This window comes from Robertmurraya sp. FSL W8-0741, assembly GCF_038004005.1.
Lineage (GTDB): Bacteria > Bacillota > Bacilli > Bacillales > Cytobacillaceae > Robertmurraya > Robertmurraya siralis.
In genome coordinates, this window is the sequence record NZ_JBBOQG010000001.1 from 1,343,086 (window position 1) to 1,573,771 (window position 230,686).

Consider the following 230,686-nt stretch of genomic DNA (forward strand, 5'->3'; position numbering starts at 1 on the left):
ATTGGCATTTGTTGATCAACAATTATTGCTTTTTGAAGAAAAGAGAGAATGGAAGACTGCCGTTGAAAAAGCAGCCCTTGAACGATTGTGCCATACAATTATTGAAGGGATATTGGACGTTGGAAATGCAATGATTGATGGTTTTATTATGCGGGATCCAGGGAGTTATGACGATATTATTGATATATTAGAGGATGAAAAAGTCATCTCAGTTGAAATGAGCAAAGGGTTAAAAGCGATTATTTCATATCGTAAAATGCTCGTACAAAATTATACAGAGATTGTCCATGAAGACCTTCAAAGGGAATTTCAGCACGAGCTAGAGATTTTGAAAAAATTCAGTTTACATGTACAGCAGTATTTGCTCAATGAACTTGGGCCAGTTTCGGCATTTCGAAATTAAGGCGGATGATAGAGGCGCTCTAGCAGGAGCGTTTTTGCGTTTTTTAGAATCGGATGGGACAATGAAAAGAATACTTCTTAGAGGTGAAATAAGTTGAGAAAATATAACGGCTATTTAATCGATTTAGACGGAACGATGTATAAAGGAACGGAGCTAATTCATGAAGCTGCTGAGTTTGTGAAGCAGCTCAGAAATTTAAATATCCCATACTTGTTTGTCACGAATAATTCTTCTCGAACGCCTGCCCAAGTCGCTGAAAAGCTGAGGGCGTTTTCCATTCCGACGGAGGATGAGCAAGTTTTTACAACCAGTCAAGCTACGGCTAATTATATTTATGATCTTAATAAGGATGCATCCATATATGTGATTGGTGAAGAAGGGATTCGGACTGCGATTGCTGAAAAAGGGTTTCGTTTAGCTGAAGAAAATGCTGATGTTGTCGTAGTGGGAATTGATCGTGAGATTAGCTATGAAAAGTTGGCTGTCGCTTGCTTGGCCGTTCGAAATGGTGCTACATTCATATCGACAAACGGTGATATTGCAATCCCGACAGAAAGAGGTCTGCTTCCTGGCAATGGCTCGCTTACCTCAGTTATCGCTGTATCGACACAAACACGACCAATTTTCATTGGGAAGCCTGAATCGATCATAATGGAGCAGGCACTTGCTGTCCTTGGTACTACTAAAGAGGAGACGATTATGGTAGGAGACAACTACGATACCGACATATTAGCTGGAATAAATGCTGAAATGGATACATTATTAGTTCATACAGGGGTAACGAAAAAGGAACATCTTCCTTCTATTAAAGTAAAGCCTACTTATATTGTTGATTCTCTCGCAGAATGGGATTTTAAATAAGAAGAGTGTTATCCAATCTTGAAGTTCATTTTGAAATAACGGGATAACTAAAATATCCCGGCGAAAAATCGAAATATATCAGCTGAAATTGAAATATATCGGCGGAAAATCCAATATATCGGCGAAAATCGAAATATATCGGCGAAAATCGAAATATATCAGCGGAAAATCCAATATATCGGCGAAAATCGAAATATATCAGCGAAAACCAAAAAGGCGGGCAGTCCCCGCCTTTTTCTATGCGCTTATTCTGTATTGGCAGCACGATGGGCCAAACGACTTGAGGCAGCGGCTGCAATAGCTCCAACGATATCATCGAGGAAAGTATGGCATTTTCCTGTAGATTTATCATTGAGTTTACCTAGTATGCCAGGTTTCATTTTGTCAATGAAGCCGTAATTAGTAAAACCAATTGAACCGTACACATTCACAATCGAAAAAGCCAAAATTTCATCGACACCATAAAGGCTTTCATCTGTTGCAAGTATGGACTGAAGAGGTTCTTCTAATAAACCTTTATCTGCTAACATATCTAGCTGGATTCCAGTTATGATTGCATTTTGGACCTCTCTTTTTGAGAGTACCCTTTCTACATTTTCAATGCAATCCTCCATTTGCAAATTAGGGTGATATTTTTCTTGGAGGTAAAAAACGAGATCCGCGATGTCCTGAATTTTTACTCCTCTTTCTAGTAACCACCTTCTTGCCGTTTTTTCAACAATATCAACATTTTTCTCTTCAGACATTTGATTCACCCTTTTTAAAAATATTATGCGGTTTAGTACTCGAATGTTCGATGTGCAAGGCGCGTGCAGTTGCTTTTCAAGTTATTTACGTGATCCTTATTAAATTAGGATATGCACTATTTTAGGATTTATCATCGGGCCTTCTGTAATGAAGGACGAAATACAGCGACATATACTAATGATAGCATTTCATCATCTGTTTTGCATAAATCAAGTTAAAGCAAACAAAAAAACAATATTCCCAGAGTGTAGTCATATACATTTTATAAGGACATAAGAGGCGGTAGGTGAAAAAGATGCTTCAACGGATTATTCAACAGTATTATGGAATTAGTATACAAGAACAATTCAAACTGGGTCCATATGATGCCTGTAGGGATCAACAAAATCTGTATTTCCTTGTACCAGTTACAAATATGGAAGAAGCAAGCTTGGTGGAACTTGAACAATTAGCCCTACATCTTGTGAATTATGGTGATTCCTCAGTATGTCAATTTCTTAAAACGAATGACGGCCAATCATTTGTTGATTTAGAAAATCAGCGCTATTGTATATTACGAGCAGGTGCAACGGTTAAAAGAATGAGACGTGCCGGAAGAAAATTAGCTAAATTTCATTATCGCGGCAGGGCAGTCCCATTTGAAGTAAAGGGCATTAGCAGGATCGGAATGTGGAAATCCTTTTGGGAACAGAGATTGGATCAGATGGAACGAGTCTGGAATGAGCAGTTGTTTCAATCTCCTGAAAATGAATTTGTGAGAATGTTTATTGAATCTTTCCCCTATTATATGGGACTTGCGGAAAATGCGATTCAATATTTAAGTGATACTGAGCAAGATGATGAGCCGCTTGCAGTTGATAGCGGCACTGTTTGTCATCTTCATTTTTCTCCAAGAACATGGGGAGAAAATGGGGCGCTGAGAAATCCTTTTGATTGGGTATTTGATCATTGTGCTAGAGATTTAGCCGAATGGACGAGGGAACGGTATTTCCAAAATATTAAAACATATGAACCCGATGTACGTCAGTTCTATCAAGATTATGCCAGCGTATCAACCCTTTCTTCATTTTCCTGGAGACTGCTTTTTTCCAGACTTTTATTCCCCCTTCATTATATGGATTGTGTCGAGGAATATTATATTACTCCATCCGAGCAAGTAAAGCTTGTACAAGAGGAAAGATTAAGGAAAATTTTAGCACAATCACAAGATTATGAAGAGTTCCTACGGGATTTTTATCCACTTGCAGGAGCGCCCATTCGACGTTACCAGATCCCAATAGTGGAGTGGTTAGCGAAATAATTCGTTCTCTTTTCGTAAATTCTTATCAGAACTTTTTTATAGGAATACTTGGAGTAGTTCTGGTTAAAAAAGTATAATAAGGCTAGAGATTTTTTTCTAGAGGGTGAAAAAAACTTTTAGAAGATAAACAAGAGGGAAAAGGAGCAGCAGATGAAACCATATGTTTTTATAACAAGAAAATTACCAGATGAAGCAGTAGAAAAATTACGGGCAAAATATGATGTGAAAATGTGGGAGAAAGAGGATGTGGGAGTTCCGCGCTCCATCTTATTAGAAGAAGCTGGGAGAGCAGATGCTTTATTAACAATGTTGTCAGATCAAATTGATGAAGAGTTGCTGAGCGCAGGAACCCGCTTAAAGGTAGTCACAAACTTGGCAGTAGGCTATGATAATGTGGATGTCGAGGCGGCAACTAAGCATGGTATCGCAATTTGTAATACTCCTGATGTTTTAACGGCTGCAACTGCTGATTTAACGTTTGCATTATTGATGGCAACTGCACGGAGAATCGTTGAAGGGGCAGAGTTTATTAAAGCCGGTCAATGGAAAAGCTGGAGTCCGCTTCTTCTTGCTGGACATGATATTCATCATAAAACGATAGGAATTGTAGGAATGGGGGGCATTGGCTCAGCTGTGGCGAAAAGAGCAACTGGTTTTGAAATGGAGATTTTATACCATAATCGCTCAAGAAAAAATGATGTTGAAATGGAGTTAGGTGCTACATATTGTTCGTTTGAACAACTGATCGAACGTTCGGATTTTGTCGTCTGCTTAACGCCACTGACAGAAGAAACGAAAAATTTGTTTACCCGTGACGTTTTTCGCCGCATGAAAAAAACGGCTATTTTTATTAATGCATCGCGCGGACCTGTGGTAAATGAAGAGGATCTCTATGCTGCGCTAGTGGACGGAGACATTGCAGCAGCAGGATTGGATGTATTTGCAAAAGAACCAATTGATCAAACGCATCCACTATTAGGTTTGTCAAATGTAGTCGCAATTCCTCATATTGGCAGTGCAACGGTAGAGACAAGATTGAATATGATTCAACTTTGCCTTGATAATATTGATGCAATTCTTTCAGGTAAAGAGCCTAAAACACTTGTTAATAAAGAGTGGAACAAATAAATAACTGTAGTACGTTAATGGATTGAGTTCAGACTGCATGCACCCGATGAAATCGAGTTTGCATACAGTCTTTTTTTTTGGATAGATCTTTGTTAGTATACTACAAAATTAATTTGCACTGGAGCCGAAGCGTTGCTTGATGATTGATAGGTGGTTGAAACAGGAGCCTGTGAGTTAAATTTTTCTTAAAAAAATTGAGAAAATTATGTAAATCAAGAAAATTTGGAGTATACTAGGTTTTAAGATTTTATCACCGTTATTTTTCTTGTTTAGTTATTGAATAAAAATTATATTGTAAAATAGCTCAACTCCCTCTATAATGTCTACTATATAAATACAATTGTTTTCTTGGAATGAACACAGCGGGAAGGGGATCGAAATGGAACCAATAGCGATTGGATTATTAGGTCTTGGAACAGTCGGCTCTGGTGTGGTGCAAATTATTGAAAATCATCAGGAAAAGCTAATGCATCAAATTGGTCGGCCGATTCAAATTAAAAAAGTCCTTGTAAAGGATTTGAAAAAGGAAAGGGCAGTAACCATTGAGCCTACACTTTTGACAACAAATATTGAGGATATTATTAACAGCCCCGAAATTGATGTCGTAATTGAAGTGATGGGAGGCATCGAAGAAACAAAAAACTCTCTTATTCAAGCTCTTAAAAACAAGAAACATGTTGTGACTGCAAATAAAGATTTAATGGCTCTTCACGGTTCGGAACTGCTATCGATTGCTATGGAGAACGGTTGTGATCTTTTCTATGAAGCAAGCGTAGCGGGTGGAATTCCTATTTTGCGAAGTTTGGTAGATGGATTATCCTCTGACCATATTACGAAGATGATGGGAATTGTCAACGGAACAACAAACTTTATTTTGACGAAAATGAGCAAGCAGGGCAGTGCATATGAAGATGTATTAAAAGAGGCTCAGCAATTAGGCTATGCTGAAGCAGATCCGACCTCGGATGTGGAAGGATTAGATGCCGCTAGAAAAATGGCCATTTTGGCAACGCTTGGCTTTTCTATGAAAATTGATTTAGATGATGTTAAAGTTCAAGGGATTACGACGATTACTGAAAGAGATCTTCAATATGCCAAACAGCTTGGTTACACAATGAAATTGATCGGGATTGCTCAAATAGAAGATGATAAGGTTGAGGTTAGTGTGCAACCGACTTTGCTGGCAGAGGCCCATCCTTTATCATCTGTGAATGATGAGTATAATGCCGTTTATGTTTATGGTGAAGCGGTCGGTGAAACGATGTTTTATGGACCTGGTGCCGGAAGTCTTCCAACGGCGACATCGATTGTTTCCGATTTAGTTGTCGTCTTGAAGAACATGGTGCTGGGTGTGAATGGGAAAAGTATTATCTCACCGCAATATGAAAAGAAATTAAAAGCTCCGCATGAAATTCTATCAAAGTATTTTTTACGATTCCATGTTACTGATAAAGTCGGGGTGCTTGCGAATATTACGGCAATCTTTTCAGAACGCGGCGTAAGCTTTGAGAAAATTTTGCAACTGCCGGTGAAGGAAAAAGGCTTGTCAGAAATCGTCATCGTGACGCATTCAACCTCCCTTGAGGATTTTGAAGGCATCTTGGCTCAATTAGAAATGTTACCATCAGTTCACGAAATCAAGAGTTCATATCGAGTAGAAGGGAATGGCCATTCATGAGGTGGAGAGGTTTAATAGAAGAATATCAAGAGTTTTTACCAGTTAACGAACAAACACCAAAATTGACCTTGAACGAAGGAAATACACCTCTTATCAAGCTTGATAGACTTTCAGCCGAGTGGGGAGTCGAATTATATGTAAAAACGGAGGGAACGAATCCAACCGGTTCTTTTAAGGATCGAGGAATGGTGATGGCAGTTGCAAAAGCAAAAGAAGAGGGAAGTGACACGGTGATTTGTGCCTCCACGGGGAATACATCAGCAGCTGCGGCTGCTTATGCTGCAAGAGCAGGGATGAGATGCATCGTTGTCATTCCAGAGGGAAAGATTGCGATGGGGAAACTTGCGCAAGCAGTCATGTATGGGGCAGAAATAATTTCTATTGAGGGCAACTTTGATGAAGCATTGAAAATGGTGCGCAATATTAGCGAAAAGGAACCAGTCACCCTTGTTAATTCAGTCAATCCATACCGTTTAGAAGGACAAAAAACAGGTGCGTTTGAAATATGTGATCAGCTTGGTGGCACAGCCCCTGATATTCTAGCAATCCCAGTAGGTAATGCAGGCAATATTAGCGCGTACTGGAAGGGTTTTAAAGAATATCATGCAGTTAAAAAGACAGGATTGCCAAAAATGCATGGTTTTGAAGCAGCAGGGGCTGCGGCGATCGTTCACAATCGAATCTTTGAAAACCCTGAAACGATTGCAACCGCCATTCGCATTGGAAATCCAGCAAGCTGGCACCTTGCCACTGCTGCGGCGGAAGAATCAGCTGGAGTGATCGATGAGGTTAGTGACGAGGAAATTATTGCAGCATATAAGAAAATTGCCAGTACGGAAGGTGTTTTTGTTGAACCTGGCTCATGTGCATCATTAGCAGGAGTGTATAAGCATATTGAAAACGGCAAAATTGCTAAAGGAAGCAAGATCGTGGCCATTTTGACAGGGAATGGATTAAAGGACCCAAATACAGCGATTGAATACAGCACGATTAAGCCTGTTCTACTTCCAAATGATGAGGAGGCTGTGGCACGCCACATTCGGGGAGTGGTCCATTCATGAATGAATATGACATGGTCCAGATCCGAGTGCCTGGAAGCACGGCTAATCTTGGGCCAGGCTTTGATTCGCTAGGAGTGGCATTAAATTTATATTTGTCATTAGAGGTTGAACGATCAGAGAGTTGGGAAATCATAATGGAATCAGAGGATTTAAACATTTTTCCAACTGATGAAAGCAATTATATTATTCAAATCGCCCTACAGACAGCCGAGCTTTTTCAAAAAAGTTTACCCAGCTGTAAGGTGAGAATGGCTAGTGAAATTCCATTAGCGCGGGGGTTAGGCTCAAGTGCTGCAGCCATTATTGCAGGGATTGAGCTGGCTAATGCCATGGGTAAGTTAGGTTTGACCGAGGATGAAAAATTTAGACTGGCAACTGAAATTGAGGGTCACCCTGATAATGTTGGAGCTTCTCTTTTCGGAGGCCTCGTGATTGGAAGTCAAATGGATGATGAAGTTGTCGCCATCGTTGAACACGCGATTGAACTAGAGATGATTGCTGTCATTCCCAAAATAGAGCTTCTAACGAAAGATTCACGTAACGTTCTTCCAGCACAACTGTCCTATTCTGAGGCAGTACGGGCTGGAGCGATTGGTAACGTTCTGGTAGCGGCACTTCTAAAAAAAGACTTCGCGTTAGCAGGAAAGATGATGCAAAGGGATCTGTATCACCAGCCTTATCGGAGAAAGCTTGTTCCTCATTTGAGTGAGATTGAGGAAATCGCGCTTGCTTCCGGTGCATTTGGGGTAGCTTTGAGTGGAGCTGGTCCGACTGTTATTTGTTTTTCTGAAAAAGGCAAAAGTGAGAAACTTCTTGATGTTTTTCAGAAGTGGGATTCAAATATGAACTACCGCAGGCTGAAAATCGATCAGGAAGGCAGCAGAGTAAAGGTTCAAAAATGCGTGTAATGTAAAAAAGCGATCTCGGACTAGAGATCGCTTTTTTTGCATGTGATTTTAGAATACTTGTTCAACTTCTAATACACCAGGCACTTCCTCTAAAAGTGCACGTTCAATACCAGCTTTTAAAGTGATTGTAGAACTTGGGCAAGAACCACACGCACCTAATAAACGTAATTTCACAATGCCATCTTCTACATCTACTAATTCACAGTCCCCACCGTCACGAAGAAGGAATGGACGTAATTTATCTAATACATCTTGAACTTGTTCAAACATTTGCTCTGCCATCTTAATCGCTCCTTTCTTAATACTTATTATAATCTCTCTTTCATAAAAAATCTATTGAAAAAGGATGAAATCCAATATTCAGCATTTCTAAAAAAAGCTCATTCTCATTGTATTCTCTGTTAGAGCGGCAACATTCTCAATAGTAGCCAGTCTTCTTTGAACATGACGGATCAGCCGTTGAGTAGTGGAAATTTACTAACAGAACTCCTTATTGTAGAATATTCTTAAGTAACAAGGGGGGAACTGACATGGTTAAAAAAAATGTTGACATCGTCGTATACGGAGCGGAACAGCTTTGCCCAAGCTGTGTGAATCTGCCATCATCAAGGGAAACGTTTGAATGGTTGGAAGCGGCCGTAAGCAGAAAATTTCCTAATCAGGAATTTCAAATCTCATATGTTGATATTTATAATCCACCAGAGGATGAAGTGAGAAAGGAATTCGCACAAAGGGTAGTAAACGAGGACATGTTTTACCCAGTTGTTTTGATTGAAGATGAGGTTGTGGGTGAAGGGAATCCACGTTTAAAAACGATATTTGCAACAATGGAGAAATATGGATATCGGGAAGAAGCAAGTTCTTAAGCATAGATAAAAGGCACTGTTCTTTTCGAGAACAGTGCCTTTAAAGACTTATCCTTTATGGTATTTATACATCCATAGAATTCCTGATTTTAATAGTCGTGCTACTCTCCCTGTAATAGGGCGATCAGCAACCAAACCAAATCCGTGTTTTTTACCGAGAGAACCAAGGACACCTTTTAGCTTGATAGTTGGCAGTTCGTCAGGGAGTTCTTGGTTATTCCAACGTTTTAATAAAATGTCGACGATTTGTTCTGCTTGACCTTCTGCAAGCTGTGCGCTTGGTGCGTGTGGGAGGCTGGCGCAATCACCAACGACATAGACATGCTCATTTCCAGGAATATTATGATGAGGAGTTAGGATAATGCGACCTTGACGATCTTTTTCGACGTTTATATTCTGGACAATTTTGTTTGGCTGAATGCCCGCAGTCCACACGATAATGTCACTTTGAATCGGCTCGTGATGATTATACAGAATCCCTTCTTCAACTCTTGTGATGTTGGAATTATTGACGATTTCAACATTATGGTTATCAAACCAATTTTCAACGTATGTGCTTAAACGAACAGGAAATGCGGAAAGAATATGATTTCCTCGATCAAAAAGTTTAATCTTTAAATCTGGCCGACTTTCATTGAGTTCACTAGCTAATTCAACTCCGCTTAAACCTGCACCGACAATGCTAACGACTGAACCTGGTGCTAGATTGTTAAGAGCCTGATATGTTTGGCGAGATTTTTCAATTGTTTGAATGCTGTAGGTGTACTCTTGTGCTCCAGGTACATTGTGATATTTATCCTCACAGCCTAACCCAATAACTAAATCATCATAAGAAATCGCTTCGCCGTCTTTTAGAAGAACCTTATTTTCCTGAAGATTGATTTCAGTAACCTCTCCATATTGAATGTTTAATCTTGGGTGTTCAGGGAAAGGAACGCGAATGTGTTGATCTGAGATGGTCCCTGCTGCAAGAGCATAATACTCTGTTTTAAGGCAGTGATACGGTGTGCGATCGATTAAGGTGATGGATATGTTTTCTGGCAGTTCATTTGGCAAGAGACGAGAAAGGATTCTCATACCCCCGTAACCTCCACCTAAAATCATTAGATTTTTCATTTTGAATATCCCCTTTATGCAACTCTATTGTTGAATTCTTGTTGAAGCCAAAATAAGTGCTAATTGAATGATCCATTTGATGTCAAACCTATTTGTCTATTAAAATCGAAGTTTCGATGTTAATAATAAGGAAACACTCAGGCTGTTGACAAACGCTCGCTTTCTTCGTTGCTCGCCTTGTCCGGTGCTCATTACCTCCATGGTAACTCCGCTCCTCTCAAGGCTTCGCTCCTCGAAAAACAAACGTTTTCAATCAGCCTGGAGGTGACTGATTTTATTTATTGACTTTGTCTATACTCTGGTAAACACTATAAAGTTCATTCAAAGTATAACGAAATTGTGACAAAATCACAACATATTCATGGCAAAATTTCGAATATTTTACTAAAATAATGATAGAAATAGTAATAAGGTTATCTAATAGATCGAATTAGTATGACACAAAAAAGTCAAAATGAGAGGAATTCCATGTGTTGGCAGGAATTTTGAGGTGAAATGATTGATTAGACCAATGATTGAATTTTGTATTAGCAATCTCGCGAGTGGTTCTCAAAAAGCAAGAGAGCTCCTGGAAAAGGACTCTAATTTAGATATTATCGAATATGGTTGTCTAAATTATTGTGGAAAATGTGCAGCTTTCCACTATGCGTTAGTTGAGGGTACAGTCGTCACAGGGGAAACACCGGAACAACTGGTGGAGAATATTTATCAATATTTAGAAGAACAGATGCTGATCTAAATAATCATATATAAGGGAGCAAGGCCCTTGTTAATTGAAGAGAAGAACTGGGATATCGCGAAATTAATGATGTTTACAGCGTTTAATGAGGACTACACTCTATGTTCTCCAAAAGATGAATGAAGGGGAGCTTTAGCGGGGATGGTATGGTCCTCATTGAACACTTGTTGAAAAACTAACCCAGAGAATGCCTGAGGCTCTATTTTTATCGTAAATTTTTAAACATTGGCTGCTTTTTGCATTTCGCGTATTTCGTGCCAGCGTTCTTTCGCCATTTCGACAGTGGTTGCTTCAGTTGTATTTTTCTGGTTCTCAATCACTTTTGAAAAATACTTGGTGGCTTGGTCAATATTATTAGTCCGTCTTGATAATTCTCCTATTAAATAGAACATGCGCACTTCTGTTACCTGTGTTCCTTTATAATCATCTGTTGTGTAGGATTCCACATATTCGTTTAAAGCCAAGTTCGTAAAGCGCAATTCTTGTTCATTATTTTCTAATTCACGATAGAGCCACGCAAGTCTCATATATAACCCAGCAAGATTAATATGCTTTTCTTTTTTTAACGTGCCACAGTATGATGCAAGCTTAAGTGTGTGGATCGCTTGTTGTACATTACGTTCACCGCCAAAATCCTGCGAAACCCATTCATTGCACACTTTTTCCGTTATTACTTCTTTGCTTCCAGGTGCAAAAAACGGAAGAAAGTCATCGGAGAATGAAAATCCGCAATGTGGGCAAACCTTCACGTAGTAATACAACGGATTGACGCCATCAGTTGAATAGATCGGCCGAAAGTCAGTGTCGTATTTTACCATCCTAACAAAACGGGAGCGAGCTTTCTTTGAGGTAAAACTATTGTTACACATAAGGCATTCGTAATTTTTATCATATAATGGAAGTAATTCTGCTGTCAAAGCCCTTCACCCTTTCTACATGTGAAAATTCTAACATGTCTACATTATATCGTATTTTTTATTGATGAATGCACTGAAATCTATACTACTTTCTACTCAATTTCGCCATCAGCTTCCATAAAAAAACAGTGATTAAGCAAGCAGGCTAGTTGAGGAACGGTGAAATGCTGTATATACTAAGTAGTAAGAAGGGCAAGAATGAAAGTATTACTTGCTAACTTTTTTATCCAAAAGAATAGGAGGGAAATTGATGGATGTAGTAACTATTACAGAAGCTGCTGCTTTGCAAATAAAGGATATGATGAAAGAAAATGAGGAAGAAGGAGCTTATCTCCGCGTTGCTATCCAAGGTGGCGGTTGCAGTGGTTTGTCGTATGGCATGGGTTTTGCCCATGAAGTTGAAGAGGGGGACACTCAATTTGAACAGCATGGAATTCAGATTTTAGTTGACAAAGAGAGTGCTCCAGCTTTAAAAGGGACGAAAATTGATTATAAGCAATCGTTAATGGGTGGAGGCTTCACGATTGACAATCCAAACGCGATTGCTTCTTGTGGATGTGGCTCATCGTTCAGAACAGCTACGAATACAGGTACTCCGGAGAATTGTTAAGCTTTATTGAATAAAGACTGTCCACAATTGACCTTCTCAATCAAGATTTCGTTAATGAGAAGGTTTTTTTATTTTAAGGCTTTGTTAAATGTCCGTTTTGATTTTTGGCTCATTTTCTCATTATATTACCTTGGTTTCACATGAAATGAACTAAAAATTGTTGGATTCACAATATTTTTTACGATTAGCTGCAAAGCTGAGTAAAAGTGAGTGGCTTGTATTAAAACTTGCATGGAATGGTTGTTTTATTAAACAATGGGAAAACTCAATAAAAAAGCAAAGCCTCTCAAAGGAAGACCTTGCTCTTTTTAAATTATTTAAACATAGATGAACTATGAAGTGGTTGTGTTTTTGCTTTAGGGTCGATATAGGTTTTTGCATTGTTAATGGCAGTAGGTGCTTCGCCAAAGCCGCTTGCAATTAACTTAACTTTTCCGTCATATGTGCAGATGTCCCCTGCGGCATATATTCCAGGTATGTTTGTTTCCATTTTTGAATTGACAACAATTGAGTTCTTTTCGATTTCAAGCCCCCATTCTTTAATTGGGCCTAAGGAAGAAACAAAGCCGTAATTACAGATGACTGCATCGACATCTAAAGTTACTTTTTCGTCTCCATTTGCTTCTTGAAGAACTACTTGTTTAATGCCGCTTACATCCCCGATTAATTCGGCAGGTACATAAGGAGTTTTAATATCAACCTTCGAATTATGTAGATTTTCAACGCTATGCTCATGGGCTCGAAATTTATCACGTCTGTGTACAATTGATACTTTTTCTGCTATTGGTTCTAACATTAAAGCCCAGTCGACTGCAGAATCGCCGCCTCCGAAAACAACGACTTTTTTTCCTGCAAATTGGTTGAGATCATCAATAAAATAATGAAGATTTTTCCCTTCATACTCGGTAGCGTTTTCAAGCTCGAGTCGACGAGGTTGGAAAGCACCATTACCAGCTGTGATAATAACCGTTTTCGTATAATGAATTTCTTTGTTTGTTGTAAGCTTAAAAACATCGTCATCTTGTTTTTCGATTTTTTCAACAGACTGCTCTAGGATGATGGTTTGATCAAATTTAGACATTTGTTCTTTTAAGTTATCAACTAACTCTTGTGCGCGAACTTTTGGAAAACCAGCAACATCATATATGTATTTTTCAGGATATAAAGCAGAAAGCTGTCCACCAAGTTGAGGTAGGCTTTCGATTATTTTAACAGTTGCTTGTCTCATACCCCCGTAGAAAGCTGTGAATAATCCAATGGGTCCACCACCGATGATCGTTATATCATAAATTTTTTGATCCTCTTTCATTCCAAATCCCCCCAGGTTGAATAGTACGATTACCAACTTATATATTACCATAAATAAATTGAAACTTACATCTGTCTCTGTCATTCTCGCAGTTTCATGGGAAAATTAACGTGGTGTATACGAAAAAAGTCTCGGATGAGAAGGTTTTTTTTATGATTTTTCCGAAGATTTATAACATAAGGACTATAAATATATCTTCTTTTTAAGCATATTTAACTTGAAAAACAAAATAAAAAAGAATATCATGTAATTTAGATAATATGTTAACATTCTGTGACAATTTTTTAACATTTTTTTGTCTACATTCGTGAAGAATATCACAATCTTTTTTCTTGATATATACTATTATAATTAGCGAATGTGGTGAAGATATATAAGAGTATGCAGAGAAGAGAGAAAAAAATTCTAACAAAAAGGTGGAAGTGATCACTTTGAAAAAGCAAAAAATCGTTATTTTAGGCGCCGGATATGGCGGATTAATGACCGCAACGAAATTACAAAAGGCGGTTGGAGTGAATGAAGTCGATATTCAACTTGTGAACAAGCATGATTATCATTATGAAACGACTTGGTTGCATGAAGCATCTGCTGGAACATTGCACCATGACCGAGTTCGTTATGATATTAAAGATGTCATTGATCGCAATAAAGTAGAATTTATTAAAGGTACAGTTGAACAAATAAATACTGCTGAGAAAAAGGTTATTTTACAAGAAGGAGAGCTGCCGTACGATTATTTGGTCATCGCGGTTGGTTCTGAGGCAGAAACTTTTGGAATTAAAGGTTTGAAGGAACATGCATTTTCGATCGTCAATGTGAACGCAGCACGTCAAATTCGAGAGCATATTGAATACCAATTTGCGACATATAATAATGAAAAAGAGAAAAAAGACGAGCGTTTAACGATTGTAGTTGGCGGAGCTGGATTCACAGGCATTGAGTTTCTTGGAGAACTAGCTAATCGTGTGCCGGAATTATGCCGTGAATACGATATCGATCCTCATAAAGTAAAAATTATTTGTGTAGAGGCTGCTCCAACTGTTTTACCAGGCTTTGACCCAGAGCTTGTAAATTATGCAGTTGCACAGTTGGAGAAAAAAGGTGTTACCTTCATGATCGGTACTGCTGTTAAGGAAGCTACTGAGAATGGAATTATTGTTGGGAAAGGCGAAGATGAGGTCGAAGAAATTAAAGCTGGAACGGTTGTATGGGCTGCTGGAGTTAGAGGAAACTCACTTATTGAAAAATCCGGCTTCGAAGCGATGCGTGGCCGTGTAAAGGTGCAGCCAGATTTACGGGCACCAGGTCATGATGATGTCTTTATCATTGGCGATTCATCTTTAGTTATTAATGAAGAAATCAATCGCCCATATCCTCCGACAGCGCAAATTGCGATGCAGCAAGGTGTGACATGTGCGAAGAACCTTGTCGCACTCATTCGTGGCAAGGAAGAACTTGAGACATTTACACCAGACATTAAAGGAACGGTTTGTTCATTAGGGGAAGATGATGCAATTGGTGTAGCCTTTGGTAAGAAAATGACTGGCGGCACTGCTTCATTTATGAAAAAAGTGATCGATAATCGTTCTCTCTACATGATTGGCGGACCTTCTTTAGTGTTGAAAAAAGGAAAATTTAATATTCTTTAATAAATGAATCAATTTCATAATTGTGCTTCTCAACTTAAAAAACGAATGAATTTAACTCTAAACAATAAAAATATTAGAATTTTAGAGTGGAGTCGAATGAATAATGCTAGAATTGTTCGTTTTTTAATTTACCTTTGTACATTGTGAAACCGACTCAAATGAAAAAATCATAAAAAAGCAATGAGACAGCTGCAGACAAGCTCTATGAAAAGAGTTCATGTCTACAGCTGTTTTTGTTTGAGCACTTTTTAATTGTTGGAGCGTGGTTGTATCGTTTTGGAACTTCAGCTAAAGCACTTTTTGCTCATAATCATCTTTTTCATTGACGGGCAAAAGGACATTCAGTACACTTATGTTGATATTAAGGAGGCTTGTATTCAATGCAAATTACGATTGTTACTTTGCCGATTTCCATGCTGTTATTTTTTGTTTTATTTTTTGGAATCGGTTTTATTTTGAATATGCTTTTACGAATGACTTGGATTATGGCTGTAGTTTATCCCGTCATTACGATATTTATCGTTGATGATGTGCGATTTATCGAATATTTTACTAATAGTAAAACAGCTTTCAGTGAATTAATGACTGGATTTGCTAACCTTGCTTTATCTGATTTATTAATTTTGGGTAGTGGACTAGCAGGTGCCATTGTAGCTGGTATCGTCATCCGGATTTTACGTAAAAAAGGCTATCAGATGTTTTAAAGTCTTTCGAGTGTCAAGTGAAATGCCAATAAGTTCGAAATAGCATTTAAGTAGTAACATGCTCCCCTTAAAGTAGACAGGTTTAAAAATCTGTCCTCTTATGGGGAGCATCTTTCGTAAATGACGTTAGAGAGAAGAACAGTTAGTGTAGCTTAAAACAAAAAAATGATTCTCTCCACATGCAACTGCAATTAAAAACCGTGATTTTGAAAAGTGATTGATCAAAATGACGGTTTTTTGTTTGATTGAATATATATTTTTTTATCTACTGCTCAATAAATATTTCTCTAGTAAACGGTCCAAGATATTCTCAATTATAGGTTCTGACTTTATGAAACAAGCAATTGCATTATGAGAGGCTTTCTATTCCTTTTTTGCCCACTCCGGCCGCTGTAGGCTGCAAAGAACCTCCAGCTCTTTTTCTCGTAAATTACAATACGAACTAACCGTATGTAAGTCGTTATCGACATACCCTGGATGACACATGACTTCAATTGAATCACTCTTACTTTCTTTGAGTCGTTCAAAAATATCTTTAGAGACTCCAGGACCATAAAAATCTAAGTACAGTTCATTTGTTAAAAGGATATCCTTATGGACAGATAAAGTGTCAACTTTTCTAACTGGTACCTGGAACTCATTTGCCAGTTTAACGACAACATCCTTAAGTGGCTCCCAGCTGTGGATATGATGGTGACTATCGATGTGATGAAGCTCAAGTCCTGTGTTTAAAAATGCTTCAATCTGCGTTTTCCATTCAAGCTCAACTTGATCTACATTCGGTGCCTCAGATTGTGCATACGTATTACGATATTTGAAAAAACCATCCTTGTTTATTAAGTCAGGAACCTCTGTACTTAATGGCTTTCCCCAAGTGAGTACAAGGTGGATTCCTACCTTCAAAGAAGGAGTTTTTTTCGCAGCAAGAACGGCATGCTCTACTGCCAATCCATTCATCATTAAAGTCGTAGAATCGACAACACCATCTATATGGCTTTTGATGATTCCGTCATTGATTCCTTTTGTTAAACCAAAATCGTCTGCATTAAATAATACTTTCATTTGGATCCCCCCATTTTTGTGGAACAGAATTTGAACAAACGATTTTTGGCTCATTTCGTATCTGGCTTTGGTTTCACACGCCCTTTACGTATAACTGAAAGGTCAGCGAGGAAATGAACCAAAAATTAATACCAACATAGAACAAGGCTCAAAATATAATCATTTAATCTTGAGGGTAGAAACGCTCAATCACAAAGTTTGTTTTATCTCCTCGAAAATAGGATCGTGAATATTCAACTTTTTCGCCTTTTTCATTCTCTGCAATGGTTTCAATGTAAAAACACGGAGAATCAGGCTGGCATTTTAAATGAGCACAAGTACGTTCATCGGCAAGTGTGATTTCCATTTGTTCTGTCGTTTTTGCAATATGAACGCCGAATACATCTTTAAAAGCTCCATATAATGAAGTTTCAGCATGCTCTTTCGTGATGCCCGGTGCTACCGTCCATGGAATATAGGCAATTTCAAATTGTGTTGGTTCTCCATCGACCTTCCTCACTCTTTCAATTCGTTGAATCGGATCATTTAGTTCTACCTCCAGCTTGTTCAAAAGTAACTCATTTGCCGGTATTACATTGATAGTAACGAGTGTGATTTCAGCTTTCTTTCCTTGTACAGCGACTTGATCTTTGTATTTTTTAAAGGTATGTGACAATGTTTGACTAACTTTTTGATCAGCAACATAGGTACCTTTTCCTTGATGTCGTTCTAGATAGCCTTCTAATGTCAGTTGATTAAGGGCAGTTCGTACAGTGGTTCTACTGACATTAAATTCTTCGCATAATTCAAGTTCCGTAGGGATTTGTTCTCCCTTCTTGTATTTTTCCGACTTGATTCGATCAAGCAGTTCATCTTTTATGTAGGCGTGTAATGACTGATTTTTATCCATATGGTAAACCCCTTCAAGTATTCTATGGTTTGAGTTTACAAGATAATACAATCATTCGCAATTGTTAATACAAATTTTGAACTTGTATTAATTGTATGATGGTGAGCTTCGCTTATTAATACATGATAGCGCAGCATTCTCAATTTTATATGTACCGACAATATATGATAAGATATAACAAATTTTTATTTAAATAAAAAGGTTATATACAAATTTTAAATTGTATGATATATTTTTGTAAAAGATCCTATTTTTAAAAATTCACTCAACATTAAATAAAAGTCAAATACAGATAAGGAGCTCGTCGTTATGTCTCTAAAGTTAGTTGTTGTTGGTGGAGGTTCGAGCTATACACCGGAAATAATAGAAGGGATTATCCGCCGTCATGAAACATTCCCTGTTAGCGAAATTGTTCTAGTTGATATAGAAATGGGAAAGAAAAAGCTTGAGGTTGTCGGGAATTTGGCATTGAGAATGATTGAGAAGTCTGCTAAACCTATTCAATTGTCATGGACATTAAATCAAAAAGAGGCGCTTGAAAATGCTGATTTTGTCTCAACTCAAATCCGTGTAGGCGGATTGGAAGCGAGAGCGAAGGATGAACGGATTCCTTTAAGTCATGGCTTTATCGGACAAGAAACAAATGGAGCAGGAGGCATATTTAAAGCATTTCGTACAATTCCGGTCTTAATGGAGCTTGCGCAAAATGTCCATACCATCTGTCCAGAAGCGTGGATCATTAATTTTACAAACCCAGCCGGCATTGTAACAGAAGCTTTATTAAAGCATTCCCCTCATAAGAAAATTATTGGAGTTTGTAATATTCCGTATAATATGCGGCATTCAACAGCGGAAATTTTGAACTCCTCACCACAAGAAGTTCAAATCGAATTTGTTGGCATGAATCATTTTGTGTTTGGAAAAAAAGTTCTTGTAGAGGGAATTGATCGGACAGAAGAGATACTGAAGATAATTTGTCATGATGATTTTGGTTATTCTCCAGCGAATATTGTCAATCTTGGTTGGACTAAAACATTTATCGAATCATTAAAGATGCTTCCAAATCCCTATCATCAATATTATTTTCAAACAAAAGAGGTTTTAGAAAAGGATATCAACGCATTTAAAGAACATGGAACAAGAGCAGAAACAGTTCAAAGGCTAGAAGAATCGCTGTTGAATTTATATAGTGATCCCAATTTACGTGACAAGCCGAAGGAGCTTGAAAAAAGAGGCGGTGCTTTTTACAGTGATGTGGCATGTAGCTTAATGGAATCCATTTACAACAATCGAGGTGACATTCAGACTGTGAATACGTTCAATCAGGGTGCCATACCAGATCTACCCCCTGATGCAGTAATTGAAGTAAATAGTGTCATTACTAGAGAAGGACCGAAACCTCTTGCGATCGGAGTTTTACCTCCTGCGATTAAAGGGATCATTCATTATATGAAAGCTTTTGAAGAACAGGTGATTCGAGCTGCTTTGTCAGGCGATTATCATGAAGCGTATATTGCATTAGTGATGAATCCGTTAGTTTCAGACGAAAAAATGGCAAAAGTGCTCCTTGATGAACTATTGGATGCCCACAAAGCTTTTTTACCACAATTTCAATAGAAAATAAAATTATGTAAATCTAAGTTTTATAGATTTCTAATTAAATCCTTCCTAAATGAAGGATCTCCTTTATGAAACTTTTGTAAGCGGTTTAATTATTGAGTTTCGTACGTTTGAACTGATTAAGGGCCTTTTGGCAGCTTGAAGGGGGAGATGCGATGAATCATAAAATAAGCAAGACGTAAATGAACATCTCTGCTTTTACACCGTATATGGAGTGAACCCGATTTTTAAAAATTCCTTATAGGGAGGTATTTTAATGCAATTTTTGATAGCATGGTTAGAAAAATATTTTCTACCACTTGCCGGCAAAATAGGGGGTCAGAAGCATCTTATTGCTTTGAGGGATGCCTTTATTGGAACACTTCCGGCAACGATGGCTGGTTCTGTCGCAGTTATGCTTAACGCTCTTTTAAGAGATTTGCCTCCACAATTCTTTGACGGTTATGATGGAAATAATATACCAGTCATTAGAGAAATAATTGCGGTTAACGGTTATGTCTGGAATGGAACGCTTGCGATTGCCGGTTTGATCTTTGTATTCTCATGGGGTTACAACATTGCCAAAGCATACGGAGTCAATGAGTTATCCGGAGGAATCGTTTCCACAGCCGCTTCCATTGCTGGGATTACCTTTTCCTTCTCCGGTGGAATTACCGGTTTGAATTTAGATGCGGCCACTGTGGAGGCAATAAATGCAGCAGGCTGGTCTGCGACTACTGAAGGGATTACAGCGGCAGGCTGGGGCTGGCTCCCATTGAATAATTTGGATGCCAATTTCTTCTTTACGGCGATGATCATTGGCTTTATCGCCACAATGATCTATGTGAAATTGATGTTAAGGGATATTACCATTAAGTTGCCAGACTCTGTTCCACCAGCCATTTCGAAAGCCTTTGCCTCGATCATTCCGGCAACTGTAGCTTTATATGTTGTTGCTATTTTCTATTTTGTATTCTCCAAGATCGTACCGGATATGACGTTTTTACAATGGCTGCAAAAAACAGTTGCACAACCGCTTCTTGGTCTGTCTCAAGGATTCGGAGCCGTCGTCCTCGTTGCTCTTTTCGTGCAATTGTTCTGGTTCTTCGGAATCCATGGACCGAACGTGCTTGCGCCAATCTTAGAGGGTGTTTTCGGTGTAGCTCAATTGGAGAATGTCAACTTATTCCAACAAGGTGGAGTTGATTTAGTCCTTTCTGAAGGATATATGTGGGTTCGCGGCTCCTTTGACGCCTATGCATGGTATGGCGGTTCAGGCGGAACAATTGTTTTGATTATCGCACTTCTTCTTTTCTCGAAACGGAAGGATTATCGGACCGTTGCCAATTTATCTGTCGGACCAGGAATTTTCAACATTAATGAACCAATCATGTTTGGATTGCCAATTGTATTGAACCCGATTATGTTCATTCCATTCTTACTTACGCCAGTTGTATCGGTTTCGATTGGATATTGGGCGACGATGTGGGGATTGGTTGCTCCAGTTTCTCAGCAAGTGGTATGGGTTACTCCGCCATTCTTACTGTCCTTCTTGGCCACAGGGGCGGACTGGCGCGCTCCAATTGTTACATTGGTTGCGATGCTCGTATCATTTCTCATTTGGATCCCGTTTGTCATTGCAGCAAATAAGATGGCTCCTGATGCAGGACAGGATGATAAAATTATTGCAGATTTAGAGCATGATAACAAATCTGTATAAAAGTGAAAAAATTATGAGGGGCTGCTTCCATAGTGAAGTGGCTCATCCCTCTTTTCATCATAAGGAAAGGAATAAAAAAATGATTGAGATTAGTGCAGGTGTACATCAAGATAAAATTATCGAACTACTAAACAATTATAATGAGGATGGAATTGAATTTACCTTTAATGAAAAAAAAGGGATCAACTTATATTTTTCCACAAACATAGAAGATTTGGAAAAGGCAGCAAGTGTAGCGAAGTCGGTTATTAAAAAGCAACCGTGGGGCTCAGTGCTTTATTTCCGTTCTTCTCCTCTTTCATAAAAAAATGTTCATTTTATATTATAATGGAACAAAGCAATGTCAGTATTCACAAATGAAAAAATGTAAGGTTGCAGAGGAAAATGCCGGAGGAGTTTTGCTATGAAAACTACGGTTTTATAAAAAGGATGATTGACGTGGTGAAAAGAGGGCTATTTCTTCTCAGTATTGGTTGCCTCCTATTTTTATTTAGCGCAAATGCTAAAACGGGGGAGTACGAAATTTTTAATTTGACTACTGCACTCGTTTTAGTAATAGTCGGTGCAATTATGGCTTTACAGGGAAAGAAGAGAAATAATACTCAAAAAGATTAGGTGAATCTGATGGAATTAGTAAAAAAAATGAATGTACCAGTTGAGTTTCTTTACGAGACGATTTTAAAATCGGTTTTATCAGATATCCATTCTCAAACGGGAAAAAAATTATCGGAAAAACAATTACAAGGATTCGAATACGAAAAGACATTTTCAAAACATGCAAAGGCTACCATTCGGATCGAAGAAATCATGAAAAATGAATTTTATCAGTATCGTACAACCAGTAATAAACAAGATTTTTTAGTAACCTATAAGCTTCGACCTTTAGAAAATGGTAGTTGTGAATTACACTATATCGAAAAAATGGAGTCTTTTGGCTATCTTCAGAAATTAAATGATGTCCTTATCGGCCTCATCTGGTCTCCGTTAAAAAAAAGACGATTTAAAGAAATGCTAAACCAAATAGAAGCTACCCATGTAAAAGAGAGCACCGGGGCGTGAAGAGGTTATTTTTATAGCTTTTTTAGTGAGACTGTCTCATTTCTGCATAACTAATCGATGTCTGAAACAAAGTCTTCACACGAGAAAGCTAAAAAACGTTTGGCAACAATTTTGATATCAATGCTTCTAGTTAAAGGGAGAATGGCGGGAATTCAAGCTAAGACCGATAGGAGGAGAGAAACGATGAAAACGATTATGTTGGTTTGTTCAGCGGGGATGAGTACAAGTCTGTTAGTAACAAAAATGCAAAAGGCGGCAGAGTCTCAAAATATTGAAGCAGATATCTTTGCTGTTTCAGCTTCCGAAGTTGATGAGAATTTAGCTAAGAAAAACGTGGATGTTTTATTATTAGGACCACAAGTCCGTTATATGAAAGCTCAATTTGAAAAAAAGCTTCAGGATAAAAATATCCCGGTTGATTCAATTAATATGCAATATTATGGGATGATGAACGGTGAAAAGGTTCTAGAGGAAGCACTGAATTTAATAAAAAATAAATGAGACGATTTTTTATGGAGAAATTTATCCGTTTTCAAAAAAATAAGGAACTATTGATATTCGTTTACAAGCTAAAATTTTGAAAATCCGTCGAGTGAACATGACCCTATGGTTTGTACCTGACTTTAAGATATTAGATTAATCTATCGCTTTTACATTGCAACTTGAAGGGTGTGTCAAGAAAATGGTCGATGAAACGTTAGAAATGATTGCTTTCCAGATTATTAGTAATGTCGGTTCAGCAAAAAGTATTGCCATGGAAGCTCTTTATGCAGCGAAGGAAGGGGATTTTGTTCTAGCTGAAGAAAAATTAGTGGAATCAAAAAAATATTTAGTTGAAGGACATAAAATTCACACTTCCTTAATTCAAAGAGAAGCTGCAGGAAACAAGGTTGAGTTTTCTATGCTTTTTATGCATGCTGAAGACCAATTAATGAGTACTGAAACCATTTCTGAATTAGTTAAAGAAATGATTGAAATGTATAAAAGGTTCGGTAAATAATGCTGACAGCTCTTATGGAAGATAATAACTTGATGCTTTACTGAAAAGTCGAGAAAAGGACCTTCTCTTTTTAAAGGGAGGTCTTTTTTTGTTTGTTTTTTTAAGGACCTATCTCGCTTAGCCCGTTCAGACCGAATACACCTCTCATTCACTCGGGAATAAAGGAAGAAATGAAATGTAACAGCAATTTAGCCTAAGATTACGTTGTTGCTGAGTTACTGGAAAATAAGTGGATATTTAAATTGAATATTCTAATATTTTAACAAGAATCACTCTTTCTCATGAATAATTCATTCCAACTTGGGAAATGAATAGATTTGGGAGGAGTGAAAAAATAGAATGTTTCATTTTAAAAAATGGACAAGAAGAAGTTTGATGACAATATTATTTTGTGCAGCAATAATGACAACATATCAGGGAATTTCTGGAGTTGAAGCTAGAGCTTTACCAACATATTTCAATGGTGAAGACGAGCATTATGAAGAAACAAGCTCTCATAGAGAACATAAATTAAAGCCAATGGAGGTTGCTTTTAAATTTCTTAAAAGAGTAACCAATCTAGATTTAAAGATTTCATCGAGTGAAAAGGTATCAGGGACAGTGCCCACGTTAGAGGAAGCAATCGATTGGACTCAATATCCAAGTAAAGAAGTAGTAGCTACTGGATACACTGCCGGATATGAATCGACAGGAAAAGGACCCGATCATCCCCAGTTTGGAATTACGTATTCTGGTGTAAAAGTAACTCGTGATTTATATTCAACAGTCGCTGCTGATTTAAATGTGTTTCCAATTGGTACAATTCTTTTTATTCCCGGATACGGCTATGGGGTCGTGGCAGATAAAGGTGGTGCCATAAAGGGAAACAAGGTTGATTTGTACTACGAAACGGTAGAAGATGTTTACCGCGAGTGGGGGAAAAAGAAAGTTGAAGTTTACGTGATCGAAAAAGGAAATGGAAAGCTGACAGAGGAAGAATTAAGAGCACTAAATGAAAATGAGTCGATGCAAGTATTCCGTCAACAATTTAACCAATCAAAAAGTCAATAAATGAGGGCAGCGCACGAAGCCGAAAAAGAATCGAAATGTATTGAACCCCCAGGAATCACCACTTTAAATGGTGGTGATTCCTGGGGGTTCTTTTTTGAGTTATTTCGTCATCAAAGATGGATTAAGTAGTGTAAAATTAATGTAAGGATGATCCCTGTCAATCCTCCAAAAAAGACTTCAATTGGTTTATGCCCAAGTAATTCTTTCAGTTCTTTACGTTTCTCTTGATCGGGCTTATGGGGCCAATCTTTCGCTTCCTCAATAAATCTGTTGAAATCAGCAACAAGCTGGTTTAACACGATTGCTTGTTCTCCAGCTTGTCTGCGTACACCTGTTGCATCGAACATTGTGATAATGGCAAAAATGGCTGAAACAGCAAAAACGGAAGATTGCATTCCCGCTTCAAGTGCCACTCCAGTAGATAATGCAGTAACGGCTGCGGAGTGGGAGCTAGGCATACCACCAGTGCTTGTCAGCAAAGACCAGTCTAATTTTTTTGTGACAGCAAAATGAATTGGCACTTTGACAAATTGTGCGAATAGGATTGCTGCTAATGCAGCCCAAAATGAGAAATTGACAAATAGCTCCATGCTGTAACCACCTTTGTTGATCATAATAAGGTCTATTGTTTACTATTATAAGTCTGCTCCATACAATTTTTTTGTAAGCTATAAAATGAGAGGAGTATGTATATTGAAAGAGTATCCACTTGAGTATTATCAGTTTTTTGTACACTTTAACGAAGGTGATTACTATACCTGTCATGATTTACTCGAAGATATGTGGATGACAGAGAAATCAAATTTATTCTTAAAAGGGTTATTACAAATGAGTGTCGCCATTTATCATTATGAGTATGGAAACGTCAAAGGTGCTCGTTTAATGATGATGGCTGCTCATGAATATTTACAGCGTTACCGTCCAAAATATTGGGGCCTTGACCTTGAAAAAGTATATCAGTTTATAGAGGAGTGTCTTATTATTATACCACAACATATCGATCGAGTTTCATTTTCTAATGTGGATTCCTTACCTGTGTTGCCTAAGCTTCTGTTGTACCTGGAGGAAGATGAATAGCAATAAGTCGAAAGAAAAAGTGATATCGATTATAATGAATACATATTCTTGGAGGTGACCACATGTTTGAGGTAAAAAATGAAATACAATTTCAAGATTCGTTTGAGTGTATAATAATTGGAGTTTTAGATAAACCTGAAAAATTTTCAGGCTCGTTGTCTAAGTTAGATGAGTTATTCGCAGGACAATTAACAGAGCTAGTGAAGAGTGGCGACATATCAGCGAAAAAGAAAAGCATTTCAAAGATACATACATTTGGTAAAATTGGTGCAAAAAGATTAATCTTCGTCGGGTTAGGTAAAGAGAAAGAATTAACATTGGAATTGCTACGAGAATCGTTCGGAAAAGCATTTAAGGAAATCCAAGCTTCGAAATTGACTGAGGCGGCGATTTATCTCGATACATTTGTTACAGAAGCGATCGAATCTGTAGATGCTGTCCATGTTTTAAGTGAGGCATTGCCGTTAGCAACCTATGAATTCGAAGGATATAAACAAAAGTCGAATGAACCAAAGAAAGAAATAGAGAAAGTCATCTTCTTGAGTGAGGACGATGCTGATGAAATTCAGGCGGCTGCAACCGTTGGCTATGTGTACGGGAAGAGCACCAATTCAGCTCGCACATTGGTAAATACTCCGGGTAATTTATTGACGGCAACTGATATGGCCAATTACGCTAAAGAGCTTGGTGAAAAATATCATTTCGAAGTAGAGATATTAGAAAAAGAGGATATGCTAAAGCTTGGAATGGGAGCCCTTTTAGCAGTTAATCAAGGCTCTGATGAACCGCCTAAAATGATTGTTTTAAAGTATCAAGGCAAGGATGAGTGGTCGGATGTGATCGGCCTTGTAGGAAAAGGGATAACATTTGATACTGGCGGCTACTCCATTAAACCGAAGGATGGCATTGTCGGAATGAAATCAGATATGGGTGGAGCGGCCGCTGTTTTAGGTGCGATGGAAATTATCGGAGAATTGCGTCCAGAACAAAACGTCGTTGCTGTCATTCCATCCACTGACAATATGATCAGCGGCAAAGCTTTTAAGCCGGATGATGTGATTACCTCAATGAGCGGGAAAACGATTGAGGTATTAAACACAGATGCTGAAGGCCGACTTGTTCTTGCTGACGCTGTCACTTATGCAAAGCATCATGGAGCCGAATATTTAGTCGATGTGGCCACATTAACAGGTGGCGTTATTGTCGCTCTGGGAGTGAACACAACAGGTGCATTGACAAATGATGAAGCTTGGTTTGAACAAGTGCTTGAAGCGTCATACGAAGCAGGTGAACCGATCTGGCGCTTACCGTTATTTGCAAAAGATATTGAGAGAGTTCGCGATAGTAAAATTGCCGATTTGAATAATTCACCCGGACGTGAAGGGCATGCAATCATGGGCGGTGCTTTTGTTGGTGAATTTGCAGAAGGAACACCTTGGGTCCATCTAGATATTGCTGGAACGGCGACAACAAGAAATCCGTCTGATGTAGGACCAGCAGGAGCTACAGGTGTGATGGTACGTACGCTAGCACTTCTTGTTGAAAGATTCGAAAAAAATTAAATAAATTACGGCAGGAAATTTTCTCTCGTATTCAGGCTGTAGACAAACTCGAAAAAGTCGTGTGATTGTCTACGGTCTTTTTGTCGTTTAGGAAGTTTTCACTAATGCCTAGCTTTAAGCGGTCAAAATTCCCATTTCTCCGCTAAGTCAAAGATGGTACGTCGATGAACATATATAGATTTCACCTACGCAGGAGCAATTCGAACTGAAGTGTGCGAAAAGGCTTGGCACTTTTTAGCAAAAAAGTATTGTAAAAAAATTTGACACCTATAATCTACTATGCTATTTTATTACATGTATTTTAATTCTCTACCAATTTATCAGACTAAAGCATCGAGGGGAGAACATGTAATGAATGCGGTAGTGTTGGCAGTTTCCATTATGTTAATTTTAAGTTTAGTAAGGGTCAACGTCGTTTTAGCGCTCACTATTGGCGCACTCGTTGGAGGGCTAACGGGAGGGCTGACTTTAAATGAAACGATAGAAGTGTTCTCCGGTGGGCTTGGGGGAAGTGCAGAGGTAGCACTTAGCTATGCGTTATTAGGCGGTTTTGCGGTGGCCTTATCGAGCACTGGACTTCCAAACTTATTGGTGGATCGGGTGCTAGGAATCATCAAAAAAGGCGGAGACTCTGGAAAAAAATATTCTAAAGTGTTGATTGTTATTTTGATTTTAGTGCTGGCATGTTTATCACAAAACCTAGTTCCAATTCATATCGCTTTTATTCCAATCCTTATACCGTCTCTCTTAAAAATAATGAATGAATTAAAAATAGATAGAAGATTAATTGCTTCGGTTTTAACTTTTGGTTTAACTGCTCCATATATTTTACTTCCAATTGGTTTCGGAAAAATATTTCAGGATATCATTGCCGTGAATATGGCCGATAGTGGTATGGCGGTCAATTTAAGTGATATTCCTGTTGCTATGCTAATACCGACAACAGGGCTTGTTGCTGGCTTGCTTTTCGCTATATTTGTTTCATATCGTAAGGCAAGAGTTTATGAAACAAAGGAGGTGGAAGTAACTGCAGAAGGTTCTTATTCAAAAAGCGGTATTGTGTTTGCGCTCATTTCCATCGTGGGAGCATTAGTCGTGCAGTTATTCCTCGATTCAATGATCTTTGGTGCATTAGCAGGGATTCTCATTTTATATATAAGTGGTGCCATGAAGTGGAAAGAAGCAGATCACCTTTTAACAGAGGGAATGAAAATGATGGCATTTATCGGCTTTGTGATGCTTTCAGCATTTGGGTTTGCCGACGTGCTGAAGGCAACGGGTCATGTTGCTGCTTTAGTGCATCAAGCCGCCGAATTAATTGGTGGGAGCCAGGCACTAGCGGCTCTTTTAATGCTAGTCGTTGGATTACTTGTAACGATGGGGATCGGTTCATCCTTTTCAACGATCCCGATCATTGCTACTATTTTTGTTCCGCTTGCGATGGAATTAGGGTTTAGTCCAATGGCCACGATTGCTCTAGTTGGGACAGCCGCTGCATTGGGTGATGCCGGTTCCCCAGCTTCGGATAGCACATTAGGACCAACAGCAGGACTAAATGTAGATGGTGGGCATAATCATATTTGGGATACTTGTGTCCCTACCTTCGTGCATTATAATATCCCTTTAATCATTTTTGGCTGGGTTGCTGTAATGATATTATAAAAATGAAAATCTTTTTAAATTCAAGCAAGTGAAAAGCTCACTTGCTTTTCTAATTTTTAATTGAAATTAGAAAGTTAAAAAGCTGAATTTTGCACGAGCATTATTTTTCTCATCCACTTAATCATTATTCCCGAGTTTTTTTTCGAGTTCATCCTATTCATATTTAACTTTCATAGGCAAGCGTTATGGTTAAGTATGCCTAAAGCCCACTCTTAATAGGGGATATTTGCATATGAAGTAGTGTAGGGAAGTTGCAATTTGAAGGAGGGAGTCGAATGTATCATTACTATAGAAATCCAGTCGCAAACGATCAGCGGTTTTTCTTTTTCGGTGCTCCATTTGTTGGAGGGTTGTTAGGCGGATTGGCTGGAGGATTGATTGGTGGAGCCTTCTATCCTCGTCCAAGACCATATCCTGTCCCATATGCCCCTGTGCCATATGGCTATGGCGGATTTGGAGGCTATGGAGGCTTTGGTGGATATTATGGTGGGCCACCGATTTATTAAGATTGAATAGGATCTGAAAGCTCTCTTTTGAAAAAGAGGGCCTTTTTCTTATGTTTCCGGAATTGTAGGGTGAAATTCCGGAATTAATGCAATTTTCCCGGAATTATATCTGCTTTTTCCGGAATTAAGCAGAAAAATTCCGGAATTAATCCCGATTTTTCCGGAATGCACCTTCGTGTAAGTACACACGATTTTTTGCTTGTTCTTATTACAGTTGATCAAAAGCTCCTATGTTGGAGAAGCTTTTAGGACAAAATTAGTAGTGATTAAGAAAGTGCTCTTTCCTGTTCGCGAATAGATGCGGGTACATCCGTGAATTTTTCAACTTTTTTCTTAATTGATAGCTTTGTTTAACAATATTGTTGATGAACCGACTCTTGGCTCATTTCGTTTGAAAGCAAGGTTTCATAAGCTTTTTTTATAGCTGAAAGCTCATCTGATAAAACAATAGAAAAAAGGAGCCAAAAATTGATAAAAATAAATTACATCCACTTTAAAGAAAGGTTAAGGTGGCAGCAATTAACATGATCAACGTCCGTTTTGAAGTCAAGCTTTAATCCGTCTGGAGTATAGGATACAGAAGGCGATGATTGAATCCCAGTCTCTTTTAACATTTCATTTACTTTTGTTTTATTAGAGCTTTGAGCGGCAGTCATCAAATCAAATGCGAATTGATGAGAATTTGCCATTTTAGCTAATATAAGGCTTGCGTCTTTCATTAGGGTCTGCATATGCTGAGCAGAACTCATGAACATATCAGGATTTACTGTAGGAAATTGTCTGCTTTTTATATAAGGTATAAATTGAATTGGTACTGAATATTGTCCGTAATAATGGGGGAGAGGAGGGTAAGTATGTGCATGGAAGGCGGAATGATAATATGGATACATCGAACTCATCCCCTTTCCTTTTTAGTTATATATATGTAAGGAGAGGTTAGTGAATGCATATTATATTGCTTGTTCTCCATTCATGCTCGCCTGATTTGAATATTGGGCAAAATTACAGACGTTTATATGTATAATTGGTATAATTTGATGAAGAGCACATGTTTAAAATAAAAGCCTGAAGATATTAGGAAGAGATGAATGTTCTATTTGGCATTGAGAAAGAGGCGTACAAGATATGGAACTTGATTTTATTTTGGACCTCATTGAAAGTAGCGGATATTTAGGGCTTTTTTTATGGCTTTGGTTGGGTGTATTTGGTGCGCCATTGCCAAACGAACTGATCGTGATGACAATTGGAATTGCCGCTTCGCAGGCAGTATTAAATCCAATTGCTGCTTTTTTAGTGACATTTGGAGGAATTGTAGCGGCTTTAACGACTGCTTATTTACTAGGCCGGTTTGTTGGCAGCCCATTGTTGCCTTTTTTAAAGAAAAGAAAGCGCTTTTCTAAAGTGATAGAAAGATCTCTTAATGTGATGAATAAATACCATTCATATTCTTTAACAATGAGTTATTTTATTCCTGGTTTAAGAAACTTTGTTCCCTTTTTATATGGCGTTAGTAAACTATCGTTTAAAACCTTTATGCTCTTTGCTTATTCAGGTGCGTTTGTATGGCTGATCATTATGTTTAGTTTAGGTTACTGGTTTGGGGACCACAAGGAAAGAATTTTTCAGATGGAGACAGAGCTTCTTCTTATAGTCGCGGTTCTTACCACCAGCTATTTTATTTTGAAACTGATCAAAAGGAAAAGAAAACAAAAAATTAAGTCGATGACATAATAAAATCATTTTTCTGGAAATTTAATCGAATTGATATGGAGGAAAAAGTATGGATCTAAAAAAAACGCTTATTCATGCTCTTGGAATTGAAGTGATTAAAGTTGAAAGGGGGTTGGTGGTTGCAACAATGCCTGTAGACGAGAGAACACACCAGCCGTGGGGGTTGCTGCATGGTGGCGCCTCAGTAGCATTAGCAGAAACAGTTGCCTCTGTTGGAGCTTTTGAGCTGGTTGACAAGTCGAGTGAAGTGGTAGTAGGGCTAGAAATTAATGCGAATCATGTTAGAGGGAAAAAAGATGGTATTGTTACAGCGACAGGGACTGTCTTGCATCAAGGGAAAACAACGATGGTTTGGGATATTAAAATTACAGACGAGGAAGAGCGGTTAATTTGTGTTTCTAGGTGCACCATGGCTGTTATAAAAAGAAGGTAAAAACAAATTCGCTTTTACCCTCTATTTTCCTCTAATGAAAAGACGTTTCGTAATTTATGTTCATGAATGGCAGCGGGTGTGATGCTTAGCATTTTATTACGGATAGAGCAAAGAAAAGGAATGTCAATTTGAGCTACTTTTCCAAAGATGCGGGAGTCCTGAGTAATTTTCCGCGTTCTTTCGATTCGAAGCTCTTCAAACTTTTTAAAAGCTAAATGTAACTCATTCTCGCTTTCTAGACTTTTACTTAGAAAATAGGCATCTTCAATAGCTTGACAGGCTCCTTGACCTAAATTTGGTGTAATTGCATGGGCAGCATCACCTGTAAGGATGATGCGATCGTATGTAAATTGATGTAAAGGGTCAAGGTCGTAAATATCATGCTGGACGACATGACAGTCTAGAGTTTTATCAATTAATTGAGGAATCGGATCATGATAGTACAAAAAATTATACAATAGTTCCTTAGTCGTCCAAGACGAGAGTTCTGGATCATGTGGTGGACAGTTTTTTAAGGCATACCAATAGAGCCGATTTCCTGATAAAGGCATGATTCCAAAGCGACCTTTTGGCCCCCAAGTTTCGGAAAACCTTCTTTTAATATAGTCGGGACAATTGTGGAAAATACCTCTCCAGCATGTATAGCCAGCATAGCGTAGTTTTTTCATCGGCTGAATCTGCTTACGAATGTTGGAATTGATACCGTCACTGGCAATAAGGTATTCGGTAGCAACCTGTTTGCCATTTTCGAAATACAGATCGATTCCATCAGGAGTGTACATAAAGTCACTTAGCTTTTCATTAAAGTAAATCATATCATGCTGAATTTTTTGTGACAGAATTTGAATTAAATCTTGTCGATGTATAAAAGTATAGGTGGGGTAGTCTTTGGAAAGCTGATAAATTTCGGTGAGTTCTTTTCCTGTGTCTGATAAAATCGTCCAAGAATCGGTTGAGAAGCCGTGCTTTTTTATGTCTGCCATGATGCCTAATTCGTTCAATGCATGAAGAGCATTGGCACCTAATAGAACTCCTGTTTCTGGCGAGCTAAAATCTGCGTTTTTTTCATAAATTTTCACATGAAACCCTTTATTTTTTAAAGCGATCGCTGTGCTTAAACCACTGATTCCGCCTCCGATAATAGAAATTAAATTTTTCAAAAGAAACACCTCCCCACAAAATCATTCTATTATTACTATAAACTACCAATTGAAGATAGAGGTATGGATAAATATTGAACATTTCCCAGTTGAAGGCATCCGTTGGATTCTTGTCACAAAAAGGACGGCAACTGATGGAAGATGAGCAATAACATCCAGAAACTATTTTCTTTCTTAAAAAATAGAGTATAAAGCTTTGTGGAGCGTGAACATATTGACAAAATCAAGTTAAACGCACCATTGGTTAAAAGATCAGTGCCGGCTGTGCTGGAGGCAGATTCTTAAGTGTAGATGTATCCAATAAGGAAACTCATTAGGAGCGCTGCAAAGGCAATGAAAATTTCATTAGTCAAACAACTGAGAAAGTACAACAACATTTTCGAAAAGTTAAAAAGCAAGTGGAGTTACAAGCCTCTGCAGTCTCCACTTGCTATATTTGATTTATTCCGTTTCTTTAGGTTCAGCGATTTGTTTCGCCTTTTTTAGATCGTCATGGACGCTGCGATCCGACATTTTAACGCCAGAATAATAAGCGGATCGGCTAATAAGATGGCCGGCTACTGGAGAGGTCATGAATACGAAGGCAATTCCCAGAATAAGACGTGAATTAAAATGCCCTTCTAAAAAGTAGAAATAGAGAAAGGTACCAAATAAAATAGACATGACACCTAGTGTAGCCGATTTAGAAGCGGCATGATTGCGCATATATACGTCAGGAAGCCTAAGGACACCAAAGGTTGCAACTAGACTGAGAAATGCTCCAACTAAAATAAAGAAGGCGATAAAATAACTAGCGATCTCGTTCACGTTCGAAAATAACCCCCTTCTCTAAATACTTTGAAAAAGCAACTGTTCCAATAAAAGCAAGGATTCCGATTAGAAGGATTACCTCTAAAAAGGCATTTGTCTTAAGGACCATTGAGGTAAGTGCGACAATGGCAATTAAATTAATCCCAATAGCATCAAGAGCAATGACCCGATCCGGAATCGAAGGTCCTTTAATGACTCGATAGATGAGACCGATCATGGAGAGAGCTAAACAAAATAACGCGATATGAAAAACCATATCTAACATTATTGACTCACCTCCAAAATGGCTTTTTCAAATGTATGTTTAATACTCTTAACTGCTTCGTCTACATCAGCAATATCTATTGCGTGAATGTACAATGTTTGATTATCATCGGATACATCAATGACTAATGTACCAGGTGTAAGTGTAATAAGGTTAGAGAGCAATGTAATCTGCCAATCCTTTGTCAACATTGTTCGATAGGCAAAGATACCAGGCTGCATGTCTAACTTTGGCTTTAAAACCATTTTTAGGACGGCAATATTTGAAAGGATTAGCTCCTTTAAAAAGAGGAGAAGCAGCTTGAGCGCAGCAATTATTTTTGCCAAATAAAAACGGGAACCGAAGAATCGTCTAAACACAAAAATAATGATGAGTCCAAAGAAATAACCTTTTATGAAACTGGAAACATCAAATGAAACTTTTATAAACATCCACATGAAGGCTAGAAATACATTAAGTAGAATTTGAAAGGCCATTCCCATCACTCCTTTAAGACAGCATCAATATATAGACTTGGATCTGCTAAAGTCTCTGCTGCCTGAGAAATATACGGTAAAATGGCTTCAGTACCAATACCGTACACTGCTGAAAGTATTACCAGTATGACTGGAGAAATTAATAACCATTTAACAGGTGCTTTATCTTCATTCGCATAGTTTTGGTTATCGCCCCAAAAACCATTTATAAAAATTTTCATTACTGAAAACAAGACGAGCAAGCTTGAGATTAAGACAACGGCTGCACCTAAATAACTTTCTCCTGCAAATCCACCTTGTACAATCAGTACTTTTCCAATAAATCCGCTTAAAGGTGGAATTCCGGCAAGAGCAAGTGCCGCTATAAAGTAAGTCCAGCCTAGACCGGGATATCGTTTCATTAAACCACTCATATTTCGGAGATTACTTGTCCCAGTAATGGCAATGGCAATTCCTACAAGGAGGAATAAAGCTGCTTTAATAATCATGTCGTGAATTAAATAATAAATTGAACCAGTAAAGGCATCGATGTTCATAACGGAAATACCAAATAAAATGACACCAACTGCGACAATGATGTTATAGATGATAATTTTTTTTACATCCCAATAGGCTATGGCTCCGATAACCCCAATAATGATGGTTAGAATGGCTAATACTTGTAAAAGTACATGGGTAAAGCCTGCATCGTGATAGAAAAATAAGGTATACGTTCTTGTAATGGAGTAAACCCCGACTTTTGTTAGTAATGCACCGAATAAAGCTAATACAGGTATAGGAGGGGCATTATAAGAACCTGGCATCCAGAAATATAGCGGAAAAATAGCCCCTTTTAATCCAAATACGATTAAGAATAAGACCGCAATAACGGATAAAATGGCAGGTTGTCCGATTTCCGATACTCTTGCGGAAATATGTGCCATATTTAACGTTCCTACAATCGAATATAAATAGGCGACCGTAATAACAAAAAGAGCCGATGAGATAACATTAACAAGCAAATATTTAATTGATTCTCTTAATTGAATTTTTGTTCCACCAAGAACTAATAGCACGTAGGAGGACATAAGCATCACTTCAAAAAATACAAATAGGTTGAAAATATCACCTGTTGAAAAGGCACCGTTCACACCAACGATTAAGAAATTGAAAACCGGATAGTAATAATGATTTTCACGTTCTTTTCCAATCGATTTGAATGAATAAATGAGACAGGTAAAGGAAACAATGCTTGTTGTTAATATGAGTAAAGCTGAGAACATATCGGAAACAAGAGTAATTCCGAAAGGAGCTTCCCAACTCGAAATATTAAGAGACTGAATCCCATTTGTGTGTACTTTTTGTACTAAAAATAAAGCAACGACGATGGTGGCAACAGATCCTAGGGCAGAAATCCATCTTTGCGCCATGATTTTTTTTGGTAAAAAAATCAAGATCGCTGCAGCAAGAAACGGGATTAATATGGGCAATATGATTAAATTATTCATTGCTTTCTGTTCCTCTCATTTGTTCAATGTTATCTGTTCCTAGCTCTTTATATGCCCTATATGCTAAAACTAAGAAAAAGGCTGTAACCCCGAAGCTAATAACAATCGCCGTTAAGATTAGTGCCTGAGGCAAAGGGTCAGTGTAGCTATCAGCATTTTCTCCTAATAAAGGAGCAGCACCTCTTTTTAAACCACCCATTGTTAAAATAAGTAAATGAGCACCGTGGCTGAGAAGACCAGTTCCCACGATAATTCGTAATAAACTTTTTGAAAGCATCAAGTATGTCGCTGTCATAAATAATACGCCAACGACTATGGACATTAATATTTCCACTATTCATCCTCTCCTATCGTTTGAATAATGGTCATTGAAACCCCAACAACTACTAAATAGACTCCTAGGTCAAAGATCGTTGCAGTGTGAAGGGAAATTTCCCCAAGTATTGGTAAATCAATGTGGCCAAATGCATGAGTTAAAAATGGGACATTAAAAAATATCGCTCCGGCACTCGTTCCAATGGCAAATAACAAGCCAATTCCTGTCATGATTCGGTAGTTAAACGGTAAAATCATTGAAACAGTTTTGATGTCGTAGGCGATTAGCAGGAGAACGAGTGCTCCGGCAGTCATTAAACCACCGATAAATCCCCCACCAGGATAATAATGTCCTGCAAAGAATATATAGACAGAGAAGAGGACAATGATAAAGAGAATCACTTTAATCGCTGTTTCCAGAATGATATTATTTGATCTCAATCCTCTTCCCTCCTAGCAAGTCGTAATTTAATCATACCGTATATTCCTAGTGATGCAATTGCGAGAACGGTTATTTCAAAAAGGGTATCGAATCCACGGAAGTCTACTAGTATGACGTTGACCATATTTTTACCCGCAGCTTTTTCGTACGTATTTTCGATATAATACTGTGAAATCGAAGAGAAAAATTTATTGCTGTGCGCTGATAGAGCAATTAATGTCACAATTGCCCCCACTCCGACAGATATAATAGCATTTGTGAGCTTAAATCGGATGCGCGTTTCTTCCCGACGTAACTTCGGTAAATGATAGAAACAAACTAAAAATAAAGCTACTGAAACACTTTCGATCACTAGTTGTGTCAGGGCCAAGTCAGGTGCTCTAAATAGAACGTAAAAGAGTGAAACCGTATAACCTACGGAACCAAGTAAAATAATTTGTGACAATCTTGTTTTCGCAAACAAGATGCTAACTGCGCCAATCATGATGAGAAGGGCAAGCAACACTTCGTAAACGCCAATGGAGGCAAGGTTGGTCGTGTCCACTTTAAAGGCATTTTTATAAAAAAGTGCTGTTGCTAAAATCACGATAAAGAATGTGAAAATATAGACTAAGTAAGAACGGATGGAACCATTCATAAATGATTTTGTGAATTTAAAAGAACCTGTTTGGGCTCTGTTGACTGCCCCATCATAAAAACGATTTAGCGTAAGATTTTCAGGGAATAGATCATATACTCTTCTCCACTTTGGAAGTGTTAAATAAAGAAGTACTCCAACAGCAATAACTCCCAATGTCATAAATAGTTCAGGGTTAAATCCATGCCATTGATAAATATGAACCATAAATCCTTCCTCGTCTGTTACTAGGCTAGGGAGGATGGAAGAAAGCGCCGGCGAAATAAGATTGTCGGATAACAAAGAATTTGGAAAGAAGAAAATAATAATCACTAAAGAAGCAAGGATGATTGGTGAAATCAGCATACCTAAAGGTGCTTCATGCGGTTTCTTCTCCAACTTTTCTGGTTGATATTTACCTGTAAAGGTTTTGAAAACAAGAATCATACTATAGATAAATGTAAATACACTTGCTACCCAAGCGAGAATTGGGAACAGAATCGCAAAGGAATCAAAACTAAAGAAATCCATTTCAAGGACACGAAGCATGCCTGTAAAGAACATTTCTTTACTTAGGAATCCGTTAAACGGTGGTAGTCCAGCCATGGAAAATGCCCCGATCATCGCCAAGGTAAAAGTGATCGGCATAAAATGAAGCAATCCACCAAGTTTGCGTATATCTCTTGTGCCTGTTTCATGGTCAACAATTCCAACAACCATGAACAAGCTTCCTTTGAAGGTTGCATGGTTAATCAAATGAAAGATGGCAGCCGTTGTAGCAACAACATAAAGATTATCATCCAATCCAACATAATGAAGGGATGCTGCTCCAACACCAAGCAGAGACATAATTAAACCTAGCTGACTTACGGTAGAAAAGGCAAGTATACTTTTCAGGTCCGTTTGCTTTACTGCTGAGAAAGAACCCCAGAATAATGTGAAGATCCCAAAGCTCGCAACTAACCATAACCATAAACCGTCAACGGCAAATACAGGAGTTAATCTTGCTACTAAATAGATCCCTGCTTTCACCATCGTTGCCGAGTGCAAATAAGCACTGACAGGAGTTGGTGCTTCCATTGCGTCTGGTAGCCAAATATGGAAAGGGAATTGAGCGGATTTTGTAAATGCTCCAAGCAATATACAAATTAGAGCAGGTATAAATAATGGGCTTGTTACAATGACATCCGCTTGTGTAATGATTTCTGAAATGCTAAAGCTTCCCGTCATGAGGTATAGCAGGATGATACCACCAAGCATGGACAGGCCGCCAAAAACGGTAATAAGCATTGATTTTTGTGCGCCATAACGGGACTTTTCGCGATGATACCAATATCCAATTAATAAGAAGGAGGAAAAGCTTGTTAATTCCCAAAAAGCATACATAACAATCAAATTATCCGATAAAACTACCCCGAGCATAGCACCCATAAAGAGTAGTAAATAGACATAGAAATTGTGCAGCTTTTCTTTTCCCTTTGACAAATAATAAATAGAATAGAGCACTACAAGAGCGCCAATGCCTGTAATTAATAAGGCAAATAACAGCCCGAGACCATCTACCTTAGCTGTGAAATTGATTCCGAGTGTTGGGATCCAATCCAAGGTTTTCATAACTACTTCTTTACTCTTAGTAGTGGAAATAAAGGAAAAGAAGTAAATAAATAAGAGAATAGGTAATGGCAAGACAAACCATCCGGTATGTATTCGACGGAAGCTTTTATAGAAAAATGGAACCAAAATGGCGAAGATTAGTGGTGCAACAATGGCTAAATGCAATAATGACAAAACGAACCCCCCTTAAAAATCATATCCACTTCAAGAAGTGGCAAATAAATCGGTTTTAAAATTGTAAATGAGGTAATCTCCATTAAAAAAATGAACGCTTTAACTGTTCATTTTAAATTAAAGACGCAATAAAATTAGTCTAATGTTTCCCCATTGATATATGCAGAATTCTATTCTCTTTGTATTTCATGATAAAACGTATTTAAGAAAGGCTTCTCAAGTAGCGGTGACTTCTCTCATAAAATCGAATGAATCTCGTTGCTTTTCATCACATAAATTAAATTATACATGAAAAAGTATACAGTTGCATGCCTTTAAAGCATGTGGCTAAAGGGACGCTTTAAATATTATAAATAGGTAGAAATGCGTAAATTATAGAGAAAAATTTTTTGTTTTGGACAAATTTTGTTCTTGTTTTTAAGCGAGCATGTTCATGTGTATGTATAAAATTTTGTTTTTTTCTGCACACTACTCATTGATGGGGGTGTGTCATGAAAAGGAAAATTATCGCATCCATTTCAATATTTTTCTTTATGTTTTCCTTAGCTTGGTTATGGGATCATCAAAATGCCCGGGAATTTTTCAACCCAGGATTGGCTGATGGTGACGATGAAGTGGTTGAAATTATGCCCATTTCCAACCCAGCTAGTATGCCAAGAAAATACGAGGTATTTAAAGCAAGAGAATACGTTCGTATCGAAAAGCTGTGAAAATGACATGTGCGGATAAATAACTAACATCAGCAAGCTCAGAGTTACGGCTCTTGAGCTTTAGTTGCGTTGCCACTTTATATTGATTTCGTTTGGTTCCAATCTATTCATGGAATTAGATCATTTTAACCTTAAAGTTCATTCTCTAGTTGATGAGAGGAGACGGATCGAACTATACTATAGAGGCAGTTATAAAAAGCAATTTTTGGAGAAATATAATGAAAAATACATATTTTACTAGTTATTTTCCGTTACTTGCCATTCTTTTATTTAGTCTATCGCTATCTATTCGTGTTGAGATGACAGTCATTGAACTGTTAAAAAATGCTGGAATATATGAAGGAATGAAGGAATTCTTTTCAGATGGCGGAATTCAATTGGCTTTAATTGTACTATTGCTTGTTCTGTTTTTTATGGTGTTTGCAGCACTTAAATTAATTGCCAATACGATTAATGAACTGTCTTTGCTTTTTTTCTCTAAAGAATCAGAGGGTGACAGCTTAAAACAGATTCGAAGTGGCTCAAGCATCTACTTTATAGGGGGGGCGTTATCGTTATTAAGCTTGTATAGCTTCATCGGAATTGCCGCGATTTTTCTAGGGGCAACGATTACTTACTTCGTGTACTTTGTCTTCAAAATCAGTTCATCCATGTCTTTTATTGGTACAGTAGGAGTTATCTTATTTCAAGTAATCGTCTGGTCTTCCATGGTGATTGGTGTTTGCTACATCGCCTTGAAGGTTTATAACAGTATTATGGCTAGCTTGCCAATTTGAGCGGATGCCCGTAAATAAGGGCATCTTTTTAATGACCAGGATTTGTAATATGCTTGTGTTGATTTTTGGCTCATTTCGTGTGAAACCTTAGTTTCACGCGAAATGAGCCAAAAATCGTTTAATCAACAATATTGTTTAACAAAGCTTATGACAAAAAAGTTACGGTTTGGTGTATTTCACGTTATGCGATTTCCTAGGTGTGACAAAAGTAACTGCTTGGTCCTATTTATAATCTTTATAATTAAATACAAAGTATAAAATACATTAGGAATCAGGTGAATAGCATGCATGGAACAGGACACCCACACGGGAAAGGGCATCCCCATGGTATGGGGAAAATGATAGATTATAATGAGAATCCATTTATTGCAATCTGGGAGGTTACAAGAGCCTGTCAGCTAAAATGTGTACATTGCCGCGCAGATGCACAAACGAAACCGCATCCAAATGAACTTACCCATGAAGAAGGGATTAAGCTCATTGATCAAATTTATGAAATGAACAATCCGATGCTTGTATTTACTGGTGGAGACTGTATGATGAGAGAGGATCTTTTTGAATTAGCAGACTATGCCGTAAAAAAAGGAATGCGAGTTTCCATGACTCCGAGTGCCACAGCAAATGTAACGAAGGAAAAGATGGAAAGAGCGAAAAACGTCGGACTTTCAAGATGGGGATTCAGTTTAGATGGTCCTACTCCAGAAATCCACGACCATTTTAGAGGAACCCCAGGCTCTTTTGACTTAACTTTGGAAAAAATCAAGTACTTGAATGAGCTGAATATGCCGCTGCAAATTAATACAGTTATTTCCCGTTATAATTATGAACACTTAGAACAAATGGTCGAGTTAGTAAAGGAACTTAAAGCGATTATGTGGTATATTTTTCTGCTAGTTCCTACTGGAAGAGGTCAAGAGGATGCATGTATCACTCCTGCCGAGCATGAGAAAGTGTTTAAATGGTTATATGAGCTAAGTAAAACGGCACCGTTTGATATAAAAACAACTGCAGCCCAGCATTATCGAAGAGTGGTACTGCAGCAAAAGGCAAGAGAGCATAAAATAGATGGGGCGGATATTCGTTATGAAGATACGATTACAACTGACCATGCTTCTGTAATTGATGGCTTAAAGCGGGCACCAAAAGGTGTAAATGATGGCAATGGATTTATCTTTATCTCTCATGTAGGAGATGTCCTTCCAAGTGGGCTTCTTCCCATAAAAGTTGGGAATGTGAGAGAGAAACCATTAAAGGAAATTTATCGAGAATCTCCGGTACTACAGGAGCTTCGCAATCCTGATTTATATAAAGGAAAGTGTGGAGTTTGTGAGTATCGCTTTGTTTGCGGGGGATCGCGTTCTAGAACCTATGCAGTTACGGGTGATTATCTCGAGAGTGAGCCATATTGTGTGTATGTCCCAATGACGATGAGAGATAAAAAGAAAAGAATGGAAGCATAATAAGTGGATTATAGTAAAAAGGAAGAGGTCTTGCCAAAACATATTGGTGTGACCTCTTCCTTTTACTTTATTCTAGAAACGATGTCCTTCCAAATGCGTTGATGAGGTGCCGTCGCTTCTACATATTTGATATCGGAGGGAGTATCCTTCCCAATCCAGACACCAGCCGTTGTTGTATCGGTTAATCCAATGAACCAAAAGTCATAATAATCATTGGTTGTACCTGTCTTTCCTCCAATATATGAACTTTGGAAATTTGCTTTTTTTCCCGTACCTGATGTGACAACCTTATTTAAGGCTGTGCGCATTTTCGCTATTGTTGTAAGATTCCAGACTTGAACGGGTGTGTCTTCCCAGTGATAGAGGACGTTCCCATTTAAATCTGTAACCTGTCGGATTGCTCTCGCTGGTTGAAAAAAACCTTCCGTCGCAAAGACAGTATAGGCATTTGTTAATTCTAAGGGAGTCATTCCATAAGTAAATCCGCCAATCGCTGACGGCAAGCGATAATCTTCATCTGTAATCCGTTTAAATTGAAATTTATTCAAGTCATTAAAGGCATTTTCAATACCGGTTTTATTCAAAATCCGTACTGCTGGTGTATTGTAAGAGCGCATAAGTGCCTGTTCTAATGAAACCTTTCCATATGTTCCACCGCCATAATTTTTCGGGCAATAACCCTTTACGCAAAAATCGTCGGCACTGATTTTTTCATCAAGTGAAGCGTTCGTTTGATTGATATAAGGTGCGTATACTAGAAGCGGCTTAATTGCTGAGCCTGGTTGCCGATAAGCTTGGAATGCCCGGTTAAAATCGTATTTTTGATAATTTTTTCCGCCAACAAGGGCAATGACTTCATGTGCTTGGTGATCAATAACGGTGGCAGAGCCTTCAATATCCTTATAAGGGAGATTGTTTTTAACAGCTTGGACAGCTCTTTTCTGGACAGCCGGATCCAATGCAGTCTCAATTATCACTCCTGAGGAAAGCACTTCCTCCATTCTTAACTTTAAATCACGCTTTAGATTCTCTTGTTGGCTGGGGTTAGCTCGTTCGATTTTACTTTGAAAGCCTTCTGTAGTTGAGATCAGTTCTTTTAATTCAGCTTCTACATAAGTTATATAATCGGGGTATTCATCTGTTCTGTTTCGCAAATGTATCTCGATCGTTTCTGCTTTCATCGCAACCGCTTCTTCGTTGTTGATTACTCCTTCTCGTTCCATCAAATCTATTAATCGTTCTTGTCGAGCTTTTGTACGATCGAAATATTTAATAGGATTGTAGAATGATGGATTGTTTGGGATGGAAGCTAAAAAGGCTTGCTCTGCAGCAGTTAACTCTTCCGTCTTTTTTTGAAAATATGTATTGGCAGCAGCTTCAATGCCATAAGCACCATTTTGAAAATAGACAGTATTTAAATAAAGCTCTAAAATGGCTTCTTTCGTATAAGTGCGTTCAAGTTGATAGGCATATAAAACCTCACTCAGCTTGCGATTATAAGATTGCTCATAATTTAAGTATAAATTCCGTGCAAGTTGCTGTGTAATCGTACTTGCACCTTCTTCAATCTCATTGGCTGATATATTGACAGCCAACGCTCTTCCCATTGCCGTTAAATCAAAGCCAGGATGTTCGTAAAAATGTTGATCTTCCGACAGAATAAATAAATTTTTGGTGAATTCGGGTATGCGTTCAGAGCTTATGTAAATACGGTTCATCGGCTTATAGATTTCTGAAACGATGTCATTATTGCGATCTTTAATATAGCTAGTTTGCGTTAATTTGGTCTCGGCAATATTGATTCGTTCATCTAATATGCGATGGAAGCTTTGAACTTGCCCTGCCTCAGTGGTAACAAGCATGATAAGGAAAATAAAAAAAGGCAAGAGCAATATTATGAAAAAATAGCCGGTGAACATTCGCACCATGTTAATCCATTCCTTTTCAAAAACTTCGGATTCTTTAAATTCAAGTTCCAAATTCTAGGACTTACATCATTATATGTCATCTTTATCGAATGTACAATCTAAGAACAAGCTTCTGTAGAAAAGATGTAAAGAGATGTTTTAAAACTTTAGCCTAATTCGTTATCGCACAGAATAAGATCATTATATGAAGATAGGGATAATAAAAATGTTATCGAAAAGAGTCTCCTTTTTACAGAAAAGTTAAAAAACTAGATTCGAAAAATGCTATAATAAAAAGATAATCATATGCGAAAGGGAGGGGAAATATGTGGTCGATCATCAATATTTGTTTATTGATTTTGAATTTACAATGCCTGAGCGCAGTGTAAAATATAAGGGATTTTATCCGGAAATTATCGAGGTGGGAATTGTAGCTGTTCGAGGCAACCAAGTATATGAAGAGTATTCTTCCTATGTTTTACCAGAGCGATTTCCAATTTTATCTGAACGGTGCAAGTCCTTTTTAGGTATTTCGCAAGAACAAGTCGACGCAGGAATTCCGTTTGCAGAATTAGTGAAGAAATTTGAAGACATTACCGCTGATATTAAAAAAAATACGATTGTTACCTGGGGAAATATGGACATGAAAGTTTTTCGCAATAGTTGTCAAAAAGGGAGCTATTCATTTCCATTGAAGGGACAAGAAATTGATTTATCGATGGAATATAAACGCTTCTTCGGCGATCAAAATCAAACAGGATTGTGGAAGGCAGTTGAGGAATACGGAAAAGAAGGGGTTGGAAAGCATCATAGAGCTTTGGATGACGCTCTTACAACCTATCATATTTTTAAATTAGTTGAAAAGGACAAGAGGTACTTAAAGAAGCATGAACCAACAACAATTGGTGACAGAGTTGATTTCTCAAAACTTTTTAATAATCTCGCATAATAAGCCAAATCACTTATAAAAGATTTGGCTTATAAACATTTGCTCCCTATAAGATGAGAAGTTTATTTGAAATAGTCCTTTTCAAGAGCTTCAAGATTTTTAATACTCTTTTGAGCCCATAAAGAATCTTCAGCTTTTAATTCCTCCTTCATCTTCATGACCGCTTCTTTTAAAGACGTAACATATTCTGGTATTTCTCCAGCATAAGGTTTGACCATTTTTATAGGTATATTGGCTTGCTCCCTATAGGCAAGCGCACGCCGTTCATGGAATAACGGCACGTCTATCTCCTTGCCTGAATGGATATCTCCCTGCATTGGGTGCTTAGCTACTGCTAATACCCTCACTAAATATTTATCCCCACGAATATCGGTGATTTCTCCAATATACTTCCCTGTTTTATAAAAGGCTGTCACGGAATCGCCAATTTTGAGTTCAGTCATATACTTGCTCCTTTCCAAATGGTTTAACAATGATTTATCATAATTATGACGGAATGAAGTCAATATCACAATATTTGTGCTAAAAGCATCAATAGATAGATATTTTGTATGGAGGGAATTCAATGAAGAAAGGGCATTATCTAGTTATTGTTCTAGTAGCCGTTCTCTTGTTTGGAACTTATTTTTATTTATTAAAAAGCGGGCAAGATGAAGGTGTTGAGAAAGAAAATGAAACTTTTCCACAGTTGACAACAGAGGTTCTTCCTGGAGAGCGTCTTGTGGAGCTGGAAACATCTATGGGGATAATTAAAATCAAGTTGTTCCCGGAACAGGCGCCAAAAACAGTAGAGAACTTTATCACTCATAGCGAAAATGGCTATTACGATGGCCTTACTTTTCATCGCATTTTGAATGATTTTATGATTCAAGGTGGAGATCCGCTTGGTACAGGCGCAGGTGGTGAAAGTATTTATGGTGAGTTTTTTGAAGATGAAATATCACCGCAGCTTTATAACTTGCGCGGTGCGTTATCGATGGCCAATATGGGGGTGAAAAATACGAATTCAAGTCAGTTTTTCATTGTTCAACGCAAACATGTTGATGAGAATCAAGTAAAAGATTTGGAAAAAGCAAACTATCCACAGAAAATAATAGAAGCGTATAAGGCAAATGGGGGCACACCTTGGTTAGATCAGGCACATACTGTGTTTGGACAGGTAATTGAAGGAATGGATGTGGTTGATAAAATAGCATCTGTACCTGTTGACTCTCAAGGGAAACCTAATGAGGACGTCTTAATTAAGAAAATAACCGTTTTACAATAGTGGAACAGCACTTAAAGGCAACTTATTGTGAATTAAGCTGAAATAATGGTGTGGCCGGAACCGAACTGCTATAATATTTGAATGGAAGAGGATGGTTGAAAAACTGGATCAGAGAGGAAGAATGTCATGTTTGACTGGACGATTTTATCGCTCTTTTTATATTTTCCTGAGGATAAAACAGAGTATATCCCGGCGGCGATCACATCTGTCATTTTTCTTATTGCTGCTATACTGACAATGCGGTTTATCATGAAAAAGTCGAAACAAGAAGAGGAAAAAACGAAAGCTCTTGAGGAGAAGATGCTTCAGTATTCGCAAGAAGAAAAGAAAGAATGAGGGATAAAAGGAAGCCAACCTCAGCATTGAGGAGCAGCTTCCTTTTATGGTGCTTTATATTGAGAGCTTTTATCTCAATTTAAGTGAAGGCAGTTTTCAAACGTTTCAGTCCTTCAACTAGGGTGTCGTGTGTACAAGCTATGTTCATTCGCACGAAGCCTTCTCCGCCATGTCCATATTTTGGTCCAGGCTCAAGTCCGAGTTTTCCTTTTTTGATGAGGCGTTCTTTCAGTTCTTCGTCTGACAGACTAAGCTTGCGACAATCGATCCAAAGTAGGTAAGTTCCATCAGGCTGCATCACAGTAAGATTTGGTAATTCGTTCTCAATGAAGCTCGTTGCTGTTGCTACGTTTTTCTGCAAATATACTAGAAGCTCCTCTAACCAAACATCACCATATTTATAAGCAGCCTCCATTGCGATAATCCCAAAAGTATTTAAACTGAAAAATCCAAGCTTATTTTGCACATCTTTAAAGAGGCTGCGGATTTCTTTGTTTGGAATAATTGCAGCCGAAGCTTGCAAACCGGCTAAATTAAACGTTTTGCTTGGTGCAATACAAGTAATAATCTGCTCTTTGTACCTCTCATCTAATGAGGCAATTGGTAGATGTCTATTCGGTTTGAACATAAGATCAGAATGGATTTCATCGGATAAAATATAACAGTTATATTGAATGCAAAGCTCTGCTATTCTTGTTAATTCATCCCTATTCCATGCGCGTCCACTCGGATTATGGGGATTACAAAGCAGAAACAGCTTTACACCTTCCTTGAGCTTTTCCTCAAAATCGGCAAAATCAATTTCATAGCGATTGTTTTTCCATTTCAAAGGAGAATTGACGACAATTCGTTCATTTTTTTCAATCATATTGAAAAAAGGTGTATAGACCGGAGATTGAAGCATAACTTTATCGCCATGGTTCGTAAGTGCTTGAATAGCCATTCCGATCGATGGAACAACGCCTGGGCTATAAAGAATCGCTGAATGGTCAATTTCCCAATCATGACGTTTTTTTACCCATGCTTGAATAGTTTGTGAGACGCTGTCAGGAACATAGGTATAGCCATAAATTCCATGGTCTATTCTATTTTTTAAGGCCTCGGTGACCTCAAGCGGTGGTTCAAAGTCCATATCAGCTACCCACATTGGTAGAACTTCTTCTGTTCCGAAAACAACTCGATTCATTCCCCATTTAACAGAGGCTGTGTTAAGGCGATCAATTTTCTTATGAAAGTCATAAATTCCCATTGCGGCACCCCGTTTCAATAAATATTAAGTTCATTATCCTTATGATAGAATATTAACCGTAAAATAGAAACTAATTGAGATTGTCTCTTTAAAACAAATACAAATTATTTTAGGTGATTGAATTGGAAATGATAGAAACAAACATAAAGCTCGTTAAAATTTTGAAGGATTGGGATCCATTTGGTTATGGTGAAGAGTCATATGATCCGGAAATTGCCGATTCGATTGCCGCGGTTCATGCTCTTAATGATGAAGAGATGCTTGCTGAAAAAATCCAAGCAATTTATGAGTTTTCCTTTGAGGAGCTAATTCCGCTCGAACAATGTCAAAAAATCGCTCGAGCCTTGCTTACTATTAAGAATGAGGGAGCTTGTTCCATTTAGAGGTGTCTCAATCGACACCTCTAAACCAGCCCTTGTTTGTGGGAATTTCCCCCTGAGCAAAAAGTTCAACAAAGGTCAGTGAAGTTCATTTGCTTTAATCGTTGCATCTTCATCATTCACAATAAAATTCCTGATATGTAGAAAAACTTCTTCTGGCCGTTCTTCAGGAACTAAGTGACCAGTTTCCTCGAATACAATTAAATTAGAATGCTTTAAATCGTGATGAAGTCGTTTACCGATCTGAAGCGGGACGACTTTGTCCTGCTCACCCCAAATTAATAAGCATGGAGTATTAATTTGATGGAGTTTTTCCTTGGGGAGATCACCTTCCCGATGACGAATTAACCGCGTCAGCCCTTTAAAAATATCATCCTCTAAAAATGGCCGCATATACCCATGGAACATTTCTTCATCAATTAAAGATTGATTGTAGACGACATTTTGGAGATTCTTCAATACGCCAGAGCGGGCTAAATGTCTTTTGACAATTAAATGAAAGAATGGCAAATAACTTGCTAAAATTAAGGATTGCTTTGAACGTTCTAAATATCCTGAACTGCAGAGCAGTACCGCTCTTTTGACGAGATCAGGCTGCAAATAGGCAATGTTTAAAGAAATTTGGCCACCCATGGAATGACCGATAACGACAAATTCTTTTACTCCCAATTTTTGTGTAAGTTCAATGATCGATTTAGCCATATTCTCATATGAATAAATAAATTGTGTTGATTTTCCACTATTTCCAAAGGGAGGAAGATCGACAGAAACGACATTATACTCTTCTTTTAGCAATGGAATTAATCGGCGGAAGCTAAAAGAGGAAGATAAGAATCCATGTATTAAAACAAGCGTAATCGTTGAGGCTTCGTTTTTATAGTATTCATAGTAGAGGTCATTTCCATTAATTTGCTGATGACCTTTATAATGAGGGCTCTCCAATGAAACTTCCTCCTTCCAATTTAAAGGTCGTGCTTCCATTCTGCTGCAATAGTGCTTAAATATCAAAATAACGCTGATGATTTTTGCTCATTTTATGGGAAAACTAGGTCAGTTTGTTCAAGGTTCCTTATAGATCGAACGTGCAACAACGTTATATGGCAGACCTTTTTCCCCATTGCTCAATCTGAAATTGATCAACTTATGGATATTTTGCTATAATTTAGTTATTTTATGACGTTTGTATTTAATTTTTATTAATTTGAGTACGAATGTAAATTGCTAGCTATTTTGATATTAAAGGTGGGTCATGGATGAAGCTAACTGAAAAAGAATTAGAGATCGTAGAAATTCTTGAACAAGATGCTCGAACAAAAGTTGTTGATATCGCTAAAATGGTAAACATCAGTGTAAATGAAGCAGAGGCATTAATCAAGAAATTAGAGGAGAACAATGTGATCGTCCAGTATTCTTCTATTGTTGATTGGTCAAAAATATCTGGACATGAAGGTGTTACAGCGATGATCGATGTCAAGGTTACTCCGAAACGTGGGGTAGGCTTCGATGAAATAGCAGAAAGGATTTATCGTTTTAAAGAAGTAAAAGCTTTGTATTTGATGTCTGGAGCGTATGATTTATCAGTTATTGTTGAAGGAAAATCGATGAATGAAGTAGCAAACTTTGTTTCTCAAAAATTGTCCACATTAGATTCAGTGCTTTCTACCACCACTCATTTTATTTTAAAAAAATATAAGCATGACGGCACCATTTTTGAACAGGGCGAAAAAGATAAACGAATTGTGGTGTCACCTTAATGAAACAAACAAAAACATATTTATCAAAAACTGTGGAAGAACTAAAACCTTCTGGAATCCGCCGTTTTTTCGATCTTGCAGCGGGAATGGAAGGCGTTATTTCTCTTGGTGTTGGAGAACCTGACTTTGTAACATCATGGTCTGTCAGAGAAGCGGCCATTCTTTCTCTCGAACAAGGCTATACATCGTATACAGCAAATGCAGGCTTGCTTGAATTAAGAGAAGAAATCGCTGCCTATATGGAGAACCGCTTTGGCCTCCAGTACTCGGCAAGCAATGAAATGATTGTGACGGTGGGTGCCAGTCAGGCGCTAGATATAGCATTGAGAGCAGTGGTAGATCCGGGAGATGAGGTCATCGTCATTGAACCAAGCTTTGTTTCCTATATCCCACTTGTCAATTTGGCCGGTGGCAAAGGTGTTGCTGTACAGACGAAAAAGGAAAATGATTTTAAGGTTACACCAGCAGAGTTAGAGGAAGTAATCACGCATCGGACGAAGGCCATCATTCTTTGTTCTCCTAATAATCCTACTGGCACTATGCTTAATGAGCAGGATCTTGAGGCAATTGCTACCGTGGCGAAGAATCATGATTTAGTGATCATTTCTGACGAGATTTACGCTGAGCTTTCATATGATGAAAAATTTGTCAGCTTTGCCGCAATTGAAGAGATGAGAGAGAGAACGATCTTGATTTCTGGTTTCTCGAAAGGATTTGCAATGACGGGGTGGCGTTTAGGCTTCGTTTGTGCACCAAAGGAATTGACCGAGGCAATGCTAAAAATTCATCAATATGCGATGATGTGTGCACCGACAATGGCTCAATTTGCCGCAATTGAAGCGTTAAAGCATGGCAATGAAGATGTAAACGAGATGAGAAAAAGCTACCGAAGAAGAAGAAATTATTTTGTGCAGTCATTAAATGAGATTGGTCTTGAATGCCATACGCCCGGAGGAGCATTTTATGCATTTCCATCTATCGAACGCACAGGGCTAACGTCAGAACAGTTTGCTGAAAGATTATTAGTGGAGGAAAAAGTAGCTGTTGTTCCCGGAAATGTATTTGGTCAAAGCGGTGAGGGGCATATACGTTGTTCCTATGCGTCTTCAATGGAACAACTGCAGGAGTCCATTAAAAGAATGAAGCGTTTTTTAGAGAGACAATTTTAAATTTTTTAGAGATGCTGTCATGTCAGCGTCTCTTTTTTTGTCGGTTTTTGGCGTTTCGCCGATATATTTGAAACAACGCCGATATAATCCGATTTTCGCCGATATATTTAAATAATCGCCGATATATCCAAAAGCATTGAATTTAGCGCCTCAGGTTTAAAACTAAATGGGGGAATAAAAAGGCGAAGCTCTCCCAAGTGTGTATCAAAATACTTTTGGGACAGCTTCGTTAAATGGTTTGTTACGCTGATGGAGCCTTTTCTTTTGTAGGCCAAATAAAATTTGAAATTGCAATGAGAAGATCTACAACTAAAACGATCGACCAGATTTGGATAATCCCATTGAACGCTTCTGTTTTTGAAGGAGTATCTATCCAAAAGATCAATCCTACTAATAAGCCGGCCCCAATGAGATAGGCGATTAAATGTTTGACCCAGCCTCTTATATAATGCTTAGCATAATCGATTCCGTATCGTTTCTTCGGTTTTTCCCCCTGTTTTGTTACGTAATATTGAAAGCGTTGATCTGCCCATTCAATCATACTTTTACCAAATGCAATGGAGACCCCAATATAAACAGCAGCAATACCATGTGCCGTGGACGCGACTGCACCCCGATATAAATCAATGCCTGCTGTAATCAACAATATTAAATCAATTAGTGGGGTAAGAGCCAAAAAAAACATCCCTAATCGTTTTAGCTTAAAAATATAACGTGCTACTAATCCAAGAATAATGACAATCCAAAATGCGATCTCACAAAAAACGATCATCCAACCAACAGTACTCAAATAGGTCACTCCTTTATAATACATTTGTATTATTTAAAACAAAGTATAGCATCATCATTAAAATAATACAATCGTATTATAAAAGTGATTTTTTTTTGATACAATAGAGTTATGCCAAAAATAGTTGATCACGAATTAAGAAAAAAGCAAATTGCAGAAGCCTCATGGAGAGTCATTCAAGAACAGGGAATGGAAGGGGCGACAGTTAGGAATATAGCAAAAGAGGCTGGTCTCTCATTAGGTGCTTTACGTCATTATTTTTCTACTCAAGATGAGTTGCTAGAATTTGCTATGAATCTTGTCATTGAAAGAGTTACAAAACGAATTAAAAAAATTGCCCTGAAAGAATTACCTCCAAAAGAAAAAGTCTTACAAATCCTGCTTGAGATTGTCCCAACAGATACTGAATCGATGGCGGAAATGGAAGTATGGTTTTCTTTTATTGCTTATGCAAGACATAAAAAAGAAGGTTTTGAGTCACAGCAGGATGGAATTTATGATGGGATTCGCAACTTAATCCTCTATCTGGACCAAGAGAAGATATTGCGGAAAAATCTTAATAAAGAAATTGAAATGGAAAGATTATATTCGTTATTAGACGGTACTGCTATGCATGCGTTGCTGGAACCAAAGAGGTTGGGAAAAGACAAGATCTATGAGTTATTTGTTTATCATTTAGATTCGCTCTGTGTTGATGAAGTCTAAAAAACGAGAGAACAGACCAAATTTTCGGCCTGTTCTTTGTTTGATTTTTTTGTTGAAATCAATTATCAGCTCATCCCCTAAGTTTGCAAAAAAAGGATGAGCCAATAATCACATTATGAAGCATGCTTATTTCAAGCTGCTAATAGAAGGTGAGAGAGCTTCGCCAAAAAAAGAAATGGTATTATACTTGCTCGAATATTGTACCATTCATTTCATCATTATTTTGTAGTAGTTCTGCTGCTGGTACGTCCAGCACAGTTGAGATTTTCAAAAGTGTCGCTTTTGTAGGAATGTGCTGCCCAGTTTCATATTTTTCAATTCTGGATGTCCCAACACGAATTTTAACTGCGAGCTCCTCTTGGGACATATTGGCCCTTTCCCGGTATAGCTTAATGTTATCACCGATGGAACCCATATTTTCACCATCCTTTCCATGACACTTCTATCTATTTATAGTGTACCATGCCAAAGGTTGGTCGACTGTTTTCTTTCGTGAATAATTCTTTACATATTAGTTATGTTATATGATTCTGTTGATTTTTGGCTTATGGCTATCAATTTAGTTGGCAGCCATCTATTCTTTAAAAGATTCCGATTGAATTCAAGAAGACAAAAATGATGCCGACAGGGACAATGTAACGAATGGTGAAGTACCAAATATCGAAGAGGGTACCTAATCCGTTTGTGCCGAGATTGAGCTCTTCTTTGACCATTTGTCTCGGCATGCGATAACCGATGAATAAAGAGATAAAGAAGGCACCAAGCGGTAAGCTAATGTTACTGACGAGAAAATCGGCGAAATCAAAAATATTTTTATTAAAAATGCTTATATCAGCTAGGCTGCCAAAAGAAAGTGCACTCGGTACGCCAACAATAAAGATAAGAATACCAGCAAGCCATGTTGCTTTTTTTCTTTTGCCAATTTCATTTTTAACACTTGCTGCCACGACAATCTCAAGGATTGAAAAAGCAGATGTTAAGGTCGCGAACAGCAATAAAATTAAGAAAATCGTTAAGATTAATCCGCCATATGCGATCTTGTTAAAGACAGCTGGAAGAACGACGAAAACAAGCCCTGGTCCTTCACCAGGCTCAAATCCAAGAGCAAATACCGCTGGGAAGATAACCAGTCCGGCTAATAATGAAATCAAAATATTTAATCCGACAACGGAAAATGCTGACTTCATCATATTTTCCGTTTTTGCTAAGTAGGAAGCATATGTGACCATAACAGATATCCCTACGCTTAAAGCAAAAAAGGATTGACCTAAAGCAAGGAGAAATGTCTCCCCAGTAACACTGCTAAAGTCCGGCTTTAATAAGAAAGAGACTCCCTCCAATGCTCCTTCCAAGGTGATGGAGCGGATCGCAAGAATGATAAAAAGGATGAACAATGCTGGCATCAAATATTTATTAGCTTTTTCAATTCCTTTTTGAATGCCACCTTGAACGACCCAAATTGTAATGAGAAGAAAGATAAATTGGGCAATGATGACTTCGGTTGTATTTCCAATTGTATGGTTAAAAAGGTCGACATATCCGGTTGGCGATAATCCAGAAAATGCTCCCGTTATACTTCTCCATAAGTAAGATAAAATCCATCCTCCAACAACACTATAAAAGGATAATAAAATAATGGAAGCGACTACTCCTAAGTATCCGAGTAATTGCCAGGCCGAACCGGGAGCAAGTTGACGATAGGAGCTGACCGCATCTTTTTGTGTACTTCTGCCGATGACAAATTCCGCAATTAAAATGGGCGTTCCAATCAATACGGTAAAAACAATAAAAATTAGGAAAAACACGGCGCCTCCATTAGTTCCGGCTACATATGGGAATTTCCAAATTGCTCCTAGTCCAATTGCAGACCCAGCGGCAGCTAAAATAAATCCTAGCTTTGATGTCCATTGTTCCTGTTTCATGTTAGACAAATCTCCTTCAATCAATTCATATTTTTCCATGTTACTATGAATTGTCGAAAAAGGGTAGTTTAAAAAAATACATTTCGTGTATATTATGTGATTTTTGCTATTTTGCCGAATTTTTACCTTCTCCTCCCTCTGGGAAGTTAAAGTTTTATTAAAGAATGGGAGAAAATCACAAAAAACACTTGTATCGTTCCTTATAAAGGTGTTATAGTTCTTTATATAGAATTTATTCGTTATAAAGAATCGGCCAATGCTGATTTTATTAGGTATTTTTAGGGGAATAACTAATTTTTCCGTGTGCGATTTTTTTACTTGTATCGTTCTTTATAAAGAACTATTTCGGATTCGGCGATGTCTTCTTGCCAATATCAATGAAGGCACTCGATCATGCTGTGGGTTGGATCAACCTTAGACGCAAGTCGTCGATAGTGTGATGTGAGGGTGGGTTAGATGCCCAATCTGTTTTGATTTAGGAATTTATAAATTTTATTTGTTCATTTTAATGAGTATATCTAGTTTTTTGCAAGCAGCCAAAGACTAACAAAAATCGGTATTTGCATTTTTACAACCTTCGATAAGGAAAGAACAGACCCTTGATCGTTTGAACAGCAAGAAGGAAACAACTTTGAATAATCATCGCAGGAATAAACTTTAATTGTTCCGAAGGCGCCCCGCGCTTTTGTTCTTTGGTTGTGAATGATCGAAGTGGCTGATGTGACCGATTGCAAACTTCTTTCCGTATGCAAGCGGTTAAATTTGTTTAACATGGCCATTTTTGAGAAAGGGGTATAGGAGTGGAATATCGAAAAAGATTGTCGGTTTTTTTCTTTACTGACTCTATTATTGTCATCACAGCGTTTTTAATAGGAAGTCATTTAGTTGATTCGAATCTTAATGATAGATCGGCAACATTTTTGCTAAGTATAGGTATTTTACTTATTTGCCATCATTTCTTTAGCTATTTATACAAACTTTATAAAAAAGCGTGGATGTATGCGAGCATTGGTGAATTAATGATCGTCTTTAAAACGATCACAAATACATTTCTATTTGTTTCCTGTTTACAGTTTATTATGTTCCAAACGATCGATTATCGATTGCTGGTTGTTACCTGGATGCTCCATATGCTGTTGATTGGTGGTTCACGATTTTGTTGGAGGATCATCAGTAATTCTCATAAACAGGAGGTGGATGATAAAAAACGCACTCTTATTGTTGGAGCTGGCTCTGCAGGAACAATGGTGGCCAGACAATTGCTAAATAATCATTATTGTGAGTTGAAGCCAGTCGCATTTATAGATGACGATGAAAAAAAACACCAGCTTGATATACTAGGAATTCCAGTATTGGGTGGTAGGGAAATAATTGAGAAAGCAGTGAAAAATTTGGCGATAGAAACGATTGTGATTGCGATCCCTTCACTCGGAAAAAAGGAACTTAATAAAATTGTTCAGGCATGTGTGAATACGGGAAAAAAGACGCAAACGATTCCGAAATTAGAAGACATCATGACTGGGAAAGTATCAGTCAATCATTTTAGAGATGTTCAAGTAGAAGATTTATTAGGAAGAGAGCCTGTACAATTAGATACGGAAAAAATATCTGAATTTATTGAGGGGAAAATTGTCTTAATCACCGGTGCTGGAGGCTCAATTGGTTCCGAGATTTGCCGCCAAATTTGCAAATTCACTCCCAAAAAGCTGATTTTACTTGGACATGGTGAAAATAGCATTTACACAATTTTGCTGGAATTGAAGGAAATGTATAGGTATAAAGAGATAGAGTTCGTGGCGGAAATTGCAGATATTCAAGACGGGGATAAAATGCTGACGATTATGAGTAAGCATCACCCGAATGTAGTCTATCATGCAGCTGCACATAAACATGTTCCATTAATGGAAAGTAATCCCGAAGAAGCTGTGAAGAACAATATCATTGGAACATTGAATGTAGCGAATGCAGCAAAATGGAGCCATGTTGATGAATTTGTCATGATCTCAACAGACAAGGCTGTTAATCCAACAAGCGTAATGGGGGCAAGTAAGCGTCTCGCAGAAATTCTTATTCAAAACCTTAATTTGGAAAGTGAGACAAAATTTGTCGCTGTTCGATTTGGAAATGTCTTAGGAAGTAGAGGAAGTGTCATTCCCCTATTTAAAAGGCAAATCCAGCAAGGGGGACCTGTGACCGTAACGCATCCAGAGATGGTCCGCTATTTTATGACGATTCCAGAAGCGTCTAGGTTGGTTATTCAGGCTGGTGCATTGGCAAATGGTGGCGAAATCTTTGTGTTAGATATGGGAGAACCAGTGAAAATTGTCGAATTGGCGATGAACTTAATTAGGCTATCGGGAAACTCGGTGGAAGAAATAGGGATTGAATTCACAGGAATGAGGCCTGGGGAGAAATTATATGAAGAATTACTAAATCCAAACGAATATAACGAGATTCAAGTATTTCCAAAGATCTATACGGGGAAAACAACTAATTACAATGTTGAGGAGATTATACAACTCATTAATGAATATCCGCTATTAGATGAACCTACATTAAAGGAACGATTGCTGGAGCTGAGTAATAAGCAAGAAAATAGCAGTCAAAGATTAGCAGTATTATAGATAGGTGGCCGAGGATGAGATTTAGAAAAATGATTATTCCAGCTGCAGGCTTGGTCCGAAATTTTTGCGAGCGTCAAAATTCCAGCCGAATGGGAAGCTTCCAATTGTCGATAAACCAACGCCAATATATCGCTGAGGAAAAGGATATGATTATTGTCACAGGACGTGGAAAACGAGCTACCTGAGGATCATTTTGCTAAATCGCATGAACTGGAAGAAACACTGCTAAAAAAAATATAAATATGACATGCTTTTCTAATATGGCGAATCTCCACTATATTAGACAAAAGGGAGCGAACGGATTAGGAGATGCCCATTACTGCGCTTGCCGATTTAATGGTGTAAAAACAAAAAGTACTGAACCTGAGTTGATTCTTAACTGGAATTAGACTGGGCAAAGTACTTTTTGTTTTTAAGGGATGGAAATTTCCGTTTGTGTGCAGCGAGTTTCAGCTATCTTAAATCGAACTTTAATTGTTCCGAACGCGTCGCTAGCGCTTTAATTCTTATTCATTAATTTGGAGGTGAAAAGCAATTGGCCATTCTTGTAACAGGTGGAGCCGGCTATATAGGAAGCCATACATGTGTTGAGCTTTTGAATGAAGGGTACGATGTCATTGTCATCGATAACTTTGCCAATAGTCATTTTGCAGCCCTTGAAAGGATTCATATGATTACGGGCAAGAACATTAAACTATATACGGCGGATTTAACAGTTCAACATCAAGTAGAAGCTGTGTTTATGGAGAATGAAATCGATGCTGTTATCCATTTTGCCGGTTTAAAAGCAGTGGGAGATTCTGTTAAGGTTCCTCTGCGCTATTATGAGAACAATGTGACGGGGACGATCATCCTTTGTAATTTGATGAAAAAATATCATGTGAAAAAGATGGTATTCAGTTCATCAGCTACAGTATACGGTGCTCCAGATACAGTTCCCATTAAGGAAAACTCCAAACTGAAGCCAACTAACCCGTACGGGCGGACGAAAATGGTGATTGAGGGAATTTTACAGGATTTATGTAGTTCAGACGAAGAATGGAGCATTTCTATTTTACGCTATTTTAATCCGATAGGAGCTCATGAAAGTGGCTTAATTGGTGAAGATCCGAATGGTATTCCCAATAATATCATGCCGGCCATCTCACAAGTGGCAGTAGGAAAATTACCTTATTTACAGGTTTTTGGGAATCAATATCCTACGGTGGATGGGACTGGTGTACGTGATTACATACATGTCGTCGATTTGGCTAAAGGGCATCTTAAGGCGTTGGCGCAAACGATTAAAGATAATGGGATTGAAGCATACAATTTAGGAACGGGTAAGGGATTCAGTGTGCTCGAGTTGGTATTCGCTTTTCAATCGGTTTCAGGAGTGGAAATTCCTTATCAAGTCGTTGAACCTAGACCAGGGGACATAGCGATCTGTTATGCAGATCCGAATAAGGCTAAACAAAATTTGCATTGGTCTGCTGAGAGGGGAATAAGAGAAATGTGTGAAGATGCCTGGAGATGGCAGTCGAATAACCCAGGGGGGTATTCAATCTTCAATGAATTGGAGCCATTGACCTTCTTACCATATGTTTATGAAAAATAGCCAAGAAAGGCATGATAGTTTGCGAATATCACTTTTGCTAAAGCTAGAAAGAAATGTAGAAGAAATAATGGAAGTGAAATGATGAAAAGAATAGTAGATTTATCGATAGCTTTACCGCTAGTGATCGTTGCTGCTCCACTGATGCTAGTGATCTCGCTTATTATTAGATGGAAGCTAGGGACGCCAATTCTTTTTAAGCAGCAAAGACCCGGTTTAAATGGAAAACCGTTTCAACTCTATAAATTTCGTTCAATGACTAATGAAAATGACCAGAATGGCCAGTTACTGCCTGATCAACAAAGGATTACGCCGTTTGGCATGTTTCTCAGAAAGTATAGCCTTGATGAACTGCCACAGCTATTCAATGTGATAAAAGGTGAGGTAAGTCTTGTTGGCCCGAGACCATTGCTAATGGAGTATCTCCCTTTGTACTCTGAGAGACAGGCAAAAAGACATTTGGTCAAACCGGGGATAACAGGGTGGGCCCAAGTTAATGGCAGAAATGCGATCACTTGGGAAGAAAAATTTGAACTTGATGTCTGGTATGTGGAAAACCGTAGCTTTTTCCTGGATATGCGCATTTTATTACTGACATTGTTAAAAGTTATTTCCACAGAAAATGTAAGCCTTGATGAAATAGACTTCGAAGGGAGCGCTGATAAGAAAATATCAACGAAGTCAATGTAAGAAAAGAAATTATAAGTAAAGGGAGGATTCACTTTGCCAAAAGCAAAGGTAGGAAAAAGAATTCATTTATCTCCACCCCATATGAGCGGAGAAGAATGGAAATATATCAGTGAAGCGTTCCAAAGCAATTGGGTTGCGCCATTAGGAAAAAATGTAGATGAATTTGAAAACGAAATAGCGGCGTACATTGGAGTAAAGGGAGCAGTTGCAGTAAGTTCAGGGACTGCTGCGCTTCATCTGGCTCTTTCCTTATTACATGTAAAAGCCGGGGATACGGTGTTCTGTTCGAGCTTAACCTTTGTTGCATCAGCAAATCCGATTTTATATCAAGGAGCGACGCCTATTTTTATCGATTCTGAGCCAGAAACGTGGAATATGTCGCCTCAGGCTTTAGAACAAGCTTTACTTGAAGCCTCTCGCGAAGGAAAGCTGCCAAAGGCTGTGATCATTGTCCATATTTATGGGCAATCAGCAAGGATGGAGGAGTTGACAGCGATTTGCTCCAAATACGGAGTTCCGATTATCGAAGATGCTGCAGAATCATTAGGTGCATCTTATAAAGGAAAAATGAGTGGCAGCTTTGGTGAATTTGCGATTTTTTCCTTTAATGGCAACAAAATTATCACGACCTCAGGAGGAGGCATGCTTGTATCCAACAATGTTGAGGCATTAGAAAAGGCGCGATTTTTGGCAACTCAAGCAAGAGAGCCTGCCAGCCACTATCAGCATAAGGAAATGGGCTACAATTATCGATTGAGTAATGTATTAGCAGGAATCGGCAGGGGACAAATGGAGGTATTGGAGAAGCGTATACAAAAGAAGCGAGAAATTTTTGCAAAGTACAAACAGGAGCTTAGCCAACTTCCAGAAATCCGATTTATGCCAGAGTTAGAAAACACATGTTCAAATCGCTGGCTAACAGTTTGCTTAATTGAGCAAAATGCAATTGAAAAAAACAGGGATCACCTCCTTAGAGTGTTAACGAATGAAAATATAGAAGCAAGGCCGGTGTGGAAACCGCTCCATATGCAACCCCTTTTTAGTAGAAACAGATTTTATCCTCATGTTCAAGATCATGTCATTTCAGAGCAATTATTTTTAAACGGACTTTGCTTGCCTTCGGGAACAAGTATGACTTTAGAGGAGCAAATGAGAGTCATTAATTGTATAAAGAATGAATGCTCCGGCATTTAGTTTGAAGAATTGCTGATCTACTTTTTAAATTAAATTTATCTTAAAGAGGTAAAAATATGATCGGAAAAAATATCGCAAAAATAAGGAAAAAAAGAGGTTATAACCTGTCTGAGTTAGCTGAATTGTCGAATATCTCGAAGTCATACTTGAGCAATATTGAACGCAATATTAATAATAACCCCTCTGTAGAAGTACTGCAGAGAATCGCCAAAGTCTTAAATGTGGATTTTATGATGTTAATAGAACCTGATTTAAATATAGAGTCGCATTTATATAGAGAACAAGAGTGGAGCGCTCTCCTTAAGGAGCTAAAGGAACTGGGGATTGAAAAGAATGATATTCGTGAATATCAAACCCTAGTCGAATTTATTAAATGGCAAAATAGCAGATGACGTTCCTCTAAATTAATCAAGGAGGTAAGACTAGACTGTTTGTCTACTAAATTGGAGGTTACAATGGAGAATTCAATTAGTATGAAGGAGCTTCTTGGAATATGGATAAAACGCTGGAAATTGATTGTCATTCTGACTTTTTTAATGGGAGTAGTGAGCGGAACTGTAACTTATTTTTTGCTCACTCCGAAATATGAAGCATCAACACAAATTCTGGTCAATCAGAAGGATACAATGGCCCAATTTGATCCGTCGCAAATGCGAGGGAATGTGGAATTAATTAATACGTACAGCGTAATTATTAAAAGCCCCGTTATTTTGGAGAAAGTGATTGAAAAGCTAAAACTTAGTCAAAATGTAGAAGAGTTAAATCGAAATATTGTTGTAAACAGCGAAGCGGAGTCACAAGTATTTTCCATCACTGTTTCTGATAGTAAACCAGAACGAGCTGTGAAAATAGTGAATACGATTTCAGACACATTTCAACAAGATATAAAAAGCATTATGAATGTGGATAATGTAAATATTTTGGCGAAGGCAGAATTAAAGGAAGACCCGATTCCAGTTAGTCCTAAGCCACTTATTAATATTGCGATCGGAATCATTTTTGGCATGATGGTGGGAGTAGGTTTAGCTCTCCTCATTGAATATTTGGACAATTCTTTGGAAAGTGTTGATGAAATTGAGGCCTATTTGGGGCTGCCTGTGCTTGGCTCGATTCAGAAAATACCGAAGAAAAAGGGGCGGCCAAGAGCTAAATCTAAAAGAACGGGAGTTGATATTATTGAGCCGCAAGTCAAGGGTTAGGGAAAAAAAGAGCGGGATTCCGTTAGTTGCCTATAATTACCCTAGAGAAGTTATTTCTGAGCAATATCGATTAATCAGAACGAACATTTTGTTTGCATCAGTAGATGAAGAAGTAAAATCGATTATGATTACCTCTTCTGAACCAGGGGATGGGAAATCAACTACTGCGGCGAATTTAGCCATTGTCCTCGCGCAGCAAGGAAAAAAAGTATTGCTTGTAGATGCAGATTTAAGGAAGCCTAGCATCCACTATTCTTTCCAATTGAGCAATATATTCGGCTTGACAAGCATATTAACGAAGGATATTGACATTGATGGTGCAGTTTCAAATTCCTATATCGGAAATCTTCAAATATTAAATAGCGGCCCGATCCCACCCAATCCGTCAGAACTATTAAATTCTAAAGCAATGGAAAATTTAATGAAGGAATTAAATACTTTTTATGATTATGTAATCTATGATACGCCCCCATTGCTGGTAGTCGCAGATCCGCAAATTATTGCCAACAGGTGTGACGGAACCGTTTTGGTGATTGCAAGTGGCAAAACGCAAAAAGACCGGGCCTTGAAAGCGAAGGAGCTATTAGTGAAAGCAAAATCAAAAATTTTAGGAGTTGTCGTTAATGGCGTGGAATCGATGAAGGATGAGTATTATGGCCGATAGCCAAAGAAACGGGGAGGCATTCATCAGTGATAGATTTACATTGTCATATTATTCCGGATGTTGATGATGGTCCATCACATATCTCACAGTTTTTAGAAATGGCTCGCATTGCTGTGGAGCAGGGAGTGACTCATCTATTTGCTACTCCCCATCATTTAAATGGAAGCTATGAAAATCCTAAAAATAAAATCTTGCAAATGACACGTCAATATTCCAATTATCTGATCGAAGAGAAGATTCCATTGGTGTTGCATCCAGGGCAAGAATTGAGAGTTCATCGTGAGATTTTTCAAACTATTGAAGCAGATGAAATGTTAACACTTGATAATCAGGGAAAATATGTATTACTGGAGCTACCTAGCACGAATGTACCCAATTATCTTCATGAAGTGGTATATGAATTAAGGTTACGGGGGATAACGCCTATTATTCCACACCCCGAACGAAATGTAAAAATTGTGGAAGAGCCGGAATTACTGTACGATTTGCTTTCAGATGGGGCATTAACGCAATTAACTGCTGGAAGTATTATTGGACAGTTCGGGAAAAAAATAAAGCTCTTCTCGGAAAAATTAATCGAGCATCAATGGACTCATTTTATCGCATCGGATGCCCATAATACGCACTCACGAGGCTTTTTTCTCCAGCAAGCGTTTGAAGCGATAACAAAAAAATTCGGCGTGGATGCGATTTTTTATTACAAGGAAAATGCAGAACTGCTTTTACGTGGACAAAATATTGTAGCCGAAGAAGCGAAACCGATGCGAAGAAAACTTTTTGGCTTTATTTAGCGGAATTTTGGTGGAAAATCTACGTTAATCAATCAAGGAGAAATAAATGAAATGAGGAAAATTTTATTCACGGCCACGATAGATGAGCATATATGGTCTTTTCATCTCCCTTATCTTAAATGGTTTAAAGAAAATGGGTTTGAAGTTCATATTGCTAGCAGCGGCAAAACAACCATTCCCTTTTGCGACCAAAAGTTTCATATTCCTTTTCAGCGCTCTCCTTTTAATTGGTCAAATTGGCAAGCGTATAAACAATTAAAAAAGCTTATACACTCTCAGCATTATTCGCTTATCCATTGCCATACCCCGATGGGGGGTGCGTTAACAAGATGGGCGGCAAAGGAAAAAAGAAAGGAAGGGACAGCAGTTGTCTATACAGCGCACGGGTTCCATTTTTACAAAGGAGCACCGTGGATGAACTGGGCGATCTATTATCCTGTTGAAAAATGGCTTTCCCGATATACAGATTGTTTGGTTACGATTAATAGCGAGGACTATGTACAAGGGCAAAGATTTTTTGCGAATCAGGTGAGATTGGTAAATGGTGTAGGCCTTGACTTAAAAAAATTTACTCCGCCGACAAAGACGCAAAAAAGTCAGTTGAGAGCGCAATATCATTACTCGGAAAACGACTTTATCTTAATATTTGTGGCGGAGCTTAATGAAAATAAACAGCAAGATCTTTTAATACGGATGATCGATAAATTAAAAGATAAAATTCCCACAATCAAGCTTCTGCTTGTAGGAGACGGGTTACTGCGAGAAAAATATCGAATGCTTGTTGAAAAACATGGGCTTAGGCAGCATGTTTTTTTTCTTGGCTATCGAAGTGATATCGCCGAGCTTCTCTCGCTTTCAGATGTTGCCCTTTCATCTTCAAAAAGAGAAGGACTGCCTGTGAATATCATGGAAGCCATGGCAGTAGGGCTCCCGGTTGTAGCAACGGATTGCCGTGGTAACCGGGATTTAGTGAAGGATGGAGAGACCGGTTTTTTAATGGCTGTCGATGATGTTGAGCAATGTTCTTCCTATGTTGAAGAGCTCTATCACGCTCCTCTTCTTCGAAAAGAAATGGGCGACAAAGGAATGCAGTACATGAAGAAGTATTCTTTGCAAGCAGTTGAGAAAGAAATGGCTTCACTCTATGTCGCTTTGCTGCAAATGGATAGGGAACAGACTCCAGCAATCTTCGGAGAGGTGATTAATAAATAATGCGAGTACTGCATTTACTTTCAAGTAATAGTTTTTCTGGCGCAGAAAATGTGGTGTGCCAGATTATGAGATTGTTTAAGGGAGAGATTGATATGGTCTATTGTTCTCCCGATGGTCCGATTAGGGCGACACTTCAACAGAAGAAGATGAAATACATCCCACTCGAGCGTCTAACTATTGGGAGATTAAAAAAGGTCATTGACGAATACAAGCCAGATATGATTCACGCTCATGATGTTAGAGCGAGTGTCATTGCTTCTCAGTTTTCAAGAAGGGTGATGGTTATATCCCATCTCCACTGTAGATTTGCCGAAATGTCCAAAATTACAGTGAAGTCGCTCTTGTATCAGCTTTGTTTACCGAAATTTAATCATGTTTTTACCGTTTCCAATAGTATTCGAACAGAGTATGTCTTTTCAAAAGCTTTAGGGCATAAATCATCTGTTTTATACAATGCGGTTGATGAAAAAGGCATTAAAGAAATGGCTGAGCATGATAAAATTGCTGGTTATGATGGTGTTTTTTTAGGAAGGTTTTCTTGGCAGAAGAATCCGCAAAGGCTGATTAAAATAATTGGAGAAATTGTAAAAAAGCTCCCTGATGCTCGATTTGTCCTAATTGGAAAAGGGAATCTATTAGGGGAAGCGAAGGCATTGGCTGAGGAATTGCATATTCAGGATAATATTACTTTTACCGGATATTTGTCAAATCCCTTTCCGTATTTACGAGCATCACGGTTTATGCTGATGACCTCCCGTTTAGAAGGAACACCGATGTGTATTTTAGAGGCGATGACATTGGGGCTCCCGGTTGTTTCTACCGGAGTGGACGGCATAAAGGAATTGATACAAAACGGTGTTGATGGCTTTTATTCAGATGAGGACGCTGAACTGGTCGAGTATGCTTGTCAACTTATTGTAAACGATCGTTTGCGCCATCGTCTTTCGCAAAATGCACTGGAAAAATCCCACGCTATTAATGATTTGGTTGATTATAAGAAAAAACTTCGGACAGTGTATCAGTCTCAAGCCTTTTTAGCTGAAAAAGAAAGAGAAAGTATGGTGAGACCGCTTGACTAAAATCAATCTCTCCATTGTGATTCCATCCTTGCAAACTGGCGGGGCAGAAAACATGGCTTTTCAGGTGGCAAAAGCGATTAATAAAGACCGCTTCAATTTACAATTTATCTGTCTCTATTCAAGCACCGGAACGACGTTTGAACAGGAGCTTCAGCGGATTAGAGTGAAGATTGTTTTTCTTGAAAAAGGACTTGGGCTCAATTTACTCACTTTTAGAAAAATGTGGAGGGCATTAGAAGAGCATCAAACTGAAATTGTTCATAGCCATCTTGGTGCTTGCTTATACGCTGCTCCCTGGACATTGATTCGCGGCAAGAAATTGCTCCATACTGTTCACAACCTTCCCGTTAAGGAGCTGCCAGCCCTTCATAGAGTGGTCTTAAGAGGGATGTTTAAATTGAAAAAAGCCATTCCTGTTTCTATTTCAGATACGATTAGACAAGAAATAAGTCGTTTTTACAGCCTTCATGAGACAGCGATTCCGCTTGTTTATAATCCTGTTGATCTTCGCCATTTTAAGAAAAAAGAGAAGAGGCAAGAAGACGATATCATTAAGTTTGTATGTGTAGCAAGGTTGGAGCCGCAAAAAAATCATAAAATGCTGTTAAAAGCTTTTGCAATTGTTCAAAGTGAAATGGAAAATACAAGATTAGTATTGGCTGGTGAAGGAACGCTAATGAATCAGCTAAAGCTGCTTTCTGAACAATTAAAAATTAGTGAACGAGTCGATTTTTTAGGCAATGTTGAAAATATCCCAGAGCTTATGAAAGCATCGGATATTTTTGTATTGGCTTCATCGTATGAAGGACTGCCGCTGACAATTCTAGAAGCAATGGGGGCGCGCCTTCCTGTTATCGCAACGCGTGTTGGTGGTGTTCCAGACATTGTGAGAGACAATGGTGTATTAATTGATCCAGATCAGCCTCATAAATTTGCTGAAGCTATGCTGAAGCTAGCAAAGCATAAAAAATTAAGAGAAATGATGGGAGAACAAGGGTTTTTGATGTCTTCCCAATATGATATCGAATCGATCTCCCTTGAATATGAGCAATTATATATTGCGTATCGTTCATCATCTTGAAAGATTGCTCCTTTTTCAAGTATCTGCATGTGAGTGAGAAACGATTTTGCGAAGCGAAAAAAGAGTTTAATATGAAGAGATAGTGTCAAAAGTTCTACGAAAACGACTTAGATGTTTAGGTTCCTTATTAGGTGGAAAGGCCACGCAATCGCTCTTGACAAACACGCCAATGGTTTGTGTGTGGGGGAACAAGGGTGAAGGGGACAAAAAGAAGACATACCAAATCGCCCTTGGCTATTTCCATTTTAAACCATTGGCAAGCTCGGTTTGTCAAGAGTTCGCTGACGACGATTGCTGAACAGCTCAAAAATTTAAGGGCTCTGCTAGTGAGGCAGCCTCTGTTAGGTAATCCATTGTTGAGCGAACCCAATGAGTTTAGTCGATCGGGCTGGCATCGTTGGCAAGGCTGATAACTCTGGATGAACAACAGGTACTTTTCCTTTTAGGGATGCATGAGGACGTAGGAAGCAAAAGCAATGCAAAGCGTGTCCTCATAGAGGGTTCATGAGGACAAAGAACGCTGAAAAAAAACAAAGTGTGTCCCCATAGAGGGTTCATGAGGACAAAGAAGGCCAAAAAAAGCAAAGTTTGTCCTCATAGGGGGTTCATGAGGACAAAGAAAGTCAAAAAAGAGCAAAGCGTGTCCTCATAGAGGGCTCATGAGGACACAGAATGTTAAAAAAAAGCAAAATGTGTCCTCATAGAGGGCTCATGAGGACACAGAATGTTAAAAAAAAGCAAAGTGTGTCCTTATAGGGGGTTCATGAGGACAAAGAAAGCTAAACCAAAGCAAAGTGTGTACTCATAGAGGGTTCATGAGGACAAATACGTATGAAGAGGGAGGGTAGATTATAGATGAGAAAACGAAAAGTAGCTATAGTTGTGCCATCATTCGTTATTGGTGGTGCAGAGAAGATGGTATATCAGCTTGCGGTAGCATTAGATCGAAACGAATTTGTGCTTAAGCTAATTTCATTAAGCCCGCCTCAGTACACGTTTTTTGAAGAAGAATTGCAGAAACAAGGGCTCGATCTCGTATTTTTAAACAACCGTGGCAAATTGAGTTTAAAGACTGTTGCTCTGGTTTGGAGGGAGTTGAGTAAGTTTAAAGCGGATATCGTACATACTCATTTACATGCTTTCCTTTATGTTTTTCCCTGGGTTTGCACCCATTCAGCATCCATGCTGCAGACGATTCACAGCACGCCAAAAGTCGAGTTTTCTTCCAAGCTCATTTTTTTGATGGAGCGTCTTTATAAGTTGAAAAAAGCCATTCCAGTAGCTATTTCGAGCACAATTAGGAAGGAGGCATCTGAGCTATACAAGCTTCCTTTAGATGAGGTTGAATTAGTTTACAATCCTGTTCAACTTGTAAAATATCGAGAAACTAGCTTTAGCAACGAAGCAATTACTTATATTAATGTAGCAAGATTAGAACCTATTAAAAATCATAAGCTCTTGCTGCAGGCCTTTTCCATCATAAATAGAGAGTTGCCGCAAGCTTCATTGATTTTGGTTGGAGATGGGAAGGAGAAAAAGACTTTAGAAGAAAATGCTGTTGAACTAGGAATAAAAGATAAGGTGGTTTTTACTGGAAATGTGTCTAATGTGGAGGATTATTTAGCCCGTTCAGATATCTTTGTGCTTACTTCTATTTATGAAGGTTTGCCTTTAGCAATTTTAGAAGCAATGGCAAGTGGTCTTCCGATTATCGCAACGAATGTTGGCGGGATTGCAGACGTAATAAAGGGCAATGGTTTATTAGTAGAGAGCGGGGATCTGCTTGCCTTAAGTGATGGGATGTTAGAACTGGCGAGAGATAAGGAGAAAAGAGTGCAAATGTCGAAATGCTCAAAGGAAAACGTCAAAGCTTATGATGTGGCGATTGTGGCACAGAAGTACGGGGAGTTATACAAGAAATATGGATAATGTCATGACCGTTAATAGGGAAAAAGCCTTCCAGCAGAAGCGTTGGTCGAATGTATTCGGGAACGAAAACAAATATTTCGTCTTCTTTGCTGCCCTGATTTTTTTGACTGTACTCCTCCGCGATTATTTTGATGTACCAATTCATAAATATGTACTTTTAATGATTGTGGTAGTTGCTTTTATTTATTTGAGCGAGAGCTTTCTCATTGCCTACTTTGCTTTTCTTATTCCGTTCTTGCCAGGCTTACCAGGAAATTATATTGTGGCAGCTGCTATTTTCTTTCTTATATTGAAGCAAGGGAAAATTGTGCTTAATGGGTATATGTTCGCTGCCTATGCCTTTCTTCTTTTGCAACTTTTTCATCTTTTTTTGTATCAATCTTCTATTGGTGGCTTTGTCAAATTCAGTCTTTATATTATTTTAATAGCGCTCGTTTTGTTGAAAAAAGAAAAAAATGAGCGTCCGGCGCTCGTATTATTATCTTTTGGAATTGGTGTTATCGCGGCCTTTACGATCATCCTTTTAAATACATTGAAATATATGCCCTTAAGCCTGCTTATTAAAAATGGCATCAGATTGGGGAATATTGCAACAGTGAATGCACAGTTCGATGTTACGGATATTACGTTAACATTAGATCAAAATACACTCGGCTATTTCTGTGCGATTGCACTTTCCCTTTTTCTCGTCTTATTGTTCTCAAAAAAGTTATCGCCTCCTTGGGCAGTTGTATGTATTGTTATTGCCTTTATTTATGGGAGTTTAACCCTTTCCAGAACGTTTATTGTCATTAGCGTCGGTGTGATTGCCTATTATTTCTTAATGAATTTGCGGATTAGCAAAAATTCTATTTTGGCCTCAACTTCTCTTGCTGCTTCAATCATGTCCATTTTCATTGTCATTCAAACGTTTTTTCCAACAACGTTTCAGTTTATTATGAAACGTTTTCAGGAGGCAGATCTTACAAACGGTCGGGCGGAGATTTGGAATCAATATCAAGAATTTATGCTGGCAAAATTAGATCGCCTTATTTTTGGCATCGGTATTCAGGAGATGCATGTAAAGGCAGGATTCTTCCATGTGCCACATAACGGATTTCAACAAATATTTGTTGCGGGAGGAATTGTCGGATTCCTCTTATTTATGATCTTCTTATTCGGACTCTATCGTTGTAATAAGGCCCGTTATAAGGATGGAAATGAGAGGATCTATTTATTGCCGATTATTACTTTGTTTGTTTATATTCAAGCATTACAATTCCTTTCTCCACATATTATGATGCTTCCGTTAATCGTTGTCTTTTGCGCACTGCGAATATCCGACGGAGCCGATTTAAAAAGGCATTAAGGGAAAATTTTTTACAAGAAGGAGATTGAAAATGAGCGTGCTCGTGAGTATTAATTGCATTACCTATAACCATGAAGCATATATTCGCTGTGCAATAGAAGGTTTTCTGATGCAACGGACAGAATTTGCTTTTGAAATTTTGATTGGAGAAGACTGTAGCACCGACAGAACGCGTGAGATTGTTGAAGCATATAGAAAACAGTATCCCGACAAGATTCGGATCATTACTTCTCAAAATAATGTTGGTTCAAGTGAAAATAGCTTAAGATTGCTTGAGGCTTCGCAAGGAAAGTATATCGCTCTTTGCGAGGGGGATGATTATTGGACAGATCCGTATAAATTACAGAAACAAGTCGACTATATGGAAAATCATTCGGACTGCACCCTCTGTTTTCATGGTGCTAAAATTTTTGATGAAGGAAAACAAAAAATGATTTCAGATATTAAACCGTACGTTAAAAGTAGGATTAGTCCAGTGGAAGATATTATTTTTGGAGGAGGTGGATTTTGCCCGACAGCTTCCTTGCTGTTCCGTAAACAGTCTGCGGAGCAACTGCCATTGTTTTTTCAAAAAGCTCATGTAGGTGATTACCCGCTCCAAATGTATTTAGCAAGTCAAGGCTATGCCTATTATTTGGATGGAATGATGGCGGTATACCGCTATGGTGCTGAAATGTCTTGGAACTATCAATTAAATTCTGGGGAGGATCGGCTTGAGAAAGCAATCAAATTAAAGGAAGCTGATAATCGTCTATTAGAGGAATTCCATCGTTTTACAGATGGACGTTATCAAATGGCGATTGAACGTACAAAGAGGAAAAACGAATTTGCTATTTTGCTGCTCCAAAATCGAATGGGGGAGCTGAAAAAACAGCCCTATCGAACTTTTTACAAAGAATTAACCGTCAGTCATCGTATGAAATTGAGGGTGCGCTACCACTTGCCAAGGGTTTATCGATGGATACTCGAGCTGAAAAAGCTTCTGAAGAAACTGGCTATCGTACGTCTTGGAGTGAATAGATGAAAGATTACCAACAAGTAAAAGAAAGAACAATAAGCGGATTAATTTGGAGCTTTATTGATTTATTAGCAAGTCAAGGGATTCAATTTGTCGTCCTGCTTATTCTTGCTAGAATTTTAGCACCGGAGCATTTTGGTTTAATTGGAATGGTGGCGATCGTGATTGCGGTCTCGAATTCGATTATTGATAGTGGTTTCTCTCAAGCGCTTATTCGTGAGAAAGAAGTGTCCAGAGCAGAGTACTCTACTATTTTTTATTTCAATATTTTGATGTCGAGTCTGCTGTATACGGCTTTATATGTAGCGGCCCCTTATATTAGTGCTTTTTTTAATGAATCACAGTTAATGATCATGATTCGCTTCTTGTCTTTCGGAATCGTAGTCAATTCCTTTGCGATTATTCCGAGAGTCCTGCTTATTAAAAAGCTTCAGTTTCGAACGCAATCGCTCATTACAATGACTTCTTCGACTTTAGCTGGAATCTTCTCTGTCTATTTAGCGGCAAAGGGTTATGGAGTATGGAGTTTATTCGTGCAGGCACTGATGACCCAAGCTTTACAAACTATTTTCCTTTGGACTGTTACGAAATGGCTGCCTGTATGGTCATTTAAAATAGCCTTTTTTCGAAGATTATTTCGTTTTGGTTCCAAGCTTCTGCTCTCAGGATTAATTGACACTTTCTATCAAAATATTTATTCACTTTTGATCGGAAGGCTTTATCCAGCAGCCATGCTCGGATATTATACGAATGCGGCGAAATTGACCGATGTTATTGCTAATTCGACAACCGCTGCACTTCAGAGAGTTACATATCCTGTATTGAGCGGCTTTCAAGATGATGCGCTGCAACTGCGGAATATGTATGAAAGATTGATCAGGCTTGCAGCATATATCATGTTTCCATTAATGATCGGATTTCTGACGGTGGCTGAATCGTTCATTCCTTTGCTGCTCGGGGAACAATGGATTCATTCGATTGGTTATTTTAAACTATTATGCTTAGCGGCGATGATTTACCCGTTGCATGCTTTAAATTTGAATATTCTTCAGGTGAAGGGAAGGGCAGATTTGTTTTTAAAGCTTGAGATTATAAAGAAATCATTGTTGACGCTACTAATTGGGGCGTCTTTATTGTTTTCCTTAGGGATATACGGCTTGATAACAGCGGCGGTTTTGTGTTCCTATCTTTCTTTGTTTATAAATACTTACTACTCCGCTAGGGAAATATCCTATTCTGTTCAAGAACAGCTGAAAGATTTAATCCCTTCGTTTTTTTTAGCACTGTTAATGGGAGGCTTCGTATTATTGGTTGGAATGTTGCTGCCAGAGCTATATTTCATCCGTATCCTTGTCCAAGGATTAAGTGGAGTTATTTTCTACTTTACTATGAGCAGGGTCTTAAAGCTATTTGAATTTGAGATTTTATATTCGGAACTGATGAGAATTTTTAATGGTCGCAAAGAAAAATTAATGAAGGCAAAAGGAGCATAAATATGAATTATGTTACAGTGCAAAAATACCAGCAACAATTTCAAGCACAAGGCTATCGTTTTGAACTACTTCCGTTAACAGAGGAAAATGTCGGGCGAATAAGTAGCATTTTTGAGGCTTTAAATTCTGAGTTTCTTTTTCCTGTTGAAGATAAAGAAGCGTTGACAACGTATGCCAATAAGCTGCTAAAAAACGGTTATAATTTTATCTTATCAACTGGGAAGGAGGATATCGCGATCACCTCTATTTATGCGAATGATTATCGAACAAAAATAGCATTTTGCAACAGCTTTGGAATCGTTCCTGCTTATCGGGGCAATCGGATTGTTGTCAAATTAGTCGAATTTAGTTTAGCGTTTGCGAAGGAGGTCGGGATGGAAAAATATCGAGCAGAGATAAATAAAAAAAATTCAAAATGGCTTCAGTTTTTATTGGGCTATCAATTTCAAATTGAAAAGGAGACAGACAATCATTCGTACTTGATTATTAAAGATTTGTAGATATATTTGAAAATCGATAAATGGAGGCTGATGGAAATGAGAGGCATCATCTTAGCAGGGGGGCGAGGAACTCGACTGTACCCGATTACACAGGCTATTTCGAAACAATTATTACCGATTTACGATAAACCGATGATATATTATCCTCTATCAGTTCTTATGCTAGCAGGAATTCGAGAAATTTTAATCATTACCACGCCGAGGGATCTTCCATCCTTTCAGCAATTGCTCGGGGACGGTTCACAATGGGGCATTGAGCTTGAATACGCAATACAGAAGCATCCACGCGGTTTAGCGGATGCTTTTATTATTGGGGAAAAATTTATCGGAGATGAAAAAGTCGCTCTGATTCTAGGAGATAACATTTTCTACGGTCAAGGATTCACCCCGATTTTAACAATCGCAGCAAATTTAAAAGAAGGGGCGATCATTTTTGGTTATCAAGTAAAAGATCCGAAACGTTTTGGTGTTGTCGAGGTGGACGCTCATCATAACGCAATTTCCATTGAGGAAAAACCGAAGGAGCCAAAATCTAATTATGCCGTCACAGGGCTCTATTTTTATGATAATGAAGTGGTGAAGATCGCAAAGAAGGTAAAGCCTTCCCCCCGTGGGGAACTGGAAATTACGGATATTAATCAGGAATATTTACGAAGAAAGCAATTGAAGGTCGGGTTATTAGGACGTGGCTTTGCCTGGCTTGACACAGGAACATTTGAGAGTTTTTTGGATGCCAGTCATTTTGTGGAAACGATAGAAAAACGACAAGGATACAAGATTGCTTGCTTAGAAGAAATTAGTCTTCGCAATAAGTGGATTTCTGAAGCGGAGGTTTTGACGAGTGCTTTAAATTATAAGAACGAATACGGGGCTTATCTTCACGACTTAGTGTTTAGGAGGGATTCCAATGATACCAGTCTCACAACCATTTCTACCTCCTAAAGAAGAATATGACCAGTATATTTCACAGCTTTGGGATACGAAATGGCTTACAAATCAAGGGATATATGTCCAGCAGCTTGAAAGTGAATTAAAGAAGTACTGCCAGTGTTCTTCCCTTTTTTATGTAAACAATGGTACATCAGCATTGCACCTTGCCATCAAAGGCCTGGGAATAAAAAATGAAGTGATTACTACTCCCTTTTCATTTGTGGCGACGACGACATCGATTCTTTGGGAGAACTGTACCCCTGTTTTTGTTGACATTGATCCGACGACATTTTGCATCGACGCAGAGAAAATCGAGGCGGCGATAACGGATAGAACAGAGGCTATTTTGGCAACCCATGTTTTCGGTATACCTTGTGAGGTTGAAAGAATTGAAGAAATTGCAAGGAAGCATAATCTATTGGTGATTTACGATGCTGCACATGCATTCGGTGTGCAATACAAAGGCCGCTCATTGCTGACATATGGAGATTTATCGACGATTAGCTTTCATGCAACAAAGCTCTTCCATACGGTTGAAGGTGGAGCAATTATGAACAATACGGAAAATAGCGAACTTGACCAGACGATCCAATTAATGAGGAATTTTGGTTTTGTTGGAGAGAATTACGCGATGATCGGACTGAATGGTAAAAATTCAGAATTTCACGCGGCCATGGGTCTATGTAATTTGAAATATGTCGATGCATTGATTGAAAAGAGAAAAGAGCTATCTGAAGCTTATCGCAAACTTCTTGGAGACAAGCGAGAAACGCCCGATATAATGAAGTCAACGAAATATAATTATGCTTATTATCCAATTCTGTTCGAAACGGAGGGACTGTTATTGCAAGTGCAAAAAAATTTACGTGATAATCAGATAGCCTCAAGGCGATATTTTTATCCATCACTCAATACATTGCCTTATGTGACGAGCGCTCACAAATGTCCGGTTTCTGAGGATATTTCCAGAAGAATCCTTTGTTTGCCATTATACAGTGACCTCACTTTAGAGGAAGTCGAATGGATTGCTGCCATTGTAAAAGAAGGAAAAAAAGCAGTCATCGTTTAGAGGCGGAAAAAGTAGTCGAAAAGGACGGTTGAAAAAGTTGCTTTTGGAAAGGAATGAGTTTTTAATATGGCGATTTGTGAAGGCCTAAGTATTATTTTCACCTTTCGTTTTGCCAATGCCTTTTGAAAGCCAGAGTAATTTACTGGAGTATGACTGATAAAGAAAAATAGGTGTGTGTCTAACGTAAGCTTCATAAATAAAGAGGTGGAGAGATCGGATGAATTTATTGGTTACGGGTGGGGCTGGTTTTATCGGTTCTAATTTTATTTCCTATATGCTGTCAAACGTTAGGAATGATCTTTATATTGTTAATTTGGATAAATTAACGTATGCCGGAAATCTTCGTAATGTGGAGGCGGTGGAGAATGACCCACGTTATTCCTTTGTTCACGGAGATATTTGTGATGAAAATCTTGTCGCAAAGATTTTTGAGAATTATAAAATTGACGGAGTGATCCATTTTGCTGCAGAATCTCATGTTGATAAATCAATCGAAAATCCAAGGCCTTTTTTGCAAAGTAATATTATCGGTACCTATACGCTATTAGAAGCGGCGCGAAATTATTGGATGGATGGAATCGGTGTTTATAAAAAAGGGTTTGCACATGCAAGATTTCATCATATTTCAACAGATGAGGTGTATGGAAGTCTTGGAAAAACAGGCCATTTTACAGAAGAAACGAAGTATGCACCGAATAGCCCGTATTCAGCTAGCAAGGCTTCTGCCGATATGATCGTCCGCAGTTATTTTGAGACCTTTGGCTTGAATGTGGTTACGACTAATTGCTCGAACAATTTTGGTCCAAGACAGCATGATGAGAAGCTTATTCCGACGATTATCCGAAGGGCACTCGCATTAAAGCCGATTCCCATTTACGGAAATGGAGAAAATGTCCGGGATTGGCTTTTTGTTACTGAGCATTGCCGAGCAATAGAAAAAGTTTTTGTAAAGGGCAAAGCTGGTGAAACGTATGTAATTGGTGGTCATAATGAAAGGAAAAATATAGAGATTGCAACGATGATTTGTGAAGTTCTTGATCAAGTTCTGTCCGAGCAGCTCAAAAGTTACCATCTTACAAGTTATAAAGAATTAATACAGTATGTGAGCGATCGTCCAGGTCATGATTTTCGCTATGCGATTGATGATCGCAAACTTTGCGAAGAACTTGGCTTTGTTCACAAATATTCTTTGCAAGAGGGAATGGAACAGACTGTTTCTTATTACTTAAAAAAATATGTGGACGGACTGGAAGGAGCATGGATATGAGTGCTAATTCCTCCCTTCTCGAACAGCTTCATTTGCTTAGCTCAGCAGATGATTGGAGCCCTTTTTTAGCTCGGTTCTCGAATCTTGATGTTTATTATACAAAAGAGTATGCAGAGTTATTTGCTGTTATTCAAAATGGCACACCGAACGCGATTTATTTTGAAAATGAAAATGGAAAGGTCTTTTATTCATTTATAAAAAGAGGCATTGATGGTACCGGGGAATTATATTTTGACCTTATTACACCATATGGATATGGTGGTCCGTTAGTTGAAGGGGATCCGACGATTATTCGCTCGTTTTATTCATTATTTACCGAGTATTGTCTCAAACAAAATATTGTTTCTGAGACAGTCACACTCCATCCACTCTTAAAAAATCATGAATATATAAAAGAAGTTATGAAGACGGATTATGTGCGGAAAACAACAGCTGTTGATTTGTCCCTTTCGCTGGACGAAATTAGAAGTCAATATTCAAAGAATGCGAAAAGAAATATTCGGAAGGCCGTTAAAAACGAGGTGACGATTTCCGTTGCGAACAGCAAAGAGGAAATTGATCAATTTACAAATATATATTATGAAACGATGGATCGCCATAAAGCATCAAAATTTTATTATTTTGATCGTTCCTATTTTCATAAGCAATTAATGGACACAAATTTGAGCAAGTCAGTGCTTTTGCTAGCATGGAGTCATTCAGAGATGATCGCTGGAGTGCTGCTGTTAATAGGCAATCAATTTGCCCATTATCATCTCGGTGCATCGAGAACAGAATTCTTGTCCTTACGACCGAATCATCTCTTATTTGACGCGATGATTGAATATGCAAAAATGTGCCATTCCAAGTTTCTTCATTTAGGAGGTGGGTATTTAGATGAGGATGAATTGTATCGCTTTAAAACCTCATTTACGAACAAAGCCTCTTTTGATTATTACCTAGGCAAACATATTATTAATGAAAAGAAATATAGCGAGCTTACAAAGCCAGCAATCAAGTCGAGTGAAAAAAGCTATTTTCCAGCGTATAGAATGGGACAAAACGATTGAATTGTTCTTTATAAAGAACTATAATGTATACAAATAAGAATCACTGTTGATTTTTCTGAGAAATGTTCGGTATAAAAAACGAGGGATTGGACAGACAAAGTCAAAAATGAACGAAATATAAAGCTATTTTTTTAAAAAGGAGTCTTGAAATTGAAGGGAACGGCAAAGACCGCTTTTATGTTGCTTGTGCATAATCATCCTGAACAGTTGAATAAATTTTTAATGCAGCTAGTCGAAGAGGAGGCAGCGGATGTATTTATTCATATTGATGCGAAAAGCGATGCAAGCATGAGGGAAAGAATTATTCGGCATCCTCATATAACGATTTTAGAAGAAAGAGTGGCTGTAAGCTGGGGTGACATTAGTCAGGTTGACGCTACGCTTCTTTTATTAGAAGCTGTTTGCAATTCGGACGTTCACTATGATTTTGTTTGCTTAAGAAGCGGGCAGGATTTATTAGTGAGAAATGGTTTTAAACAATTTTTAGCAGAGCATAGAAACTCTCTCTTTTTAGCATATCGGACGCTACAAGAGAAAGATTTCGGGATGGTAAAAATACAATGGCCAAAAATCGTCCGAAATCGTTACGCTAATTATCATCCTTTACGCCTATTGCGCCGGTTATTGCTTTTGCTTTACAAACGAGGCGTACATATTCTGCCAAACAGAAGGTATTTCCCTGAGCATTTCACGCTTTACAAAGGGTCGCAATGGTTCACAATCCCGTTTGAGGCGGCTGTTTTTATCATTGACTTTCTGAATAAGAATCGCTGGTACTATCCTTTTTTTGAACATTCATTAGTACCAGATGAGAGTTTTTTTCATACGCTTCTTTTAAATTCCACTTACAAAGAAAAGGTCATTAATACTAATCTCTATTTTTTAAAATGGGGGGAATCGCTGAAAGAAAGAAATTCGCCGCAATGTTTGCATATCGGAGACAGAGCTTTAATTGAAAACTCTAATATGTTTTTTGCGCGGAAGTTTAATGAACAGTTCGACAAAGAGGTTGTGGAGTATTTTAAAGCCCGAGTGAAACTAGATCGAGCAAATGAATTGGTTGCACACAAATATTGAGGAGGCCTGTTTTGAAAAGCTCAGTACAAGATCGCAATTTAGTAATAGATTTGATGGGAAAGAACATGAATTATGAAATCGTTCAGTCTTTAGCAAAGAGCTGCGGAGGCGCTTTTTTTCTACTTGATCTCGATCAGTTGGAGAATAACTATCATAAAATCAATCAAGCATTTAAAAAGCAATATAACAATTTCATTATTGCTTATTCTTATAAAACCAATTATTTACCTGCTTTATGTAAAAAGTTAATTTCATTAGGTGCTTATTCAGAGGTTGTTTCAAGATTGGAGTATGATCTTGCTCTTCGATTAGGCGAGAACGGTAAGCATATTATTTTCAATGGACCGATAAAGAGTAAAGAAGATATTTATTTTGCTCTGCAGCAAGAAAGCATCATTAATTTAGATTCATTTTATGAAATAGACTACGTGAAACAGTATGCCTCTGAAAATCCGTCGCGCTCTATTTCGCTTGGGGTGAGGGTGAATTTTGCGTTAATGGAGGATGGCGAGAGTATTTTACAGGATGGCTATGATGTCAGTAGATTTGGGTTTTCAGTAGAAAATGGAGATTTAGAAAGGGCGATTTACGAGTTGAAAAAAATAGCGCAAGTAAAAATAATTGGCTTGCATGGGCATTTTTCAACAAGAACGCGCTCTCTGGCTTTTTTTCGTCACAAAACAGAAAGACTCTGTCAGCTTGCAAAAAAATACATTAATGAAACACTCCAGTTTATTGATATTGGCGGAGGAATATACGGAGAGCTGCCAAAGAGCTTTAATAGGACCGTTCCTTCCTTCGATGATTATGCTGCGGCAATTGGCTCAGTAATGAGAAATGAATTTGCTGGGGCGAGCAATAAGCCCAAATTAATATTGGAACCGGGTGTTTCGATGGTTGCGAATACGATGAGCTTCGCTTGCCAAGTAATGGAACATAAGCGCGTGCAGGGGACTAGTTTTATCCTTGTTGATGGAAGTGCCTACAATATTAAACCTACTATGCATAGAAGTAATCTTCCTTTTAAAATTGTTGCAAAAAATCATAACTCAAAGCTCGAGCATTTATTTCATATCGTTGGCTATACGTGCATGGAACGAGATTATTTAGCGCAGAACGTACAAGGAACTCTTCCACAGCAAGGGGACTATCTCATTTTTGAGCAGGTCGGAGCGTATACGCTCGTCTTGAATCCACTTTTTATTAAAGAGCGTCCTGCTGTAGTAGCAAGGGAAAAGGGACAGGCCTTTCTTATTAGAAAAAAAGAGACGCTTGCAGATGCCTTCAATGAAAATATTTATCGTTTTTAAATTGAGGAAAGAGGGAAAGCATGAAAGAAGAATTAAGAAGAACAGTCCCTATTAGCGAAAGAAAATATCTTCTTGCAAATGTCCTCTATATTTTTGCGATCTTGGTGACATGCATCATTGCTGTTTACCTCGGTTTTCTGCAGTTTCGTGGACCGGAGGTGAAACCGCTTCAAGCTAACGCAGAGCAATTTTCAGCAGAGCGGGCCTTGCGATATTTGGAGAACTTTGCAATCAGCCCGCATCCTGTTGGCTCACCTGAACATGAAAGAGTCAGAGATTATTTAGTGAACGCTTTGGAGGAGCTAGGGCTCTCTCCGGAAATACAGACAGTTGCAGACTCTCTTTTTTCATGGGGTGAACCCTTTGATGGCATCGTTGAGAACATTTTAGCAAGAATACCGGGACAGAATTCCTCGCAAGCGATTATGCTAACAGCCCATTATGATTCGGAACATAATAGTCCTGGCGCTGCTGATGATGGAGCGGCTGTGGCGGCCATTTTGGAAACGGTTCGGATTTTGCAGGAAGGAGAACCATTAAAAAATGATGTTATTATTCTCCTTTCTGACGGTGAAGAATTGGGGTTACTGGGAGCGCAAGCGTTTGTTAACGAGCATCCGTGGGTGCACGATATAGGAATTGTCTTAAATTTTGAGGCGAGAGGAAGTGAAGGTCCTTCAGTTTTATTTGAAACGAATGAACATAATGAAAGATTAATAGAAGAGTTTGCGAAAGGGAGCTCCCATCCAATCGCTCATTCCTTTATTTCCGATTTATATAGAATGATGCCGAATGAAACAGATTTAACTTTATATAAATCACATGGAATGTATGGGTTGAATTTTGCCTTTTTTGAAGGCACATATGGCTACCATTCTCCCGAAGACTCTATTGAAAATTTAAGTATCAAAAGTCTCCAGCATCATGGTGAAAATATGCTTGAATTAGTTCATCATTTCGGAAACATGGAACTGGAGGCGAAAGAAGATGGATCCAGCCTATTTTTCAACCTGTTTGCCGAAAAGGTCGTCTTTTATGGGAAGCAGTACGTCATTCCAATCATGATTGCGGCTATTTTTCTCTTTATTTTAACTTGCGTGCATGGGATAAGAAAACAAGAGATGACCACAGCAAGAATCCTGTTTGGTTTTCTTTTCTGCGTCTTAAGTGTGGCTTTCTCTTATTTTGCAGCAGAAGGGTTATTAAAACTTTATTCAGCGTTGACCGGTTCCGATCTATGGTCAATCGGTGCTTATCCAAAATTGAGCAATCCTTTATTTATCTCAATTCTATTCATGATTGCTGCCCTTCTTACTGGTGCTTATTCTTTCATACTAGATGCTATAAAAGGGCTGAATTTTTTCATGGGATCATTATTAGGATGGTTAATTTTAACCGTCGTAAGCAGTTTTCTTTATCAAGATTCTAGTTATATCTTTGTTTGGCCATATTTATTTGCTCTGATTGGAGTCAATGTTTTCTTGAGGATAAAGAAAAGCATAATGAAGAAAGTAGTCTCTTTAATAATCGTTATTTTTTCATGCCTGTTTATTACCCCGATTATGTATTTAGTTTATGTGCTGCTCACCATCCATTATGTGGGAGTTCTTGCTGCTGCTTTTGCATTATCTCTAGTGTTCATAATTCCAGCGTTTAGTCAAATAAGAAGACGCTATTTATCTATATTCCCAGCGTTTTTATTACTGTCGGGGGTATTGACATTTTTATTAGTGTGGAGTCACTAAAAAGGAGAAAGCTATGAATATATTAATATGCAGTGTAGGAAGACGTGTTAAATTGATTGAATATTTCAAAAGGGAGTTAAATGAAATCAATGGCAAGGTTGTTGCCGTTGATTGTGATCCAACTGCACCAGCGCTGTACTTTGCTGATCAATTTGAAATTGTTCCTCGAATTGATCAGCATGATTATGTTCAGGAAATTAAGGCGTTATGCAAGAAGTATGAGATTTCGGCTGTTCTATCGTTGATCGATCCAGAGCTTCCATTGTTGGCTCGTTCCAAGGAAAATTTTAAAGAAGATGGTGTCGCGGTGATTGTTTCAGACGAGCCGATAATAGAAATTTGTTTTGATAAATATTTGACATCGACGTTTTTGCAGGAGCATGGGCTTCCTCACATTCCTACTTATACAAATATAGAGGAAGTGAAAAGCGCTTTAGGGAAAGGAATCCTGCGTTTTCCTTTAATCATTAAACCGAGGAACGGCAGTGCAAGCATGGGGATACAATATGTCACCACAATTTCGCAGCTTCAATTCTTTTATAACCATGATGTTGTGATTCAGCCTTTTATTGAAGGTGAAGAATTTGGGGTCGATTGCTATATAGATTTGATTACAAAAGAAGCAACGAATATTTTTATGAAGAAAAAAATAAAAATGAGGGCTGGTGAAACAGACAAATCGGTTGCTGTCAAAGATCCAAGGCTAAGGGAGCTTATGACCGCATTATTGGAAGTTTTGCAGCCAGTCGGTCCAATTGATATTGATTGCTTTTATACGGAGCAGGGATATGTGATTTCCGAAATCAATCCAAGATTCGGTGGTGGCTATCTCCATGCTCATGCAATGGGGCAAAACTTTGTCAAAAATTTAGTCACTAACTTGCAAAATATCGCCAATGTCCGTGATGAAGAAAATTATCAAGAAGGAAAAATTCTTATAAAATATGACCATTATCTTGTTTTGTAATCGTGATCGTTCGTTTACTGCTATCGGCTTTTAAAAAATCTTCCAAAATGGTAAGGAGCAATCGCAATATAAGATAGAAATTAAATTTCCAGATGGAAAGAGGACGTTGTTATGAGGAAACATTTGAATTTAATTCAATTTTCAAGAGCCCTGGTCCCGTTTTTTGTCATTTTATTGCATGCCAAAGCTTTTCTAACTACTTACTTCCATTACGATTTTTTGCATCTATCTAATGTTGACCGTTCAGGAGGAGTGTACTATTTTTTCGCCCTCTCAGGCTTTATGGTGTATTACTTGTATCATCAAAGCTTTGGCGATCCTTCAAAATTAAAAGAGTATTTATACCACAGATTCATTAGAATCTATCCACTGTATTGGATGATCACGTTCATGATATTACCTATTTATTTCATCTATCCTAATCTTGGTTCCGGAAATGAACGAGAAATCGGGCATATACTCTCTTCCTTGCTGCTCTTTCCTGATGGGAGACCGCCGATATTAGGCGTGGCGTGGTCGTTGGTTCATACGGTCTTTTTTTATTTAATCATTGGTCTGCTCTTTTTTAAAAACAAATGGCTTTCCCTGTTTCTTCCCGTTCTATGGGCAATGCTATCTTTGTTTTTCAGTTTACATATATTGTCCAGTACAAATTATTTTATAAATTATTTGTTCAATTTTAATAATCTCATTTTTTTGCTCGGATTCTTATGCGCCTATGTTATTTTAAGAGTTGAAATTAGTGTGAAGATTTCAACGATTATGGTGATTATTGGACTTGCGGGCTTTCCTTTGGCATGGATCAATGAACAAAATCGTTTTCTTCCCATTGATTTGCCATATACTACGACAATTGCATCTGTTCTTCTTATTCTTGGTTTTTCGTCGCTGGATTTACAAAAGGAAATCCGCATTCCAAGGCTAGCTAAGTTATTAGGTGATGCTTCATTTTCGATTTATTTAACCCATTTCACCTCCATGTCTGCTATAAGTATTTTCTTTAGTACTGCTTCATCATTGGCTATTCCTAACATCATGTTAGCTATTTTGCTTATTACAGCTTCAATGATAGGTGGTGTATTTGTATATGCGTTTGTGGAAAAACCATTGTATCGAAGGCTGAGAAAAAGAACAAAGCGCATGGAAATTGTCGTCGTGCAAAGTTTCTTCTCTTTTTGGTTGTGTTAAAAAATATTGTTGATCATGCCATTATTTGCTCATTTTCGCTCTGACTCGATGAAACGAGGGAGAAAACAAGCTTTCTCACGAAATGAGCCAAAAATCAACAGAATCATATAGCATAGCCTTCGTTTTAAAATGCTGTTGATATTAGGTAAAAAACAGCTTTTGCAGTTATTGATAAAAAGTCGAGATGAAACAAAGGAGCATCTGTATTTTATGAAAACTTTGCTCAGGAAAAAATTATGGGCCATGATGATCATCTTGATGATCATGTGCGGATATATAATTTGGGAAAACAATCGGATTGTTGTTGTAGAGGAGTCCATTCCTATTCGAGAGCTTCCTAAAGACTTGGAAGGTTTCACAATTGTGCAAATAACAGATTTACATGAAAAAGTCTTTGGAAAAGAACAGAGTAAGCTGATAAATATGATTAATTCCATCAACTATGACGCGATTGTGTTTACCGGAGATATGCTTGTTTCACCAGAAAGCAACAATTATGCTCCGTTTTATACTTTGATTGAAGGAATAAGAAAGAAGAATATTGCCTATTTCGTACCAGGAAATACGGACCCACAAAGCTTTATCATTGGGGAAAAGGAAGTATATGAAAGAGACCGTTTTATTAAGGGAATGGAAGAGCGCGGTATAAAATTGTTAGACACAATTGAAAAAGTGAAAGTCGGTTCCTCCAACTTATATTTTACCTATTTTGAAAATTCCATCGCGTTATTAGAGCAGAGTGAGCAGGATAAAAAGCTCGATCCCTACATTGAGAGGTTGCTGATGTTAGAGCAGTATTTCGATTCAGAAGTGCTCATCGCCTTAAATCATTACCCCATCCCTGACGACAGAATCGATCTCTTAAAAGAAGAGGAACGTTTGTGGGCATATGATTTATTGATAGCTGGTCATTATCATGGAGGGCAGATTCGCCTGCCGTTCATTGGTGCTGTGTTTATCCCCGAGCCTTATTATTTGTGGGACGGTTTTTTTCCACCTCAGGATCGGGTCAAGGGCTTGTGGAACTATAATGGAATTCAACAATATGTTAGTACAGGTTTAGGTAGCAGTGATGCAATTTCGTTTTTGAATTTTCGATTTTACAATCCACCGGAAGTAAATGTGCTCACATTAAAGAAAAAATAATCAAATACTGATGTCAGTTTATAGGTTAGTCAATTTCATGAATGTGCACTTCAAGTCTGTTTTATCTATCCGTTTGCAGTACAAAGGACTTGAAGTCATTACTCTCTTGAATGTTCAACAATCGTATTGTTCGTCTTTAAGATGGCTGAGCATGTTTTGAAAAAAAAGCACCAACCAATAGGTTGGCGCATTAAGTATGCAAAATTAATTAATCTGCTCTCTCTTCTTCCAATTCTTCAATTATCTCGTGTTCCCCCAGATAAATAGGGCCGTTTGCATGGTCGATTCTAATCGGCCATTCATATGGAACGGCTAGCCGTTTTGCTACACCTCTCCAAAATTGACTTGATTCTGTTTCGAATTCCTGAAAATCTCTTAATAATTCTCGATATGAAGCACCTTCAAAATGGATATTCATGTCCTGCAATCTAATAAAAGCCATGTGTTTTATTTCAAGTTCAGCTGCTTTTTCCATTTCCTCTTCTGTAGCCTCACCAATAATGGTACCTGGTGGAGGTAAGATTGTATAAATATTATCTAGCTCCATTTCCGCTTCTTGTATGGCATTTATTTTATTTCGAATCCGTTTAAGCATATATTCATCTCCTATTTGTTATCATCTACTACTAAGTATATTGTCTATACTCGGACAATTCGATACGTTACTCCGTTTGTTAGATAAGTTTATCATAAATTTTCTTATCGTGTTTCTTTAATTTACAGATTTATTTTTTGCTAAGCTTTCTTATATGCCAGCGTTGATGAGTTTTATCAATAATATTGTTCAAAGTGTAAGGGTGGGATTATAAGATGTTTAAGAAATAATAAAATGAATGGATATTAAAATAGCATTGAGAGAACATGAAATAAAAGTTAATTAAAATCTTACAGTTACAGTTTTCCCTTTTTTGAAAAAAAAACTATGTTATGATATAATTTTATATTGCGTATAAAGTGATATCAATCTTAGGAAGTAATCATCATTTATATAAGAAGGACAAGTAGAATATGTGGACGGAATATTTGTCTCGTTTATGATTACTAAGGTTGGTTGTACTCTAAGGCAAATTCCCTAAAATTATAGGGTTATCGCCTATAGAGTAGGGTAAAGTATAAAAATATATCATAACTTAGGAGTGTTTACATGACTGAAAAGATTGAAGTAGGAAGTGTTGTTACTGGAAAGGTAACGGGAATCCAGCCGTACGGAGCGTTTGTTGCAATTGATGAAAATACACAAGGACTAGTTCATATATCTGAAGTTACTCACGGTTTTGTTAAAGATATTAACGAGCATTTAAAAGTAGGAGATGAAGTTTCTGTAAAAGTACTTTCCATTGACGAAGAAGCAGGAAAGATTGGTTTATCCATCCGTGCTACTCAAGAGGCTCCGGCTCAAACGGAAGCACCGAAGGAGAAAAGAGCACCTCGTCGTCGCCAAGCAGCTGCAGCATTCAAGCAAGAGGAAGCACCGCAAGGCTTCAATACTCTTAAAGATAAACTTCAAGAGTGGATCGAACAATCTCAACGTTAAATTTGTACAAAAGAACTGACTGTAAAGTCTAAGTCCAATTCAAAAAAGCGAGCGAAGATGAATAGCCATTTCATCCTCACTTGCTTTTTTTTGTCCATTAGTAGTTTAAATCGGCGTAATCTTGTATGTTTAGCTCCCGCTTTTTATTTTTCGCAATCTGTACTGGAGATTTTGTCGACTCATTCCCAGTGTTTTTGCTGTTTGTGAAATATTCCCATTGTGTTGTGCTAACGCCCTTTTTAAAAAAGAACGTTCGGCGTCGTGTAAAAATTGCTCGAGGGTGATTCCTTTCTGTAATGTGTTTAAGTCTGCTGAATAGGTGACAGCATCCTTTCTAAAGGGAGGCTTGTAACGGATATGGTTTGGAAGATGGGAGACTGTTAGCATCTGTTCCTCATGCACAAGATTCATGGCTCCTTCAATGAGATGCTCAAGTTCACGAACATTTCCAGGCCAATCGTATTCAAGAAAATGATCTAATAATGCTTTATCAATCCCAGTGATATTCATCCCAAACAAATGATTATATTTCTGGATGAAGAATTGTATAAGTTCTGGAATATCGCCTTTTCTTTCCCGCAGAGGGGGAATAAATAAGGACACAACACTGAGGCGATAAAATAAATCCTTTCTCATCCGGCCATTTGTGATTGCATCAATCGGGTCTTCGTTAATGGTGGCAATAATCCGAACATCAACCGGCCGATCTTTTGTATCACCGATTCTTCTGACTTTCTTTTCTTGAATGACTCTCAATAGCTTTGCTTGCAATGAGAGATCAAGCGAGTTAATTTCATCTAATAATAAGGTGCCACCTTCCGCTTGCTCAAACAGTCCAGGTCGTTCAACTGCACCTGTAAATGCGCCTTTTCTTGTACCGAATAATATAGCTTCCATTAAGGTTTCAGGAATCGCAGCGCAGTTTTGTGTAATCAGTGGACGTGATGCCCGAATGCTGCCTTGATGAATACTTTGAGCAAAGAGCTCCTTGCCTGTACCGGTTTCGCCGATGATAAGGATAGTTGAATTTGTTCGTGTTGCTCTTTTGCTGGACTCAATTACATCGGTGAATGCTTTATCAGAACCAATTAAGCTTTCAAAGGTAATTTTTGCTTCGCCTTTATTGAAAATATGATCCTGCAGTAACTTTTCAATTTTCGTTACATCTCTTGCAATTTCCATGGCACCGATTAAAGTCTCGCCCTTCATAATCGGATATGAATTATTAATGGTTGTGATTTCCTGTCCTTTATTATTAAAATAAGATTGTCTAATATTGGTAATTTTTTTCTTGTGTTGTAACACTTTTAGCAAAGTGCTTTCTCCGTTTTGATGGAAGGAGAAGACTTCTTGAAGCCTTTTCTCGATTACATCTTCAATTTTCATCCCTTCGATTTCACTCATTTTCTTATTGTATATAATTGTTTTACCGTTTGAATCAATAACATGTACTCCTATATCGATTGAGTCGAGAACGGTTTCATATATTTCATAGTTCTGGTCCATTTTTCTTCCTCCCTCCCAGCAATTCTTTTTCTTCATTTTATCTACTGCAAATAAATTTTGCAAAATTGAATATTGTAGCAAAAAAAATTTGCGTGCAAAATAACCAAATAGTCTCCATCGTAAGGATATTATAATGGCATAAAACTTGCATTAGATTAAGATAGTATTTATAAATGATAATAAAAAGGAGTGTTCATTCATGATCGTCGGAGACAAGTCCAAAGCGATAATCGAAAAAACAGATAAATACGGTGCAAATAATTATCATCCCCTTCCAATCGTTGTTTCAAAGGCTGAAGGAGTATGGGTTGAAGATCCTGAGGGGAATAAGTATATGGATATGCTCAGTGCCTATTCTGCTGTTAATCAGGGGCATCGCCATCCAGAAATTATTCAAGCATTAAAAGAACAAGCTGATAGGGTCACGCTCACTTCTCGTGCATTTCATAATGATCAGCTTGGACCTTGGTACGAATTGGTGTGTCAGCTAACAAAGAAGGAAATGGCTTTGCCGATGAACACGGGGGCAGAAGCAGTAGAAACGGCGGTGAAAGCAGCGCGACGTTGGGCGTATGATGTGAAAGGTGTTGTCGAAAATGAAGCAGAGATCATTGCCTGTATCGGCAATTTCCATGGAAGAACGATGACTGCTGTTTCCTTGTCCTCAGAGGATGAATATAAGCGCGGTTTCGGTCCAATGCTTCCGGGAATCAAGCTCATCCCATACGGAGATTTAGAGGCTTTGAAAAACGCCATTACGAGCAATACTGCTGCTTTTCTAATTGAGCCTATACAAGGGGAAGCTGGGATTGTCATTCCGCCCGAAGGCTTTTTGAAAAAGGCATATGAACTTTGTAAAGAAAATGAAGTCCTTTTTATTGCTGATGAAATTCAAGCTGGACTTGCCCGCTCAGGAAAAATGTTTGCTTGTGAATGGGAAGATGTACAGCCGGATATGTATATTTTAGGAAAGGCGCTGGGAGGAGGCGTTTTTCCAATCTCTTGTGTCGTCGCTGATAGAGATATTCTTGGTGTATTCAATCCAGGCTCCCACGGCTCGACATTTGGCGGAAATCCGATGGCTTGCGCTGTCTCCATTGCTTCTTTAAATGTTCTTGTCAAAGAAAACCTGGCTGAAAGATCGTTAAAGCTGGGTGAATATTTTAAAAGTAAGCTAAAGGAAATCGAGAATCCAATTATTAAAGAAGTACGTGGAAGAGGATTGTTCATTGGAGTGGAGCTTCATGAGGAAGCTCGTCCTTATTGTGAGAAATTAAAGGATGAAGGCTTATTATGTAAGGAAACGCATGATACTGTCATCCGCTTTGCTCCACCTTTAGTCATCAGCGAGGAAGACTTGGATTGGGCGATTGAACGTATTACGAAAGTGTTAAGTTAAGGAAGTAGAATAAAAACGGGAATATTTGTGAAAAATCCTTGCAAGGAGTATGCAAGGATTTTTTGCATATCATTTTTTGGGTGGAATGTACTTCATTAAACGTCTGTATGTTTGAACATTCTCCTCCTTGAATTTTAAACACAAATTTTTGCATTACCTACTAAGATGGAAGATAATATTATTGATAACGAAAGGAGACATGAACATGCAAAATTTTACATATTGGAACCCAACAAAGCTTATATTTGGTAAGGGTCAACTTGTACATTTGAAAGAGGAAGTTCCAAAATACGGTAGAAAAGTGTTGCTTATTTATGGAGGTGGCAGCATTAAAAAAAGCGGACTTTACGCTCAAGTCATAAACTTACTTCAAGAAATTAAAGCAGATATTTTTGAGCTTTCTGGTGTTGAACCGAATCCGCGCATCTCTACAGTTAGAAAAGGGGTAGACATTTGTAAATCAGAAGGAATCGAATTTATTTTAGCTGTCGGTGGTGGAAGTGTAATTGATTGTACGAAGGCGATAGCAGCCGGCGCGAAATACGATGGTGATGCGTGGGAGCTGGTGACGAAAAAGGCTGTTGCTCATGAAGCTCTTCCATTTGGAACAGTTTTAACCCTTGCGGCAACTGGTTCGGAAATGAATTCGGGTTCTGTTATTACAAATTGGGAGACGAACGAGAAATATGGCTGGGGAAGCGCAGTAACTTTTCCGACATTTTCAATATTAGATCCTGTTCATACGTATACGGTTCCAAAGGAGCAAACGATATATGGAATTGTTGATATGATGTCTCATGTATTTGAACATTATTTCCATCTACAAGAAAACACGTTATTGCAGGATAGAATGTGCGAATCTTTATTGATTACTGTAATGGAGACGGCTCCACAGCTTTTAGCTGATCTTGAAAATTATGATTTGCGCGCAACGATTTTATATAACGGGACAATGGCGCTGAACGGCATGCTGTCAATGGGTTATCAAGGAGATTGGGCAACGCATAATATTGAGCATGCAGTTTCCGCTGTTTATGATATTCCTCATGGGGGAGGGCTTGCAATCCTTTTTCCAAATTGGATGAAGCATAATTTAAAGGTAAAGCCAGAACGCTTTAAGCAGCTTGCTGTTCGCGTATTCGGAGTAGATCCAGAAGGGAAGAGCGCTGAAGAAGCTGGTCTAGAAGGTATTGAGAAGCTGCGTCAGTTCTGGAATAGCATTGGAGCTCCTTCTCGATTAGCTGATTATGATATTGATGACAGCAAACTAGAATTAATGACGGACAAGGCGATGATCAACGGTGAATTTGGTCGCTTTAAGAAGCTCAATCGCGATGATGTTTTAGCCATTTACCGCGCTTCATTATAAAAGCTTGCTATATAATAAGGAAGAAAAGTGAAAAAACAGCTCAAAATGAAGTGTTTTTCTCACCATTTCTTGCTAACCGCGCGCGCTTTCGTTAAAGTATATATGAATATGTTAAAGATGGAGGACAACTATGGCACAAGTTCGTTTTGATTATTCCAAAGCACTAAGTTTTTTTGGAGAACATGAAATTACATACTTAAGAGATCTAGTAAAGGTGGCTCACCATTCTTTGCATGAAAAAACAGGAGCTGGTCATGATTTCTTAGGTTGGATTGATCTTCCTGTTGACTATGATAAGGAAGAATTTGCCCGCATTAAAAAATCTGCTGCTAAAATTAAGACGGATTCAGATGTTTTACTTGTTATTGGCATTGGAGGTTCTTATTTAGGGGCAAGAGCGGCAATCGATATGCTCAAGCATAGTTTTTATAATGTCCTTGATAAAGAAAAGCGTCAAACACCGCAAATTATTTTTGTCGGTAACAACATCAGCTCTACTTATATGAGAGATGTTATGGATCTATTAGATGGAAAAGATTTTTCGATTAATGTCATTTCAAAATCTGGAACAACAACAGAGCCTGCGATTGCATTTCGTATTTTCCGTAAATTACTTGAAGAAAAATATGGAATTGATGAAGCAAGAAAACGTATTTATGCAACAACTGATAAAGCGCGTGGAGCCTTAAAAACGCTGGCTGCAGAAGAAGGCTATGAATCCTTTGTTATTCCAGATGATGTAGGAGGGCGTTATTCAGTATTAACTGCGGTCGGGCTACTTCCAATTGCAGTAAGTGGAGCCGATATTGATGCCATGATGAAAGGTGCTGCAGATGCCCGTGAAGAATATAGTTCATCTGAGCTTGAAAGTAATCAAGCGTATCAATATGCGGCAGTGCGTAATCTTCTTTATAACAAAGGAAAAACAATTGAAATGCTGATCAATTATGAGCCTTCGCTACAATATTTTTCAGAATGGTGGAAGCAATTGTTCGGCGAGAGCGAAGGGAAAGATCAAAAGGGAATTTTCCCATCATCAGCTAATTTCTCAACAGATTTACATTCACTAGGCCAATACGTTCAAGAAGGTCGACGTGATCTGTTTGAAACGATTATCAAAGTTGAAGAGCCTCGTCATGAGCTTACGATTGAGGAAGCGGAAAGCGATTTAGATGGACTCAACTATCTTGCTGGAAAAACAGTTGATTTTGTAAATAATAAAGCATTCGAAGGGACATTGCTTGCCCATACCGATGGCGGCGTTCCAAATCTAACGGTAACAATTCCAAAGCTTGACGAGTATTCATTCGGATACCTTGCTTACTTTTTTGAGAAAGCATGTGCCATGAGCGGCTATTTATTAGGGGTGAACCCTTTTGATCAACCTGGCGTTGAAGCCTATAAGGTAAATATGTTTGCTTTATTAGGTAAACCTGGCTTTGAGGAAAAGAAAGAAGAGCTTGAGAAACGATTATAAACAATAAAAAGGAAAAAATTAACAAAATAAACGAAATCCCCCTTGGAGAAACTAAGAAAAAGTTTCGAAGGGGGATTTTTTTATGATCGAGGTGCCTTCGAGTATTGAAGGAAAAGAATACCACCTAGACGATTTGGAACGGCTGCTTAAACCAATCGGCTACTCGATAGGAGGGAACTGGGATTACGATCATGGCTTTTTTGATTATAAGATGGATGATAAGGAAGGTTATCAGTTTTTACGAGTACCGTTTCAAGTTGTTGAAGGGCAGTTAGATTCTTCCGTTTGTACGGTCAAATTAGGAAGACCCTTTTTACTTTCTCATCAATATGAAGGTGGAATTGATGAAGAAGCGGAGGTCGGCAATATTACCGCCACAATTAATCAATTCCAATCTCCAGAAAATAAGGATGCTCTATTTCCGAGACAGTTCCTTGAAATGGGGCAATTCCTCGTTTCAGAGCTTGAAAGCATACTGTAAATTTATGAAGTGGCCGAAATGACCAAAAGAATATCATTTTCTTTAAGAATAAAAGGATGGGGAGGATTAATGATTGTTTCTCCCCCTCTTTTAACCCCGAATAAAAGAGAACCGTCTTTAAGCAGCTTTTCATTTGTTTCAATGAAGTTTTTTCCGATAAAAGCAGTTGGCGATTGAAATACAAAACGACTGCCGTTAAATTGTTCAAGCAACATCATGAGAGCATCGACTTTTTCGCTGGAATGAAGACAGCTTGTCATGACAGTACTCGTGATTAAATTGGTTTTAATCAATTCATCTGCCCCCGCACGAAGTGCGTTAACTGCTTGTTCAGAGGTTAATATTTCAGCTACTGTGTAGACAGTTGGATTCAAGCCTTTTATGGCTAATAAGGTTAAAATTGTATCCATATCTGCTTGAAGTTCATCTTTACTTTGATCTGCTGTAATGAGAACTTTTTTCGCATTATATATATTTGCCTTTTTCAGAATTTGATCACTATTTGCCCTTCCTTTAATAAAATGAACATGGTAATCAGAAAATGGATTGGATTGAAGTGTTTGGTCGATTAAAACAATTAAACCGCTCTTTCCACTATGTAAAAGCTTTTCAATGATTGTTTTTGAGCGTTCATTCCAACCGATAATCATTTTATGATCTTTTCCTTTAAACATTATTTTTCCCTCGATATAGTCATTTTGCTGCTTTACAGTAGATGATGCCAACGTAACAAAATAGGAAGATACAAACCCTACACCTAATAAAATTAGTAAAATTCCTATTATTTTTCCTAAAATCGTTTTTGGTACAAAATCTCCATAACCTACTGTTGAAGCGGTAATGATTGCCCACCAAATTCCATCAAAAAGAGTTGTGAATGTTTCAGGCTCTAATAAATAGGCAAACAAGCCGAAGGTGAGGAGGACGAATATAGCAATAAAAAGAAGACGTAAAAAGAAAGGCATCCTAATAAAGTGCGAAAAAAAATTATGTGACATAAATTTTTTCATCCCCAAAACTTTGTGATTTCATCTTTAGTTTGACCATTTTTTTCCAATGATAAACAAACAAAAAACTGTAGATCGCTGAATGATCTACAGTTTCGCTTGCTTTTATTCACTTTTTGCTGCTTGCAGGTCTAATGAAATTTTGATTTTATCTCCTACAAGAACACCGCCAGTTTCAAGTGCAGCGTTCCATGTAAGCCCAAATTCACTACGATTAATGCTGCCTTCTACAGCAAAACCGACTTTTTCATTTCCCCATGGATCTTTACCAGTTCCTCCGTAAGTGACTGTAAACGTTTGTGGCTTTGTTGTCTCTTTAATCGTTAAGTCACCAGTTACATCATATTCTCCATCATCTGTCTTTGTAATCGACGTAGCCTTGAAAGTCATTTTTGGAAAGTTTTCTACATCAAAGAAATCAGCTGAACGAAGGTGTGCATCACGATCATTATTGCGTGTATCAACACTAGCTGTATTGATTGTAAATTCGATGGATGCAGTTGTTAAGTCAGCTGGATCGGCCTCAATTGAAGCATCGAATTCATTAAAGGAACCTTTTACGTTTGCAAACATCATATGTTTTACTGAAAAGTCTACACTGCTATGTGCAGTGTCTAATGCCCATTTTGTTTTTGTCATTGATAAATCTCTCCTTTTTTGTATTATCTCAAATCAATTTATCTCAAATTCAAGATATTTTAACTTAAGATAAATTATATAAGCGAACAACATGATTGTCAATAATAAGAAATAAAAAAACCGATGATTTCATCCGAGAAGGAGCATTCTAATTAGTGAAGAGAGATTGCGAAAGGAATGATATATGTATGAATCAATCGCTCGGCTATTTAAAGGAAATTCTCTCAAATTACACAGATCGCTCTGATCTTTGTAAAGAAATCTATGCCATGATAAAGCGAAATGATTTTATATCGGAAGAATCCTTTGTTCAGGAGCTTACAAGTGAACAAATTGACTATTTAAATAAAATTTTGCCAGATGAAATAAATCATGCGAGAGAAGTAAACGATTCAAAAAGAGTCGAACAATTAAATGAAATATTTGAATTGCTCTATTAATGGAGCTTGCTCTGTCCGAATGGGTGCAAGATTTGGCGATTCACCAAGAGTATTATGCGTTTATTGTCCGAATAGAGGAAGCATCCGGACAAACAAACAGTTTATCAAGCATGTACGGTTCGAATAGATATCTTCCATTCGGGCTCTCCTGTTAATTTCCCTATTTTCTCCTTTCTCGAATAATAGTCGAAAAAATCAAGTAAAGACGTATATACCTCTTGTTTTCGATTACAAGGAAAGGTGTAAAAGTAATAAACATAAAAACGGGACAATGTTACTTGTCCCGTTTTTCACTATCCTCAACATAAGGTTCATGTTCATAGGCAGGCAAATCTCCAAATGATGTCATGATGCCTTCTTCGTCTAGCATTTCTTCGTAGCGCTCATGCTGCGGATTTGGATAAACAGTGATATTTTTGCCTTCTATATCATTGCCGACAAAATTCTCATAGTCTTCAACATAGCCGATGTTCTCTTCAGACTCAACATAAACATCATTATAATGATCTTCCACTTTGACAAAATCGGATGGTGTTTCAGAAGTTCCCCAGCTCTCTACCTCTTGCCACGCATCTTCAGCATCGAATGCGACGGTTTCATCTTGTTCATCCATGTCAAACTTGCCGAATGGTGGCATCAAAACGCCTTCTTCAATGGGGCGCTCATGGGAGGTAATTTGGTCAGGTGAATGCTCGATGCAATAGGTGGTGGTTGGTAATGCTTCCAAACGCTGCAGGGCAATTTCCTTTCCGCAAATTTCACACCTGCCGTATGTACCATGCTCGATTGCTTGAAGTGCCTTCGAAATGTCGCTTAATTCATTTCGGTAATGCTCACTAAGTGCGATATCTTTTTCTCGTTCATACAGTTCAGAGCCTTCATCAGCGGGATGATTATCGTAACTAGAAAGTTCGCCAACCGATTCATGATAATGTCCGTCGCGTAAATTAAGGTGGTCATTTGCCTCGTATCTATTTTCGAGATCCTTTTTTTGCCGTTCCAATTGCGATTTAAATGTTAAAAGCTGTTCATTTGATAGCATTTATAAGCAACCCTTTCACTTGCAGATCTATTTTCATCTTAGTATGATTCAATTCATTCATGTTCATACAAAAGATGAAGAAGCGAATAAAAATACAATAATAATTAGCGGGGTATCAATCGTATAAAAAAGAGAATTTGTAAGATGATCTGACAAGGAAAATTAATGGTTCGAAAAAAAGTTTACAGAAAAATGAAATGAATTTTCATAAATATTAATGAATAATTAGTTAATATGATGTTTGCAAGGGAGAATAAAGATAAACGTAAAAATTATTAGAAATTAAAGAAATGAAATTGAGATTATATGTAAATTAACCATTTTTCGTATTTTTTACTATTGTAAGAAAACTTTTGCAATGCTGTAAAAATTAATTATTCCGAAAAATAAAATAATAAAAATTCCTTCGTCGCCCGAAATTTAATCGAAAATTACAATTACTTTCATTTTTCCCTATATTGCAAAAATTAAAACGTGATAGTATACTTTTGCTAATCATTGCTATTCAGTTATTTTTTCTCCCTCTCTTTGAGGTGAAATTAGTGCAAAAGTCTTGTAGCAAGTAGAGGAAACCTAAAGATAAAGAATGATTGTACTTGCTTTTGTTCTCACCGAACGACATTGCGAAGGTTTAATCGATACAAATAATCCAAAGCTAAATAACCGAGAAGATATTAAGTTGAGGTGCAGTTAATGACACAAAAAACGTTATTGGATGTTAAAGGGCTAAAGACTTATTTTTATTTAGAAGGAAAAAGAGTTGCAAAAGCAGTAGATGGTGTTAACTTTTCTGTAAATTCAGGTGAAACTGTTGCCCTTGTTGGTGAATCGGGGAGTGGCAAGAGTATAACTTCTCTCTCCATTATGAAATTGATTGGAAAGCCAGGAAAAATAGAAGAGGGACAAATTTTATTTGATGGTAAAGATTTGGTGAATTTTACGGATAAACAAATGACGCAGGTTCGTGGCAGGGAGATTGGGATGATCTTTCAAGAGCCAATGACTGCGTTAAACCCCGTTTTTACAATTGGCAATCAAATAACTGAAACGCTTATAAGACATAAGAAGGTGTCAAAAGCGGAGGCAGATAAAAAGGCGATTGACTTATTAAAGCTTGTTGGATTTCCTCGAGCGGAAGAGACAATGAAGGAATACCCGCATCAGCTTTCTGGAGGAATGAGGCAACGGGCAATGATCGCAATTGCGATCTCATGTGATCCTAAGCTTTTGATTGCTGACGAGCCAACAACTGCTCTTGATGTAACAATACAAGCGCAAATTCTCGACATTATGGATGCGATGAAGAAGAAATTTAATATGGCTGTATTGCTCATAACTCACGATTTAGGGGTGGTTGCTGAGTATGCGGATCGGGTCATGGTCATGTACGGAGGACAAATCGTAGAGCAAACTACGGTGGAAAACCTTTTCTTAAATCCGAAGCATCCATATACAAATGGTTTGCTTGAAAGTTTGCCAAGCCTTGAAAAAGAGGTTGATAGATTAGGTGCGATTAAAGGAATGGTACCGGCTGCGCATGAGTTTCCGGCTGGCTGCAGATTTTCTGATCGTTGCCCACATGTGATGGATAAGTGTAGAGCGGCAAATCCTGAACTAGTAACTGTTGAGTCGGGTCATAATGTCCGATGCTATCTGTATGAATAAGGGGGCTAACTGGTGTCAGTAATAGAAAAGGAACTAAAAATAGAGACAAAAAATGATTTTATAGTAGAAGCAAAAAATTTAAAAAAATACTTTCCGATTAAAGGCGGGGTTCTCAAACGGACAGTTGGACATGTCAAAGCAGTCGATGATATTACTTTAAGTATTATACGAGGCGAAACTTTAGGGGTTGTTGGAGAATCGGGTTCAGGGAAATCGACATTAGGTCGTGTAATTCTTCGGTTGATGGAACCAACCGAAGGTCAAATTTTGTTTGAAAATGAAGATATTTCTCGATTGTCGAACCGGCAGCTACGTCCGTTTAGAAAGGATATGCAAATTGTATTTCAGGATCCGTTTGCGTCCCTTAATCCAAAGATGAATGTTCAAGAACTAATTGAAGAACCGCTTTTAGTACAAACATCTTTAAATAAGAACGAGAGAAGAGAAAAAGCGATTAGCCTTTTAGAGAAGGTAGGTTTAAGACCTGACTCTCGCTTAAAATATCCCCATGAGTTTTCAGGAGGTCAAAGGCAAAGAATTAGCATTGCTAGAGCGCTGGCATTAAATCCAAAGTTTATTATATGCGATGAACCAGTTTCAGCTTTAGACGTATCGATTCAGGCTCAAGTATTAAATTTAATGGCTGATCTACAAGATGAGTTTAATTTAACCTATTTATTTATTGCTCATGATTTAAGTGTCGTTAAACATATCAGTGATCGGGTAGCGGTTATGTATCTTGGGAGAATAGCAGAAATAGCACCTAAGAAAAATCTCTATGAAACTCCCTTACATCCATATACAGAGGCTTTATTATCAGCAGTTCCTTCAACGGATGTGCTCAATAAGCGTGAAAAAATTATTTTGAAAGGTGATCTTCCAAGTCCTTCTAATCCTCCATCCGGTTGCGCATTTAGAACGCGATGTCCTAAGGCACATGAAAGATGTGCTCTTGAGCGGCCAGAACTAATTAATGTAAGTGAAGGACACTATGTTGCTTGCCATTTGTATGAACAGTAGTTTTAATCGCTTTTTCCATATAAGGAGGTGGTGTACCCTAGGATTAAGCTAGTCTGTTGATTTTCCAAAATTTAAAAGGGGTGAATGAATTTGAAGTTTAAAAGAAGTTGGTTAATTTTACTTAGCTTTGTTCTCATGCTAGGTATTCTTGCTGCTTGCTCAGGAGGCAGTGATAATACTTCTACGGAGGGTGAGAAAGAAAACGAAGAGAAAGAAACAGGTCCTCAAATGGGAGGAACGGTTGTCGGTGCAATGGATACTGCGCCGTCAGGAAGCTTCAATCCAATTTTCTATGAAGAAGCCTATGAGGCAAACATTATTGAATTTGTGTATGAAGGACTAGTTTCGCAAAATAATTCGTTGGAGTTTGTTCCAAATCTTGCGAAAGAATGGAAATATAATGAGGATCATTCTGAAATTACTTTTACATTAGAAGAAAATGTAAAATGGCATGATGGTGAACCATTTACGGCACATGATGTCGTCTTTACTTATAAAACAATGTCTGATCCTGATTATATTGAAGCAGGTGGGGTACGTGCATCTGAATATGCTTCAAGACTTTTAGGATATAAAGAATATAGTGAAGGTCAAACAGATGAATTCCAAGGGGTAGTAGCAGAGGATGATCATACTGTAACATTTAAATTTGCTGAGCCAAATGTTATTGCTCTTTCAGATGCTAGCTTCAGCATTATTCCTGAGCATATCTTCAAGGATATCCCAGTAGCTGATATACCTGCAGCACCTGAATCCCGTGAGCCAGGAAAAGTGATCGGGACAGGACCATTCAAATTTACGGAAATGGTACAAGGTGAGCAATATGTTTTAGAAAAAAATGCTGATTATTGGCAAGGTGAACCATATCTTGACAGCGTTGTTTGGAAGGTTGTAGACCAAGCGGTTATTCTTGGTTTATTGGAAAATGGAGAAATTGATTTTGTTGCGGATCCAAATGGCTTCCAAGCAGCAGATTATGAAGCAGTTGCAGCAATGCAAAATGTAGAAATTATTGAGCAGCCTGACTTTGGTTATCAAATTATGGGAATGATGCATAATCATCGTGCGGCTGGAGATATGACATTAGATCCAAGTAAGTGGACTGTTAATGAAAACTTGAAGGATCCAAGAGTACGCCAAGCGATAGCTTATGCTATTGACCGTCAAGCGATTATTGATGGATTGCTTTATGGTAGAGGAATTGTTCAAAACTCTCCTATTGCTACACAATTCTGGGCTTATGATGATCAAAATCCACCAGCATATGAACATGATCAAGATAAAGCAAATCAACTTTTAGATGAGGCTGGTTATGTCGACGTAGATGGAGATGGTTTCCGCGAAGATCCGAATGGTGAAAAATGGGTCTTAAATCTTAACTACCCATTAGGAAACCAAATTCGTGAGCGTTCTGCTCCAATTATCGAAGAGTTTCTTGAAGAAGTTGGCATAAACATTGACCTTCGTCAGCCGAAGGAAGCTGCAGCTTATTTCGAAGATCTTGAGAAAAATTCACAAGATTGGGATCTATACTTAGTTGGTTGGTCACTAAGCAGTGGCGATCCAAGTCCTGAAGGATTATGGGGTTCAAAAGATTTTTATAACTACTCCCGTTGGAATAATCCAGAAGCTGACAAATTGTTAGCAGAGGCAGTCAAGCCACCTGAAGCCTTTGAGCAGGATTATCGCAAAGAAATTTACAGTAAATGGCAAGTGGAATTCGGAGAAGACTTACCTGCGTTAATTTTATATGCCGCAAACAGCCTTTGGGCACATAACTCACGCATGAAAGGAATTGACGTCTTACCATATCAATTCCACAATAATCCACATCTATGGTATGTAACTGAGTAAATTGCTTTTGCAGAAATATAGAAAAGAGCGTTCGGTATGACGCCACGCTCTTTTCTATTTGCGAAAGATTTATAAAAGGATGTAAAAACAGCTCTAGAATGGAGGGGGTACATTGTTTCAATATATCATCAGACGAATCCTTGTTTTCATCCCAATGCTCTTTGTTTTAACAGTCATTGTATTTGCACTCATGCAAGCAGCTCCTGGTGATGCTTTTACAGGAAGGATTGATCCGACAGTTGATCCGGAAGTGTACGAACAGCGAAGAGAAGCGCTAGGTTTAAATGATCCAATCCATATTCAATATTGGAATTGGATAAAGGGAGCTGTAGTTGGAGATTTTGGAGAATCTCTAATTTATAAAGGCAGGGCAGTATCCGATTTAATTGCAGAGCGATTTAGTAATACTTTGAATTTAGGGGTTATGACCTTAATTATTACCATAGTGGTGTCGATCCCGATTGGTATTTATTCTGCGCGACACCCTTATACACCTTTAGATTATGGAGCAACGGCATTTGGCTTTTTTGGACTAGCTACACCGAATTTCTTTTTTGGATTGGTGGCAATATACATTTTTTCCATTAAGCTCGGTTGGCTGCCTGCCCATGGAACGGTTTCAAAGCCAGGGATAGATGGATTTGAGTTATTTTTTGATAAAATAAGGCACCTTATTTTGCCGAGTATTACGCTAGGTCTAGCTGGTACGGCTTCTTATATGCGTTATATGCGTTCGGAAGTTCTTGATGTTTTGGGCAGTGACTATATTCGCACAGCGCGAGCAAAAGGAATGACGGAGAATACGGTTCTTTACAAACACACATTACGTAATGCATTGATACCGATTATTACACTACTTGGATTTGAAGTTGGGGTACTATTGGGTGGGGCTGTCATTACAGAAAGTGTCTTCCAATTTCCTGGACTTGGGACATTATTTATTACTTCTATAGGGAATCGTGATTATCCTGTGATTATGGCTATTAACTTAATGCTTGGTTTCTTTGTGTTACTTGGCAATTTATTAGCCGACATTTTCTATAGTATTGTTGACCCAAGAATCCGCTACGATTGAGGTGAAATCAATGGAACTTAAACCACAGGAAACGACAAGCACAGGCCCGGAATTGAATAAGAACACAGTGGAAAAAGGCATGAGTCCTCATCGAATTGCGTTGAAACGTTTCATGAAAAATAAGCTAGCTGTGGCGAGTGTTGTGATTCTGCTTATCATCATTATTGCTGTTCTTTGTGCGCCGCTTTTCACAGATCATAATCCAACAAAATCGAACTTGACCATGATTGAACGATCCCCGAGTGCTGAACATCCATTAGGGAATGACAGCTCCGGTCGAGATAACTTAGCTCGCCTATTATATGGAGGTCGCATTTCTTTAATAGTCGGCTTTAGTGCCATGGTTTTTACGCTAGTAATTGGAGTAACTTTAGGTTCTATTGCAGGATATTATGGTGGCAAAGTAGATGCAATTATTATGCGCGCTACGGATTTAATGCTGATGCTTCCTTTTTTAGTGCTCTGTCTTACAGTTGTCGCTATTCTTGAAAAGGTAACCGTTGGAATACTTGTTATGATCATTGCCTTCACCTCGTGGCCAAACTTAACAAGGATTATACGGGGGACGTTTTTAACACTAAGAGAACAGGAATTTATACTTGGTGCCAAGGCAATTGGTGTTAGTGATATTAGAATTATTTTTAAACATTTTATTCCAAACGCAATCGGTCCAATAGTGGTAAATGCAACGTTAATGATGGCAACGTATATTATTGTTGAGTCTGCTCTTAGCTTTATCGGATTTGGAATTCCACAGCCGACACCAAGCTGGGGCAACATGATATCTGAAGCGCAGAGCATCAGAATTTTGAGAAATAGTCCTGAAGCATGGATTCCACCGGGACTTGCAATTCTTATGACAGTGCTTTGCATAAACTTTATCGGAGACGGACTTCGCGATGCTTTTGATCCGAAAAGTAATAGACGTTGATAAAAATAACCTACTGACTAAAAAATCAGTAGGTTAAATTTATGCTTTGAAGCTAGTAATAGGTGATACAACATGCATATACGTTATTAAACGAGATTTGACCATTCAGAATATAAGCCGCTTCCGTTGCAGCCAGGGCAATCGTATGGATTGCTTAAATAAACAAACTCATTTGCAGGATAGATTAAGAAGCCTCTGCCATAACACTCCGGACATTTGTTTTCATCTTTCATTTTCGAAACGTGTTTTTCATAGCGAGAATTTTTCCACTCATTAAATGCCTCAAGCAGTCCCATTGTTTATCACCTCAATTCTTTAAAATTTCGCTATAAAGATGATGATTTTGACTTGTTTCCAGATAAAAAGCGATTATTTTGAGAACTGTCTCGTACAGGTTATTATGTTAGCTAGCTTCAGATTCTCTCATTTCGTTAAGCCAAATCTACACCTGTACACAAATGTCATCGAAAAAACCAACTTTTTCAATTTGTACAGTGGAAGCCACGGGAAAGATTCAAACATTAATGGTTTTGCAGATATAAACACCATTATTATGAAATAAGCTAAAAGTTTGTTTAATATAGCTTATGTTTTGTTATTTTGGTAAATTTTATACACACAACTTTTACAATTATTTTTTGTTATCGATTAGAGCAAACTGGGCAGTTTTTCAACAAACATTTTTAAAAGGTTGTGATAACGTCAAAAAAGGTGAATTTAGTTATACAATTGTACTATAACAGAAGTTGTATTTATATTTATTATATGAAAAAAAAGAGTAATCGGAACTATTTTTTGATTTTTTTATAAATTCTAAAAAGTCTTGATTATTAAATGCTACCATGATTTAATAGGAACAGATAAACATATCTGATATGTGATGTCTGAAAAGAGTAAAGGAAGAGAGGAGGATATTAAGATGAAAGTTGAGAAAATCTCCATAAAAAAGGTTTCAGAATCTGTTGTAGAACAAATAGAGGACATGATTGTAAACGGTTCCATTCGTTCTGGAGAAAAGCTTCCTTCTGTCAGGGAACTATGTGAGATGTTTGGCGTAGGGAGATCAGCGATTCGTGATGCGATTATTACATTGAAAGGAAAGGGGATTGTTGATGTAAAGCAAGGAGAAGGAACGTATATTTGCCATTTTGATTCGAAAAAATTATTTAACTTGTCTTTAATTCATCCAGAGTCAAATGATGCGCAGGAGCTGTTTCAAGTCCGTAAGCTGTTGGAGCCGGGAATTGCAGAAATGGCGGCACTTTATCGAACAAAACAGCAAATCGCCGAACTAGAGAAATTTTTCAATCAAAAGTCGTCATCTGGCTGGGAAGAGGACTATCAATTCCATATGACGATCGCAAAGGCATCTGCAAATCAAATAATCTATCAATTTATGCAATTTATCTCAACCACTACGAAAAGGCATATGAGTGACTTCCACCATTTTATACAACAAAACGACCTCATTAATGAAAGAATCACCCAACAGCATAAGGAAATTTTTACCGCTATAGACAATTCGGCCCCTCATGAGGCAAAAGAAAAAATGACTGAACATTTGGAATATGTGGAGAAAATAATGAAAAACAGTTTATGGAAAGATTAAAAAGATTATGCTCGGAGAAGGAGAGGGATGAATTGATTACTTCAAATCTACTAAATGACCTCCAAATGTTTGTAAGTAGTGAAAGGATTGTGAAAGCTCAAAATGGAGATGATTTTTTAGGAAACAGCGGAAGGATCGTTGTTAAGCCTGAATCAGAAGAAGAAATAACCAAGATATTACAATATGCGAATCTTCATAATCGAAAAATTTCGATCGTTGCCGGTGGAACGAAGCGTGGTTTTGGAGGTACAACAGAGGCAGAGGATATTGGTGTCTCACTTGAAAATTTTAAAGGAATTACTGAACACGCAGTTGGAGATATGACGTTAACCGTCAAATCAGGAACTCCTTTTAAAGAGCTTCAGGCCTATTTAGCGCAATATAATCAAAAAATTTCTTTGGATCCTTTTTATCCAGAGCGCGCAACAATTGGTGGTATTATTGCTGCAAATGACAGTGGACCGAAACGCTTAGGTTACGGTTCGGCAAGGGATGCAGTGATCGGATTACGAATCGCTTACCCAGATGGATCGGTGATTCGCTCAGGGGGAAAAGTAGTAAAAAATGTGGCAGGCTATGATATGAATAAACTTTTTATCGGCTCTATGGGGACGATCGGTGTGTTAACAGAGGTAACATTAAAGCTGCGTCCACTTCCGCAATATGAAAGCGTTATCTTGCTTGCGTTTCCAGATGGCCATCATGAGTGGCTGAAGAGCTTTGCAGCTGAACTTCTTGACTCGATGATGGAGCCGATTGCTCTTGAATTATTAAGTCCAACCTTGTCCGAGGACCTTACAGGACACAGAAATTATACAGTTGCCATTAGTTTTGAAGATGTAGAAACATCCGTTCACTATCAAGAGGAATTTGTAAAGAAAATAAGCCCCCCATCTGTAAACGTCAGCATACTGGAAAAAGAAAAAGCTTGTCAGTTTTGGGAGCAGTTTTACAATATTGGTCCTAAAGTGACAGAAACAAAAGAGACTGAAGCAACACTAAAAATGGGTGTCGTCAACTTAGATGTTATCCGTGTGATTCAGGAATGTGAATATATGAGTGATGTCCATCATTTGAAAATTGAAGGGCATGGGGGATTAGGTCATGGTTTGTGTCATGTGCATTTGTCTGGAGCGGCTGAGGATGTAAAAACAGCGATTGGGCAATTACGGAAGCTAGCTACTGAATTAAATGGCTATGCTGTTTTGAAATATTTACCGTTAAAACTTCGTCAAGAAATCACTGTATGGGGAGAACGACCTTCCTATTTCTTTTGGTTAGAGGGCATAAAAGAAAAAATAGATCCTAAAAAAATACTGAATCCGGGCCGGTTTGTGGGAGGGATATAAATTGAGTTTAAGAGAAACTGAACTGAAAGGTGAGCCGACTTGTCATACGAACTCTTTAAGTAATTATTTATGGAGTGATCCACCAGATGAACATAAATGGGCTGATTGTGTCCATTGTGGCTTATGTTTAGAAGCATGCCCAACTTATGAACAGACTGGTCAGGAACAGCATTCACCACGAGGTCGAGTACATTTGATTAAATCAGTGGCGGAAGGAAAATTAGTGGTTGATGATGACTTTGCGGACCCTGTATTCGTTTGTTTGGATTGCCGTGCTTGTACAACAGCCTGCCCAGCTGATGTGGACGTAGGAGGCTTAATTGAAGAAGCAAGGGGACAGGTTCGTCAGGCGATGCCTTTAAAAGGCTGGAGAGGAATGACAAGCAAATTTTTATTAGAAGGGCTGTTCCCACACCAAAGTCGTCTCCACTCGTTGGGGAGTCTGCTCAAATTTTACCAGAAGAGTGGGGTGCAAAAGGTTGTCAGAAAAACAGGTTTAATCAATATTATGCCGAAGCATCTAGTAGAAATGGAAGCCATTATGCCAGCGATTGGCACACCTGTACAAAAAAAATATAAGGAGCAAAAAGTCATTAAGGCCAAAGGAGAGACAAAACGAGAAGTTGCGATGTTAACGGGCTGTATAATGGATGTCATGTTTAGTGATATTAATCAATCGACGATTAATGTGTTAACGAGAAATGGCAACGATGTGAGCATTCCAAAAAATCAAACATGCTGTGGAGCTCTTCATGTCCATGCAGGAGATCGTGAGACAGGGAGAAAGTTAGCAAAGCAAAATATAGAAGCTTTCAACGCTGCGGAGAAGGTGATTACGAATGCGGCGGGTTGTGGATGTATGCTAAAAGAATATCCTGAACTGTTTCGTGAAGAACCTGAATGGCGTGAAAAAGCGGAAGAATTTGCGCAAAAAGTAGAGGATATTTCAAAATATTTATACGATACAGGGTATGAGAAGCCAAAAGTGGAATTAAAAACGCGGATTACGTACCATGATGCGTGTCACCTTGCTCACGGTCAAGGTGTTCGTGAACAACCGAGGGATTTGTTAATCAATATTCCAGGAGTAGAAATGGTCCATATGCCGAATGCTGACCGCTGCTGTGGAAGTGCCGGGGTCTATAACATTACTAATCCTGAAATGGCGGGAGCGGTGTTAGAAAGTAAAATGGAACATGTTCCTGAGGATGTTGAAATGATTTCAATGGGAAATCCAGGTTGTATGCTGCAAATGGCAGTGGGAGTCGAGAAATACGGAAGAAACCAGAAAATTGTTCACACCGTTCAATTGCTCGACTTGGCCTACCAAAAAGAAGACGAGAAAGAGAGGGGAAACAATGGTGAAAAAGAGCATGCAAACGATTGACAAAGATATTATGAATCTAGCAAAAATAGTCGGTGAAAAAGAGATTTTATTTAATCAAGCTGATTTGCTTGCTTATGATTGTGATGGCTTCACGCTTCATAAGCATCTCCCAAAGGCAGTAGTTTTTCCAAACAGCACAAAAGAGGTTGCTGAAGTGGTCAAATATTGCAATGCGAATCAATTGCCTTTTCTAGCCCGTGGTGCAGGGACCGGTTTAAGTGGAGGAGCCATACCGTTAAATGGGGAAGTAATCATTAGTTTAGTTAAAATGAAACGGCTGTTAAGTGTGGACTTGGAAAACAGGCGCGCCGTTGTTGAACCTGGTTTTGTAAATCTTAAATTAACGAATTCAATAGCCGATAAAGGCTATTACTATGCACCGGACCCTTCTAGCCAATATGCCTGTACGATTGGCGGCAATGTTGCGGAAAATGCTGGTGGGGCCCATTGTTTAAAGTATGGCGTCACAACGAACCATATTTTGGGACTAGAGGTTGTCATGCCAAGCGGAGAAATTATTGATATTAGTACAAATGGTGTTCTTGATCTTCCTGGTTATGATCTATTGGGGCTTTTGACCGGTTCAGAAGGTACTCTAGGAATCGTCACAAAAATTACGGTTCGAATTTTGAAAAATCCAGAAGCAAAGCAAACGGTTCTTGCTTATTTTGATAAGGTCGAAGACGGGAGTCAAGCAGTATCTGATATTATTTCTTCAGGAATTGTCCCTGCTGCTCTTGAAATGATGGATAAGATTGCAATTGAAGGAGTGGAGTCGGCAGCGTTTCCAGTTGGTCACCCAAAGGATATAGAAGCTTTGTTATTAATTGAAGTAGATGGGATTTCGGTCGGAATCACGGAGCAGATCAAACAAATTCTTGAGGTTTGTAAGACACGTAATGTGCGGGAGGTAAAGGTGGCTCAAAGCGAAGAAGAACGGGGGAGATGGTGGGCGAATCGTAAAACAGGATTTGGTGCGATGGGAGCCATCTCTCCTGATTATCTTGTTCAGGATGGGGTCATTCCACGGAGCCGATTACCTGAGGTTCTTGCGCGAATTAATAAAATAAGTGAAGAGAGCGGATTAAGAATCGCTAATATTTTCCATGCCGGAGATGGAAATTTACACCCGCTCGTTCTTTTTGACGCAAGACAGCCTGGCCAAACAGAGAAAGCATTAGCTGCAGGAAGTGAGTGTCTGCGAGTTTGTGCTGATGTAGGTGGTACAATTACGGGGGAACATGGTGTCGGAATCGAAAAAAGAGAAGAAATGCGTTTTGTGTTTACGGAGCGGGAAATCGCGGCACAGACCGATATTCGAGATGTATTCAATCCTCATAATTTATTAAATGCCGGTAAATTGTTTCCATCTCCAGGTCGTTGTGCTGAGGTCAAAAAAGAAATGAAGAACGGAAGAGAGGCCTTTGCCTAATGGTAAAAATAATTTGTTCAGGGAGGTTTTTCGATGTGGAGAAGGTCGTTATTATGCGATTATGAATGCAACGTAGGCAAAGAGATAAAATTTTTAGAAAATTATTGAAAGATGTTTTTCCCCGTGATATTATTTTTTTAGAGAAAATATGAAACGATGTTTCGTAATAACAAACAAAAAAGGAGATGTACAAATGTCTGAATATGTAAAAATTGGGAATCTAAAGGTTGCGCAAGTTCTTGCTAATTTCATTAATAAGGAAGCGCTGCCAGAAAGTCAGGTTGAGGAGGGCGCTTTTTGGGAAGGTTTCGAAAAGCTCATTATTGATTTGGCCCCAAGGAATAAAGAATTGCTTGCCAAACGTGAGGAAATTCAAGAAAAGCTCCATGCATGGCATAAAGAAAATCAAGAGTTTAAATTTGAACAATACAAAAGCTTTTTAGAGGAAATCGGTTATCTAGAACAAGAGGTCGAAGACTATAAAGTAGCAACAAATCATGTAGATGATGAAGTTGCTTTGCAGCCTGGCCCACAATTAGTCGTTCCTGTCGATAATGCCCGATACGCCTTAAATGCTGCAAATGCCCGGTGGGGAAGCTTATATGACGCCCTTTATGGAACCGATGTCATTAGTGAGGAAGGCGGAGCTGAGCGCAGTGGGGGTTACAACCCGATTAGGGGGCAAAAGGTGATTCAGTTTGCGAGAAAATTCCTCGATAAAGCAGCATCTCTTTCTAATGCTTCGCATGAGGAGGTAGTGAAATATGCAGTGGTGGATGGCAGATTGGCTGTAACGCTGGAAGATGGAAGAACGACTGGATTAGTTGATCCGTCAAAGCTTGTTGGTTATCAAGGAAGCACTGAAGCACCGTCTGCTATCCTTTTAAAAAATAATCGACTTCATTTTGAAATCCAGATCGACCCTCAATCTCCAATCGGAAAGTCTGATAAAGCCGGTGTAAAAGATGTGCTTATGGAAGCAGCTTTAACGACGATTATGGACTGTGAGGACTCAGTGGCAGCAGTCGATGCAGAAGACAAGACGCATGTTTATCGCAACTGGCTTGGTTTAATGCGAGGGGATTTAACCGCTACGTTCAAAAAAGGTGAAAAAACCATCACTCGTTCTTTGAATCCAGATCGTTTTTATACTTCTCCAACTGGTGAGGAAATGGCATTAAATGGTCGCTCCATCATGTTTACAAGAAATGTTGGCCATCTTATGACGACAAATGCCATTTTGGGGCCCAGTGGCGAAGAGATCCCAGAAGGTATGATGGATACGGTTATTACAAGTTTAATAGGGAAGCATACGCTATTAGGCAATGGGAAGTATCAGAATAGCGCTAAAGGTTCCATCTATATCGTCAAGCCCAAAATGCATGGATCAGATGAAGTAGCATTCGCAAATGAGCTTTTTGATCGAGTTGAGGATCTGCTTGGACTTGAGCGAAATACATTAAAAATTGGTGTTATGGATGAGGAAAGAAGGACTTCCATTAATTTGAAGAACGCGATCAGTAAAGTCAAAGAACGAATTGTCTTCATAAATACTGGATTTCTTGATCGAACCGGAGACGAAATGCATACTTCTATGGAAGCAGGTGCAATGATTCGTAAAAATGATATGAAGTCAACGGCGTGGCTGCAGGGCTATGAGAATTCCAACGTAAATGTCGGATTATCGGTTGGTTTTCAAGGCCGTGCCCAAATTGGGAAAGGTATGTGGGCAATCCCTGATCTAATGGCAGAGATGATTAAGCAAAAGGTCGTACATCCTAAATCGGGTGCAAATACAGCGTGGGTTCCGTCCCCAACCGCAGCAACTTTGCATGCCCTTCATTATCATGAGGTTGATGTCATAGCTGTTCAAAACAAGCTCTTAAAAGAAGAAGCGGCAGATTATCGCAATGATATTTTACAAATTCCAGTCGTTGAAAATCCAGCATGGACACCAGAGGAAATTCAACAAGAGCTTGATAATAATGCACAAGGTATTTTAGGATATGTCGTCCGTTGGGTTGAGCAAGGAGTTGGCTGTTCAAAGGTTCCCGATATTAATAATATTGGGTTGATGGAGGATCGGGCGACATTGCGGATTTCAAGTCAGCATATGGCGAACTGGCTACATCATGGGATTGTAACAGAAGAACAGGTTTTAGAGACGCTGAAGCGTATGGCAAAAGTTGTTGATGAACAAAACGCTGGTGATGCGAACTATCGTCCAATGTCCGCTAACTATGATGATTCAGTCGCCTTCCAAGCAGCATGTGATTTGGTCTTTAAAGGATATGAACAGCCAAGCGGTTATACGGAGCCTATTTTACATCGCCGTCGTGCAGAATTTAAGGCAAAAATCAAAGTTGGAAGTTAAGTAATTGACTTTAAAGAGGGCATTCATCATTGAAAGGAATGCCTCTTTTTCTTAGGGAAAGGAGCTACTTTTAGCCGCTTTGGGTGAGACGTATGAAGAATCGATGCACAGCAATTTTTTGACAGAGAAAATCATCCACCTGCATAAAAAATTGCAGCAGCACTTTTTTAACCTAGGATTTGTTATATGTCGGTGTTGGTTTTTGACTTATTTTCTCAACCTTTCAGGATGATTGAAAGACGTGTGAAACCAAGGTTTCCCACGAAAAGCGCCAAAAATCGTTTTCTCAACAATATGGTTTAACAAAACCTAAACTTAAAGTTTTACCGAGAGGAGTGGAACAATGAAATTTACACGCTTTACAGTGGACACTATTGAGTATAAAGGGGTGCTGGTTGAAGACGGCATAAGAGAAATAAAAGGAAATATATTTGCAGACTGGGAATATACAGGAAAGGTTTTTTCAATGGATGAAGTAAAGCTTTTAGCCCCACTCGCTCCCAATCAAATAATTGGGATTGGCGCCAATTATGTAGCAAGTCCTGATGAACGACCGAACGAACTGCCTGAAATTCCTGTTTTCTTTTTTAAACCAATTTCCTCAGTCATTGGTCCAGAGGATGAGATTATCATTCCAGCAGGCTGCGATACTGTAAAATTTGAATCTGAACTTGCCGCTGTGATCGGAAGAAAAGCTAAAAATATTTCAGAAGAACAGGTCTTTGATTATGTGTTTGGCTATACTGTTGGAAATGATGTCACAGCTCCTGCCTATTTTCATGAAACAGGTCATTGGACAATTGGAAAATCGTTTGACACCTTTACTCCATTGGGACCGTTCATTGAAACCGAAATCGATCCATTATCAATAAGAGTGAAATCGAGATTGAACGGGGAAGAAAAACAAAATAGCGGTCAAGAATTAATGATAATATCCACCGCAAAAATGATTTCTTATCTTTCTCATGTTATGACGCTGCAGCCTGGGGATGTGATTTTAACTGGCAGTCCTGTAGGAGCAGAGTTTGTTCGTGCTGGAGATGTGATAGAATGTGATATAGAGGGGATTGGCATATTGAGGAATTCTTTTGTGAAAGAAGCGGTGTCCGTCGATCGCTAAGTCATGTAATAATGGCTCTTTTTCCTTTTTGAAAAGGAGCCATCGTTACTTCCTTTGAAGTGGAGGTGTGAATGGATGGAAAGGGACAATATGGTTAAATCAGTGGGACGAGCACTGGATATTATTAATTTAGTAAGCTCGAAAAAAGGGGGGTTAGGTGTAACAGAAATCGCAAAGCAAGTCGACATTAACAAAAGCTCGGTTTACCGGATTCTTTCTACATTAGCTCAGTATGGCTATATTGAACAAGATGTTGATACTGGCCGTTATAAATTAGGCTATAAATTTCTTGATATTAGTTCGAAACTGTTGGAATCAATCGATATCAGAACAGAGGCAAAACCCTTTTTATTGGAGTTAGAACGGGAAACAAATGAAGTTATTCACTTAGCTGTATGGGATCAGGGCGAGGTTGTATACATTGAAAAACTGGAAGGAAATCAAACATTACGCATGCATTCAAAGGTCGGAAAGCGGGCTCCCATGCATTGCACTTCAGTTGGCAAAGCAATTCTTGCTTACCTACCATTAAATGTCGTAGAAGATATTATTGAACGGAAGGGGCTTCCGATCCATACAGAAGCAACGATTACTGAAAAAGAGGCATTTCTAAAAGAACTAGTTAAAATCAAGCAAAAAGGGTACGCTTTAGATTTGGAAGAGAATGAATATGGAATCACTTGCATTGCAGTTCCACTTTTTGATCATTTGGGGAAAGTCATAGCATCCGTAAGTATTTCCGGACCAACGATGAGGATGACGACCACAAGATTGGAACAATTGAAAATAAAAATGAAGGAAGCTGGAGCGAAAATATCAGGAAGATTAGGGTATGTAAATACCGTTTAAGGAATAAATGAAATTGATGTCAGTGCTGATTTTTTTGGCTCATTTTTTCGCTGATTTCATAAAAAGAAAGGAGAAAATTTGTTTTCTCCTTTCTTTTTATGAAATCACGGATCTTTCAGCATAGCTGAAAATCGTTTTCTCAATAATATGGTTTAACAATTCATAAAAAATCTCGAAGCTTTGTTTCACAATGATGAAGCGATTGAACGTACAGGTAAAGAACGGTATAGATTGGAAAATGTACGTCTTTTAAAATTTACTTATGCTGAGTCCATTTCATAATTGCGCACTTCAAGTTAAAAACGAACGTTCATTTGACTTTTTCATTATTGTTAACAAGTGCAATTTGTTGTTGTCTCTATGTGAGAAATTTCATAAAAAAGATATTGCAAACAAATTTTTTTATTTCTCTTCAATACGAGTGCTGTAACTTGATTAACTGTAGAACTTTATAATTTAGAGTCAGAATATGGATTTTATTGTCGTAATAAAATGGAGTGAATTTTCTAAAAATTATTGAAACTATATTATAAGTGTGTATAATTTAGGTAGGTACAGACTGTTGTATAACAAAAAATATATTGTTATATAACTTTGTTGTCTACTATGCAACAATTGAAAACATTGTTTTTTATCACCAAACGGAAGGAGAAATGCTATGAATACAGGAATGCTTGCTTTTTTATCGCTATTGCCGATTATTGCGGTAGCCATTTTTCTTGTTGGATTAAGATGGCCGGCAAGTAAAGCAATGCCAATCTCTTATTTAGTTGCAATTGGACTTGCGCTATTTGTATGGGAGGTTCCCGGTGTGAATGTTGCAGCTGCTTCGTTGCACGGGTTATTTACAGCAGGGACACTATTGTACATCATTTTTGGGGCAATTTTACTATTAAACACGCTTCAGGAGAGTGGAGGAATCAAAACGATTCGTCAAGGTTTCATTGATATTTCGCCAGACCGACGTATTCAAGTGATCATTGTTGCTTGGTTGTTTGGCTCATTTATCGAAGGATCCGCAGGATTTGGAACACCTGCTGCCGTTGCAGTTCCATTGATGGTTGGTTTAGGATTTCCAGCAATGGCCGCTGTCGTCGCAGGGATGATTATTCAAAGTACACCGGTATCCTTCGGTGCAGTAGGTACCCCAATGCTTGTGGGGGTTCATTCAGGATTATCAGCAGATACAAGCCTAACCAATGATTTTTTAGCTTTAACTATTAATATAGCTGAAAAAGTATCCATACTACATATGATTGCCGGGACACTTGTTCCATTAATCGTTGTTGCTTTTATGACGAGATTTTTCGGAAAAAACAAATCTTTTACCGAAGGGTTAAAAATTTGGAAGTTTGCTTTATTCTCTGCATTCGCTATGACAATTCCATATGTAATCGTTGCTAATACATTGGGTCCAGAATTTCCATCGATGGCTGGAGGATTAATTGGTTTAGCCATTGTCATTTACGCTGCCAAAAAGGGATTATTTATGCCTAAGGAAGATGAAATTTGGGATTTTGAAGAAAAGTCTAAATGGGACCCTGAATGGAGTGGAAAATTAGAAATTAAGGATATTGTCCATAAAAGTGGGAACATGAGTATGGTGAAAGCATGGACTCCATACATATTAATTGGTCTTTTTCTCGTATTGACTCGTTTGCAATCGCTTCCATTCATGGAATGGACGCAATCATGGACTTTAAAATGGGAGAATATTTTTGGTTCAGACATAACAACTAGCTTTCAGCCCCTATACTCTCCAGGATCTATCTTTATTCTTGTATCTGTTATCACTTACTTCCTTCATGGAATGAATGGAAAAGCTTATGGAAGGGCATGGTCACAATCGGGAAAAACAATGCTGTCAGCTTCAACAGCATTAATATTTACCGTTCCAATGGTCCAAGTTTTTTTGAATACAGGGGGTGGGGCAGCCGGTTATGACCGTATGCCGATTGAATTAGCCAATGCTGTTGCAGCGCTAACTGGTGATTTTTGGCCAATTTTTGCGACATTTATTGGTGGTTTAGGAGCATTTATTGCCGGTAGCAATACTGTTAGCAATATGATGTTCTCCTTGTTTCAATATGATGTTGGTTCGCAAATTGGTGTTGATCCGACATGGATCGTTGCACTACAGGCAGTAGGTGGAGCAGCAGGGAATATGGTCTGCGTTCATAATGTAGTTGCTGCTTCAGCAGTTGTCGGTCTCGTTGGCAAGGAAGGGACAGTTATACGAAAAACACTTCTGCCGTTTGCTTACTACTCCTTGTTTGCTGGTTCTCTCGGTTATGCGATCGTCTGGTTCTCCGAAAAGGGCTGGTTTAATACCGGTTCAATTATTGCAATGTTAATAGCAGCTGGTGCGATTTACATCATTGCAACGAATCAGAGAAGAGCTAACCTACTAGTGAATAATTCAGGGATAAATACACCTAAATAGAAAATGGTAAAAAGCGACCTAGGAGTCCATTTACTTCTAGGCCGCAAAATGATTTAGAACACGAAATAGGAGGCTTTAGTGAAGCAAGGGGGGAGCATTTCATTTAATCGTAATGGCAAGCTTTGTATTTATTTGGGGCAGATATTCAATTTATTAAAAATTCTTCTTAAAACTGCTAAAGTTCAGTTTTTGATATTGAAGAACATATTGATCGAGCATCTGGCTTAATTGTATTGTATTTTTACTAGATAGACCTTCCTTAATTCCAGTTCGGATCATTTCTTTTCTTAGTGTTTCAATTTTGTAGAAAAGGCTTTCTTCTAAACAGGACCTAGACATGTAAATAACTCCTTAGTAAGTGAAAAATAGTGAAACGAATAAGGATGCCATCTCAAAGTTTGTAATCTCATGCATAATTAAAACCCCCTATTTCCTTGAGTTCAGGTAATAAAGGGGTCTATTCCATTTTAATACAGATTTTAACAGATTGCAGTGATATTTTCCACATCGAAATAAAAAAATTCGAGATATCTCGAATTTTTTTATGTTTCATAGCAATGTTCATGTTGAAAAACATATTATTTTGTCGTACTCTAAATATTTTTATCCCAAAATACAATATGCATCGTCTTTGTTAATTGGAGGATCTTTCTACAAGAAAATGTCTTTTCTTTTCGGATATAGGATAAAAAACGACAGACGGTTGTGTTATTCGGATGTCAGGGATTCCAAAAATAGATGAGACTGCCTGTGGATCATAGAAATTTTCCAAATCCACCAATTGTAATGCTTCTGTTGAACAGGCATCCACACAAGCGGGAAGTAGGCCCTGATCTTGTCTAGGATAACACATCTGACATTTGCTAACTTTATTCGTTTCATAATCGAATTGAGGGGCTTCGTAAGGGCATGCTGTTATGCATAGTCTACAGCCTGTACACAGATTGGAATCAATTAGGACAATTCCATCATGCCTCTTCATAAAAGCATTTTCAGGACAAACCCGAGAGCACTCAGGGCTATTGCAGTGATTACAGGATAAGGAGAGAAATCCTTCAGATGACTTAGAGACTTTGCGCCAACGAACATTTCTGTTTGTATGATTTTCATTTCGACAAGCAATTTCACAGGCTGTACATCCGATGCAATGGTCTGCATTAAATAAAAATCCCAATTGTTTAGACATATAATCAACTCATTTCTTCTATGGGTGTTTTAGGCTCTTAATGCTTACAAAGCAATCATAAAAATGAGTGCTTGATAGTTCCTCTTGTTTTTGCAGTTGGGAGCCAATTAATTGATTGATAGAGTTTTCGCCCGTTTGACTGACGAGAACCACACCATGTGGCAGATGCTGATTTTTGCACGCTTTGGCAATGATCGCTCCGTTTTCATTGTGAATTTTCACTTTTTCTCCATCGTTAATTCCCAATGACTCAGCTACCTTGTTGTTTATTTCAATAACGGTCTCATCTGGTTTAGGATTTAGCCAGGAGATGAGAGCAAACTGCGAATGTATTTTTAATAATGTTTGAGGGGAGAGCAGTCGAAACGGATATGGTGATGGCTCCCCCTTTGTTTCCAGCAGCAGTGAATGCAACATTGTTTTCACGTCATCTACTTGTATAAATGAAAAGTGCTTATTCTTTTTTTGATTAGCGAGTCGTGGTTTAGGCCCATCAACTAAACTGGTATACGATTTAAGTCCATACAAAGCTTGCACCTTTTCATTAAGTTCAAGCTCAATCCAATCTTTCGGCTCTAACTCATAAGGAAATGTGGAAAACCCGGGACGGAGCATGTTTAATTTTTTCGTTAACTCACGGGCAATCATTAAATCACTTTTTGTCTCGTAAAATGACGGTATTGCTTTTTGATTTATGGAGAGCCAGTGATGCCAGTATCCCACATTTAAGTCTTCTTCCTCAAAATGGCTTGCAGCAGGAAGAACAATGTCTGAGTGTTTAGCTGTATTCGTCATAAAAAGGTCAACTGTGACGATTAATTCCAATTCTTTAAATAATTCTTGCCAGACATTTATGTTCATATCCTGTGAAAGTGGACTTCGAGATGCAATCCATAATAGTTTAAGAGGAGGATCTTGTAAATTTTTTGCTTCCATCGCAAAGTTTGCACAATTGATCATTCTTGAACCTTTAATAGATGCATGCTTTTTTTCTGGAAAATTTAATAGATTCATTGGAAAATCTTCATAATTGGAATGTGTAAAATAGACACCCCCATTTGCTATATGGAGATTCCCAGAGAGGGCAGCTAAGGAATTAATAGCTTGAATACTGACACCGCCGTACTTATTCCGCTGGATTCCGAGCCCATTCCATGTTGTTACAGGTTTAATCTCTCCATAGAGGGCAGCAAGTTCTTGTATCGTCTCAACGCTAACTCCTGTCTTCTCAGCTACCGTAGCTAGATTGAGCCGTTTTAGTACTTGCTGATAGTCTTTCCATCCATTCCACTCTGCCGCTGTTTTTTCTATTTGGTCTAGCCCGAGTAAGCATTTGGCAATTCCAAGAGCCAATAGGGCGTCGGTACCTGGTTTTATTTGAATGTACAAGTCTGCTTTGGAGGCTGTTTCCGTATAAATAGGATCAATAACGACAAGCTTGCCACCGTTTTTTTTCGCTTTATAGATGAATTTCATTTGATGGATATTCGTAACTGCAGGATTAGCTCCCCAAATAAAAATCATTTTCGATTGGGCCATTTCCTCTGGAACAGGACTGTGCAGATTGCCGAACGATTCCTTTACCGCCTGTTCTCCCGTTGCTAAACAAAGATTTCCAAACGACTTCGTATGGGGACCGATGCTATTGAACATCCCTTCGACGGCATAATGAAGCAGTCCTAGATTTCCGGAAAATTTATTGTAGCCACTGGCCAAATTCGAGCCATAGCGGTCATATAGTTCAATTATTTTTTCGGCGATTATCCGATACGCTTCTTCCCAAGAAATTCTCACCCAGTTGCCGGACCCTCTTTTTGTTTGCATCATTGGGTATTTTAAGCGCAAAGGATTATAAACATATTGCGTATATGCGTAGCCTTTTGCACATAAATGGCCTTGGGTAAATCCATGCATTGGATCACCAGCAACTTTTATGAGCTTTCCATTTTCTGTATAAGAAAGCATACTGCATGTACCGTAACAATTTCTAGGACAAGTGTTGCGAAACATTTGCACGGTAATCTACCCCTTTCAAAATCATTAAAATGCTCACTAATTCACATATTATGATGTAGTCATTTGCAAAACGGTTAGCAAAATCAAGCACATACATATTAAATTTTATGGAGCTGCTTGATTTTTAGAGCTGCTACAATATTTAAGCGATTATTAATATCGTCCAATTTAACCTCTAATATTTCTTCAATTTTTTTGATCCGGTATCTGAGCGTATTTCGATGTAAAAAAATCGCATCTGATGTTTGCTTTAAATCAAATTGATGCTTAGCCAAACTTTCAAGTGTAAACGTTAAATCTCCATCTTGGGTTTCATCATACTTTTGTAATGGTCCTAAAATATGGTAGTAGTATTCTTTTAAATCTTGCAGATCGTGCTTGTATAAAATTCTTTCAAGCCCTAAATCATTAAAAGAAGGAATCTCAATTTTTAATAACTGCCCGATTTCAAATGCGACCTTTGCTTCTTGATAGCTGCGGAAAAGTTCACTCGGATTTTGATAAACTTGCCCGACACCGCATGCAGCTCTGTTACCGATAGGGCTGTTTTTCGCTTGTTTAATAATATAAGAAATGAAATCACCCAGCTTCTCATTTTCGTTAAAGGTTGTCTTATCGTTGACAGGGAGGATTGCTACAACCTCACTCTGTTTGCGGATGACAATCGTTTCTAAACCATGTTGGGCTAAAGCTTTTTCTGTTATATAGAGCAGAGAATTAATCAACTGCCGATCCTCCGAATAGGGATTGTATTCAGTCATTGAGAGAACAATGATTGCGTGTGGTTGATTGAAATCCCATTTCCAGATCGCGCCATATGAAAGAATATCATCATTATTTTTAAAATTTCCATATAGAAGATCAAAGAGGAATGCATCCTTATAGCGTTGGCTCTCTTTTTTTATATCTTCCATTTGCTTCATAGTAATGGTGGTTAATGAAGCACCATAGCGAATTATCGCTTCATAGTCTTCGATGGGGAATACACCTTCTGTTTCTTGAAGCAAAAAAAGATATCCACAATTTTGTGAACTTAATTTTAATGGATAGCCATAGGCACTATAATCCTCTCCATCTATAGTTAATGTACATTTGAAAAACTCGCTATGTGTAGAGTTTTCAAAAAAAGTAGATACGATTATTTCTAGTGACTCTCTTTTATAGGAAGAAGCCAGCACATGATAGAGAGAATCCGTCATAATGATAGGTACAGATAAAACCTCGGATAATTTCATTGCGACTCCACTTAGCCCTTCATGAGAGGCTATAAGTAAATCATGAATTAATTCTGGAACGATAAACCTCTCTTCCAACTCGTTCATTCCTTTCTCAATCATAAATCGGTTCATATTCATCTTAAATCACCCTTAACTATCCAACAATCGAAGTCACAAGATCGTTAAAATTGATTGGTCACAGTAGACAAATTTCATCCACTTTTTTTGTATACGTGATACGTATCATTTATCTAATCCTGATTTTATAATAATAATGAAATAAACTTTGTGATTTGTTTCACATATTTTGCAAAAAAGGATGTGAGATTATGCTACGAAAAATTACGAGTGATAATGTGTATTTCATAAAAAATAAATCGTTTGCACAGTATGCTCAAATTTACACCAGTATTGAAAGTGAAACGATTCATCAAATCGAAACCTTTGGCCTTCCGTTTCAAAGAGAATCTGTGGTCTATGATAGAAAAACAAAGCTAAAAAATCTTGAACATGCAGGTGCATCTATTAGAAATAACAATAAAAGCGTATTCGTTAATAGAATTTCTAGTGCATGTGAAGCTTGCCAAACTGGCAGCAATAGTTATACGACTTATCCTTCATTAAAATGTCATAGAAATTGTTTCTTTTGCTTTAACCCAAACCAGGCTGATTATTTAATCTATAAAAATAAGCAAAAAGATATACAGAAGGAACTTCTTGATATATTGGCTCAAAGAATTGAGCTGAAACATTTGGCACTTACTGGGGGTGAGCCATTGTTGTTTAAAGATGAGGTAATCAAGTTTTTTGATACTGCTCATCGAAACTCACCTGAAACATACACAAGACTTTATACAACAGGGGATCTCCTCGATCAAGAATTGCTCCAGCAATTAAAAAATGCCCATTTGGATGAGATTCGTTTTAGTGTGAAAATGGACGACCCTATATCAAGAATTAACCATTTGCTTCAGAAAATTGAGCTTTCACGAGATTTTATCCCGAATATTCTCGTAGAGATGCCAGTTGTCCCCGGGACATTGAAGGATATGAAAGTTCTCCTCTTAAAACTTGATAGATTAAATATTTTTGGCATCAATTTATTGGAGCTTTGTTTTCCTTTAGGTAATGCTGAAGCCTTTAAAGAGAGAGGGCTTCAGTTAAAATATCCACCTTATGAAGTGTATTACAACTATTGGTATGCAGGAGGATTAGCTGTGGCAGACAGTGAAAAGGAATGTTTGGAGCTTGTCGATTTTGCTCTGGAAGAGGGACTAAAAATGGGTGTTCATTATTGTTCTCTTGAGAATAAGCATACCGGTCAAGTTTACCAGCAGAATCAACGGCAGTGTCCTGATCAAACCTATACTTTTTCCACTAAAGATTATTTTTTAAAAACGGCAAAAGTGTTTGGTAAAGAAATAAGGAAAGCGAAAGCGCTATTCGATCAGGCAAATATTTTTTATATAGAAAATACGAGCCATGACTTTATTCAATTTTCCGTTATGGATATTCATTATTTAAAAAATAGGGATGTGGAAATCTCGATCTCTTCAGTAGTGATTGAAGAGAACGAAGGAAAGCAGTACGTTCGTGAAGTTGGGTTGGATTGGACAACTTCTTCTCTGTTTGAATTAGAGGATATTTTTGAGAAAAAGTGTTAAAGGAGGATGATGAAAATGACTAAAAAAATAGCAATCTCAGATTTAATCGCTCTTCTCTATGGGAGAGATTATGCTTATGACATTTTAAGAAGATTTCTGATTGAAGAACCAACACAAGAATATTTGAAAATCTTCCTTCAGCAAAATCTCGAGCAATTTCCTTTTGCACAAGACTGTGATGGGATTTTAGAAGGAATTGAGGATATAAAAATTTATGTGAAAAAATATGATGTTCTTCATAATCAAAACCACTTTGAACAGTTGCATTGGGATTATACAAGAATGACAATTGGACCATTTGAATTGCCGGTACCACCGTGGGAATCAATCTATGTGCAAAAGGAGCCCATGCTTTTTCAAAGCTGTACAATTAATGTCCGCAAAACATATGAGAAATTTGGATTTGAAATGGCGAAGCAAAATGTTGAAGCGGAGGATCATATTGGTTTAGAGCTTGATTTTATTTATCGATTAAATCAATTAACGCTCGATTCGGCGAAAGCGGAGCACTTACAGAAAATCGACTACTTATTACGTGCTCAAGAACAATTTTTGCATGAGCATCTGCTAAAGTTTGCACCAGAGTTTTGTGAAAAGATGATATCAAACGCAGAAACTCAATTTTATCAAGGAATAGCGAAGATTTTGCTGCATTATTTAACCATGGATTCAGTTGTTCTTCAAGAACTATTGAATATAGAAGTGATAAAAAGTGAAGCCCTAACATAATTTGTTTATCTTTTCATGTGATGGATTTCACAATCACAAAAGAAAGAATACTAGAACGGAAGGAGATTGATATTAAGATGTTTGATTTATTAAAAAAAGCAAATGAGTTTAAGATGTCCAGAAGATCTTTCATTGGCTGGTCTTCTGCCATTGCGGCTACTGCTGCAATTCCTGTAAGTAGGGGACTCATTGCGAAAGCAGATACGAACATTGGCCTTGAGGATAGTTCTGGCGAAGGAGTTTGGAAAACTGCTGCGTGTTGGCATAACTGTGGAAGCCGTTGTTTGAACAAGGTGTTAATTAAAGATGGAGTTGTTGTTCGGCAAAAGACGGATGATACACATCCAGATAGTCCAGACTTTCCACAACAGCGGGGATGTTTAAGAGGTCGTTCCCAACGAAAACAAGTATTTAACGCAGACCGTTTAAAATATCCGATGAAAAGGAAGAATTGGGAGCCTGGAGGAGGCAAGAAAGAACTGCGAGGGAATGATCAGTGGGTTCGAATTTCTTGGGATGAGGCTTTTGAATTGATTGCAGCAGAAACAAAACGAATTACAGAGAAGTATGGTAATGAATCAGTCCTTGTAACAGGAGGAGACATTAATATTACAAATGTGATGGCTGAAATAGGCGGTTATTCTGCATGCTACGGTAGCTCGTCCTGGGGTGCCTGGAGATGGATCTATGAAAATATGGGTGTGGGCGAAGGGCTGGCTGTCAATGGAATAAATGACCGTCTTGATCTGCGCAATTCGCAATTGATTGTGCTTTGGGGAGCGAATCCGGCATGGAGCACGATGGGAAGTGTAACATACAACTATCTTCAAGCGAAAAAAGCTGGAGCACGATTTATTTCGATTGACCCGATGTATACCGACTCAGCTAATGTTTTTGACGCTGATTGGGTGCCAATTAGACCAGGAACTGACGATGCATTAGCCTTAGCGATGATGTATACATTGTTGGATGAGGATGATCCAAAGTCAAATCCGCTTGTAAAATGGGATTTCTTACACAAGTATACGATTGGCTTTGATAGGGAACATATGCCAGATGGCGCTGATCCAAAAGATAATTTTAAAGATTATCTTCTTGGAACATATGATGGGCAACCGAAAACGCCTGAATGGGCATCCGAAATTTGTGGAATCGAGCCAAGCAAGATCCGTGAATTAGCTAGAGAAATTGGCGGTACCGAACGAGTGGCATTGCTGACAGCCTGGGCACCTGCTCGGATAAGCAATGGAGAAGGATGGGTTCAAGCATTCTCGGCACTCGGTATGATGACCGGACATATGGGAAGTCCCGGTAATATGACGGGTGTTAGCTGTTGGGAATACGCAGGAAACATGGGACCGATGCTCTTAATTGCTGGTGGAGCAGGAACCGAACGTGTAGCGAATGCCGTTGACAATATGATTAATGAAAATGAAATTTGGGATGCCGTTTTAGATGGTAAGTTCCTTCAACGTTATGAAGGAGAAAGAAAGGCTAATATTCAATTTATTTATCATAACTACAACAACACATTACAAACAAGAAGTAATATTGCTAAAGGAATTGAAGCACATCGCAAGGTTGAGTTTGTCGTAACAAATGCCTATGCTCTCACGACAAATGCGAAGTATTCCGACATCGTTTTACCTGTGGCCACGCAATGGGAAACAGAAGGAGCTGTAAAAGGAGGAAATCGTGAAATCTTAATCACTTGGTCGAAAATTATGGATCCGTTATATGAATCGAAAACAGACCAAGAAATTGCCGAAGGGCTGCTTGCGGCACTTGGAAAAGATCCGAAGAAAGTATTCCCATTTTCTGAGAAACAACAATATTTTAATCAGTTGGCCGGGAGCATGGTCGTAAAAGAAAACGGTGTTGATTATGAACCGTTATGTACGATTACGGCGAATGATATTAAAGAGTGGGGTGTTGAAGGCAGTCCACAACAGGGGAGAATCCCTTTAAAGGAATTTGTAGATCAAGGAATTTATCAAATTCCTAGAAAACCAGGTGATAACTTTGGTTTTATTGCCTACAAGGATTTTATTGATGATCCTGAAGGAAACCCTGTATCAAGTGAAAGTGGGAAATTCGAAATTTATTGTAAAGCCATTAATGAACTATCAAAAAAGGCTTATTCCGAAATTGCCCCAATACCGAAATACGAGCCAAAGGTTCATGGCTATGAGACGACTTTTGAAGACTGGGACAAAAAGAAAAAAGGAAAATACCCTTATCAAGTGATTAATCCACATTATCTAAGACGTTCTCACAGTACATTTGACAATGTTCCACAATTGCGCGAAGCATGGCCAAATCCAGTCTATATCAGTCAAAAAGACGCCCAGGAAATAGGAATTAAAGATGGAGAAACAGTGTTAATGTCAAATGAATACGGTCAAGCCCTTCGTCCGGCCAAAATTACTGAGGGTATTATTCCTGGGACAATTGGATTACCTCATGGCGCCTGGGTTGATATCGATGAGAAAACAGGTATTGATCGAGCTGGAGCAGATAACTTATTTGTTGCGCATATTCCGAAAGGACTTGGTTCATCAGGATTTAATTCAGCCCGTTGTAACGTAGAAAAGTGGAACGGTGAGCCTTTAGAAGAGGATGTAAAATGGGAGCAACGAATAATCAAGTTTTAGAGAAGAAGGAGGGCATGAATGATGACTCAATTAGGTTTTTATATAAATGTAGCTGAATGTGTAGGATGTAAAACATGTACCGTAGCATGTAAAGATAAAAATGATTTAGAAGTTGGGCGTAATTTTCGTAGGGTTTATGATTTTGAGGAAGGCACTTTTCCAAAACCATCTTTTTCGCATGTCTCGCTCTCTTGTAATCATTGTGAGAAACCCGGGTGTGTGCAAGGTTGTCCAACAGGAGCAATGTACAAGCGTGATGAAGATGGAGTCGTTTTGGTTGATCATGAAAAATGTATTGGTTGTAAATATTGTGTCTGGAATTGTCCGTACGGAGCCCCACAATTTAGTGAGGAGCTTGGAAAAATGACAAAATGTGATACCTGTCTAGACTTAAGAGAAAAAGGAGAAGAGCCGGCCTGTGTTACTTCTTGTATAATGCGTGCGATTGAATTTGGCCCTATTGACGAATTGCGAAAGAAATATGGTAATAACGCAGATATTAAAGGAATTCCGTCATCTACAATAACAAAACCAAATCTTATCATTAACGCATAAACGGCTAAATGAGTTGGCCAAGATAGAACCTGCCAGTTAAAAAAATGTAAATGCTGAAAATAATTTGTCTTGAAAGAGGAGGTAATATCGATGCATGAATGGGCATTATTACTATTTACCGTGTGCCTGCAAATCGCTATCGGCGGGATGTTGACACTAGCGATTTTCTATAAAAAAATCAATCAGTGGGGTGAAGAAACGGCATTTAAAGCGATGCGAATCCCCTTAATTGTCATTGCGGCTCTGTCCCTTGTCGGTTTAATCGCTTCATTTGCCCACTTAGGAACACCGTCACACGCTCTGAACTCGATTCGTAACTTAGGTTCGTCCTGGATGAGTCGTGAAATATTGGTGACAGGCTTGTTCATTGGAGCTGCATGCGTCACGGCCGGACTGGCCTTTGTCCAGAAAAAGGTTCATCATGGGCTGTTAATCTTATCCGCCCTTATTGGATTAATGGATATTTATTGTATGGCGATGATTTATGCCAATTCATTAGTGAGTGGCTGGAACTCGGTTCATACGTTCACATCCTTTTATGGCACAGCCTTCGTCTTGGGGCCGGTTCTCGTGGCGAGCTTACTAGCGCCACTGTTAAAGGATAAGGAGCAAAGTTTGATTAAAACTGCCTTCTATATTGCATTAGGAGGGATTGCCCTTCAATTAATCGGCGTCGCCCTATTCGGTTCGGTACTGCCTGAGGTCAATATGATTGAAGGAACGAATGCATTAGCTTCTCTAGCCGATTATCAAACAACGGTAGCGATTCGCTGGATTATCGAGATCATGGGTGCAGCGTTCTTAGGCTATCTTTCGATGGCCAAGCAGGGAAAAGTATCGGTTTCCTTTGCCTATGTGGCTTTAGCTGTTTTGGTATTTGCCGAAGGCATGAGCCGATATGTCTTTTATGTGTTAGGTGCTTGATTAAATAAAAGGAAGGGGCACTCTTCCTTTCGTTTGAGGAGTGTTGAAGATGGGTCTTTTTAGTAAATGGATTGAGAGCTTGGATTATCAATATGAGATACTGACAACTTGTTCTCGCTGCAAAAGTCCGCGTTCAACATGCTCCCGCTGTATTGAAGCATGTGAATTAAATGCAATCGAAATGAAAAATGGAGTACCTCAAATTAATTATAAAAATTGTAATGAATGTGGAAAGTGCTTGGTTTCTTGTCCTGTTCAGGCCATTGCAGGAATATTTCCAAAGCGAGAATTCCATCAAGGACGGCTTGTTGTAGATAAAAGTACTCCACCTACCGCTAAGGAGTTAGTAGTTTACGCTAAAAAGGGACTAAAAGGGATAGTGGGAGAGGATGAGTACAACGAGCAATGGGATCATGCTCTGAAAGAAGCAAATGAAATATTGCTGCAGCTAGAGGAGCCAATCTTAACCGTTGAGCAGTCGAAAATTGAACGTACAGAAGAAGTCGTATCAAGACGGGAGCTTTTCTTTTCATGGAAAGAAGGAACTCAATCCTTAATTAAGGAAATGGTTCCTGCCAAATGGCGTTTTAATCAGATGGCTCTTGAGCTTGCACGCTATTATCCTCAGCATCAATTTGCAATGATTGATTTAAATATTGAAAAATGTTCATTATGTCATGCATGTGAAAAATTATGCGATAAAAAATGCTTGGAAATAACGGATAAAGGATTTGTCATTTCAGCCCAAGCTTGTTCATTTTGTCAATTATGTGAGGATATCTGTCCTGAAAAAGCGATCACTGTTATTGAAAAAGTAATTCCTTACAAGCAAGTTGAACATCCTCTATTGACACATGTTTGCTCAACTTGTCAAAAAAGTTTTAAGACATTATCAGAAAATCAGCAACAATGTGTACCATGTATGAAAAAATCACAGTTTCAGATTACAAGATAAAAACGTTGTGATACAATGCATTTGGATAGATATGTAATGGAGTCAAGTGATTTAAAAGGAGTGAAAAATATGTTGTCAAATATTGGTGTTCCTGGATTAATATTAATTTTAGTTCTCGCTCTCATCATTTTTGGACCAAAAAAATTGCCTGAAATTGGTCGTGCCGTTGGACAATCCCTCAAAGAATTTAAGAACTCAACAAAAGGGATTATGGAAGATGATAAAATAGAAGATGAAAAAAAATCAACAGACGAGCCGAAAAAAATCGATTCATAATGAAAAAAAGCCGGTATCGAAAGCTCATTACATGACTTTCGGTACCGGCGTTTTTAATTTATGGTTATGTTAAACAAAATTGTTGATAACATGATTTTTGACAACAGTGCTGAAAACATTCATATATGAAGAAAGTAGAATTTTAAATGAATACAACATTAGGGTTTATGCTGATTGATGATCAGTATAAAGCCTTTTTTTTGTAAATGATGTTTAATGAAACCTTTTTACGGGGTAAAACGTCTATTAATAATGTGTAAAGGAAAAAGTTCATTTCTTCATAAAAAAATCATCGGTGCAAACATAGTACGGAACCATATAGCAGTAGTGAGATCAAGCATTCTACAAGATGTGCTCACTTGACATTTTTTGAAAAAGGAGTATATTAATATTTTGTGTTAAAGCAATAAATATTACAGGAATGTAAATTTTTGAGCGGATTTTCATAAATTGTTCATATTTAACAGTTAAGATAGTAAATGACGAGTCTGGGAGTAATCGCATATATAAATTATTCATGAAAAAAGTATAATAGTTTGCTAGAAGGTAGGTGCAACAAAGATGAATACTTTATTAAATAAACGATTTAATATTTCACAAAAATTTATCGGCTTTTTTCTTGTTGCCGTTGTACTCTTATGGTTGAAAACATATATTATTCAATTAAATCAATTTGAGCTAGGAATTGAAAATGGGATTCAAAAGTTTTTATTATTTTTGAATCCACTTGGATCATCATTATTATTTCTCGGTTTCGCCTTATTTTTCAAAGGAAGACGAAAATATAGTGCTCTAATGACGATTTATTTTATATTGTCATTCTTGCTATATGCAAACGTGGTTTATTATCGATTTTTTAACGACTTTATTACGCTGCCAACGATTTTTCAAACGCAAAATTTTGGTGATGTATCAAGCAGTGTTGTTTCCCTTTTAAGACCATACGATATTCTCTTTTTTGTTGATTTTCTAGTCTTGCTTGCGTTACTTTTATTTAAAGTTGTTAAAATAGAAGTAAAAGATATGGGGCGACGCAAAATTATTGCTGTTTTATCATTGGCTCTGGGCTTTTCAAGTTTGAACTTGGCCCTTGCTGAAGCAGATAGACCTGAATTATTAACAAGAGGCTTTGATCGCAATTACATTGTTAAGTATTTGGGAATGTATAATTACACAATTTATGATGCGGTGCAGAGCACAAAGGCTTCTGCTCAACGAGTAATGGCCGATAGTAGTGATGTAACCGAGGTAATCAACTTTACAAAATCTAACTATGCTGAACCAAATCCTGAATACTTTGGAATTGGTGAAGGCATGAATGTGATTTATCTTCACCTTGAATCGATTCAATCATTTTTAATGGATTATCAATTACATGGTGAAGAAGTGACACCGTTTTTAAACTCGATGATTAGAGATGAAAATACGATTTACTTTGATAATTTCTTCCATCAGACAGCGCAAGGAAAGACGGCTGATGCGGAATTTATGCTGGAAAATTCATTGTATGGCTTGCCACAAGGTTCAGCTTTTACAACGAAAGGGCTTAACACGTACCAGGCTGCTCCAGCCATTTTAGGACAGAAGGGCTATACTTCAGCTGTATTCCATGGTAACTCAGGTAGTTTCTGGAACCGTAATGAGATTTATAAATCTTTTGGCTTCGATAAGTTTTTTGATTTAAGCTATTACGATGCTGAGGCTGACCAAATGGCAGAGTATGGCTTAATGGATAAGCCATTCTTTGAACAGTCATTCTCGCTGTTACAGACATTACCACAGCCGTTTTATTCGAAGTTTATTACAGTAACACATCATTATCCGTATGCTATGAATCAGGATGAAGCAACAATTGCTCCGCATACTACTGGTGACAAATCGGTGGATAATTACTTCCAAACGGCACGTTACGCGGATGAAGCATTAGAGCAATTCATCACAGATTTAAAAGAATCCGGTTTATATGATAATTCCATTATCATTATGTATGGTGATCACTACGGCATCTCACAAAACCATAATAGAGCGATGGAAGAAGTGTTAGATAAAGAACTGTCCACATTTGATAGTGCAGCAGGTTTACAAAGAGTGCCGCTCTTTATCCGTGTTCCAGGAATGGAAGGTGGAATAAACCATGAGTACGGTGGACAAATAGATATTTTACCAACATTGCTTCATTTATTAGGGATTGACTCTAAAGAGTATATCCAGTTTGGTACTGATTTATTGTCCGAAGATCATGATTCCCTTGTTCCGTTCCGTAACGGAGACTTTGTCAGTCCGACCATTTCATCAGTTGGAGGAAAGTTCTATAACTCTGAGACCGGTGAATTAATTGACGAAGAACAAATGGAAAAGGCACAACAATTACAGGAAGTTGTAGAATATAAACTGCATCTTTCGGATAAAGTAGTCAATGGCGATTTATTACGCTTTTACACTCCAGCAGAATTCACGCCAATTGACCGTTCCATGTATGAATATAATAGTTCTGACGAAGAAGCTAAAGCTTCAATAGATGAATAAATAAAATGACGAGAGACTGTCCTACTGGGACGGTCTCTCAATTTGTCGACAAAGGCATCGAGAGTACCTCTCGGTGTCTTTTGGCATTTTTGGATGAAATTACGGTTAAAATATGTTGATTTCCGCTTCAGGTACTTGCTTTCTGAGAGGGCGGGCGGTTCGGAGCAGTGGCTCAATAGGAGGCGTAATCGGACAGAACGGACAAAGTGAAAAAGACTCCAGATCGAGCAAGCACCCCATTCGACTGACCGAAACAAATGAGGACTGCAAGAGTTCAATATGAATAGCAATATAAAACAAACTGCAGTAACCAAAGACGGTCTCTTTTTGATTGTTTAGAAATTTGTTGATTTGGGTGTTACATGGATTGCAAACTCTTCAGCAATAAGATAAGAAAAGTCGTTTTATCAATCATATTGTATTGTTTAATAAAGACTTCCGAAGTACTTTTTCTGACATATTTTTTGCTAAAGAGAAATTTGAGATAGATGTAACAAATTTTCGGCTAGTTATTTAGATGGAGGAAAACCAAAGGTGAATCATACTATTTTCCTAGTTTTCGTATGAAAAAATAGTACCTGGTACTATAAAATTGAAACATAACTGTAATATGATTATAATCTTGTTGTTATGATAGACTGCTATAGTACTAGGGGAGTAGAAAATTGTTAGTTTTAGATGTATTTTGTCATTATTGAGAATGAAAAGTATAAAATGAAAAAACTTGTAGACTTAATAGAGTCTGTATTAAGTACATAATTTATAAAACTTGTCGAAAACATGAAGGTCGGAGGAAATAAGAATGATGAAAAAGAAACTTGTAGCTCTGAATACCACTATCATCTTGGGAGTAGGAAGTTTAGTTACTATCCCGTCTGTGAGCGCAGATTATTCTTCACAAATTCAACAAGTAGAACAAAAAATCGATGAAACAGAAAATAAAATAGCGGCATTAGAAAAAAAGATTAAAAAAATGAATGAAGCGATTGCAGATAATAACAAGTTAATCGCAACTACAGAAAAAGAAATTGCAGTTACTCAAGAAGAAATTAAAAAATTAACGGAAGAGATAGCAGTATTAAACGATACGATTGAAAAAAGAACTGAAGTGCTGGCTAAACGTGCTCAGTCTTTTCAAGAATCTGGCGGTAAAGTTGGATACATAGAAGTGCTTTTAGGATCTGAAAATTTTAGTGATTTTATTGATCGTGTATTTGCAGTTACGCAAATTGCAAATGCTGACAGTGATTTGATTAAACAGCATGAATTAGACAAAGCAGCAGTTGAGGAAAAGCAAGCAGAGGTTGACCAAAAGCTTGCGGAATTAACTGATAAAAAAGAAGAGCTTGAAGGCATGAAGGCTCAAATGCTTGAGCAAAAGAAAGAAAATGATCAACTGAAAAGCTCATTAGAAGAAGCGCAGAAAGGAAATCTTGCAAAGCTAGATGAACTTGAAGAAAAAGCTCGTCAAGAAGAGGAAGCAAGACGCCAAGCGCAATTAGAAGCAGAGAGAGCATTGAGAGCACAAGCGCAAACTAGCAATAGCAATTCAAGTGCTTCTAACACTTCAAGCGAAGGTTCAAAAGTAGCTTATACACCACCAGCAAATGATGGTAGTCTTAATACCATTTTACAAGCTGGATATAAATACATAGGAAATTCAGTTTATGTATTCGGCGGCGGAAGAACAGCATATGATGTTACAAATGGAAGATTCGATTGTTCTGGTTTTGTGAGCTGGGCATTTAGACAAGCTGGCATTAGCATTGGCTCAAGTACAAGTACTTTAAGAAACCAAGGTACTAAAGTATCTTATAGTGAAGCTCGTCCTGGTGACTTAGTATTTTTTGACACTTATAAAAAAGATGGACATGTTGGGATTTATCTTGGCGGTGGAAAATTCATCGGTTCACAATCTTCAACAGGTGTAGCAATTGCTAACATGAACTCTGGATACTATAAAAATACCTTTAAGGGACATGTAAGAAGAGTTGCAAACTTTTAATTGATAATAACTATTGGGTCTATCCTTTAGTATAGGGATAGGCCCTTTTATTTTTGTTTGGAACTATTTAAGACTCACACATATTTTATGAATGGAACCACCTTCATTGAGGATTAGCAACAGTTCTTCTAAATTTTTGTCGTTTTCTGTACTGAAATATCGTGCATCATTTCTACATAAATCTTATAGTTCTAAGAAAAAATAACTTAGACTTTTCTTACTTATCATTATGAGTTAAAAGGGAGAAGGGAATAATAATGAAGAAAATTTCAAATGTATTTTGGATTTCAATTGCCCTTATTCTTGTGGCTGTCATATTTGGGGTGACAGCTCCTAAAACGTTTGAGGAAGCGACGGGCAATATACAACAATTTTTAACAACTGCTTTCGGCTGGTATTATTTAATTTTGGTGACGATTATTGTCGTTTTTTGTTTATTTCTTATCTTTAGTCCAGTAGGGGCAATTAAACTGGGCAAACCGGATGAGAAAGCAGAATTTTCTAGAGCGTCGTGGTTTGCAATGCTTTTTAGTGCAGGAATGGGAATCGGTCTTGTTTTCTGGGGAGCGGCTGAGCCTCTATCTCATTTTATTGACCCTCCTTTAGCAGAGGGAGGGACGGCTTCTGCGCATAAGGAAGCGATGCGTTATACTTTTTTTCACTGGGGAATTCATGCTTGGGCAATTTACGCCTTAGTTGCGTTAGCACTGGCCTATTTTCAGTTTAGAAAAGGTGAAGCAGGCCTCATTTCTTCGACTCTTAAGCCAGTATTAGGAAAATGGATGGATGGGATTTTAGGAATGATTGTGGATGTCTTAGCAGTTTTTGCTACAGTCGTTGGAGTAGCTACTACACTGGGGTTTGGGGCGGCACAAATTAACGGAGGGTTATCCTATTTATTTGGAATACCATCAAATTTTGTTACTCAGTTTATCATTATCTTCATCGTCACCGTCTTATTTATGATATCTGCAGGGACTGGTTTAAGTAAAGGAATTAAATATTTAAGTAATACAAACATGGTATTAGCAATTGCTTTATTATTATTAATGTTTATTGTAGGCCCAACCATTCTAATATTAGACATGTTCACTGACACGATCGGGGGATATATTCAAAATATTATTCAAATGAGCTTCCGCATTGCTCCCTTGAATGGTGAGCATCGGGAATGGATAAACGGTTGGACTATATTTTATTGGGCTTGGTGGATTTCATGGTCACCATTTGTAGGGATTTTTATTGCTCGTGTTTCAAGAGGACGGACTATTCGCGAGTTTATTATTGGAGTTCTTTTACTTCCAGCTCTAGTGAGTTTCTTTTGGTTTTCAGTATTTGGAAATTCATCGATATCGATTCAATCATCCGGTGCATTGGATCTGACACAGTTTTCCACAGAGGAAGTGTTATTTGCTGTCTTTAGCCAATTTCCATGGTCCATGTTCCTTTCCGTTGTAGCCATTTTGCTTATTGCCCTGTTCTTTATTACATCTGCAGATTCGGCAACATTTGTGCTCGGTATGCAAACGACATATGGTTCCTTGACACCACCGGGAAGGGTAAAATTCACTTGGGGAATTGCCCAATCCACAGTGGCTCTCATCCTCTTATATAGTGGTGGATTACAAGCATTACAGAATGCCCTAATTGCTGCGGCGTTTCCGTTCTCCTTTATAATGCTTTTGATGATGATTTCTTTGTTTAAATCATTAACAAAAGAGAAAAAAGAATTGGGATTATACCATAAACCTAAGCCGAGGAAAAAGCCAGAAGCTAAGGCTTAAATATTACGAGGTTCTATTCAATACAGGAAAAGGAACATAATTTCTTTTTTCACAACATAAAATGGACAAGGGGAGATGTCCGATAGGGGGGGAACGCAATGAATGGCTTGTACGAAAATATGAGTGAACCTTTCGACTAAAGGTAATGAAGAAGATTTTTTTGGTTTATTCCTTCCTATTACTTGGTGCGATCATGCAAGGAATGGCGATGTCTATTTTTTTATTTCCACATTCCATTCCTTCTGGTGGTGCTGCAGGTATAGCCATTCTAGTTAACCACTGGTTTCACTTGCCTTTAGGATTTTCTTTGTGGTTATCTAATGTCGTATTTCTCGTCTTTGCTTTAAAGTATTTCGGCTATACGTGGACATTTAGAACGATTCTTGCGGTCGCAGCTACTTCCATGACAGTTACATTAATTTCGACCACTTTTAACAATATTCCCCATATTCATATTTTGCTCGATATTGCTGTAGGAAGTGTCCTCTTTGGTATTGGAGTTGGAATTCTCATTCGCACAGGTGCTTCGAGCGGAGGAATGGTGATTCCGGCATTGATGATTGCTACCTATAAAAATTGGAGTCCTGGGAAAGTTATGATGGGGATTAACTTACTGATCTTTCTCTTAACATCTTTTGTGATTGATTATAAAATTGTTTTTTTTGCTGTCATTTGCCAACTTATTTCTACGAATGTGATTGATTTAATCTATCAATTAAAGATTTATTCCACTACTTTTTTAACACCTAGTTGGAGAAGAAAATAGATAAGAGAAGTGGCTAAGAGATAACAAAAACAAAATTTATCGGACAGTTTATAACCTGAAGGGTAAAGAGGACAATCTAATGGTAAATCAGGGAGAGTTTGTGCGCATGAACGAGCAAAGGAAGGCAACACGAGAGGCAACAGCTTAAGCAAGATGAAACAACAGCCCTATCTGCAAGCTTAAAGTGTTAACTAGAGGGTGTCCGAAAAGGCATAGCTGTTTGGACAACCTCTTTCTATACTTTTTAAAATGCGGATCTATTCTTTTGCTGCTACATGCAATCCACATTCGGTTTTCGTTTGACCTGCCCAACGGCCATCACGGAAGCTACCCGGTTGCGTGCATGGAGCACATCCGATGCTGGCATATCCTTGGTCGTGCAATGGATTATATGGAAGATTGTTTAATTTTATATATGTGATAACATCGTCCCATGTCCAATGAATAAGAGGGCATATTTTGATTTTCTTGAATTTCTCATCCTTATTGATGTACTGTGTGTTGCTCCTTGTTGGAGATTGGTCACGCCTTAAACCTGAAATCCAAGCTTTTGCTTCCTTCAATGCTATTTGCAGAGGAAGAACTTTTCTGATGTGGCAGCATAGATTGGGATTGTGCGTCCAAAGCTCTTCGCCATGTAGTTCTGCTTGCTGATTCAACGAAAGCTCAGGCTGAAGAATTTCTATTTGTAATGATGGATAACGCTTCTTAACTTTTTCAATCAAACCATATGTTTCGTTAAAATGGAGCCCAGTATCGAGAAAGGTAATTTTGCCTTTTTTGTTGACTTTATGAATGAGATCAATGAGAACGATTCCTTCTGCTCCGAAGCTGCAAGCATAGACAATTTCATCACCATATTCTTGATAGGCCCATTTCAGAACTTCTAAGTAATCTGATCGTTCATCAAATATAGGGTTACTCCAATTATCATAGGTTAACAGGGCAGACAAAAAAATCACTCCATTCCTAAATATCAACTGTGATGAATTCAAGTGAAATGCATTCGTTATTTTTTACTGTCATTTTATTCATAGCATTGATGTGGCCAAAGCGATGATAGGACCTTAACGCGCGTATCCAGGAGCCGTGGCCAAATACGAGTAAATGGGAAGCGTTATTGTACTTGTTTAAAAAATATATGATTCTTTTTTTTAGATTTGAAAGACTCTCGCCAAGTACGATTTTTTCCGGTTGTTCACTCCAAAGCTCACCGTATTCGGAGAGCAGTTCATCTTTCGGACGACCTTCAAAAGGCCCGAAGTCCAACTCATCTAATAATGCTTCTTGAACGGGCGTGTAGCCATAATGTTCTGCTGTTTGCTTCGTTCTTAAGAGACTGCTGCAAAGCACATGGTCAAAGGACTTTTCTGATAAAAGTTTTGCATTCTTTGCAATATGCATTTGCTCTTTTTTTGTGAGAGGAAGAATGGGAAAATCTCTTTTTCCTTGTAATCTTTGTATAATATTCCACTCTGTTGGTAGATGTCTTATAACGGTAATATCCATTCTTGTTCCTCCAAGTTAAAAGTTTCACTTCTTAAGCCACGACGTTGAGTCTCCAAAATTAAAACATCTGAAATTTTTACATTTCCTAAATTGACGTTAGAGCCAATACAATTGATAAAGAACATTTGATGTTTTGGCGATGGTGCTTCAAAAATCACTTTTTTCCAATCAACATCCTCGAGAAGTTCGAAAATTAACTCTGATTTAATGGTACCGTTGTTGTCGTAAATTCCGGCAGTGCCAGAATCTCTTCCTTCCGTAATCACATATTCGCAACCAGCATCAAGCAAGGCGTTAATTTCTGTTTTCCAGTCACAAATCGGCATCTCGTTAAAGGAATCTTTTGAGCCTACTTCGGCAATTACATGGAAATCTTGCTTTATGATTGAAATGATTTGCAGCCGTTCATGAAGGGGAATATTTAATGTACCATTCGAAACTTCAACCCATTCAATATTGAGTTCTTTAAGCCAGTTCAGATATTCAGTTATTTTATTTTGTTGATAACATTTCTCAAATAACGTTCCTCCACAGTAAGCTTTAATATTATAGTCTCGGTAAAGCTTTATTTTCTCTTTCAGATTAGGAAAAACATAAGCAGTACCGATACCTAATTTGGCAATATCAATAAGCTGGTGATAGTCCTCAAGGATATGTTGTAAATGGCCAATGGGCGTTCCAAAATCAACGATCGAAGTAAGCCCAAAGCTTCTAGTTCCTTTTGTTCTTGATGGTAATTGCAAAAAATCCATACGGATCGTTCCTCCTCATTTTTTGAACGCTGCCCTTTATTTAGAATTAGATTACAGAAAATTTGTGATTACTGTATAGTTCATCATTATCACAATCTTCACTTGTAAAATTAGCCTATTCAAAAACTGGGTGAATGTGTATATATTGGGCTCTTTTGACTGGATTTAGGCTTGGGCATGAGTGTATAAACTTTTATTTTGATTCAAACAATAAAGAAGTGTACTATCAAAAATCTTGATTTTCATCTAAGGGGGTGTTCGAGCATTGGTAAAGCAAAAACATAAAGGAATGACAATTTTTGCAATAGGCTCAATTCCGCTCATTCTTGTTTTAGGAAATTCGATGCTGATTCCAATTCTTCCAAAGATGAAAACAGAGTTGGATATTTCGCAATTCAAAGTAAGTCTGATCATTTCTGTGTTTTCCATTGCAGCGGCGATTTCTATTCCTGTACTAGGTTATCTCTCGGATCGCTTTTCACGTAAGGCTATTATCATACCTGCCCTTATCCTTTATGGGAGCGGTGGACTGCTTGCAGGAGCTGCTGCAGCTTGGTTTTCAAATGCTTATACGTGGATTATAGCTGGGAGAATCATGCAAGGGCTTGGAGCTGCTGGTACAGCCCCAATTGCGATGGCACTGACCGGAGATTTATTTAAAGGAGGGGAGCAAAGTAAAGTACTTGGTCTTGTCGAAGCTTCCAACGGATTTGGCAAAGTGATAAGTCCGATTATCGGTTCATTATTTGCGCTACTGTTTTGGTATGCAGCTTTTTTTGCTTTTCCCGTATTTTGTTTAATTTCGGTACTCCTAACCCTCTTCTTTATAAAAGAAAAAAAAGCACACAAAGAGCCGCCTCCTGTTGGAAAATATGTCAAAGGGCTTGTATCCGTTTTTAAAACAGAAGGGCGTTGGTTGTTCGTTGCCTATTTAACAGGTGCGACCTGCTTATTCACTTTATTCGGTATCCTGTTTTATATTTCCGATATTTTGGAGAAAGAGCATCAAATTGATGGTGTGTTAAAAGGAGGAATCCTAGCAATTCCTCTCCTATTTATGACAACAACTTCGTATATAACTGGGAGCAAAATTGGCAAAAAAATGAGATTGATGAAAGCACTTATCGTGTTAGGACTTCTTCTTATGACGATATCTTTTTCCACTCTTGTCTTTTTTGAAAAATTAATTCCTTTTTTCTCTGTCCTTGTGATCAGCAGTATTGGGACTGGATTAGTTCTCCCTTGTATAAATAGTTTTATTACGGGATCCGTTTCAACGGATAAGCGAGGTTTTGTTACCTCTCTATACGGTTCTGTTCGTTTTTTAGGAGTTGCGATTGGTCCTCCAGTGTATAGCACTTTAATGGAATGGTCTCGAACAGGGATGTTTTTAACGACAGCCGCATTAACTTTATTGGTCGCCTTACTATCACTCGTCTTTATTCATGTCCAAAAAAAGAAAACGTCAGAAGAAAACGATCAGGATTCACTGTTTGAAAAGTTGCAGTTTACTTAAGTCGTTTGCCATTTGGTGGTGCTCTTTTGTGAAATGGACGTAATTCACTTTGAATAACTGGTTTCTTTTTCAGCCCTTCCCTTTCATTGATACGGCAAAGGAGATGATACTGTGCAAATATATTTTTCACCTGAAGTGATGACAGCAGAGTTTCAAGTGTTGAATATTGTTAGTTCGGAAAATAAGGCGGTAGGGAATATTGCTTTTTTATTTGACGAAAAAAAGCTATACGTATATGGGATTTTGGAAGAGGAAGGAGTCAGAGAGGATTTTAAGGATTTGGTTAAACCATATGTAAAAGGGCTTGCGAAGGCAAAAGAAGGCTTAGAAATCTATTCTTGCCTCTATGTTGGCTGTAAAAAAATAGAATTAAAAGTTGAAGAGGATAAATAAGGTGAGTCCTTCAAGTTGGAGGCTCCTTTTTTTATTTTTCGACCTTTGCGATCCTGGGAAGCAGCTATCGTTGGACAAACTTTTTCTTTATGTTACCATCGGAAGGTTATACGAACAATGTAGCCTTAATGATGACGAAGGCCTCTTGTTCTTTTAATTTTAAACATATGCTTTCTGAAGCCAAACAATGAATAGTTATTCTAAATTTGTCTAATAACAAGGCGAGTGGTACGATAACGATTGTGGACTTGCTTCCCGATAAAACGACAAAAATCGCTATATAAGTAGATTTTAAAGGAGAACATTATGGAACGTCCGAGTTTTGTCAAAATTACCGCCATTTTACTGTTTACACTTGTTTTGCTTGCCTATAATTTTTTATTAGTAAATTCATTAGAGGTTATTACTGTGATTATCATTTTTGCTGGTACGATTAGCATTTGGTCGTTTGTCGATCTTTATCAAAGAACAAGTGAAAAAGCGGCTTTGTACGATTTAATGAAGAAAGAGCTGGACTCTGTTAATGAAGAAAAACGGCTGATTGAGGTTGCTCTCGATACAGTTGAGGATATTGCAGTGTTTTCTTATAGTACCGAGACAGGGGATTTTTATATTTCCAAGGGAATTGAACATATATATGGTTATCCATATCAAAAGATTAGAAATGATAAAAATTTATGGAAACTTATTGTTCATCCCGAGGATATTGAAAAGATTGAGAAAAAGATTGGTCAATGGACGACAGGAACTGTCGCTTCGACAGAAGTTCGAATTATTCGTCCAGATGGAGAGGAACGCTGGATCATTTTTCGAGAGAGTTCCGTTAAAAATGATGTCGGCCATGTAGTGAATATCACAGGACAACTCATTGATATAACAGAAAGAAAAAAGCTGGAGATGAAGTTAAAACATCTTGCGTTTTTCGATGAATTAACTGATTTAGCAAACAGAACTCTTTTGGAGCGGCATTTAAAAAAGGCGCTTTCTCGCTCAAAGCGACTTTCTCAACCATTAGGGGTAATGTTTATCGATTTAGACGGATTCAAAAAAGTGAATGATACGATGGGGCATGAAACGGGAGATCTATTATTGAGAGAAGTAGCGGTTCGATTAAAAACTTCCGTTCGGTATGAGGATTTGATTGCGAGGTTAGGTGGCGATGAATTTATCATTTTATTTGAAGAAACAAAAAGAGAAGATATTCAGGATATCGCTGAGCGGATTTTGACAAATGTTTCTGTTCCTTATTTGCTTGGAGATAAACAGCCAAAAGTGACCCCTAGCATAGGAATTGCCATGTATCCAGACGACGGGGAAGATCAGGAAACATTATTAAACAATGCAGATAAGGCTATGTATTATGCGAAAAGCAAGGGGAAAAACAATATCCAATTTTATATGGAAGAAATACCTAATCTGCCGGTGAAAAAGAATGGTGTGCTTAAGAAAATATTTAAACAATTACAAATGAATTTTTCCAAGTGAATACAAGGCCCCGATTTTTAAGAAATCGGGGCTATCTTAACTAATTTAAGGTACGAGCTCATCAAACCTTTTGCGCATTGCATCCTCTAAAACTCTTTCCCCGCCAATAGCTTCAACAATTCCACCAAGGGATTGGATCCAATCCCCGGTAACGGCATGTCTTTGACCGTAAAAAAATGCTGATTCATCCTCGGTCACAAGTTGTTCAGAGAGACCAATCGCTTCCAATAATGTGCCAATTACTTGAATCCATACTCCTTGAACGATTTCAAGGGTGCCGGGCACTTGCTCTTCTAAATAGTATAATTTTGTTAAAGCTGCAGCTTCTGCTAATCCTGCAAAGGCTTGGATCCAAACATTGGCGACAACTTGCTGTCTTAACCTTAAAATTCTTGACTCTTTCTCTTCTTCCGTTAATATGGGCATTTGTTCTTTTTGGATTTTGTCCACGCCACTCCTCACTCCTCAAGTCTCGATTCTTTATAACATATGCTTTAGAAGCTTTTTTTGTTGATGGAGATGGAAGAATGACTTTTGCAAAAGAAAAATATCCAGCTTTTGACTGGATATTTGAAAGGAATATTTATGAGGGTAAATGAAAAGGCAAGCTTTTCTTAGTTTTTATTATAGTTGGTAAATATGAACAGACTATGAATAAATACGTAATAATTAATGAATGACATTAGTTTGGTGCCCGAGAAGGGATGTTAGCTTGGATAGAGCTTTACCCATCCATGTTCCTTCACTTTGTTTTTTAGTTCCTCCCAAAATGGCCTTTTTTAAAAATGATCTCTTATTCACATTAAGTCAATATATCACTGGAATGTTTTCGCTGATGTTCGTTAAACACATAACCATGATGGATGTAACTTTGGTCGTGGGTCTGTTGCTTTTACTCATGGAGGTAGGGTGTGAATCGGTTTGTGTTCTGAAGTCTCCGGGAGTGGAAGCTCCTCTTTAAACAGTATTTTCTTTAATATATTTTTTGAGGTGAAGCTAGTTTTTCCCATCATTTAGTAGACTTTTTATAACGTGATCTGTAGTTGTATTGAAGGAGATTTCTATTAAAGAATGTCATCCGCTATTTCAGTATAATAAAGCGAGAATTCTATTCCTTCTCCAATGTGAAGATTTATTTTTTGTACCGAGTCAAATCTTGTTACTGAATTATTGAATAATGCCTCAATTTTATTTGGGGAGGACTCAATTATTTCGATATATTTAGCATATGATACAGCGTAATGGAATTTTTATATTTCTTTCAACAGAGTTTCTTTTTTTAGTATATTTGCTTTAAGGCTCTCTTATTAATTATTGAAAAATAATAAATTCAACTAAGGAGAATCTTTCTCTTTTTACATATGATGTAGCGTAAGACAAATAGAAATAGAAAGGAGGAAATGCTATGAGTAGAAAAAATTGTGGATGTGAGAAATCACGTGGGAATGTTCAGGGTGATAAAACAATTGTTTCACCAACAGAAACAATTGTAAAGGTGCATACAACTAAACGCACGGTTAGACGAATCCACCCTACTGAAGTTATTAACGTTAACCGAACAGTTGTAAGAAATGAAAATTTCTACCCTGTTACCCAAAGACAGGTAAATGAAGTGGTAGAGGAAAATTACGATTGTGGAAGTGATGTTAATAATCCAAGATGTAGACGAGCTGGAGGAATGTTCAGCTTGTAATCGGCAAGCATAGGAGCACCTGCTTTTTAGTAGGTGCTTCTTTTTTAAGTAAATGGAATTGTTAAAAGCATAAAATGAATAAGATAAGATAAATAAAAAATTAACTGTGCTATATACATAAAGAGCTTGAATCATCGAGCCTTAATAAATAGGCTCTGTTATATGTCGGTGTTGATTTTGGGATCATTTTAACAATAATTCTATTTAACAAAGCCAATAAATAAAATAAAGCCGTTGAAGATTGAAGTCATTTTTTATATTTGCGCTGAGGTAATGAAATTGAAATGGTGAATTAGCAGAAAAAGCTAATGTTACGAGGAGAACAAAGAATAATTATACACATTTAGGTTTGTTACGGCATAGCGTAACTATCGCTATTATGATTATTCAACGATTGAAAGAATACATTTTATTGAAGAGCGGAAAACTGAAAGTAGGACGCTCGATGAGATTAAAAAAGAGATTAACGAAAAATTTTCTGAAGTAATTGATGTATTAGAAATCCGTTTAAAAAATGCGATGGTTAAAAAAGTGTGTGCAGTGATTGTATCTCAACTTGAGCAGACTGATGATAAGAAAAAAGAACTTCTGAAAGTTGATACAATCATTGTTGCTGCTGCTTAGTTGAACTGAACAAGATGAATATAGCAAGTAAACGAACTTTACTAGGAGGTGTACGTCTTACTTTTGTGTAAGACCAATGATTGACAACTATTAATTTATTTTTAATTGTTTTATTAATTGCTTTAACAGCATTTTTTGTAGCAACTGAATTTGCGATTGTAAAGGTACGTGTTTCACGAATAGAACAGCTCATTTCAGAAGGAAAAAAAGGAGCAGTTTCGGCTAAAAAGGTAGTAACACATCTTGATGAATATTTGTCAGCATGTCAATTGGGGATCACGATAACAGCATTAGGGTTAGGTTGGCTAGGCGAGCCGACTGTTGAGAAATTATTACATCCGCTATTTGAATATTTTCATTTAAATCAATCCCTTAACCACATATTATCATTTGCCATTGCTTTTGCTTTAGTTACTTTTTTACATGTTGTGATTGGGGAATTGGCACCTAAAACGGTTGCGATTCAAAAAGCTGAAGCAGTCGCACTTTTGTTTGCAGTTCCAATTATTTGGTTCTATAAAATCATGTTTCCGTTCATTTGGTTCTTAAATGGCTCAGCTCGAGTGCTTGTTGGTTTATTTGGTCTTAAACCAGCTTCTGAGCATGAGGTTGCTCATTCTGAGGAGGAACTTCGCATTTTGTTATCGGAAAGTTATAAGAGTGGGGAAATTAATAAAAATGAGTTAAAATACATGAATAATATTTTTGAATTTGACGAAAGAATTGCCAAAGAAATTATGGTTCCGAGAACAGATATTGTCTCTTTATCCATTGACAGCTCGTTGGAAGAAATGATCAATACGATTAAAAGAGAGAATTATACGCGATATCCAGTTGTGGACGGGGATAAGGATAATATTGTTGGAATCATTAATGTGAAGGAGTTTTTAACAGCCACTTTGCATCAGCAAAGAACAGAAGAAAAATTTAGGATTGCTGAATTTATCAACCCGGTTATTCGAGTTATTGAAACGATTCCTATTCATGATTTGCTCGTAAAAATGCAGAAGGAACGAATTCATATTGCTATTTTGATGGATGAATACGGGGGGACCTCGGGGCTAGTAACCGTTGAGGATATTTTGGAAGAAATTGTTGGCGAGATAAGAGATGAATTCGATGACGACGAAATTCCAGATATCAGAAAATTAAGTGAGAACCATTATATTTTGAACTCCCGTGTTTTGATTGAAGATGTAAGCGAGTTATTAGGCATTTATCTGCCTCATGAAGAGGTTGATACAATTGGCGGTTGGTTTCTAACGCAGAACATTGATGCTGAAATTGGTTCGGATATTGAATATAATGGCTACAATTTTAAAGTTCTAAGTAAAGAAGGGCACCAAATTCTTTATTTAGAAGTTGCTAAAATTTAATCTATAACAAATATAAAAAGCACTTGGATGTAATCCTTGTGCTTTTACATTTGATTATGTTAGGGTATGACGCATACTTTTTCAAGGCCTTATCAAAATAATTTTTTCATTGCGGGGATTAGTTGGGAGAAATGAGGTTTTATGACAAAATCTTTCGCACCGAGCTTTAACGCTTCGATTATAAGTCTTTTTTGGCCCATTGCTGAATAAATAATGACATTTGCATTCGGATCAAATTGAATAATTTCCCGCAATGCATCTAATCCATTCAATATAGGCATGGTTAAGTCTAGCAAAACAATGTCAGCGCGTTTTTCCTGAAAGATAGTAACAGCGCTCCTTCCATCAGCAGCTTCAGCAATTACATGGAAACCATTCTCGCTGACAAGGCACTTGATTAAATTTCGGGAAAATTTGGAATCATCAGCAATTAATACCGTTTTACACATTTTCTTCACCTTTCGCTATTAGATAAGGCAAATTAGCGAAAAAAGTGTTTCTCATAAATACCCTGTTTTTGCAACCCGGCTGCCATAACTATTAAGTCTTAGGCCCGTGGCTTTGCGTCTCTTACTTTCGTAAAATTTGCCCGAAGGTAATGATAACATGGCAAAAAGAGATTTAGCAAACTAAATTAATATTAAGGAAAGATGCTTTTAGAAAAAAAGTATTATGGCGTTTAATCATGTTCAAAAGCGATGTTCAGGTTGTTGATGTGCAAAAGGATGGGTAAGCGGCTCGGTACGTGTTTGTTTTTTCTTGTTTTTATGACAGTTCTTATATGGACCAATATACGTGCTTGGCTGCACCGGTTGAACGGTCTTAATCCAGCTTGGTTCATCGATGCAATACGTATGAGTGACGATATTTGCTGGAGTGAATTTGAGCAGATCAGAGCCTAAGATCACCTCGGGAGTAGGGGCATTAAAGATGGCAAGTAAATGGGTATTATCTGTTGTTGCCACCTCATAATGCCACCACGCTTGTGGGACATTTGCGACTTGACCAGGTGTTATTGGATAATTTTGAATTTGTTTTGTGAAGGGGTTAAGAATGGAGACGATTGCTGCTCCAGATATACAGTAAACAAGCTCGGCTGCATTTTGATGATAATGTGGTTCAATGACATTATTCGCGCTTAAAAATATATCGAGAAGGGATGTATTTTCCAATGTATTGAGCTGACGTATACCTAATATATTAATGAGGTTGTCATTGTCCTTTTTGAATAATGTACTTTTATTGACGTCAAAAGTGTACTGCAAGGATGGTGATGTGTAATCTAAGTAGGCAGTCATATTATTTTCACCTCTTTTTTCACATTTGAAAACTCTTAGGCATGTTATGCAATTGAGGTACTTTTCGTGTTTTGTACAATTGCAAGCAAGAATCGCTACTATGCCTTTGACGCTAACGTGGCGATAAAATATGATAAACATAAGAATCCCGTGTAAGGACGTGCTAGAATGAAAATTTTATTAGTTGAGGATGATAGGACGATTGCTGCTGGCTTAGAGTACTCCCTGCAGAAGGATGGGTTTGAAACAGTGCTGTATCACGATGCTAAATCAGCTGAAAGCTTTTTAACAAAGGGATTAAATGAAGTTGATTTGTGTTTGTTTGATTTATCCCTTCCAGATGGTAGTGGTTATGAGCTATGCCAAATTGTTAAAAAACACAGTGATAAGCCCGTTATTTTTTTAACTGCATTCGATGACGAGGTCAATGTTGTAATGGGGCTTGATATGGGGGCTGATGACTATATTACGAAGCCTTTCCGAATTCGTGAGCTTATATCTCGAATTAAATCTGTTCTTAGAAGATATAACCTGCATCTGCAAACGCAGCCCAAAACGGTCATTGAAATCGGAAATATCGGCATTAATACGTTAGAAGGAACAGTTTGGAAAAATGGGGAGGAGGTTCTTTTAACGGCATTGGAATATAAATTACTATTAATTTTTGCTAATCACCTTGGACAAGTTTTGACAAGAGTCCAGCTTTTAGAACGAATATGGGATGTCGCTGGTGATTTTGTCAATGATAATACGTTAACAGTTTACATAAAACGCCTAAGAGAAAAGCTAGAAGATGATCCGCAAAGCCCAACAATCATAAAAACCGTAAGAGGTATAGGCTATAAGGTTGGTGAATAGGGAATGCTTCGCAATCGTGAAATCCGTTTTTTCATGCTCGTACAATCTATGATCGCTGTTATAGCGGCAGTAATGACTGCAATCTTCTTTTCGATAAAAGTTGCCATTGCAGTGACGATCATTTCTGCTGTTTTTATCATTGTCTCTATCTCTTTCACTAAATGGCGTTATTCTGAATTAAAAAAGCTCTCTAGTTCCATTAGAAAAATTATAAGTGGAGATTATAGTCTTGATGTTCGTGATAATGATGAAGGGGAGTTAAGTATATTAAAAAATGATATTTATAAAGTGACATTCATGCTGTCTGAACAAAGCTCCTTATTGCAAAAAGATAAGCTGCGGTTAACGGATGCAATTTCAGATATATCGCACCAATTAAAAACACCGCTTACCTCGATGATCGTTATGTCTGATTTAATAAGTGATCCCGCTCTAGATGAAGACAAAAGAGCTGAGTTCACAAGAAATATGCGCATGCAATTAGAAAGAATTGAGTGGCTCGTTTCCTCATTGTTAAAATTGTCAAAAATTGATGCAGGCACAGTTCTATTTAAAAAGGATAGAATTCCTGTACATTCATTAGTTAAAAAAGCTGTTGAGTCTATTTTAATTCCCATCGATATTAAACGGCAGTCTTTAATAATATCTGGGGATGAAAATGCGATCTTTATCGGTGATCTTAATTGGACGGTAGAAGCGTTGATCAATATTTTAAAAAATTGTGTAGAGCATACCGATGAAGGTGGTCATATTGCTATTTCTTTTTTAGAAAATGCACTTTATACAGAAATTACGGTTCAGGATGATGGCAAAGGAATCGACAAAGAGGATTTGTTTAACATTTTTAAACGATTTTATAAAGGGAAAAATGCGGGAGAAGATAGCGTTGGAATAGGGCTTGCCCTATCGTACAGTATCATCACCAACCAGCAAGGAGATATTGAGGTAAGAAGTGAAGTTGGCAAGGGAACCACTTTCCAAATTAAATTTTATAAACAAGTGATTTAGTTGGTGTATAAATGACTAGATTGTCACTTTATAGTCACCTAAAAGTCATTTTAGACAGATATACTAAATAGCAATGACAAATGGTGGAGGTTTTTTGCATGGATATTTTAAAAATAGAAGATCTGTCTAAAGTGTATGGAAAAGGGGTTACAGAGGTAAAAGCGTTGGATCGGGTATCGTTTTCTGTAAAAAAAGGAGAATTCGTTGTGATCATCGGTCCTTCCGGTTCAGGGAAATCAACTTTGCTTCATTTATTAGGCGGAGTTGATCGACCGACAAGCGGGAATGTTTTTATCGATAATACAAATATTTATGAGCTGGACGAAACACAATTAGCTATTTTTAGGAGAAGGCAAATTGGTTTGATTTATCAATTTTATAATCTTATTCCGATCTTAACGGTTGAAGAAAATATAACATTACCGGTGTTGCTGGATGGGCATAAGGTAGATGGCAAACAATTAGATGAGATTGTGAGAATTCTTGGCTTGAAAGAGCGCTTAAGCCATTTGCCGAATCAATTATCTGGTGGTCAACAGCAGCGTGTTTCGATCGGACGGGCACTGATCAGCAATCCGGCTATTATTTTGGCTGATGAACCGACAGGAAATTTGGATAGTAAAAATAGCAGCGAAATTATGGAATTGCTCAAAATGTTCAATAAAACTTTTAATCAAACACTCATCGTTATCACCCATGATGAACGTATTGCTTTACAGGCCGACCGTGTTATTTCAATTGAGGATGGTAGGATTGCCAAAGATGAGGTGCTCCGTCCATGAATATTGTTAATAAACTAACGATTAGACATTTACGCAAGAATAGAAGAAGAACTCTTATAACGATTATCGGAGTTATTATTTTCGTTGCCATGATCATGGCAGTTTCGACTTTAGCAGTTTCCTTTCTTGATTTAATGAAAAGGCAATCGATCGCTTCTAATGGTGAATGGCATGTTCAATATTCAGATGTAACAAAAGAGCAACTGGAGACGATCGCAAAGGAAGAATCCACGAGCAAGTTAGTCGTTTCAAGAGATCGTGGCTATGCAAAGTTAGCAAATTCCCAAAATAAGAATAAACCATATTTGTTTGTAAAGGAACTTAGTGAGCCAGGATTTGAGCAATTTCCAATTGAGTTAAGTGAAGGAAGGCTTCCACAAGCTGCTAATGAGATCGTTATTTCAGAGGAAATTAAAAATGATGCTGGTGTAAATTACAGGATTGGTCAAAAAGTCACTCTCGATTTTGGGAAGAGGGTTGTAGAAGGATACGATGATCAGTTGAGGCAAAATGATCCACTTGCCAAAGATGAGAACGGGGTAAAAGAAGAATTAGTAATTGAGGATTCGCAAACATTTACGATTGTTGGTGTCATTAAAAGACCAATATGGGAATCTACTTGGTCACCGGCTTATACAGTTATCAATTTAATCGAACCGAATTTACTGTCCAATGACGATGTGGTCGATGCTGTTGTCGTTGTCGATAAGATCAATCGTTCTCTTTATAAAACCGTTGAACAAGTAGCAAGTGAAAATAAGATAGAGACAATTAAATTTAATAAGGAACTTCTACGTTTTTATGGAGTAACAGATAATGATGAATTGCAACGAACATTGTATTCCCTTGCCTGTATCATCATGGTTGTAATCGTAATCGGTTCCGTATCTCTCATCTATAATGCCTTTGCTATTAGTGTATCGGAGCGGGCAAGACATTTAGGAATGCTTTCTAGTGTAGGGGCAACGAGGAAACAAAAACGCGATTCCGTATTCTTTGAGGGAGCAATCATTGCTTTAATAAGTATTCCCATTGGAATTGTTGCAGGATTAGGAGGCATTGCTGTCACCTTTTTGTTTATTAATTCCTTGATAGAAGGAGCACTTGGAGTTACCGAGAAATTAGAAGTAGTCGTGACACCGTTGTCGCTCTTGCTTGCATGTGTGGTTTCGCTGTTGACAATATTTATTTCCACCTTTTTACCCGCGAGAAAAGCGTCAAAAATTGCTGCGATCGATGCGATTCGACAAACTCAGGACATTAAACTATCTGGCAGAACAGTAAAAACATCAAAGCTAGTAAGAACAATTTTTGGAATTGAAGCAGAAATTGGTTTGAAAAACATGAAACGTAATAAAAGAAGATATAAAGCCACTGTATTTTCATTAGTCATTAGTATTGTTTTGTATTTATCGGTCTCTTTTTTTACAAGTAATATTAGTAAGTCCGCCCAATTGTCACAGGACGGAATCAATTTTGACATCCAAGTGGAAGTGAATGAGAACGATTTGACCAACGAGGAACTACAATCCCTCACAGGTTTGACGGGAATTACGGATTATAGCATTCAAAAGAAAATGCAGTTAATGGCACCAATAAAAAAAGAAGCGTGGCCAAAAGAGCTTCATGACATCATGGAGAATGAACAATCTCAAGGAGATACGTATGATTTTGTCATCAATCTATATGGACTTGATGAATCGAGTTTTCAAAGATATGTAGAGCAGATCGGCGCAAATAAAAATGACTTTGAAGACAACTCAACCATTAACGCTATTGTGATTGATGAGATTAAATATCAGGATTATCGTTTAGGTAAATTTGTTGAGACAAAGGCAATTGAGATGACACCAGGGGAAGTGTTGGATACGGTCGTAATGGATGATGACAGCGAAGAGGAAGTATCCCATCAGCAAATAAAGCTTGCAGCGTTAACGGACCAAGTTCCAATGGGAATAATGACATCAGGTGTAGGAGCATTAGAAGTGATCGTCCGAGAAGAGGTGCTCGAGCAAATAATAAAGGAGGATGTTTCCGATTCAGTGCAGACAAACTTATTTATAAATAGCTCTGATCCGATGGAGACACAGAAGGCGCTCGAGGCTCAGGTTTCCACTACTACTTATGTCTATAATGTTTCTTTGCAGAAACAGAAAGAGGAACAGTTTATTATGCTTTTATCTGTGTTCACTTACGGGTTCATTGCCTTAATTTCATTAATTTCTGTAGCCAATATATTTAATACGATTTCAACAAGTATATCTTTGCGTAAACGTGAGTTTGCGATGTTAAAATCAGTTGGAATGACGCCAAAAGGATTTAATAAGTTGATCAACTATGAAAGTGTTTTTTATGGTGTGAAAGCATTGCTTTATGGGCTACCTATTAGCGCAGTGGTAATGGCGCTTATACATTGGTCCTTACAAGGCCCCTTTTCCTACGGATTAATGGTGCCATGGATGAACATTGTTTATGTCATTATCGCTATTTTTATCATTGTAAGCTCGGTGATGCTGTATTCGATTCGGAAGATCAAAAAAGAAAATATCATTGATGGTTTAATACAGGAGAATATTTAGAAATCAATAAAGCATCATTTGCGCGGGGAGAATCGTTTTTTTCTTCTCAGCTTGTAAAAGGCACTTTCCCAATTATTTAGGAAAGTGTCTATTTACATTTTTTAATGCTCTCGAAGCTTGTTATAGCCTATTTGAAAGAGGTAAATCAACATAGATAACGCTTGTTGTATTAGAAATATACCAAAATAATTTATTTTATTAATATCGAAGATCCCAAATTTTTCATATAATCCCATGAATACAAAACAATAGACCAGATCGCTAACCAAATTAAGAATCCAGTATACCCAAAAATTTCCGAAAGTAAGGTACAAAAAAAACATCGGTAACACAATGTACAATCCATACGTAGCTGGGGGAACATTTGTGAGAGGCACAATCGTTTCTTTTACTTTTACAATATCCCATCTTTCATAAATTTGAAATACGATCGTGATTAAAAGTGAGGAAAATAACCCTGCTGGTAAAAATTCACTCACCCGCTGTTTATCTAAAAAAAATAATAAGCCCCATGGGAGAATCAACATCGCCCATAAAATAATTTGATTTAACATAAGACAATTTCCCTTCATGTTTTATTATTAGTGTGTGCGGAAACCCTTATCTTTATTAGGAAATTGCTAAAATTAGATATGTGCAGATTTAGTTCAAATGAGATCTGTGGTTATGTAAATGCAACAACTTTAATCAAGAAGCATTTATACAACAGTGTTAAAATTTAGCCCGGATTGAAGAAAAGCAATCGTTCTCCTATTGATTTCTTGAGTAAAATCCGTTCTTCATTAGAGCGAAAAGGCAAGAAAAACGAAGGCTTTTCATCGAAATAAGGTACAAACAGTGCGGAAGAATTAAAAAGCAGGGGGGAATGAAGTCCTGCAGAATTTGTTGTGCTACAATAATTTAGAGAATATCTATGTTTTTTATGGCTTTGTTGAATGTCGGTGTTGATTTTTGGATTATCTTCCCTTTGACCTTCAAAAATACTTACTAGCAGACATGTGTAACCAAGGTTTCACACGCAATGAGTAACAGAGCGTTTGATCAACAAAATTCTGTTTAACAAAGCTTTAAATAATAGCGAAGTATAAGTACATACGAAAAAGGAATGAGTGACTGTTTATGAATGAAACAAGGATTCTTATTATTGAAGATGATGAACCGATTGCGGATTTATTATCTTATCGACTTACATCGGAAGGTTTTCAAACATGTATTGCAACAAGCGGATCGGAAGGAATGAGTAAATTGGCAGAGTTCAAACCTAATCTTCTTTTACTTGATTGGATGCTTCCTGATTGCAGCGGTTTAGATTTATGTAAAATGGTTACGGAGAACTATAATATTCCAATCCTGATGATTACGGCCAAATCTGATATCACGGATAAAGTACTAGGATTGGAATATGGCGCTGATGATTATATAACAAAACCATTTGATCTTCGAGAGATCGTGGCAAGAATTCGTACGATTCTTCGTCGTTTAAATCATGCGAATTCAAGCGAACAAGGAAATACGGAAAGCGAAATAATTCGCATTAAAAATCTTGTGATCATTCCAGAGGAGAGGCTGGTAAAGAAGGATGAGCAATTAGTAGAATTGACACCTAAAGAATTTGATTTACTCATGACCTTGATTGAATCACGTGGAAGAATTTACTCTCGTTCCGAACTGTTAAATCTTGTATGGGGATATGATTTCGTAGGGGACACCCGAACGGTCGATACTCATATTCAAAGGCTCCGTAAAAAGCTAAATGCAGGTGATTTGATTACTACTGTTTTTGGGATCGGATATAAGTTTGAGAAGCTGGGGGGATAAAGGATGTTTCGAACGATAAAGGCTAAGTTTATTATTGGCTTTTTTGTTATTTTTGTCCTTTCTTTTCTTGTGCTTAATCAAACGGTAAAAGAGACGATATGGTCAAACAATCAAAAAGTTGTTACTTCAGATTTAGTTGATCTTAAAAAAAATAGTATTGTTTATGTAAGACAAGCGTTTTTGATTAATCATTATAAAAGCAATGAACTTTATTTTAGTGATATGGCTACAGACATGGTAAATGATTTAACACATTCGACAGGCAGCAATGTTAGTGTCTATAGCGTAGATGGTGAATTGTTAGCATCGTCTGATGAAGCAGCATTTTTAAAGAAAAGTGATGAAGATCTAAAAGAGGCTATTAGTGGAAATACTGCTTATCATATTATTTATGATCGGAGTAAGGCAGAAGCTCTTTTTTCATATCCAGTTGTCATTGACGGAACGAAAGTAGGAATACTCCGCTTTTCCAAGGATTTTAGTCTCCTTTATAAACAGAGTGGAGAAATTGTCGATTTCATTTTTTATATTGCATTGGCAATATTTGCAGTCGCGTACCTTTTTTCTTACATTCTTTCCAGAAATATTACGATTCCACTGACAAAGCTGACGGAGGCATCATCAGATATTAAGAAAGGGAATTTGGATGTAGATATCAATTTTCATAGAAAAGATGAAATTGGTCAACTTGCTGTTAATTTTAATGAAATGATTTCCAGAATAAAAGATCAAATATCTACGATTGAAAAGGATCGTGATCAGTTAAAAGAACTGAATGAACAGGAAAAGCGCTTTTATGATAATATTACCCATGAGCTTAAAACACCGCTAACTTCCATACTGGGATATGCTGAAATGATAAAAGAAAAGGGTGAATCTGATCAGAAGTTTTTTAATAAAGGAATGAATCACATAATAGAAGAAAGTAGGCGTCTTCACAATTTGGTGTTAAAGCTTCTTGAAATATCACGGAGTTCTTCTATTAATCAAAAGTTTGACAGAGTGGATGCTGGGGGAATTTTAAAAGATGTTTGCGAGTCAATGTCGTTTCGGGCAGAACGATATAAGAAAAGAATTCAAGCTGAAATTGAAGAAAATTTATATGTGTATGGCCAAGCCGATAGATTACGCCAGTTATTTATTAATCTGCTTGATAATGCCATTAAGTACAGCTCCGCTAATTCAGAAATAATGGTTGAAGCTAAGGCAGTTGAAGAAAAAATTCATCTTATTTTTAAGAATCCTAGCCCGCCCTTCGAGGATGTCCAATATTCCAAGTTGTTTCAACCACACTATTCAGCCAGCAATCAAACTACAGAAAAGGGAAGTATGGGGCTAGGGTTAAGCATTGTAAAAGCGATCGTTGAGGAACACAAAGGTGCGATCAAAATGTTCTATGAGGAAAATCAGACCATTGTTGCGATGGAAATCAATCGTTTAGGAGAGGAGGAACCATCTTGAACAAGCAGTTTATTGGCTGGTTATCGATCGCATTGCTTATTGTCCTGTTCGTATCCGGTTGCAGTGGAGAAAGAGCGGAAACAATTGTGATTCCAGCACAGGAAGAAAACAATATTGAAAATCATAATTCCCATCCTTTTCTGGTAAAAAAGATTTATCCTCTCCCTGCTGTTGATAAATTATTTGGTTGGTCCTCAAAGAACTCTATTATTGGCATTTTTAAAAAGGAAGAGGTTGCCAAACGGGTACCTGATTATCTTCATACGCTTGCGTTCCCTTATGAAACGCCGGAGATGTTACAAGAATGGCATCAGTATACTTTCAATCTGTTAGTCTCACCAGATGGTAAGAAGATGGTTGAAATCATGATGTCTTCAACCTCAAATAAGGGAATCATAAACTTGATATCAGTTCAGGATGGCAGTAAAACGGAAATAGCTACCATTGATTATAATAAATTAATGTACGTACAAGGAGGAGCGTGGTCGAATAACAGCCGTTATATTTGCTATCTTGTACTTGCGGCAAAGAAAAAGCAGCCAGCGGAAGTTCATCTCTTCGATACAGACACGGGATCACTTAAAACATATCCATTAAAGGAGATAGAGAATGAATCCCCAACAGCTATAAGCATTTCTGATAATGGTGATAATTTGTTATTGACGATACTACCGAACTCAAAACGAGATTCCAGTATCATCATGGGAACCATTACTGATAATGGGATTAATCTTCAGTCCGAAAAGTTAAGAACACTTGGTGAACCTACATGGTTGAATAATAACCAGTTTGTATTTTTGGGACCAGAAAACACTCTTTATGAGTACGATCAGCGGAATGGTGAACTTTCAGCTCTACTTGAAAAAGTAACCAGTTTTAAATTTTCTCCTGATCGCAAGAAAATAGCTTATTTTTTATACGATCGTGACACCGTTTATGCAGGAAAACTTCAAGGAAGGAATATTTTATTTCAAGAACCTGTATATCATGGCATCGTGCCGTTTGATTTGTTTTGGAGTCCTGATGGCAATAATCTTCTCATTCATGGACAGAAGCAAAGTTCACCGGCGGAAGGCTCCTTAACGCAAATTGTTCCAAATAATGACTCTGCTTATATAGTGGCCTTTTAGACGTAAAAAAAATTTAAATTTATGATTGATTAAGCCTCATTTTAGTTTTTGACTAAATGAGGCTTTTTAATTTGTACTTCTTTAGCTCATGCCTTACAACTATATCTTACGTAAGGACATGGTCAAAGTCGTATGAATGGCAATAGTGTTAACGTAAATCTCCATCATTTCTTTTACCAAAAGGTTGATAGATTTTTTTGTGACATTTTGTTTACAAGTAGGTCAAACTTCTATGACAATTGTAGTTTATATTAAATCTTGCAAAGAAATATGTCGGGTTTTGTCAAAATATATAAAAATAATAGCTACTATCATTCTAATAAAAAGAAGATTACAATGTAGCAGTGGTATTATTAGGGGGCAAGAATATGTCAAACTTACAGAGAAGAAAAAGATATAAATTGAATGTTAAGGGAAAAATAGCCGTTGTCATATTTTCTTTATTAATCGTCTCATTATGTGTTACATGGGCAGGGAAGGTTGTCGGGCAAATGTTTGAATCATCTAAAGCAGCAGATCCCAAAATCGTAGAGGAAAAGGTCAAAAGTGCTGATAACCCACTATCGAATGATTTAATAGATAAAAGCGCTGATCAGGGCACAAAGAAAGCTAATGATCCTATAAAGAAAGATAAAGAGAAAAAAGATTTAGAACTTGGCAAGGTTGTCTATTTAACTTTTGATGATGGACCGCATTCGACTGCTTCAGAAAAAATACTAAATTTGCTTAATCAGTATCATGCAAAAGCAACTTATTTTATGTTGAAGCCAAATATCGAACAAAATCCTCATATAGTGAAGAAAGTGGCTGAAAGTGGTCACTCTATTGGTGCTCATGGCGTCACACATGATGTATCTAAAATCTATCATTCTCCTGAAAATTTTGCATCAGAAATGAATGAAACACTGGATGCAATTTTTGATAAGTCCAATCTAAACTCGCGTTTGATAAGAGCACCTTATGGTTCAAAACCATATATTACTTCTCCATTTAGGGAAGTGATTGAACGTGATCATTTCATTTTATGGGACTGGAATATTGATTCCGAGGATTGGAAGATGCCGAGAGGTGAGTATGTGAACAATGTTATTCAGCAGGTAAACCAATATGTTGGTAAGAGACCATTGGTTGTATTAATGCATGAGAAACCAACTACAGCTAATCATTTAGAAGAACTGTTGAGTTATTTTCACGAAAATGGGTATGAAATGAAAGCAATAGATGAATCGATGAAGCCGATACAATTTAAAGTGGAGTAATAAATAACTCCGAATCTCTCATTCTAGTCTTGAATGAATGCGATCCTCAATATCTGCTTCAAATTTGTATTTTAAAAAAGCCAGTTCATCGCTGTAAATAAATTTAGCTTAGAAAAGAGGCAATGTGTTTGAGAGTGAAAAAAAAGAGAATGTCCAAGTGGAAAAAATATACAATAAGTGTTCTTTTACTATTAGTGGTCACGACTGTTGCTTATGGTGGATACTTTTTTATTCATGTTTACAACGCAGCAACTGAAGCATATGAAGAGATAGAGCGTCCAGATGGTAACTCAGAGCTGAGAAATACAGCTGTTAATATAGGAAAGGAGCCGACATCGCTCTTATTAATTGGTGTCGAGAATTATGCAACAAGCGGAGAAAATGGGCGAGCAGATTCCCTTATTGTTGTTACATTAAATCCTAAAACAGCAAATGTAACGATAACTAGTATTCCGCGTGATACTAGAGTGGAATTTACAGAGGAGGAAGCAGGAAAATACGCCGGCACTCATAAAATTAATGCGGCATACTCATATGGCTCCATGAATGATTATGGTGCCAATAAACTTACAGTTGAAAAAGTTGAGCAATTATTAAATATTCCAATTGATGAATATGTCACCGTTAATTTTGATGGTTTTAGAGATCTTGTTAATGCATTGGGTGGTGTTACCGTCGATATTAAAGAACCATTTTGGGAAAAAGATATATATGCAGGTGGAGAAAGAATTTATTTTGAAAAAGGTGAGAAGAAGTTAAACGGGGAAGAAGCATTAGCTTTTGTGCGAATGAGAAAACGTGAAGTTAACAATATTTATTCCCGTGATGAAAGACAGCGACAATTTATCGAAGCGACTATCGATGAGGCCATTTCGACAAATACACTATTTAAGGTTGGTGAAATTTCTAAAATACTAGGGAAAAACGTTACAACAAGTTTAAGTCCAACCGAGATTTTCCAATTGCAACATGTATATTCTTCAATCAATACTGCTAAAATCAAATCCTTTGAATTAGAGGGCGAGGGTCAAATAATAGATCGTATTTATTACTTTGTTCCATCCGAAGAGGGACTCGATAATATTTCTAATATATTAAAGCAAGAACTGGAATTGGCTGCCCAAGAGGATTCAGATGATATAGAAATTAAAAATAACTAATTCTTGTATTTCTTCATTTATTTAGAAAGGAAATGTTTTGATTAAAAACAATTTTCATGGTTTTAAAGTAGATATAGCGTAGAGAGTGTTTTTAAAGCAATGCTTTTGAAAGACTCTCTTTTTTTTATGGTTGGAAATTTTTACACCTACCGAGTGAGAGAGCCTTATGCTTGATACTCTTGATTACCAAATTTTAACGTTTGAATTTTTAAAACATAGCTTTGTTAAACAATATTGTTGAGTAAACGATTTTTGGCTCATTTCGAGTGAAACCTTAGTTTCACTCGAAATGAGCCAAAAATCAACACCAACATATAACAAAGCCAAAAAATTAAATAAAATGACTATTTTTTATTGAAAGTGTTCTAATAGGATTGAACAAACTTTCTATTGTTTTATAATGGGAAACAGAGACGTATGTTTAAATCTATATATCGCACAATAATAAAGCAAACATTATTTAGATGAATATGACTATTTGCAGGTGACCAATTGGAAAAAAATAACATTATCTTTATCAGCAATTCTTATTTTATTTACAGTCGTGTACGTTTTCACAGTATCTGGTTGGAAAAATCCCGAACTGCCAAAAGCTGAAAAGGGCACCTTAGATGTGAGTCACTTAACATTTGAGGATAATCAACTGATTACATTAGACGGGGAGTGGGAATTCTATCCGGGAGTTCTCATTGAACCTAGGCCATTAGCGTTTGGTGAATATCAAGAAGAAAAGAAGTTTATTAAAGTCCCAGATAAATGGGATGAGTATATTGAAAAAAATAAACCTTATGGAACTTACCGATTGATAATAAAGACACCATTTGCAGGAAATTTTGGCATAAAGGTTAATATGATTGGTTTTTCTAGCAAGATGTTTGTAAATGGCAACGAAATCGGACATAGCGGAAATGCTTCAGAGAATGAAGAAGAATATATTTTTGGTAATGCCAGATATAACGCTTTCGTTAATAGTGATGAGAATCAGCTTGAATTAGTTATCCATGTCTCAAGCCATCAAGTCACAACGGGAGGAATTCTCCGTCCAATCAAATTTGGTCCAGTTGAAAATATCTTGGCAAATCGAGATCTGTTTAAAGTATTAGATGCGATCGTGTTCTCCGGTTATCTTATATTTGGATTGATATACTTAGTTACGTATTTGCAACAACGGAAGAATTTATATGAATTGTATTTTAGCATTTTTTGTTTCATTCAAGGATTTTATACAGCAGCAATAAATGAAAGATTATTAATGTTGATATTTCCGGAAATTGGTGAAAGAATGTTGCTGCAATGGCAGCTCATGACCATTCATTTATCTGTACTCTTCTTTTTACTATTTGTGTACAGCTTTTTTACACAATATGCCAACAAGAAAATGATTATGGCTCTTTGTCTTATGCTTTTAGTACCCGCTATATTTTTAGGACCTTTTCGTCCAATAAAGCTTTCGGATTTTTTTCCGCTTATATTTTTGCAAGTTTTAGTTGTTGCGTTGATTGGTATTGCCTATTGTTACATTCTGTTTGTTTTGATAAAAGCTTATCGTAATAAAATAGAAGGCTCCTTATATATCATAAATGTGGTTGTATCTTATGCCTGTTATGGAATTCTTCTAGGAGTAAATTTGTTATTTGAGGTAGAATTTGGAGGAGCACCGCTCTTTATCTTTTTATTTATGGTTATTGGACTATCGTCTCTCATGAGCTATCGATCTCAACAAGCTTTTAGAAAAGTCGATGAGTTGACGAAAGAACTTCTGCATTTCGATTCTCTTAAAGATGATTTCCTTGTTAAGACGTCACATGAATTACGGACGCCCCTGCATGTGATTCTTAATCTATCAAAATCAATATTGGAGGGCTTCTTAGGTCCTTTAAAAAAAGAACAACAGGAAAATTTACTGCTTATCCATAATGTTGGGAGGAGATTAGCGACATTAGTTGAAAACTTGCTTGATGCAGGGAATATTAAAAGGGGGGAAATTCATAATGAACCGGCACCAACATCCCTTCAAGTTGTAGGCGATATTATAGCAGAGATGTCCTATTTACTGCCTGATCGAAAATCTGTCAAACTAATAAATCACACTGATCCTTCGCTCCCATTGATGTACGTAGATGAAAACAGATTGAAGCAAATCCTCTTTAATCTCATTCATAATAGTATTAAGTATACGAAACAAGGAGTAATAACGGTTACAGCAGAAGTGCAAAATAACTACATGCAAATTTCAGTAGAGGATACGGGTATTGGAATAGATGAAGAAAATTTAACACGTATTTTTTCCTCCTTTTATCAAGTGAAAAATCATCATGATCGGAACCAAAATGGTTTAGGTCTTGGATTGAGCATTGCAAAGGAATTAGTAGAGCTTTCCGGAGGAAGCATTTCGGTAACGTCTACTAAAGGCGAAGGCTCTTGTTTCACCTTTACGATTCCATTGGTGGAGGACGGGCAAAAAATCAATGAGAAAACTGAAAAAACGGTTGTTTTACATCAAACAGCTCCCATTGAGCAATTACCGGTACAGTATCACTTTCCACAATCTGTAGAAGGAGAGAAAGACTACACCATTCTAATCGTAGATGATGAACCTCCAAATTTAAAAATATTAATGGATATGATTGTCTCACTAGGATATACGGTTATTGCCGTCGATAATGGGGAATCAGCATTAGAGGTCATTCAACAACAGGAAATTGATTTGGTCATTTTAGATTTAATGATGCCAAATTTATCTGGGTTTGATGTGTGTCAACAATTGCGCAAAGAATTTGACTTATTTGATTTACCAGTCATTATCTTAACGGCTGCTGGGCAAATAACTGATTTAATTCATTCACTGCAAATTGGTGCAAATGATTTTTTGCAAAAGCCGATTATTTTAGATGAGTTAAAGGCTCGCGTTGAGTTTCTTTTATCGATGAAGAAATCTGCGAAAGAAGCGTTAGTAAATGAATTAACGATGTATTATTCTCAGATTAAACCACATTTTCTTTATAATACACTGAATACGATCATTGGTTTGACTTTTACAGATACGAAGCAAACAAGGGAAGCGCTGGTCCATTTAGCAACTTATTTTCGCGCGAAACTTGATTTTACGAGTTATCGTTCATTAGTACGACTAGAAGATGAAATCGAACTTGTTCAATCGTACTTAGAAATTGAAAAAATAAGATTCGATGAACGTTTGCAAGTTGAATATGATATCGATGATACAGCGGATGCAATCATCCCATTAATGACGATTCAACCCCTTGTTGAAAATGCGGTTCAGTACGGGATTGCCATGAAAGGGAACGGTGGTACAGTTAAGCTCTCGATCAATAAAGTCGATAATCAAGTTAAAATTGTTGTTGAGGATAATGGAGTCGGCATTTCAAAGCAAAAGCAACTGGAATTAATGCAAGGGAGAAATTCGCGGGTTGGATTTACAAACCCGTTTAAAAAGCTCAAATTAATAAAACGCTCTTCCTTCACGTTGGAAAGTGAAGAAGGAGTGGGAACAAAAATCACAATACTTTTACCAGGAGTTAAAAAGTGATGAGAGTTAGTATATTGGATGATGAACCTTATGCAATTGAAGTGTTAAAAGATTTGCTTCAGTCATTGAATGATGTTGAGATTGTGGGAACATTTACAAATCCTTATACTGCTATGGAGCAACTTCCTCATCTGCAAGTGGATGTTCTTTTTCTTGATATCGAATTAGGAGAGAGACATGGTATTGAACTAGCTGAATGGCTGCATCGGGAGTTTGAGCATTTAGAAGTTGTGTTTGTTACTGCCCATCCTGAGTATGCGTTAGATGCTTTTGAAGTCAGTGTGATTGATTATTTGCTTAAACCAGTAAAGCGTAATCGTCTTCAAAAAACGATTACGAAGATAAGGGAAAAGCTAGAAATGTATGAAAAATTGCAGAAAGCTGCTTCTCAAAGCAAAGAGCTGTATATTTACACGATGGGAAGCTTTCGCTTGCTTGATTCAAAGGGTGATGATGTCTCTTGGCGGACGAAAAAGGTGAAGGAATTATTTGTTTACTTATGGCATTTTCGTGACAAGCCTGTTCATAAAGCAAAAGTAATTGAGGATCTTTGGCCGGAAATGAGGGCTGATAAAGCTATTTCGCTTCTGCATACAACGGTTTATCAGCTTAGAAAAACGGTAAGGGCTGCGGGAGTGCAGAAGAACCCTTTAAAATTTAATAATGATCATTATCAATTAATGATTTCTCCTGAAAGTGATGTAACCGAAATTCTTAAAATTTGTGAGCAAGATGTTATCGATCATGCATCCGTCGAAAAGTTGTTGAATCTTTATGATGGAGATTATCTTGAAGAAGAAGACTTTCCCTGGGTATTTTTAGAAGGGGAGCGCATAAAAAAATCTGTTCAATTTGTTTTAGTGAACTTTATAAAAGATAATATCGAAGTAGAAGAAAACCGCTTCATCATTGAAAAATGTTTAGAAAAACTACTTCAGTTTGATTTGTATAATGAGGAATATATGCTCATGTTTATGAAATTTTTAATTTCAAGCAATCAGTTGCAGCAGCTGAAAACATTATATCGTGGATTTAAAATTATATATGAAGGTGATCTGGGAATGAAATTGCCAGAGCAGATTGAGGAATTATATAAAAGCCAACTACTTTAAATAAAAAAGGCTGCTAAAAAAAGCTTGCCGCAGGTTAAGCAAGAGAAGAAAAATGACTCGTTTTTCTCCTCCTGCTTTTTTTTGCCCTTTTTTGAACGATGAGCGTTTTACCGAGAATTCGCAATAAACTCTAAACCTCCCATAGTTATTCGTCAAAATTCTGCATTTTTAAAGCAGAATTCTAACAGAAAATGATTTGGGTATGCCTTTTTCCTAATTATGGATCAAAATGTTCAATATTTGTTTAGAGGGCTTGACTAAAATTTGTTGAGGTATGTGCAAGCATATCTAAAATTCCTTTGGAGAGAGGAGGGGGGAAATCGCTTTAAATGATGAGTAAGTTATATTTCTTCAGAGCCGTGTCAGGGATTGCCTTGTTGATCGGTGGACTTGCCTTACTTGTGCAACCTCAGATTGAACAAAAAGTGGCTGAAAGAGAAGAAAAGAAGCTGGTAGAAGCCTTTAAGCAACTAGCTACAACAAATGGGAATTCAGAAAAGGCGGAAGCAACTAAACTCGATTTGATGGTTAAGGATGCAAAAGGGATTCTTATTATACCAAAGATTGATTTAGAAATGCTTATTTTCGAAGGTGCTGATGCCAATTCGTTAAATAGGGGAGTCGGCCTGCTACAAACAAAAAAGAAATTTGGAATTAACAATATTGGATTAGCAGGGCATCGAGGGGCCAGTTATGGAAAACAATTTAATCGGTTGGATGAGTTAGTCATGAACGACGAGATTTATGTCAAACAAGGTTCGACAGAATTTACTTTTATCGTAGAGGATAAATATATTGTTGACAGAACTCGAGTTGATGTCCTAAATGAGCTAGGAAGCCCATATCTAACATTAGTAACATGTACACCAATTGGGGCAAAAAACCCTACTGATCGATTGATTGTCCAAGCAAAATTGAAAAGTACGCATAAGGAGGATATATGAAGAAAATCGTTTTTTATGTAGTTATGATAACACTCATTCTTCAGAGCTTCCTAAGTCCGATAGGGGCATTTGCGAACAGCTCTCAAATATTTCTACTAAAAAATGAAGTGGTGGAAGAAAAGGGAGCAGATTCGAATGAGGTGAATATTGTTTACGATTGGGAGTTTTCCGGCAATGCAAGTGAAGAAGAAAAGAACTATCACTTTCCCCTTCCAGACAATATTCAAATAGTAGAGACGCAATCAGGAACTCTCTCTATCAATAATAATGCGATTGGGAGCTTTGTTATTAGTTCATTAGGAATTGCGGTGACTATTTATCCGAATATGAGTGATGGTGGAGTCGGACAATTGGCATTTACCGGGGTGAAAATGGAAGCTCCACCAGCGACAGCAGAAGAAAGTTCATCCGAAATATCGGAAGAAAAACAGAATTTATTCAATGAGCCATTAGAGACTGACAATGACCAAGCTGAAATGGCCGCAGAGGATGAGGCGACTCCTGAAGTTGGGCAACAAATGATTGAAGAAAATATTCTCACAAACGCAACACTTTCGTTTGAGAATCAAAATGGTGAGCAAGTGGATGAAGTTGATCTAAAGACTATTGTAATTGTTAACTATGAATGGGCTTTACCAATTGATCATAAGTATAAAAATGGGGCAACTTTTGAATTTCACTTGCCAGAGGAATTGAAAGTGTATGAAACGATAACCAACCAGGAGATCTATTTTGAGAATGATGTAATTGGTACCTTTTCTGTTGATGCGAATGGTCGAGTAACAATGATCTTTAATCATTTCATTGAAACACATTCCAATATAAGTGGCAGACTTGAAGTATTAAGCAAATTGCAAGAATCGTTGGAAGTGACTGAGGATCGAAAAATCTCAATTACACCAATTGTAGGGCAGCCACCACAAGATATTCCGATCCTCTTTATCCCACAGGGAAATAGCATTGATAAAAATGGTAATCCTGATAAAGGCTACAACGCAAGGAGCATTTCTTGGGTGATCGATTTCAATAAGCATTTAGAAAGTATTGAAAATGCTGTGTTCACAGATCCAATCCCCGAAGGACAAGAATTTCAAGCAAATTCGATCAAAATATACAAGCTGTTACCAGAATGAATGGGGAAACAGAGATTGGTGAAGAAATTACTAAAGCGATTGAAAAGACAGAAGATGGAAAGGACTTCCGTATTTCCTTTGGCAATATCAACTCTGCCTATCGGATAGAATTTCTCACAGACATTACAGATCCAAACGGAACGAGTTATAGAAATACTGCTGTTCTCTCAGGAGAGAATATTGAAGACATGGAAGCTAGCGCTACAGTTGGAGTGAGAAGGGGCATTCCATTAGCGAAATCATCGACAGCTTATAATGGCGCAACACAAACGATCGATTGGGAAATTAAGTTTAATTATAATGAAAAGAATATTCCAGTAGAAGAAGCGAAGCTGACGGATCTGTTCAATAATACTCAGAAGTTAGTGGATGGTTCATTCAAAGTGGAAAAAGTAACGATTGATGATAATGGAAATGAAGCGAATTCGGAAGAAGTTTCTTCTGACAAATATGATATTACTCCTCTATTGGAAGAAGATCGATCGGGATTCACGTTTAAATTTAACGAATCGATTCAAGAAGCTTATAAAATTACTTATCAGACAACAGCAACAGAACGTGTATTTGACCAAGAAACGATAACAAATACAGTTCAATATGGCGGGGAAACAAAAGAAGCATCAAGAACCATTTATCAACAAATTTTGTCTAAGCATCACGGAAATCCAAATTATAAAGATAAAATGATTTCATGGATAATTGAACTTAATAAAGACAACTATGAAATGAACGATGTTGTCTTAAACGATAATTTTACAAATGGCGGGTTAAAACTTCAAGAAAATACGTTAAAGATTTCTCACGGATCTGATGAACTTGTAAAAGGAGTCGATTATGAGCTTGATTTAGAAAGTTTTAAAATTACCTTTAAGAACACGATAACTGGAATGGTGACCATTCAATACGACACTGAATTTGATTACGAAGAGAGAGTTAATCAAGAAAAAGCATACTTGGAAAATCGTGTTCAACTTGAATGGATGGACGAAGCAAATAACAAGAAAGATAAAGAACTCACAGCTACTTTTACTCCGGACAACTATACGAGATCGAACGGCTTTAAAAATGGCTCCTATAATGCAGCAACAAAAGAAATCTCATGGGAGATCGGATTTAACTACAATCTGAAAGAGATTAATGAAGCGATCGTAGAGGATTTTATTGGAACAGGCCAGAACCTAATAGAAGATTCTATTGTTGTGAAAGAAATGCTATTAACAGGGGATCCGAATGGCGTTGATTTCAAAGAATTGGAAGAGAATATTGATTACACGATTTTGCTTAATCCAGATGGAAAAGCAGGGTTTAGAGACATCTTTAAAGAGCAGATTACAGTTCCATACTTGATTTCATATAAAACGAGCTTGGACGGAGAGCTTATCCAAAAAGAATATGATAATACAGCAACTGTCTATGATGCCAATACTGAATTGACGAAGCTAAATGCTAAAGTATCTGTAAAGCACGGGGGAGAGTTTACAGACAAATCTGGAAAGCAAAACGGGAAGATTATTGATTGGAAAATCAATATTAACTTTAGTCAGTCCAAAATATTTAATGCTAAAGTGATCGATATACCAACTAATAATCAAAAACTACTAAAAGAATCTTTTCGACTTTACTCCACATCAGTTGCAGCGGATGGAACAGTAACAAAGGCGGAGGAAGTCAGTGCTGATGAATATGATATCGTATTTCCTCTTACAGATGACGGAGATGAAACATTTGAGCTCATATATAAACAGGATATTGAAAAACCATATATATTAGAGTATCAGTCTCTTATTCTAGCTAAAGTTGGCGATTTTATTTCAAATGGTGTCATTCTCACAGGGGATTTTTTAAGTGAAGAAATGACAAAGTCAGAATCAATGATCAGAGTTGAAAGAACGACAGGAGTAGGAATAGGTGAAGGTGAAGTAGGCGCTTTAACGGTTAAAAAAGTGGATGCAGCAAGCGGTGAGGAGTTAGAAGGAGCAGTCTTTACACTGCTAGATTCGTCGACTGGAGCCGTTATTGAAACGCAAACAACGAATACCGAAGGAATTGCTGTGTTTGATCGATTGCTATGGGGAGAGTATCTACTAAAAGAAGTACAAGCTCCAGAAGGATATGTCGTTGGGATTCAAGATACTGAAATAATTGTACTGAATGAAATAAATCAAGAAATAGAGATAAAAAACGCAAAAATTCATCAAGCTGTCGAATTAACGAAAGTTGATAGCAATGATGAAACAAAATTATTATCAGGTGCAAGATTTGATTTAAAGAAGTTTATAGACGGAGAATTTAAAACGATTAGCTCCCATACCACAAATGCGAATGGCCAAATTATCGTTAACCATTTGGAGGAAGGAGAGTACCAATTCGTCGAAACACGTGCTCCATCCTACTATAAACTAGACGCCACTCCAGTTCCGTTTACAATTGTAAACAATCAATTAGAAGTAGTTAAAGTAGTAAAGAAAAATGAACCAGGTGGTACAGGTCCAAGTCCGGGACCAAGCCCAGGCCCAGATCCAGGCCCAGATCCAAATCCAGACCCAGGGCCGAATCCAGATCCAGGCCCAGATCCAAATCCAGATCCAGGACCGAATCCAGATCCAGATCCAGGTCCAGACCCAGATCGAAGTCCTGATCCGCAGCCGGGAGAGCATGAAAAACCGGACAACGGTGGAGGTAAAGGCCCGAGTCAACCTGGACATGACAATGGTTCTGATAATAGTGGGAATTCGGGGGAACGAGATCAAAAAGAGGAAAATTCGAAGCAGAAGGGATCAAAAACTCCTAAAAATAGTGACATAAATGTTCTCCCACAAACAGGGGAAGAAAGTTCAATCATGAATATCATAAGTGGACTGGTTCTAATGATATTCGGTTTACTAATTCTTTTCTATAGAAGAAAAACGACTATAAATTAAAAAAGAGCTGTTCTTTATGGTGGTGACCCCACAAAGTTAGAGTTTTTATTAAGCAGCTGATTGGCTGGTTTGAGTTCGGTATTGTATTGGACTTAAACCAGCTAATTTTACTTTTATACGCTTATTATTGTAGTAATCTATGTACTCAACAATTTGTTTTTTTAGCTCTTCATAAGATACTAATACTTCTCCATAATACATCTCTTGCTTGAGGACCCCAAAGAAATTTTCCTGCCGCATTATCCGCACAGGTTGCTTTTCTTTGAGTTCGAATGCCAACGCTTTTGTGCTTTTCGAGGGATGCATTCGGATTTTCTTGAAAAGCTTTTAACTTTTTTAAATAGGCATTCTCTAAACGTAGAAGTTCATTTTCTCGTTCTAATAGTTCTTCACGAGATAACTCTTTTTCTTGTTTTGGTAATTTTGCTTTATGATTTTTAGACATAGAAGGCCGCCCTTTCATTTTTTTTTAATTTAAATACTTCACTATATTTTGCCATACAAAAACACCCCAGAGGTTAGATTATTAACTCTAAACTTCTGGTGTGCAGTACCGTAAAGAACAGCTTTTTATATTATTTTATTTAAACAATGAATTAACAATTTTTAACTTAATTACTATACATATATTTTCCATCTTCGTCATAATATCCTAGGGAATCTCAATAAAGGAGGAATAAAATGGTGGTTATTAGGAAAAGAGCCTTTGTCAGCTTTGCTATCGTTTTAGGACTGTCACTCTTATTCTCACCGTCTAGCTATGCTAAATCCTCAGAAATTGACATGTACCTCAAGAAAATTGTTCAACTTCAGCCTGGTACGACAGAACAAGAAATTCTTGAATCGATTACCGACTATGCCAAATCTCAAAAAATGTCAAAAGACGAAGTGATCAAAATGGTTTATCAAGAGTTAATAACGGATAAAAAAGAGGGAGACAGGGTAGCGAAGGAAAATGGCAATGAACAAAAAGATACGGTTATTTTTGGCGGTTCATCGGGTTCCTATGTGTTGCCGATGAGTACGAAAGGAAATATTTTTTATTCGGATTCCTATACCGCTTACTATAACCATGGTCATGTAGGGATGTATTCAGCTTCTGATAAAATCGTCGAAGCGGTTCCGGGTGATGGTGTTCGTCAGATTAAATATAATGCTCGCAATGTAGAAAAAAATAGTATTATTCAAAGGGTAAACGTAACGACTACTCAAAAAAATAACGCAGCAGATTGGGCAGTCAGTCAGGTGGGAAGCTCATATTCTTTTAACTTTGCAACCAATAGATTAACAGGGCACGACGGAGATAAAAATTGTTCAAAATTACTTTGGTCCGCCTTCACTTTGAAAGCTAACATCGATATAGACCATAATGGTGGCTTGGGGGTTTATCCACGTGATATTACCGCCTCATCCTACACAACCACGATCGCGACGATCAATTAAAGGTTCGTTTAAATCTTGGATTTATCAATAGGTTTGGTATTTTTATAAGGGAATATGGAGTTAAAAAACGAATATTTACAACATCATTGATGTTAAAAGTAGTTTTTGTACTCAATCCTTTTATAAATGTTCGTTTTTTAATTCATCTTGATGCAAATTGAAAGCGCTTTATTTACTAAATTAAGTATGAGGAGAACGTATGAGGAAGAGATGGATGGTGCTCATTTGTTTCGTTTTATTAACGATATTGGTAGGCTGGTTTTTTACAAAGAATAGCGGTTCGAAAAAAGCAAGTGATAGGGAGCTTGAAGAGGAAAATTTCTTAGATAGTAAGAAAGCGATTGTTTATTTCTCAACTACTGCCGACCAAGATACGTATGGCGGAGGAAAAAGTGCAGCAGTATTTATTGATCATAGGGGTAAACCGATGACTTATGAAATGGAAGGACTGGAGTTGGGAAGCATTGGTGTGAAAGAGAATGAGATTCTATTAGCGGATAAGAGTCGCTTTTATAAAATTTCGAAAGGGTTTGAGAGGATTGAAAGAGATGATTACCAGCATACGGGAGACCATATCGGATTCCTTGAATCAACGGCTGGTTTTTATGCTGTTTTTAATTCTGGCTACGATAAAACAAACGGAGGCTACCGTTCGGATATTTATTGGGAAAAGGATGGGCATTTCGAAAAAGGGATCATTCCTTTCTTTATTGAAGCCTCTGTGTTGCATCAAGGGAGTCTTTATACACTGTCATCATCAGAAGATGAAAAAAGCTATCAGTTCAAAGAAGTAATATTAGGAGAAAAGCCAATTGTTAAGCCAATGTTGGAAATTGAGAAGGAAGAGAACAGCACTACATTTGGACAACTTCAGACGGATGGGCATCATTTATATTTCATTCGGCAAACTGGAGCTTTAACCGAAATGGTCAAGGTTAATTTGCAGTCAAAAAAGTATCAGTTTACAAAAGTGGCGACGTATGCCAATGATGAGCAAACTTTTTACAAGCAGATACCTTTTAGTTATAAAAGATGTGTATTCCTTTATCAAGATAATCTTTACTTTATCGATGGCTTCGGAGATGTTTATCGAATATCGACTGAGACAGGAAACAGTGAAAAAGCATTTTCTCTAGTGGAGACCAGTTTTGAAGGAAGCGTAGAAGTGTTCCAACAAAATGGCACTCTTCATGTCTTCTCCCTTGAACATGAAAATAGGCGAGCAAAAATTGCGGAATACAACCTCCTATCTGGAAAAAGACAGGAGGAGCTAGTACTGAAAGATTTTCCTGAGTTGAATACTTTTAATACAAAAATGCATTTATATGATTTCGTTATAATTAATTCCGAAAACGACTAAGCCTGAGCATAATTTAGAGAAAATAAATGCTTTGAATGATCGTTATATGCGGAAATTCTTCATTATTCAATCAAAGCAGCATCTAGCGATGGATATGTGTTTTAGAAAATACCGTTGATTAACAATTTTTAATTTAAAAAAATACTTAACATAGCTGAGAGTAGATTAATTACTAAATCCATTGTACTAAAACAAGCATCGCCTGCATGGATTTGTTTATAGATTTTTTAGGGCCGATCTTTGCATATGTTGTTTTTCCTTTGCATCGGTAAAGGTTGTAACTGCCAGGCTACTTTCGGTTTCTGAAATAAATAAGTGCGGTTTTAGTTGCTGCATATGAACCTATTGCGGCATAGCCATAGAACCATCCCATGAAAAGTCCTGCAAGCAAATCATGACGGTGACTAATAAAAGTAGAGATTGCCAAACCGATAACCAGTGCTAGTGTTGGTACAAAGTGTTTCGGGATTTTAAAAATAACTTTAATGATCTGTGTTAAGACCATTACAGAAGGGACTGCTACTATTGCATCCCAAAAGTTTGTATGTATAGTTGGAAAATTCATCATGCTATCACTCCATTGGACATAATTATCAGGTTAATCTTACGGATATAGTTTGTCCATGATTAGAGGATTGAACCATAAAGTGAGCGCAATTTTGGAAAGGGTGTATTTTTTAATGTTTGAATGTACAAGTTTTGATTGATTTTATAGTGAAGCTGCCAGTTGCATACCCGATTGTAAACAAGGATTGCTCATAATTTTATGCTTTAGTAGGGAATACAGTCTGAAAATTTAATAAAAACCATTTTGGCGACAATTCGTCAACAATACTTAAAATAGTGATGCTTGATAAAATGAAGCAAAAAGAAAAAGCCTTGATACACAAGGCTTTTCGGGATGGAGAATAGGGGGCTCGAACCCCTGACCTCAACGCTGCCAGCGTTGCGCTCTCCCAGCTGAGCTAATCCCCCGTACGATCTTTTACATCGATTATTATATAGGGAAATCAATCAAAAGATCAAGAGAAATTTAATTGTGATAAGGACGTGAGCATTAAAAATATAGATTTTTATGAGGGGAAAAGCATTTAATTGAATGCTTGATTAAAAAATATTTGATAGCAGTTCTCTGTAGACAGATGGATAATGTTTGCTTTTAAGGGGCCGAGCTTTGGGAAGAGCGGGTTACCAATAAAGAGAATGAGGACCCTGACAAGGTAAAGCAATAAAGAAATTAAGCAATTGTGGACAGAGTCAGAAGTCTTTTAATGTATACTTTCAATTTCAACGCTCCGTACACCGTCAATTTTTGAAACAGTATGGTACACATCTGTTGTTAATCTTTTATGATGGACAGTTATTCTTAATTGCACAAGATGATCATTGTCGTTTAAATCTTTGATTCGTAAATGTTTGAGGGAAATTTTTTCCCCTTTTAAATGGTTAATGATTTCGACGATTTTATTTTTATCTTGTACATTAAGCTGAAGTTTAATTTCTTTCTCCCGCAATTGACGGGGGCCAATCCAGCCCATAATAATTGGAACGATTTCAACGCTAATGATTAACAATGCCACTCCTGCAGTTGCCTCAATATAGAAGCCTGCCCCTACGGCAATTCCAATTCCTGCCGCACCCCAGATCAATGCAGCAGTCGTTAGTCCTGAAATGCTGTCATTTCCCCTTCGTAAAATAACACCGGCTCCAAGGAAGCCAATCCCGGAAATGATCTGTGCAGCCAATCGAAGTGGATCCATTGTAATGTTTATATCCTCTCTCGGTGGTACCATATAGGCAGACTCAATCGATACAATTGTAAGAAGGCAGCTTACGATTGAAATGACTAAACTCGTTTTAAGACCGACGGGTTTTCTTTTCAATTCCCTTTCCAGTCCAATAATTAATCCAAGGAAAGTTGATATTCCCAATTTCATGAGAATTTCCATATCAGAACCAAGCATCTTTTCCCCACCTTTTTTCAAAACCATATGATTGATTTCAAGAAATTATTATTTTCATGGTAATTGACTTATTAAAGGTTGTAAAATAAATGATATGCACCTTACAGTGGATGTTCATTTTTAAATTTAACGCTTTGTTAACAATATTGTTGCTCAATTCGTTTGAAACTCCGGTTTCACATGCCTTTAAAGTTAAGCTTTATGGATTCATGGAGAAGATGAGCCAAAAATCAATACTGACATCTAACAAAGCCGCATTTTAAGGAGTTTATTTGATGGGGCCAAAAGTAAATCCATATTTTATTTTATCCGTTGGTGTTATTGCAGTTTCGACATCGGCTATATTTGTAAAAGTATCACAAGCTCCCTCCGAGGTCATTGCTTTTTATCGTTTGTTTTTTTCAGTAATCATTATGCTTCCTGTGTTTTTAATAAAGTATGCCAGTGAACTGCGTCTTATTACGAAGAGAGATTGGCTATTTTCTTTGGTTGCAGGAGTATTTCTGGCATTTCACTTCATTCTCTGGTTTGAATCATTAAATTATACGTCTGTAGCGAGTTCCACCGTGTTGGTTACATTGCAGCCGCTTTTTGCGTTTGTAGGCACTTATGTATTTTTTAAGGAAAGGTTTTCGGTGCGGGCGATTTTCTGTGGGGTTATGGCGATCATCGGCAGTTTTATTATTAGCTGGGGTGATTTCAAAATCAGCGGTTCCGCCTTATTCGGTGATATTCTTGCGCTTATTGCCTGTGCATTAGTTACCGCTTATTTAATGTTTGGACAATCAGTGCGAAAAAGAGTTTCACTTATAACTTACACATTTGTCGTCTATGCTATTAGTGCGATAACACTATTTATTTATGTTCTTATTTTAGGACAACCATTAATGAACTATCCAACGAGTGACTGGTTATATTTCATTTTACTGGCGATCATTCCAACTTTATTAGGGCATACCTTATTTAATTGGTCTATTAAATGGTTAAGCACTTCAACGATTTCGATGGCTATTTTATTAGAACCAATTGGAGCAACGATACTTGCCTATTATTTATTGAACGAAAAAATTATGTTGACACAAATTCTTGGAGGATTAATTGTAATGGCATCATTAGCGTTCTTCTTAATAGAAGGAAAAATGTCTAAAATAAAAGTAAAGCAGGAAAAAGAATAACGAGTGACTTAAGAAGAAATGAGGAAATATTATGGGCTGGGATGCTCCTTTTATGAAATTCCCCATTATTGAAACGAAGAGGTTAATTTTAAGAAATTTGCATTGCCATGATGCACATGGGATTTATTCCTATTTGTCTAAGAAGGAAGTGATGAAATATTACGATAGGGAGCAGCTTTCTTCATTACAGGAGGCAGAGGAGCTAATTGATAGTCTCCTTTTTCGATATCAGTCCAGAAATCAGATTAGATGGGGAATTACCCTTAAAGGAGAAAATGAAATCATTGGAACTTGTGGTTTTCATTCGCTTGAAGAGGAGCATTTAAAAGGAGAAATTGGTTATGATCTTAACCCTGCTTATTGGGGAAAAGGGATTATGTCTGAAGCAGTTCGAGCATTGGTTGAGTATGGATTTAGTGAAATGAACTTCAATCGAATCGAGGCACTATATTCCCCTTTTAATTACGGCTCTAAGAAAGTCCTTGAGAAAAATGGTTTTAAGGAAGAAGGAATCCTTAGAAAAAGGTTCTTTATACAAGGTAAATATATGGATGCTGTCCTTTGTGCAGTTTTACAGGAAGATAAGAGAGGTGCCATATAAGCCCTCTCTTGCGCTTTTAAAGAATGTAAGTAAATCCTGAAAAGATAAATGCTAAGGTAATCGTAAAAATAAAGGTACCGCCCCGAACTTTTTCTTCTGAATTAGCGATTTTGAGCCCCTCGATATAGGAATAAATGAATAAATAGATTGCCATGATAAATGATAGATATAAAGCTACGGATTCTAGCATGTCTTTCAATCCTTTCTAGAACATTATTTCTTTCTCCTAGTAATTAATATGAGGGATCTTTATTTTTATTACTGGAAGATAGAAAATGGAGCGGAGGTAATGGGGAACTTAAATTTTATTGTAAAAAAATCAAAAATTATATTGAAATCATTTTTAAGACATGGTATATTATTTCTTGTCCTTAAGAAACAACAAAATAATTATCAAGAAAACTGTTGACTTAAGGAAAGGTTTTGTGTTATATTTATAGAGTCGCTTCCAAAGTGGCGTTTTGGTTAAAGGTTCTTAATTTAACCATGATTGTACTTTGAAAACTAAACAAATCATACGTCAACAAATAATTATAGTGGAGGCTATCTTTCTTAAGAAGCTGAAACTAGCCAACGTTTATTTTAAACATAAGAGCTAATCTTACTCTTTATTGGAGAGTTTGATCCTGGCTCAGGACGAACGCTGGCGGCGTGCCTAATACATGCAAGTCGAGCGCTTGCACAAGAAAGCTTGCTTTCTTGTTGCTTGAGCGGCGGACGGGTGAGTAACACGTGGGCAACCTGCCTATAAGACTGGGATAACTTCGGGAAACCGGAGCTAATACCGGATAATGCTTTTGAACACATGTTCGAAAGCGGAAAGATGGTTTCGGCTATCACTTATAGATGGGCCCGCGGCGCATTAGCTAGTTGGTGAGGTAACGGCTCACCAAGGCGACGATGCGTAGCCGACCTGAGAGGGTGATCGGCCACACTGGGACTGAGACACGGCCCAGACTCCTACGGGAGGCAGCAGTAGGGAATCTTCCGCAATGGACGAAAGTCTGACGGAGCAACGCCGCGTGAGTGATGAAGGTTTTCGGATCGTAAAACTCTGTTGTTAGGGAAGAACAAGTACCGGAGTAACTGCCGGTACCTTGACGGTACCTAACCAGAAAGCCACGGCTAACTACGTGCCAGCAGCCGCGGTAATACGTAGGTGGCAAGCGTTGTCCGGAATTATTGGGCGTAAAGCGCGCGCAGGCGGTTCTTTAAGTCTGATGTGAAAGCCCACGGCTCAACCGTGGAGGGTCATTGGAAACTGGGGAACTTGAGTGCAGAAGAGAAGAGCGGAATTCCACGTGTAGCGGTGAAATGCGTAGAGATGTGGAGGAACACCAGTGGCGAAGGCGGCTCTTTGGTCTGTAACTGACGCTGAGGCGCGAAAGCGTGGGGAGCAAACAGGATTAGATACCCTGGTAGTCCACGCCGTAAACGATGAGTGCTAAGTGTTAGAGGGTTTCCGCCCTTTAGTGCTGCAGCAAACGCATTAAGCACTCCGCCTGGGGAGTACGGCCGCAAGGCTGAAACTCAAAGGAATTGACGGGGGCCCGCACAAGCGGTGGAGCATGTGGTTTAATTCGAAGCAACGCGAAGAACCTTACCAGGTCTTGACATCCTCTGCCACCCCTAGAGATAGGGCGTTCCCCTTCGGGGGACGGAGTGACAGGTGGTGCATGGTTGTCGTCAGCTCGTGTCGTGAGATGTTGGGTTAAGTCCCGCAACGAGCGCAACCCTTGATCTTAGTTGCCAGCATTCAGTTGGGCACTCTAAGGTGACTGCCGGTGACAAACCGGAGGAAGGTGGGGATGACGTCAAATCATCATGCCCCTTATGACCTGGGCTACACACGTGCTACAATGGATGGTACAAAGGGCAGCGAAGCCGCGAGGTGGAGCGAATCCCATAAAACCATTCTCAGTTCGGATTGTAGGCTGCAACTCGCCTACATGAAGCCGGAATCGCTAGTAATCGCGGATCAGCATGCCGCGGTGAATACGTTCCCGGGCCTTGTACACACCGCCCGTCACACCACGAGAGTTTGTAACACCCGAAGTCGGTGAGGTAACTGGTGGTTTCACTGAGTATCTGATAAAAGTAGTCGGAAATTCAGTGAAACCACTAGAGCCAGCCGCCTAAGGTGGGACAGATGATTGGGGTGAAGTCGTAACAAGGTAGCCGTATCGGAAGGTGCGGCTGGATCACCTCCTTTCTAAGGAATATTGAGGCTTAGATGTCTCATAAATCGTAAAGTTGATGAAGCTATTTTGCCAAGTCAAAATAGCCGTATGGTTTGTTTAGTTTTGAGAGTGCAATCTCTCAAAATAGAATGAAGGTGAATTAGAAGCGAGCAGATTGAGGAAACGACTGAGTGGGCACCGGAGTGTATTTGATACATGAGGAGCAGAACGAGGGAAGTTGACGAAAAGATGCGAAGCTTATCATTCGCCGTTTGTACCTTGAAAACTAGATAATGATAATGAAGAAGAACCAAGAAATTACCGAGTAATCGCCATTTTAGTTTTTCTCTCTATTGATTTATTCATAGAGTAAACCGCGAGGGTTTCAAGAAATCACACAAAGTTGTGTTGATGTATTGAAAGCCGAACAAGAGGGTTTCGAGAAGCAAGCAGATCAAGGAAGCGACCGAACGAGCATCGGAGCGTACGGAATGGGTACGTGAGGAGCGTAGAGAGGGAGCTGACGCAGAGATGCGCCGCTTATCGGAAGCCGAAAGTTGAGGGAAATGAGAAGCAAACAAGTCGAGGAATCAAGCGAGGAAGTACCGGAGCGTACGTAGTCTGTACGTGAGGATGCTGACGAGTGAAGATGACGAAGAGATGTGTAGCTGATCATTTGCCGAATGGTTAAGTTATAAAGGGCGCACGGTGGATGCCTTGGCACTAGGAGCCGATGAAGGACGGGACTAACACCGATATGCTTCGGGGAGCTGTAAGTAAGCTTTGATCCGGAGATTTCCGAATGGGGAAACCCATCATCCGTAATGGGATGGTATCCATACCTGAATACATAGGGGATGGAAGGCAGACCCGGGGAACTGAAACATCTAAGTACCCGGAGGAAGAGAAAGCAAACGCGATTCCCTGAGTAGCGGCGAGCGAAACGGGATTAGCCCAAACCAAGAGGCTTGCCTCTTGGGGTTGTAGGACACTCTATACGGAGTTACAAAGGAACGGAGTAAACGAACAAGTCTGGAAAGGCTGGTCAGAGAAGGTAACAACCCTGTAGTTGAAACTTCGTTCCCTCTTGAGTGGATCCTGAGTACGGCGGGACACGTGAAATCCCGTCGGAAGCTGGGAGGACCATCTCCCAAGGCTAAATACTCCCTAGTGACCGATAGTGAACCAGTACCGTGAGGGAAAGGTGAAAAGCACCCCGGAAGGGGAGTGAAAGAGAACCTGAAACCGTGTGCCTACAAGTAGTTAGAGCCCTATGCATATTTTCCTTTGGAAACATGCTGGGTGATAGCGTGCCTTTTGTAGAATGAACCGGCGAGTTACGATTGCATGCAAGGTTAAGTTGAGAAGACGGAGCCGCAGCGAAAGCGAGTCTGAATAGGGCGTCTTGAGTATGTAGTCGTAGACCCGAAACCAGGTGATCTACCCATGTCCAGGTTGAAGTTCAGGTAACACTGAATGGAGGACCGAACCCACGCACGTTGAAAAGTGCGGGGATGAGGTGTGGGTAGCGGAGAAATTCCAATCGAACTTGGAGATAGCTGGTTCTCTCCGAAATAGCTTTAGGGCTAGCCTCACGAAGAACGAGTCTTGGAGGTAGAGCACTGTTTGGACTAGGGGCCCTCATCGGGTTACCGAATTCAGACAAACTCCGAATGCCAAGTACTTAAACGTGGGAGTCAGACTGCGAGTGATAAGATCCGTAGTCAAAAGGGAAACAGCCCAGACCACCAGCTAAGGTCCCAAAGTATACGTTAAGTGGAAAAGGATGTGGGGTTGCTTAGACAACCAGGATGTTGGCTTAGAAGCAGCCATCATTTAAAGAGTGCGTAATAGCTCACTGGTCGAGTGACCCCGCGCCGAAAATGTACCGGGGCTAAACGTATCACCGAAGCTGTGGGTGTACACCGTAGGTGTACGCGGTAGGAGAGCGTTCTAAGGGCGTTGAAGCTAGACCGGAAGGACTGGTGGAGCGCTTAGAAGTGAGAATGCCGGTATGAGTAGCGAAAGATGGGTGAGAATCCCATCCACCGAATGCCTAAGGTTTCCTGAGGAAGGCTCGTCCGCTCAGGGTTAGTCGGGACCTAAGCCGAGGCCGAAAGGCGTAGGCGATGGACAACAGGTTGATATTCCTGTACCACCTCGTTTTTGTTTGAGCGATGGGGGGACGCAGGAGGATAGGGTAAGCGCACTGCTGGATATGTGCGTCTAAGCAGTTAGAGCGGCAAGTAGGCAAATCCGCTTGCCATACGCTTGAGCTGTGACAGCGAGGGAAATCAAGTACCGAAGTTCCTGATTCCACACTGCCAAGAAAAGCCTCTAGTGAGAAAACAGGTGCCCGTACCGCAAACCGACACAGGTAGGCGAGGAGAGAATCCTAAGGTGAGCGAGAGAACTCTCGTTAAGGAACTCGGCAAAATGACCCCGTAACTTCGGGAGAAGGGGTGCTTTTTAGGGTGCATAGCCCTGAAGAGCCGCAGTGAATAGGCCCAGGCGACTGTTTAGCAAAAACACAGGTCTCTGCGAAGCCGCAAGGCGAAGTATAGGGGCTGACGCCTGCCCGGTGCTGGAAGGTTAAGAGGAGGGGTTAGCTTACGCGAAGCTCTGAATTGAAGCCCCAGTAAACGGCGGCCGTAACTATAACGGTCCTAAGGTAGCGAAATTCCTTGTCGGGTAAGTTCCGACCCGCACGAAAGGCGTAACGATCTGGGCACTGTCTCAACGAGAGACTCGGTGAAATTATAGTACCTGTGAAGATGCAGGTTACCCGCGACAGGACGGAAAGACCCCGTGGAGCTTTACTGTAGCCTGATATTGAATTTTGGTACAGCTTGTACAGGATAGGTAGGAGCCGTGGAAGCCGGAGCGCTAGCTTCGGTGGAGGCGTCGGTGGGATACTACTCTGGCTGTATTGACATTCTAACCCGCACCTCTGATCGAGGTGGGAGACAGTGTCAGGTGGGCAGTTTGACTGGGGCGGTCGCCTCCTAAAGAGTAACGGAGGCGCCCAAAGGTTCCCTCAGAATGGTTGGAAATCATTCGTAGAGTGTAAAGGCACAAGGGAGCTTGACTGCGAGACCTACAAGTCGAGCAGGGACGAAAGTCGGGCTTAGTGATCCGGTGGTTCCGCATGGAAGGGCCATCGCTCAACGGATAAAAGCTACCCCGGGGATAACAGGCTTATCTCCCCCAAGAGTCCACATCGACGGGGAGGTTTGGCACCTCGATGTCGGCTCATCGCATCCTGGGGCTGTAGTCGGTCCCAAGGGTTGGGCTGTTCGCCCATTAAAGCGGTACGCGAGCTGGGTTCAGAACGTCGTGAGACAGTTCGGTCCCTATCCGTCGTGGGCGTAGGAAATTTGAGAGGAGCTGTCCTTAGTACGAGAGGACCGGGATGGACGCACCGCTGGTGTACCAGTTGTTCTGCCAAGAGCATCGCTGGGTAGCTATGTGCGGAAGGGATAAGTGCTGAAAGCATCTAAGCATGAAGCCCCCCTCAAGATGAGATTTCCCATAGCGCAAGCTAGTAAGAACCCTGAAAGATGATCAGGTTGATAGGTCAGAGGTGGAAGCATGGTGACATGTGGAGCTGACTGATACTAATCGTTCGAGGACTTAACCAAATAGGTTACTCGGTCTTTTTCTTCTTCATCCATTATCTAGTTTTGAGGGTACAATAGATTTTCATGTTGTTATGTTCTCATGTTACATAAAAAGTTTATTATAAGGAAGTTTTAATTATTTTTAACAATTAGTTATGAAGGAAAATTCTTTTGAATTTCTACTTGAAAAAAAAGTTAAAACCATTATAATAGAATTTGTCTTGATAATTTAAATAGGTCCGGTGGCGATAGCGAGAAGGTCACACCCGTTCCCATACCGAACACGGAAGTTAAGCTTCTCAGCGCCGATGGTAGTTAGGGGCTGTCCCCTTGTGAGAGTAGGACGTTGCCGGGCTGTTTAATAATAAATTGCTATTTCGGAGGATTAGCTCAGCTGGGAGAGCACCTGCCTTACAAGCAGGGGGTCGGCGGTTCGATCCCGTCATCCTCCACCAACATTTTTTCGCGTTAGCGAAAATAATGTACCTTTTCATTTTCTGTCTTAACATATATGCCGGCCTAGCTCAATTGGTAGAGCAACTGACTTGTAATCAGTAGGTTGGGGGTTCGAGTCCTCTGGCCGGCACCATTTTAGATTTAGAGCCATTAGCTCAGTCGGTAGAGCAACGAGCAATTCATCTATGAATTTGCTGCGAGTTGTACCCATCGAGCTGCTGCTTGAGTTAACTTTCTGAGGTGGGGACATCGTAGATGCTTTTTATCTCAAAGTTGAAAATTTGATAGCAGCGCATATTTACTTCAGAGCCATTAGCTCAGTCGGTAGAGCATCTGACTTTTAATCAGAGGGTCGAAGGTTCGAGTCCTTCATGGCTCACCAAAGTTCTTACGATGTAGGGAAAAATATCTTTCTTTAATATACGTCAGTAAAAAGAACTTATGATTTTAACATGCGGGTGTGGCGGAATTGGCAGACGCACTAGACTTAGGATCTAGCGCCGCAAGGCGTGGGGGTTCGACTCCCTTCACCCGCACCAAGAAAAAATAATATATCTGCTTTTTTAATCGATTAATTTTGCGGAAGTAGTTCAGTGGTAGAACACCACCTTGCCAAGGTGGGGGTCGCGGGTTCGAATCCCGTCTTCCGCTCCATTTATTAGCCGGGGTGGCGGAACTGGCAGACGCACAGGACTTAAAATCCTGCGGTAGGTGACTACCGTACCGGTTCGATTCCGGTCCTCGGCATTAAAGTTTTTTCACAGTAGTGGAAATGACTGTTATATTGCGCCCGTAGCTCAATTGGATAGAGCGTTTGACTACGGATCAAAAGGTTAGGGGTTCGACTCCTCTCGGGCGCGCCATGTAACGGGAAGTAGCTCAGCTTGGTAGAGCACTTGGTTTGGGACCAAGGGGTCGCAGGTTCGAATCCTGTCTTCCCGACCACTATGCTATAATGATGGGGCCTTAGCTCAGCTGGGAGAGCGCCTGCCTTGCACGCAGGAGGTCAGCGGTTCGATCCCGCTAGGCTCCACCAATAATTATTCACACAACGAAATAAATTGAATATATTCATTCTTATAATGGCTCATAATAAAAGTGAGTATTTATCATATTATATTTGGCGGTGTAGCTCAGCTGGCTAGAGCGTACGGTTCATACCCGTAAGGTCGGGGGTTCGATCCCCTCCGCCGCTACCAATATTTTACCACAAAAGCTTTATTGGACCTTTAGCTCAGCTGGTTAGAGCAGACGGCTCATAACCGTCCGGTCGTAGGTTCGAGTCCTACAAGGTCCACCACTATTTTTTGCATAAGCAAAACAACCTATAATATTTCGGAGGAATACCCAAGTCTGGCTGAAGGGATCGGTCTTGAAAACCGACAGGCGGGTTAAACCGCGCGGGGGTTCGAATCCCTCTTCCTCCGCCATATCACCAATTTTACTATTAGCGCAGGGTGGAGCAACAAGCGTTACTTCACTGAGTAAACTGCGAGTTGTACCGATTGAAGTTCTTCCTCGAGTAAGCATACTGAAATCGGGACAGTCATTAAGCTATCTAGTAGCATGCGCTTATCTAGATATATACTATTAGCGCGGGGTGGAGCAGTCTGGTAGCTCGTCGGGCTCATAACCCGAAGGTCGCAGGTTCAAATCCTGCCTCCGCAATCGAGTAGTTTCAATAAAGTTGAAACTACTTTGGTCCGGTAGTTCAGTTGGTTAGAATGCCTGCCTGTCACGCAGGAGGTCGCGGGTTCGAGTCCCGTCCGGACCGCCATTTACTTACATATGATGGCTCAGTAGCTCAGTCGGTAGAGCACGATGAATAAGCGGCAAGGATAAGCATCCAGCGCACTCATCGAGCATCATCTTGAATCAACTTTCTGAGATGAGGGCGAAGGACATTCGGAAAATGTGTTATAGGAATTTAATATTATTACGGCTCAGTAGCTCAGTCGGTAGAGCAAAGGACTGAAAATCCTTGTGTCGGCGGTTCGATTCCGTCCTGAGCCATCAAAGTTTTTTTACGAAGCATAGTGTAGTAAAAAAACTTTCACTATGCGGGTGTAGTTTAATGGTAAAACCACAGCCACGAGCAAAGCTTCAATGATTTATCAACGAGTTGCCTCGACGATATGACATCCTGAAAAAGCAAGAAGAGTTAGAGGCATGAAAGAAGGCCAAAATAAGGGAAGATAAAATCTAGTATAATTCAATAAAAATGCGGGTGTAGTTTAATGGTAAAACCACAGCCTTCCAAGCTGTTGTCGTGGGTTCGATTCCCATCACCCGCTCCAAAATGGGCCTATAGCTCAGCTGGTTAGAGCGCACGCCTGATAAGCGTGAGGTCGATGGTTCAAGTCCATTTAGGCCCACCATCTTTGCTTTTTTAATTTATGGAAGCTAGAACGCATCGTATTCCGCGGTAGCTCAGTGGTAGAGCAATCGGCTGTTAACCGATCGGTCGTAGGTTCGAATCCTACCCGCGGAGCCATATGGAGAAGTACTCAAGTGGCTGAAGAGGCGCCCCTGCTAAGGGTGTAGGTCGGGTAACCGGCGCGAGGGTTCAAATCCCTCCTTCTCCGCCATTTCTGGCCCGTTGGTCAAGTGGTTAAGACACCGCCCTTTCACGGCGGTAACACGGGTTCGAATCCCGTACGGGTCATAAAAAAAGCTGTTGACATTAGGTCAGCAGTTTTTTTTATCGTACTATACTAATGATACGCTTTTTTTGGCTCTGAAATATTTATTGGGATTTAAAAATAGTTTTAAGGACAAAGCATATAAACTCCCGATTCTGACGAGAATCTAATAAGATTAGAGTAACGACATAACACTATCACTCGTACTTTAGATTAAGGGATAGAGAAGGGGATAAAAGGGCGCTAATGGTAAGATACATCTTCATCATTAGCGCCCTTCTTTCATCGGTTACCGAGCTCTTTTTTCATCCGTGCAATCATTAATAATTCAGCGGCGTCACGTTTATTTAAGCTGTTAAAAATCGTAATTAACTCTTTTGCTTCTGCCGTTAGATTCACTATTTCATTCGAATCTGTGTCGTTAGTGGATCCTGTATTTTTGGAGGGACTGATTGCTGGTTTACCATCCTGGATCACGATATTTCCACTATTAAACGTTGAATCCACTATGTATTCCTCTCCATCTAGCAGCCAATCTGCCGTTACTTCAAATTCCTTGGCAATAGCATAAATGGCTTTGGCGCCAGGTAAAGATTTCTTTTTCTCGCTTTCCCAGTCTCCGACATTTCCAGCGGACACACCAATTCTTTTTGCAAAAGCAGCCTGAGATAATCCATGTTTTTCTCTTAAAAATTTAATTCGTTCTCCAATATTTTCGATGTTTTTCATCAATTTTTTCTCCCTTCGTACGAAAATACGTGTTTATATACGAAAATTCGATTATTTTTGTTGACTCGCACGCAAAAACGTGTATAATTTTAATTAGCAAATGATATTTGTCCACCGGTGCTAAATAGCTGCAAATATTTTTTGTGAAATGAATTTTTGAGTATTCTTAATTTTATTTGTTTGACACCCAAGTTAAAGTGCTATGAATAATGTGTTTTCTTAAGAAGAGCTTCTTGCATGCTGTTTTGATTCAGCTTGAAAAAGGCATACGTATGTCTACATTGGTTTGATTTTATTTACACGTATATGCGTGTTTATTTGGTTGCACCTTCATATCAGTATCACAAACAAAAGGAGCTTTGCTCACTCATACTTATACTGTTTTAAATTCAGAGAGGGGTTTCATATACCGACTGCTCCACACAGGTTTATTAGAGTGTCCCGCTGTCAGATGAACAGGGGGAAACGGATAGCAACTCTGTTCCATTCATGGTATGAAACAAAAGCTTCAAAGCCATTCGGATAAATTGTCTATTTATTTTGCTGCTATTAGCTTTACATTGCAGCATAAGGCGACTAGGAGTTACGCTGTTCTTTCGATGTTCTTGGTGTGTTGTAACAAATGTTGTTGGGGCAATCTGTATTACTCGATCCACTTTAAGGTATTTTGAGAGACGCTACAAAAAGATTAAAAAAATAATGCCATTTGACTGCCCCAATGATCGCAGGCTTGCCACCTGCCTATTTTACTGTGCTCAAAGTGAGCAATGATAAACAACTTGTTTTAAACAAGGAGTGATTTGATGCAAATTGGCATGATTGGTTTAGGGAAAATGGGATATAACCTTGCGTTAAACTTAGCAAACAATGGCCATTCTGTCTATGGTTTTGATCGATCTAGCGAAGTGAGAATAGCAGCAAAAGATAAAGGTCTACATATTGTGGATAGCATCGAGCAAATGCTGGCTAGTTTGCCACATCCAAGAGTGGTATGGGTCATGGTACCTGCAGGGAAATCAAGCGAAATGGTGATAGATGGACTCCTCCAAAAAATGAAAGCGGATGACATCGTGATTGATGGAGGAAATTCGCATTATAAGGACTCCGTCCGGCGTGCAGCCCAGGCTGATGAAAAGGGAATTGATTTTTTAGACGTTGGAACATCCGGAGGCATCGCTGGTGCCAATGGAGGAGCCTGTTTAATGATCGGTGGCAGGCGCGACGTTTTTGAACGGCTGGAACCAATATTTAAAGCAATTTCCATTCAAGGAGGTTGCTTATATGCGGGGGAATCTGGGAGTGGCCATTTCTTAAAAATGGTTCATAACGGAATTGAATACGGTTTTATGCAAGCGATTGGCGAGGGCTTTCAAGTGCTGAATCAAAGTCGCTATGATTTTGATTTGGCAGAAGTGGCTTCAGTTTGGAACAATGGTTCCGTCATTCGCAGCTGGCTAATGGAACTGACTGAATCTGCCTTAAAAAAAGATGCTGAACTTGAACATATTCGTGGAATGGTGGCATCGTCAGGCGAGGCAAAATGGACGGTAGAAACAGCCTTTGAGTTAGAAGTTCCTGTACCGGTTATTGCCTTGTCGCTTATGATGAGAAATCGTTCTTTAGAAGAAGATAGCTTCTCAGCAAAAGTGGTCGCCGCCCTGCGAAATGAATTTGGGGGACACAGTGTGGTAAAGAAGTAATTTAGTATAAATATGATGGTTTCACTTCTATTTTAATGGAGGGAGGAGAGTATTGCAGTAGTTTGTGAAATAACTAACATTTTAATTATACGAGGGAGTGATTAAACAAATGGCAACACTTTCCGTTGGTCAAGCACTAATAATAGCCATTTGGGTAGCGATTGTTATGTCCCGTGGGATTGGCTATGCTACCTTAACTTTGCGCTTTAGCCCATTAATGACAGGTCTGGTTGTGGGGATAGTGACAGGACATATAACAGAAGCAATGATTATTACAGCAGCTATTCAATTGGTTTATATGGGAGCGGTAGCGCCAGGTGGAGCTTTACCGAGTGAACCTGCGATTGCCGCAGCTATTGCTGTAACTGTCGCTGTACTAGGTGACTTCACTCCAGAAAAGGCAGTGGCGATTGCTGTGCCAGTTGGAATTTTAGGCAGCTATGCTTATCAATTTCGCTTCTTTTTAAATACGTTTGCATTACGCATATTGGACAAGTATGCAGCAGAAGTCAATGACAGAGGAATTTTTACTTCCGTAATCATTATTCCAATTGTAATAAGCTTTATTCTTTATGTTCCATTAGTGTTTGTGGCTCTTTACTTTGGAGCACCAGTTGTTGCTGATTTTGTTAATTCTATTAGCGATGGTCCGGTTATTCACGTTTTAGAAGTGGTTGGCGGTGGTCTTGCGGCTCTTGGAATTGCTGTTATTATGCACGTAATTGGCAAAAAGGAATTACTTTTGTTTTTCTTCCTTGCCTATTTTATGAGTGTTGCTTTAAAAGGGCTGGAAATCAACACGGTAACTTATGCGATTTTCGGAGCCATTTTAGCTGGTCTATATGTGTTATTCACAAGAAAAAAGGAACCGGCGTAAAAACTTTAAAGGTGGGATGACAGATGAATACGGAAGAAAAGAGGCAAACTCCGGAGAATTATCCAGAGCCAATCACCAAGAAAGATTTGCTTAAAGCTTGGTCACGATGGTGGTGGGCAAATGAAATTCCTCATACATTTGACAGAATGGTCGCGCCATCGTTTTTATTTGGGATGATGCCAATTTTAAAGAAATTATATAAAGATAAAAAGGATTTAAGCGAGGCGTACCAAAGACATTTATTATTCTTTAATACGCAAGCGATTTGGGGTGGAGGGACGCTGACTGGCATTACAGCATCTCTTGAAGAATCCCGTGCAAAAGCATTTGCTGAAGGGAAGGAAGATGAAGCGCCAAGCCCTGACATGATTAACAATACAAAAGTAGGATTGATGGGAGCTTTAGCTGGTATTGGAGATGCAATTGACTCTGGTACTGTTCAATATATTTTTATTGCCATAGCTTTGCCATGGGCAATGGCAGGCAGTCCAATTGGTGCATTGTTTCCGTTCATTTGCTTCACGCTCGTCACATATTTGTACGGCTACTATTTTGTTAGAATGGGCTACGGCTTAGGTCGCAATGCCGCAAAAGAAATTTTAGCTGGAAGCCGAATTAAAACGATGATTGATGCATTATCTGTGCTTGGATTATTCATGATGGGGATCTTGGCCGGATCGTATGTAAAAGTGAGTAGTTCACTCTCTTTTACACTATCTGAAAAGGAATTCGTTCTGCAGGATATTTTGGACTCGATTTTACCAGGTTTATTGCCGTTATTAACCGTATTGGGTGTTTATTTATACTTTGATAAGAAAGGATTCAATATTACAAGAGGGCTATTATGGCTAACTGGTACATTAATTGTCCTTGGTGCGCTTCGGATTTTATAAGCTTTTGTTTTTAAAACTGTAATGGAGATTTAATGATCTGACGTGGGCGACTTACTTTTGTTAAGTTTCCTACAGAATAAAGGAGCGGGAATATGGCAAAGCGTGCGATTTTAGTGATTACGCATGGGGAGTTCGGCAAGGAGCTCATAAAAAGTGCGGAAATGATTATGGGACCGCAGGAAAATTTATGTGCATTAGCTCTTAAACCAAGTGCATCAGTAGATGATTTGCGTGAAGAAGCTAGTAAGATTGTAGTGGAGAATGAAAAAAAGGGATTAGAAACAGTCATCCTTGTCGATTTGTTGGGGGGAAGTCCGTCAAATGTATCGTTATCTCTGCTGAGCAAGTTTGAGTTGCATATATTAACTGGAGTCAATATGCCCATGTTAATTGAATTATTGACTTTGTTTCAATCAGAAGAAGATACAACAAAATTAATCGAAACGGTGAGAGGGACAAGTGTTGCTGGAATCTATCATTTGAATCGGAACTTTATAAAGAAGTAAATTTTTAGTGTCGAAAGGGAGGTCTGTATGGGGAAAATTAACTTGGTAAGGGTTGACGAGCGCTTAATTCATGGACAAGTCATGACAAAATGGTCAAAAGGTTTGGGTACGAATGCGCTTTATGTTATTGATGATGAAACAGCAGCAGATGAATTTATGAAAGATATTTATATTAATACGAATTCGTCATCTGGGCTGAAGATTCAAGTATACAGCAATAAAGAGGTTGTGGAGAAATGGAATCGTGATCAATTTGGAAATGACAGCGTTGTTCTATTATTTAAACATATTGCCAGTGTGAAAGAAGCTGTTGAAAGCGGGCTTCCCGTTACTAGGCTTAATATAGGGGGAGTTTCTAAAAAAGGAGATGCCCAATTTGTGATCCCAACCGTCGCTTTAACGAATGATGATGTTGAATGTTTAAAGAGTCTAGATGATAGAGGGATTGAAGTTTTTTTTCAAACTGTACCAGATAGTAAAAGAGTTTCTTTAGCTGAAGGATTAAAAGCGATTAAAAAATAACGATGAAATTCAAATTCACCTTAGTTAGTGCCTTGCTCTACAAAATAAGATATTTCTTCAGTTTGATAGAAGTAGAAAGGGATAAAAGCAATGGGAAATAAAATTGCAATTGTCAATTCAAGTAGTTTTGGAGAAAAGTGCCCTGGGCAACTAGAGCGTCTTAAAACACTTGGGGAAGTTGAAAGATTTACCTTTCATATAGATATTCCGGGGAAAGAATTAGCTGAAAAATTACATGGCTTTAATATCATTATTTCTAGTGTCACTCCTTTTTTTACGAGAGAATTTTTTGAGCATAAAGACGAAACGTGGATTATTTCACGGCATGGCATTGGTTATAACAATATAGACATTAAAGCAGCGACAGAAAAGGGTACAATTGTGACAGTTGTGTCCGCTTTAGTAGAAAGAGATGCAGTAGCTGAAAATGCCGTTACGAACTTGTTGGCAGTGGTAAGGAAGACGGTTTCAGCCGCGACAGCAGCAAAAGAAGGACGGTGGGTTGAGCGGGCTCAGTTTGTCGGACGGCAAATCACTGATAAAACGGTTGGTATTATAGGATTAGGAAATATAGGAAGTCGGGTTGGTGAGATTTTTAAATATGGATTTAATGCTAGATTACTTGCTTACGATCCTTATCAAACAATAGAGCAGTTAGAGCAAAAGGGAGCGGAAGCTGTTGCATTAGAGGAGTTATTAATTCAGTCCGATATTATTTCATTAAATGCATATGTTGATCAGAAAAGCTATCATCTTCTCTCTGATCGAGAGTTTGCCTTAATGAAAAAAGGCGTATACATCACTAATACAGCACGTGGAGAATTATGGGAGCAGGATGCTGTGTTGCGTGCGTTGGAGAGCGGTAAAATCGCTGGACTGGCAACAGACGTTTTAGAAGGGGAACCAGTTGATAATACTCATCCATTTTTTAAATATGACAATGTTCTTGTAACGCCCCACACTTCGGCATATACAATGGAATGTTTGAGAGGAATGGGTGAGAAAGTAGTTTCTGATGTTGAAAGGGTCATTCAAAAAGAGCAGCCGGATAACGTGGTAAATACTGAATTGTTTCGAGGTAATTTATCATAGGAAAGTACTGAGTAAACATCTATTCAAACGAAAGGAGAATCAGCTTGGAACTTCCATCTTTAGTTATTTTTGATATGGATGGCTTAATGTTTGATACGGAAAAATTGGCCTATGAAGCGTGGCAGATGACCTCTCACTATTATGGCTTCCCATTTGAAAGAGCGCTATTTGAGCAGTTTATTGGGATTACTAATCAAGATATTATTCGTAAAATGGCTGAGTATTATCCAGATCAACCTGTGCAGGAATGGCGAGCATATATGCGTTTTCAAAAGTATGAATTAGAACATTCGTTTATTAAAGGGCCTCGCTTTAAAAAAGAAGGGTTGGACGAGTTGCTTCAATTTTTGAGATCCAAAGGTATAAAGATTGCGGTAGCATCATCCAGTTCGGTTGAGGTAATCAATAGATTTCTAACGATTTCGCATACACTCCCATTTATTGATTTATATGTTTCTGGAGAGGAAGTGGCACGAGGTAAACCAAGTCCGGATATATTTCTCGAAGTTTGCACTCGGGCAAAAGTGAATCCGAAGGCCGCCATCGTACTTGAGGATTCACCTGCGGGAATCGAGGCAGCTTATAAGGCAGGAGTCCAAGCATTTTTTGTACCGGATTTTGTAAAGGAATCGGAAGTGATCGACAGATTCTCACCGAAAACGTTTGAAACGTTAGCTGCTGTCGAAAAGTACTTCCGTTTAACATCATGTTCTTCAAAAACAAATTGAGAGAGGAGGGGAACGGATGCCTAAAGTATTAATCACTCCACGCTCATTTGGAAAGCACAGTGATGAAGCGAAAAGGATTTTAATTGCGAATGGTTATGAAGTTGTCGAAAATCCATATGGAAGGATTTTGACCGAAGAGGAAATGAAAAAGGAAATCGCTGATGTCGATGCAGTTATTGTTGGTATTGATCCTTTGAATGGGGAGGTGCTTTCGTGCGCCAAAAACTTAAAAGTGATTTCAAAGTACGGCGTAGGTACAGATAATATTGACATTGAGTTTTGCAAGGGGCATAACATTCCAGTAACCGTTACCCGCAATGCAAATTCTGATTCAGTTGCAGATTTTACGTTCGCCCTTATGTTAGCGATTGCGAGAAGAGTAGTGGAAATAGATAAATCATGCCGTGCATTGAATTGGGGCAAAAAAGCAAGTATCGGTGTACACGGAAAAACACTTGGTGTCATCGGTACAGGTGCGATTGGAAGGGGTGTCATTAAAAGAGCGTGTGGCTTTGAGATGAAAATTCTTGCTTACGATGTTTATCCAGACGATGAATTTGCACAAGAGTACGATGCAACCTATGTTGAATTTGAAACGCTTCTTAAAGAGAGCGATTTTATTACCCTGCATTTGCCTGCAACACGGGAAACAACTGATTTACTCAGTGAGAAGGAATTTAGCATGATGAAGGAAACGGCTGTGCTGATCAACACAGCTCGCGGAGAACTTATTGATGAAGACGCGCTTTATGATGCTTTAAAAAATAAGCGAATTTGGGGAGCTGGACTTGATGTTTTCAAGAAGGAACCACCTGAAAAAATAGAACTGCTTGAATTGGAAAATATAATTTTAGGAGCGCATGCGGCCGCTTCAAGTGTGGATGCGGTTAATAAAATGAGCTTAATGGCAGTAGAAAATATTCTAGCCAATTTTAAATAAACATAAGGGATGAACATTCATGGATAAAATTGAAGTTTTGGCAAAGATGAAAGAGGAAAAAGTTATCGCAGTCATTCGTGCGCCAAATGAAGAACAAGGATTCCTTATCAGTGAAGCTATTTACCAAGGAGGCATTAAATTTTTAGAGTTAACGATGACCGTTCCAGGGGCGTTGGAGCTTATCAAAAAATTATCGGAAAAGTACGCTGGAGAGGATGTCATTGTTGGTGCCGGAACAGTGTTAGACTCTGAAACAGCACGCCTTGCCATTTTAGCAGGAGCTAAATTTATTGTTGGTCCAAATCTTTCACCTGAAGTCATTACGATGTGTCATCGATACCGAGTTACTGTAATGCCGGGTGTGATGACTCCGACGGAAGCATTATCGGCATTGGAACTGGGAGCAGATGTCATTAAGGTCTTTCCAGGAGGAGCTTTCGGACCAAGTATCATTAAAGATTTTAAGGGACCGCTTCCACATGGGAACTTCATGCCTAGCGGCGGTGTCACGGTAGAAAATGCAAATGAATGGATCAAAAGTGGTTCTTATGCAATCGGAACAGGCTCAAGCTTAACAAAAGGGGCGAGCATAGGAGATTACGAGGCAGTAACGAGAGAAGCAGAAAAATTTGTTGCGATTGTGAAATAGGGAAAAGAAGCTGTGTCAAAAGGTTGTTAAAAGGTACTGCACCCCAGAAGTTAGAGTTAATAATCTAACCTCTGGGGTGCAGTACCAAAAGGACTTTTTGATATCAGCTTTTTTTGCCTTGAAAATCGGATTATTATGCTCATTCACTAATAATAAACAATATTACCATTGAATCTTCTCCTCATTTTTAGCAATTATAATCCTTTATTGTTATAGTCCGAAACAACGCTTGTTATTTAATTAAAGTGGCAATATTAAAATTGCCTTCCTTTCATAAAATAGAATAGAATGGAAAGTACAAGTCATACTTTAAGGAGCGCTCAGACGATGTATGAACTAAAAACAAAAGAAAATAATCAAAGTGTTCTAGAGTTTATTGAAAATGTGGAGAGTCCGAAAAAAAGAGAGGACGCATATCGATTACTGGATATTTTTTCAGATGTAACAGGTTATAAAGCGAAAATGTGGGGACCAAGTATGATTGGATTTGGCAAGTATCATTATAAATATGCTTCCGGGCATGAAGGTGATGCTCCCTTGGTGGGCTTTTCTCCACGTAAAGCGAAAATTAGTTTATATTTTGCGCCGGGCGAGTCAAAAAGAGATGAGTTACTTAAGAGATTTGGAAAACACACGACAGGCAAGGCGTGTGTTTATATTAATAAAGTGGCAGATATTGATGAGGAGGTTCTAAAGGAGTTAATTGCCGCATCAGTTGAATTTTTGAGAGAATTGTATCCTTCTACAGCTGAATAGAAATGAAATAAGGAGAAGTCTTTCATCGCTGAAAGACCTCTCCAAATTCGATCGAGCATCAAGAATTAATTTTTCCCATTTACGCTTCCGTTGCTATTTCCTTTTTTGACGATATTTAATTTTCCTTTCGCTTTAGCGCGAGTTATATTGCCAAAGCTGTCTGTGACATTCACTTCGATTACAGCTCCCTTGCCCTCGATATTATTTGGAACCGTCCAATAGCCAACATAATGTCCATCGTCCGTTTCCATCATCGGCAATTCGGTTGCATTTTGGACATCACCAATATCGGTCAATGGCATTAAGATGGAGAACCTTGCTTTTAAATTCGGTTCGCTATCAAACTCAATGACGACTGTCTGACCAACTGAGACATCCCGATCCTTTGTAGGAGTTAAGTTCGCAATCGTTGGTGCGCTATAATCGACTTCAACAGTAATTGATTTAGATTCAGAATTTCCTGCTAAGTCGACGGCCTTCACTTCGATATTGTTCGAGCCTTCCTCTAATAAAATTCGTTTTGCGTAACGGCCGTCAGTAACAGTAGCTTTTTGCCCATTTACTTCGACATAATCTAAATGGGAGTCGACTACTTCGCCTTCAACTGTAACGGTTTCGCGATTGATCTTTTCCCCGTTTGTTGGGCTTGTGATCGTTAGTTGAGGTGCTTCTGTATCGAGAATGACGGTGACAGTTTCAGATTCATTTGCTCGTTCTCCATTTAAATAATTGACTGCTTGTAGTTCATTTTCACCTTCGCTTAAAGTAACTGGAATTTTAAATGTACCATCTTCTCCAACTGTTACTTCTTCAACTTCCTCACCGTTATTCAGCAAAGAAATGGTTGTTGTAGGTGATGCTTTCCCTTCGACTTCGATCGCTGGTTCATTTGTCATGTAGCCATTGGAAGGGGAGGTGATTTGAACAGCTTGAACCTCATAATCCACTCGAGCGCGAATCATATAATTTCCTTCACTAGAAGGGGATGGGGACCAAGTGCCAGCAACTGATTGGAAACTTCTCCCTGCGTTTGGTCCGTTTTCATCGGTAGCCAGGCCAGGAGTATTGGGATTCGCTCCAGTTTGGACGTATACCATGTAGAAATCACCCGAAACCTGGATATTTTCGTCACGAAGATCTACAATAGTCCATTGGTTTAAATCGCGAATCGCTTCTGCTTCAACAGGACCTGCTAATTTCTTGCCAGGTAGGCCGTCGGGACCTGTAGCATCCCAAACTTCAACGGCAAACTCAGTAGCTCCAGGAGATGGCCAATCCGTTCCATGGAATTGGAAAACACCATCTGTTACAATCGCCTCTTCTTTACCTTCTGGCAGGGACATGCGGACACCCCATTTATTCCCCGCATCGTAATAGGCACGAGCATTTTCTGGAGTGCCATCATCGTAGCCAATTTCTCCGCCAGGATAAGTGAATAGAGGCTCAAGTTCGATATTTACCTCTTTATTTTCATCAAAGCTCACTTCTAATTCTGTTCCAATAAATCCTCGTGCAGCAACTTTTAACGTATACGTGCCTTCATAAGCAGTTAAGCTATAGTTTCCGTCAGCATCTGTTTGTACTGGCGTTATATTGGCATCCTCCACAAGTAAGAGGGTTGCACCTTCGACTGCTTCTCCAGAATTGGCACTTGTAATGGTTCCGCTAATTGTTGCTTTTGGCAGTTCCTCAAGCACAAAATTAGCAGTTGAAACTCGATCGGCTTCAACGGTTACAGCTTGTTCTTCTGAACGGAAACCATATGATTCAGCAACCAATGTAAAATTACCGGCTGGATGAATGAAAGAAAAGCTCCCATCTGCTGGGTTTGTTCCTACAGATCTGCCATTTTCTAATACAGATACTCTTGCACTAACAGGCAGATTTGAAAGTTCCTTTTCAATTAATTCTACTTGATCGTTTTTAGATAGATTTGGACGAATTTTATTTGGGTCCACCTTTTCAGCATTTTTTCCTTTTGTTGTATCCTTCGCTGTTTCTTTTGGTATTGTAATGCTGCCAGCAGGCTTCTTTATATTGATGGATGTATTGGATAAGGCTACATCATCAATATACCAGCCATCTCTGACTACACTGCTGTCTGTATCTAGATTAAAGGCAACGTAGACTCTATCACCAGCATATTGGGATAAATCTATTTCAACTGGGGACCATGCGTTTTGAATATTCGTTAGACGTAGCGCTTGTGTCCATTGTTGCATATCAGTTGAGATAAAGACGTGTGCGAAGTCCCAATTGTTCTCAATGTTGTACCAATGCTCGAACTGCAGATAGGCATTGCCTTCAGGTAAATCAATCGGCGGCATCAGCAATGTTGAATTTTCATTGTTGTTATAGGTTCCTTCAGGATTAGTGGCATATACGTATTCACCTGAAACTGCTCCACCAGGACCGGAAGTAGGGATGCCACGAGCCCAAGAATTGTTTTCTCCATAACTAGTCCAACCAGCGGGCTCTGATTCAAAATCTGTTGAATATCCGATAGTGATTCCACCTATGACATTTGTTTCGTATTGTTCACTGGTTACAGAATTATTTCCAAAATCGTTCACTGTTACCGTATAGCTGAGTGTTCCTTCTACCACATCTTCTCCTGGAATAGTGGCAACAAAGGAACCGGACCGGAAGTCACCGGATGTTCTTTTAGCTTGAACTGAGCCTTCCTTTCCTTCTGAATTAACATAATCAACAGTGACAGAAGTAACACTAATATTGTCACTTGCCAAAACGGTTAGGTCTAAATCCATTTTTGAGTAAACTTCCTCGGAAGGAGTATGTTCAAAGACAGGTGCCTCTGTATCTTCTCCTTCCATCGTTACAGAGCCTTCAATCGTCCCTAATCCCTCAATTATCGATGAAACTGCATCAAAAGCATTGACTAGACCATGGCCAAATCCATTATTCGGGGACTCTGGATACTGGCTATTGGTTAGAGGTGTTGCTGTATCGAGTAGCAATTCTTCAAGTTCATCAACAGATAAACTGGAATTTGCCTGTAATAATAAGGCGACAACGCCGGCAACAGCCGGACCAGCCATCGATGTTCCATTCCATCCTCCTTCATAGCCACTTCCTGGTACAGATGAACGTATGTTGACACCAGGAGCTGAAATTTCCGGTTTGATTTCATTGTATGGAGAAGGGCCTCGTAATGAAAAGCTTGCTAAATTATTGTTTGAATCAGTTGCCCCAGTAGCAAATGATTCAGGGTAGTTAGCAGGTACTGCAACAGATCCCGGGCCTCCTGGATTCGTTAATGTTGTATTTCCTGCAGAGAATTCTGGGAAGATGTCAGCAGCCCGCCATGCTCTTACAATATCGCGATACCATTCATCTAATCCTCTACCACCACCCCAAGAGTTATTGACAACATCTGGAGCTTTCGTGATATCTCCACCAGGAGCTAGCATCCATTGACCAGCTGCGATAAGCTGAGCATCTGTCCCACCTCCAGCAGCGTTTAAGGCTTTAGCATGAATAAACTTTGCTCCTGGAGCAACCCCAATTTGATTTGCCCCATTTGGCTCGCTTCCGACCATCGTACCGGTAACATGAGTACCGTGACCATGATCATCGTATGCAGCAGCCCGTCCGTTTACCGCATCAAAGAAGCTATACGTGTGGTCTACTTCACCTGTGGCGGCATTGTACCCTCTATATTTTTCCTTTAATGCTGGATGGTCCCATTGTGAACCTGTATCGATTGCGCCGACAACGATTCCAGATCCGTCGATTCCAAGGTTCCAAACATCAGGTGCGCCGACTCTCTCGACGTTCCATTCGATATTTTGAACCTTGGATTGAACAGGTTCAGCTTTTTTATCAACGGTCGCTTCAATCAATTTTCTTTCTTCGTTGGGAAGTAATTTTTCAACTTCTTGAAAATGAGCAATTTTTTCAGCGACTTCTTTTGTTCCAGTAACGGCAATGGCATTGACGATATAAAACGATTCATAGTTACTGACAGCGCCTTCTTCTAATTGTTTATCGAGGAATTGCTTCACATTATCTTGTGTGGTTAATGCAGTATATTTAAGTTCGGAAACAACAGCTGATCGTTGTGCATATTCAATGTTTGTTGATGATAATCCATTCTTTTTTGCCGTGCTAGCTGCGTTTTTAGCAACTTTTTGTACATCTGCTTTTTCTTTGAATTTTACTAAAAATGTTATTTTCCCTTTGTTCTTTGTAAATTCTTCAATGAGGTGCGTGCTTATTTTCGATTGAGCGATTTGATTACTGTTCTTTAATGCTCGACTAACTTCCTTTGTTTCAGCGAAACCTGTACTTGGTATTACTAAAGACACAAGCATTAGAAATGTGAGTAGAATACTTAAATATCTCTTCAACCTAGCTCCTCCTCTCGAATAATTGCTTTTGTGTAGCGAGATGTACGATCCTCCTTTCCACTTTGTTTGCATAATGTCAAATCATGAATGTTACAAATTACTATATAGGCTGAGAAGGAGAAATCCTGTCGAATTATAGCGATTAAATGTCAGAAAATTCAAAAACGGTAGATTGGTAATGTCTTCCTTTCGGTTATCAGTAATTTATTCCCTGTCGTTTTTAGTTCCTTTGTCTGTAATTCCCCTGTAAATTGGATGTAACGTTACAGTCATATAAAGAGTTTTACAAAAAATGAAAAGAATGAACTATATGAAATTACTAAAATATGTAATAAAAATAAAATAGTAGTAATTTATTCCTTGTTTTTACAAATGTTTAGTAACCTGTCAAATTTCGATGAGAGAATCTGTCGATTATGGTGGAAGCGAGAAAGGGGACAAAAAAGAGAGGTGTCTAATCACACCTCTCAAATCCTTGTCTATTAATTGATGAAATAATCAATGAATAGTCCAATGGTTAATAGAAACCCAAAGATCGTGTTCGTTTGTGCTGTGGATTGCATTGCGGGCATCATCTGAATCGGTAAAGTTTTACCGATAAATCCTTTTGTTGCTTTTACAGCTTTTGGAACACTTAAAACGACGAGAGCTAACCACACGGAAGAATGGCCGATCATCATTAATGCGAAGATCCAAGCGTAGGAGACGGTAAACATGGCAGCTAATAAAAAGATTGCATGTTTCCTTCCTAATAAAATCGCAAGTGTTTTTCGACCGAATTCTTTGTCGCCGTCTAGGTCCCGGATATTGTTGGCTAATAGGATGGCCCCAACAAGGATAAAAATTGGCACTGAAATTAAGACACTTGCTGTTGTGACCGTGCCAACCTGGATATAAAAACTAATTAAAATAATTCCCATTCCCATAAAGAAGCCGGCGAAAATTTCACCAAATGGCGTATAGGCAATTGGCAGTGGTCCCCCTGTATAAAGGTAGCCAATAATCATACAAAATAATCCAATGGCAGCTAGCCACCATGATGTATTCATGCATATATAGATGCCAATTAAAATAGAGATTCCGTAAAGGCTTAATGCAATTTGCATAATTGTTTTCGGCTTGACTCCATCACGAACGATGGTACCGCCTATACCGACGGATTCTTCTGTATCTAGCCCTCTTTTATAATCGTAGTACTCATTAAACATGTTTGTGGCAGCTTGAATGAGTAAGCTGGCTACAAGCATCGCCAGAAATAATCCCATATGAATCGTTGTTTCATGGATTGCCAAAGCCGTTCCTAGTAAAACGGGAACGAATGCAGCTGTCAACGTATGGGGCCTAGTCAGCTTCCACCAAACCCTCCAGCTTTTGTTTGGAGACACAGGTGGGTAACTTATCTTTGTCTCTGTTTGCATGTCTCTCCCTCTCCTTTTTCATGCATCTAAAAAAATCAAAGAATCGTAATTGGACTGAACAATCGTATAAAAGTATTATTAGTAATACTTACATCAATTTCAAGTTGGATAACATCCAAATTCAAGTTTAGGCAATCAGGGGAAGGGTGTCAATGTCTTTTTACAGTTATTATAGGACGAAATTACCAGTAGTGAATACTATGATTATATAGTAAAAGCAAGTCAATAATATAATAAGGTAAATAGTCGGGAGAAAGTGACTGCTGTCATTGACATTTCAATAGGTAGAGGTGTATTTTAAAATAAGTTTGTATTCTAGATAAAGCAGGGAAAGACTGTTATTATTTTTATGAAAGCTATGTTAGACGATGCCGCTTATTTTCACACTTTGTGAGAATACCCCCGCTTTTTTCGATGCAGTAAAAATGAGCTAGAACGATATAATTAAGCAAGGATGTCGTTAAACACAGTTTTTATGAAAGCAATTTCATATTGTTATGATTCATTTTATGATCTTATAGGAATGCAACAGTACATAAAGAGCCTTTTTATTGGAGGGGATTTTTTGGTTACGATACTTGAAACGGAACTAAAAAAAGGGATTGAACAAGCGATTAAGAAAGCCAAAAAAAGTTTGGCCCCCATATTAGTAAGTGAAGTTCAGAAAGTCGAACATATAGAACCGCTGTCTTTTTTTTCTGCTGGAAAAGACAAATTTTATGGTGAACGTTTTTTTTGGAAGGATCCGGAAGAACAAACGTATTTAATTGGTTTGGGAATTTGCAAGCAAATTCAAAATGAGCAATTATCCGACCGCTTCGAAGCAGTGGAAAAAGAGTGGGATGACCTTATAAAGGAAGCGATTGTTTTTAATGGTGATGGCAAAAGAGGGACAGGTCCGTTAGCGTTTGGGGGGTTTTCTTTCGATCCGCTGAAGGAGAAAACCTCATTATGGTCTCAATATAGCCATTCTTTATTTCACCTTCCGCAATTTTTATTAACGTTAGTAGACGGAGAGACATATTTAACGACGAATGTTGTATGTACGCAGTATGATGATATGACAGTTTGGAAAAAAGTCTTTAGTGATAGACAAACTATTCTTTCATTTGCTAGTTCCTCAGCAGCGTTGGAAATGGCACAGATTTTAAAGAAAGAGGAGGTTGTCAATCCTGATGAATGGAAGGATTCAGTCCAAAAACTAGTTGCGGATTTGAAGGCTGGACAACTAAAAAAGGTCGTCCTTGCAAGAGAACTACGATTATTCTTTAAAGATAAAGTAGCGGCTGATTTCGTTCTTCCACGTCTGTTAAAAGAACAAAGAGCAAGTTTTACTTTTGCATTAGAATCAAACGGTGATTGCTTTATCGGTGCTTCTCCTGAAAGATTGGTCAAAAAAGATAATGGCCAGTTATTTTCTACTTGTTTGGCGGGGTCAATTGCAAGGGGGAAGACGAAAGAAGAGGATGAGCACTTAGGTGAAACATTGCTAAGCGATGAGAAGAATTTAATTGAGCATCATTATGTGGTAGAAATGATTAAAGCAGCTATGGAAAAAGTATGTCAACAGATTGAACTTCCTACAAAGCCGACTCTTTTAAAAATGAGAGATATTCAACATTTATATACACCCATCGTTGGAGAGGCGTTAGAGGATAGCACATTATTGCAGGTGGTTGATTCGCTGCATCCGACTCCAGCATTAGGGGGCTTGCCTCAGAGAGAAGCGGTGGAAAAAATAAGAAAGATTGAGGCGTTGGATCGCGGCTTTTATGGTGCTCCGATTGGATGGCTCGATTATCAAGGAAATGGTGAATTTGCTGTTGCGCTTCGTTCTGCCCTTATACAAGGAAGCGAAGCCTCCCTATTTGCAGGTTGTGGAATTGTTGAGGATTCAGATGCCGAAAGTGAATATGCTGAAACAAACATTAAGTTTCGGCCGATGCTTTCCGCTCTTGGAGGTTTAGAAAATGAGTAATCAAGAAGCATTAACATCATATATAGCCGCTTTTGTCGCGGAATTGGTGCAAGCAGGTGTAACAGATGTTGTTGTTAGCCCCGGTTCTCGCTCCACGCCTATGGCAATGGTAATGGCTGAGCATCCTGAGCTTCAGGTTCATATCAATGTAGATGAACGTTCAGCAGCATTCTTTGCCCTTGGGATTGCGAAAGCATCAGGCAAAGCGGTAGGGTTATTGTGCACCTCTGGAACAGCTGCTGCAAACTACTACCCTGCAGTTGTGGAAGCATATTATTCACGTGTACCATTAGTCATTTTAACGGCGGATCGTCCTCATGAGCTAAGAGATGTTGGGGCACCGCAAGCCATTGATCAGATCCATTTGTATGGCAAGCACGTGAAATGGTTTGTGGAGATGGCAATCCCAGAAAAGACAGAGGAAATGCAAAGCTATGTTCGAAGCGTGTGCGCACGGGCAGCGGCAACGGCTACTTTAGCTCCAGCGGGTCCGGTGCATTTAAATTTTCCATTCAGGGAACCGTTAGTGCCGAACCTACAACAGGAAAATCTTTTCCACCTTGAAAAGCGCGGTGAAGGATATGTGACGATTCATCAAGGGATTCCAACTATGCAAAGGGAACTCATAGAACATTTTGGTGAGAAGTTAAAGAAATACGAAAAGGGAATCATTGTTTGTGGTTCTCTTGAAGAGAAGCGATTTATTGAAGCGGTTACTCGCTTTGCTGACCAGTTGCAATTTCCAATCATTGCTGATCCGCTTTCACAATTGCGAAGTGGACAGCATGATGGAATAAATATTATCGATACATACGATACATTTTTAAGAAACGAGGATGCAAAAAAAGCCCTCAAGCCTGACATTATTATTCGTTTTGGGGCGATGCCTGTTTCCAAAGCATTAACGATATTTTTGAACGAGAATAAGGACGCAGAACAATGGGTGATTGATAGCGGATCGGGTTATAGAGATCCCTCCTTATTGTCAACTTCAATGATTTACTGCAGTGAATCTGCTTTTTGTGATGATATCGCTGATTATGTTGGGAAGAAGAATTCAAGTACATTTCTCTTAAAATGGCGAGAGATAAACGTTTTTACAAAGGAAAACCTTTTAAGAATTAGAGAGCTTCCTCAGTTAAGTGAGGCAAAGCTTTTTCATCAGCTTTCAGAAGTCCTTCCTGAGGGAGCAACATTATTTGTTGGGAATAGCATGCCAATTCGTGATTTAGATTCATTCTTCCATTTTAATAAAAAATCAATTAAAATTATGGCCAATCGTGGGGCGAACGGAATTGATGGGACGGTCTCAACGGCTTTGGGGGCATCAACGGTTCTTGACCCACTATATCTTGTTGTTGGAGACTTGACCTTTTTTCATGACTTAAATGGGTTGATGGCAGCGAAACTTTATAATCTCAATATGAAAATTATTGTGATTAATAATAATGGCGGCGGGATTTTTTCTTTCCTACCTCAAGCCAATCACCGTAAAAATTTTGAGCGCTTGTTTGGAACTCCATTAGATTTAGATTTCAAACATGTTATTCATATGTACAATGGCTCATATGAGCTTGTTTCGGATTGGGAACATTTTACTTCCTCTTTCTTGCGAAATATGCAAAATAATGGATTATCAGTAATGGAAATGACGACAAATCGTGACACAAATTTAACAGAACATCGAGATTTGTGGAATTTTGTTTCCCGGGAAATAAGTCGTTTTTTGAAAGGTGACTTGTTATGAGACATGTAATAGACGGCGTTCGCTATAATGTCGAATCATATGGTAATGGATTCCCAGTCATTCTTCTTCATGGTTTTACTGGTGATAGCTCAAATTGGACTCCGTTTTTAGAGCGATGGGGAAAACAGTCGAAATTATTTATGGTCGACATTATTGGCCATGGCAAATCCGACTCTCCTGAAGAACTAGAACGGTATCATATGCTGTCAGTAGTTGATGATTTATTCCTGTTAATGGAGAAATTAAAAATTCAAAAAGCTGATTTTGTCGGGTATTCAATGGGGGGAAGGCTTGCGCTATCCTTTGCAGCTAAATACCCAACCAAGGTTAGAAAATTGGTACTGGAGAGTGCCTCTCCAGGATTGGAGTCTGATATTGAACGAAAACAAAGAATCGAACAGGACAAAAAACTTGCCGCCTTCATTGAAGAAAAAGGAGTGGCTGATTTTGTTGATTATTGGGAGAACATTCCTTTGTTTGCGAGTCAGAAACGTCTTCCAAATGAGAGTCAGAAGCAAATAAGAGAACAGCGGTTGCGCAATTCGACTCAAGGTTTAGTTAATAGTTTAAAAGGCATGGGTATTGGTTCACAGCCATCATGGTGGCAGGAGCTTTCTGAGCTTAAAGTCGATATGCTGCTCATTACCGGAGCATTGGATCAGAAATTTTGTCAAATTGCAAAAAAGATGCAAAATATCGTCAATCATGCTGAATGGATAACGGTTTCAGACTGTGGACATACAATTCATGTGGAGAATGCTGAAAAATTTGGTACAATAGTAGAAGGGTATTTGTCGAACACGGGAAGTTGAAAAACACCCTAAATTAAAAATCATGGCTCTGAAGCAAAAATGAACAGAGCACAAAATTTATATGACGGAGGTTGCTGTATGTCAGTAGAGTGGGTTGCAGGACGTCAGTATGATGAGATCATATATGAAACATACAATGGAATCGCGAAAATTACGATTAATCGTCCACACGTACATAATGCGTTTACACCAAAAACAGTATCGGAATTAATTGATGCGTTTGCTTATGCTCGTGATGATTCAAATGTCGGGGTGATTGTCTTAACAGGAGCAGGAGATAAGGCGTTCTGTTCAGGTGGGGACCAAAAGGTACGCGGCCATGGGGGGTATGTCGGAGACGACCAAATTCCTCGTCTTAACGTTCTTGATTTACAACGTTTAATTCGTGTTATTCCTAAACCAGTAATTGCGATGGTTAAGGGCTATGCGATTGGCGGCGGACATGTATTACATGTTGTTTGTGACTTGACCATTGCTGCAGATAATGCCGTGTTTGGTCAAACAGGGCCGAATGTTGGCAGCTTTGATGCTGGGTATGGATCCGGTTATTTGGCACGAATTGTCGGTCATAAAAAGGCACGCGAAATTTGGTATTTATGCCGTCAATACAATGCTCAGGAAGCATTAGACATGGGCCTTGTTAATACGGTTGTACCACTTGAGCAAGTGGAAGAAGAAACAATTAAATGGTGTGAAGAAATTCTAGAGAAAAGCCCAACGGCTCTTCGTTTCTTAAAAGCAGCGATGAATGCTGACACGGATGGACTTGCCGGTCTGCAACAGTTTGCTGGAGATGCTACACTTCTTTATTACACAACGGACGAAGCGAAGGAAGGCCGTGACTCCTTTAAAGAAAAGCGCAAACCTGATTTCGGTCAATTTCCTCGTTTCCCTTGATTCGAGAAAAGTTTTTTTGAAACAGCTTGATGAAGTCATCAGGCTGTTTACTTTTTATCAATTGCGGTGATAGAAGATGAACAATCAAATGATACCGAATCTGATTATAAAAAGAGCCTCTTTGACGCCGAATCGTGTAGCGATTCGATTTGAAGGACAAAACTACACGTATAAACAGTTGTACGAACTGTCTTATCGGAAGGCCGGATATTTACAAAAACTTGGAGTGAAAAAAGGGGATTATGTCGCTTGTCTTTTGAAGAACCATCTTGATACGGCAGTAGTCCTTGTTTCCTTACAATTAATAGGCGGGGTTGCTGTTCTTTTAAATAATCGCTTAACAGCGGAAGAACTTTTGTGGCAGCTCAGTGACTCAAAGACTGGTCTCCTTATCACAGAAAGAGACTTTGTTGAAAAAATTAGCGTGGTTTCGAGTCAACTAGATAGACTGACGCTTGTTTGGAAAGAGACAATCGATGCCGTCCCGTTTGAAGAGCCGGTCATTTTGGAAGAAATTGAATTGCAAGCGGTATGTACAGTTATGTATACCTCTGGTACAACAGGAAACCCAAAGGGCGTCTTGCAAACTTATGGCAATCATTGGTGGAGTGCGACGGGCTCTGCTCTTAATTTAGGTATTCATGAGGAGGATAGTTGGCTTTGTGCGGTTCCTTTATTTCATATTAGCGGCTATTCGATCTTAATGAGAAGTCTGATCTATGGGATGAAACTCGTTCTTCATGACACCTTTCAACCGGATAAAGTAATAAAAGTGATTAAGGATGAGAAGGTAACGATTATGTCTGTCGTTACGACGATGATGATAAGATTACTTGATTCCTTAGGGGAGGAAAAACTGCCCACAACGTTTCGGTGCATGCTTTTAGGAGGTGGACCTGCTCCGCTCTCAGTGCTTGAACAATGTGTTGAACGCAATATTCCCATCTATCAAACGTATGGTATGACCGAAACTTCTTCTCAAATTGTCACACTGGCTCCGGAGTACAGCATTGAGAAATTAGGTTCTGCTGGAAAACCGCTGTTTCCGTCACAATTGAAAATAATTGCTGCAGATGGCAGTGAGGCAGGTGCTTATCAATCTGGCGAAATAATCGTCAAAGGTCCTAATGTCACAAAGGGATACTTGCATCGTGAACACGAGCATGAGAAATATTTTCTAGATGGTTGGTTTAAAACGGGTGATATCGGTTATTTGGATAAGGACGGCTTTCTTTTCGTGCAGGATCGCCGCTCCGATCTTATTATTTCTGGTGGGGAAAATATCTATCCTGCGGAAATAGAAGGGGTTATTACATCTCATCCACAAATAGAGGATGCAGGTGTGATTGGTGTTGCTGATCCGAAATGGGGTCAAGTACCGGTGGCTTTTGTCTTGACGAAAGCAGATTTGACTGAAGAAGAGGTAAAGGAATATTGCAAAGGGAAGCTTGCTAACTATAAATTGCCTAAAAAAGTATATTTTGTTGAGCAAATTCCGCGAAATGCCTCAAGAAAATTGCTGAGAAGAGTTTTAAGAGAAATGTTATAAAGAATGGCTCGGAAAATTTCCATTCTTCAATGCAAGCGGAGATAGTGCCTCGTTTGTATGCACTTGTATTTTTGTGGCCTTTTCATCTAAAGGGAAATCTGACATTCTCAAGCTGTGATTTACCGCCGTCAAAGCGGTGTTAGGGCAAGTAAAAGTCCATATTTGTCCGAAATCCAAATCGTTATGGAGCTGGGACATAACTAGCTTCAAATAATGAGAAAGGTGAATTTGAGGGTACTCAAATTCACCTTTCTCTATTTTTGTGTGTTCATTTTTCTATTACCTTAGTTAATGGCCGTGAATTTTCTTAAATTCACGGCCATTAACGCGAGACCCATTTCGTTTTCTACCTTCGATTTTCCTCGTACAGAAAATCGAGTGAAACGCAAATTAGCCTTCAAGAATCCAAAAACTGGTTCCACATCGATTTTGCGTTTTCGATAGATGGCACCTGTTTTCTCTTCTGAAAGCTTCGCTCTCACATATTCTTTTTGCTGTTCCCATTTTTCGTTCACCATTAGTTTTCGATGGTTGCCTTCTTTTGCCTTGGTACATGATGAACGGAATGGACAGCCCGAACATTCTTCACATTCATAGACTTTAAATTCCCGTTTAAAGCCTGTTTTATCCGTACGTTCAGAGCGATATTTAAATAAAAGGCGTTTGTGATTTGGGCATGTGTATGTATCGCTTTCTTCATCATACTGCCAGTTGTCTGGATTAAACTTGTTTTGTTTATGTTTTTTCTTTTGTTCCTTCACATACATGTTATACGTTATTAGTGCTTCTCGGTTTCTGTTTGAAAGGATATCATTAAAGTTTTGTTCGCTGCCATAACCTGCATCTGCCACAATATGCTTCGGTAATTCGAAATAACCTTTCTCGATTTCATCTAGAAATGGAATTAACGTACGTGTATCTGTCGGATTTGAAAATATACTATACGCAAGTGTGTATTGACCTTCCGTTGCGATTTGTACATTATAACCTGCTTTCAATTGACCATTCTTCATATAATCATCTTTCATTCGCATGAATGTTGCATCAAGGTCTGTTTTCGAATAACTATTACGTGTACCCAAGATTTCAAAGTCCCGTTGATAGTTCTGTTTCCGTACAAGATAATCAGTTAACTGCTTACGCACTTGCTTTGGATATTTTCGTTCACTTCTTAATGCTTTTCTTTCTTCTACGCTCGATGATGCTTCTATTTTTTGGTCATATTCCGTAATGACTTCATCTACTTTTTCAATCATTTGATCGAGTTCTTCAAGTGATAATTGCTCATCACTTTCTCGTTCAATTTCAGGTAAGATCTCTTTTTCAAGTAACTCATTGTACAGTTGATTTGATTTTTCAATTAAGCTTTTGTGATATTTTTCAATCGACTTTTTCCACACGAATGTAAATTTATTCGCATTCGCTTCGATTTTGGTCCCATCAATGAAAATCGCTTCTTGATCGATTAGTTCTTCTTGTACAAGTTGACAACGGAATTGGACGAAACTTTGGCGAATGAGATCTTTCACTTGAGGTTGAACACGGAATCGGTTAATTGTTCGGTAGCTTGGTTCATATCCTTGAGCTAGCCACATCATACGGATACTATCTTTTAAAAGGGCTTCGATTTTACGACCAGAAAAGACAGACTGCGAATAAGCACATAAGATAATTTTTAACATCATGCGTGGATGATAAGCAGGGCACCCCTCATTTCGAAAAAATGGTTCAAGGGCTTCAGGTGGAATACTTTCCACTAAGTGATGTATATGGAAGGCAATATCATTTTTTTGTAACTTTACTTCTAAATCTAAAGGCAAAATTAATTGATTCATGTTATAATTTTTAAACATAAGGATCCTTCTTTCTGTATGATTTGGTTGTGGTGACTTAATTTTATCAGAAGAGGTCCTTATTTTTATACAAAAATGAATCAAAGCCAGTGAAATTTTACGTGTCGTAAAATTTCACTGGCTTTTTCATTTTAGAGATGGGTTTTGTCCCACCCTCATTTCGTTTCAATGAGTGCCGTTTCTAATGCTTTTAAGTTATCTTCCATAATTGAAAAGTACGTTTTGTTGTCTTTTATATTTTGCGCTGTCAAAACGGATAAATTGTGGAGATATAAGGGCTCTGCATTTAATTCTCCTTGGACAATTTCTGCTAATTTAGAGCTGACATTTTGTTCGAAAAAGATGTGTTTAAGCCCGTGCCTTTTTGCCATTGTAATAATTTCTTTCAGCTGCTTTTGCGTAGGTTCGTTTGAAGAAGACAAACCTGAGATGCTAATTTGCTTTATACCGTAGCGTTTTTCCCAATACCCATAGGCAGCATGAGCGGCAATGATTTCTTTATGTTCTGCTTTCTCGATTAACTGTTTAAATTGTTGATTTAATTCATCTAATTGGTTGGAAAGTACAGTATAATTTGCTTCGAGTTGCTCTTTATGGTCAGGAAGGTGTTGAATAAGCTCATCCTTAATTGTTTCTGCAAGCTCTTTCGCGAACAATGGATCAATCCACACATGAGGATCAATATCTCCGTGGTCATGACCATCATCATGTTGCTCTTGTTCATCGTCGGTATGTACTTCCTCTTTATCAAAGTGAATATGTTCACCGGCAGCCACTACATGAACATTTTCATTTTCTAATGTTTGTTTCGCTTTATTGACAAAGCCTTCTAATCCTAAACCGACATAAATAAAAAGGTCAGAGCGCGCTAATTCGATCATATCTTTTTGCGAAGGTTCATAAGTATGTTCATCGGCACCAGGTGGATAAATAGTATTGACCGTAACGAGTTCCTTTCCAATTTCTTCTGTGAAATATTGCAGCGGATATACCGTTGTATAAATATGGAGTTTTTCCCCTGCTGTTTCTTTATTTGTGTTATTGTCCTTTGACCCGCAGCCTGCTACAGCAAGGAGCAAAAGCAATATGAGTAAACTGATTTTAGCACGCATAACATGGCTCTCCTTATATAAAACTCTCTTGTTCTATGGTATTTTTTGTTGTCAGTCATTCATTTTAGCTGAATAACTGAAAATCTTAACATAATATAAACGAAATTATTCCGATTTAATAATTAGTATCAATCCGTAATCGTTCCGATTAACTATAGTATCTTATTATATCTATGATATAATTGCAAGAAAAAATTCCTTTTTTCCATGGAATTAGAGAACCTTCCAGCATAGCTGAAAGGAGCATTGAATCAAACATTGTTTTATCAATAATATTCCCCATAAAGGGATACTAGCAGGTTATTTACGCATAATTTCACGGTGTTGTAAGCAAAGGAGAGTCATGATGAAGCTATTAGATGAGATTCTTCAATACAATGAGGAATTTGTTAAGGAAAAGAAATATGAAGCCTACTCGACCACTAAATTTCCTAATAAACGAATGGTTATTGTTACCTGTATGGACACAAGATTAACCGAATTGCTTCCTAAAGCGTTAAATATAGGAAATGGTGACGTAAAGCTTGTGAAAAATGCTGGTGCACTCGTATCGCACCCATTCGGTAGCATTATGCGAAGCATTCTTGTCGCAGTATATCAGCTTCAGGCAGATGAGATATTAGTAATTGGTCATCATGATTGCGGAATGGCTGGGATGAAAGCGGGTCAAATGATTGATAACATGAAAGAGAGAGGGATTACAGAGGAGACGTTTGAGATGCTCACGTACTCTGGAATTAATGTGACAAAATGGCTTCAAGGCTTTCAAGATGTCAAAGAAAGTGTCTCTCATAGTGTAGAAATGATTAAAAAGCATCCTCTTTTGGCAGAAGATATTCCTGTCCATGGCCTTGTTATTCATCCTAACACAGGAAAACTTGACTTAGTGATTGATGGTTACAAGGAAAAGCTATGAGTTCGGCTTTTTTTTCTCAGGGACTAAGTCAACTCCACCAGGATGGAAAGGATGGCATTTTAAAATTCTTTTTATTGTTAACCAACCGCCTTTTATCGGTCCAAACCGACTTATCGCCTCGATTCCATAGTGGGAACAAGTAGGGTAAAATCGACAAGTAGGCGGTTTCAGCGGGGAGATCACAATTTGATAAAATCGAATGATGCCGATCATGATTTTTCTCAGCATTTCTTTTCGTCTCACTTTCCAATTAAATGAATAATCGTCTTAACTGTAACTCTTCAAAAAGATAACATAATATGATATATTAGTCTATGAACGAGTATTACAAATTAAATTGATAAACTTACTAGGGATTTCGTTAGAATGTTTTTAAATGAACTGGATAACGACTTTTAATAAATAAAGGAGTGAAGAAACATGCCATCAGTTGAAAGCTTCGAGCTCGATCATAATGCTGTGAAGGCACCTTATGTAAGACATTGTGGTGTTCATAAAGTAGGGACAGATGGAGTTGTCAATAAATTTGATATCCGCTTTTGCCAACCGAATAAGCAAGCGATGAAGCCGGATTCTATTCATACATTGGAACATTTATTAGCCTTTAATATCCGTGAGCATGCGGAGAAATATGAGCATTTTGACATTATTGATATTTCTCCAATGGGTTGTCAAACAGGTTATTATCTTGTTGTTAGCGGTGAACCAACTGTCGAGGAAATTATTGATTTGCTTGAAGATACAATGAGATCAGCAGTTGAAATTGTTGAAATTCCTGCAGCAAATGAAAAACAATGTGGGCAAGCGAAGCTTCACGATTTAGAAGGAGCAAAGCGCCTGATGCGTTTTTGGTTGGAACAGTCAAAGGAAGATTTAAAACAAGTATTTGCTTAAAAAATCGCTATGCCCGCCCAAAAAAATTGAGTTTGTTGCGCGGGTAAAAATAAAAAAGGCCGATTATTGCAATCGGCCTTTTCCCATTGCATTGTTGGGTAGAGAGAGGAGCATTATTGCTGCCTCGTCTATAGTGTTCCGGGCTTTACCTCTAGCACAAGTCACAAGTCGCCAAAAAACTGCTCCTTACCATAAGTCATCTGGGTCCGGACCGGTCATTATCGTTTGTCCAAAGACGAGCATGAACTACTAGCATTGCTGTTCTTATAGGATGGGTGATAGCAGTCGTGAGACAGATTCTTTGAAGCGAATGACAAGTGAGCGTTTTTGATAAATTTCATCGGTTAGCTCCCACGATAGCTTCATATCCTCTTCGAAGCTTTGTGTCAGCTCATGAGCAATATCATGATTATAAATGAAGGCGTTCACTTCAAAGTTTAGACGGAAGCTGCGCACATCAATATTAGCTGTACCGACAGAGGAGATCTCATTATCAACAATGATGGTCTTCGCATGAATGAATCCATTATCGTAAATGTAAATTTTTGCGCCAGCCTTGATCATTTCTCCGATGTAGGAGTATGTAGCCCAATAAACAAACATATGATCGGGTTTATTTGGGATCATGATTCGCACATCAATTCCTGATAAAGAAGCAATACGCAATGCATCAAGAAGGCTTGCATCAGGAATAAAATATGGTGTTTGAATCCATACAGCCTGCTTAGCAGAAGAAATCATTTTTATATAGCCATTTTTAATTTGCTCCCACTCAGAATCAGGCCCTGACGTTACGATTTGGATACCCACTTCTCCCGTAGAATTCAAAGTTGGAAAGAGGCTATCGGAATAATGAATATTATGGCGATGGGATGCTTGATTCCAGTCTAATATGAACCGGGTTTGAATGGCGTATACAGCATTGCCGACAATACGGAGGTGAGTATCTCGCCAATAGCCAAATCGCGGATTTTTCCCTAAATATTCATCTCCAATATTAAAGCCGCCCACATATCCAATTTTTCCATCAATAATGGCTAACTTGCGATGATTGCGAAAGTTCAGGCGTAGATTAATAAATTTTAATTTGGATGGAAAAAACGCTTCAACTTCCCCTCCAGCGTTTCGAAGCTCCTTGAAGAAACTCCTCGTCAAAGTTCTTGAACCAAGATCATCATATAAGATCCGGACTTTAATCCCTTCTTTAGCTTTGCGAATTAAAGCATTTAATAGTTTTTGACCAAGTTCATCCCGTTTAAGAATATAGTATTGCAAATGAATATGATCCTTAGCTGCGGCAATATCGTGAAACAATGCTTTAAATTTATCATGGCCATCTGTAAAAATTGCCACTTCGTTATTTTGAGACAGCAGTGCATCATTATTTCTCAAGTGCATTAAAATGAGGTCGTGATATTTTTTTTCAAGCTCATTGCGGTAGGAAAATTTATTGGTGCAAATTTCTAATAATTGATTGGAAATTAATTGGGCGATTCCTACCTTTTTTTGATCCTCCCATTGAAACATTTTTGAACGGGCAAGATTTCTGCCAAATAACAAGTATGTTACAAACCCTAGTCCAGGAATAAAAAATAAGACCAGTATCCAGGCCCAAGTCGCACCTGCATCCTTTCGTTCCAAGAAAATAACAATGGTTGCTAAAAACATGTTTAGAACAAAAATAAGTCCAACTAATATTGAAGTGATACTCATTATCGTTTTCCTCGCTTATTTATTTGATTGATCTGTGTCCCTATCCTGATTTAAGTGAGGATTATCTTCTAATGGATCGACAGAATGCTTATAAGAATAGGCTTTGCTAGTAGTTAATACGGATAGCAGCAGCACCACAAAAACAATAATGATGCAAATAATTAAAACGGTTAACATTCTCTCCCTCTCCTGACGTCATTATTCATATATTTTTTGCTATTGTAACAAAAATGACAAATTATATGGTCAAAGACTATTCTAACATGAATCGTCTCATCTTTTGTAAGTATTACGTTTTAGTGTGAAAATCTTGGGTATTATAGGAATGGGAGGTTGATAAAATGTCAAACAAATTAGTACAAGCTGTCAATAAGCAAGTAGCCAATTGGACCGTTCTTTATGTGAAACTCCATAACTATCATTGGTATATAAAAGGACGGCACTTTTTCACTTTACATGAAAAGTTTGAAGAGCTTTACAATGAAGCAAATCAACATATCGATGAGCTAGCAGAAAGGATTCTAGCACTTGAAGGGAATCCTGTTGCGACGATGGAGGACTGTTTAAAGATGGCCTCTGTCAAAGAAGCAACGGGCACTGAAAAGGAAGAAGAGATGGTAAGCACGATTACAACTGATTTTGAAACGATGGTCGATGAACTTCAGGAAGGAATTGAGTTAGCAGAGGAAGCGAATGATGAAGGAACTGCGGATATGCTAATTGCTATTAAACAAAGCTTGAAAAAGCATATTTGGATGTTTAAGGCTTTCTTGAGCTAAAAAATGAAAGAAGCTGGTTATTATGAACGGATGGTGGTGACCCCACAAAGTTAGAGTTTTTATTAAGCAGCTGATTGGCTGGTTTGAGTTTGCTATTGTATTGGACTTAAACCAGCCAATTTTACCTTTATCCGCTTATTATTGTAGTAATCTATGTACTCAACAATTTGTTTTTTTAGCTCTTCATAAGATGCTAATTCTTCTCCATAATACATCTCTTGCTTGAGAATCCCAAAGAAATTTTCCATTGCCGCATTATCCGCATATGTTGCTTTTCTTTGAGCTCGAATGCCAACGCTGTTTGTGGTTTTCGAGGGAGGCATTCGGATTTTCTTGAAAAGCTTTTAACTTTTTTAAATAGGCATTCTCTAAACGTAGAAGTTCATTTTCTCGTTCTAATCGTTTTTCACGAGATAACTCTTTTTCTTGTTTTGGTAATTTTGCTTTATGATTTTTAGACATAGAAGGCCGCCCTTTCATTTTTTTAAAATTTAAGTACTTCACTATACTTCGCCATACAAAAACACCCCAGAGGTTAGATTTTTAACTCTAACTTCTGGGGTGCAGTACCCTTTTTTAAAAAAAGTATGTATGCGCTTTTAATGTAGGTTTCGTGATTGCGGAGATGGTGCCCGCTGTTGGCCGTAGCTTTCCTGAGCAAATTTACCTTTTAAAGTTTCAATCATATATAACCCGATTAAGTCATAAAGCTCCTGTTTATCTAAATCTTTAATGATATTCATTAAATCGTCATATGTCATTTCTTCTAATAAAGCAAATGCGAGCATGTCAATATCTTCGTCATCTCCGGTCAATTTATCACGATAAAATTCAAAAATTTCGTCTATCAATTTCATAGGATCCACCCCCAATTTTTTATACAATACCCTAAATGGACGATAATTATTCCTATTATACATGAAAATAATGAGAAAAAGATGAGTAAAGGCTTAGAAAAAAACGAATGCTAGTAAGAAAATACAAGTATTTATGGCATGGATCGATAGTGACAATATAAAGCAGACAAAAACTGCAGTTCAAAATGAAAAAAGGAGGATTTGTAATGAGTCAAGAGAAAAAGACGTATTATATTACTGTAGGAACTGGCGAAATCACAAAAAGTCGGACCGATTCCGCATGGAATTTTAAAATAGAAGCAACAGATGATGAAATTATTCAACTTCGTGAACTGTTTGATCAAAATTATTCAATGGAATGGCAAAATTTTTTTCGCGCCCATGTACCATATGTACAATATCATCATGATCGTGAAAATGATCAATACGATGATACAATCGTTCAAGTATATCAAATGATCTATAATTTAGGCGATGCTGAGGCGAAGCAGCATATTGAATCAATGGGAATTATTACTGATCTGTAAATCTGCCAGCGTTTAAACTCTTTTAGAACGAACTTTCTTCAGCAGCAAATGTTATAATAATGGTACGAATGTTACATAAGAAGAGTGTGCTTCATCAGGAAAGAATTCTTTCCGGGAGTATTGGAGGATTTATGGATACGTTTAAAGATTTTTTCGGTGCTACTGTTCGTCTAGCTTTTAAAAAAAATTCATTTAGCGAAGCACCAAGACATGTACTCGTTATTTGCGAATATCAGAATGAATGGCTTTTAACGAAGCATCCCGTACGTGGCTTAGAATTCCCTGGAGGCAAGGTTGAACCTGGCGAATCAATAGAAGAGGCCGCAAAAAGAGAAGTATACGAAGAAACAGGCGCTAAACTCGAGTCACTGCAATTGATTGGGGAATATGAAATAGAAAATGACACGGAAACCTTCGTAAAAGCGATTTTTTATGGCAAGATCAGTCACCTGGAAAAAAGGCCCCATTTTCATGAAACAGAAGGTCCAGCACTGATTAACGGAAATATTCTGGAAGAACGTTTTAACGACGCCTACAGCTTTATTATGAAGGATTCAGTGATTGAAAAAAGCCTGCTTTTTATCGGAAAGCTAAAAAACAGGTAATGGATATCATGCAGCTCCAGATAGTCGTGTTTAAACGCTGAAGCAATATGCATCAGCGTGAAAATTTGGTCTGGAATGAGCGAGATGTGTGAAAGTGTAGTCCGAATGGGCGGTCTATTCGAGTGAAAATTGCGAAGGCTCTAAGAGGTGTATTCGAGTGAAAGGTGAAAATGTTCAACCCAAAATAAGTTTCTATTCGACTGGAACGAGTGAAGTGTGTAAGGATGTAGTCCGAATACGAGGTCTATTCGATTAATAGCGCCAGTATAAAACAAACTACCGGAACAAATGTCATTTTTTCTGCCCCGACTGAACAGAGGACAGCAGTTCTAGAAATTTTGCAAAAGCAGACCACTGAAAACTTTTTCAGTGGTCTGTTTTTAATTATGTTTTATGAGCTTTTTTTCAAGCAGTTCCACCAGTTGATACATAATAGTGGCGAATACTGCGATGACAAGCAGGGAGAGCAAGACGAGAGTAAAATTAAATACTTGAAAGCCATAAATGATCAAATAGCCTAATCCTCTTTGGGAAACGAGGAATTCTCCGACAATGACACCAACCCATGATAATCCCACATTTACTTTTAAAGTGGAGATAATGGTTGGGAACGAGGCAGGAAGGATCGCTTCTTTGAATGATTGGAATCGATTTGCGCCGAATGTTTGTAAAACCTTTAAATAATTGGCATCTACTTCTCTGAAAGAAGTGTATACAACAATGGTTGTGATGATGACGGAGATAATGGCGCCCATGGCGATAATCGAAGTCATACTAGGACCTAGGGCTACGATTAAAATGGGGCCTAAAGCAACCTTAGGCATTGAATTTAAGATGACGAGGTACGGGTCCAATACTTTGGAAAGAAATGGCGACCACCAAAGAATTGCAGCGAGAATGGTACCGAGCAGAGTTCCAAGGATAAAACCAAAGACGGTTTCGGTTAAAGTATAGCCTAGATCCATAAACAGTGAACCGTCCATAACTTTATTGATAAAGAGGCTCCATACTTTCGAAGGTGCACTAAAAATAAGTGGATCAATCCATTGTTTTTGGCTAAAAAGTTCCCAACCAGCGAAAAAGACGACGAAGATAACAAGCTGATAAAAGCGAACCCAACGATTCTCACGTTTTAAGGACTGGATATACTTTTTATGGAGGAGCTCTGTTTTATTGTTCAGGTTCAATTTGCTCCAACTCCTTCCATATCTTTTGAAAAATTTCAGGATATTTTTCATGGTTTCTTGCATGAAATGGTGTCAATGCTCGTAATTGCTCAGGAATCGTAAATGTTTGATAGATTTGACCTGGCCTAGGGGAGAAAAGGTAGATACGGTCGCTCATGGCAATTGCTTCTCCAATATCATGGGTAACTAAAATGGCTGTTTTTCCAAAGGATTTGAGTGTGTTCGATACGAGATCTTCAAGACGGAGCTTCGTTTGGTAATCCAGTGCTGAAAAAGGTTCATCGAGCAATAACAGCTTTGGCTCTGTTGCGAGTGTTCTGACGAGGGCTGCTCTTTGCCGCATTCCCCCTGATAATTGTGAGGGATACTGTTTTTCAACTCCTTCTAAACCTATCTGTTTGAGGAGTGCAATCGTAGCCTGTTTTTTCTCTCGGGTTAGCAAGTTATTTAACCTTAATCCCAAAAGAATATTTTCTTCAATTGTTTTCCAGGGAAATAAATAATCCTGCTGTAGCATATAACCAATCTGATGATGAGCCTTTTCAAGCGTTTGATTTTCCAATGTTACTTTGCCTTCGGTTGGTTTCAGTAACCCTGCAATAATGGAAAGCAATGTCGTTTTACCGCACCCGCTAGGACCGAGAAAGGAGATAAATTCCCCCTCCTCCACCTCTAGCGAGATATTGGAGAGGGCCGTTGTTGCAGAGCTTTTGCTAAAGTAAGTATGATGTATTTCATCGATCTTTAAGAATCCCATTTAACTTGCGGCCTCCTCATTAAAAAGCTGTTTTAGAGATTAAGAATCTTACTTTACTATTTTATTACGATACTGAATGAAGGGTAACGGCCATTTCGTCAAGACAATTGCTACAAATAATATCTATTCCATGACACTCTCAGCGATGTCTGTGTTAACTAAGCTACTGTAATCGATGCGCTCAGGTAGTTCTCCAGCTTCGTCCATAATATTTTGCAAATTGTTCCATTCGTCTTCATCAAGAACTGGATCGACTGCGAAGGAATCTTGCCCCTTGTAACGTTCTACGACCATTTCAATAATGTCTAGATCAGTATCAGCAAAATGCGGTTGGATAACTTCTGCTACTTCTTGTGGGCTATTTTCTTCTACCCATTTTTGCGCTTTATAAATCGCTCTCGTAAATTTTTCAACCAATTCTTTGTTTTCTTCAATATAGCTTTGTTTAGCCATATAGCTTGTGTATGGAACATGGCCTGATTCTTCACCGAAGGAGGCAACAATATAGCCTCGACCCTCTTGTTCAAACACGCTTGCCTGAGGCTCGAACAATTGAACAAAATCTCCAGTTCCAGAAGCAAATGCGCTTGAAATATTAGCAAAATCAATATTTTGAATAAGCTCTAGGTCAGCATGAGGATCGATATCATGTTTTTTCAACACGAATTCGCCAACCATTTGCGGCATGCCCCCTTTTCGTTGACCAAGAAAAGTCACACCTTTAAGCTGATCCCAAGAGAAATTATCGACTTTTTCTCGAGATACAAGGAAGGTTCCATCTGTTTGAGTAAGCTGAGCAAAATTGATCACTTGATCACTGGCTCCTTGGGCGGCAACATATATGGAGGTTTCAGAACCAACAAGACCAATATCAGCACCGTCTGATAAAAGGGCAGTCATTACTTTATCTCCGCCAGGGGTAAGAGTTAGTTCTATATTTAATCCCTCTTCCTCAAAAAACCCTTTTTCAATTGCTACATATTGGGGGGCATAAAATATCGAATGCGTCACTTCAGCAACACGAATGGTTTGAACCTCTTCATTATTACAAGCAGCTAGAGCTATAATAAGAATAGCTGTTAAAAGACTAGCGCAACTTATCTTGAACCACTTTTTCATGTTTTGACCTCCTTAGGTGGAATCATTTGAAATTGTAATTAACAATCTATATGAAAGGTTTATAAGCCTAACATATCGTATGAAATGATAAAAAATGTGTGAATGCCTAGACAAAAATGACGAACTATTTTTAGGAGTTGAACATATGCAATGGGATGACGGTCAAATTATTACGAAACAAAAATTTCCTTCACCTAATCCACAGGTTGATCTCTATACGGTTACATACATGTCAGATGGTTTTAAAGTGAAAGGATTGCTAGCTGAACCGAAGGAAGGAGGAAAGTACGGAGGGTTCCTCTATTTGCGCGGGGGGATCAAAAATGTTGGTAAAGTACGTCCAAGCAGGATCGTCCAATTTGCAGTAGAAGGCTTTATCGTTTTTGCCCCTTTCTACAGAGGAAATCAGGGGGGAGAAGGGAATGAAGATTTTGCGGGCGATGATCGCAAGGACGCATTCTCCGCATTTAAATTGCTTCAAGCTCACCCAAGAGTGGACAAGATCCATGTATTTGGCTTTTCTAGAGGAGGAGTGATGGCCCTTTTCACCGGAATTACCTTTCCAAACGTGGCTTCTGTAGTGACTTGGGGCGGAGTAAGCGATATGTTTCTTACCTACGTGGAAAGAAAAGATCTGCGGAGAATGATGAAAAGAGTAATTGGAGGGACACCGAGTAAATATCCTGAACGCTACCAATATCGAACGCCATTATTTCAACTGGAATGCTTGGAAGCCCCTATTCTCATTATCCATGGGGCCAGGGATAAAAATGTATCCGTCGAACATGCTTATCGACTTGAAACAAGATTAAAAGAACTAAATAAGAGGGTGGAGAGCTGGTATTTTACTGAATACACCCATTATTTCCCTCCACTAGTTAATCGCCAAATTGTTGAAGATTTGACGAAATGGATGAAAAAGCAAGAGTGAAAATGGTAAGATAAAAATACATATAAGTCTTATTAAGAATTAAGTTCTACATGGCAAAGGAGAGAAAACGATGGGTATGCCTTTGGAATTAAATACAATGATTGTGACGAAAGGAAACGAAATGCGTGTAAGGGAGAATCTTTTTACGCTGGTAAAGGAAGGGTTTCGACTTTATCCAGTAGAAATTCCGATTGAAGTGAGAAGAACAATGGAAGGTGATTTAATTGGAATTGCCAAAATAAAAAAAGTGGAATGGGAAAATAATGAAACGACGTTGCATTATCAACTGATTGCTTTAAATTCTACAAATTAAAAAATCGCTTTTTTCGTTGCGGATATCTCTTATAAAGAGTCTTGCACATGCAACTAAAGTTTAATTCGTCAAATGAGGTTCTATCAGAGGTTGTTCTGTTTTCCGGAATTGTAGGGTGAAATTCCGGAATTAATGCAATTTTTCCGGAATTACATCTGCTTTTTCCGGAATTAAGCAGAAAAATTCCGGAATTAATCACGATTTTTCCGGAATTAAACAGAAAAATTCCGGAATTAATCACGATTTTTCCGGAATTCACCTTCGTTTAAGTAGTGCACACGATTTTTTGTTTGTTGTTATTACATTTGATAAAAAAAGCTCCTCTGTTGGAGAAGCTTTTAGGTCACAAAATTAGTAGTGATTAAGAAAGTGGTCCGCCCTGTTCACGAATAGATGCGGGTACATCTGTGAATTTTTCAAAGTTTTTCTTGAATTTTTCTGCTAATTCTTTCGCTTTGTTTTCATAAGCAGTTTGATCAGTCCATGTTTTATGCGGCAGCAATACTTCATCTGGTACACCGGGAACGTGAAGAGGGATATTTAAGCCAAAGAAATGGTCTTTTACTGTTTCGACATTGTTTAACTCCCCTTCAAGGGCTGCGTGAACCATAGCCCTTGTATAGCTTAGCTTCATTCGGCTGCCCACACCGTATTCTCCGCCAGTCCACCCTGTGTTAACAAGATACACTTGAGCGTTATGCTCATCGATTTTTTCGCCGAGCATTTCTGCATAACGAGTGGCTGGCAATGGAAGAAATGGGGAACCAAAGCAGGTAGAGAACGTCGCTTCTGGAGATGTAACTCCTCGTTCTGTTCCAGCCAGTTTAGAAGTATAGCCGCTTAGAAAATGATACATTGCTTGTTCTTTTGTTAATTTTGCGATTGGTGGTAGCACCCCAAATGCATCAGCAGTTAAAAAGACGATTGCATTCGGATGGCCGGCGATGCTCGGATCAACAATATTGTCAATAGCCTGAATTGGATAAGCCGCACGGGTGTTTTCCGTTAATGAGCCATCATCATAGTCAGCTACTCGAGTTTCTGGATTAAGAATGACATTTTCTAACACTGAACCGAACCGAATGGCTTCGAAAATTTGCGGTTCTTTTTTATAAGAAAGATTAATGCACTTTGCGTAACATCCACCCTCAATGTTAAAAACGCCATTTGCTGACCAGCCGTGTTCATCATCTCCAATGAGACGGCGATGCGGATCAGCGGATAAAGTTGTTTTGCCAGTACCAGAGAGGCCAAAAAATAAGGCGACGTCTCCTTCTTGCCCTACATTGGCAGAACAATGCATAGGCAAAATGCCGTTTTCAGGAAGTAAATAATTCATAATAGAAAAGATCGATTTTTTGATTTCACCTGCATATTCTGTTCCACCTATTAATACAGTTTTACGCTCAAATGATATAATAATAAAGGTTTCAGATTTTGTTCCGTCAACAGTCGGATTTGCTTTGAAATCTGGAGCTGAAATGACAGTAAATTGAGCTTGATGAGTGTCTAATTCATCTTTCGTTGGTCGAATAAATAATTGATGGGCAAATAGATTGTGCCAAGCGTATTCATTAATCACTTGAATCGGAAGCTGCGAATTTTTATCGGCACCAGCAAAGCCTTTAAAAACAAATACTTCATCCTTCTTTTTCAAATAATTAAGCACTTTTGTATAAAGAGAGTCAAACGAATCTTCGGAAATCGCCTGGTTGATCGGGCCCCAGTCAATTTTATCTTTTGAAGAACGTTCTTCCACGATGTATTTATCTTTAGGGGAACGTCCAGTATAGGTTCCAGTAGTAGCACATATGGCACCGGTAGAAGTAAGAACTCCTTCATTTCGACGCAAAACTTTTTCGACTAATTGGGGAACAGATAGCTGGATATGAACATTATTTTGTTGTAACAATTCATTTAGTTCATTAGAAAGGCTAACTGAATTCATCTGATGAATACCTTCTTTCAATATAGTTTAAAAATGTAATTCTCGAAAGCGATATCATAATACGATTAGTATAACACATTTATCTCATTAGTCTATACTAATTCGCGGAAAATGCCACTGAACAACTAAAAAGTTTCAATTGTTTAAGGAAAATTACTAGAGTGCTTTTTGCAAAACGATGATCATAATCTATTCAGTCTTCAACAGGAAGGGAATGGAAAAGTTGAAAATTGAGGCATTATATGATGGAAATTGTGCGTTATGCTTGAGAACAAAGACTATGTTACGAAAAATGGATTTATTTAAAAAAGTCACTTGGCTTTCTTTACAAGAGTTTGAGGAAATTCATAAGGATGGTAGATTTACAGCAAAGGATTTGAGAAGTGAGCTTCATATTCTTCTTCCAAATCAACGAGTGCTTAAGGGGTTTAAAGCTATAAGAAGACTTTTACTTATCAGCCCGTATACATTTATCGTTGCATGTATATTATATTTGCCTTTTCTGCATTTAATAGGAGATCCTATTTACAAGTGGATTGCCCGAAATCGGCATTTATTTTTCAAGCAAAAATGTGATGATGGAAGTTGCTCCTTATAGGGAGCATTCCTATGAAAAAGAAAAAAATAAAAGAATTATTCCATAGCTGTTGACACATATGCACTCGTTCGTTATGATCTACACTTGAACGGATACTCTCTTATCCCGAGTAGGTGGAGGGACAGGCCCTATGAAACCCAGCAACCGGTTATTATGTTCAAGATTCTGTTTGAATCCTTGAAAGTTTTGATAGCAATGGTGCTAACCTGAAGCAAGGATGAAGTCCTTGAACGATAAGAGTGAAAGGCGAGAATTGTTTACGTACTCCTTTCCTCTTCTTAGGAAAGGTTTTTTTGTGTTTAGTGCAAGAGGCTTATCATCCAACATAATTTAGCGTTTCTAAAAAAAGATCCTCTAGTTTGCCGGGTGATGACTGCAAGGAGAGCTCCTTAGAAATATAAGCTGCATTAAATTTGTGGTGAAGGCGCCTTGTACTTTTCAATATTGTAAACAATTGAATGAGTTTCAAGATGGCAGAACGATTATTCGTTCGCAGCATAATATGAAATGAGTTCTTCAACCCTTTTTATGGATTCTTGAAAATCATCATAAAAACTCCATGTTTATTTCATACTACATAGGGAATGAGTTCCGTATCAGCGTGGGGGTAAGCCCTCGTACTTATAGATGAGGAGGAAGTCAGATGTCAAGAAACGCGCGTTTGTTTACTTCTGAGTCAGTTACTGAAGGTCATCCAGATAAAATTTGTGACCAAATTTCTGACGCAATATTGGATGCGATCTTAGCAAAAGATGCTAATGCTCGTGTTGCTGCTGAAACTTCTGTCAATACAGGACTTGTTTTAGTGGCAGGAGAAATTACTACTTCTACATATGTAGATATTCCAAAGATTGTCCGTGAAACGATAAAAGAAATTGGATATAATCGTGCTAAATACGGATTTGATTCTGAAACTTGTGCAGTATTAACATCGATTGACGAACAATCTCCTGATATTGCTATGGGTGTTGATCAAGCTTTGGAAGCACGTGAAGGCAGTATGACGGATGAAGAAATTGAAGCAATTGGTGCAGGTGATCAGGGATTAATGTTTGGCTTTGCTTGTAATGAAACAAAGGAGCTTATGCCGCTTCCGATTTCACTTGCCCATAAACTATCTCGCCGTCTAACAGAAGTTCGGAAAGAAGAGATTCTTCCTTACCTTCGACCGGATGGAAAAACACAAGTGACCGTTGAATATGATAAAAACAACAAGCCGGTCCGCATTGATACCATTGTCATTTCCACACAGCACCATCCTGAAATTACCCTTGAACAAATTCAGCGCAATATTAAAGAGCATGTGATTAATCCAGTTGTTCCTAGTGAACTAATTGATGAGAATACAAAGTATTTTATCAATCCTACTGGACGATTTGTCATCGGGGGTCCTCAAGGGGATGCAGGCTTAACAGGTCGTAAAATTATTGTAGATACTTATGGTGGTTATGCTCGTCATGGCGGCGGTGCATTCTCTGGTAAAGATCCGACAAAAGTGGATCGCTCTGCAGCCTATGCTGCCCGTTACGTAGCGAAAAATATCGTTGCAGCGGGGCTAGCTGATAAGGTAGAAGTACAGCTAGCTTATGCGATTGGTGTCGCACAACCAGTGTCTATCGCTGTCGATACATTTGGAACAGGGAAAGTAGACGAAAATATTTTAGTAGAAGTGGTTCGCCATAACTTCGATTTACGTCCTGCAGGCATCATTAAGATGTTGGATTTACGCCGTCCGATTTACAAGCAAACAGCTGCTTACGGGCATTTTGGTCGTACAGACATCGATCTTCCGTGGGAGCGTACAGATAAAGCTGATGCTTTGCGTGAGCAGGCATTAAAGGGTTAAAAAGAGGGGACAGAATTCTCTTTAGTTCCTTTCAGACTGCAGACAAACTCGATAATCAAGTTTGTCTGTAGTTTTTTTAATCGCTCTGTCAAAGTTTAAAGCTGATATTACTCAATATAGTCAATTAACTTTGCAGGAACTTGTTCAAAAATATAAAGTTCAGGTTTATTAAAAGGTTTGTGCTTTAAATAGTCAGACAGAGTCATCATACTTTTCCAATACTGTTTCATTAACTCCTCCTTTGATGGTAATCCTTCAACAAGGAACCCGCTACCCCCATCATATCTATCTTCCAGATAAGCAAATAATTCACTTGATATATCGAAGTTAAAAACTAAGATCTTATCGCTAAACACTGGAAAACGATAATAGGGTTTTTCGTATGGTTCCAAATCTGCACCGAAGGCTACTTTAAAATCAATCCATTTTGGTAAATTCATTGGTCTGTAACGCTCCGTTAGTTCTGGAAAGAAATTAGCTCCCCTTGAATACCATCTTGTTGCTGTCTTATGCGTTAATCCTTCTTTTAAAACCTTTTCCGGACTTATATTTTCTCCGAACTCATTATGAATGAACATATGGTATAAATACAAACAGGCTCCTCCTTTCTTTAAACAAATCTACCCGATAGTTGAACAAGTAGTTCTGTTTACAGCGTGAATTTACATAAATCTAAGTATATCATTTTTTCCATATTTTGTATTGAGCTTTCATGATGATTCCTTTGAGAATGCTTTCCAAAATTATTTCAGTTTATTTGGCTTTAGGCTAGTGGTGTAGCTTATTTGTATAAGAATTAGTAGAATGCCGATGCCGATGATACTTATTAATTGAGAGTTTCCGCTAAAAATAGAATAGTACATGAGACCGGATGCTAAAATAACAAGACCCCAAATTAAAACTGAATATACTTTAAGCAAGCTTTTTAAGATGACATATTTTTCACCGTCGTCAAATTGGTCCATTATTTCTTGATTATAATGATTGGACTGAGGGTCAGGGAATTGAAAGTTTGGATTTGTGATCCTCATAAGCTTAGGATTCGGGAAAAAATTAAAAACAGAAATAATCATTAAAGTAAAGCTCCAAAAAGGCACACTTGGTGCTGTCTCTCGAAGTAGTAAAAAGCCAATGAGCAGACCGAGAAAGGAGAGAGAAAGTGCCATTTGAATAAAAGAAGTGATCGTATATGCTTTTCTCTCTAAAGCAACACAGTGGGAATCTTCTTTATCTTTTTCAACCTGTTGTTGACTGCCACGGATAATTTTATAGAATTGAAATCTAGCTATGATTAAAAAAAGAAGTATCGTTATATTTACTAGCATTAAAAGATTTGCATCAAGCGCTCTATCGTTAAAATGAGAAAATAAATCATTGAGTGCAAATAAAAAGATGATGATGTAAATAACTAAGATTTTCATGATAGTTCCTCCTCGCTAAAAATAAAAACATTTTCTATCGGTTCTTGAAATACTTTGGCGATCCTGATTGCAATCAATAATGATGGCATATATTCATTTCTTTCAATTAGACTTACTGTTTGTCGGGAGATCCTTGCTTTTTTTGCCAGTTCTGTTTGGTTTAGTCCATCTCTAGCCCGCAATTCTTTGAGTCGAGTTTTCATTGTATCACCTCGTATAAATAGTAAACCATCTTTGTCTTTTTGACAATTATAATAGTCAAAAAGACAAAGATAATTTTCTTTATATATGGCTTTGTTAAATAGAATTGTTGTTAAAATGATTTTGGGCCCATTTCATGTGAAACCAAAGTTTCACATGCCTTTCAGTATAACTGAAAGGTCAGAGAGAAAATGAGCCAAAAATCAACACCGACATATAACAAAGCCTTATATATAATAAAATTTGTTATATATTTGGATTCTTTTTTGTAAAAACCGGAATGAAGCAGTATCGTTTTTATCTACATGGTCATGAATTAAAAAAGAGGCGCATTGAATAAATGTCGCCTCTACAAAAATGAGTTTATTTGCTTTGTTGCAATTTTTTATAATATTGCCCTTTCTCAGCGTATTCTCTTGTTATTCTCTGCATATCTTTAATATCATCTAGTGTAAGTTCTCTGATTACTTTAGCAGGTCTTCCGAACGCTAGCGTATTAGGCGGGATTTTTTTTCCTTGTGGTACAAGGCTTCCTGCTCCAATAAAAGCACCCTCACCAATTTCCGCATTGTCTAAAATAATGGAACCCATTCCAATCAGTGAATTTTTGCGAAGAATGCAGCTATGTAAAATCACTTGATGCCCGACGGTAACTTCGTCTTCAAGAATTAATGGGTTATTCGGGCTTTGGTGAAGGACGCAGTTGTCCTGCACGTTTACTCTTTTGCCGATGATTGTAGGAGCTATATCTCCTCTAATAACTGTATTAAACCAGATGCTTGCTTCGTCACCAATTACCACATCTCCTGTGATCGTGACGTAGTCAGCAATAAAGGCGCTAGCTGAAATTTTGGGAGATTTGTGATGAAATGGATAAATCATGAGCATTCTCTCCTTAATAGATTTTACTCCCATTGTACCTAATTTTTGTGTAAAAAGTGTGAATTAATCAGAGGCGGTGGTAAAAACTCTGAGGTTTCGCCTTTTTTGTGTTAAAATGAACTATAATTTCGATTCTTTTTTACCATCAGGTTGAATAGAATGAACCGATTTGACTAAGGTTGTAGGTCTATAACCAATTTAAATAAATGGAAGAACTGTTTGATAAGGGCTTTGTAGGAGGAATATTCATGTGGAAATGGGAACCAGACGGGGAAGCAAAAGGAGTCATAGTCATCGTTCATGGTGCGCTGGAGCATCATCGCCGCTATGGATGGTTAATTGAAATGTGGCGTAAAGAAGGCTTTCAAGTCATCATGGGCGATTTGCCTGGACATGGTCTCACAACAAGGTCTAGAAGAGGGCATATTGATTCTTTTGAGGAGTATATAGCAGAGGTTAAGGACTGGGTGAGGACGGCTTATCAATTCGATTTACCTGTCTTTCTCCTGGGGCACAGTATGGGGGGATTAATAACGATCCGTTTGCTTCAAGAGGTGAAGCTAGACTTGGCGGGTGTTATTTTATCATCTCCTTGCCTCGGCTTAGTGAAGAAGCCCGGAAAGCTGTTAAACGGCTTAACCCATATTTTAAACGTTGTTGCCCCTGAGTTGCGGGTGGATCCTGGTATTACCGTCAAAATCGCGACCAGAAATAGGGAAGTTCAAGATGTTGACCGAAACGATACGTTATATATTGATAAGGTGTCGGTAAGATGGTTTCGCGAATTAGACAGTTCGATTAAGCTTGCTTTTGAAGAAATAGAAAAAACACATGATGTTCCTCTCCTTGTGATGCAGGGCGGCGATGATAAAATCGTCAATAAGCTCGCTGTTAAAGAATGGTTTAATTATGCACCATTGTCAGAGAAACGCTTTAAGGAATGGCCAAAGTGCTATCATGAAATTTTCAATGATCCTGAAAGGGATGAAGTATTTGAATATGCAAAGGATTTTGTATATAGTCAATTGAAAGCAATTGGTTACATTATTTAACGGAGGATTTTTATGATACCGTCAGAACCGCTTAGTTTAATGTCAAAAGTATATCGTCATATTTTACCAACAGCACATGTTGAGCTTGCTTATTGGAAGAAACGTGCAGAAGAAATTCCTGATCCGGAATTGAGGAAACAGGCATTGGCCAGCATTGAAGGGAAAACCTTCCACTGTGAAGGTGGTTCGATCTTAGCCATTATGGCTGGGGAGAGGTATAAAGAAGCGATTAAATTTATTGTTGCCTATCAAACGATTAGCGATTATTTAGATAATTTATGCGATCGAAGTACTTCATTGAATCCTGATGATTTTTCTGCTTTGCATGAATCCATGGAAGTGGCTTTAACAGTTGGGGCGGAGCAACGAAAGTATTATCGATTTCGAAAGGAATTTGATGATGGAGGGTATTTAGAGGAATTATCGCAAACATGTCAACATGTTTTGAATACAATCGCCGCTTATGGTGATATTAAACACTATTTACTCGAGCTTTGTGGCTATTACTGCGACTTGCAAATACATAAGCATGTTAAGGTTGAAGAACGGATTCCCCGATTGCAAAAATGGTTTAAGCGCCATAAGAATCAAATCCCTGAAATGGAATGGTACGAGTTTTCGGCATGCTCCGGTTCAACGCTTGGGATTTTTTCTTTAGTTTCTCATGGGATGAGCACTGATTTTAATAAAGAAGACGCTGAGAAAATTAAAAATGGCTATTTTCCATATATACAAGGTTTGCATATTTTACTGGATTATTTTATTGATCAAGAAGAAGATCGCCTTGGTGGCGATTTGAATTTTTGCTTTTATTATCAGAATGAAGAAAGTTTATTCGATCGCTTAAAGCATTTTGTCGAGGAAGCGGACAAGCATACTGATGGACTCCCGAATAAACAATTTCATCGTCTCATTAATAGAGGCTTACTTGGAATTTATTTGTCCGATGAAAAAGTTCGCCGGCAGAAATCGGTGAGATTATTGGCGAGAGAGATGATTAAAAGCAGTGGATTAGTGAGTTTTTTCTTTTATGTGAATGGACGCCTTTACCGCAAAGTGCAAAAATGGATTCCTTCATTAAAAGTGAAGACCGACTCATAAATTTGAGTCGGTCTTTGTATTTTATCATATTCACGCTTTTCTTATCTTTTTTCAATCGCGATGATAAATGGCGGGGCATTTTCTTGATTAATAAATTGGTACTGGAGAACATGGGCCTTTTTTTGTTCAAGCTGTTCTACGTATGAAAGAAGTTCTTCTTTTTCTACTACACCTTCTGGATGACCATGGTAAATGACAAGCACAATGATCCCTTCTTGGGCAAGGATTTCCAGCAATTGCTCAATTGCTGCTATGGTCGTATTGGGCTGTGTCGCTATTGCCTTATTTCCACCAGGTAAGTAGCCTAAATTAAAAATAGCTCCCTTTATTTGCCCATGTATGCCTGCTTGAATAGACTCTGCTATTTTTTCGTGCCCCTTGTGAAATAACGTCACTTGATGGCTAAGCCCTTGCTCCTGTAAGCGCGTCATCGTGTTGGCAATCGCCGCTTCCTGTATATCAAAGCCAAAAACATGTCCATTTTCTCCAACAAGATTTGCTAAAAATACGGTATCATGCCCATTTCCAACGGTCGCATCGATCGCGATATCTCCCGGACCCACTGCATTTGTTAATAATGTTCTTGCAAAAGGCAATATCCCTTGAAGCTTCATGATGTTGCCTCCCAATACTTCCCTTGCCAGCTGTTGCGGCGTTTTAGCTCGGCATCGATTGAATTAAGAACCTCCCATTTATTGACACTCCACATCGGACCAACCATTAAATCGATGGGGCCATCTCCCGTGATGCGATGAACAATCATTTCAGGAGGTAAAATTTCCAGCTGATCACATACGAGCTTTACGTAATCTTCTTGAGAAAGGAATTCAAGCATGCCCTTTTCATATTGCTTAACCATAGGTGTCCCTTTTAATAAATGGAGCAGGTGGATTTTTATCCCTTGTACATCGAGCTTGGCTACTTCCTGTGCTGTCTCCATCATCATGTCGTATGATTCCAACGGTAGGCCATTGATGATATGGGAGCATACACGAATGCCATGCTTACGAAGTTTTTCAACTCCTTTTACATAACATTCATAATCATGGGCACGATTAATTAATAAGGCTGTTCTTTCATGTACAGTTTGCAGGCCAAGTTCAACCCAAAGATACGTCCTTTCATGGAGCTCTGCCAAATATTCAACAACATCGTCGGGCAAACAGTCTGGACGGGTCGCAATTGACAGACCAACAACCCCTTCTTGTGCAAGGACACGTTCGTATTTCTCTCTTAATTCTGCTACCGGAGCGTGAGTGTTTGTATAGGCTTGGAAGTAAGCCATATATTTGCCATCCTTCCATTTTTCATGCATTTTTTCTTTAATTTCATTGAATTGAACTTCAAGATCATCAGCCCGATTTCCAGCAAAATCTCCTGAGCCTGCTGCACTGCAGAAGGTGCACCCTCCATGGGCAACGGTGCCATCTCGATTCGGGCAATCAAATCCTCCATCTAATGCTACCTTAAATACTTTATGGCCAAATTGCTTTCGCAAATGGTAATTCCAAGTATGATAACGCTTATCATCTAATGCATATGGAAAAGGCATTGTCTGATTCAAATCAGTACCCTCCTTTATTTCGAAAAAAATATAAATTTTTAATTTGGAATCTTTATCGCCACAGAACAAATCCATTGAAGAGCGAATTTGCAACGTGAGTGCTTAAGGTTTTTTAATGAAACATAAGAAAGATTTTAACATGAAATAAGGAATTTTCATAATGGAGTTTATTTCTATAGTAAAAAAACGGGTAAGGAAAAGATGGGGTGAACAAACTAAAAAAGAAGCTTTTATGCTTCGTTAAATGAAATGAGTGGGAGGTTTTATAGGATGGCTACTCGTCAATCAATCGAAGACCTTCTTCAGCAGTGCGAGGATGCGATACGCAACGCTCATGAGCAATATCAGGATCATACAAGACAGGAACATTATAATGAAACAGAATTTACAGAGGCGATGCAACAAATTGAAACGGCGTATAATGACTTAGCGAAAATGGCTCTCAGTGCAAATGGACAACAGCGCGAACAGCTACATCGAATGAGACTGCAATTACAGCAAGTGCAAAATAACTTAATCTTACATGAGCATTAAGGAGAGATTCAAAAGTGAAGAAACGCTCAAAACAAAACAATCCTGAGCAAAAAACACGAAATGGCATTAACAATCAAGATTTAGAGCTTGGACGAGATGTTGATGAGGTAAAAAAAGCCAAAAAGACGTATGAAAAATCAGGAGGACAGCCGATTAAATCAAAATTCCATCAAGAGTAATCTGCTTGTTTCTCAATAAAAAAGAACGAGGGTGGGACAAAACCCATCTCTAAAATGAAAAAGCCAGTGAAATTTTACGACACGTAAAATTTCACTGGCTTTGATTCATTTTTGTATAAAAATAAGGACCTCTTCTGATAAAATTAAGTCACCACAACCAAATCATACAGAAAGAAGGATCCTTATGTTTAAAAATTATAACATGAATCAATTAATTTTGCCTTTAGATTTAGAAGTAAAGTTACAAAAAAATGATATTGCCTTCCATATACATCACTTAGTGGAAAGTATTCCACCTGAAGCCCTTGAACCATTTTTTCGAAATGAGGGGTGCCCTGCTTATCATCCACGCATGATGTTAAAAATTATCTTATGTGCTTATTCGCAGTCTGTCTTTTCTGGTCGTAAAATCGAAGCCCTTTTAAAAGATAGTATCCGTATGATGTGGCTAGCTCAAGGATATGAACCAAGCTACCGAACAATTAACCGATTCCGTGTTCAACCTCAAGTGAAAGATCTCATTCGCCAAAGTTTCGTCCAATTCCGTTGTCAACTTGTACAAGAAGAACTAATCGATCAAGAAGCGATTTTCATTGATGGGACCAAAATCGAAGCGAATGCGAATAAATTTACATTCGTGTGGAAAAAGTCGATTGAAAAATATCACAAAAGCTTAATTGAAAAATCAAATCAACTGTACAATGAGTTACTTGAAAAAGAGATCTTACCTGAAATTGAACGAGAAAGTGATGAGCAATTATCACTTGAAGAACTCGATCAAATGATTGAAAAAGTAGATGAAGTCATTACGGAATATGACCAAAAAATAGAAGCATCATCGAGCGTAGAAGAAAGAAAAGCATTAAGAAGTGAACGAAAATATCCAAAGCAAGTGCGTAAGCAGTTAACTGATTATCTTGTACGGAAACAGAACTATCAACGGGACTTTGAAATCTTGGGTACACGTAATAGTTATTCGAAAACAGACCTTGATGCAACATTCATGCGAATGAAAGATGATTATATGAAGAATGGTCAATTGAAAGCAGGTTATAATGTACAAATCGCAACGGAAGGTCAATACACACTTGCGTATAGTATATTTTCAAATCCGACAGATACACGTACGTTAATTCCATTTCTAGATGAAATCGAGAAAGGTTATTTCGAATTACCGAAGCATATTGTGGCAGATGCAGGTTATGGCAGCGAACAAAACTTTAATGATATCCTTTCAAACAGAAACCGAGAAGCACTAATAACGTATAACATGTATGTGAAGGAACAAAAGAAAAAACATAAACAAAACAAGTTTAATCCAGACAACTGGCAGTATGATGAAGAAAGCGATACATACACATGCCCAAATCACAAACGCCTTTTATTTAAATATCGCTCTGAACGTACGGATAAAACAGGCTTTAAACGGGAATTTAAAGTCTATGAATGTGAAGAATGTTCGGGCTGTCCATTCCGTTCATCATGTACCAAGGCAAAAGAAGGCAACCATCGAAAACTAATGGTGAACGAAAAATGGGAACAGCAAAAAGAATATGTGAGAGCGAAGCTTTCAGAAGAGAAAACAGGTGCCATCTATCGAAAACGCAAAATCGATGTGGAACCAGTTTTTGGATTCTTGAAGGCTAATTTGCGTTTCACTCGATTTTCTGTACGAGGAAAATCGAAGGTAGAAAACGAAATGGGTCTCGCGTTAATGGCCGTGAATTTAAGAAAATTCACGGCCATTAACTAAGGTAATAGAAAAATGAACACACAAAAATAGAGAAAGGTGAATTTGAGTACCCTCAAATTCACCTTTCTCATTATTTGAAGCTAGTTATGTCCCAGCTCCGTTCCTTTTTTATAGTCTAGGGAAAATTCATTTTTATATGAAAAAACTGAATAAATTAAATCATTGCACTGAAAGCAAAAAAGGAATAATATAATATTTTGGAACTCGAAATTTTGCGCTATATAGACGCTGTTTACAAATATAAAGGGAACAAGGAAAGGAGCGATTGGCATGCCACGAAGTCTTTGGCTTTTAGTTATTGGGATGGCGGTAAATGTTACAGGTTCTTCTTTTTTATGGCCTTTAAATGCGATTTATATTCATGAGCATCTTGGCAAGACCTTGTCCATCTCAGGAATAGTTTTGATGTTAAATGCAGGGGCCACTGTAATTGGGAACTTGTTTGGCGGTTTTCTTTTTGACAAAATTGGCGGATATAAGTCTATTCTTTTAGGGATTACCATTACCGTTGTTTCATTTACAGGCTTGTCTTTTTGGCATAGCTTTTTGCCCTATGTCACCTTTCTCACGATAGCTG

Annotated in this window: 210 protein-coding genes, 21 tRNA genes, 3 rRNA genes, 3 pseudogenes and 2 riboswitches (2 of these 239 running past the window's edge); of the genes and pseudogenes, 169 read left to right on the forward strand and 68 right to left on the reverse strand. The window is 38.3% G+C overall.

Features of this window, described 5'->3' with window-relative positions; all coding sequences use genetic code 11:
• Window positions 1–403: the 3' portion of a DUF86 domain-containing protein gene (locus NST02_RS06470; RefSeq protein ID WP_137743677.1), read on the forward strand. 35 nt of this gene lie to the left of the window's left edge; only the last 403 of its 438 coding nucleotides appear in the window; its start codon lies off the left edge, out of view; its stop codon occupies window positions 401–403.
• Between the two features lie 93 nt (window positions 404–496).
• Window positions 497–1,264, forward strand: a complete 768-nt coding sequence (locus NST02_RS06475) for a TIGR01457 family HAD-type hydrolase (RefSeq protein ID WP_212933614.1) — start codon at window positions 497–499, stop codon at window positions 1,262–1,264.
• Window positions 1,265–1,509: 245 nt separating this feature from the next.
• On the opposite strand, the gene NST02_RS06480 is transcribed toward NST02_RS06475, so the two are convergent.
• A complete protein-coding gene (locus tag NST02_RS06480; RefSeq protein ID WP_095311348.1) occupies window positions 1,510–2,010 on the reverse strand; it encodes a phosphatidylglycerophosphatase A family protein in 501 nt (166 codons plus the stop codon).
• A 296-nt stretch (window positions 2,011–2,306) separates the two neighbouring features.
• Here NST02_RS06480 and yutH point away from each other — a divergent pair, with 296 nt between their 5' ends.
• From yutH to thrB, 5 genes are all read left to right on the forward strand, one after another.
• Window positions 2,307–3,311: a spore coat putative kinase YutH gene (yutH, locus tag NST02_RS06485; protein ID WP_212933777.1), complete on the forward strand. Its 1,005-nt coding sequence runs from the start codon at window positions 2,307–2,309 to the stop codon at window positions 3,309–3,311.
• Between the two features lie 150 nt (window positions 3,312–3,461).
• Window positions 3,462–4,439, forward strand: a complete 978-nt coding sequence (locus tag NST02_RS06490) for a 2-hydroxyacid dehydrogenase (RefSeq protein WP_212933613.1) — start codon at window positions 3,462–3,464, stop codon at window positions 4,437–4,439.
• Between the two features lie 379 nt (window positions 4,440–4,818).
• On the forward strand, window positions 4,819–6,117 hold the full coding sequence (locus NST02_RS06495; RefSeq protein WP_212933612.1) for a homoserine dehydrogenase: 1,299 nt from the start codon (window positions 4,819–4,821) through the stop codon (window positions 6,115–6,117).
• The gene (thrC, locus tag NST02_RS06500) at window positions 6,114–7,178 is read left to right on the forward strand and encodes a threonine synthase (RefSeq protein WP_095311343.1); all 1,065 of its coding nucleotides are present in this window, start codon (window positions 6,114–6,116) and stop codon (window positions 7,176–7,178) included. Before NST02_RS06495 ends, thrC begins: the two co-directional genes overlap by 4 nt.
• Window positions 7,175–8,086, forward strand: a complete 912-nt coding sequence (gene thrB, locus NST02_RS06505; RefSeq protein WP_095311341.1) for a homoserine kinase — start codon at window positions 7,175–7,177, stop codon at window positions 8,084–8,086. Before thrC ends, thrB begins: the two co-directional genes overlap by 4 nt.
• A gap of 48 nt (window positions 8,087–8,134) precedes the next feature.
• On the opposite strand, the gene NST02_RS06510 is transcribed toward thrB, so the two are convergent.
• The gene (locus tag NST02_RS06510) at window positions 8,135–8,368 is read right to left on the reverse strand and encodes a NifU family protein (protein WP_095311338.1); all 234 of its coding nucleotides are present in this window, start codon (window positions 8,366–8,368) and stop codon (window positions 8,135–8,137) included.
• Between the two features lie 248 nt (window positions 8,369–8,616).
• Here NST02_RS06510 and NST02_RS06515 point away from each other — a divergent pair, with 248 nt between their 5' ends.
• Complete coding sequence (locus NST02_RS06515) at window positions 8,617–8,952, forward strand: YuzD family protein (protein ID WP_095311336.1); 336 nt, start codon at window positions 8,617–8,619, stop codon at window positions 8,950–8,952.
• Window positions 8,953–9,000: 48 nt separating this feature from the next.
• Here NST02_RS06515 and NST02_RS06520 read toward each other — a convergent pair whose 3' ends face one another.
• Complete coding sequence (locus NST02_RS06520; RefSeq protein ID WP_095311334.1) at window positions 9,001–10,068, reverse strand: NAD(P)/FAD-dependent oxidoreductase; 1,068 nt, start codon at window positions 10,066–10,068, stop codon at window positions 9,001–9,003.
• A 499-nt stretch (window positions 10,069–10,567) separates the two neighbouring features.
• On the opposite strand from NST02_RS06520, the gene NST02_RS06525 reads away from it, so the two are divergent.
• The gene (locus NST02_RS06525; RefSeq protein WP_095311332.1) at window positions 10,568–10,807 is read left to right on the forward strand and encodes a YuzB family protein; all 240 of its coding nucleotides are present in this window, start codon (window positions 10,568–10,570) and stop codon (window positions 10,805–10,807) included.
• 218 nt (window positions 10,808–11,025) lie between these two features.
• On the opposite strand, the gene NST02_RS06530 is transcribed toward NST02_RS06525, so the two are convergent.
• Window positions 11,026–11,724, reverse strand: coding sequence for a DUF2225 domain-containing protein (locus NST02_RS06530; protein WP_280526666.1), 699 nt, complete (start codon window positions 11,722–11,724; stop codon window positions 11,026–11,028).
• 247 nt (window positions 11,725–11,971) lie between these two features.
• Here NST02_RS06530 and NST02_RS06535 point away from each other — a divergent pair, with 247 nt between their 5' ends.
• Complete coding sequence (locus NST02_RS06535; protein WP_137743678.1) at window positions 11,972–12,334, forward strand: HesB/IscA family protein; 363 nt, start codon at window positions 11,972–11,974, stop codon at window positions 12,332–12,334.
• A gap of 313 nt (window positions 12,335–12,647) precedes the next feature.
• Here NST02_RS06535 and NST02_RS06540 read toward each other — a convergent pair whose 3' ends face one another.
• Window positions 12,648–13,643 (reverse strand): NAD(P)/FAD-dependent oxidoreductase, encoded by a 996-nt coding sequence (locus NST02_RS06540; RefSeq protein WP_095311328.1) that lies wholly within the window; start codon window positions 13,641–13,643, stop codon window positions 12,648–12,650.
• 431 nt (window positions 13,644–14,074) lie between these two features.
• On the opposite strand from NST02_RS06540, the gene NST02_RS06545 reads away from it, so the two are divergent.
• Both NST02_RS06545 and NST02_RS06550 read left to right on the forward strand, forming a co-directional pair.
• A complete protein-coding gene (locus NST02_RS06545) occupies window positions 14,075–15,292 on the forward strand; it encodes an NAD(P)/FAD-dependent oxidoreductase (protein ID WP_373315063.1) in 1,218 nt (405 codons plus the stop codon).
• Window positions 15,293–15,672: 380 nt separating this feature from the next.
• The gene (locus tag NST02_RS06550) at window positions 15,673–15,996 is read left to right on the forward strand and encodes a YuiB family protein (protein WP_095311324.1); all 324 of its coding nucleotides are present in this window, start codon (window positions 15,673–15,675) and stop codon (window positions 15,994–15,996) included.
• 363 nt (window positions 15,997–16,359) lie between these two features.
• Here NST02_RS06550 and chbG read toward each other — a convergent pair whose 3' ends face one another.
• Together chbG and NST02_RS06560 are read right to left on the reverse strand one after the other, a co-directional pair.
• Window positions 16,360–17,058, reverse strand: coding sequence for a chitin disaccharide deacetylase (gene chbG / locus NST02_RS06555; RefSeq protein ID WP_212933611.1), 699 nt, complete (start codon window positions 17,056–17,058; stop codon window positions 16,360–16,362).
• Between the two features lie 163 nt (window positions 17,059–17,221).
• Entirely contained in the window at window positions 17,222–17,947 is a 726-nt protein-coding gene (locus NST02_RS06560; RefSeq protein ID WP_212933610.1) for a GntR family transcriptional regulator, read from the reverse strand.
• A gap of 309 nt (window positions 17,948–18,256) precedes the next feature.
• On the opposite strand from NST02_RS06560, the gene NST02_RS06565 reads away from it, so the two are divergent.
• From NST02_RS06565 to NST02_RS06600, 8 genes are all read left to right on the forward strand, one after another.
• On the forward strand, window positions 18,257–19,564 hold the full coding sequence (locus tag NST02_RS06565) for a 6-phospho-beta-glucosidase (RefSeq protein WP_212933609.1): 1,308 nt from the start codon (window positions 18,257–18,259) through the stop codon (window positions 19,562–19,564).
• A gap of 259 nt (window positions 19,565–19,823) precedes the next feature.
• The gene (locus NST02_RS06570) at window positions 19,824–21,266 is read left to right on the forward strand and encodes a PTS sugar transporter subunit IIC (protein ID WP_212933608.1); all 1,443 of its coding nucleotides are present in this window, start codon (window positions 19,824–19,826) and stop codon (window positions 21,264–21,266) included.
• A 79-nt stretch (window positions 21,267–21,345) separates the two neighbouring features.
• Entirely contained in the window at window positions 21,346–21,570 is a 225-nt protein-coding gene (locus NST02_RS06575) for a hypothetical protein (protein ID WP_212933607.1), read from the forward strand.
• An 80-nt stretch (window positions 21,571–21,650) separates the two neighbouring features.
• The gene (locus NST02_RS06580) at window positions 21,651–21,881 is read left to right on the forward strand and encodes a hypothetical protein (RefSeq protein WP_212933606.1); all 231 of its coding nucleotides are present in this window, start codon (window positions 21,651–21,653) and stop codon (window positions 21,879–21,881) included.
• A gap of 9 nt (window positions 21,882–21,890) precedes the next feature.
• Entirely contained in the window at window positions 21,891–22,325 is a 435-nt protein-coding gene (locus NST02_RS06585; protein WP_340948500.1) for a DUF3284 domain-containing protein, read from the forward strand.
• Between the two features lie 183 nt (window positions 22,326–22,508).
• On the forward strand, window positions 22,509–22,826 hold the full coding sequence (locus NST02_RS06590) for a PTS sugar transporter subunit IIB (RefSeq protein ID WP_095311310.1): 318 nt from the start codon (window positions 22,509–22,511) through the stop codon (window positions 22,824–22,826).
• A gap of 181 nt (window positions 22,827–23,007) precedes the next feature.
• Entirely contained in the window at window positions 23,008–23,325 is a 318-nt protein-coding gene (locus NST02_RS06595; protein WP_095311308.1) for a PTS lactose/cellobiose transporter subunit IIA, read from the forward strand.
• Between the two features lie 339 nt (window positions 23,326–23,664).
• Entirely contained in the window at window positions 23,665–24,375 is a 711-nt protein-coding gene (locus tag NST02_RS06600) for a 3D domain-containing protein (protein WP_212933604.1), read from the forward strand.
• A 110-nt stretch (window positions 24,376–24,485) separates the two neighbouring features.
• Here NST02_RS06600 and NST02_RS06605 read toward each other — a convergent pair whose 3' ends face one another.
• Window positions 24,486–24,965, reverse strand: coding sequence for a divergent PAP2 family protein (locus NST02_RS06605; protein ID WP_095311304.1), 480 nt, complete (start codon window positions 24,963–24,965; stop codon window positions 24,486–24,488).
• Between the two features lie 103 nt (window positions 24,966–25,068).
• On the opposite strand from NST02_RS06605, the gene NST02_RS06610 reads away from it, so the two are divergent.
• The 4 genes from NST02_RS06610 to NST02_RS06625 all read left to right on the forward strand — a co-directional run bounded on the left by NST02_RS06610 (window position 25,069) and on the right by NST02_RS06625 (window position 29,182).
• Complete coding sequence (locus NST02_RS06610) at window positions 25,069–25,452, forward strand: DUF309 domain-containing protein (protein ID WP_212933603.1); 384 nt, start codon at window positions 25,069–25,071, stop codon at window positions 25,450–25,452.
• A 62-nt stretch (window positions 25,453–25,514) separates the two neighbouring features.
• A complete protein-coding gene (locus NST02_RS06615) occupies window positions 25,515–27,014 on the forward strand; it encodes a leucyl aminopeptidase (RefSeq protein WP_340948502.1) in 1,500 nt (499 codons plus the stop codon).
• 351 nt (window positions 27,015–27,365) lie between these two features.
• Entirely contained in the window at window positions 27,366–28,676 is a 1,311-nt protein-coding gene (locus NST02_RS06620) for a Na+/H+ antiporter family protein (RefSeq protein WP_340948504.1), read from the forward strand.
• Window positions 28,677–28,951: 275 nt separating this feature from the next.
• Complete coding sequence (locus NST02_RS06625; RefSeq protein WP_095311297.1) at window positions 28,952–29,182, forward strand: hypothetical protein; 231 nt, start codon at window positions 28,952–28,954, stop codon at window positions 29,180–29,182.
• 482 nt (window positions 29,183–29,664) lie between these two features.
• On the opposite strand, the gene NST02_RS06630 is transcribed toward NST02_RS06625, so the two are convergent.
• Entirely contained in the window at window positions 29,665–30,072 is a 408-nt protein-coding gene (locus NST02_RS06630; protein WP_095311295.1) for a hypothetical protein, read from the reverse strand.
• A 235-nt stretch (window positions 30,073–30,307) separates the two neighbouring features.
• Between NST02_RS06630 and NST02_RS06635 the strand changes: the two genes are divergently transcribed.
• Together NST02_RS06635 and NST02_RS06640 are read left to right on the forward strand one after the other, a co-directional pair.
• Window positions 30,308–30,913, forward strand: coding sequence for a DedA family protein (locus NST02_RS06635; RefSeq protein ID WP_095311293.1), 606 nt, complete (start codon window positions 30,308–30,310; stop codon window positions 30,911–30,913).
• Between the two features lie 49 nt (window positions 30,914–30,962).
• The gene (locus NST02_RS06640; RefSeq protein WP_095311291.1) at window positions 30,963–31,346 is read left to right on the forward strand and encodes a hotdog fold thioesterase; all 384 of its coding nucleotides are present in this window, start codon (window positions 30,963–30,965) and stop codon (window positions 31,344–31,346) included.
• 14 nt (window positions 31,347–31,360) lie between these two features.
• On the opposite strand, the gene NST02_RS06645 is transcribed toward NST02_RS06640, so the two are convergent.
• From NST02_RS06645 to NST02_RS06680, 8 genes are all read right to left on the reverse strand, one after another.
• On the reverse strand, window positions 31,361–32,506 hold the full coding sequence (locus NST02_RS06645; RefSeq protein WP_095311289.1) for an FAD-dependent monooxygenase: 1,146 nt from the start codon (window positions 32,504–32,506) through the stop codon (window positions 31,361–31,363).
• Window positions 32,507–32,947: 441 nt separating this feature from the next.
• Entirely contained in the window at window positions 32,948–33,313 is a 366-nt protein-coding gene (gene mnhG, locus NST02_RS06650) for a monovalent cation/H(+) antiporter subunit G (RefSeq protein WP_095311287.1), read from the reverse strand.
• On the reverse strand, window positions 33,297–33,581 hold the full coding sequence (locus NST02_RS06655; protein WP_095311285.1) for a Na(+)/H(+) antiporter subunit F1: 285 nt from the start codon (window positions 33,579–33,581) through the stop codon (window positions 33,297–33,299). The genes mnhG and NST02_RS06655 overlap by 17 nt, the downstream gene beginning before the upstream one ends.
• Complete coding sequence (locus NST02_RS06660) at window positions 33,581–34,057, reverse strand: Na+/H+ antiporter subunit E (RefSeq protein ID WP_212933600.1); 477 nt, start codon at window positions 34,055–34,057, stop codon at window positions 33,581–33,583. The genes NST02_RS06655 and NST02_RS06660 overlap by 1 nt, the downstream gene beginning before the upstream one ends.
• 5 nt (window positions 34,058–34,062) lie before the next feature.
• Window positions 34,063–35,544: a Na+/H+ antiporter subunit D gene (locus NST02_RS06665; RefSeq protein WP_212933599.1), complete on the reverse strand. Its 1,482-nt coding sequence runs from the start codon at window positions 35,542–35,544 to the stop codon at window positions 34,063–34,065.
• The gene (locus tag NST02_RS06670; protein WP_212933598.1) at window positions 35,537–35,878 is read right to left on the reverse strand and encodes a Na(+)/H(+) antiporter subunit C; all 342 of its coding nucleotides are present in this window, start codon (window positions 35,876–35,878) and stop codon (window positions 35,537–35,539) included. The genes NST02_RS06665 and NST02_RS06670 overlap by 8 nt, the downstream gene beginning before the upstream one ends.
• The gene (locus NST02_RS06675) at window positions 35,878–36,300 is read right to left on the reverse strand and encodes a Na(+)/H(+) antiporter subunit B (protein ID WP_095311277.1); all 423 of its coding nucleotides are present in this window, start codon (window positions 36,298–36,300) and stop codon (window positions 35,878–35,880) included. The genes NST02_RS06670 and NST02_RS06675 overlap by 1 nt, the downstream gene beginning before the upstream one ends.
• Window positions 36,297–38,705: a Na+/H+ antiporter subunit A gene (locus tag NST02_RS06680; RefSeq protein ID WP_095311275.1), complete on the reverse strand. Its 2,409-nt coding sequence runs from the start codon at window positions 38,703–38,705 to the stop codon at window positions 36,297–36,299. The genes NST02_RS06675 and NST02_RS06680 overlap by 4 nt, the downstream gene beginning before the upstream one ends.
• Before the next feature lie 491 nt (window positions 38,706–39,196).
• On the opposite strand from NST02_RS06680, the gene NST02_RS06685 reads away from it, so the two are divergent.
• The 3 genes from NST02_RS06685 to NST02_RS06695 all read left to right on the forward strand — a co-directional run bounded on the left by NST02_RS06685 (window position 39,197) and on the right by NST02_RS06695 (window position 41,651).
• Window positions 39,197–39,415, forward strand: coding sequence for a hypothetical protein (locus NST02_RS06685; RefSeq protein WP_340948509.1), 219 nt, complete (start codon window positions 39,197–39,199; stop codon window positions 39,413–39,415).
• Window positions 39,416–39,633: 218 nt separating this feature from the next.
• Window positions 39,634–40,191, forward strand: coding sequence for a DUF5366 family protein (locus tag NST02_RS06690; RefSeq protein ID WP_095311269.1), 558 nt, complete (start codon window positions 39,634–39,636; stop codon window positions 40,189–40,191).
• A gap of 284 nt (window positions 40,192–40,475) precedes the next feature.
• Window positions 40,476–41,651: a TIGR04053 family radical SAM/SPASM domain-containing protein gene (locus NST02_RS06695; protein ID WP_095311266.1), complete on the forward strand. Its 1,176-nt coding sequence runs from the start codon at window positions 40,476–40,478 to the stop codon at window positions 41,649–41,651.
• A gap of 62 nt (window positions 41,652–41,713) precedes the next feature.
• Here the strand turns inward: NST02_RS06695 and NST02_RS06700 are convergent, their stop codons facing one another.
• Window positions 41,714–43,579 (reverse strand): transglycosylase domain-containing protein, encoded by a 1,866-nt coding sequence (locus tag NST02_RS06700; protein ID WP_340948512.1) that lies wholly within the window; start codon window positions 43,577–43,579, stop codon window positions 41,714–41,716.
• 307 nt (window positions 43,580–43,886) lie between these two features.
• Between NST02_RS06700 and kapD the strand changes: the two genes are divergently transcribed.
• Window positions 43,887–44,507 (forward strand): 3'-5' exonuclease KapD, encoded by a 621-nt coding sequence (gene kapD, locus NST02_RS06705; RefSeq protein WP_137743690.1) that lies wholly within the window; start codon window positions 43,887–43,889, stop codon window positions 44,505–44,507.
• Window positions 44,508–44,569: 62 nt separating this feature from the next.
• On the opposite strand, the gene NST02_RS06710 is transcribed toward kapD, so the two are convergent.
• Window positions 44,570–44,950, reverse strand: a complete 381-nt coding sequence (locus NST02_RS06710; RefSeq protein WP_095311260.1) for a kinase-associated lipoprotein B — start codon at window positions 44,948–44,950, stop codon at window positions 44,570–44,572.
• A gap of 122 nt (window positions 44,951–45,072) precedes the next feature.
• Between NST02_RS06710 and NST02_RS06715 the strand changes: the two genes are divergently transcribed.
• Entirely contained in the window at window positions 45,073–45,774 is a 702-nt protein-coding gene (locus NST02_RS06715) for a peptidylprolyl isomerase (RefSeq protein WP_095311257.1), read from the forward strand.
• A 126-nt stretch (window positions 45,775–45,900) separates the two neighbouring features.
• Window positions 45,901–46,110 (forward strand): hypothetical protein, encoded by a 210-nt coding sequence (locus NST02_RS06720; protein WP_095311255.1) that lies wholly within the window; start codon window positions 45,901–45,903, stop codon window positions 46,108–46,110.
• A gap of 79 nt (window positions 46,111–46,189) precedes the next feature.
• Here the strand turns inward: NST02_RS06720 and NST02_RS06725 are convergent, their stop codons facing one another.
• Window positions 46,190–47,359, reverse strand: a complete 1,170-nt coding sequence (locus NST02_RS06725; RefSeq protein WP_340948516.1) for a MalY/PatB family protein — start codon at window positions 47,357–47,359, stop codon at window positions 46,190–46,192.
• A 128-nt stretch (window positions 47,360–47,487) separates the two neighbouring features.
• Here NST02_RS06725 and NST02_RS06730 point away from each other — a divergent pair, with 128 nt between their 5' ends.
• On the forward strand, window positions 47,488–47,742 hold the full coding sequence (locus tag NST02_RS06730; RefSeq protein ID WP_211344106.1) for a DUF1871 family protein: 255 nt from the start codon (window positions 47,488–47,490) through the stop codon (window positions 47,740–47,742).
• Window positions 47,743–47,817: 75 nt separating this feature from the next.
• On the opposite strand, the gene NST02_RS06735 is transcribed toward NST02_RS06730, so the two are convergent.
• The gene (locus NST02_RS06735) at window positions 47,818–48,681 is read right to left on the reverse strand and encodes an alpha/beta fold hydrolase (protein WP_212933595.1); all 864 of its coding nucleotides are present in this window, start codon (window positions 48,679–48,681) and stop codon (window positions 47,818–47,820) included.
• Between the two features lie 311 nt (window positions 48,682–48,992).
• Here NST02_RS06735 and NST02_RS06740 point away from each other — a divergent pair, with 311 nt between their 5' ends.
• Both NST02_RS06740 and NST02_RS06745 read left to right on the forward strand, forming a co-directional pair.
• On the forward strand, window positions 48,993–49,493 hold the full coding sequence (locus NST02_RS06740; RefSeq protein ID WP_095311246.1) for an Lrp/AsnC family transcriptional regulator: 501 nt from the start codon (window positions 48,993–48,995) through the stop codon (window positions 49,491–49,493).
• On the forward strand, window positions 49,493–50,662 hold the full coding sequence (locus NST02_RS06745) for an aminotransferase (RefSeq protein ID WP_095311243.1): 1,170 nt from the start codon (window positions 49,493–49,495) through the stop codon (window positions 50,660–50,662). The genes NST02_RS06740 and NST02_RS06745 overlap by 1 nt, the downstream gene beginning before the upstream one ends.
• 241 nt (window positions 50,663–50,903) lie before the next feature.
• Here NST02_RS06745 and NST02_RS06750 read toward each other — a convergent pair whose 3' ends face one another.
• Window positions 50,904–51,452: a hypothetical protein gene (locus NST02_RS06750; protein WP_137743696.1), complete on the reverse strand. Its 549-nt coding sequence runs from the start codon at window positions 51,450–51,452 to the stop codon at window positions 50,904–50,906.
• Window positions 51,453–51,563: 111 nt separating this feature from the next.
• Here NST02_RS06750 and NST02_RS06755 point away from each other — a divergent pair, with 111 nt between their 5' ends.
• A complete protein-coding gene (locus tag NST02_RS06755) occupies window positions 51,564–52,157 on the forward strand; it encodes a TetR/AcrR family transcriptional regulator (protein ID WP_340948518.1) in 594 nt (197 codons plus the stop codon).
• 181 nt (window positions 52,158–52,338) lie between these two features.
• Here the strand turns inward: NST02_RS06755 and NST02_RS06760 are convergent, their stop codons facing one another.
• Complete coding sequence (locus tag NST02_RS06760; protein WP_212933593.1) at window positions 52,339–52,572, reverse strand: helix-turn-helix domain-containing protein; 234 nt, start codon at window positions 52,570–52,572, stop codon at window positions 52,339–52,341.
• A 166-nt stretch (window positions 52,573–52,738) separates the two neighbouring features.
• Window positions 52,739–54,079, reverse strand: a complete 1,341-nt coding sequence (locus NST02_RS06765; RefSeq protein WP_340948520.1) for a sodium-dependent transporter — start codon at window positions 54,077–54,079, stop codon at window positions 52,739–52,741.
• An 800-nt stretch (window positions 54,080–54,879) separates the two neighbouring features.
• Here NST02_RS06765 and NST02_RS06770 point away from each other — a divergent pair.
• The 27 genes and pseudogenes from NST02_RS06770 to NST02_RS06900 all read left to right on the forward strand — a co-directional run bounded on the left by NST02_RS06770 (window position 54,880) and on the right by NST02_RS06900 (window position 84,243).
• Window positions 54,880–56,703, forward strand: coding sequence for a polysaccharide biosynthesis protein (locus tag NST02_RS06770; RefSeq protein WP_340948521.1), 1,824 nt, complete (start codon window positions 54,880–54,882; stop codon window positions 56,701–56,703).
• 14 nt (window positions 56,704–56,717) lie between these two features.
• Window positions 56,718–57,044 (forward strand): annotated as a pseudogene (locus tag NST02_RS06775) (UTP--glucose-1-phosphate uridylyltransferase); the annotation flags it as partial.
• Window positions 57,045–57,238: 194 nt separating this feature from the next.
• Window positions 57,239–58,300, forward strand: coding sequence for a UDP-glucose 4-epimerase GalE (gene galE, locus NST02_RS06780; protein WP_340948523.1), 1,062 nt, complete (start codon window positions 57,239–57,241; stop codon window positions 58,298–58,300).
• Between the two features lie 81 nt (window positions 58,301–58,381).
• Complete coding sequence (locus NST02_RS06785; RefSeq protein WP_340949998.1) at window positions 58,382–58,987, forward strand: sugar transferase; 606 nt, start codon at window positions 58,382–58,384, stop codon at window positions 58,985–58,987.
• 81 nt (window positions 58,988–59,068) lie between these two features.
• Window positions 59,069–60,181 (forward strand): DegT/DnrJ/EryC1/StrS family aminotransferase, encoded by a 1,113-nt coding sequence (locus tag NST02_RS06790; protein WP_340949999.1) that lies wholly within the window; start codon window positions 59,069–59,071, stop codon window positions 60,179–60,181.
• A gap of 56 nt (window positions 60,182–60,237) precedes the next feature.
• Complete coding sequence (locus NST02_RS06795; protein WP_095311228.1) at window positions 60,238–60,573, forward strand: helix-turn-helix domain-containing protein; 336 nt, start codon at window positions 60,238–60,240, stop codon at window positions 60,571–60,573.
• A 63-nt stretch (window positions 60,574–60,636) separates the two neighbouring features.
• Window positions 60,637–61,380 (forward strand): YveK family protein, encoded by a 744-nt coding sequence (locus tag NST02_RS06800; protein WP_137743698.1) that lies wholly within the window; start codon window positions 60,637–60,639, stop codon window positions 61,378–61,380.
• A complete protein-coding gene (locus NST02_RS06805; protein WP_211344110.1) occupies window positions 61,358–62,044 on the forward strand; it encodes a CpsD/CapB family tyrosine-protein kinase in 687 nt (228 codons plus the stop codon). The genes NST02_RS06800 and NST02_RS06805 overlap by 23 nt, the downstream gene beginning before the upstream one ends.
• A gap of 26 nt (window positions 62,045–62,070) precedes the next feature.
• Complete coding sequence (locus NST02_RS06810; RefSeq protein ID WP_095311222.1) at window positions 62,071–62,835, forward strand: tyrosine-protein phosphatase; 765 nt, start codon at window positions 62,071–62,073, stop codon at window positions 62,833–62,835.
• 51 nt (window positions 62,836–62,886) lie between these two features.
• A complete protein-coding gene (locus tag NST02_RS06815; protein WP_095311220.1) occupies window positions 62,887–64,047 on the forward strand; it encodes a glycosyltransferase family 4 protein in 1,161 nt (386 codons plus the stop codon).
• 65 nt (window positions 64,048–64,112) lie between these two features.
• On the forward strand, window positions 64,113–65,126 hold the full coding sequence (locus NST02_RS06820; protein ID WP_340948527.1) for a glycosyltransferase: 1,014 nt from the start codon (window positions 64,113–64,115) through the stop codon (window positions 65,124–65,126).
• Window positions 65,119–66,207, forward strand: coding sequence for a glycosyltransferase family 4 protein (locus NST02_RS06825; RefSeq protein WP_340948528.1), 1,089 nt, complete (start codon window positions 65,119–65,121; stop codon window positions 66,205–66,207). The genes NST02_RS06820 and NST02_RS06825 overlap by 8 nt, the downstream gene beginning before the upstream one ends.
• 855 nt (window positions 66,208–67,062) lie before the next feature.
• The gene (locus NST02_RS06830; protein ID WP_340948530.1) at window positions 67,063–68,136 is read left to right on the forward strand and encodes a glycosyltransferase; all 1,074 of its coding nucleotides are present in this window, start codon (window positions 67,063–67,065) and stop codon (window positions 68,134–68,136) included.
• Window positions 68,129–69,484 carry an O-antigen ligase family protein gene (locus NST02_RS06835; RefSeq protein ID WP_095314297.1) on the forward strand — a complete coding sequence of 452 codons (1,356 nt, stop codon included), beginning with the start codon at window positions 68,129–68,131 and terminating at the stop codon, window positions 69,482–69,484. Before NST02_RS06830 ends, NST02_RS06835 begins: the two co-directional genes overlap by 8 nt.
• A gap of 31 nt (window positions 69,485–69,515) precedes the next feature.
• Window positions 69,516–70,508, forward strand: a complete 993-nt coding sequence (locus tag NST02_RS06840; protein WP_095314299.1) for a glycosyltransferase — start codon at window positions 69,516–69,518, stop codon at window positions 70,506–70,508.
• Window positions 70,505–71,995 (forward strand): lipopolysaccharide biosynthesis protein, encoded by a 1,491-nt coding sequence (locus tag NST02_RS06845; RefSeq protein WP_340948532.1) that lies wholly within the window; start codon window positions 70,505–70,507, stop codon window positions 71,993–71,995. The genes NST02_RS06840 and NST02_RS06845 overlap by 4 nt, the downstream gene beginning before the upstream one ends.
• Before the next feature lie 2 nt (window positions 71,996–71,997).
• Window positions 71,998–72,495, forward strand: a complete 498-nt coding sequence (locus NST02_RS06850) for a GNAT family N-acetyltransferase (RefSeq protein WP_095314303.1) — start codon at window positions 71,998–72,000, stop codon at window positions 72,493–72,495.
• A 36-nt stretch (window positions 72,496–72,531) separates the two neighbouring features.
• The gene (gene rfbA / locus NST02_RS06855) at window positions 72,532–73,437 is read left to right on the forward strand and encodes a glucose-1-phosphate thymidylyltransferase RfbA (protein ID WP_095314305.1); all 906 of its coding nucleotides are present in this window, start codon (window positions 72,532–72,534) and stop codon (window positions 73,435–73,437) included.
• The gene (locus NST02_RS06860; RefSeq protein WP_212933585.1) at window positions 73,403–74,494 is read left to right on the forward strand and encodes a DegT/DnrJ/EryC1/StrS family aminotransferase; all 1,092 of its coding nucleotides are present in this window, start codon (window positions 73,403–73,405) and stop codon (window positions 74,492–74,494) included. The genes rfbA and NST02_RS06860 overlap by 35 nt, the downstream gene beginning before the upstream one ends.
• A 217-nt stretch (window positions 74,495–74,711) precedes the next feature.
• The gene (rfbB, locus tag NST02_RS06865) at window positions 74,712–75,761 is read left to right on the forward strand and encodes a dTDP-glucose 4,6-dehydratase (protein WP_095314311.1); all 1,050 of its coding nucleotides are present in this window, start codon (window positions 74,712–74,714) and stop codon (window positions 75,759–75,761) included.
• Window positions 75,758–76,810 carry a lipid II:glycine glycyltransferase FemX gene (locus NST02_RS06870; RefSeq protein WP_340948535.1) on the forward strand — a complete coding sequence of 351 codons (1,053 nt, stop codon included), beginning with the start codon at window positions 75,758–75,760 and terminating at the stop codon, window positions 76,808–76,810. Before rfbB ends, NST02_RS06870 begins: the two co-directional genes overlap by 4 nt.
• A 150-nt stretch (window positions 76,811–76,960) precedes the next feature.
• A complete protein-coding gene (locus NST02_RS06875; protein WP_340948538.1) occupies window positions 76,961–77,887 on the forward strand; it encodes a beta-1,6-N-acetylglucosaminyltransferase in 927 nt (308 codons plus the stop codon).
• Window positions 77,888–77,898: 11 nt separating this feature from the next.
• A complete protein-coding gene (locus NST02_RS06880; RefSeq protein WP_340948540.1) occupies window positions 77,899–79,197 on the forward strand; it encodes a diaminopimelate decarboxylase in 1,299 nt (432 codons plus the stop codon).
• A 20-nt stretch (window positions 79,198–79,217) separates the two neighbouring features.
• Entirely contained in the window at window positions 79,218–80,942 is a 1,725-nt protein-coding gene (locus NST02_RS06885) for a M28 family peptidase (protein WP_340948542.1), read from the forward strand.
• Window positions 80,943–80,955: 13 nt separating this feature from the next.
• The gene (locus NST02_RS06890) at window positions 80,956–81,909 is read left to right on the forward strand and encodes an ATP-grasp domain-containing protein (RefSeq protein ID WP_340948543.1); all 954 of its coding nucleotides are present in this window, start codon (window positions 80,956–80,958) and stop codon (window positions 81,907–81,909) included.
• A gap of 111 nt (window positions 81,910–82,020) precedes the next feature.
• The gene (locus NST02_RS06895) at window positions 82,021–83,097 is read left to right on the forward strand and encodes an acyltransferase family protein (protein ID WP_340948545.1); all 1,077 of its coding nucleotides are present in this window, start codon (window positions 82,021–82,023) and stop codon (window positions 83,095–83,097) included.
• A 210-nt stretch (window positions 83,098–83,307) separates the two neighbouring features.
• Window positions 83,308–84,243, forward strand: a complete 936-nt coding sequence (locus tag NST02_RS06900) for a metallophosphoesterase (RefSeq protein WP_340948547.1) — start codon at window positions 83,308–83,310, stop codon at window positions 84,241–84,243.
• A gap of 208 nt (window positions 84,244–84,451) precedes the next feature.
• Here the strand turns inward: NST02_RS06900 and NST02_RS06905 are convergent, their stop codons facing one another.
• Window positions 84,452–84,838, reverse strand: a complete 387-nt coding sequence (locus NST02_RS06905; RefSeq protein ID WP_095314326.1) for a hypothetical protein — start codon at window positions 84,836–84,838, stop codon at window positions 84,452–84,454.
• A gap of 549 nt (window positions 84,839–85,387) precedes the next feature.
• Between NST02_RS06905 and yugI the strand changes: the two genes are divergently transcribed.
• Window positions 85,388–85,777 carry a S1 domain-containing post-transcriptional regulator GSP13 gene (gene yugI, locus NST02_RS06910; RefSeq protein WP_095314328.1) on the forward strand — a complete coding sequence of 130 codons (390 nt, stop codon included), beginning with the start codon at window positions 85,388–85,390 and terminating at the stop codon, window positions 85,775–85,777.
• Between the two features lie 129 nt (window positions 85,778–85,906).
• On the opposite strand, the gene NST02_RS06915 is transcribed toward yugI, so the two are convergent.
• A complete protein-coding gene (locus NST02_RS06915; RefSeq protein ID WP_137743713.1) occupies window positions 85,907–87,283 on the reverse strand; it encodes a sigma-54 interaction domain-containing protein in 1,377 nt (458 codons plus the stop codon).
• A gap of 199 nt (window positions 87,284–87,482) precedes the next feature.
• On the opposite strand from NST02_RS06915, the gene NST02_RS06920 reads away from it, so the two are divergent.
• The 4 genes from NST02_RS06920 (at window position 87,483) to NST02_RS06935 (ending at window position 92,009) form a co-directional block, all read left to right on the forward strand.
• On the forward strand, window positions 87,483–88,682 hold the full coding sequence (locus NST02_RS06920; protein WP_137743714.1) for an ornithine--oxo-acid transaminase: 1,200 nt from the start codon (window positions 87,483–87,485) through the stop codon (window positions 88,680–88,682).
• A 205-nt stretch (window positions 88,683–88,887) separates the two neighbouring features.
• On the forward strand, window positions 88,888–90,051 hold the full coding sequence (locus NST02_RS06925) for an iron-containing alcohol dehydrogenase (protein ID WP_340948551.1): 1,164 nt from the start codon (window positions 88,888–88,890) through the stop codon (window positions 90,049–90,051).
• A gap of 130 nt (window positions 90,052–90,181) precedes the next feature.
• Entirely contained in the window at window positions 90,182–91,528 is a 1,347-nt protein-coding gene (locus NST02_RS06930) for a glucose-6-phosphate isomerase (RefSeq protein WP_340948553.1), read from the forward strand.
• An 82-nt stretch (window positions 91,529–91,610) separates the two neighbouring features.
• Window positions 91,611–92,009 carry a YugN-like family protein gene (locus NST02_RS06935; RefSeq protein WP_137743717.1) on the forward strand — a complete coding sequence of 133 codons (399 nt, stop codon included), beginning with the start codon at window positions 91,611–91,613 and terminating at the stop codon, window positions 92,007–92,009.
• A 2-nt stretch (window positions 92,010–92,011) separates the two neighbouring features.
• Here NST02_RS06935 and NST02_RS06940 read toward each other — a convergent pair whose 3' ends face one another.
• Entirely contained in the window at window positions 92,012–93,007 is a 996-nt protein-coding gene (locus tag NST02_RS06940; RefSeq protein WP_095314339.1) for a potassium channel family protein, read from the reverse strand.
• Between the two features lie 114 nt (window positions 93,008–93,121).
• Window positions 93,122–93,655, reverse strand: coding sequence for a YceI family protein (locus NST02_RS06945; protein ID WP_095314341.1), 534 nt, complete (start codon window positions 93,653–93,655; stop codon window positions 93,122–93,124).
• A 155-nt stretch (window positions 93,656–93,810) separates the two neighbouring features.
• Here NST02_RS06945 and NST02_RS06950 point away from each other — a divergent pair, with 155 nt between their 5' ends.
• The gene (locus tag NST02_RS06950; protein WP_235879452.1) at window positions 93,811–94,095 is read left to right on the forward strand and encodes a sigma-G-dependent sporulation-specific acid-soluble spore protein CsgA; all 285 of its coding nucleotides are present in this window, start codon (window positions 93,811–93,813) and stop codon (window positions 94,093–94,095) included.
• A gap of 274 nt (window positions 94,096–94,369) precedes the next feature.
• On the opposite strand, the gene NST02_RS06955 is transcribed toward NST02_RS06950, so the two are convergent.
• A complete protein-coding gene (locus NST02_RS06955) occupies window positions 94,370–95,137 on the reverse strand; it encodes a TraR/DksA C4-type zinc finger protein (protein WP_095314345.1) in 768 nt (255 codons plus the stop codon).
• Between the two features lie 693 nt (window positions 95,138–95,830).
• Here NST02_RS06955 and NST02_RS06960 point away from each other — a divergent pair.
• The 5 genes from NST02_RS06960 (at window position 95,831) to opp4C (ending at window position 101,682) form a co-directional block, all read left to right on the forward strand.
• On the forward strand, window positions 95,831–96,802 hold the full coding sequence (locus tag NST02_RS06960; protein ID WP_095314347.1) for an ABC transporter ATP-binding protein: 972 nt from the start codon (window positions 95,831–95,833) through the stop codon (window positions 96,800–96,802).
• Window positions 96,803–96,814: 12 nt separating this feature from the next.
• Window positions 96,815–97,822, forward strand: coding sequence for an ABC transporter ATP-binding protein (locus NST02_RS06965; RefSeq protein WP_095314349.1), 1,008 nt, complete (start codon window positions 96,815–96,817; stop codon window positions 97,820–97,822).
• A gap of 84 nt (window positions 97,823–97,906) precedes the next feature.
• A complete protein-coding gene (locus NST02_RS06970; RefSeq protein ID WP_095314351.1) occupies window positions 97,907–99,676 on the forward strand; it encodes a peptide-binding protein in 1,770 nt (589 codons plus the stop codon).
• 112 nt (window positions 99,677–99,788) lie between these two features.
• A complete protein-coding gene (locus NST02_RS06975; protein WP_095314353.1) occupies window positions 99,789–100,751 on the forward strand; it encodes an ABC transporter permease in 963 nt (320 codons plus the stop codon).
• Between the two features lie 10 nt (window positions 100,752–100,761).
• Complete coding sequence (gene opp4C / locus NST02_RS06980; protein ID WP_095314355.1) at window positions 100,762–101,682, forward strand: oligopeptide ABC transporter permease; 921 nt, start codon at window positions 100,762–100,764, stop codon at window positions 101,680–101,682.
• Between the two features lie 86 nt (window positions 101,683–101,768).
• Here the strand turns inward: opp4C and NST02_RS06985 are convergent, their stop codons facing one another.
• A complete protein-coding gene (locus NST02_RS06985) occupies window positions 101,769–101,978 on the reverse strand; it encodes a methionine aminopeptidase (RefSeq protein WP_095314357.1) in 210 nt (69 codons plus the stop codon).
• Between the two features lie 623 nt (window positions 101,979–102,601).
• On the opposite strand from NST02_RS06985, the gene NST02_RS06990 reads away from it, so the two are divergent.
• The 8 genes from NST02_RS06990 to NST02_RS07025 all read left to right on the forward strand — a co-directional run bounded on the left by NST02_RS06990 (window position 102,602) and on the right by NST02_RS07025 (window position 114,245).
• Window positions 102,602–103,291: a FadR/GntR family transcriptional regulator gene (locus NST02_RS06990; protein WP_340948560.1), complete on the forward strand. Its 690-nt coding sequence runs from the start codon at window positions 102,602–102,604 to the stop codon at window positions 103,289–103,291.
• A gap of 32 nt (window positions 103,292–103,323) precedes the next feature.
• Window positions 103,324–104,640, forward strand: a complete 1,317-nt coding sequence (locus NST02_RS06995) for an FAD-binding oxidoreductase (RefSeq protein ID WP_340948561.1) — start codon at window positions 103,324–103,326, stop codon at window positions 104,638–104,640.
• Between the two features lies 1 nt (window position 104,641).
• Window positions 104,642–106,027: a (Fe-S)-binding protein gene (locus NST02_RS07000; RefSeq protein ID WP_137743719.1), complete on the forward strand. Its 1,386-nt coding sequence runs from the start codon at window positions 104,642–104,644 to the stop codon at window positions 106,025–106,027.
• Window positions 105,999–107,459: an FAD-binding oxidoreductase gene (locus NST02_RS07005; protein ID WP_340948562.1), complete on the forward strand. Its 1,461-nt coding sequence runs from the start codon at window positions 105,999–106,001 to the stop codon at window positions 107,457–107,459. Before NST02_RS07000 ends, NST02_RS07005 begins: the two co-directional genes overlap by 29 nt.
• Window positions 107,460–107,652: 193 nt before the next feature.
• The gene (locus NST02_RS07010; protein WP_340948563.1) at window positions 107,653–109,833 is read left to right on the forward strand and encodes a malate synthase G; all 2,181 of its coding nucleotides are present in this window, start codon (window positions 107,653–107,655) and stop codon (window positions 109,831–109,833) included.
• Window positions 109,834–110,176: 343 nt separating this feature from the next.
• Entirely contained in the window at window positions 110,177–110,953 is a 777-nt protein-coding gene (locus NST02_RS07015) for a fumarylacetoacetate hydrolase family protein (protein WP_095314366.1), read from the forward strand.
• A gap of 75 nt (window positions 110,954–111,028) precedes the next feature.
• Window positions 111,029–111,802: an IclR family transcriptional regulator gene (locus NST02_RS07020; protein WP_137743721.1), complete on the forward strand. Its 774-nt coding sequence runs from the start codon at window positions 111,029–111,031 to the stop codon at window positions 111,800–111,802.
• A 658-nt stretch (window positions 111,803–112,460) separates the two neighbouring features.
• A complete protein-coding gene (locus NST02_RS07025; RefSeq protein WP_212933575.1) occupies window positions 112,461–114,245 on the forward strand; it encodes an L-lactate permease in 1,785 nt (594 codons plus the stop codon).
• A 153-nt stretch (window positions 114,246–114,398) separates the two neighbouring features.
• Here the strand turns inward: NST02_RS07025 and NST02_RS07030 are convergent, their stop codons facing one another.
• From NST02_RS07030 to NST02_RS07045, 4 genes are all read right to left on the reverse strand, one after another.
• Window positions 114,399–114,584, reverse strand: coding sequence for an aspartyl-phosphate phosphatase Spo0E family protein (locus NST02_RS07030; protein WP_137743723.1), 186 nt, complete (start codon window positions 114,582–114,584; stop codon window positions 114,399–114,401).
• 295 nt (window positions 114,585–114,879) lie between these two features.
• Window positions 114,880–115,431, reverse strand: coding sequence for a 4Fe-4S dicluster domain-containing protein (locus NST02_RS07035; protein ID WP_212933574.1), 552 nt, complete (start codon window positions 115,429–115,431; stop codon window positions 114,880–114,882).
• An 18-nt stretch (window positions 115,432–115,449) separates the two neighbouring features.
• Entirely contained in the window at window positions 115,450–117,441 is a 1,992-nt protein-coding gene (locus NST02_RS07040) for a molybdopterin-dependent oxidoreductase (RefSeq protein WP_340950000.1), read from the reverse strand.
• A 104-nt stretch (window positions 117,442–117,545) separates the two neighbouring features.
• Complete coding sequence (locus NST02_RS07045; protein ID WP_340948564.1) at window positions 117,546–118,802, reverse strand: PucR family transcriptional regulator; 1,257 nt, start codon at window positions 118,800–118,802, stop codon at window positions 117,546–117,548.
• Window positions 118,803–118,993: 191 nt separating this feature from the next.
• Here NST02_RS07045 and NST02_RS07050 point away from each other — a divergent pair, with 191 nt between their 5' ends.
• The 11 genes from NST02_RS07050 (at window position 118,994) to NST02_RS07100 (ending at window position 133,502) form a co-directional block, all read left to right on the forward strand.
• Complete coding sequence (locus NST02_RS07050) at window positions 118,994–120,328, forward strand: radical SAM protein (RefSeq protein ID WP_340948565.1); 1,335 nt, start codon at window positions 118,994–118,996, stop codon at window positions 120,326–120,328.
• Between the two features lie 15 nt (window positions 120,329–120,343).
• Complete coding sequence (locus NST02_RS07055; RefSeq protein ID WP_095314382.1) at window positions 120,344–121,057, forward strand: TorD/DmsD family molecular chaperone; 714 nt, start codon at window positions 120,344–120,346, stop codon at window positions 121,055–121,057.
• A gap of 77 nt (window positions 121,058–121,134) precedes the next feature.
• Entirely contained in the window at window positions 121,135–123,711 is a 2,577-nt protein-coding gene (locus NST02_RS07060) for a molybdopterin-dependent oxidoreductase (protein ID WP_340948569.1), read from the forward strand.
• Window positions 123,712–123,732: 21 nt separating this feature from the next.
• Complete coding sequence (locus tag NST02_RS07065; protein ID WP_211344109.1) at window positions 123,733–124,266, forward strand: DMSO/selenate family reductase complex B subunit; 534 nt, start codon at window positions 123,733–123,735, stop codon at window positions 124,264–124,266.
• A 90-nt stretch (window positions 124,267–124,356) separates the two neighbouring features.
• Window positions 124,357–125,190, forward strand: a complete 834-nt coding sequence (locus NST02_RS07070; protein WP_340948571.1) for a dimethyl sulfoxide reductase anchor subunit family protein — start codon at window positions 124,357–124,359, stop codon at window positions 125,188–125,190.
• Window positions 125,191–125,239: 49 nt separating this feature from the next.
• Complete coding sequence (locus NST02_RS07075) at window positions 125,240–126,145, forward strand: 4Fe-4S binding protein (protein ID WP_095314638.1); 906 nt, start codon at window positions 125,240–125,242, stop codon at window positions 126,143–126,145.
• 69 nt (window positions 126,146–126,214) lie between these two features.
• A complete protein-coding gene (locus tag NST02_RS07080) occupies window positions 126,215–126,421 on the forward strand; it encodes a twin-arginine translocase TatA/TatE family subunit (protein ID WP_170211292.1) in 207 nt (68 codons plus the stop codon).
• 561 nt (window positions 126,422–126,982) lie between these two features.
• Window positions 126,983–128,947, forward strand: a complete 1,965-nt coding sequence (locus NST02_RS07085; protein ID WP_095314637.1) for an LTA synthase family protein — start codon at window positions 126,983–126,985, stop codon at window positions 128,945–128,947.
• A gap of 802 nt (window positions 128,948–129,749) precedes the next feature.
• Complete coding sequence (locus tag NST02_RS07090) at window positions 129,750–130,952, forward strand: coiled-coil domain-containing protein (protein WP_340948573.1); 1,203 nt, start codon at window positions 129,750–129,752, stop codon at window positions 130,950–130,952.
• A gap of 257 nt (window positions 130,953–131,209) precedes the next feature.
• Window positions 131,210–132,736 carry a glycine betaine uptake BCCT transporter gene (locus NST02_RS07095; protein WP_095314635.1) on the forward strand — a complete coding sequence of 509 codons (1,527 nt, stop codon included), beginning with the start codon at window positions 131,210–131,212 and terminating at the stop codon, window positions 132,734–132,736.
• Window positions 132,737–132,881: 145 nt separating this feature from the next.
• A complete protein-coding gene (locus NST02_RS07100) occupies window positions 132,882–133,502 on the forward strand; it encodes a YitT family protein (RefSeq protein WP_095314634.1) in 621 nt (206 codons plus the stop codon).
• 257 nt (window positions 133,503–133,759) lie between these two features.
• Here the strand turns inward: NST02_RS07100 and NST02_RS07105 are convergent, their stop codons facing one another.
• The 3 genes from NST02_RS07105 to NST02_RS07115 are packed head-to-tail and all read right to left on the reverse strand — an operon-like array spanning window position 133,760 to window position 135,763.
• Window positions 133,760–134,446, reverse strand: coding sequence for a phosphoadenylyl-sulfate reductase (locus NST02_RS07105; protein WP_235879462.1), 687 nt, complete (start codon window positions 134,444–134,446; stop codon window positions 133,760–133,762).
• 25 nt (window positions 134,447–134,471) lie between these two features.
• Window positions 134,472–135,011, reverse strand: a complete 540-nt coding sequence (locus NST02_RS07110) for a histidine phosphatase family protein (RefSeq protein ID WP_340948575.1) — start codon at window positions 135,009–135,011, stop codon at window positions 134,472–134,474.
• Window positions 134,993–135,763: a phosphosulfolactate synthase gene (locus tag NST02_RS07115; protein ID WP_095314631.1), complete on the reverse strand. Its 771-nt coding sequence runs from the start codon at window positions 135,761–135,763 to the stop codon at window positions 134,993–134,995. Before NST02_RS07115 ends, NST02_RS07110 begins: the two co-directional genes overlap by 19 nt.
• 289 nt (window positions 135,764–136,052) lie before the next feature.
• Here NST02_RS07115 and NST02_RS07120 point away from each other — a divergent pair, with 289 nt between their 5' ends.
• The 3 genes from NST02_RS07120 (at window position 136,053) to NST02_RS07130 (ending at window position 139,157) form a co-directional block, all read left to right on the forward strand.
• A complete protein-coding gene (locus NST02_RS07120; protein WP_235879463.1) occupies window positions 136,053–137,279 on the forward strand; it encodes an MFS transporter in 1,227 nt (408 codons plus the stop codon).
• Window positions 137,280–137,390: 111 nt separating this feature from the next.
• Window positions 137,391–137,672 (forward strand): hypothetical protein, encoded by a 282-nt coding sequence (locus NST02_RS07125; protein ID WP_095314629.1) that lies wholly within the window; start codon window positions 137,391–137,393, stop codon window positions 137,670–137,672.
• A gap of 306 nt (window positions 137,673–137,978) precedes the next feature.
• Window positions 137,979–139,157, forward strand: coding sequence for a sensor domain-containing diguanylate cyclase (locus NST02_RS07130; RefSeq protein ID WP_137743729.1), 1,179 nt, complete (start codon window positions 137,979–137,981; stop codon window positions 139,155–139,157).
• A gap of 45 nt (window positions 139,158–139,202) precedes the next feature.
• On the opposite strand, the gene NST02_RS07135 is transcribed toward NST02_RS07130, so the two are convergent.
• Entirely contained in the window at window positions 139,203–139,607 is a 405-nt protein-coding gene (locus NST02_RS07135; RefSeq protein WP_340948577.1) for a hypothetical protein, read from the reverse strand.
• Between the two features lie 955 nt (window positions 139,608–140,562).
• Between NST02_RS07135 and NST02_RS07140 the strand changes: the two genes are divergently transcribed.
• Window positions 140,563–140,850, forward strand: a complete 288-nt coding sequence (locus NST02_RS07140) for a CotD family spore coat protein (RefSeq protein WP_095314626.1) — start codon at window positions 140,563–140,565, stop codon at window positions 140,848–140,850.
• A 704-nt stretch (window positions 140,851–141,554) separates the two neighbouring features.
• Entirely contained in the window at window positions 141,555–142,850 is a 1,296-nt protein-coding gene (locus NST02_RS07145; protein ID WP_137743730.1) for a hemolysin family protein, read from the forward strand.
• Between the two features lie 92 nt (window positions 142,851–142,942).
• Here the strand turns inward: NST02_RS07145 and NST02_RS07150 are convergent, their stop codons facing one another.
• Both NST02_RS07150 and NST02_RS07155 read right to left on the reverse strand, forming a co-directional pair.
• Entirely contained in the window at window positions 142,943–143,299 is a 357-nt protein-coding gene (locus NST02_RS07150) for a response regulator (protein WP_095314624.1), read from the reverse strand.
• A 66-nt stretch (window positions 143,300–143,365) separates the two neighbouring features.
• Window positions 143,366–143,450, reverse strand: a riboswitch (cyclic di-GMP riboswitch).
• A gap of 89 nt (window positions 143,451–143,539) precedes the next feature.
• Window positions 143,540–144,148 carry a cupin domain-containing protein gene (locus tag NST02_RS07155; protein ID WP_340948578.1) on the reverse strand — a complete coding sequence of 203 codons (609 nt, stop codon included), beginning with the start codon at window positions 144,146–144,148 and terminating at the stop codon, window positions 143,540–143,542.
• A 168-nt stretch (window positions 144,149–144,316) separates the two neighbouring features.
• Here NST02_RS07155 and NST02_RS07160 point away from each other — a divergent pair, with 168 nt between their 5' ends.
• The 4 genes from NST02_RS07160 (at window position 144,317) to NST02_RS07175 (ending at window position 149,375) form a co-directional block, all read left to right on the forward strand.
• Window positions 144,317–145,006, forward strand: a complete 690-nt coding sequence (locus tag NST02_RS07160) for a response regulator transcription factor (protein WP_095314622.1) — start codon at window positions 144,317–144,319, stop codon at window positions 145,004–145,006.
• A gap of 3 nt (window positions 145,007–145,009) precedes the next feature.
• Window positions 145,010–146,014, forward strand: a complete 1,005-nt coding sequence (locus tag NST02_RS07165) for a sensor histidine kinase (RefSeq protein ID WP_340948579.1) — start codon at window positions 145,010–145,012, stop codon at window positions 146,012–146,014.
• 98 nt (window positions 146,015–146,112) lie between these two features.
• Window positions 146,113–146,796, forward strand: a complete 684-nt coding sequence (locus NST02_RS07170) for an ABC transporter ATP-binding protein (RefSeq protein WP_137743732.1) — start codon at window positions 146,113–146,115, stop codon at window positions 146,794–146,796.
• A complete protein-coding gene (locus tag NST02_RS07175; protein WP_340948581.1) occupies window positions 146,793–149,375 on the forward strand; it encodes an ABC transporter permease in 2,583 nt (860 codons plus the stop codon). Before NST02_RS07170 ends, NST02_RS07175 begins: the two co-directional genes overlap by 4 nt.
• Window positions 149,376–149,476: 101 nt before the next feature.
• Here NST02_RS07175 and NST02_RS07180 read toward each other — a convergent pair whose 3' ends face one another.
• The gene (locus tag NST02_RS07180; protein ID WP_212933564.1) at window positions 149,477–149,929 is read right to left on the reverse strand and encodes a hypothetical protein; all 453 of its coding nucleotides are present in this window, start codon (window positions 149,927–149,929) and stop codon (window positions 149,477–149,479) included.
• 565 nt (window positions 149,930–150,494) lie between these two features.
• On the opposite strand from NST02_RS07180, the gene NST02_RS07185 reads away from it, so the two are divergent.
• The 10 genes from NST02_RS07185 (at window position 150,495) to NST02_RS07230 (ending at window position 165,863) form a co-directional block, all read left to right on the forward strand.
• Window positions 150,495–151,193, forward strand: a complete 699-nt coding sequence (locus tag NST02_RS07185) for a response regulator transcription factor (RefSeq protein ID WP_137743735.1) — start codon at window positions 150,495–150,497, stop codon at window positions 151,191–151,193.
• A 3-nt stretch (window positions 151,194–151,196) separates the two neighbouring features.
• On the forward strand, window positions 151,197–152,654 hold the full coding sequence (locus NST02_RS07190; protein WP_095314616.1) for a HAMP domain-containing sensor histidine kinase: 1,458 nt from the start codon (window positions 151,197–151,199) through the stop codon (window positions 152,652–152,654).
• Complete coding sequence (locus tag NST02_RS07195) at window positions 152,651–153,784, forward strand: WD40 repeat domain-containing protein (RefSeq protein WP_321178002.1); 1,134 nt, start codon at window positions 152,651–152,653, stop codon at window positions 153,782–153,784. Before NST02_RS07190 ends, NST02_RS07195 begins: the two co-directional genes overlap by 4 nt.
• Window positions 153,785–154,152: 368 nt before the next feature.
• Complete coding sequence (locus tag NST02_RS07200) at window positions 154,153–155,043, forward strand: polysaccharide deacetylase family protein (RefSeq protein ID WP_095314614.1); 891 nt, start codon at window positions 154,153–154,155, stop codon at window positions 155,041–155,043.
• A gap of 134 nt (window positions 155,044–155,177) precedes the next feature.
• Window positions 155,178–156,203, forward strand: a complete 1,026-nt coding sequence (locus NST02_RS07205; RefSeq protein WP_235879464.1) for an LCP family protein — start codon at window positions 155,178–155,180, stop codon at window positions 156,201–156,203.
• A gap of 484 nt (window positions 156,204–156,687) precedes the next feature.
• The gene (locus NST02_RS07210) at window positions 156,688–159,753 is read left to right on the forward strand and encodes a hybrid sensor histidine kinase/response regulator (protein ID WP_340948584.1); all 3,066 of its coding nucleotides are present in this window, start codon (window positions 156,688–156,690) and stop codon (window positions 159,751–159,753) included.
• Window positions 159,753–160,865: a response regulator gene (locus NST02_RS07215; protein WP_340950001.1), complete on the forward strand. Its 1,113-nt coding sequence runs from the start codon at window positions 159,753–159,755 to the stop codon at window positions 160,863–160,865. Before NST02_RS07210 ends, NST02_RS07215 begins: the two co-directional genes overlap by 1 nt.
• A 329-nt stretch (window positions 160,866–161,194) precedes the next feature.
• Entirely contained in the window at window positions 161,195–161,809 is a 615-nt protein-coding gene (locus NST02_RS07220) for a class D sortase (RefSeq protein ID WP_340948587.1), read from the forward strand.
• The gene (locus NST02_RS07225) at window positions 161,806–162,942 is read left to right on the forward strand and encodes a collagen binding domain-containing protein (RefSeq protein ID WP_340948589.1); all 1,137 of its coding nucleotides are present in this window, start codon (window positions 161,806–161,808) and stop codon (window positions 162,940–162,942) included. Before NST02_RS07220 ends, NST02_RS07225 begins: the two co-directional genes overlap by 4 nt.
• The gene (locus NST02_RS07230) at window positions 162,939–165,863 is read left to right on the forward strand and encodes a collagen binding domain-containing protein (RefSeq protein WP_340948590.1); all 2,925 of its coding nucleotides are present in this window, start codon (window positions 162,939–162,941) and stop codon (window positions 165,861–165,863) included. Before NST02_RS07225 ends, NST02_RS07230 begins: the two co-directional genes overlap by 4 nt.
• Window positions 165,864–165,911: 48 nt before the next feature.
• Here NST02_RS07230 and NST02_RS07235 read toward each other — a convergent pair.
• A pseudogene (locus NST02_RS07235) lies at window positions 165,912–166,094 on the reverse strand (IS3 family transposase); the annotation flags it as partial.
• Entirely contained in the window at window positions 166,033–166,308 is a 276-nt protein-coding gene (locus tag NST02_RS07240) for a hypothetical protein (protein WP_340950044.1), read from the reverse strand. The pseudogene NST02_RS07235 and the gene NST02_RS07240, both read right to left, overlap by 62 nt.
• Before the next feature lie 236 nt (window positions 166,309–166,544).
• On the opposite strand from NST02_RS07240, the gene NST02_RS07245 reads away from it, so the two are divergent.
• Window positions 166,545–167,306 (forward strand): YiiX/YebB-like N1pC/P60 family cysteine hydrolase, encoded by a 762-nt coding sequence (locus NST02_RS07245; protein WP_142946964.1) that lies wholly within the window; start codon window positions 166,545–166,547, stop codon window positions 167,304–167,306.
• A 199-nt stretch (window positions 167,307–167,505) separates the two neighbouring features.
• Window positions 167,506–168,666 carry a hypothetical protein gene (locus NST02_RS07250; RefSeq protein ID WP_137744912.1) on the forward strand — a complete coding sequence of 387 codons (1,161 nt, stop codon included), beginning with the start codon at window positions 167,506–167,508 and terminating at the stop codon, window positions 168,664–168,666.
• Window positions 168,667–168,955: 289 nt separating this feature from the next.
• On the opposite strand, the gene NST02_RS07255 is transcribed toward NST02_RS07250, so the two are convergent.
• From NST02_RS07255 to NST02_RS07265, 3 genes are all read right to left on the reverse strand, one after another.
• Window positions 168,956–169,231 carry a hypothetical protein gene (locus NST02_RS07255; RefSeq protein WP_095314608.1) on the reverse strand — a complete coding sequence of 92 codons (276 nt, stop codon included), beginning with the start codon at window positions 169,229–169,231 and terminating at the stop codon, window positions 168,956–168,958.
• Window positions 169,232–169,568: 337 nt separating this feature from the next.
• Window positions 169,569–169,641: transfer RNA gene (locus NST02_RS07260), tRNA-Ala, on the reverse strand.
• A gap of 293 nt (window positions 169,642–169,934) precedes the next feature.
• Window positions 169,935–170,630 carry an MgtC/SapB family protein gene (locus NST02_RS07265; protein WP_095314606.1) on the reverse strand — a complete coding sequence of 232 codons (696 nt, stop codon included), beginning with the start codon at window positions 170,628–170,630 and terminating at the stop codon, window positions 169,935–169,937.
• A gap of 275 nt (window positions 170,631–170,905) precedes the next feature.
• On the opposite strand from NST02_RS07265, the gene NST02_RS07270 reads away from it, so the two are divergent.
• Window positions 170,906–171,805, forward strand: a complete 900-nt coding sequence (locus NST02_RS07270) for a DMT family transporter (RefSeq protein WP_408014812.1) — start codon at window positions 170,906–170,908, stop codon at window positions 171,803–171,805.
• A 31-nt stretch (window positions 171,806–171,836) separates the two neighbouring features.
• Window positions 171,837–172,406 (forward strand): GNAT family N-acetyltransferase, encoded by a 570-nt coding sequence (locus NST02_RS07275; protein ID WP_095314604.1) that lies wholly within the window; start codon window positions 171,837–171,839, stop codon window positions 172,404–172,406.
• 16 nt (window positions 172,407–172,422) lie between these two features.
• On the opposite strand, the gene NST02_RS07280 is transcribed toward NST02_RS07275, so the two are convergent.
• Window positions 172,423–172,596: a hypothetical protein gene (locus NST02_RS07280; protein ID WP_170211410.1), complete on the reverse strand. Its 174-nt coding sequence runs from the start codon at window positions 172,594–172,596 to the stop codon at window positions 172,423–172,425.
• Between the two features lie 418 nt (window positions 172,597–173,014).
• Here NST02_RS07280 and NST02_RS07285 point away from each other — a divergent pair.
• From NST02_RS07285 to NST02_RS07395, 23 genes are all read left to right on the forward strand, one after another.
• Window positions 173,015–174,618: ribosomal RNA gene (locus NST02_RS07285) — 16S ribosomal RNA — on the forward strand.
• A gap of 653 nt (window positions 174,619–175,271) precedes the next feature.
• Window positions 175,272–178,227: ribosomal RNA gene (locus NST02_RS07290) — 23S ribosomal RNA — on the forward strand.
• A 217-nt stretch (window positions 178,228–178,444) separates the two neighbouring features.
• A 5S ribosomal RNA gene (rrf, locus tag NST02_RS07295) occupies window positions 178,445–178,561 on the forward strand.
• Together the 16S, 23S and 5S rRNA genes with 20 tRNA genes alongside form the textbook arrangement of a ribosomal RNA operon.
• Before the next feature lie 24 nt (window positions 178,562–178,585).
• Window positions 178,586–178,661, forward strand: a tRNA-Val gene (locus NST02_RS07300).
• Window positions 178,662–178,719: 58 nt separating this feature from the next.
• Window positions 178,720–178,795, forward strand: a tRNA-Thr gene (locus tag NST02_RS07305).
• A gap of 173 nt (window positions 178,796–178,968) precedes the next feature.
• Window positions 178,969–179,044, forward strand: a tRNA-Lys gene (locus tag NST02_RS07310).
• Window positions 179,045–179,116: 72 nt separating this feature from the next.
• A tRNA-Leu gene (locus tag NST02_RS07315) sits at window positions 179,117–179,201 on the forward strand.
• A gap of 40 nt (window positions 179,202–179,241) precedes the next feature.
• Window positions 179,242–179,316: transfer RNA gene (locus NST02_RS07320), tRNA-Gly, on the forward strand.
• A gap of 7 nt (window positions 179,317–179,323) precedes the next feature.
• Window positions 179,324–179,409 (forward strand) — tRNA-Leu (locus NST02_RS07325).
• Window positions 179,410–179,448: 39 nt separating this feature from the next.
• Window positions 179,449–179,525, forward strand: a tRNA-Arg gene (locus NST02_RS07330).
• 5 nt (window positions 179,526–179,530) lie between these two features.
• Window positions 179,531–179,607 (forward strand) — tRNA-Pro (locus NST02_RS07335).
• A gap of 15 nt (window positions 179,608–179,622) precedes the next feature.
• Window positions 179,623–179,698, forward strand: a tRNA-Ala gene (locus tag NST02_RS07340).
• An 86-nt stretch (window positions 179,699–179,784) separates the two neighbouring features.
• A tRNA-Met gene (locus NST02_RS07345) sits at window positions 179,785–179,861 on the forward strand.
• A 24-nt stretch (window positions 179,862–179,885) separates the two neighbouring features.
• A tRNA-Ile gene (locus tag NST02_RS07350) sits at window positions 179,886–179,962 on the forward strand.
• Window positions 179,963–179,999: 37 nt separating this feature from the next.
• A tRNA-Ser gene (locus tag NST02_RS07355) sits at window positions 180,000–180,092 on the forward strand.
• Window positions 180,093–180,256: 164 nt separating this feature from the next.
• A tRNA-Met gene (locus NST02_RS07360) sits at window positions 180,257–180,330 on the forward strand.
• 32 nt (window positions 180,331–180,362) lie between these two features.
• Window positions 180,363–180,439 (forward strand) — tRNA-Asp (locus NST02_RS07365).
• 163 nt (window positions 180,440–180,602) lie between these two features.
• Window positions 180,603–180,675 (forward strand) — tRNA-Phe (locus tag NST02_RS07370).
• 210 nt (window positions 180,676–180,885) lie between these two features.
• Window positions 180,886–180,959, forward strand: a tRNA-Gly gene (locus NST02_RS07375).
• Window positions 180,960–180,963: 4 nt separating this feature from the next.
• Window positions 180,964–181,040 (forward strand) — tRNA-Ile (locus NST02_RS07380).
• A 41-nt stretch (window positions 181,041–181,081) separates the two neighbouring features.
• Window positions 181,082–181,156, forward strand: a tRNA-Asn gene (locus NST02_RS07385).
• A 3-nt stretch (window positions 181,157–181,159) separates the two neighbouring features.
• A tRNA-Ser gene (locus NST02_RS07390) sits at window positions 181,160–181,250 on the forward strand.
• A gap of 5 nt (window positions 181,251–181,255) precedes the next feature.
• Window positions 181,256–181,327 (forward strand) — tRNA-Glu (locus tag NST02_RS07395).
• A gap of 259 nt (window positions 181,328–181,586) precedes the next feature.
• Here NST02_RS07395 and NST02_RS07400 read toward each other — a convergent pair.
• On the reverse strand, window positions 181,587–182,033 hold the full coding sequence (locus tag NST02_RS07400) for a helix-turn-helix domain-containing protein (RefSeq protein WP_137744754.1): 447 nt from the start codon (window positions 182,031–182,033) through the stop codon (window positions 181,587–181,589).
• An 803-nt stretch (window positions 182,034–182,836) separates the two neighbouring features.
• Between NST02_RS07400 and gnd the strand changes: the two genes are divergently transcribed.
• From gnd to NST02_RS07450, 10 genes are all read left to right on the forward strand, one after another.
• Complete coding sequence (gene gnd, locus NST02_RS07405) at window positions 182,837–183,733, forward strand: phosphogluconate dehydrogenase (NAD(+)-dependent, decarboxylating) (RefSeq protein ID WP_095312576.1); 897 nt, start codon at window positions 182,837–182,839, stop codon at window positions 183,731–183,733.
• Window positions 183,734–183,842: 109 nt separating this feature from the next.
• Complete coding sequence (locus tag NST02_RS07410; protein WP_095312579.1) at window positions 183,843–184,610, forward strand: PTS mannose/fructose/sorbose/N-acetylgalactosamine transporter subunit IIC; 768 nt, start codon at window positions 183,843–183,845, stop codon at window positions 184,608–184,610.
• A 23-nt stretch (window positions 184,611–184,633) separates the two neighbouring features.
• Window positions 184,634–185,503 carry a PTS system mannose/fructose/sorbose family transporter subunit IID gene (locus NST02_RS07415; protein WP_095312581.1) on the forward strand — a complete coding sequence of 290 codons (870 nt, stop codon included), beginning with the start codon at window positions 184,634–184,636 and terminating at the stop codon, window positions 185,501–185,503.
• 92 nt (window positions 185,504–185,595) lie between these two features.
• Window positions 185,596–186,009, forward strand: a complete 414-nt coding sequence (locus NST02_RS07420; RefSeq protein ID WP_095312584.1) for a PTS sugar transporter subunit IIA — start codon at window positions 185,596–185,598, stop codon at window positions 186,007–186,009.
• 27 nt (window positions 186,010–186,036) lie between these two features.
• Window positions 186,037–186,531: a PTS system mannose/fructose/N-acetylgalactosamine-transporter subunit IIB gene (locus NST02_RS07425; RefSeq protein WP_095312587.1), complete on the forward strand. Its 495-nt coding sequence runs from the start codon at window positions 186,037–186,039 to the stop codon at window positions 186,529–186,531.
• A 90-nt stretch (window positions 186,532–186,621) separates the two neighbouring features.
• Window positions 186,622–187,623, forward strand: a complete 1,002-nt coding sequence (locus tag NST02_RS07430) for a D-isomer specific 2-hydroxyacid dehydrogenase family protein (protein ID WP_095312589.1) — start codon at window positions 186,622–186,624, stop codon at window positions 187,621–187,623.
• Between the two features lie 44 nt (window positions 187,624–187,667).
• Window positions 187,668–188,351: an HAD family hydrolase gene (locus tag NST02_RS07435; RefSeq protein ID WP_095312592.1), complete on the forward strand. Its 684-nt coding sequence runs from the start codon at window positions 187,668–187,670 to the stop codon at window positions 188,349–188,351.
• Between the two features lie 16 nt (window positions 188,352–188,367).
• Complete coding sequence (locus tag NST02_RS07440; protein ID WP_095312594.1) at window positions 188,368–189,291, forward strand: phosphoglycerate dehydrogenase; 924 nt, start codon at window positions 188,368–188,370, stop codon at window positions 189,289–189,291.
• A gap of 19 nt (window positions 189,292–189,310) precedes the next feature.
• Window positions 189,311–189,940 carry a bifunctional 2-keto-4-hydroxyglutarate aldolase/2-keto-3-deoxy-6-phosphogluconate aldolase gene (locus NST02_RS07445; RefSeq protein ID WP_095312597.1) on the forward strand — a complete coding sequence of 210 codons (630 nt, stop codon included), beginning with the start codon at window positions 189,311–189,313 and terminating at the stop codon, window positions 189,938–189,940.
• Window positions 189,941–190,267: 327 nt separating this feature from the next.
• Window positions 190,268–190,696 carry a DUF1801 domain-containing protein gene (locus NST02_RS07450; protein ID WP_095312600.1) on the forward strand — a complete coding sequence of 143 codons (429 nt, stop codon included), beginning with the start codon at window positions 190,268–190,270 and terminating at the stop codon, window positions 190,694–190,696.
• A 65-nt stretch (window positions 190,697–190,761) separates the two neighbouring features.
• Here the strand turns inward: NST02_RS07450 and NST02_RS07455 are convergent, their stop codons facing one another.
• Window positions 190,762–195,030 carry a S8 family serine peptidase gene (locus NST02_RS07455; RefSeq protein ID WP_142946953.1) on the reverse strand — a complete coding sequence of 1,423 codons (4,269 nt, stop codon included), beginning with the start codon at window positions 195,028–195,030 and terminating at the stop codon, window positions 190,762–190,764.
• Between the two features lie 518 nt (window positions 195,031–195,548).
• Entirely contained in the window at window positions 195,549–196,484 is a 936-nt protein-coding gene (locus NST02_RS07460; RefSeq protein WP_095312606.1) for a 1,4-dihydroxy-2-naphthoate polyprenyltransferase, read from the reverse strand.
• Window positions 196,485–197,049: 565 nt separating this feature from the next.
• Here NST02_RS07460 and NST02_RS07465 point away from each other — a divergent pair.
• The 5 genes from NST02_RS07465 (at window position 197,050) to NST02_RS07485 (ending at window position 203,467) form a co-directional block, all read left to right on the forward strand.
• Complete coding sequence (locus tag NST02_RS07465; protein ID WP_235879572.1) at window positions 197,050–198,462, forward strand: isochorismate synthase; 1,413 nt, start codon at window positions 197,050–197,052, stop codon at window positions 198,460–198,462.
• Window positions 198,455–200,209 (forward strand): 2-succinyl-5-enolpyruvyl-6-hydroxy-3-cyclohexene-1-carboxylic-acid synthase, encoded by a 1,755-nt coding sequence (gene menD, locus NST02_RS07470; RefSeq protein WP_095312609.1) that lies wholly within the window; start codon window positions 198,455–198,457, stop codon window positions 200,207–200,209. The genes NST02_RS07465 and menD overlap by 8 nt, the downstream gene beginning before the upstream one ends.
• Window positions 200,206–201,021 (forward strand): 2-succinyl-6-hydroxy-2,4-cyclohexadiene-1-carboxylate synthase, encoded by an 816-nt coding sequence (menH, locus tag NST02_RS07475; RefSeq protein WP_095312612.1) that lies wholly within the window; start codon window positions 200,206–200,208, stop codon window positions 201,019–201,021. The genes menD and menH overlap by 4 nt, the downstream gene beginning before the upstream one ends.
• 78 nt (window positions 201,022–201,099) lie before the next feature.
• Window positions 201,100–201,918 (forward strand): 1,4-dihydroxy-2-naphthoyl-CoA synthase, encoded by an 819-nt coding sequence (gene menB, locus NST02_RS07480; RefSeq protein WP_095312641.1) that lies wholly within the window; start codon window positions 201,100–201,102, stop codon window positions 201,916–201,918.
• Between the two features lie 76 nt (window positions 201,919–201,994).
• A complete protein-coding gene (locus tag NST02_RS07485) occupies window positions 201,995–203,467 on the forward strand; it encodes an o-succinylbenzoate--CoA ligase (protein ID WP_095312648.1) in 1,473 nt (490 codons plus the stop codon).
• A gap of 284 nt (window positions 203,468–203,751) precedes the next feature.
• Here the strand turns inward: NST02_RS07485 and NST02_RS07490 are convergent, their stop codons facing one another.
• Both NST02_RS07490 and NST02_RS07495 read right to left on the reverse strand, forming a co-directional pair.
• Window positions 203,752–205,320, reverse strand: a complete 1,569-nt coding sequence (locus NST02_RS07490; protein WP_137744929.1) for an IS1182 family transposase — start codon at window positions 205,318–205,320, stop codon at window positions 203,752–203,754.
• A gap of 155 nt (window positions 205,321–205,475) precedes the next feature.
• The gene (locus tag NST02_RS07495) at window positions 205,476–206,432 is read right to left on the reverse strand and encodes a metal ABC transporter solute-binding protein, Zn/Mn family (protein WP_095312650.1); all 957 of its coding nucleotides are present in this window, start codon (window positions 206,430–206,432) and stop codon (window positions 205,476–205,478) included.
• 346 nt (window positions 206,433–206,778) lie between these two features.
• On the opposite strand from NST02_RS07495, the gene NST02_RS07500 reads away from it, so the two are divergent.
• On the forward strand, window positions 206,779–207,348 hold the full coding sequence (locus NST02_RS07500) for a beta-class carbonic anhydrase (protein ID WP_095312652.1): 570 nt from the start codon (window positions 206,779–206,781) through the stop codon (window positions 207,346–207,348).
• Here the strand turns inward: NST02_RS07500 and yidD are convergent.
• Window positions 207,343–207,576, reverse strand: a complete 234-nt coding sequence (yidD, locus tag NST02_RS07505) for a membrane protein insertion efficiency factor YidD (RefSeq protein ID WP_095312654.1) — start codon at window positions 207,574–207,576, stop codon at window positions 207,343–207,345. The two genes, NST02_RS07500 and yidD, sit on opposite strands and share 6 nt — an antisense overlap.
• 192 nt (window positions 207,577–207,768) lie before the next feature.
• Between yidD and NST02_RS07510 the strand changes: the two genes are divergently transcribed.
• Entirely contained in the window at window positions 207,769–208,242 is a 474-nt protein-coding gene (locus NST02_RS07510) for an S-ribosylhomocysteine lyase (RefSeq protein WP_095312657.1), read from the forward strand.
• 264 nt (window positions 208,243–208,506) lie between these two features.
• Here NST02_RS07510 and cls read toward each other — a convergent pair whose 3' ends face one another.
• Together cls and ytzI are read right to left on the reverse strand one after the other, a co-directional pair.
• A complete protein-coding gene (gene cls, locus NST02_RS07515) occupies window positions 208,507–209,955 on the reverse strand; it encodes a cardiolipin synthase (RefSeq protein ID WP_095312659.1) in 1,449 nt (482 codons plus the stop codon).
• Between the two features lie 15 nt (window positions 209,956–209,970).
• The gene (ytzI, locus tag NST02_RS07520) at window positions 209,971–210,132 is read right to left on the reverse strand and encodes a YtzI protein (RefSeq protein WP_095312662.1); all 162 of its coding nucleotides are present in this window, start codon (window positions 210,130–210,132) and stop codon (window positions 209,971–209,973) included.
• Window positions 210,133–210,296: 164 nt separating this feature from the next.
• Here ytzI and NST02_RS07525 point away from each other — a divergent pair, with 164 nt between their 5' ends.
• Window positions 210,297–210,734, forward strand: a complete 438-nt coding sequence (locus NST02_RS07525) for a Dps family protein (RefSeq protein ID WP_212933084.1) — start codon at window positions 210,297–210,299, stop codon at window positions 210,732–210,734.
• 92 nt (window positions 210,735–210,826) lie between these two features.
• Here the strand turns inward: NST02_RS07525 and NST02_RS07530 are convergent.
• The 3 genes and pseudogenes from NST02_RS07530 to NST02_RS07540 all read right to left on the reverse strand — a co-directional run.
• Window positions 210,827–211,012 (reverse strand): annotated as a pseudogene (locus NST02_RS07530) (IS3 family transposase); the annotation flags it as partial.
• On the reverse strand, window positions 210,990–211,196 hold the full coding sequence (locus NST02_RS07535) for a hypothetical protein (protein ID WP_212933085.1): 207 nt from the start codon (window positions 211,194–211,196) through the stop codon (window positions 210,990–210,992). The gene NST02_RS07535 and the pseudogene NST02_RS07530, both read right to left, overlap by 23 nt.
• Before the next feature lie 137 nt (window positions 211,197–211,333).
• Window positions 211,334–211,591 carry a DUF6154 family protein gene (locus NST02_RS07540; protein WP_095312671.1) on the reverse strand — a complete coding sequence of 86 codons (258 nt, stop codon included), beginning with the start codon at window positions 211,589–211,591 and terminating at the stop codon, window positions 211,334–211,336.
• Window positions 211,592–211,797: 206 nt separating this feature from the next.
• Here NST02_RS07540 and NST02_RS07545 point away from each other — a divergent pair, with 206 nt between their 5' ends.
• Both NST02_RS07545 and ytkD read left to right on the forward strand, forming a co-directional pair.
• On the forward strand, window positions 211,798–212,118 hold the full coding sequence (locus NST02_RS07545; protein ID WP_095312672.1) for a hydrolase: 321 nt from the start codon (window positions 211,798–211,800) through the stop codon (window positions 212,116–212,118).
• A gap of 131 nt (window positions 212,119–212,249) precedes the next feature.
• Window positions 212,250–212,723: an RNA deprotection pyrophosphohydrolase gene (ytkD, locus tag NST02_RS07550; protein WP_095312674.1), complete on the forward strand. Its 474-nt coding sequence runs from the start codon at window positions 212,250–212,252 to the stop codon at window positions 212,721–212,723.
• Between the two features lie 380 nt (window positions 212,724–213,103).
• Here ytkD and NST02_RS07555 read toward each other — a convergent pair whose 3' ends face one another.
• From NST02_RS07555 to NST02_RS07565, 3 genes are all read right to left on the reverse strand, one after another.
• The gene (locus NST02_RS07555; protein ID WP_212933086.1) at window positions 213,104–213,910 is read right to left on the reverse strand and encodes an ABC transporter permease; all 807 of its coding nucleotides are present in this window, start codon (window positions 213,908–213,910) and stop codon (window positions 213,104–213,106) included.
• A complete protein-coding gene (locus NST02_RS07560; RefSeq protein ID WP_095312678.1) occupies window positions 213,894–214,667 on the reverse strand; it encodes an ABC transporter ATP-binding protein in 774 nt (257 codons plus the stop codon). The genes NST02_RS07555 and NST02_RS07560 overlap by 17 nt, the downstream gene beginning before the upstream one ends.
• Window positions 214,668–214,790: 123 nt before the next feature.
• Window positions 214,791–215,786, reverse strand: coding sequence for an ABC transporter substrate-binding protein (locus NST02_RS07565; protein WP_340948603.1), 996 nt, complete (start codon window positions 215,784–215,786; stop codon window positions 214,791–214,793).
• Window positions 215,787–215,931: 145 nt separating this feature from the next.
• Here NST02_RS07565 and NST02_RS07570 point away from each other — a divergent pair, with 145 nt between their 5' ends.
• Both NST02_RS07570 and NST02_RS07575 read left to right on the forward strand, forming a co-directional pair.
• Window positions 215,932–216,717: an alpha/beta hydrolase family protein gene (locus NST02_RS07570; protein ID WP_137744758.1), complete on the forward strand. Its 786-nt coding sequence runs from the start codon at window positions 215,932–215,934 to the stop codon at window positions 216,715–216,717.
• Window positions 216,718–216,787: 70 nt separating this feature from the next.
• On the forward strand, window positions 216,788–217,030 hold the full coding sequence (locus tag NST02_RS07575; protein ID WP_095312681.1) for a DUF2584 domain-containing protein: 243 nt from the start codon (window positions 216,788–216,790) through the stop codon (window positions 217,028–217,030).
• Window positions 217,031–217,391: 361 nt separating this feature from the next.
• Here NST02_RS07575 and pckA read toward each other — a convergent pair whose 3' ends face one another.
• Window positions 217,392–218,978, reverse strand: a complete 1,587-nt coding sequence (pckA, locus tag NST02_RS07580; RefSeq protein ID WP_095312682.1) for a phosphoenolpyruvate carboxykinase (ATP) — start codon at window positions 218,976–218,978, stop codon at window positions 217,392–217,394.
• Window positions 218,979–219,192: 214 nt separating this feature from the next.
• On the opposite strand from pckA, the gene NST02_RS07585 reads away from it, so the two are divergent.
• Both NST02_RS07585 and metK read left to right on the forward strand, forming a co-directional pair.
• Window positions 219,193–219,576, forward strand: a complete 384-nt coding sequence (locus tag NST02_RS07585) for a thiol-disulfide oxidoreductase DCC family protein (protein ID WP_235879573.1) — start codon at window positions 219,193–219,195, stop codon at window positions 219,574–219,576.
• Window positions 219,577–219,673: 97 nt separating this feature from the next.
• Window positions 219,674–219,816, forward strand: a riboswitch (SAM riboswitch).
• Between the two features lie 403 nt (window positions 219,817–220,219).
• Window positions 220,220–221,422 carry a methionine adenosyltransferase gene (gene metK / locus NST02_RS07590; protein ID WP_095312683.1) on the forward strand — a complete coding sequence of 401 codons (1,203 nt, stop codon included), beginning with the start codon at window positions 220,220–220,222 and terminating at the stop codon, window positions 221,420–221,422.
• 107 nt (window positions 221,423–221,529) lie between these two features.
• Here metK and NST02_RS07595 read toward each other — a convergent pair whose 3' ends face one another.
• The 4 genes from NST02_RS07595 to NST02_RS07610 all read right to left on the reverse strand — a co-directional run bounded on the left by NST02_RS07595 (window position 221,530) and on the right by NST02_RS07610 (window position 223,926).
• The gene (locus tag NST02_RS07595; RefSeq protein ID WP_095312684.1) at window positions 221,530–222,015 is read right to left on the reverse strand and encodes a hypothetical protein; all 486 of its coding nucleotides are present in this window, start codon (window positions 222,013–222,015) and stop codon (window positions 221,530–221,532) included.
• Window positions 222,016–222,165: 150 nt separating this feature from the next.
• Window positions 222,166–222,843 carry a DUF3169 family protein gene (locus tag NST02_RS07600; protein ID WP_095312685.1) on the reverse strand — a complete coding sequence of 226 codons (678 nt, stop codon included), beginning with the start codon at window positions 222,841–222,843 and terminating at the stop codon, window positions 222,166–222,168.
• A complete protein-coding gene (locus NST02_RS07605) occupies window positions 222,840–223,046 on the reverse strand; it encodes a helix-turn-helix transcriptional regulator (protein WP_137744759.1) in 207 nt (68 codons plus the stop codon). The genes NST02_RS07600 and NST02_RS07605 overlap by 4 nt, the downstream gene beginning before the upstream one ends.
• A gap of 361 nt (window positions 223,047–223,407) precedes the next feature.
• Window positions 223,408–223,926 (reverse strand): gamma carbonic anhydrase, encoded by a 519-nt coding sequence (locus NST02_RS07610; protein WP_095312687.1) that lies wholly within the window; start codon window positions 223,924–223,926, stop codon window positions 223,408–223,410.
• A 248-nt stretch (window positions 223,927–224,174) separates the two neighbouring features.
• On the opposite strand from NST02_RS07610, the gene NST02_RS07615 reads away from it, so the two are divergent.
• Window positions 224,175–224,978, forward strand: coding sequence for an alpha/beta hydrolase (locus tag NST02_RS07615; protein WP_095312688.1), 804 nt, complete (start codon window positions 224,175–224,177; stop codon window positions 224,976–224,978).
• A gap of 12 nt (window positions 224,979–224,990) precedes the next feature.
• Window positions 224,991–226,079, forward strand: coding sequence for a tetraprenyl-beta-curcumene synthase family protein (locus tag NST02_RS07620; protein ID WP_095312689.1), 1,089 nt, complete (start codon window positions 224,991–224,993; stop codon window positions 226,077–226,079).
• Window positions 226,080–226,120: 41 nt separating this feature from the next.
• On the opposite strand, the gene NST02_RS07625 is transcribed toward NST02_RS07620, so the two are convergent.
• Together NST02_RS07625 and NST02_RS07630 are read right to left on the reverse strand one after the other, a co-directional pair.
• On the reverse strand, window positions 226,121–226,693 hold the full coding sequence (locus tag NST02_RS07625; RefSeq protein ID WP_095312690.1) for a class I SAM-dependent methyltransferase: 573 nt from the start codon (window positions 226,691–226,693) through the stop codon (window positions 226,121–226,123).
• The gene (locus tag NST02_RS07630; protein ID WP_095312691.1) at window positions 226,690–227,643 is read right to left on the reverse strand and encodes a TIGR01212 family radical SAM protein; all 954 of its coding nucleotides are present in this window, start codon (window positions 227,641–227,643) and stop codon (window positions 226,690–226,692) included. Before NST02_RS07630 ends, NST02_RS07625 begins: the two co-directional genes overlap by 4 nt.
• Window positions 227,644–227,913: 270 nt before the next feature.
• Here NST02_RS07630 and NST02_RS07635 point away from each other — a divergent pair, with 270 nt between their 5' ends.
• The 4 genes from NST02_RS07635 to NST02_RS07650 all read left to right on the forward strand — a co-directional run.
• The gene (locus tag NST02_RS07635) at window positions 227,914–228,177 is read left to right on the forward strand and encodes a YtzC family protein (RefSeq protein WP_095312692.1); all 264 of its coding nucleotides are present in this window, start codon (window positions 227,914–227,916) and stop codon (window positions 228,175–228,177) included.
• A 14-nt stretch (window positions 228,178–228,191) separates the two neighbouring features.
• A complete protein-coding gene (locus NST02_RS07640; RefSeq protein WP_095312693.1) occupies window positions 228,192–228,356 on the forward strand; it encodes a glycogen biosynthesis protein GlgD in 165 nt (54 codons plus the stop codon).
• A 184-nt stretch (window positions 228,357–228,540) separates the two neighbouring features.
• Window positions 228,541–230,109, forward strand: a complete 1,569-nt coding sequence (locus NST02_RS07645) for an IS1182 family transposase (RefSeq protein ID WP_137744929.1) — start codon at window positions 228,541–228,543, stop codon at window positions 230,107–230,109.
• A 270-nt stretch (window positions 230,110–230,379) separates the two neighbouring features.
• Window positions 230,380–230,686, forward strand: partial view of an MDR family MFS transporter gene (locus NST02_RS07650; RefSeq protein ID WP_137744287.1) — the beginning only. Its footprint extends 896 nt past the window's final position; 307 of the gene's 1,203 nt are visible here — the first part of the coding sequence; the start codon lies at window positions 230,380–230,382; its stop codon lies beyond the right edge, outside the window.

What these genes read in the sequence shown, in the direction of transcription:
- thrC (WP_095311343.1), top strand. Translation starts at nt 6,114, where the DNA reads ATGAGGTGGAGAGGTTTAATAGAAGAATATCAAGAGTTTTTACCAGTT.
- NST02_RS06850 (WP_095314303.1), top strand. Translation starts at nt 71,998, where the DNA reads ATGAATTATGTTACAGTGCAAAAATACCAGCAACAATTTCAAGCACAA.
- NST02_RS06890 (WP_340948543.1), top strand. Translation starts at nt 80,956, where the DNA reads ATGAATATATTAATATGCAGTGTAGGAAGACGTGTTAAATTGATTGAA.
- NST02_RS07600 (WP_095312685.1), bottom strand. Translation starts at nt 222,843, where the DNA reads ATGAAAATCTTAGTTATTTACATCATCATCTTTTTATTTGCACTCAAT.
- yutH (WP_212933777.1), top strand. Translation starts at nt 2,307, where the DNA reads ATGCTTCAACGGATTATTCAACAGTATTATGGAATTAGTATACAAGAA.
- NST02_RS06700 (WP_340948512.1), bottom strand. Translation starts at nt 43,579, where the DNA reads ATGGTGCGAATGTTCACCGGCTATTTTTTCATAATATTGCTCTTGCCT.
- NST02_RS07610 (WP_095312687.1), bottom strand. Translation starts at nt 223,926, where the DNA reads ATGATTTATCCATTTCATCACAAATCTCCCAAAATTTCAGCTAGCGCC.
- NST02_RS06840 (WP_095314299.1), top strand. Translation starts at nt 69,516, where the DNA reads ATGAGCGTGCTCGTGAGTATTAATTGCATTACCTATAACCATGAAGCA.
- NST02_RS07110 (WP_340948575.1), bottom strand. Translation starts at nt 135,011, where the DNA reads ATGGATATTACCGTTATAAGACATCTACCAACAGAGTGGAATATTATA.
- NST02_RS07645 (WP_137744929.1), top strand. Translation starts at nt 228,541, where the DNA reads ATGTTTAAAAATTATAACATGAATCAATTAATTTTGCCTTTAGATTTA.
- NST02_RS07090 (WP_340948573.1), top strand. Translation starts at nt 129,750, where the DNA reads ATGATGAAAAAGAAACTTGTAGCTCTGAATACCACTATCATCTTGGGA.
- NST02_RS07005 (WP_340948562.1), top strand. Translation starts at nt 105,999, where the DNA reads ATGGTGAAAAAGAGCATGCAAACGATTGACAAAGATATTATGAATCTA.
- NST02_RS07175 (WP_340948581.1), top strand. Translation starts at nt 146,793, where the DNA reads ATGAATATTGTTAATAAACTAACGATTAGACATTTACGCAAGAATAGA.
- NST02_RS06845 (WP_340948532.1), top strand. Translation starts at nt 70,505, where the DNA reads ATGAAAGATTACCAACAAGTAAAAGAAAGAACAATAAGCGGATTAATT.
- NST02_RS07625 (WP_095312690.1), bottom strand. Translation starts at nt 226,693, where the DNA reads ATGAAGCTTCAAGGGATATTGCCTTTTGCAAGAACATTATTAACAAAT.
- NST02_RS07140 (WP_095314626.1), top strand. Translation starts at nt 140,563, where the DNA reads ATGAGTAGAAAAAATTGTGGATGTGAGAAATCACGTGGGAATGTTCAG.
- NST02_RS07100 (WP_095314634.1), top strand. Translation starts at nt 132,882, where the DNA reads ATGAAGAAGATTTTTTTGGTTTATTCCTTCCTATTACTTGGTGCGATC.
- NST02_RS07440 (WP_095312594.1), top strand. Translation starts at nt 188,368, where the DNA reads ATGCCTAAAGTATTAATCACTCCACGCTCATTTGGAAAGCACAGTGAT.
- NST02_RS06635 (WP_095311293.1), top strand. Translation starts at nt 30,308, where the DNA reads ATGGAACTTGATTTTATTTTGGACCTCATTGAAAGTAGCGGATATTTA.
- NST02_RS06790 (WP_340949999.1), top strand. Translation starts at nt 59,069, where the DNA reads ATGAGCGGAGAAGAATGGAAATATATCAGTGAAGCGTTCCAAAGCAAT.
- cls (WP_095312659.1), bottom strand. Translation starts at nt 209,955, where the DNA reads ATGAGTATCACTTCAATATTAGTTGGACTTATTTTTGTTCTAAACATG.
- NST02_RS06915 (WP_137743713.1), bottom strand. Translation starts at nt 87,283, where the DNA reads ATGGACCAGAACTATGAAATATATGAAACCGTTCTCGACTCAATCGAT.
- NST02_RS07585 (WP_235879573.1), top strand. Translation starts at nt 219,193, where the DNA reads ATGGAAAAGTTGAAAATTGAGGCATTATATGATGGAAATTGTGCGTTA.
- NST02_RS06665 (WP_212933599.1), bottom strand. Translation starts at nt 35,544, where the DNA reads ATGAATAATTTAATCATATTGCCCATATTAATCCCGTTTCTTGCTGCA.
- NST02_RS06595 (WP_095311308.1), top strand. Translation starts at nt 23,008, where the DNA reads ATGGTCGATGAAACGTTAGAAATGATTGCTTTCCAGATTATTAGTAAT.
- NST02_RS06695 (WP_095311266.1), top strand. Translation starts at nt 40,476, where the DNA reads ATGCATGGAACAGGACACCCACACGGGAAAGGGCATCCCCATGGTATG.
- NST02_RS06760 (WP_212933593.1), bottom strand. Translation starts at nt 52,572, where the DNA reads ATGGGTTCCATCGGTGATAACATTAAGCTATACCGGGAAAGGGCCAAT.
- NST02_RS06520 (WP_095311334.1), bottom strand. Translation starts at nt 10,068, where the DNA reads ATGAAAAATCTAATGATTTTAGGTGGAGGTTACGGGGGTATGAGAATC.
- NST02_RS07545 (WP_095312672.1), top strand. Translation starts at nt 211,798, where the DNA reads ATGAGTCAAGAGAAAAAGACGTATTATATTACTGTAGGAACTGGCGAA.
- NST02_RS07020 (WP_137743721.1), top strand. Translation starts at nt 111,029, where the DNA reads ATGGAAAGGGACAATATGGTTAAATCAGTGGGACGAGCACTGGATATT.
- NST02_RS07430 (WP_095312589.1), top strand. Translation starts at nt 186,622, where the DNA reads ATGGGAAATAAAATTGCAATTGTCAATTCAAGTAGTTTTGGAGAAAAG.
- NST02_RS07085 (WP_095314637.1), top strand. Translation starts at nt 126,983, where the DNA reads ATGAATACTTTATTAAATAAACGATTTAATATTTCACAAAAATTTATC.
- NST02_RS07540 (WP_095312671.1), bottom strand. Translation starts at nt 211,591, where the DNA reads ATGAAATTGATAGACGAAATTTTTGAATTTTATCGTGATAAATTGACC.
- NST02_RS06955 (WP_095314345.1), bottom strand. Translation starts at nt 95,137, where the DNA reads ATGCTATCAAATGAACAGCTTTTAACATTTAAATCGCAATTGGAACGG.
- NST02_RS06795 (WP_095311228.1), top strand. Translation starts at nt 60,238, where the DNA reads ATGATCGGAAAAAATATCGCAAAAATAAGGAAAAAAAGAGGTTATAAC.
- NST02_RS07400 (WP_137744754.1), bottom strand. Translation starts at nt 182,033, where the DNA reads ATGAAAAACATCGAAAATATTGGAGAACGAATTAAATTTTTAAGAGAA.
- gnd (WP_095312576.1), top strand. Translation starts at nt 182,837, where the DNA reads ATGCAAATTGGCATGATTGGTTTAGGGAAAATGGGATATAACCTTGCG.
- NST02_RS06745 (WP_095311243.1), top strand. Translation starts at nt 49,493, where the DNA reads ATGAAACAAACAAAAACATATTTATCAAAAACTGTGGAAGAACTAAAA.
- NST02_RS06580 (WP_212933606.1), top strand. Translation starts at nt 21,651, where the DNA reads ATGCCGGAGGAGTTTTGCTATGAAAACTACGGTTTTATAAAAAGGATG.
- NST02_RS07280 (WP_170211410.1), bottom strand. Translation starts at nt 172,596, where the DNA reads ATGCTAGAATCCGTAGCTTTATATCTATCATTTATCATGGCAATCTAT.
- NST02_RS06570 (WP_212933608.1), top strand. Translation starts at nt 19,824, where the DNA reads ATGCAATTTTTGATAGCATGGTTAGAAAAATATTTTCTACCACTTGCC.
- NST02_RS07060 (WP_340948569.1), top strand. Translation starts at nt 121,135, where the DNA reads ATGTTTGATTTATTAAAAAAAGCAAATGAGTTTAAGATGTCCAGAAGA.
- NST02_RS07190 (WP_095314616.1), top strand. Translation starts at nt 151,197, where the DNA reads ATGTTTCGAACGATAAAGGCTAAGTTTATTATTGGCTTTTTTGTTATT.
- NST02_RS07215 (WP_340950001.1), top strand. Translation starts at nt 159,753, where the DNA reads ATGAGAGTTAGTATATTGGATGATGAACCTTATGCAATTGAAGTGTTA.
- NST02_RS06575 (WP_212933607.1), top strand. Translation starts at nt 21,346, where the DNA reads ATGATTGAGATTAGTGCAGGTGTACATCAAGATAAAATTATCGAACTA.
- NST02_RS07185 (WP_137743735.1), top strand. Translation starts at nt 150,495, where the DNA reads ATGAATGAAACAAGGATTCTTATTATTGAAGATGATGAACCGATTGCG.
- pckA (WP_095312682.1), bottom strand. Translation starts at nt 218,978, where the DNA reads ATGAATTCAGTTAGCCTTTCTAATGAACTAAATGAATTGTTACAACAA.
- NST02_RS07050 (WP_340948565.1), top strand. Translation starts at nt 118,994, where the DNA reads ATGCTACGAAAAATTACGAGTGATAATGTGTATTTCATAAAAAATAAA.
- NST02_RS06720 (WP_095311255.1), top strand. Translation starts at nt 45,901, where the DNA reads ATGTTTGACTGGACGATTTTATCGCTCTTTTTATATTTTCCTGAGGAT.
- NST02_RS06740 (WP_095311246.1), top strand. Translation starts at nt 48,993, where the DNA reads ATGAAGCTAACTGAAAAAGAATTAGAGATCGTAGAAATTCTTGAACAA.
- NST02_RS07045 (WP_340948564.1), bottom strand. Translation starts at nt 118,802, where the DNA reads ATGAATATGAACCGATTTATGATTGAGAAAGGAATGAACGAGTTGGAA.
- NST02_RS06630 (WP_095311295.1), bottom strand. Translation starts at nt 30,072, where the DNA reads ATGTATCCATATTATCATTCCGCCTTCCATGCACATACTTACCCTCCT.
- NST02_RS07115 (WP_095314631.1), bottom strand. Translation starts at nt 135,763, where the DNA reads ATGGATTTTTTGCAATTACCATCAAGAACAAAAGGAACTAGAAGCTTT.
- NST02_RS06835 (WP_095314297.1), top strand. Translation starts at nt 68,129, where the DNA reads ATGGATAATGTCATGACCGTTAATAGGGAAAAAGCCTTCCAGCAGAAG.
- NST02_RS06960 (WP_095314347.1), top strand. Translation starts at nt 95,831, where the DNA reads ATGACACAAAAAACGTTATTGGATGTTAAAGGGCTAAAGACTTATTTT.
- metK (WP_095312683.1), top strand. Translation starts at nt 220,220, where the DNA reads ATGTCAAGAAACGCGCGTTTGTTTACTTCTGAGTCAGTTACTGAAGGT.
- NST02_RS06830 (WP_340948530.1), top strand. Translation starts at nt 67,063, where the DNA reads ATGAGAAAACGAAAAGTAGCTATAGTTGTGCCATCATTCGTTATTGGT.
- NST02_RS06885 (WP_340948542.1), top strand. Translation starts at nt 79,218, where the DNA reads ATGAAAGAAGAATTAAGAAGAACAGTCCCTATTAGCGAAAGAAAATAT.
- NST02_RS07460 (WP_095312606.1), bottom strand. Translation starts at nt 196,484, where the DNA reads ATGCAAACAGAGACAAAGATAAGTTACCCACCTGTGTCTCCAAACAAA.
- NST02_RS06615 (WP_340948502.1), top strand. Translation starts at nt 25,515, where the DNA reads ATGTTTGAGGTAAAAAATGAAATACAATTTCAAGATTCGTTTGAGTGT.
- menB (WP_095312641.1), top strand. Translation starts at nt 201,100, where the DNA reads ATGTCAGTAGAGTGGGTTGCAGGACGTCAGTATGATGAGATCATATAT.
- NST02_RS06985 (WP_095314357.1), bottom strand. Translation starts at nt 101,978, where the DNA reads ATGGGACTGCTTGAGGCATTTAATGAGTGGAAAAATTCTCGCTATGAA.
- NST02_RS07415 (WP_095312581.1), top strand. Translation starts at nt 184,634, where the DNA reads ATGAATACGGAAGAAAAGAGGCAAACTCCGGAGAATTATCCAGAGCCA.
- yugI (WP_095314328.1), top strand. Translation starts at nt 85,388, where the DNA reads ATGACTGAAAAGATTGAAGTAGGAAGTGTTGTTACTGGAAAGGTAACG.
- ytkD (WP_095312674.1), top strand. Translation starts at nt 212,250, where the DNA reads ATGGATACGTTTAAAGATTTTTTCGGTGCTACTGTTCGTCTAGCTTTT.
- NST02_RS06715 (WP_095311257.1), top strand. Translation starts at nt 45,073, where the DNA reads ATGAAGAAAGGGCATTATCTAGTTATTGTTCTAGTAGCCGTTCTCTTG.
- NST02_RS07455 (WP_142946953.1), bottom strand. Translation starts at nt 195,030, where the DNA reads ATGCTTGTGTCTTTAGTAATACCAAGTACAGGTTTCGCTGAAACAAAG.
- NST02_RS06585 (WP_340948500.1), top strand. Translation starts at nt 21,891, where the DNA reads ATGGAATTAGTAAAAAAAATGAATGTACCAGTTGAGTTTCTTTACGAG.
- NST02_RS06895 (WP_340948545.1), top strand. Translation starts at nt 82,021, where the DNA reads ATGAGGAAACATTTGAATTTAATTCAATTTTCAAGAGCCCTGGTCCCG.
- NST02_RS06660 (WP_212933600.1), bottom strand. Translation starts at nt 34,057, where the DNA reads ATGGCCTTTCAAATTCTACTTAATGTATTTCTAGCCTTCATGTGGATG.
- NST02_RS07165 (WP_340948579.1), top strand. Translation starts at nt 145,010, where the DNA reads ATGCTTCGCAATCGTGAAATCCGTTTTTTCATGCTCGTACAATCTATG.
- NST02_RS07040 (WP_340950000.1), bottom strand. Translation starts at nt 117,441, where the DNA reads ATGTTTCGCAACACTTGTCCTAGAAATTGTTACGGTACATGCAGTATG.
- NST02_RS06935 (WP_137743717.1), top strand. Translation starts at nt 91,611, where the DNA reads ATGATCGAGGTGCCTTCGAGTATTGAAGGAAAAGAATACCACCTAGAC.
- chbG (WP_212933611.1), bottom strand. Translation starts at nt 17,058, where the DNA reads ATGAAAGTATTATTTAATGCAGACGATTTTGGTTTAACAAAAGGAATC.
- NST02_RS06930 (WP_340948553.1), top strand. Translation starts at nt 90,182, where the DNA reads ATGGCACAAGTTCGTTTTGATTATTCCAAAGCACTAAGTTTTTTTGGA.
- NST02_RS07095 (WP_095314635.1), top strand. Translation starts at nt 131,210, where the DNA reads ATGAAGAAAATTTCAAATGTATTTTGGATTTCAATTGCCCTTATTCTT.
- NST02_RS07265 (WP_095314606.1), bottom strand. Translation starts at nt 170,630, where the DNA reads ATGCTTGGTTCTGATATGGAAATTCTCATGAAATTGGGAATATCAACT.
- NST02_RS06685 (WP_340948509.1), top strand. Translation starts at nt 39,197, where the DNA reads ATGAAAAGGAAAATTATCGCATCCATTTCAATATTTTTCTTTATGTTT.
- NST02_RS06550 (WP_095311324.1), top strand. Translation starts at nt 15,673, where the DNA reads ATGCAAATTACGATTGTTACTTTGCCGATTTCCATGCTGTTATTTTTT.
- NST02_RS07250 (WP_137744912.1), top strand. Translation starts at nt 167,506, where the DNA reads ATGAGGAAGAGATGGATGGTGCTCATTTGTTTCGTTTTATTAACGATA.
- ytzI (WP_095312662.1), bottom strand. Translation starts at nt 210,132, where the DNA reads ATGTTAACCGTTTTAATTATTTGCATCATTATTGTTTTTGTGGTGCTG.
- NST02_RS07080 (WP_170211292.1), top strand. Translation starts at nt 126,215, where the DNA reads ATGTTGTCAAATATTGGTGTTCCTGGATTAATATTAATTTTAGTTCTC.
- yidD (WP_095312654.1), bottom strand. Translation starts at nt 207,576, where the DNA reads ATGCTGAGAAAAATCATGATCGGCATCATTCGATTTTATCAAATTGTG.
- NST02_RS06765 (WP_340948520.1), bottom strand. Translation starts at nt 54,079, where the DNA reads ATGAAACAGGAACAATGGACATCAAAGCTAGGATTTATTTTAGCTGCC.
- NST02_RS06970 (WP_095314351.1), top strand. Translation starts at nt 97,907, where the DNA reads ATGAATTTGAAGTTTAAAAGAAGTTGGTTAATTTTACTTAGCTTTGTT.
- NST02_RS06900 (WP_340948547.1), top strand. Translation starts at nt 83,308, where the DNA reads ATGAAAACTTTGCTCAGGAAAAAATTATGGGCCATGATGATCATCTTG.
- NST02_RS07030 (WP_137743723.1), bottom strand. Translation starts at nt 114,584, where the DNA reads ATGTCTAGGTCCTGTTTAGAAGAAAGCCTTTTCTACAAAATTGAAACA.
- NST02_RS07500 (WP_095312652.1), top strand. Translation starts at nt 206,779, where the DNA reads ATGAAGCTATTAGATGAGATTCTTCAATACAATGAGGAATTTGTTAAG.
- NST02_RS07035 (WP_212933574.1), bottom strand. Translation starts at nt 115,431, where the DNA reads ATGTCTAAACAATTGGGATTTTTATTTAATGCAGACCATTGCATCGGA.
- NST02_RS06655 (WP_095311285.1), bottom strand. Translation starts at nt 33,581, where the DNA reads ATGTTAGATATGGTTTTTCATATCGCGTTATTTTGTTTAGCTCTCTCC.
- NST02_RS07410 (WP_095312579.1), top strand. Translation starts at nt 183,843, where the DNA reads ATGGCAACACTTTCCGTTGGTCAAGCACTAATAATAGCCATTTGGGTA.
- NST02_RS06540 (WP_095311328.1), bottom strand. Translation starts at nt 13,643, where the DNA reads ATGAAAGAGGATCAAAAAATTTATGATATAACGATCATCGGTGGTGGA.
- NST02_RS07490 (WP_137744929.1), bottom strand. Translation starts at nt 205,320, where the DNA reads ATGTTTAAAAATTATAACATGAATCAATTAATTTTGCCTTTAGATTTA.
- NST02_RS06820 (WP_340948527.1), top strand. Translation starts at nt 64,113, where the DNA reads ATGAGATTGTTTAAGGGAGAGATTGATATGGTCTATTGTTCTCCCGAT.
- NST02_RS07495 (WP_095312650.1), bottom strand. Translation starts at nt 206,432, where the DNA reads ATGCGTGCTAAAATCAGTTTACTCATATTGCTTTTGCTCCTTGCTGTA.
- NST02_RS07160 (WP_095314622.1), top strand. Translation starts at nt 144,317, where the DNA reads ATGAAAATTTTATTAGTTGAGGATGATAGGACGATTGCTGCTGGCTTA.
- NST02_RS07055 (WP_095314382.1), top strand. Translation starts at nt 120,344, where the DNA reads ATGACTAAAAAAATAGCAATCTCAGATTTAATCGCTCTTCTCTATGGG.
- NST02_RS07620 (WP_095312689.1), top strand. Translation starts at nt 224,991, where the DNA reads ATGATACCGTCAGAACCGCTTAGTTTAATGTCAAAAGTATATCGTCAT.
- NST02_RS06480 (WP_095311348.1), bottom strand. Translation starts at nt 2,010, where the DNA reads ATGTCTGAAGAGAAAAATGTTGATATTGTTGAAAAAACGGCAAGAAGG.
- NST02_RS07075 (WP_095314638.1), top strand. Translation starts at nt 125,240, where the DNA reads ATGGGTCTTTTTAGTAAATGGATTGAGAGCTTGGATTATCAATATGAG.
- NST02_RS07615 (WP_095312688.1), top strand. Translation starts at nt 224,175, where the DNA reads ATGTGGAAATGGGAACCAGACGGGGAAGCAAAAGGAGTCATAGTCATC.
- NST02_RS07525 (WP_212933084.1), top strand. Translation starts at nt 210,297, where the DNA reads ATGTCAAACAAATTAGTACAAGCTGTCAATAAGCAAGTAGCCAATTGG.
- NST02_RS07170 (WP_137743732.1), top strand. Translation starts at nt 146,113, where the DNA reads ATGGATATTTTAAAAATAGAAGATCTGTCTAAAGTGTATGGAAAAGGG.
- NST02_RS06725 (WP_340948516.1), bottom strand. Translation starts at nt 47,359, where the DNA reads ATGGGAATTTATGACTTTCATAAGAAAATTGATCGCCTTAACACAGCC.
- NST02_RS06625 (WP_095311297.1), top strand. Translation starts at nt 28,952, where the DNA reads ATGTATCATTACTATAGAAATCCAGTCGCAAACGATCAGCGGTTTTTC.
- NST02_RS07255 (WP_095314608.1), bottom strand. Translation starts at nt 169,231, where the DNA reads ATGAATTTTCCAACTATACATACAAACTTTTGGGATGCAATAGTAGCA.
- NST02_RS06565 (WP_212933609.1), top strand. Translation starts at nt 18,257, where the DNA reads ATGTCTCTAAAGTTAGTTGTTGTTGGTGGAGGTTCGAGCTATACACCG.
- NST02_RS06940 (WP_095314339.1), bottom strand. Translation starts at nt 93,007, where the DNA reads ATGTCACATAATTTTTTTTCGCACTTTATTAGGATGCCTTTCTTTTTA.
- NST02_RS07155 (WP_340948578.1), bottom strand. Translation starts at nt 144,148, where the DNA reads ATGACTGCCTACTTAGATTACACATCACCATCCTTGCAGTACACTTTT.
- NST02_RS06870 (WP_340948535.1), top strand. Translation starts at nt 75,758, where the DNA reads ATGAGTGCTAATTCCTCCCTTCTCGAACAGCTTCATTTGCTTAGCTCA.
- NST02_RS06600 (WP_212933604.1), top strand. Translation starts at nt 23,665, where the DNA reads ATGTTTCATTTTAAAAAATGGACAAGAAGAAGTTTGATGACAATATTA.
- NST02_RS07535 (WP_212933085.1), bottom strand. Translation starts at nt 211,196, where the DNA reads ATGTCTAAAAATCATAAAGCAAAATTACCAAAACAAGAAAAAGAGTTA.
- NST02_RS06515 (WP_095311336.1), top strand. Translation starts at nt 8,617, where the DNA reads ATGGTTAAAAAAAATGTTGACATCGTCGTATACGGAGCGGAACAGCTT.
- NST02_RS07425 (WP_095312587.1), top strand. Translation starts at nt 186,037, where the DNA reads ATGGGGAAAATTAACTTGGTAAGGGTTGACGAGCGCTTAATTCATGGA.
- NST02_RS07015 (WP_095314366.1), top strand. Translation starts at nt 110,177, where the DNA reads ATGAAATTTACACGCTTTACAGTGGACACTATTGAGTATAAAGGGGTG.
- rfbA (WP_095314305.1), top strand. Translation starts at nt 72,532, where the DNA reads ATGAGAGGCATCATCTTAGCAGGGGGGCGAGGAACTCGACTGTACCCG.
- NST02_RS06730 (WP_211344106.1), top strand. Translation starts at nt 47,488, where the DNA reads ATGATAGAAACAAACATAAAGCTCGTTAAAATTTTGAAGGATTGGGAT.
- NST02_RS07605 (WP_137744759.1), bottom strand. Translation starts at nt 223,046, where the DNA reads ATGAAAACTCGACTCAAAGAATTGCGGGCTAGAGATGGACTAAACCAA.
- NST02_RS06690 (WP_095311269.1), top strand. Translation starts at nt 39,634, where the DNA reads ATGAAAAATACATATTTTACTAGTTATTTTCCGTTACTTGCCATTCTT.
- NST02_RS06560 (WP_212933610.1), bottom strand. Translation starts at nt 17,947, where the DNA reads ATGGATAAAAATCAGTCATTACACGCCTACATAAAAGATGAACTGCTT.
- NST02_RS07120 (WP_235879463.1), top strand. Translation starts at nt 136,053, where the DNA reads ATGACAATTTTTGCAATAGGCTCAATTCCGCTCATTCTTGTTTTAGGA.
- NST02_RS07180 (WP_212933564.1), bottom strand. Translation starts at nt 149,929, where the DNA reads ATGTTAAATCAAATTATTTTATGGGCGATGTTGATTCTCCCATGGGGC.
- NST02_RS07070 (WP_340948571.1), top strand. Translation starts at nt 124,357, where the DNA reads ATGCATGAATGGGCATTATTACTATTTACCGTGTGCCTGCAAATCGCT.
- NST02_RS06815 (WP_095311220.1), top strand. Translation starts at nt 62,887, where the DNA reads ATGAGGAAAATTTTATTCACGGCCACGATAGATGAGCATATATGGTCT.
- rfbB (WP_095314311.1), top strand. Translation starts at nt 74,712, where the DNA reads ATGAATTTATTGGTTACGGGTGGGGCTGGTTTTATCGGTTCTAATTTT.
- NST02_RS06640 (WP_095311291.1), top strand. Translation starts at nt 30,963, where the DNA reads ATGGATCTAAAAAAAACGCTTATTCATGCTCTTGGAATTGAAGTGATT.
- opp4C (WP_095314355.1), top strand. Translation starts at nt 100,762, where the DNA reads ATGGAACTTAAACCACAGGAAACGACAAGCACAGGCCCGGAATTGAAT.
- NST02_RS07510 (WP_095312657.1), top strand. Translation starts at nt 207,769, where the DNA reads ATGCCATCAGTTGAAAGCTTCGAGCTCGATCATAATGCTGTGAAGGCA.
- NST02_RS06590 (WP_095311310.1), top strand. Translation starts at nt 22,509, where the DNA reads ATGAAAACGATTATGTTGGTTTGTTCAGCGGGGATGAGTACAAGTCTG.
- NST02_RS07575 (WP_095312681.1), top strand. Translation starts at nt 216,788, where the DNA reads ATGGGTATGCCTTTGGAATTAAATACAATGATTGTGACGAAAGGAAAC.
- NST02_RS06905 (WP_095314326.1), bottom strand. Translation starts at nt 84,838, where the DNA reads ATGCTTAAACGGATTCGAAATAAAATAAATGCCATACAAGAAGCGGAA.
- NST02_RS07220 (WP_340948587.1), top strand. Translation starts at nt 161,195, where the DNA reads ATGATGAGTAAGTTATATTTCTTCAGAGCCGTGTCAGGGATTGCCTTG.
- menD (WP_095312609.1), top strand. Translation starts at nt 198,455, where the DNA reads ATGAGTAATCAAGAAGCATTAACATCATATATAGCCGCTTTTGTCGCG.
- NST02_RS06755 (WP_340948518.1), top strand. Translation starts at nt 51,564, where the DNA reads ATGCCAAAAATAGTTGATCACGAATTAAGAAAAAAGCAAATTGCAGAA.
- NST02_RS07240 (WP_340950044.1), bottom strand. Translation starts at nt 166,308, where the DNA reads ATGTCTAAAAATCATAAAGCAAAATTACCAAAACAAGAAAAAGAGTTA.
- NST02_RS07245 (WP_142946964.1), top strand. Translation starts at nt 166,545, where the DNA reads ATGGTGGTTATTAGGAAAAGAGCCTTTGTCAGCTTTGCTATCGTTTTA.
- menH (WP_095312612.1), top strand. Translation starts at nt 200,206, where the DNA reads ATGAGACATGTAATAGACGGCGTTCGCTATAATGTCGAATCATATGGT.
- NST02_RS07130 (WP_137743729.1), top strand. Translation starts at nt 137,979, where the DNA reads ATGGAACGTCCGAGTTTTGTCAAAATTACCGCCATTTTACTGTTTACA.
- NST02_RS07230 (WP_340948590.1), top strand. Translation starts at nt 162,939, where the DNA reads ATGAATGGGGAAACAGAGATTGGTGAAGAAATTACTAAAGCGATTGAA.
- NST02_RS07225 (WP_340948589.1), top strand. Translation starts at nt 161,806, where the DNA reads ATGAAGAAAATCGTTTTTTATGTAGTTATGATAACACTCATTCTTCAG.
- NST02_RS06800 (WP_137743698.1), top strand. Translation starts at nt 60,637, where the DNA reads ATGGAGAATTCAATTAGTATGAAGGAGCTTCTTGGAATATGGATAAAA.
- NST02_RS06990 (WP_340948560.1), top strand. Translation starts at nt 102,602, where the DNA reads ATGAAAGTTGAGAAAATCTCCATAAAAAAGGTTTCAGAATCTGTTGTA.
- NST02_RS06605 (WP_095311304.1), bottom strand. Translation starts at nt 24,965, where the DNA reads ATGGAGCTATTTGTCAATTTCTCATTTTGGGCTGCATTAGCAGCAATC.
- NST02_RS07275 (WP_095314604.1), top strand. Translation starts at nt 171,837, where the DNA reads ATGGGCTGGGATGCTCCTTTTATGAAATTCCCCATTATTGAAACGAAG.
- NST02_RS06925 (WP_340948551.1), top strand. Translation starts at nt 88,888, where the DNA reads ATGCAAAATTTTACATATTGGAACCCAACAAAGCTTATATTTGGTAAG.
- NST02_RS06945 (WP_095314341.1), bottom strand. Translation starts at nt 93,655, where the DNA reads ATGACAAAAACAAAATGGGCATTAGACACTGCACATAGCAGTGTAGAC.
- NST02_RS07565 (WP_340948603.1), bottom strand. Translation starts at nt 215,786, where the DNA reads ATGAAAAAGTGGTTCAAGATAAGTTGCGCTAGTCTTTTAACAGCTATT.
- NST02_RS06510 (WP_095311338.1), bottom strand. Translation starts at nt 8,368, where the DNA reads ATGGCAGAGCAAATGTTTGAACAAGTTCAAGATGTATTAGATAAATTA.
- NST02_RS07025 (WP_212933575.1), top strand. Translation starts at nt 112,461, where the DNA reads ATGAATACAGGAATGCTTGCTTTTTTATCGCTATTGCCGATTATTGCG.
- NST02_RS07570 (WP_137744758.1), top strand. Translation starts at nt 215,932, where the DNA reads ATGCAATGGGATGACGGTCAAATTATTACGAAACAAAAATTTCCTTCA.
- NST02_RS06785 (WP_340949998.1), top strand. Translation starts at nt 58,382, where the DNA reads ATGAAAAGAATAGTAGATTTATCGATAGCTTTACCGCTAGTGATCGTT.
- NST02_RS07450 (WP_095312600.1), top strand. Translation starts at nt 190,268, where the DNA reads ATGTATGAACTAAAAACAAAAGAAAATAATCAAAGTGTTCTAGAGTTT.
- NST02_RS07270 (WP_408014812.1), top strand. Translation starts at nt 170,906, where the DNA reads ATGGGGCCAAAAGTAAATCCATATTTTATTTTATCCGTTGGTGTTATT.
- NST02_RS06490 (WP_212933613.1), top strand. Translation starts at nt 3,462, where the DNA reads ATGAAACCATATGTTTTTATAACAAGAAAATTACCAGATGAAGCAGTA.
- NST02_RS07485 (WP_095312648.1), top strand. Translation starts at nt 201,995, where the DNA reads ATGAACAATCAAATGATACCGAATCTGATTATAAAAAGAGCCTCTTTG.
- NST02_RS07200 (WP_095314614.1), top strand. Translation starts at nt 154,153, where the DNA reads ATGTCAAACTTACAGAGAAGAAAAAGATATAAATTGAATGTTAAGGGA.
- NST02_RS06860 (WP_212933585.1), top strand. Translation starts at nt 73,403, where the DNA reads ATGATACCAGTCTCACAACCATTTCTACCTCCTAAAGAAGAATATGAC.
- NST02_RS07560 (WP_095312678.1), bottom strand. Translation starts at nt 214,667, where the DNA reads ATGGGATTCTTAAAGATCGATGAAATACATCATACTTACTTTAGCAAA.
- NST02_RS07445 (WP_095312597.1), top strand. Translation starts at nt 189,311, where the DNA reads ATGGATAAAATTGAAGTTTTGGCAAAGATGAAAGAGGAAAAAGTTATC.
- NST02_RS07065 (WP_211344109.1), top strand. Translation starts at nt 123,733, where the DNA reads ATGACTCAATTAGGTTTTTATATAAATGTAGCTGAATGTGTAGGATGT.
- NST02_RS07420 (WP_095312584.1), top strand. Translation starts at nt 185,596, where the DNA reads ATGGCAAAGCGTGCGATTTTAGTGATTACGCATGGGGAGTTCGGCAAG.
- NST02_RS07010 (WP_340948563.1), top strand. Translation starts at nt 107,653, where the DNA reads ATGTCTGAATATGTAAAAATTGGGAATCTAAAGGTTGCGCAAGTTCTT.
- thrB (WP_095311341.1), top strand. Translation starts at nt 7,175, where the DNA reads ATGAATGAATATGACATGGTCCAGATCCGAGTGCCTGGAAGCACGGCT.
- NST02_RS06620 (WP_340948504.1), top strand. Translation starts at nt 27,366, where the DNA reads ATGAATGCGGTAGTGTTGGCAGTTTCCATTATGTTAATTTTAAGTTTA.
- NST02_RS06710 (WP_095311260.1), bottom strand. Translation starts at nt 44,950, where the DNA reads ATGACTGAACTCAAAATTGGCGATTCCGTGACAGCCTTTTATAAAACA.
- NST02_RS06920 (WP_137743714.1), top strand. Translation starts at nt 87,483, where the DNA reads ATGATCGTCGGAGACAAGTCCAAAGCGATAATCGAAAAAACAGATAAA.
- NST02_RS06495 (WP_212933612.1), top strand. Translation starts at nt 4,819, where the DNA reads ATGGAACCAATAGCGATTGGATTATTAGGTCTTGGAACAGTCGGCTCT.
- NST02_RS07635 (WP_095312692.1), top strand. Translation starts at nt 227,914, where the DNA reads ATGGCTACTCGTCAATCAATCGAAGACCTTCTTCAGCAGTGCGAGGAT.
- NST02_RS07150 (WP_095314624.1), bottom strand. Translation starts at nt 143,299, where the DNA reads ATGTGTAAAACGGTATTAATTGCTGATGATTCCAAATTTTCCCGAAAT.